Source organism: Draconibacterium halophilum (assembly GCF_010448835.1).
Taxonomy (GTDB): Bacteria; Bacteroidota; Bacteroidia; order Bacteroidales; family Prolixibacteraceae; genus Draconibacterium; species Draconibacterium halophilum.
Map to the genome: position 1 here is coordinate 1,944,387 of NZ_CP048409.1, position 230,686 is coordinate 2,175,072.

The 230,686-nt window shown below is 40.3% G+C and carries 176 protein-coding genes, 4 tRNA genes, 1 other RNA gene and 1 pseudogene (2 of these 182 only partly in view); 95 read left to right on the top strand and 87 right to left on the bottom strand.

Annotated elements, in window-relative coordinates:
- A protein-coding gene (locus G0Q07_RS07875) for a hybrid sensor histidine kinase/response regulator transcription factor (RefSeq protein WP_163345570.1) crosses the window boundary here: on the top strand, window positions 1–2,441 show its 3' portion. 1,714 nt of this gene lie to the left of the window's left edge; the window shows 2,441 of its 4,155 coding nt (coding positions 1,715–4,155); its start codon lies off the left edge, out of view; it ends in the stop codon at window positions 2,439–2,441.
- Between the two features lie 156 nt (window positions 2,442–2,597).
- On the top strand, window positions 2,598–3,773 hold the full coding sequence (locus G0Q07_RS07880; protein WP_203532699.1) for a glycoside hydrolase family 43 protein: 1,176 nt from the start codon (window positions 2,598–2,600) through the stop codon (window positions 3,771–3,773).
- 123 nt (window positions 3,774–3,896) lie between these two features.
- Here the strand turns inward: G0Q07_RS07880 and G0Q07_RS07885 are convergent, their stop codons facing one another.
- A complete protein-coding gene (locus G0Q07_RS07885; RefSeq protein ID WP_163345571.1) occupies window positions 3,897–4,805 on the bottom strand; it encodes a helix-turn-helix domain-containing protein in 909 nt (302 codons plus the stop codon).
- A gap of 123 nt (window positions 4,806–4,928) precedes the next feature.
- On the opposite strand from G0Q07_RS07885, the gene G0Q07_RS07890 reads away from it, so the two are divergent.
- The 4 genes from G0Q07_RS07890 to G0Q07_RS07905 all read left to right on the top strand — a co-directional run bounded on the left by G0Q07_RS07890 (window position 4,929) and on the right by G0Q07_RS07905 (window position 10,320).
- Window positions 4,929–6,716 carry an L-fucose isomerase gene (locus tag G0Q07_RS07890; protein ID WP_163345572.1) on the top strand — a complete coding sequence of 596 codons (1,788 nt, stop codon included), beginning with the start codon at window positions 4,929–4,931 and terminating at the stop codon, window positions 6,714–6,716.
- Between the two features lie 5 nt (window positions 6,717–6,721).
- Window positions 6,722–8,197 (top strand): L-fuculokinase, encoded by a 1,476-nt coding sequence (fucK, locus tag G0Q07_RS07895; protein ID WP_163345573.1) that lies wholly within the window; start codon window positions 6,722–6,724, stop codon window positions 8,195–8,197.
- A 35-nt stretch (window positions 8,198–8,232) separates the two neighbouring features.
- Window positions 8,233–9,027 carry a rhamnulose-1-phosphate aldolase gene (gene rhaD, locus G0Q07_RS07900; protein WP_163345574.1) on the top strand — a complete coding sequence of 265 codons (795 nt, stop codon included), beginning with the start codon at window positions 8,233–8,235 and terminating at the stop codon, window positions 9,025–9,027.
- 90 nt (window positions 9,028–9,117) lie between these two features.
- The gene (locus G0Q07_RS07905; protein WP_163345575.1) at window positions 9,118–10,320 is read left to right on the top strand and encodes a multidrug effflux MFS transporter; all 1,203 of its coding nucleotides are present in this window, start codon (window positions 9,118–9,120) and stop codon (window positions 10,318–10,320) included.
- A 102-nt stretch (window positions 10,321–10,422) separates the two neighbouring features.
- Here G0Q07_RS07905 and G0Q07_RS07910 read toward each other — a convergent pair whose 3' ends face one another.
- The gene (locus tag G0Q07_RS07910) at window positions 10,423–11,175 is read right to left on the bottom strand and encodes an NUDIX hydrolase (protein WP_203532700.1); all 753 of its coding nucleotides are present in this window, start codon (window positions 11,173–11,175) and stop codon (window positions 10,423–10,425) included.
- A 185-nt stretch (window positions 11,176–11,360) separates the two neighbouring features.
- On the opposite strand from G0Q07_RS07910, the gene G0Q07_RS07915 reads away from it, so the two are divergent.
- The 4 genes from G0Q07_RS07915 (at window position 11,361) to G0Q07_RS07930 (ending at window position 18,030) form a co-directional block, all read left to right on the top strand.
- On the top strand, window positions 11,361–13,790 hold the full coding sequence (locus G0Q07_RS07915) for a glycoside hydrolase family 3 N-terminal domain-containing protein (RefSeq protein ID WP_163345576.1): 2,430 nt from the start codon (window positions 11,361–11,363) through the stop codon (window positions 13,788–13,790).
- A 114-nt stretch (window positions 13,791–13,904) separates the two neighbouring features.
- Window positions 13,905–15,470 (top strand): carboxylesterase/lipase family protein, encoded by a 1,566-nt coding sequence (locus tag G0Q07_RS07920; protein WP_163345577.1) that lies wholly within the window; start codon window positions 13,905–13,907, stop codon window positions 15,468–15,470.
- A gap of 372 nt (window positions 15,471–15,842) precedes the next feature.
- The gene (locus tag G0Q07_RS07925; protein ID WP_163345578.1) at window positions 15,843–17,024 is read left to right on the top strand and encodes a glycoside hydrolase family 88/105 protein; all 1,182 of its coding nucleotides are present in this window, start codon (window positions 15,843–15,845) and stop codon (window positions 17,022–17,024) included.
- Window positions 17,025–17,034: 10 nt separating this feature from the next.
- Complete coding sequence (locus G0Q07_RS07930; protein ID WP_163345579.1) at window positions 17,035–18,030, top strand: DUF4861 family protein; 996 nt, start codon at window positions 17,035–17,037, stop codon at window positions 18,028–18,030.
- Between the two features lie 393 nt (window positions 18,031–18,423).
- Here G0Q07_RS07930 and G0Q07_RS07935 read toward each other — a convergent pair whose 3' ends face one another.
- Window positions 18,424–20,517 carry a beta-galactosidase gene (locus G0Q07_RS07935; protein WP_163345580.1) on the bottom strand — a complete coding sequence of 698 codons (2,094 nt, stop codon included), beginning with the start codon at window positions 20,515–20,517 and terminating at the stop codon, window positions 18,424–18,426.
- 235 nt (window positions 20,518–20,752) lie between these two features.
- Between G0Q07_RS07935 and G0Q07_RS07940 the strand changes: the two genes are divergently transcribed.
- A complete protein-coding gene (locus G0Q07_RS07940) occupies window positions 20,753–21,082 on the top strand; it encodes a cupin domain-containing protein (protein WP_163345581.1) in 330 nt (109 codons plus the stop codon).
- Window positions 21,083–21,227: 145 nt separating this feature from the next.
- On the opposite strand, the gene G0Q07_RS07945 is transcribed toward G0Q07_RS07940, so the two are convergent.
- Both G0Q07_RS07945 and G0Q07_RS07950 read right to left on the bottom strand, forming a co-directional pair.
- Window positions 21,228–25,442 carry a two-component regulator propeller domain-containing protein gene (locus tag G0Q07_RS07945; RefSeq protein ID WP_163345582.1) on the bottom strand — a complete coding sequence of 1,405 codons (4,215 nt, stop codon included), beginning with the start codon at window positions 25,440–25,442 and terminating at the stop codon, window positions 21,228–21,230.
- A 162-nt stretch (window positions 25,443–25,604) separates the two neighbouring features.
- Window positions 25,605–28,442, bottom strand: coding sequence for a TIM-barrel domain-containing protein (locus G0Q07_RS07950; RefSeq protein WP_163345583.1), 2,838 nt, complete (start codon window positions 28,440–28,442; stop codon window positions 25,605–25,607).
- A gap of 687 nt (window positions 28,443–29,129) precedes the next feature.
- On the opposite strand from G0Q07_RS07950, the gene G0Q07_RS07955 reads away from it, so the two are divergent.
- The 4 genes from G0Q07_RS07955 (at window position 29,130) to G0Q07_RS07970 (ending at window position 33,595) form a co-directional block, all read left to right on the top strand.
- Entirely contained in the window at window positions 29,130–30,326 is a 1,197-nt protein-coding gene (locus tag G0Q07_RS07955) for an esterase (RefSeq protein WP_163345584.1), read from the top strand.
- Between the two features lie 124 nt (window positions 30,327–30,450).
- Window positions 30,451–31,659: an esterase gene (locus G0Q07_RS07960; RefSeq protein ID WP_163345585.1), complete on the top strand. Its 1,209-nt coding sequence runs from the start codon at window positions 30,451–30,453 to the stop codon at window positions 31,657–31,659.
- Between the two features lie 11 nt (window positions 31,660–31,670).
- Entirely contained in the window at window positions 31,671–32,045 is a 375-nt protein-coding gene (locus G0Q07_RS07965; protein ID WP_163345586.1) for a hypothetical protein, read from the top strand.
- A gap of 257 nt (window positions 32,046–32,302) precedes the next feature.
- Window positions 32,303–33,595 (top strand): serine hydrolase domain-containing protein, encoded by a 1,293-nt coding sequence (locus G0Q07_RS07970; RefSeq protein WP_163345587.1) that lies wholly within the window; start codon window positions 32,303–32,305, stop codon window positions 33,593–33,595.
- Between the two features lie 75 nt (window positions 33,596–33,670).
- Here the strand turns inward: G0Q07_RS07970 and G0Q07_RS07975 are convergent, their stop codons facing one another.
- Window positions 33,671–34,117 (bottom strand): Dps family protein, encoded by a 447-nt coding sequence (locus tag G0Q07_RS07975; RefSeq protein ID WP_163345588.1) that lies wholly within the window; start codon window positions 34,115–34,117, stop codon window positions 33,671–33,673.
- Between the two features lie 106 nt (window positions 34,118–34,223).
- Between G0Q07_RS07975 and G0Q07_RS07980 the strand changes: the two genes are divergently transcribed.
- The gene (locus G0Q07_RS07980) at window positions 34,224–35,165 is read left to right on the top strand and encodes a hydrogen peroxide-inducible genes activator (RefSeq protein ID WP_163345589.1); all 942 of its coding nucleotides are present in this window, start codon (window positions 34,224–34,226) and stop codon (window positions 35,163–35,165) included.
- Between the two features lie 44 nt (window positions 35,166–35,209).
- Here the strand turns inward: G0Q07_RS07980 and G0Q07_RS07985 are convergent, their stop codons facing one another.
- From G0Q07_RS07985 to pflB, 3 genes are all read right to left on the bottom strand, one after another.
- Entirely contained in the window at window positions 35,210–35,995 is a 786-nt protein-coding gene (locus tag G0Q07_RS07985) for a formate/nitrite transporter family protein (RefSeq protein ID WP_163345590.1), read from the bottom strand.
- A gap of 126 nt (window positions 35,996–36,121) precedes the next feature.
- Window positions 36,122–36,871 (bottom strand): pyruvate formate-lyase-activating protein, encoded by a 750-nt coding sequence (pflA, locus tag G0Q07_RS07990; protein WP_163345591.1) that lies wholly within the window; start codon window positions 36,869–36,871, stop codon window positions 36,122–36,124.
- Between the two features lie 70 nt (window positions 36,872–36,941).
- A complete protein-coding gene (pflB, locus tag G0Q07_RS07995) occupies window positions 36,942–39,170 on the bottom strand; it encodes a formate C-acetyltransferase (RefSeq protein ID WP_163345592.1) in 2,229 nt (742 codons plus the stop codon).
- Window positions 39,171–39,429: 259 nt separating this feature from the next.
- On the opposite strand from pflB, the gene G0Q07_RS08000 reads away from it, so the two are divergent.
- Window positions 39,430–40,353 (top strand): cation diffusion facilitator family transporter, encoded by a 924-nt coding sequence (locus G0Q07_RS08000; RefSeq protein WP_163345593.1) that lies wholly within the window; start codon window positions 39,430–39,432, stop codon window positions 40,351–40,353.
- A 125-nt stretch (window positions 40,354–40,478) separates the two neighbouring features.
- Window positions 40,479–40,694 carry a hypothetical protein gene (locus G0Q07_RS08005; protein ID WP_163345594.1) on the top strand — a complete coding sequence of 72 codons (216 nt, stop codon included), beginning with the start codon at window positions 40,479–40,481 and terminating at the stop codon, window positions 40,692–40,694.
- 8 nt (window positions 40,695–40,702) lie between these two features.
- Here the strand turns inward: G0Q07_RS08005 and G0Q07_RS08010 are convergent, their stop codons facing one another.
- The 5 genes from G0Q07_RS08010 to G0Q07_RS08030 form a co-directional block, all read right to left on the bottom strand.
- Window positions 40,703–41,221, bottom strand: coding sequence for a response regulator transcription factor (locus tag G0Q07_RS08010; protein WP_163345595.1), 519 nt, complete (start codon window positions 41,219–41,221; stop codon window positions 40,703–40,705).
- A gap of 78 nt (window positions 41,222–41,299) precedes the next feature.
- On the bottom strand, window positions 41,300–41,959 hold the full coding sequence (locus G0Q07_RS08015; protein ID WP_163345596.1) for a hemerythrin domain-containing protein: 660 nt from the start codon (window positions 41,957–41,959) through the stop codon (window positions 41,300–41,302).
- 149 nt (window positions 41,960–42,108) lie between these two features.
- Complete coding sequence (locus G0Q07_RS08020) at window positions 42,109–42,828, bottom strand: LytR/AlgR family response regulator transcription factor (protein ID WP_163345597.1); 720 nt, start codon at window positions 42,826–42,828, stop codon at window positions 42,109–42,111.
- Complete coding sequence (locus G0Q07_RS08025) at window positions 42,825–43,910, bottom strand: sensor histidine kinase (RefSeq protein ID WP_163345598.1); 1,086 nt, start codon at window positions 43,908–43,910, stop codon at window positions 42,825–42,827. The genes G0Q07_RS08020 and G0Q07_RS08025 overlap by 4 nt, the downstream gene beginning before the upstream one ends.
- A gap of 71 nt (window positions 43,911–43,981) precedes the next feature.
- The gene (locus tag G0Q07_RS08030; protein ID WP_163345599.1) at window positions 43,982–44,218 is read right to left on the bottom strand and encodes an ABC transporter permease; all 237 of its coding nucleotides are present in this window, start codon (window positions 44,216–44,218) and stop codon (window positions 43,982–43,984) included.
- A gap of 602 nt (window positions 44,219–44,820) precedes the next feature.
- Between G0Q07_RS08030 and G0Q07_RS08035 the strand changes: the two genes are divergently transcribed.
- The 17 genes from G0Q07_RS08035 to G0Q07_RS08115 all read left to right on the top strand — a co-directional run bounded on the left by G0Q07_RS08035 (window position 44,821) and on the right by G0Q07_RS08115 (window position 75,283).
- Window positions 44,821–46,761 carry an alpha-L-arabinofuranosidase C-terminal domain-containing protein gene (locus G0Q07_RS08035; RefSeq protein WP_163345600.1) on the top strand — a complete coding sequence of 647 codons (1,941 nt, stop codon included), beginning with the start codon at window positions 44,821–44,823 and terminating at the stop codon, window positions 46,759–46,761.
- 128 nt (window positions 46,762–46,889) lie between these two features.
- The gene (locus G0Q07_RS08040) at window positions 46,890–49,031 is read left to right on the top strand and encodes a family 43 glycosylhydrolase (protein WP_163345601.1); all 2,142 of its coding nucleotides are present in this window, start codon (window positions 46,890–46,892) and stop codon (window positions 49,029–49,031) included.
- Window positions 49,032–49,247: 216 nt separating this feature from the next.
- A complete protein-coding gene (locus tag G0Q07_RS08045; RefSeq protein WP_163345602.1) occupies window positions 49,248–50,456 on the top strand; it encodes a ligand-binding sensor domain-containing protein in 1,209 nt (402 codons plus the stop codon).
- Window positions 50,420–53,194 (top strand): hybrid sensor histidine kinase/response regulator transcription factor, encoded by a 2,775-nt coding sequence (locus G0Q07_RS08050; RefSeq protein WP_163345603.1) that lies wholly within the window; start codon window positions 50,420–50,422, stop codon window positions 53,192–53,194. The genes G0Q07_RS08045 and G0Q07_RS08050 overlap by 37 nt, the downstream gene beginning before the upstream one ends.
- A gap of 501 nt (window positions 53,195–53,695) precedes the next feature.
- Window positions 53,696–56,665 (top strand): SusC/RagA family TonB-linked outer membrane protein, encoded by a 2,970-nt coding sequence (locus tag G0Q07_RS08055; RefSeq protein WP_163345604.1) that lies wholly within the window; start codon window positions 53,696–53,698, stop codon window positions 56,663–56,665.
- A 34-nt stretch (window positions 56,666–56,699) separates the two neighbouring features.
- Window positions 56,700–58,298: a RagB/SusD family nutrient uptake outer membrane protein gene (locus G0Q07_RS08060; RefSeq protein ID WP_163345605.1), complete on the top strand. Its 1,599-nt coding sequence runs from the start codon at window positions 56,700–56,702 to the stop codon at window positions 58,296–58,298.
- 252 nt (window positions 58,299–58,550) lie between these two features.
- Window positions 58,551–61,268: a DUF5695 domain-containing protein gene (locus G0Q07_RS08065; RefSeq protein ID WP_163345606.1), complete on the top strand. Its 2,718-nt coding sequence runs from the start codon at window positions 58,551–58,553 to the stop codon at window positions 61,266–61,268.
- A gap of 32 nt (window positions 61,269–61,300) precedes the next feature.
- Window positions 61,301–63,541: a S9 family peptidase gene (locus G0Q07_RS08070; protein WP_163345607.1), complete on the top strand. Its 2,241-nt coding sequence runs from the start codon at window positions 61,301–61,303 to the stop codon at window positions 63,539–63,541.
- 24 nt (window positions 63,542–63,565) lie between these two features.
- Complete coding sequence (locus G0Q07_RS08075) at window positions 63,566–64,399, top strand: M90 metallopeptidase family protein (RefSeq protein WP_246223008.1); 834 nt, start codon at window positions 63,566–63,568, stop codon at window positions 64,397–64,399.
- Window positions 64,400–64,417: 18 nt separating this feature from the next.
- The gene (locus G0Q07_RS08080; RefSeq protein WP_246223009.1) at window positions 64,418–65,137 is read left to right on the top strand and encodes a Crp/Fnr family transcriptional regulator; all 720 of its coding nucleotides are present in this window, start codon (window positions 64,418–64,420) and stop codon (window positions 65,135–65,137) included.
- Window positions 65,138–65,253: 116 nt separating this feature from the next.
- A complete protein-coding gene (locus G0Q07_RS08085) occupies window positions 65,254–67,392 on the top strand; it encodes a family 43 glycosylhydrolase (RefSeq protein WP_163345608.1) in 2,139 nt (712 codons plus the stop codon).
- 326 nt (window positions 67,393–67,718) lie between these two features.
- The gene (locus G0Q07_RS08090) at window positions 67,719–68,399 is read left to right on the top strand and encodes an NUDIX hydrolase (RefSeq protein WP_203532701.1); all 681 of its coding nucleotides are present in this window, start codon (window positions 67,719–67,721) and stop codon (window positions 68,397–68,399) included.
- Window positions 68,400–68,455: 56 nt separating this feature from the next.
- On the top strand, window positions 68,456–69,967 hold the full coding sequence (araA, locus tag G0Q07_RS08095; protein WP_163345609.1) for an L-arabinose isomerase: 1,512 nt from the start codon (window positions 68,456–68,458) through the stop codon (window positions 69,965–69,967).
- A gap of 32 nt (window positions 69,968–69,999) precedes the next feature.
- Window positions 70,000–71,679 carry a sodium:solute symporter gene (locus G0Q07_RS08100; protein ID WP_163345610.1) on the top strand — a complete coding sequence of 560 codons (1,680 nt, stop codon included), beginning with the start codon at window positions 70,000–70,002 and terminating at the stop codon, window positions 71,677–71,679.
- Window positions 71,680–71,697: 18 nt separating this feature from the next.
- A complete protein-coding gene (gene araD, locus G0Q07_RS08105) occupies window positions 71,698–72,381 on the top strand; it encodes an L-ribulose-5-phosphate 4-epimerase (RefSeq protein WP_163345611.1) in 684 nt (227 codons plus the stop codon).
- 92 nt (window positions 72,382–72,473) lie between these two features.
- Entirely contained in the window at window positions 72,474–74,144 is a 1,671-nt protein-coding gene (locus G0Q07_RS08110; protein ID WP_163345612.1) for a ribulokinase, read from the top strand.
- A gap of 17 nt (window positions 74,145–74,161) precedes the next feature.
- Complete coding sequence (locus G0Q07_RS08115) at window positions 74,162–75,283, top strand: aldose epimerase family protein (protein ID WP_163345613.1); 1,122 nt, start codon at window positions 74,162–74,164, stop codon at window positions 75,281–75,283.
- A gap of 337 nt (window positions 75,284–75,620) precedes the next feature.
- Here the strand turns inward: G0Q07_RS08115 and G0Q07_RS08120 are convergent, their stop codons facing one another.
- The gene (locus G0Q07_RS08120) at window positions 75,621–78,410 is read right to left on the bottom strand and encodes a substrate-binding domain-containing protein (RefSeq protein ID WP_394366533.1); all 2,790 of its coding nucleotides are present in this window, start codon (window positions 78,408–78,410) and stop codon (window positions 75,621–75,623) included.
- A gap of 334 nt (window positions 78,411–78,744) precedes the next feature.
- On the opposite strand from G0Q07_RS08120, the gene G0Q07_RS08125 reads away from it, so the two are divergent.
- The 16 genes from G0Q07_RS08125 (at window position 78,745) to G0Q07_RS08200 (ending at window position 107,033) form a co-directional block, all read left to right on the top strand.
- On the top strand, window positions 78,745–81,657 hold the full coding sequence (locus G0Q07_RS08125; RefSeq protein ID WP_163345615.1) for a SusC/RagA family TonB-linked outer membrane protein: 2,913 nt from the start codon (window positions 78,745–78,747) through the stop codon (window positions 81,655–81,657).
- A 21-nt stretch (window positions 81,658–81,678) separates the two neighbouring features.
- Window positions 81,679–83,187: a RagB/SusD family nutrient uptake outer membrane protein gene (locus tag G0Q07_RS08130; RefSeq protein ID WP_163345616.1), complete on the top strand. Its 1,509-nt coding sequence runs from the start codon at window positions 81,679–81,681 to the stop codon at window positions 83,185–83,187.
- 234 nt (window positions 83,188–83,421) lie between these two features.
- On the top strand, window positions 83,422–86,739 hold the full coding sequence (locus G0Q07_RS08135; RefSeq protein ID WP_163345617.1) for a VCBS repeat-containing protein: 3,318 nt from the start codon (window positions 83,422–83,424) through the stop codon (window positions 86,737–86,739).
- On the top strand, window positions 86,708–89,989 hold the full coding sequence (locus G0Q07_RS08140; protein ID WP_163345618.1) for a VCBS repeat-containing protein: 3,282 nt from the start codon (window positions 86,708–86,710) through the stop codon (window positions 89,987–89,989). Before G0Q07_RS08135 ends, G0Q07_RS08140 begins: the two co-directional genes overlap by 32 nt.
- A gap of 40 nt (window positions 89,990–90,029) precedes the next feature.
- Window positions 90,030–90,953, top strand: a complete 924-nt coding sequence (locus tag G0Q07_RS08145; RefSeq protein WP_163345619.1) for a hypothetical protein — start codon at window positions 90,030–90,032, stop codon at window positions 90,951–90,953.
- 188 nt (window positions 90,954–91,141) lie between these two features.
- The gene (locus G0Q07_RS08150) at window positions 91,142–92,830 is read left to right on the top strand and encodes a CRTAC1 family protein (RefSeq protein ID WP_163345620.1); all 1,689 of its coding nucleotides are present in this window, start codon (window positions 91,142–91,144) and stop codon (window positions 92,828–92,830) included.
- Between the two features lie 8 nt (window positions 92,831–92,838).
- A complete protein-coding gene (locus tag G0Q07_RS08155; protein ID WP_163345621.1) occupies window positions 92,839–94,245 on the top strand; it encodes an HzsA-related protein in 1,407 nt (468 codons plus the stop codon).
- Window positions 94,238–96,265 (top strand): beta-propeller fold lactonase family protein, encoded by a 2,028-nt coding sequence (locus tag G0Q07_RS08160; RefSeq protein ID WP_163345622.1) that lies wholly within the window; start codon window positions 94,238–94,240, stop codon window positions 96,263–96,265. Before G0Q07_RS08155 ends, G0Q07_RS08160 begins: the two co-directional genes overlap by 8 nt.
- Before the next feature lie 268 nt (window positions 96,266–96,533).
- Window positions 96,534–97,493 (top strand): IS110 family RNA-guided transposase, encoded by a 960-nt coding sequence (locus tag G0Q07_RS08165; protein ID WP_163345623.1) that lies wholly within the window; start codon window positions 96,534–96,536, stop codon window positions 97,491–97,493.
- Window positions 97,490–97,795 carry a hypothetical protein gene (locus G0Q07_RS08170; protein WP_163345624.1) on the top strand — a complete coding sequence of 102 codons (306 nt, stop codon included), beginning with the start codon at window positions 97,490–97,492 and terminating at the stop codon, window positions 97,793–97,795. The genes G0Q07_RS08165 and G0Q07_RS08170 overlap by 4 nt, the downstream gene beginning before the upstream one ends.
- 290 nt (window positions 97,796–98,085) lie before the next feature.
- On the top strand, window positions 98,086–99,195 hold the full coding sequence (locus G0Q07_RS08175) for a ligand-binding sensor domain-containing protein (protein WP_163345625.1): 1,110 nt from the start codon (window positions 98,086–98,088) through the stop codon (window positions 99,193–99,195).
- A 15-nt stretch (window positions 99,196–99,210) separates the two neighbouring features.
- The gene (locus G0Q07_RS08180; protein ID WP_163345626.1) at window positions 99,211–100,527 is read left to right on the top strand and encodes an ABC transporter substrate-binding protein; all 1,317 of its coding nucleotides are present in this window, start codon (window positions 99,211–99,213) and stop codon (window positions 100,525–100,527) included.
- 34 nt (window positions 100,528–100,561) lie between these two features.
- A complete protein-coding gene (locus G0Q07_RS08185; protein WP_163345627.1) occupies window positions 100,562–101,683 on the top strand; it encodes an ABC transporter substrate-binding protein in 1,122 nt (373 codons plus the stop codon).
- A 136-nt stretch (window positions 101,684–101,819) separates the two neighbouring features.
- Window positions 101,820–105,392, top strand: coding sequence for a CRTAC1 family protein (locus tag G0Q07_RS08190; RefSeq protein ID WP_163345628.1), 3,573 nt, complete (start codon window positions 101,820–101,822; stop codon window positions 105,390–105,392).
- The gene (locus G0Q07_RS08195) at window positions 105,376–105,909 is read left to right on the top strand and encodes an FG-GAP repeat domain-containing protein (RefSeq protein ID WP_163345629.1); all 534 of its coding nucleotides are present in this window, start codon (window positions 105,376–105,378) and stop codon (window positions 105,907–105,909) included. Before G0Q07_RS08190 ends, G0Q07_RS08195 begins: the two co-directional genes overlap by 17 nt.
- Before the next feature lie 50 nt (window positions 105,910–105,959).
- A complete protein-coding gene (locus G0Q07_RS08200; RefSeq protein ID WP_163345630.1) occupies window positions 105,960–107,033 on the top strand; it encodes a CRTAC1 family protein in 1,074 nt (357 codons plus the stop codon).
- A gap of 19 nt (window positions 107,034–107,052) precedes the next feature.
- Here the strand turns inward: G0Q07_RS08200 and G0Q07_RS08205 are convergent, their stop codons facing one another.
- The 7 genes from G0Q07_RS08205 to G0Q07_RS08235 all read right to left on the bottom strand — a co-directional run bounded on the left by G0Q07_RS08205 (window position 107,053) and on the right by G0Q07_RS08235 (window position 117,298).
- A complete protein-coding gene (locus G0Q07_RS08205; RefSeq protein WP_163345631.1) occupies window positions 107,053–110,421 on the bottom strand; it encodes a VCBS repeat-containing protein in 3,369 nt (1,122 codons plus the stop codon).
- Window positions 110,422–110,569: 148 nt separating this feature from the next.
- Complete coding sequence (locus G0Q07_RS08210) at window positions 110,570–112,123, bottom strand: glycoside hydrolase family 32 protein (protein WP_163345632.1); 1,554 nt, start codon at window positions 112,121–112,123, stop codon at window positions 110,570–110,572.
- A complete protein-coding gene (locus tag G0Q07_RS08215) occupies window positions 112,120–113,013 on the bottom strand; it encodes a carbohydrate kinase family protein (protein WP_163345633.1) in 894 nt (297 codons plus the stop codon). Before G0Q07_RS08215 ends, G0Q07_RS08210 begins: the two co-directional genes overlap by 4 nt.
- A gap of 18 nt (window positions 113,014–113,031) precedes the next feature.
- The gene (locus G0Q07_RS08220; protein WP_163345634.1) at window positions 113,032–114,384 is read right to left on the bottom strand and encodes a sugar porter family MFS transporter; all 1,353 of its coding nucleotides are present in this window, start codon (window positions 114,382–114,384) and stop codon (window positions 113,032–113,034) included.
- 254 nt (window positions 114,385–114,638) lie between these two features.
- Window positions 114,639–115,643: a patatin-like phospholipase family protein gene (locus G0Q07_RS08225; protein ID WP_163345635.1), complete on the bottom strand. Its 1,005-nt coding sequence runs from the start codon at window positions 115,641–115,643 to the stop codon at window positions 114,639–114,641.
- Window positions 115,644–115,774: 131 nt separating this feature from the next.
- Window positions 115,775–116,785, bottom strand: coding sequence for an aldo/keto reductase (locus G0Q07_RS08230; RefSeq protein WP_163345636.1), 1,011 nt, complete (start codon window positions 116,783–116,785; stop codon window positions 115,775–115,777).
- A 57-nt stretch (window positions 116,786–116,842) separates the two neighbouring features.
- Window positions 116,843–117,298, bottom strand: a complete 456-nt coding sequence (locus G0Q07_RS08235; RefSeq protein WP_163345637.1) for a hypothetical protein — start codon at window positions 117,296–117,298, stop codon at window positions 116,843–116,845.
- 143 nt (window positions 117,299–117,441) lie between these two features.
- On the opposite strand from G0Q07_RS08235, the pseudogene G0Q07_RS21405 reads away from it, so the two are divergent.
- Window positions 117,442–117,678 (top strand): annotated as a pseudogene (locus G0Q07_RS21405) (ISAon1 family transposase N-terminal region protein); the annotation flags it as partial.
- A 191-nt stretch (window positions 117,679–117,869) separates the two neighbouring features.
- On the opposite strand, the gene G0Q07_RS08240 reads toward G0Q07_RS21405, so the two are convergent.
- Window positions 117,870–117,947: transfer RNA gene (locus G0Q07_RS08240), tRNA-Pro, on the bottom strand.
- 13 nt (window positions 117,948–117,960) lie between these two features.
- A tRNA-Ser gene (locus G0Q07_RS08245) sits at window positions 117,961–118,048 on the bottom strand.
- A 425-nt stretch (window positions 118,049–118,473) separates the two neighbouring features.
- Between G0Q07_RS08245 and folE the strand changes: the two genes are divergently transcribed.
- Complete coding sequence (gene folE / locus G0Q07_RS08250; RefSeq protein ID WP_163345638.1) at window positions 118,474–119,187, top strand: GTP cyclohydrolase I FolE; 714 nt, start codon at window positions 118,474–118,476, stop codon at window positions 119,185–119,187.
- Window positions 119,188–119,194: 7 nt separating this feature from the next.
- Here the strand turns inward: folE and G0Q07_RS08255 are convergent, their stop codons facing one another.
- The 3 genes from G0Q07_RS08255 to trhO all read right to left on the bottom strand — a co-directional run bounded on the left by G0Q07_RS08255 (window position 119,195) and on the right by trhO (window position 122,730).
- Window positions 119,195–120,430, bottom strand: coding sequence for a PQQ-binding-like beta-propeller repeat protein (locus tag G0Q07_RS08255; RefSeq protein WP_163345639.1), 1,236 nt, complete (start codon window positions 120,428–120,430; stop codon window positions 119,195–119,197).
- 139 nt (window positions 120,431–120,569) lie between these two features.
- Complete coding sequence (locus tag G0Q07_RS08260) at window positions 120,570–121,547, bottom strand: tRNA dihydrouridine synthase (protein WP_163345640.1); 978 nt, start codon at window positions 121,545–121,547, stop codon at window positions 120,570–120,572.
- 142 nt (window positions 121,548–121,689) lie between these two features.
- A complete protein-coding gene (gene trhO, locus G0Q07_RS08265) occupies window positions 121,690–122,730 on the bottom strand; it encodes an oxygen-dependent tRNA uridine(34) hydroxylase TrhO (protein WP_163345641.1) in 1,041 nt (346 codons plus the stop codon).
- Window positions 122,731–122,890: 160 nt separating this feature from the next.
- Here trhO and G0Q07_RS08270 point away from each other — a divergent pair, with 160 nt between their 5' ends.
- Complete coding sequence (locus G0Q07_RS08270) at window positions 122,891–123,958, top strand: serine hydrolase domain-containing protein (protein ID WP_163345642.1); 1,068 nt, start codon at window positions 122,891–122,893, stop codon at window positions 123,956–123,958.
- A gap of 54 nt (window positions 123,959–124,012) precedes the next feature.
- Here the strand turns inward: G0Q07_RS08270 and G0Q07_RS08275 are convergent, their stop codons facing one another.
- From G0Q07_RS08275 to G0Q07_RS08295, 5 genes are all read right to left on the bottom strand, one after another.
- Window positions 124,013–125,224 (bottom strand): S8 family serine peptidase, encoded by a 1,212-nt coding sequence (locus G0Q07_RS08275; RefSeq protein ID WP_163345643.1) that lies wholly within the window; start codon window positions 125,222–125,224, stop codon window positions 124,013–124,015.
- A 112-nt stretch (window positions 125,225–125,336) separates the two neighbouring features.
- Window positions 125,337–125,843, bottom strand: coding sequence for a TlpA family protein disulfide reductase (locus G0Q07_RS08280; protein ID WP_163345644.1), 507 nt, complete (start codon window positions 125,841–125,843; stop codon window positions 125,337–125,339).
- A gap of 110 nt (window positions 125,844–125,953) precedes the next feature.
- Window positions 125,954–126,907, bottom strand: a complete 954-nt coding sequence (locus G0Q07_RS08285) for a phosphoribosylaminoimidazolesuccinocarboxamide synthase (RefSeq protein WP_163345645.1) — start codon at window positions 126,905–126,907, stop codon at window positions 125,954–125,956.
- Between the two features lie 166 nt (window positions 126,908–127,073).
- The gene (locus G0Q07_RS08290; protein WP_163345646.1) at window positions 127,074–128,063 is read right to left on the bottom strand and encodes a PhoH family protein; all 990 of its coding nucleotides are present in this window, start codon (window positions 128,061–128,063) and stop codon (window positions 127,074–127,076) included.
- A 112-nt stretch (window positions 128,064–128,175) separates the two neighbouring features.
- Window positions 128,176–128,325 carry a PspC domain-containing protein gene (locus G0Q07_RS08295; protein WP_163345647.1) on the bottom strand — a complete coding sequence of 50 codons (150 nt, stop codon included), beginning with the start codon at window positions 128,323–128,325 and terminating at the stop codon, window positions 128,176–128,178.
- Between the two features lie 127 nt (window positions 128,326–128,452).
- On the opposite strand from G0Q07_RS08295, the gene G0Q07_RS08300 reads away from it, so the two are divergent.
- Window positions 128,453–131,446, top strand: a complete 2,994-nt coding sequence (locus G0Q07_RS08300; RefSeq protein WP_163345648.1) for a glycosyltransferase family 117 protein — start codon at window positions 128,453–128,455, stop codon at window positions 131,444–131,446.
- Between the two features lie 452 nt (window positions 131,447–131,898).
- On the opposite strand, the gene G0Q07_RS08305 is transcribed toward G0Q07_RS08300, so the two are convergent.
- A complete protein-coding gene (locus tag G0Q07_RS08305; protein ID WP_163345649.1) occupies window positions 131,899–132,429 on the bottom strand; it encodes an RNA polymerase sigma factor in 531 nt (176 codons plus the stop codon).
- 44 nt (window positions 132,430–132,473) lie between these two features.
- Window positions 132,474–132,680: a DUF3098 domain-containing protein gene (locus G0Q07_RS21255; protein WP_163345650.1), complete on the bottom strand. Its 207-nt coding sequence runs from the start codon at window positions 132,678–132,680 to the stop codon at window positions 132,474–132,476.
- A gap of 63 nt (window positions 132,681–132,743) precedes the next feature.
- On the opposite strand from G0Q07_RS21255, the gene mazG reads away from it, so the two are divergent.
- Entirely contained in the window at window positions 132,744–133,520 is a 777-nt protein-coding gene (gene mazG, locus G0Q07_RS08315; RefSeq protein WP_163345651.1) for a nucleoside triphosphate pyrophosphohydrolase, read from the top strand.
- A 183-nt stretch (window positions 133,521–133,703) separates the two neighbouring features.
- On the opposite strand, the gene G0Q07_RS08320 is transcribed toward mazG, so the two are convergent.
- The 8 genes from G0Q07_RS08320 to G0Q07_RS08355 form a co-directional block, all read right to left on the bottom strand.
- A complete protein-coding gene (locus G0Q07_RS08320) occupies window positions 133,704–133,961 on the bottom strand; it encodes a DUF3781 domain-containing protein (RefSeq protein ID WP_163345652.1) in 258 nt (85 codons plus the stop codon).
- Between the two features lie 64 nt (window positions 133,962–134,025).
- Window positions 134,026–134,604: a flavodoxin family protein gene (locus tag G0Q07_RS08325; RefSeq protein WP_163345653.1), complete on the bottom strand. Its 579-nt coding sequence runs from the start codon at window positions 134,602–134,604 to the stop codon at window positions 134,026–134,028.
- A 52-nt stretch (window positions 134,605–134,656) separates the two neighbouring features.
- On the bottom strand, window positions 134,657–135,310 hold the full coding sequence (locus G0Q07_RS08330; RefSeq protein ID WP_163345654.1) for a DUF4159 domain-containing protein: 654 nt from the start codon (window positions 135,308–135,310) through the stop codon (window positions 134,657–134,659).
- A gap of 80 nt (window positions 135,311–135,390) precedes the next feature.
- Window positions 135,391–137,154, bottom strand: a complete 1,764-nt coding sequence (locus tag G0Q07_RS08335) for an ABC transporter ATP-binding protein (RefSeq protein WP_163345655.1) — start codon at window positions 137,152–137,154, stop codon at window positions 135,391–135,393.
- Window positions 137,144–138,889: an ABC transporter ATP-binding protein gene (locus tag G0Q07_RS08340; protein WP_163345656.1), complete on the bottom strand. Its 1,746-nt coding sequence runs from the start codon at window positions 138,887–138,889 to the stop codon at window positions 137,144–137,146. Before G0Q07_RS08340 ends, G0Q07_RS08335 begins: the two co-directional genes overlap by 11 nt.
- Before the next feature lie 124 nt (window positions 138,890–139,013).
- Window positions 139,014–139,856 (bottom strand): hypothetical protein, encoded by an 843-nt coding sequence (locus tag G0Q07_RS08345; protein ID WP_163345657.1) that lies wholly within the window; start codon window positions 139,854–139,856, stop codon window positions 139,014–139,016.
- Between the two features lie 14 nt (window positions 139,857–139,870).
- Window positions 139,871–140,827 (bottom strand): glycosyltransferase family 2 protein, encoded by a 957-nt coding sequence (locus tag G0Q07_RS08350; RefSeq protein WP_163345658.1) that lies wholly within the window; start codon window positions 140,825–140,827, stop codon window positions 139,871–139,873.
- A gap of 21 nt (window positions 140,828–140,848) precedes the next feature.
- On the bottom strand, window positions 140,849–141,400 hold the full coding sequence (locus G0Q07_RS08355; RefSeq protein ID WP_163345659.1) for a DUF4199 domain-containing protein: 552 nt from the start codon (window positions 141,398–141,400) through the stop codon (window positions 140,849–140,851).
- Window positions 141,401–141,648: 248 nt separating this feature from the next.
- Between G0Q07_RS08355 and ffs the strand changes: the two genes are divergently transcribed.
- From ffs to G0Q07_RS08370, 3 genes are all read left to right on the top strand, one after another.
- An RNA gene (ffs, locus tag G0Q07_RS08360) (signal recognition particle sRNA small type) lies at window positions 141,649–141,748 on the top strand.
- Window positions 141,749–141,886: 138 nt separating this feature from the next.
- Window positions 141,887–141,960: transfer RNA gene (locus tag G0Q07_RS08365), tRNA-Thr, on the top strand.
- A 15-nt stretch (window positions 141,961–141,975) separates the two neighbouring features.
- A tRNA-Tyr gene (locus G0Q07_RS08370) sits at window positions 141,976–142,060 on the top strand.
- A 77-nt stretch (window positions 142,061–142,137) separates the two neighbouring features.
- Here the strand turns inward: G0Q07_RS08370 and G0Q07_RS08375 are convergent.
- The 4 genes from G0Q07_RS08375 to pheT all read right to left on the bottom strand — a co-directional run bounded on the left by G0Q07_RS08375 (window position 142,138) and on the right by pheT (window position 147,962).
- Complete coding sequence (locus tag G0Q07_RS08375) at window positions 142,138–143,289, bottom strand: universal stress protein (RefSeq protein ID WP_163345660.1); 1,152 nt, start codon at window positions 143,287–143,289, stop codon at window positions 142,138–142,140.
- A gap of 213 nt (window positions 143,290–143,502) precedes the next feature.
- Window positions 143,503–144,372 (bottom strand): universal stress protein, encoded by an 870-nt coding sequence (locus G0Q07_RS08380; RefSeq protein WP_163345661.1) that lies wholly within the window; start codon window positions 144,370–144,372, stop codon window positions 143,503–143,505.
- Between the two features lie 164 nt (window positions 144,373–144,536).
- The gene (locus G0Q07_RS08385) at window positions 144,537–145,439 is read right to left on the bottom strand and encodes a DMT family transporter (protein WP_163345662.1); all 903 of its coding nucleotides are present in this window, start codon (window positions 145,437–145,439) and stop codon (window positions 144,537–144,539) included.
- A 72-nt stretch (window positions 145,440–145,511) separates the two neighbouring features.
- On the bottom strand, window positions 145,512–147,962 hold the full coding sequence (gene pheT, locus G0Q07_RS08390; RefSeq protein WP_163345663.1) for a phenylalanine--tRNA ligase subunit beta: 2,451 nt from the start codon (window positions 147,960–147,962) through the stop codon (window positions 145,512–145,514).
- 235 nt (window positions 147,963–148,197) lie between these two features.
- Here pheT and G0Q07_RS08395 point away from each other — a divergent pair, with 235 nt between their 5' ends.
- The 4 genes from G0Q07_RS08395 (at window position 148,198) to G0Q07_RS08410 (ending at window position 152,366) form a co-directional block, all read left to right on the top strand.
- Window positions 148,198–150,318 carry a M3 family metallopeptidase gene (locus G0Q07_RS08395; protein WP_163345664.1) on the top strand — a complete coding sequence of 707 codons (2,121 nt, stop codon included), beginning with the start codon at window positions 148,198–148,200 and terminating at the stop codon, window positions 150,316–150,318.
- Window positions 150,319–150,676: 358 nt separating this feature from the next.
- Window positions 150,677–151,222: an RNA polymerase sigma factor gene (locus G0Q07_RS08400; protein ID WP_163345665.1), complete on the top strand. Its 546-nt coding sequence runs from the start codon at window positions 150,677–150,679 to the stop codon at window positions 151,220–151,222.
- Window positions 151,176–151,745 carry an anti-sigma factor gene (locus G0Q07_RS08405; RefSeq protein ID WP_163345666.1) on the top strand — a complete coding sequence of 190 codons (570 nt, stop codon included), beginning with the start codon at window positions 151,176–151,178 and terminating at the stop codon, window positions 151,743–151,745. The genes G0Q07_RS08400 and G0Q07_RS08405 overlap by 47 nt, the downstream gene beginning before the upstream one ends.
- Before the next feature lie 120 nt (window positions 151,746–151,865).
- A complete protein-coding gene (locus tag G0Q07_RS08410; protein WP_163345667.1) occupies window positions 151,866–152,366 on the top strand; it encodes a DUF4252 domain-containing protein in 501 nt (166 codons plus the stop codon).
- A 131-nt stretch (window positions 152,367–152,497) separates the two neighbouring features.
- On the opposite strand, the gene G0Q07_RS08415 is transcribed toward G0Q07_RS08410, so the two are convergent.
- Window positions 152,498–153,343, bottom strand: a complete 846-nt coding sequence (locus G0Q07_RS08415; protein ID WP_163345668.1) for a Nif3-like dinuclear metal center hexameric protein — start codon at window positions 153,341–153,343, stop codon at window positions 152,498–152,500.
- Between the two features lie 336 nt (window positions 153,344–153,679).
- Between G0Q07_RS08415 and G0Q07_RS08420 the strand changes: the two genes are divergently transcribed.
- The 4 genes from G0Q07_RS08420 to G0Q07_RS08435 are packed head-to-tail and all read left to right on the top strand — an operon-like array spanning window position 153,680 to window position 156,451.
- A complete protein-coding gene (locus tag G0Q07_RS08420) occupies window positions 153,680–153,907 on the top strand; it encodes a 4Fe-4S dicluster domain-containing protein (RefSeq protein ID WP_163345669.1) in 228 nt (75 codons plus the stop codon).
- A gap of 59 nt (window positions 153,908–153,966) precedes the next feature.
- The gene (locus G0Q07_RS08425; RefSeq protein ID WP_163345670.1) at window positions 153,967–155,088 is read left to right on the top strand and encodes a 3-methyl-2-oxobutanoate dehydrogenase subunit VorB; all 1,122 of its coding nucleotides are present in this window, start codon (window positions 153,967–153,969) and stop codon (window positions 155,086–155,088) included.
- A gap of 13 nt (window positions 155,089–155,101) precedes the next feature.
- Window positions 155,102–155,887, top strand: a complete 786-nt coding sequence (locus G0Q07_RS08430; protein WP_163345671.1) for a thiamine pyrophosphate-dependent enzyme — start codon at window positions 155,102–155,104, stop codon at window positions 155,885–155,887.
- A gap of 12 nt (window positions 155,888–155,899) precedes the next feature.
- Entirely contained in the window at window positions 155,900–156,451 is a 552-nt protein-coding gene (locus tag G0Q07_RS08435) for a 2-oxoacid:acceptor oxidoreductase family protein (RefSeq protein ID WP_163345672.1), read from the top strand.
- 61 nt (window positions 156,452–156,512) lie between these two features.
- Here the strand turns inward: G0Q07_RS08435 and G0Q07_RS08440 are convergent, their stop codons facing one another.
- Entirely contained in the window at window positions 156,513–158,585 is a 2,073-nt protein-coding gene (locus G0Q07_RS08440; RefSeq protein ID WP_163345673.1) for a helix-turn-helix domain-containing protein, read from the bottom strand.
- 333 nt (window positions 158,586–158,918) lie between these two features.
- On the opposite strand from G0Q07_RS08440, the gene G0Q07_RS08445 reads away from it, so the two are divergent.
- From G0Q07_RS08445 to G0Q07_RS08470, 6 genes are all read left to right on the top strand, one after another.
- Window positions 158,919–160,643 (top strand): acyltransferase family protein, encoded by a 1,725-nt coding sequence (locus G0Q07_RS08445; RefSeq protein WP_163345674.1) that lies wholly within the window; start codon window positions 158,919–158,921, stop codon window positions 160,641–160,643.
- Between the two features lie 195 nt (window positions 160,644–160,838).
- Window positions 160,839–161,507 (top strand): porin family protein, encoded by a 669-nt coding sequence (locus tag G0Q07_RS08450; RefSeq protein WP_163345675.1) that lies wholly within the window; start codon window positions 160,839–160,841, stop codon window positions 161,505–161,507.
- Window positions 161,508–161,632: 125 nt separating this feature from the next.
- On the top strand, window positions 161,633–161,917 hold the full coding sequence (locus G0Q07_RS08455) for a hypothetical protein (RefSeq protein WP_163345676.1): 285 nt from the start codon (window positions 161,633–161,635) through the stop codon (window positions 161,915–161,917).
- A 278-nt stretch (window positions 161,918–162,195) separates the two neighbouring features.
- Window positions 162,196–162,693 (top strand): hypothetical protein, encoded by a 498-nt coding sequence (locus tag G0Q07_RS08460; protein ID WP_163345677.1) that lies wholly within the window; start codon window positions 162,196–162,198, stop codon window positions 162,691–162,693.
- A gap of 331 nt (window positions 162,694–163,024) precedes the next feature.
- Entirely contained in the window at window positions 163,025–166,069 is a 3,045-nt protein-coding gene (locus G0Q07_RS08465; protein WP_163345678.1) for a beta-L-arabinofuranosidase domain-containing protein, read from the top strand.
- 275 nt (window positions 166,070–166,344) lie between these two features.
- Window positions 166,345–166,851: a hypothetical protein gene (locus G0Q07_RS08470; RefSeq protein ID WP_163345679.1), complete on the top strand. Its 507-nt coding sequence runs from the start codon at window positions 166,345–166,347 to the stop codon at window positions 166,849–166,851.
- A gap of 85 nt (window positions 166,852–166,936) precedes the next feature.
- Here the strand turns inward: G0Q07_RS08470 and nifJ are convergent, their stop codons facing one another.
- The 11 genes from nifJ to G0Q07_RS08525 all read right to left on the bottom strand — a co-directional run bounded on the left by nifJ (window position 166,937) and on the right by G0Q07_RS08525 (window position 180,314).
- Entirely contained in the window at window positions 166,937–170,497 is a 3,561-nt protein-coding gene (gene nifJ, locus G0Q07_RS08475; protein WP_163345680.1) for a pyruvate:ferredoxin (flavodoxin) oxidoreductase, read from the bottom strand.
- Between the two features lie 239 nt (window positions 170,498–170,736).
- Window positions 170,737–171,918, bottom strand: a complete 1,182-nt coding sequence (locus tag G0Q07_RS08480) for an ATP-binding protein (RefSeq protein ID WP_163345681.1) — start codon at window positions 171,916–171,918, stop codon at window positions 170,737–170,739.
- Between the two features lie 146 nt (window positions 171,919–172,064).
- Window positions 172,065–172,637, bottom strand: coding sequence for an electron transport complex subunit RsxA (rsxA, locus tag G0Q07_RS08485; RefSeq protein ID WP_163345682.1), 573 nt, complete (start codon window positions 172,635–172,637; stop codon window positions 172,065–172,067).
- A gap of 11 nt (window positions 172,638–172,648) precedes the next feature.
- Window positions 172,649–173,233 (bottom strand): RnfABCDGE type electron transport complex subunit E, encoded by a 585-nt coding sequence (locus G0Q07_RS08490; RefSeq protein WP_163345683.1) that lies wholly within the window; start codon window positions 173,231–173,233, stop codon window positions 172,649–172,651.
- An 8-nt stretch (window positions 173,234–173,241) separates the two neighbouring features.
- Window positions 173,242–173,859 carry an RnfABCDGE type electron transport complex subunit G gene (locus tag G0Q07_RS08495; protein ID WP_203532702.1) on the bottom strand — a complete coding sequence of 206 codons (618 nt, stop codon included), beginning with the start codon at window positions 173,857–173,859 and terminating at the stop codon, window positions 173,242–173,244.
- Complete coding sequence (locus G0Q07_RS08500; protein ID WP_163345684.1) at window positions 173,828–174,805, bottom strand: RnfABCDGE type electron transport complex subunit D; 978 nt, start codon at window positions 174,803–174,805, stop codon at window positions 173,828–173,830. Before G0Q07_RS08500 ends, G0Q07_RS08495 begins: the two co-directional genes overlap by 32 nt.
- Window positions 174,806–174,928: 123 nt before the next feature.
- A complete protein-coding gene (rsxC, locus tag G0Q07_RS08505; protein WP_163345685.1) occupies window positions 174,929–176,260 on the bottom strand; it encodes an electron transport complex subunit RsxC in 1,332 nt (443 codons plus the stop codon).
- A 6-nt stretch (window positions 176,261–176,266) separates the two neighbouring features.
- A complete protein-coding gene (locus tag G0Q07_RS08510) occupies window positions 176,267–177,133 on the bottom strand; it encodes a Fe-S cluster domain-containing protein (protein ID WP_163345686.1) in 867 nt (288 codons plus the stop codon).
- Window position 177,134: 1 nt separating this feature from the next.
- The gene (locus tag G0Q07_RS08515) at window positions 177,135–177,545 is read right to left on the bottom strand and encodes a SoxR reducing system RseC family protein (protein WP_317165145.1); all 411 of its coding nucleotides are present in this window, start codon (window positions 177,543–177,545) and stop codon (window positions 177,135–177,137) included.
- Window positions 177,546–177,832: 287 nt separating this feature from the next.
- Window positions 177,833–179,725: a monovalent cation:proton antiporter-2 (CPA2) family protein gene (locus tag G0Q07_RS08520; protein ID WP_163345688.1), complete on the bottom strand. Its 1,893-nt coding sequence runs from the start codon at window positions 179,723–179,725 to the stop codon at window positions 177,833–177,835.
- Entirely contained in the window at window positions 179,718–180,314 is a 597-nt protein-coding gene (locus tag G0Q07_RS08525; protein WP_163345689.1) for an NAD(P)H-dependent oxidoreductase, read from the bottom strand. Before G0Q07_RS08525 ends, G0Q07_RS08520 begins: the two co-directional genes overlap by 8 nt.
- A gap of 124 nt (window positions 180,315–180,438) precedes the next feature.
- Here G0Q07_RS08525 and G0Q07_RS08530 point away from each other — a divergent pair, with 124 nt between their 5' ends.
- The 6 genes from G0Q07_RS08530 to G0Q07_RS08550 all read left to right on the top strand — a co-directional run bounded on the left by G0Q07_RS08530 (window position 180,439) and on the right by G0Q07_RS08550 (window position 191,700).
- Window positions 180,439–185,961 carry an alpha-2-macroglobulin family protein gene (locus tag G0Q07_RS08530; protein ID WP_163345690.1) on the top strand — a complete coding sequence of 1,841 codons (5,523 nt, stop codon included), beginning with the start codon at window positions 180,439–180,441 and terminating at the stop codon, window positions 185,959–185,961.
- Between the two features lie 12 nt (window positions 185,962–185,973).
- On the top strand, window positions 185,974–188,334 hold the full coding sequence (gene pbpC / locus G0Q07_RS08535) for a penicillin-binding protein 1C (RefSeq protein ID WP_163345691.1): 2,361 nt from the start codon (window positions 185,974–185,976) through the stop codon (window positions 188,332–188,334).
- 93 nt (window positions 188,335–188,427) lie between these two features.
- Window positions 188,428–189,654: a bifunctional 3,4-dihydroxy-2-butanone-4-phosphate synthase/GTP cyclohydrolase II gene (locus tag G0Q07_RS08540; protein ID WP_163345692.1), complete on the top strand. Its 1,227-nt coding sequence runs from the start codon at window positions 188,428–188,430 to the stop codon at window positions 189,652–189,654.
- A 75-nt stretch (window positions 189,655–189,729) separates the two neighbouring features.
- Window positions 189,730–190,329, top strand: a complete 600-nt coding sequence (locus G0Q07_RS20510) for a sulfatase-like hydrolase/transferase (protein WP_214648365.1) — start codon at window positions 189,730–189,732, stop codon at window positions 190,327–190,329.
- Window positions 190,330–190,355: 26 nt separating this feature from the next.
- Window positions 190,356–191,273 (top strand): sulfatase-like hydrolase/transferase, encoded by a 918-nt coding sequence (locus tag G0Q07_RS08545; RefSeq protein ID WP_246223030.1) that lies wholly within the window; start codon window positions 190,356–190,358, stop codon window positions 191,271–191,273.
- A gap of 136 nt (window positions 191,274–191,409) precedes the next feature.
- Entirely contained in the window at window positions 191,410–191,700 is a 291-nt protein-coding gene (locus G0Q07_RS08550; protein WP_163345693.1) for a YtxH domain-containing protein, read from the top strand.
- 48 nt (window positions 191,701–191,748) lie between these two features.
- Here the strand turns inward: G0Q07_RS08550 and G0Q07_RS08555 are convergent, their stop codons facing one another.
- Genes G0Q07_RS08555 through G0Q07_RS08570 form a run of 4 tightly spaced genes read right to left on the bottom strand, consistent with a single transcriptional unit; the run spans window position 191,749 to window position 194,073 of the window.
- The gene (locus tag G0Q07_RS08555) at window positions 191,749–192,219 is read right to left on the bottom strand and encodes a hypothetical protein (protein WP_163345694.1); all 471 of its coding nucleotides are present in this window, start codon (window positions 192,217–192,219) and stop codon (window positions 191,749–191,751) included.
- Window positions 192,220–192,225: 6 nt separating this feature from the next.
- Entirely contained in the window at window positions 192,226–192,675 is a 450-nt protein-coding gene (locus tag G0Q07_RS08560) for a hypothetical protein (RefSeq protein ID WP_163345695.1), read from the bottom strand.
- A 55-nt stretch (window positions 192,676–192,730) separates the two neighbouring features.
- Window positions 192,731–193,279, bottom strand: coding sequence for an RNA polymerase sigma factor (locus tag G0Q07_RS08565; protein ID WP_163345696.1), 549 nt, complete (start codon window positions 193,277–193,279; stop codon window positions 192,731–192,733).
- A 47-nt stretch (window positions 193,280–193,326) separates the two neighbouring features.
- Entirely contained in the window at window positions 193,327–194,073 is a 747-nt protein-coding gene (locus G0Q07_RS08570; protein ID WP_163345697.1) for an NUDIX hydrolase, read from the bottom strand.
- A 167-nt stretch (window positions 194,074–194,240) separates the two neighbouring features.
- Here G0Q07_RS08570 and ychF point away from each other — a divergent pair, with 167 nt between their 5' ends.
- Window positions 194,241–195,341, top strand: coding sequence for a redox-regulated ATPase YchF (gene ychF / locus G0Q07_RS08575; protein ID WP_163345698.1), 1,101 nt, complete (start codon window positions 194,241–194,243; stop codon window positions 195,339–195,341).
- Between the two features lie 194 nt (window positions 195,342–195,535).
- Here ychF and yajC read toward each other — a convergent pair whose 3' ends face one another.
- The 6 genes from yajC to G0Q07_RS08605 all read right to left on the bottom strand — a co-directional run bounded on the left by yajC (window position 195,536) and on the right by G0Q07_RS08605 (window position 201,008).
- Window positions 195,536–195,859, bottom strand: a complete 324-nt coding sequence (gene yajC / locus G0Q07_RS08580; RefSeq protein WP_163345699.1) for a preprotein translocase subunit YajC — start codon at window positions 195,857–195,859, stop codon at window positions 195,536–195,538.
- Window positions 195,860–195,870: 11 nt separating this feature from the next.
- A complete protein-coding gene (locus tag G0Q07_RS08585) occupies window positions 195,871–196,302 on the bottom strand; it encodes a DUF1573 domain-containing protein (RefSeq protein WP_163345700.1) in 432 nt (143 codons plus the stop codon).
- A 99-nt stretch (window positions 196,303–196,401) separates the two neighbouring features.
- Window positions 196,402–197,349 (bottom strand): transcription antitermination factor NusB, encoded by a 948-nt coding sequence (gene nusB / locus G0Q07_RS08590; protein ID WP_163345701.1) that lies wholly within the window; start codon window positions 197,347–197,349, stop codon window positions 196,402–196,404.
- A 308-nt stretch (window positions 197,350–197,657) separates the two neighbouring features.
- Entirely contained in the window at window positions 197,658–198,932 is a 1,275-nt protein-coding gene (locus tag G0Q07_RS08595) for an acyloxyacyl hydrolase (protein WP_163345702.1), read from the bottom strand.
- A 134-nt stretch (window positions 198,933–199,066) separates the two neighbouring features.
- Complete coding sequence (locus tag G0Q07_RS08600) at window positions 199,067–199,822, bottom strand: rhomboid family intramembrane serine protease (protein WP_163345703.1); 756 nt, start codon at window positions 199,820–199,822, stop codon at window positions 199,067–199,069.
- Between the two features lie 160 nt (window positions 199,823–199,982).
- Window positions 199,983–201,008: a threonine aldolase family protein gene (locus tag G0Q07_RS08605; protein ID WP_163345704.1), complete on the bottom strand. Its 1,026-nt coding sequence runs from the start codon at window positions 201,006–201,008 to the stop codon at window positions 199,983–199,985.
- A 64-nt stretch (window positions 201,009–201,072) separates the two neighbouring features.
- Between G0Q07_RS08605 and G0Q07_RS08610 the strand changes: the two genes are divergently transcribed.
- Both G0Q07_RS08610 and G0Q07_RS08615 read left to right on the top strand, forming a co-directional pair.
- Window positions 201,073–201,744 (top strand): GOLPH3/VPS74 family protein, encoded by a 672-nt coding sequence (locus tag G0Q07_RS08610; RefSeq protein WP_163345705.1) that lies wholly within the window; start codon window positions 201,073–201,075, stop codon window positions 201,742–201,744.
- 5 nt (window positions 201,745–201,749) lie between these two features.
- Window positions 201,750–202,064 (top strand): hypothetical protein, encoded by a 315-nt coding sequence (locus G0Q07_RS08615; RefSeq protein ID WP_163345706.1) that lies wholly within the window; start codon window positions 201,750–201,752, stop codon window positions 202,062–202,064.
- Window positions 202,065–202,068: 4 nt separating this feature from the next.
- Here G0Q07_RS08615 and G0Q07_RS08620 read toward each other — a convergent pair whose 3' ends face one another.
- Entirely contained in the window at window positions 202,069–202,599 is a 531-nt protein-coding gene (locus tag G0Q07_RS08620) for a glutathione peroxidase (protein ID WP_163345707.1), read from the bottom strand.
- 289 nt (window positions 202,600–202,888) lie between these two features.
- On the opposite strand from G0Q07_RS08620, the gene G0Q07_RS08625 reads away from it, so the two are divergent.
- On the top strand, window positions 202,889–203,992 hold the full coding sequence (locus G0Q07_RS08625; RefSeq protein WP_163345708.1) for a DNA polymerase III subunit gamma/tau: 1,104 nt from the start codon (window positions 202,889–202,891) through the stop codon (window positions 203,990–203,992).
- A gap of 17 nt (window positions 203,993–204,009) precedes the next feature.
- Entirely contained in the window at window positions 204,010–204,639 is a 630-nt protein-coding gene (locus G0Q07_RS08630; protein WP_163345709.1) for a hypothetical protein, read from the top strand.
- Between the two features lie 132 nt (window positions 204,640–204,771).
- Here G0Q07_RS08630 and pdxH read toward each other — a convergent pair whose 3' ends face one another.
- Window positions 204,772–205,407 (bottom strand): pyridoxamine 5'-phosphate oxidase, encoded by a 636-nt coding sequence (pdxH, locus tag G0Q07_RS08635; RefSeq protein ID WP_163345710.1) that lies wholly within the window; start codon window positions 205,405–205,407, stop codon window positions 204,772–204,774.
- Window positions 205,408–205,670: 263 nt separating this feature from the next.
- On the opposite strand from pdxH, the gene G0Q07_RS08640 reads away from it, so the two are divergent.
- Complete coding sequence (locus tag G0Q07_RS08640) at window positions 205,671–206,279, top strand: redoxin domain-containing protein (RefSeq protein WP_163345711.1); 609 nt, start codon at window positions 205,671–205,673, stop codon at window positions 206,277–206,279.
- Between the two features lie 55 nt (window positions 206,280–206,334).
- Here G0Q07_RS08640 and rsmD read toward each other — a convergent pair whose 3' ends face one another.
- The 3 genes from rsmD to G0Q07_RS08655 are packed head-to-tail and all read right to left on the bottom strand — an operon-like array spanning window position 206,335 to window position 208,322.
- Window positions 206,335–206,868 (bottom strand): 16S rRNA (guanine(966)-N(2))-methyltransferase RsmD, encoded by a 534-nt coding sequence (rsmD, locus tag G0Q07_RS08645; protein ID WP_163345712.1) that lies wholly within the window; start codon window positions 206,866–206,868, stop codon window positions 206,335–206,337.
- Window positions 206,869–206,873: 5 nt separating this feature from the next.
- The gene (locus tag G0Q07_RS08650) at window positions 206,874–207,686 is read right to left on the bottom strand and encodes a DUF3822 family protein (protein WP_163345713.1); all 813 of its coding nucleotides are present in this window, start codon (window positions 207,684–207,686) and stop codon (window positions 206,874–206,876) included.
- Between the two features lie 3 nt (window positions 207,687–207,689).
- Window positions 207,690–208,322 (bottom strand): hypothetical protein, encoded by a 633-nt coding sequence (locus G0Q07_RS08655; RefSeq protein WP_163345714.1) that lies wholly within the window; start codon window positions 208,320–208,322, stop codon window positions 207,690–207,692.
- Between the two features lie 92 nt (window positions 208,323–208,414).
- On the opposite strand from G0Q07_RS08655, the gene G0Q07_RS08660 reads away from it, so the two are divergent.
- Complete coding sequence (locus G0Q07_RS08660; protein WP_163345715.1) at window positions 208,415–209,848, top strand: ATP-dependent DNA helicase; 1,434 nt, start codon at window positions 208,415–208,417, stop codon at window positions 209,846–209,848.
- On the opposite strand, the gene G0Q07_RS08665 is transcribed toward G0Q07_RS08660, so the two are convergent.
- The 3 genes from G0Q07_RS08665 to rpsA are packed head-to-tail and all read right to left on the bottom strand — an operon-like array spanning window position 209,845 to window position 213,193.
- Entirely contained in the window at window positions 209,845–210,756 is a 912-nt protein-coding gene (locus G0Q07_RS08665; RefSeq protein ID WP_163345716.1) for a ribonuclease Z, read from the bottom strand. The genes G0Q07_RS08660 and G0Q07_RS08665 overlap by 4 nt on opposite strands.
- Before the next feature lie 7 nt (window positions 210,757–210,763).
- Complete coding sequence (locus tag G0Q07_RS08670) at window positions 210,764–211,117, bottom strand: STAS domain-containing protein (RefSeq protein ID WP_163345717.1); 354 nt, start codon at window positions 211,115–211,117, stop codon at window positions 210,764–210,766.
- A gap of 39 nt (window positions 211,118–211,156) precedes the next feature.
- Window positions 211,157–213,193 carry a 30S ribosomal protein S1 gene (rpsA, locus tag G0Q07_RS08675; protein ID WP_203532703.1) on the bottom strand — a complete coding sequence of 679 codons (2,037 nt, stop codon included), beginning with the start codon at window positions 213,191–213,193 and terminating at the stop codon, window positions 211,157–211,159.
- Between the two features lie 301 nt (window positions 213,194–213,494).
- Here rpsA and rfbA point away from each other — a divergent pair, with 301 nt between their 5' ends.
- The 5 genes from rfbA (at window position 213,495) to G0Q07_RS08700 (ending at window position 218,366) form a co-directional block, all read left to right on the top strand.
- Window positions 213,495–214,376 (top strand): glucose-1-phosphate thymidylyltransferase RfbA, encoded by an 882-nt coding sequence (rfbA, locus tag G0Q07_RS08680; RefSeq protein WP_163345718.1) that lies wholly within the window; start codon window positions 213,495–213,497, stop codon window positions 214,374–214,376.
- A gap of 7 nt (window positions 214,377–214,383) precedes the next feature.
- The gene (gene rfbC / locus G0Q07_RS08685; protein WP_163345719.1) at window positions 214,384–214,938 is read left to right on the top strand and encodes a dTDP-4-dehydrorhamnose 3,5-epimerase; all 555 of its coding nucleotides are present in this window, start codon (window positions 214,384–214,386) and stop codon (window positions 214,936–214,938) included.
- 5 nt (window positions 214,939–214,943) lie between these two features.
- The gene (rfbD, locus tag G0Q07_RS08690; protein WP_163345720.1) at window positions 214,944–215,798 is read left to right on the top strand and encodes a dTDP-4-dehydrorhamnose reductase; all 855 of its coding nucleotides are present in this window, start codon (window positions 214,944–214,946) and stop codon (window positions 215,796–215,798) included.
- A gap of 5 nt (window positions 215,799–215,803) precedes the next feature.
- The gene (locus G0Q07_RS08695; protein WP_163345721.1) at window positions 215,804–217,546 is read left to right on the top strand and encodes a phospho-sugar mutase; all 1,743 of its coding nucleotides are present in this window, start codon (window positions 215,804–215,806) and stop codon (window positions 217,544–217,546) included.
- A gap of 67 nt (window positions 217,547–217,613) precedes the next feature.
- Window positions 217,614–218,366: a 3-keto-disaccharide hydrolase gene (locus G0Q07_RS08700; protein WP_163345722.1), complete on the top strand. Its 753-nt coding sequence runs from the start codon at window positions 217,614–217,616 to the stop codon at window positions 218,364–218,366.
- Window positions 218,367–218,828: 462 nt separating this feature from the next.
- Here G0Q07_RS08700 and G0Q07_RS08705 read toward each other — a convergent pair whose 3' ends face one another.
- From G0Q07_RS08705 to G0Q07_RS08740, 8 genes are all read right to left on the bottom strand, one after another.
- Entirely contained in the window at window positions 218,829–219,233 is a 405-nt protein-coding gene (locus tag G0Q07_RS08705) for a YciI family protein (protein WP_163345723.1), read from the bottom strand.
- A gap of 24 nt (window positions 219,234–219,257) precedes the next feature.
- Window positions 219,258–219,800: a peptide-methionine (S)-S-oxide reductase MsrA gene (gene msrA, locus G0Q07_RS08710; protein ID WP_163345724.1), complete on the bottom strand. Its 543-nt coding sequence runs from the start codon at window positions 219,798–219,800 to the stop codon at window positions 219,258–219,260.
- Between the two features lie 47 nt (window positions 219,801–219,847).
- Window positions 219,848–220,144: a DUF6787 family protein gene (locus G0Q07_RS08715; protein WP_163345725.1), complete on the bottom strand. Its 297-nt coding sequence runs from the start codon at window positions 220,142–220,144 to the stop codon at window positions 219,848–219,850.
- Window positions 220,145–220,198: 54 nt separating this feature from the next.
- Window positions 220,199–220,774: a hypothetical protein gene (locus G0Q07_RS08720; protein WP_163345726.1), complete on the bottom strand. Its 576-nt coding sequence runs from the start codon at window positions 220,772–220,774 to the stop codon at window positions 220,199–220,201.
- 93 nt (window positions 220,775–220,867) lie between these two features.
- A complete protein-coding gene (locus tag G0Q07_RS08725; RefSeq protein WP_163345727.1) occupies window positions 220,868–222,013 on the bottom strand; it encodes a metallophosphoesterase in 1,146 nt (381 codons plus the stop codon).
- Window positions 222,014–222,283: 270 nt separating this feature from the next.
- Window positions 222,284–223,015: a 23S rRNA pseudouridine(2604) synthase RluF gene (gene rluF, locus G0Q07_RS08730; protein ID WP_163345728.1), complete on the bottom strand. Its 732-nt coding sequence runs from the start codon at window positions 223,013–223,015 to the stop codon at window positions 222,284–222,286.
- A 124-nt stretch (window positions 223,016–223,139) separates the two neighbouring features.
- Complete coding sequence (locus G0Q07_RS08735; RefSeq protein ID WP_163345729.1) at window positions 223,140–223,583, bottom strand: DMT family transporter; 444 nt, start codon at window positions 223,581–223,583, stop codon at window positions 223,140–223,142.
- Window positions 223,584–223,634: 51 nt separating this feature from the next.
- Complete coding sequence (locus G0Q07_RS08740) at window positions 223,635–224,006, bottom strand: GAF domain-containing protein (protein ID WP_163345730.1); 372 nt, start codon at window positions 224,004–224,006, stop codon at window positions 223,635–223,637.
- 168 nt (window positions 224,007–224,174) lie between these two features.
- Here G0Q07_RS08740 and G0Q07_RS08745 point away from each other — a divergent pair, with 168 nt between their 5' ends.
- From G0Q07_RS08745 to hutH, 3 genes are all read left to right on the top strand, one after another.
- Complete coding sequence (locus G0Q07_RS08745) at window positions 224,175–224,531, top strand: DUF4870 domain-containing protein (RefSeq protein WP_203532705.1); 357 nt, start codon at window positions 224,175–224,177, stop codon at window positions 224,529–224,531.
- Window positions 224,532–224,618: 87 nt separating this feature from the next.
- Window positions 224,619–225,980: a histidine--tRNA ligase gene (gene hisS, locus G0Q07_RS08750; protein ID WP_163345731.1), complete on the top strand. Its 1,362-nt coding sequence runs from the start codon at window positions 224,619–224,621 to the stop codon at window positions 225,978–225,980.
- Between the two features lie 244 nt (window positions 225,981–226,224).
- Window positions 226,225–227,727 (top strand): histidine ammonia-lyase, encoded by a 1,503-nt coding sequence (hutH, locus tag G0Q07_RS08755; protein WP_163345732.1) that lies wholly within the window; start codon window positions 226,225–226,227, stop codon window positions 227,725–227,727.
- A gap of 68 nt (window positions 227,728–227,795) precedes the next feature.
- Here hutH and G0Q07_RS08760 read toward each other — a convergent pair whose 3' ends face one another.
- Complete coding sequence (locus tag G0Q07_RS08760; RefSeq protein WP_163345733.1) at window positions 227,796–228,299, bottom strand: thioredoxin family protein; 504 nt, start codon at window positions 228,297–228,299, stop codon at window positions 227,796–227,798.
- A gap of 197 nt (window positions 228,300–228,496) precedes the next feature.
- Here G0Q07_RS08760 and G0Q07_RS08765 point away from each other — a divergent pair, with 197 nt between their 5' ends.
- Complete coding sequence (locus tag G0Q07_RS08765; RefSeq protein WP_163345734.1) at window positions 228,497–229,204, top strand: NigD1/NigD2 family lipoprotein; 708 nt, start codon at window positions 228,497–228,499, stop codon at window positions 229,202–229,204.
- An 85-nt stretch (window positions 229,205–229,289) separates the two neighbouring features.
- Here the strand turns inward: G0Q07_RS08765 and G0Q07_RS08770 are convergent, their stop codons facing one another.
- Window positions 229,290–230,686, bottom strand: partial view of a S41 family peptidase gene (locus G0Q07_RS08770; protein ID WP_163345735.1) — the 3' portion only. 13 nt of this gene lie beyond the right edge of the window; the window shows 1,397 of its 1,410 coding nt (coding positions 14–1,410); the start codon falls outside the window, past its right edge — the gene reads right to left on this strand; it ends in the stop codon at window positions 229,290–229,292.

A 230,686-nucleotide genomic window follows, 5' to 3' on the forward strand; every position in this document is an offset into this window, starting at 1 on the left:
TGTGGATAGGGACAAACTCAGGATTAAACAAAAAGATTGAAACTTCTGACAAATCGGGAAATACTTCTGTAAAATTTAAAGGATTTCCCGAAACTGAATATATCCAAAACGGATATATATCGGGTTTAATGGAGGATCAGCTCGGGCATTTGTGGATTCGTACTTTCCAGGGAATGTTGGTGTTTGGTGTTGAAAACGAAGAAATTGAGGAAAAATACTTCTCGCAGGATTATCGAAATGATCGATTGGAACGAAATACCGAAATGCCTTTGTTGGATGGTAGAATGTTAGTTGGTAATTTAGCACGTTTTGCATTGTTTGATTCGCAGAGTATTAATAATACATCGGAGTCGTCCGGCGTTGTTTTATCCGATATCCGTGTTTATGATAAAAGCATGAACCGGGAGAATAAGTTGAGAAAAGATTATGGTTTAACTTCGGCGGTCGCCTATGCCGACAAAATTGCGCTGTCGAATAAGGATAAAATGATCACGTTCAGTTTCTCCGATATGGATTTTATTAATTCGGGGGAAAGTGGTTATTCTTATAAATTGGAAGGCTTTGATACTCAGTGGAACAATGCTGAAAGAAGAAATACGGCTACCTATACAAACCTTCCTCCGGGCGATTATACATTTAAAGTTGCCGTAACCCAGGGTAAATCTCCTGACCTCGATACCGTTTCTTCATTTCGGGTAATAATGATGCCACCATGGTGGAAATCGAAATTAGCCACAATAATTTATCTGTTCATATTTTTAGGACTTTTGTACTTTTTTCAAAAATACTCGATTATTAATGCACGAAAAAAGAGTGAGCTGGCATTTGAACATTTGAGGGCAGAGGAATTAAAAAAACTTGATGAACAGAAAACACTTTTCTTTACAGATATCACACACGAGTTGCGAACGCCGCTAACACTTATTCTGGGCCCATCAAAAGAATTATTGGACGATAAAAACCTTACGCCCGAGTCGCACAAGCTGGCACACCTGATTAATACCAGTACCTATAAACTTTTGCGTTTGGTTAATCAATTGTTGGAGTTCAGGAAAATTGAAAAAGGTATTCCTGATAGTCTATATATTCAATACTGTAATTTGACAAACCTGCTTCATGAAGTTTTCAAATTTTTTAAACCAATGGCCGACTCGCGGCAAATTGAATTTAGTTTAAATACCGCCCCCGAAAATATTATGGCCTATTTTGACCCTGACAAAATGGAGAAAATAGTGTTTAATCTCTTGTCGAATGCATTTAAATATTCGCCCGATAACAGTGCTATTTCTATAAATGTATTCGAGCGCAACAACACCGAAAATGAAAAAAAGGTGGTGATAGAAGTACAAGATAGTGGTATAGGAATTGCCAAAGAATACCAGGAAAAAATATTTGAGCGCTTCTTTCAGGTGAAGCAGATACGAACACAAAGTACCGGCGGAATTGGATTGTTTATGGCCAAGGCAATGATTGAGCAGCATGGCGGAACAATTCAGTTAGATAGCGAAGTGGGTAAAGGAAGTTGTTTTCGCTTATTTTTACCCATGAGTAAAGAGCTGGCAGCAAAGGCTGTGAAAAACGAGAAATGGAAACCGGAGGATTCTCTAACTGGCTCCGCTCAACCGGAAGATACTATTTTCGACAATATTTTACACGACAATCCTTTTGGTGGCTTGGATAGTAAAAAACCACATGTATTGGTTGTTGAAGATGATACTGACCTGAAAGAATTTTTGTGTACCGGCTTATCAAAACATTTAAATGTTGAGTGTGCCGGAAATGGGAAGGAAGCACTTGCGAAAATTAAAGAAAACGTTCCCAATCTGATTCTTTCAGATGTGATGATGCCAGAAATGGATGGTTTTGAGCTGTGTAGCATACTTCGGAACGATCTGGATTATTCGCATATTCCTGTAATTTTTCTTACGGCCAAAACCATGCACGAAGACCAGATAAAAGGATTAAAACTTGGGGCTGTCGATTACATTCACAAACCGTTTAATATGGTTTCTTTGTCGCTAAAGATTTTCAATTTACTGAACCTGCAAAAACAAAAACAAGAACGTTTGCGCACCGAACAACTGCTGGAGCCCGGGCATATTGAGTTGTCATCGTTGGATGAGGAATTTCTGAAAGCTGCCGTTCAGTCGGTACAAAACAACCTGGATAATACTGATTTTGATGTGGAAGCTTTTAGTGCCGAACTTAAAGTTAGTGCCAACCAGGCCTATCGAAAAATAAAAGCATTAACCGGGCAAACAGCTAATGAGTTTATTCGTACGCAACGTTTAAAAGTCGCATCGGGCCTGCTTGTTCAGAATAAACGATCGATTAGTGAAGTAATTTATATGGTTGGGTTTACAAGTCCGTCGTATTTTAGTCGTTGTTTTAAAGATTTCTACGGTTGTACACCAAAAGAATATATTGAGAAAAATACATAGCACCGGTTAGTACATACAGTTTGAGGTCCTATTTGTTGAATATGTACAATTGTCTAGTTAATTTATGGCAATATATTCCAAAACAGACTGATATTTTTGCAAAACCTTGTCGGAATAATTAGAATTAAATCAATAAAACCAAAATAACCAGTTATCATGAAACTACGATCTAACCAACATCTTTCAATTCTACTTACTGTCTTTTGTGTGTTTTTAATGGTTGTATTAATGGGATGCAGTTCGAAAAGGGACCAGCCTAAAGGAACTCAAAATTTTGCTCCGGGGCAACCATGGTTAGATAGCGACAGCTTGCATATTAACGCACATGGAGGAGGAATTCTATATTCCAACAATACATATTATTGGTTTGGCGAACACAAAAGCGAACATACCAGTTCTGCACAGGTGGGGGTAAACTGTTATTCATCAACCGATCTTTACAACTGGAAGCACGAAGGTGTTGCACTGCCTGTTAGCGACAGTGTTGGTAGTGAAATTGAGGCTGGTTGTGTGATGGAACGCCCGAAGGTTATTTACAACGCAAAAACACAAAAGTTTGTATTGTATTTTCATTTGGAACTAATAGGAAAAGGCTATGATGCCGCTCGCGTAGGAATTGCCGTAAGCGATAATGCTATAGGACCATATACTTATTTGTATTCGTTACGGCCAAATGCAGGAATGTGGCCACAAAATATGACCGAAGAACAGAAAAATAGCAACGTCACACTGGATGATTTTTCCGATTGGTGGACGGATGACTGGATGCAAGCCGTTGATAATGGTTTGTTTATCCGTCGCGATTTTGAAGGAGGGCAAATGTCGCGCGATATGACCTTGTTTGTTGATGATGACGGGAAGGCTTATCATATTTATTCCTCGGAAGAAAACCTTACACTGCATATTGCCGAACTGAGTGATGATTACTTAAATTACACCGGAAAATACATCCGCGTTGCACCCGGTGGACACAATGAAGCGCCCGCAGTTTTTAAGAAAGACGGAACGTATTTTATGATTACCTCGGGTTGTACAGGCTGGGATCCCAATGCTGCCCGAATGTTTACCGCTGAATCGATTTGGGGCCCCTGGGAACAACATTCAAATCCTTGTGTTGGCGAGGATGCCGATCTGACATTTCACTCACAAAGCACCTATATTTTACCTGTTACCGGGAAAGATGATGCTTTTATTTTTATGGCCGACCGCTGGAATCCGAAGAAACCAATTGATGCAACATATATTTGGTTGCCTATTGAGTTTGAGGACGAATTGCCGGTATTAAAATGGAAGAATCAATGGGATCTTAGTGAATTTGCCGAAACAAAATAATAATCTGAGTTCGATACTAAATATTAACCTGAGAAATACAGAAATGTGCAAGATTTAGAATAGAACTCAGTTAATAGTAATTTATAAAAGCCGCAGCAGGACATTCTTACTGCGGCTTTTTTGTCAACTCATTCCAAACTCCTTTTTATACCGCGCCGGAGAAATTCCGGTACTTTGTTTAAAGATCCGGGAAAAATGGTAGCGATCGGCAAAACCTGTTTTTTGTGCAACTTCATCAATACTTAAGTTCGAATGATGAAGCATGATACATGCGCTGTCGATTCGTTTGTTACGCACATATTTCTGAACCGAAACACCTACTTCATTCGAAAAAAGCCGGATAAAAGCATTTGTTGCCATTTTGGCTTTTTCTGCTAAAGTTGGATTTTTTAAATCATTCGCTATATTTTCCTCAATGAATCGTAAGCATCTGATAATCCGATGATCGTTAGATATTAAATCCCAGTTTGATTCCGGTAATTCGGTGAGTAAATCGGCAATTAATGACTTTATCGCTAAACTTAAATGAAAGCTGAAAAATTTGTTGTCGTGATTCAGGTGATTTTTAATCAACTGAAGTTTCGAATGGAGGTGGTCTGTTAGTTTAAACCTAAAAATACCCGGAGAAAAGTTGTCGTAGGGAATCCCAATATTAAAATGAATAAAAAAATGCAAAAGACTTGGTTTTGAAGACGCTACATTGCGCTCGGAATTCAGGTTTACCGGCCCTCCTTTCATATTATATCCGGCGTCAGGTATTTCATAATCGTACAAGCGAGTTGCATAAGATGTATTCGGAGGAATTAAGATTATTCTGTCAGGCGATAATTCATATTCAGTATTATTATAAACAATTTTAGCTCCTTCATAACTGTTGTGGTAAACACGCCAGTAAGGAAACGAAAGCTCTGAATGCTCCCACTGCTCAAGCCACCAGTGTCGACAGCAAAGTAACTGTATGTTATAGCTTGGAAAAAACTGAACAACATCAGAAGGATCACCTTTTTCCGGCTTGTTTTTAAGAATTACCATAAATCCTGATGTTAGAATTAGATACAAATGTAATAAAAATAGTCATTGCTATTAGGGCGGTATAGTGGTACCTTGTGGTCGCTAAATAAATACGATAAACTTTAAAAATCTAAATAAACAATTATGGCTAACAGACTAATTGGCGACTTGCCAAAAGTAGGAATTCGACCCGTTATTGACGGGCGTGAGCGTGGCGTGCGCGAATCGCTTGAAAAACAAGTGATGGATCTTGCCCAGGCAGCAGCAGCTTTTATCAGCGAACAATTAAAATTTCCGAGCGGCGAAACAGTAGAATGTGTTATTGCCGACACATGTATTGGAGGTGTAGCCGAAGCTGCCCTATGTGCCGAAAAATTCAGAAAAGAAGGTGTTGGCGTTTCATTAACGGTTACGCCGTGCTGGTGCTACGGCACTGAGGTGATGGACACCGATCCACTGCTGCCAAAAGCCGTTTGGGGTTTTAACGGAACCGAACGTCCGGGGGCCGTTTATCTGGCTGCAGCCCTGGCCGGATACACCCAAAAGGGATTGCCAACCTTTGGGATTTATGGTCGCGATGTACAAGATGCCGGCGATACAACAATTCCTGAAGATGTAAAAGAAAAGTTATTGCGTTTCGTAAAATCGGGTCTGGCAGTGGCTCAAATGAAAGGTAAATCGTATCTGTCGATCGGATACAGTTCGATGGGAATTGCAGGTTCGATGGTGGATTCAGGATTCTTTCAAAAATACCTGGGAATTCGTACTGAGTTTGTGGAGTCGGTTGAAATTCTGAGAAGAATTGACGAAGGTATTTACGATGCAGAAGAGTACCAAAAAGCATTGGCCTGGACAAAAGAAAACTGCAAAGAAGGGATTGACGTAAATAAACCGGAAGATAAGGTAGATGCTGCCCGTAAAGAAGAAGAGTGGGAGACGGTGGTTAAAATGACGCTCATTTGTCGCGATATGATGATCGGGAACGAAAAGGTTGTTGCTAAAGGATATCGCGAAGAAGGATTGGGAAGAAATGCAATTCTCGGTGGTTTCCAGGGGCAACGCCAGTGGACCGATTATAAACCAAATGCCGATTTTACGGAAGCCATTCTAAACTCCTCATTCGATTGGAATGGTATTCGTCAGGCTTTTGTTTTTGCTACTGAAAACGATAGTTTGAATGGTGTCTCGATGTTGTTTGGGCATTTGCTGAGTAATACCAGCCAGATATTTTCTGATGTACGCACTTATTGGAGTCCGGAGGCTGTAAAACGTGTTTGCGGAAAAGAACTAAGCGGTTTGGCCGAAGGTGGAATTATTCACCTGATCAACTCGGGTTCAACAACGCTTGATGCAACGGCCCAGCAACGCGATGAAGAAGGAAATCCGGCCATGAAACCTTTCTGGGAGATTACTGAAGAAGAAGCGCAAAAGTGTTTGGATAATACGCTGTGGCCACAGGCTGAACGCGGCTATTTCCGTGGAGGAGGTTATTCGTCGCAGTTTAAAACTGCCGGACAAATGCCGGTTACGATGAGCCGCGTAAACCTGGTTGACGGACTGGGACCGGTGCTTCAAATTGCCGAAGGTTGGACCGTTGAACTTCCTGACGATATTCATAAAATTTTGGATGAGCGCACAAATCCTACCTGGCCGACAACATGGTTTGTGCCACGTGTAAATGGCGCGGGAGCGTTTAAAGATGTATACTCGGTAATGGCCAATTGGGGTGCTAACCACGGGGCAATTAGTTACGGGCATATTGGTGCTGATTTGATTACGCTGGCCTCGATGTTGCGCATTCCGGTAAACATGCACAATGTTGATGAGGATAAGGTGTTCCGGCCAAGTGCATGGGTGTCGTTTGGCGAAAATAAAGAAGGAGCAGATTTTCGTGCCTGTGAATCGTACGGGCCGCTTTACGGTAAAAAATAATTCTTATGCCTGAAAAAGATCTGGCAATAGTATTCGATTGCGGAGCCACAAATCTGCGGGTGATCGCCATGGATGTACATGGCAAAATTGTGGCTTCGGAATCGACTGCAAACAATACAAGTCCCGATCCCGAATTTCCGGGGGGCGTAATCTGGGATGTGGAAGAAATGTGGGCAAAACTTTGCTCTGCATCGCAAAAAGTAATGGGCGCCATCGATACAAAACGAATTGCCGGCGTAACCGTTACAACTTTTGGGGTTGATGGTGCATTTGTGGACAGTGCAGGCAAAATGCTTTACCCGGTCATTTCGTGGCAATGTCAGCGTACAACGCCTGTTATGAACGAGATTGGGAAATATATTCCACTTGAAGAACTGTATGCCGAAGCTGCCACTTTTCCGTATGCGTTTAATACTATCAATAAATTTATCTGGATGAAGGAAAACCGGCCTGAGGTAATTGAAAAGGCCTATCGTTTTTTGTTTATCACCTCGCTGTTTATTTTTAAGCTAACGGGCGAATTGCGGAACGACGCTACTATGGCCGGTACCTCTATGTTGATGGATATGCAAAAGCAGCAACCCTCGGAGAAGATATTTGCAGCGCTGGACATTCGAAATGATATTTTGGGTGATATCGCTGAATCCGGAGAACCGGCAGGAGCCGTTCATCAAAAGGCTGAAACTGAAACGGGGATTCCGGCAAATGTACCGGTGTTTTTTGGCGGACACGATACACAGTTTGCGGTATTTGGTTCGGGAGCAAAAGAAAATGAACTGGTGCTGAGCAGTGGAACCTGGGAAATAATTATGGCGCGTAGTGCCGGGTTTAAATCGACAAAAAAGGAACTTGAAGCGCAGTTGACCACCGAAATGGATGCCGAGAAGGGACTTTGTAATATAGGGCAGAATTACCTGGCTTCGGGAATACTGGAGTGGTTTGCCAAAAATTTCTATTCGGAACTAAGCGGTGATGCTTTGTACGCTAAAATGATTTTTGATGCGGGTGAAGTTCATCCCGGAGAATCTTCGGTTTGGGTAAATCCTTCGTTTTACGGCGAAGGTGGAAGCAACAATTTTGGTACAATTAACGGTTTAACGATAAATACAACAAGGGGGGAAATATACCGGGCATTTCTTGAAAGCCTGGCGTATCGTTTGCGATATGGAATAGAAGCGCTGGAAAATGCTGGCGGTTTTAAAGCTGAGAAAATAATTTGCGTGGGTGGTGGATCAAAAAACTATCTTTGGAATCAATTGCGTGCTGATATTTGCAATTTACCCATACAACTGGTCGATCAGAAGGAAACAACCGTTTTGGGAGCAGCCTTGTTTGTGTTTGCCGGAAGTGGCGTGGCAAAATCACCCGAAGGAGCCCGGAAGTTGGTGGATTATAATCCTAAAATTATTGAGCCATCAGAAAGTCAAAAGCTGTACGGCGAATTGTATCAGGCATTTAAAGAACGCATGCAATACATTTAATTGAATAGTTGAATAACAAAACTTAATTATTAATTGTGGATGCATTAAAAAAACTTCCGGCGGAGGTCGTAAAACATATTTATCAGGTTAGCGAAGTTGCCGGTTATTTATGGGAAAAGGAATGGGCCGAAAAAAGCTCAGGAAATATTTCCATTGATCTAAGCGGACTTTTCCCGGAATCAATTATAAACCGGATTCATGACGAAGTTTCCTTCGATTTTCCAATCGATGCAGCCGGGATGGTACTTTTTGTTACCGGTTCGGGTTGTCGGTTGCGGCATCTTGTAGATAGAGTAGATGAAGTTGCAGCAATTATAGCTGTTAATTCAACCGCTACGGCCTATTCGGTTTTGTGGGGAGGCAAAAGTGCCGGATTTAAACCCACTTCCGAATTGAGGGCGCACATAAAAATTCATCTTTTTAATGCAGCAAATCATACCGGCCGAAAAGCTGTCGTTCATGCACATCCAGGTGAGTTGGTTGTTTTAAGTCACCATAAACTGTTTAAGGATGAGGCTTTATTTAATCACTCGCTCTGGAAGATGTGCCCGGAAATAAAATTGTATGTTCCGCGGGGAGTTGGTTGTGCCGGTTATGCTCGGTATGGAACCGAAGAACTGGCAAATCTAACGCTTGAAGCATTGAAAAACCACGATATTGTTTTGTGGGAAAAACACGGCGCTTTAGCAACCGGAGTGGATATAGAGGAAGCGTTCGACTTTTTGGATGTGGCCAATAAGGGAGCTAAACTTTTGTTGTTGGCATGGAATGCCGGATTCGATCCCGAAGGACTGTCGCCTGAACAACTGGATGATTTGATGAAGCCCTGAATGTGTTAAATTCTGAGTTAGTAAAACCGTAATAATTCAGGTCTTCGTTTAAAACTTATACCTTCGCGCCCAATTTGAAACGATTCACGTATGAGTTTAAACCGCACAAGCAAATTTTTTATTCCCGTATTCACAATGGTTATGGCTGCTATGGTGGCTATGTCGCCATTTGCAATTGATACCTACATTGCTGCCTTACCCGATATTGCTGAATTTTTTGGCGTAAAGCTAAACGTAGCTGAGTTGACCATTACATTGTATTTTATGGGATTTGCCTTTGGAAACTTTTTCGGTGGACCCTTGTCTGATGCTTTTGGACGAAAAACAATTGCCCTCACCGGAATTGCGCTTTACGGTTTGGCCTCTTTACTCATAACTACCTGCACCAAAATCGAATATGTTCTGTTGTTGCGTGTGCTTCAGGCTTTTGGAGGAGGTTTTGCAACGGTTACGGGGAATGTGTTTATTCGCGACTGGTACAGCGGAAAACAGGTAGCTCGTTTTGTTACCATCATTAGTATGATCATTATGCTGGCTCCTCTGTTTGCTCCGGTTATGGGCGCCGCATTAATTCATTGGTATGGCTGGGTGAGTATCTTTTGGTTTTTGCTGGCATTTGCCATTCTGTTGTTTTTATCCATGTGGTTGCTTATTCCCGAATCGCGAGCTCCGGAGCTGATCACCCGAAAAATTACGGGGCGGCAACTGTTGGAAAAGTACCGGGTATTTTTCTCGAGTAAACAAAGTACTATTTTGCTGTTTGCCATTAGTTTACCCATGTCGGGCTTGTACATTTTTATTACGGCGGCATCGTTTATTTATATCGAGTATTTCAATATCAGCCAATTGCGCTTTCCGCTGTTTTTTAGTGCAAATGTTGTTCTGAACATCATGCTTTCGTTTTTAAATACTATTCTTTTGAAGAAACACGATCCGGAAAAGATTTTGCGCTACGGCTTATTGTTGCAGATGCTTTCGGGCGTAACACTGGCCATTTCGGTGTTGATGCCCGAGCCGCAATTGTGGGCAGTATTTGCATCAATTGTGTTGTATGTGGGAAGTTTAGGTTTGGTTTTTGGAAACGGAACGGCCACAATTCTGAATCATAATCCGGAGGTTGCAGGATCGGCAAATGCTACTATCGGAATTGCCCGCTTTGCCATTAGTGCGCTAATCGGAAGTATAATGGCAATGTTTCACACCGGCGATCTTATCCCATTCGGCTTGGTATTGTTTTTCTGTACCCTCTCAGGAAATATCCTGTATAATTGGGCTTTGCGGATTAAAGCGTAAGTTTTTTACTATTTCCCATCCTGTAATAGTTTTACAGCCTCCTGAAGATGCGTCAATATGTAGCAGGATAATGTTTGTTAAGGAATTAGTCGCTACCTGTTGTTACCAGATTCCACTCAATCCATCTTCCAAAGCTTTTTGGTAGCGTTCCATATTAAACGAATACAAGTACGGCGATTTGTGTGCACCACCTGTTTTCCGTTCTTTTAGCTTGTCGAGAATGTTGTAGTTTAACATTTTGCGCTGAAAATTGCGTCGGTCCAGATCACGGCCAAGAATCGTTTCATAAAGTGTCTGAAGTTCGGGCATGGTAAATTTCCGGGGTAACAGTTTTAAACCAATGGGTTGCTGGTTAAGCTGTAAACGCAAAGTGCTGATGGCCTCCTGAATAATTTGTTTATGGTCGAGCAGCATCGAAACATCCTCATTTAAAGATACCCAATCACACCGGTCGGAGAAAAGGTCGGGTGTTGGTTTTACTTTCCGAAAGTCAACCAAAGAATAAAACCCAACAGAGATAAAACGTTTATCAAAAAAAGTCTTGTCAGGCTTTGAGCCGGCCATGTCGGCATCGAGTATCGCTTTATTCGATTTTGATCTTTCCGGATCGCTAAATACCTTAAATTGTTTTAAAAACAGCTTGTCAAGCCCGGTGCGCTCTCTAACTATTCGTTGTGCCGCCTGCTCAAGCGTTTCATCATATTTTAAAAATCCTCCGGGAAGCGAATATTCCTTTGAATACTTTAAATGTAAAAGCAATACTTTAAGCTCATTGTTGTTAAACCCGAATATCACACAATCGATTGATATGTGATTCATGTACTCTGTTGAATTGATCGGCGTTGTTTTATCCAAGGTCTTTAATTTTTATGCTTACAAATTAGAAAAAATTCTCGAAGTACTAACTGGATATGTTTAAAAATATAATAATGTGTCGCATTGACACTAGGTGTGAAATTTATTCCTATCTTCGTCGCCGTAGATAAGACATATCGATAAACTATAACAATAAAATTTAAATTAGAACTAAATCATTCTCCATGATCTGTAATAAACTTAGACTAAACAGTGTGCTGACCCTCCTTGTATTATTACTTGTATCCGGCAGTCTGTCGGCAAGTGTTTCACAAAAAAGCGTAAAAGAAATCGTTAAGTCAATGACCCTGGAGCAGAAAGCTCAGTTGGTTATTGGCACAGGAATGTATTTCCCATTACCCGATTCTATTCGCGAAAAAATGCCACCAATGTTTGGTGGAGGTTTGGATACCAGCACTCCTTACGGAAAAATGATTGATAAAATCAGAGGTTATTTACCCGGAACTGCAGGCGTTACAGCAGAATTTCCTGACTTAGGAGTAACCAGTCAAACATTGGCTGACGGTCCTGCCGGATTACGTATCAGCCCAATCCGCGATGGTGAAACCGATACTTATTATTGTACAGCTTTCCCGATTGCAACCGTAATGGCTTCATCGTGGGATACTGATTTAGTAGAATCGGTAGGAAAAGCGATGGGTAAAGAGGTGCTGGAATATGGTGCCGATGTTCTTTTAGCACCTGCATTGAATATTCAACGTGATCCACTTTGCGGACGTAACTTCGAATATTATTCGGAAGATCCGCTGGTATCCGGCAAAATGGCAGCTGCCATGGTGAATGGCATTCAGTCGAACGGAGTTGGAACTTCCATCAAACACTTTGCGGTAAACAACCAGGAAACCAATCGTATGTCGGTTGATGTAATTGTTAGCGAACGTGCTTTGCGCGAAATTTATCTGAAAGGTTTTAAAATCGCGGTTCAGGAAAGTCAGCCATGGACAGTGATGTCATCTTACAATAAAGTAAACGGAGTTTATACTTCAGAGAGTCATGATCTGTTGACTAAAATTCTTCGCGACGATTGGGGATTTAAAGGTTACGTAATGACCGACTGGGGCGGGGGTAGCGATGTTGTTGCCCAAATGAAAGCCGGAAACGATATGATCCAGCCCGGTTCGCCTGAGACCATAAAAACGCTTATCGAAGCCGTTGAGTCAGGAAAGCTCGATGAATCGGTTTTGGATACAAATGTTGAGCGTATTCTGAATATTATGGTTGAGACACCACGATACAAAGGATATAAAATATCGAACAAACCAGATTTAAAAGCACACGCGGAAGTAACTCGTCAGGCCGCTACCGATGGAATGGTATTACTGGAAAATAACGGTGCACTTCCATTTGCAAACAGCATAAAAAATGTAGCCGCATTCGGAAATGCTTCCTACGATTTTATTTCAGGAGGTACCGGTAGTGGCGACGTGAATGAAGCTTACACGGTTTCGTTGTTGGAAGGCCTGCAAAATGCCGGTTACCAAACTTACGACGAACTTAAAAAGACTTACGAAACCTACATGGAAGAAGCGAGTAAAGTGCAGGATAAATCCAAAAACTTTATTGCTGCTTTAATGGGTGGAAAAATTCCTGTTGAAGAAATGGCTTTGGATGCCTCGATTGCTGAAGAGATGGCTGCAAAAGCTGATATTGCCCTAATCACTATCGGCCGAAATGCCGGAGAAGGTGGCGACCGCGAAGCTGTTGAAGGCGACTTCTATTTGAATAAGAACGAAAAAGACCTGATCAAAACAGTTACCGACGCTTTTCACGCAAAAGGTAAAAAAGCGGTGGTTATTCTGAATGTAGGCGGCGTAGTTGAAACCGCCAGCTGGAGCAATATTCCTGATGCTATTCTTTGTGCATGGCAACCTGGACAGGAGGGTGGTAATTCGGTAGTTGATGTACTTTCAGGAAAAGTAAATCCGTCAGGTAAACTGGCACAAACTTTCCCTGTGAAATATGAGGATGGTTCGTCGTCGGATAATTTCCCCGGCGAGGCAATAAAAGTTGAGGGAGCAGAAGATAATACCGCCGACCAATCCGGTTTCTCGATGATGCGCCGCGTACCCTGGGAAGTGGTTTACGAAGAAGATATTTACGTGGGGTACCGTTATTTCAATACTTTCGATGTGCCGGTTGCCTACGAATTCGGATACGGAAAATCGTACACAACATTTGAATACAGCAACCTGAAACTGAGCGACAAAAATTTAAATGGTAAAATTACGGTTTCCATCGATGTGAAAAATACCGGTGATGTTGCGGGTAAAGAAGTGGTTCAGGTCTATGCCAGCGCGCCGGGTAAATCACTTGAAAAACCGGAAGAAGAGTTGGTAGCCTTTGGAAAAACTGCGCTGTTAGAACCGGGAAAATCTGCAACTCTATCATTTGATATTGATGCGGCACTTTTGGCTTCGTTTGATGAAGGAAGTACAAGCTGGATTACAGAAGCCGGTGATTACACCATAAAAGTTGGAGCCTCGTCGAAAGACATTAAAGAAAAAGCAACATTTTCTGTTGCCAACGATATAACAGTTCAGAAGGTATCAAAAGCTATGGTGCCTGAACGCGACTTTGAAAAAATGCATAGGTAGTGGGACTTGGTTAAATACTCTCTCCCTGGAATAGTTCAGGGGGGAGTTCCCTTTTTCCTTAACCTGTGTAAAAACGACCTTTTTAAGACTAAACAAATTGTAAACCTACTACCTATGAAAAACGTACGCATAATTCTATTTCTTGGCATTGCCTTGGTTTTTGGGGCATGTTCAACTCAGCCACCCATGCTAATAAAAGATAGTGTAACTATTGCCGATGGAACGGTGAGTGGTTCTTTTGATGAAAGTACCGGAATTACCACTTTTAAGGGAATCCCGTTTGCTGCTCCGCCTGTAGGAGATTTGCGTTGGAAAGCACCACAACCCGTTGAACCCTGGGAAGGCGTGAAACAATGCACCGAATTTTCAGCCAGTCCGATGCAGGCAACTCCCGCACCTTTTATGATGTGGACGCAGGAATACATTGCTCCAAAAGAGCCCTTAAGCGAAGATTGTTTGTACCTGAATGTTTGGACTCCGGCTAAAGATGCTACTGAAACACGCCCCGTGTTTGTTTACATCTATGGCGGTGGTTTTTCAAGTGGTGGAAGTGCTGTGCCTATTTACGATGGCGAGGAAATGGCGAAAAAAGGCATCGTTTTTATTAGTATAAATTATCGTGTAGGAACTTTAGGATTTTTGGCGCATCCGGAACTTACTGCTGAATCGCCAAACAACGCTTCCGGAAATTATGGGTTACTCGATCAGGTTACGGCACTTGAGTGGGTGAATAAAAATATTGCAGCCTTTGGTGGCGATCCTGAGAATGTGACCATTGCCGGTCAGTCGGCTGGTGCGTTTAGTGTCAATTATTTAGTGGCAAGTCCGTTAACAAAAGGCCTTATTCACCGTGCCATTGCCGAGAGTGGTGGTGCTGTTCTTTCAACCAATGCGTTAGCACGTGGTGGTAGCCTGAAATCTGCAGAGGAAGCGGGTATAAAATTCGCCGAGTCTTTGGGGGCATCATCTATTGAAGAATTGCGGGTAAAAAGTGCTGAAGAAATTTTAAGCAGCAGAGGTGGTGGTGCACCGATCGTTGATGGTTATTTTCTGCCCAAACCGGTTAGTGAAATATTTGCCAGCGGAGAGCAAAACGATATTCCTGTGATAATTGGATGGAACGAAGATGAAGGATTTGGCCCGCCATCTGTTTCAGGAGAACAGTTTAAAGCCTCTTTAAAAGATCGATTTGGCGACATGGCCGATGAATTTCTGGCAAAATTCCCAATGAATACAGAAGAAGAAGCCCAAACCATTCAGAACGATCTGGGTGCCTTGCAAACTTTTGGTGTTCAGTCGTATAAGTGGATGCAACTACAAAATGAAAAGGCAACATCGAAGGTGTTTATGTATCGTTTTGAGCGCGATGTTCCTTATGCCGATGGAATGAGTGATTTTGGAGCTTTCCATACAGGGGAAGTTTCATACGCCTACAATAACCTGAAAATGAGCCCGCGTCCATGGACCGAGGCGGATTATAAACTGGCCGATCTGATGTCGGACTACTGGGTGAATTTTGCTACTTCAGGAGATCCAAATGCAGACGGATTGCCGGAGTGGGAAGCAGCTTCGCCTGATAACCTGAAAGCAATGCGCTTTAATACAACATCAGCGTGTGACGATGTACCAAGCATTGAACTGCTTCAATTTCTTGATAAATTTTATACCGAGACCAAATAAAACTATAGTTACCATTTAATTGATTTCAAGCCCGCAAGGAGGTTCCGATTATTAGCTTGAGGATAAGGAAGAAGTAACGGATATGTTCCTATTTCTCATTAGAACGGACCATCCACAGCTAAATATGCCCGCCAGAAAAGTATTGCAGGTGGTAGTCCGTTTGAAGACTTTACCGACAGAACTTATAAAGGGAAAACCATCGAGGCAGCCAATGTTTACGATTTGAAAGTTGTAAAAGAGACAAAGCGGGGCCCCAATTATCAATGGGGCTCTTTTTATGACCTTTGGGAAAATATTCCCGTTTTATGATACATTTTAATTGCTGAAAATCTCGCGGGTAGATTAGTTTTGTTGTCAAACAATAGTAAACCAATGAGGACATTTGCAATTATCTTTCTATTTATTGCGCTAATCGGATGCAATTCAAAAACTACCAAACAAAATTCAGTACAAACTACGGAGCCCTTATGGTTGGTAAAATTTGCTGAAACCGTTTTACACGAAGCAGACAGTTTGATTTATTATCAGCGCGAAAAACCCAAATACGAGTACGATTACGCTTTTCTGGGCGATGCCATTTATAAATTAAAAGACGTTGACCCGAAATATGGTGCTTACCTGAAAGATTATATCGATTACTTTTTGCACGAAGATGGCGAAATTGACGGTCAAAAAACTTCGGATTACAACATCGACCGTGTAAGACCCGGTAACAGCATGATTTCGTTGTACCAGGACTACGGCGATGAAAAATATCGCCTGGGAATAGAAACGCTGGTGGAGCAAATGAAAGGCCAGCCGCGGACAAATTCCGGTGGTTTTTGGCATAAAAAAATATACCCCTATCAAATGTGGTTGGATGGTTTGTACATGGCCTCTCCGTTTTTGGCTCGTTATGCCAAAGAATTCGATCAGCCACAGTGGTTCGATGAGGTTACTTTTCAACTGCAGGAAGTGTATAAAAGTACGCTCGATGAAAAAACGGGGCTGGTTTACCATGCCTGGGACGAAAGTCGCGAGCAACGCTGGTGCAACAAAGAAACCGGCCAGTCGAAACACTTCTGGAGCCGTGCTACAGGCTGGTACATGATGGCTTTGGTTGATGTGTTGGAATACTTACCTGAAGATCATAAAGACAGGGAAGCACTGATCAGCATTCTGAATGATCTTAGCGCATCCCTTTTAAATGTGCGCGATGTGGAGACCGGCTTATGGTACCAGGTGTTGGATATGGGCGGCGAAGAAGGCAACTATGTAGAAGCATCGGGATCGGCAATGATTGTTTATTCCTATGCAAAAGGAGCTAAAAAGGGTTGGCTGCCGGAAAGCTATCTTGAAATCGCCGAAAACGCTTTTGATAGTACAACTGAAAACCTGGTTTCGGAAGATGAAAATGGTTTAGTAACTTTAACCAATACTTGCGGAGCCTGTGGTTTGGGCGGAAATCCATACCGCGAAGGAGATTATAATTACTATATTTCGGAGAAAAAGGTGGATAACGACCAAAAGGGTGTGGCACCAATGATTTTAGCAGCAATTGAATTAAATAAATAACAAGAACATTATGAAGAATCTGACTCTAATCCTGACGATACTGGCATTAATTGCAACGGCTTGCACAACTAATAAACCCAAAGAAAAAGTCGCTGAAAAAAGTGTGGAAGTACAAAAAACACAAGCCTATATTGGTTTAAAAGATGGCGGCGAGTGGAAATGGGTAACCAAAAACAACGGCAACGAACAATGGGAGTACCAGGGGGGCGAATTTCATCCGGTATCACAATTGAAAGTGGATGAAAAACATACCGATCATTCATTCGATATCCAGTTTGAAGGACCGGGGTGGGAATCAGATAAAGTGGGCTACCGTATTTATCTCGACTGGCGAAATGCTATCGATATTTTTGGCAAGAAGACCGATTCGTTGGTTTTGCATAAGGTGGGATTAGATGGTTTTGATTCGTACCACGAAGTGAGCGACTGGGGTGTTGATGTGCTGAAAGTAGGCTCATCGCTGGGAATGGGGTCAGTAGCTTTTTGGGATGGAGGAAAAGCTATCCGTGTAGAAAAAACCGACAGTTTATTTAGCGAAGTGGAAAGTAGTGCTGAAAAGTCGAAAGTCAACATAAATTACTACGGCTGGGAGATTAACGATACAAAAACAACCTTGCAATCAACACTCGAAATTGAAGCCGGAAGTTACCTGACAAAATATACACTGAAACTCAGCGAGGCGCTGCCGAACCTGGCCAGCGGAATTGTAAAACACGAGGGCACAGATGTGCAGATTTTCACTGATATAAAAGAAGACTGGACCTGCCTGGCAACTTTTGGCGTGCAAACCTTGCAGGAAGATAAGTTGGGTATGTGTGTTTTTGTAAAAACAGATCAGTTGCTGGAAATTACCGATGATGAATATAGCGATGTATTAGTGATGAAACCTGAAAACAACGAATTGACCTATTACTTTGGTGCGGCCTGGGAACAAGATGCTTCAGGAGTAACATCAATGGATGAGTTTAAGGCGCTGCTAACTGAGCAGGCAAAATACATCCGCTAAATGAACAAACTGTTTCTGCTTTTTATTTGCCTGCTGTTTCTGCTTTTTTCACAGCACTAATTTAATTTTCCGGACGATACATCGTTTAACCTACAAAGTACTTATCGGAAGATCGCCAAAGATTTTCCGCATGCAAGCATTGTGTAAGATTTTAACATTCCGGTGATAAATGAAAAGCATAACATGATCTACCACTCCTTTGGCGGGCGTGAGTTACACATCGATATCTTTTTTTCAAAAATCAGTAAAGCAAACCAGGCAGCTGGGGTGCTGTTGATTCATTATGGAGGTTGAGCCTCCGGAACAAAATTGCACCTGGTACCTTTGGCGCAAAAGCTGGCCGAAGCCGTACTTATCGTTATTTCATTTTTGGATAAGGCGTTGAAATAGTTCTTATTTTGTCTTCCAAACCAAAACGCCGGCTGTAGGAATACTTGTTTCTCCAATCAGTATTTCAGAACCGGTAGGTAGCTCCATATTGTAGTTAATATTCGAGTAATTCACAGCAATTCCATAACCATCACGGTATTCAACCATAACTCCTTTGGGATAGTTTTTTACGTCGATATCAAGACGATCATAAAGTTTGTCCAGAACGGCATGCTCTAGTTTTCCATTGTGACTGTCAACTCCAATGTAGGTTACCGTTCCTTTGTTGAGTTGATTAAAAGTTACGGCTGTTTTTCCGGCATAAAAATCGCCGCTGTAGGTTCCCCAGGTTTCTGTGCCGTTGTTGGCTTTCAAAATATCTCCCCAGGTTGTCCAGGCGTATTTTTTATTGTCCATTATTACGGTGTCGGGCGCATATGGACGAAGCAAATCATAGAATTCAATTTCGCCACCAATGAGTTCGTAAAGCGGCTCGGCATGTTTGGCCTGCCACAAATGGCCCAATTCATTTTGATGACCCGTGCGAACGGACATTACCAGGTTGCCGCCATTTTTTACATATTCAGTTAGCTTATCAATCAGCTTTATACTCATTTGCTGATAGGCCGGAGCAACAATTACCGGGTACTGTGCAAAATCCATGGTATCGCGAATAAAATCAACCGGTGCGCCAAATGCTTTTAGTGCTTTGTAGTATTTCAGCACGTGGCCTTCGGTATACCAAACGTTAGTTTGTTTGTTGTTATTTATGGCAACCGCATTATCCGGATTGTACAAAATGGCTGTTTTTCGATTTAAGTAATCCTGAGGAATTTGTCCCTCAGAAGGATTGTTACGAAGCACTTCTATTTCGTCGATAAATTTTTCGTATTCTAAGCCGCCCGGAGTAGGCGTCACTCCATCGGGACCAACAATGCCGTAATGGTATTGCTCGTAGCCGTAGATAGGTGCACGAAAACGGTAGGTGCAGGTGAACTTACTACCTCCTGCAAAAACATGCCATAACCACAGCCGTACGGCTCCCGGCAAAGGTTGCGAGTTGATCGATCCCCAGTTTACTTGTCCGGGTTGAAGTTCCATAACACCGTAAATTGGCGTTAGTGGACGAAAGTAATCGTTGGCCATTGCAATTCGCGAGTATTCGCCCACGCGGTAACCTTTTGGCCCAATTCCGGGATGTTCGCCATAAACCATGTAGCGGGTGTAGGTAATAAAATCAAGCTCCTTGCTGGCACCAACATAACGTGCGTCGTAGTAGGGGATGTAGTTAGTTGTTATCCACTGGTCGGGATTGACAATCTGGCGAATTACTTTTGCCTGCTCATCCAAAAAGCTCGATGTTTCGTAATCGCAAAAACGACTGTGATCCAAACGCTGGTACAAATTCATTCCCCATTGCGAGTGCTTCGGAATGTTTATCTCATCAAAGTTATTGTAGGTGCTGCTCCAGAAATTGGTTCCCCAGGCCTCGTTCAACGTTTTAATGTTGCCGTATTTTTCTTTTAACCATTCTCTGAAACGTTTTTGGGCATCTTCGCCATAATCCACATTTGCAGCAGGTTCATTGTCCAGTTGCCATCCAAAAATACGGTCGTCGTTACCGTAATGTTTGGCCAGTTCTTCAATCATTTTAAGCGAATAACTGCGGTAATATTCGTTTGAGAAAGAAGCATGTTGGCGTGCTCCGTGATCCATTCTTGTCCCGTCTTCGTGCTGTTTCAGAATATCAGGATGTTTGCGTACTAACCACACCGGAGGAGTCGCTGTTGAGGTACACATTACTACTTTCAGATTGTATTTATCGGCTAAAGCCACTGCACGGTCGAGCCACGAGAAATCGTAAACGCCTTCTTCCGGCTCCAGTTGTGCCCACGCAAACTCGGCAAAATGGGTAAATTCAAAACCCATCTCAGCCATCTTTTTTATATCGCGTTCCCATTGGCTTTCGTCCCAGTGTTCGGGGTAATAATAAGCGCCAACTGAAGTTAATTCTTTAGGAGGAAAATAATTTCGTTCTTGTGCGAAAGTGCCTGTTGAAAACAGATTAACTAAAAAGAAGTTAATAAGTATTAGTCTGATAAGTTTTTGTTTGTTCATGAATTTTGGTCTTTATATAAACTGTGAAATAATTGCACATTATTATGACGTGCAATTTTTCGATAATATCTAATCGGAAGCCATAAAAATAAGGGAAAAGTGTGAGATCAGGAAGGCGAAAAACAAATTTATAAAAAGTAAAATCGCTATTATTTCAACGGTTCCGAAATTTGATATAAATACAGGGAAACTATTAGCTTTGTAGTAATAACAGTATAAATTTAACCGGTAAGTTATGGCAAGCGAAAAAGTATTAAAAAGCAGTGAACGCTGGGAAGATCTTGGCGATGGCTTGGCACGCCAGATTATGGGCTGGGACAACCAGATTATGATGGTAAAAGTAAAATTTGAAAAAGGTGCCGTTGGAGCCGAACATTCGCACTTTCACACACAAACTACTTATTGTGTTAGCGGCAAGTTTGAATTTACCATGGACGGCGAAAAAGTAATTGTAGAGCCAGGTGATGGTTTGTATGTAGAACCGAATATGTTGCACGGAGCGCTTTGTTTGGAGCCCGGAATTCTGATCGATGTTTTTAGCCCGGTTCGGGAAGATTTTTTGTAGGAATAGGAAAAAACGTTATTGAGTAATTTAGTGAATGAGGACTATTTTGAGTAAAATTTAGTATTACAGGATAGTTCCCGATAATTTGTAACAGATCTCTCGCTGCGCTTCGAGATGACAGGGGGCTTGAAACTTTTGCCTTACACTAAGAGAATTTGTCTTTTACATCATCTGACAGATCGTTTGTGGTTTTTCGGTTTTTTTCGATGTATTCAGACGGCAGCATTTCGTATTCTTTCGAAAAATATTTCGAGAAATACCGCGGGTTGTTAAAGCCTACCTGGTACGCTACTTCTGATACCGAAAGCTGACTTGTTTCGAGAAGGTGAGCAGCTCGTTTTAATCGAATAACGCGGATAAATTCGATGGGTGTCCGATCGGTTAAAGCCAGCAGTTTTTTGTATAGACTTACGCGGCTCATTCCCATTTCTGCACCAAAACCTTCAACGGTAAACGACGCTTCTGCAATATTCGCCTCAACAATTTTTAGGGCTTTTTTTATGAACTTTTCATCTTCCGAATCAACCTGTATCTTTTCCGGGCTGATTCCGATCATCGACTGGTAAGACCGGCGCAGCTGCTCGCGCGAGCGCAATAGATTTTCAATACGCGATTCCAAAACTTTAAAGTCGAAAGGTTTGGTAAGGTAGGCATCAGCTCCCGACTCGTAACCTTCAACAACCGGAGCGGTATCGGTTTTTGCCGTTAGCAGGATTACCGGAATATGTTTGGTTTTTCTGTTCGATTTTATTTTAGCGCATAGTTCAACGCCGTTCATTTCGGGCATCATCACATCGCTAATCACAATATCGGGCAATTGTTTTTCAAAGGTCGCCCAGGCTTCTGCTCCGTTTTCGGCCTCAATAATATTGTATTTTTCTTTAAAATTTTCCTTTAAGTAAAAGCGCAAATCGGAGCTGTCTTCCACAATCGCCAGCGTTTTTTTCTCCCGGTCGAAAGCCGGAGCTTTATCGGTTTTTGTTAATGCGGGTTGTTTGTTGGTTTTTCTTTCTGTCGTTTCAAGTTGCTTGTTGGCGGCTATTTCTTCATCAGTAAACAACTCCACAGGAATTTCCACCGTGAATGTACTTCCTTCATTCAGCTGGCTATCAACATTAACATCGCCTCCCAGCAGGGTAACGTATTCCTTTACCATCGACAAGCCAATTCCGGAGCCCTGGTTGATTTCTGTTCCCGTAGTATCGGTTTGGTAAAAGCGGTTAAAAATCTGCATCTGTTGTTCGGGCGTAATCCCAATTCCCGTATCCGATACTTTTACAATTAAAACAGGTTTTTCGGCCGATGAATCCAGGTTGATATCCAGGCTGATTTTGCCTCCGCTGTTGGTAAATTTGCAGGCATTGCTTAGCAGGTTGGTAAATATTTTATCGGTTTTGTCTTTATCAAAATAAGTGTACAGGCTATTGTGGCTGCTTGAAAAGTGGAACGAGATATTTTTACTTTCCATCAGGTCTTCAAACGACGCTAAAATCTCGTGAATAAAACCGATCATCTCGCCCCAGTTTTTATTTACTTTAATTTTTTGGAGCTCCATTTTCCTGAAATCGAGCAACTGGTTTACCATTGCCATCAATCGACGGGCGTTGCGCTGAATCAGAATAAGGTGTTTTTTATCGTCGTCGTTTTTACTGTTTTCAATTAATTTATCGATGGGGGCGATTATCAGCGAAAGTGGTGTGCGAAATTCGTGACTGATATTGGTGAAAAACTTGGTTTTTAATGTGTCGACCTGGTGAATACGTTCAGCCTCACGGTGTTCCTGTTCGGCTTCAAATTTCAATCGCTGACGTTCGGCCAAAATCCTCCAGCTTATAAATAACAAGCCGGCAATAACCAAAATATAAAGTATATAGGCGTAGCCGGTTTCCCAAAATGGCGGAAGAATTTTGATGCTTAAAGGCGGATTCATTTCGCGCCAGTTGGAATTATCGTTACTTACCCTGATGCGCAGCCGGTAATCTCCGGGATTCAGGTTGGTGAATGTAAGTTCGTGCATTCCGCGGTTAACTTCCATCCATTCGTTGTTAAAGCCACTCAGCTGGTATTGAAAATTGTTTTTTTCGGGATGAAAATAGCCGATTGCAGCAAACTCAACCGAGAACACATTCTCTTTATGTTTCAGTGAAATTTGCTTGCTGTAGGTAATCGATTTATCCAGAATAATCCTCTTTCGGAAAGGCTCGTTAACTTTAATATTTTGATTGAATACCTTAAAGTTGGTAAGCACGATTTTTTCGTTTGGCGTTTGAACCACAATATCTTCGGGTTTAAATAAATTGAACCCGTTTGCACCGCCGAAAATCAGCTCTCCGGAGCGTGTTCGGTAGGCTGACTTTTGGTTAAATTCGTTTCCCTGCAGGCCATCCTGCAATCCAAAATTCTCGATATCAACCTCCAGGTTTCCAACTGGCAGCTGATGCGAATAGTTTTTTACGCTGATTTTTGATATTCCTTTTAAGGTAGCAATCCAAATGTTTCCGTTTTGGTCTTCCTGAATGGTTTTTATATTGGAATTGGCTAGCCCGTCGGCTTCTGTTAAAACTTTAAAAGTGCCTTGTGTTTTATTTAAGATGTTTAGCCCCTGCATAGTTGCCGCCCAGATTAAACCCCGTTCATCTTCGTGGATGTCGTTTACACTGTTGTTGCTTAACTGTCCGGGCGTTTTCGGATCGGCATCGTAATGCGTAAAACGTTTGGTATTCAGGTTTAATACATCAAGGCCGTTGGAAGTTCCCAGCCACAGGTTTTGCTCGCTGTCCTCCATTATCGACATGATAAAATTGGAGCCTACCGAATTTATATCGTATGCAGTGTAATGAATAAACTGTTCTTCCGAGCGGTCAAAAAGATTCAATCCGCCATTTAACGTCCCGATCCACAGGTTTTGTTTCGAGTCTTCAAAGACCGACCAAACCCGGTTGTCCGACAAGGAACCGGAGTTATCCGGATCGTGCAGATAGTGTTTAAATGTTGCTCCATTGAAACGGTTTAAACCGCCCTGGTAAGTTCCGGCCCACAGTGTTCCTTTACTGTCGATATGCAAAGCAACAATTACGTTTGCACTAATAGAGTTAGGATCGTCAGCATCATGGAGGTAAGTTTTAAAGGTGTTATTGCTGCGGTTAAAATAAACTAATCCACCACCATTTGTGCCAATCCACAGATTTTCCCGGTTGTCTTCAACAAAGCAGTTAACATCGTTGTACGGCAAGCTGTTTGGCACCTCGGCCGAGTACCTGTAGTGGTTAAAAGGAATAAGGTTTTTGTGGTAGTAGCTAATGCCTTTTTTATAGGTTCCGGCCCAAATAATATTTTCATTATCGCGATACAGGCAGGTTATACTGTTTTGGGCAATTCCGAACGGACTCTCAATATTGTTTTGTAGAACGCTTATGGTTTTTTTCTGCTTGTTTAGGATGTTGATCCCGCCGTGATCAGTACCAATCCATATGGATCTGTTATCTTCTTCAATAACCGACGAAACCAAATTGGTGGAGAGTTTAAATGGAGATGACGACTGTGTGTATCTGCTTATTTGTTTGGATTGATGATCAAAAAGGAACACGCCATAAGGTATACCGGGCGAATAAATCCAGATGTCGTCGTCGGCATCGATAAAAAACTGGAAGTTATTAGCTTCACTCATCACTTCATCGCCCAGAAAAAATGTCTGCTCGGTTTGTTTGGTTTCCGGATTGATTTGCAACAGCTCGCCGGCTCTCGAAATAACCCAAATCATGCCCTTACTATCTTCTGCAATATCGCTTAAGGAATTATCATAATTTGGCCTTTTAACTTTTGATACAAATTGAATGGAATCAACCGTTTGGTTTGCAGAGTTGAACTTGTATAAACCATAGTTGGAATTCAACAGCCAGGTGTTTTTTTTGCTGTCGATAAAAAACGATTGCAGCCCGGCGATTGGAATGCCGGTGTTCCGGTAATTTCTTCCCGGTGCTGAAAAGCGTTCGAGTACGGGATCGTAAATAGTAAATTCGGCATAGGAACGAATCCACAAACGGCCGTCAATGTCTTCAAATAAATATTCAATTCCGTTAAATGGTATCGAGGTACTGTCGTTAAAATCGTGTAGAAAAGTCTTAAATCCGGAGCCATCGTAGCGGTTTAAACCCTGCGCCGTTCCGAACCACATAAAACCTTGTTGGTCTTTTAATATTGCCCTTATTTCGTTATTTGATAAGCCGTTGTTAATGTTAAGGTGCATAAACTTATAAGGCTCGTTCCCGGGAATGGAAGTAGCCTGTGTGCTTAATGCAGGTAATAATACATGGGCAACAACGAATAAAAACAGCAAGAGTTTATGCAGTAAGGACTTCATTTCAGGTTACAATCGTTCATATAAAGAGTCTGATTTCAGACTCTTGCGAATGTAAGCATAAAAATAAAAACGGGAAACAGAATGGCATTTCTGTTCCCCGTAATTCAAATCAACTAAACTTGTTTGCTTAAAACCTGAGTTTTTCTAAAGTCGAACTCAGGCTTATAGTTCTACGATAATTTCTTCTCCTGTGTAGTTTACTGTTTTTACATTACTTGCTTTTCCAAGCATAGCTACCGGTTGTTCGCGCGAAACTTTAATGATTCGGAATTCGCGGTTTTTAACCATTTCCGGATATTCGCCGTTGCGTGCTCCAATATGCAGGCTGTTTTCACTTTCTGAATAAGTAAATTCGATAGTACTGAATTCGCCACCTTCATAAGCGTAAGTTGTTCCTTCGTCTTCGTATAATTTAAACGAAGCATCTTTTCCGGTGTACACGTAAATATCGATCGGTGCACCTTTTTTCTCGTCGGTGTACTGAATTTCAGGTCCAACAGGAATGATAGAACCTTCGCGTACAAATAGCGGCATTCTTTCGTATGGTGCTTCCACGCTTAACTTTTGGCCACCGGCAAGGAATTCGCCTGTGTATAAATTATACCAACCTCCATTGTTCGGAAAGTAAACATCGCGTTTTGTGGCGTTGTATTCGTATACCGGGCAAACCAGCAACGACTGGCCAAACATAAACTGGTCGCCAATATTCAGCACCCGGCGGTCGTCGGAAAAATCCATTGCCAAACCGCGCATAATCGTGTAATCATCGTGATAAACCGCACCCGTTAAACTGTAAATGTAGGGCATTAAACGGTAGCGCAGTTTGTTGTAATATAACATCGATTTGTATGCCGGATGGTTTTCGGGTGCAATGTTGTATACCTCGCGGTACGGATACTGCCCATGAACTCTGAAAAGTGGAACAAAAGCTCCAAACTGGTACCAGCGTGTATTTAATTCGCGCCATTCTTTCATGGCTTCGCTGCCTTCGGTGGCACGCTCAAATTTCTTTTGCACACAGAAACCGCCAATGTCCATTGTCCAGTAGGGGAGTCCCGACATCGAGAAGTTGATACCAGCCGAAATCTGTGCTTTCATGTCTTTCCAGGTGGTGCCAATATCGCCACTCCACGTGGTGGTTCCGTAACGTTGCATTCCTGCAAAACCCGATCGGGTAAGAATAAACACGCGGTCTTTCGGATTTTCTTCGCGCTGACCTTCGTAAATTCCTTTGGCGTTCATCAGTGCAAATGCGTTAAAATATTGCGTTGATGATCCCAAAGCCGTCGGATTCATCAAGTCTTTTCTGTAGTCTATGCTTGCATTTGAAAGGATGTCCGGCTCGGTAGCATCCAACCACCACGAGTCAATTCCCAGCGAATATAAGTGCTCGTTAATCTGTTCCCAGAAGAGTTCTCTGGCTCCCGGATCGTAGGCATCGTAGAACGAACCAATGTACCCCGGGTAAATCCAGTCGCGAATACTGTCTTTAATGGCTTGTTTATACATCCAGCCATTTTTGTCGAATTCGTTGTAATGTTCAGTTCCCAAATAAAATTTTGGCCAAACCGATATCAATATTCGGGCGTTGTTATCGTGCACCATGTCTATCATTCCTTTGGCATCAGGGAAACGTGCTTTGTCGAACTCGTGGCTACCCCATTTGTCAACTTCCCAGTACGACCAGTCTTGCACAATATTATCGATAGGAATTTCTCTTTCTCTGAATTCCTTCAAAGTACTTTCCAGTTCTTCCTGTGTTTTGTAGCGCTCGCGACTTTGCCAGAAACCCATTGCCCATTTTGGCATCACCTGGGCTTTTCCGGTAAGTGTGCGGTAGCGGCTGATCACATCGTCCATACTGTTTCCTTTCATAAAGAAATAGTCGATTTGGTCGCCCATTTCCGAGTAGAACGAAATGTTGTCCTGCACATCAGGCTCAACAGGCGATAGCGCTTTCAATCCGATGTACGAAACACCACCATCAGGAATCCAGTCGAGTTTTACGTGGTACTTTTCGCCGGCTTTCATATCGTACTGAAATTTAGCTACCGATGGGTTCCATGCCGTACGCCATTTGTCAGCCATCAGTTCGCCATTCACCCAAATTTTAGTGTATCCTGCGTAATACAACAGAAAACGAAAAATGCCACTTTCCTTCGGCTCAATATCTCCTTCCCACACAATGCGGGCGTGGTTAAAATCAAAACCTTCAGGGAAATTTTCAATGGTTTCCAGGTTTTCGTAATCAATTGTTGATTCTGTGCGGATTGTATAAATATGGTCGTTCTCGTTATTGTCGATGTAAGTGGCTGTTAAGCCGCCTTCGTTTCCTTCGGCATCGTAAAGTTTAAACTGATCGATCTGTCCATAAGGGCGAGGATCGCCAAAACGCGAAAGCGAGTAGTTGTCCCAAAGCAGTCCGTAGTTGTTTGTTGAAACAATAAAGGGTACCGACACTTTTGTGTTGTACTGAAAAAGCTCCTCGTTTTTTCCTTTGTAGTTTATTTCATCGGCCTGATGTTGTCCAAGTCCGTACAAAGCTTCATCGTCTGACGATTCGAAAACCTGACGGGTTGACCAGGCACTTACACCATCAACTTCGATTGGTTCGAACGATTTTCCACCGTTTTCTTTTTCCTGAAGAATAGGATTGCCATTCTCATCCATAAACAGAACTTCCCCGGTTACGGTTGAAACTTCAACTTTTGTTTTTGCTGTTGAAATGATTAGATTTTCGCCGTCTTCTTCTACCTGAAACGAAACAGCTTCCTTCTGAGGAATAGTTATAAGACTTTCTTTTGTGCTGAAAGATTTGCTTGCGCTTGCCGACACTTTAATGATCTCGTCGTGTACCGGCGTAATTTTAATGGCCTGCGCCTCTTGCTTGCCGGCTTGCTGTGGGTAAACAATAACAGCATCCTGGGTTTTTTCCCAATTCTTTTGCGAACAGGAAACAGCCAAAATCCCGATTAACAGAAATAAAAATAGTTGCTTCATTTTGTATAGATATTTGTTTTGTACTCAATTTATGGATTATTTGTGTGAAACACTTACGGTTATAAGTATTTACGCTCTGAAGCCAGTTTGAATTTTCGAGGATTTAAGCTCCGGGCAGGCCTGTGTAACCTGCCCGAAATAACTTAAATCTGTAGAAAACATTTAACTAACTAACTAACTAACTAACTAACTAACTAACTAATTTTTATCTTACTAAACTTTATTCTTATTGTGCAAAGTGTAATGAGTTTCCACTTTTGGAATAGACCAGTTCATTCATCTTCGTTTTTTGGTGTTGATTAAGTTGGTGTAAAATTATGTGAAGGAATTGTGTGATGATTACTAAAATGTGTGAGATAGGTGGGCAATTTGTTAGTAGTGAAGTATGAAATGTTAAAATGTGATGTATAAAATGTTCCCAACTGAGGTTTGTAGGAAGGGAGGATTAAGGTGTTGGTGGTTTTGAATGGCACATAACAATCTCTAACAAATAGTTTTCTAGTTGGTATAAGAGTTTGTTTTTCAGTTAGTAAGTGTCTTGTTTTATCGTTGTTCTAAAATTAATCCTAAAATATTTTACTATTTCTTATGTGTCATTCAAACATATTGGCTTAATTGTAGTCAAAATCTCATTTGGTTTAGCAAAATTAGTAATAGATAAGATTAAAATTCAATTAAGATCAAATTATGAAAAGACGATTTATTCTGCTTGTGATGTTCCTTTTATCAACTGGAGTATCATTATTTGCACAACAAGCCCTGTTTGGCGGACAACAAATTGTTTCTCCGGAAATAAATGACGACAACTCAGTAACATTCCGGGTGCTGGCACCACATGCGGAATCGGTGTTAGTAACCGGCGACTTTCTGCCAACCGAAAAAGTTCAATCTCCTATGGGGGAAATGGAAGCACCGGGAAAGGCCGAAATGACACAGGATGAAAAAGGAGTGTGGTCTTTCACATCAGAACCATTGAAGCCCGAATTATACAGTTATTCTTTTGTTATCGATGGTTTTACGACAACTGACCCGACTAATCCTTTCCTGATTCGTGATGTAGCGTCGGTAACCAATATTTTCATTGTTGGAGGAGGCCTTGCCGATCTCTACAAAGTGAACGATGTCTCACACGGATCGGTAACACGTCGCTGGTACGATTCGCCGGGATTGGGAATGGATCGCCGACTGACCATTTATACGCCTCCTGGTTACGAATCTTCTTCTGAAAAATATCCTGTTTTTTACCTGTTACACGGAGCTGGTGGTGACGAGGAAGCCTGGATCGCTCTGGGTAGAACAGCCCAGATTATGGATAATCTGATTGCACAGGGAAAGGCCAAGCCCATGATCATAGTAATGCCAAATGGTAACGTTGTTCAGGATGCGGCGCCGGGAGAAGGCAACGAAGGCTTTTATAAACCACAATTTATGGTTCCCAAAACCATGGACGGCACATACGAAGCCAATTTTATGGACATCGTAAAATTTATAGAAAACAACTACCGTGTTAAAGCCGATAAAGCCAATCGTGCCATTGCCGGACTTTCAATGGGAGGCTTCCACTCGTTCCATATTTCACGTTATTATCCTAACACTTTTGATTATGTGGGCTTATTTTCTGCCGCATTAATGCCTCGTGAAGATGCAACCAACAAAGTTTACGATGACATTGACGGCACGTTAAAAAAACAAATGGATAATGGTTTTAAACTCTACTGGATAGGTATTGGTAAAACCGACTTTCTGTATAATGCAAATAAAGAATACAGGGCAAAGCTTGATAGCATGGGAATGAAATATACTTACATGGAAACCGACGGTGGCCACATTTGGCGAAACTGGCGTATTTACTTGTCGGAATTTGCTCCATTGCTTTTTAAATAACAATTATCTTTACAAACCAGTTGCAACAGCCTGTTAATTAATGGTTTTTGCAATTGTTGCAGCTTTAACGAATGAAGAACCTAACGAAACTGTTTCCAAATTTAAAACCAATAAATATATTCTAATGAACATAAAAAGACTTTTTCTAGCCATCGCAATTTTGGCTTGCTTTTCGATATCGTATGCCCAGGAACTTTCTAATTTTATGGGGCAAGCACCTATCATTTCTCCCGAAATTACTGAAACCGAAGTAACATTTCGCTTTATGGCTCCTAATGCCGACTCGGTAAAAATTACAGGTGGTTTTGCGCCAACTGTAAAAATGACAACTTCATTTGGCGAGATGGACGTGCCCGGGAGTCTCAATCTTACAAAAGATGAAAAGGGACTGTGGTCGATTACCTTGCCTATTCCTGAGCCAGAACTTTATACCTATAATTTTATTGTTGACGGAACAAGTATTAACGATCCGAACAATACTTTTATGCAGCGCGACGGTACACGCTATTTAAGTGTTTTACTGGTTCCCGGTGAACTGACTGAGAATTATTTTGAAGCCGAAAAACGAGGAAATATACATCAGGTTTGGTACGATTCTCCCACTATTGGACTTAACCGTAGAATGTTCGTTTATACTCCGTATGGTTACGAAGCTGGTGACAAAAGTTACCCGGTATTATACTTGTTACACGGTGCCGGAGGCGATGAAGATGCATGGAGTTCGATGGGGCGTACCCGTCAGATTTTGGACAACTTGATTGAAAAAGGACTTGCCGAGCCTATGATTTGTGTAATGCCAAACGGAAATCCGAATCAAAAGGCAGCTATTACCACTCAATTGCCGGTAGCAGAATACGATTACAGAGATCCTGCAAACAGAGACCTCTATGTAAATAGTATTGTGAAAGACATTGTTCCTTATATTGAAAAGAACTATCGTGTGATTTCTGATCCGGCTCACCGTGCCATTGCTGGTCTTTCAATGGGTGGCGGACATACGATCTCTGCAACGTTGATGTATCCGGGGTTTTTCGATTACATCTGCCCGTTGAGTATGGGAATTGGCGGAATGAGATTTGGAGGCAGTGAAGCCGACCAGGAGGAAATGATGAAGAATTATGAGACACAGTTTAAAGCACTTAAAAAAGAAGGTTACAAACTATACTTTTTGGCTTGTGGTGATTCTGATTTTCTTTTTGAATCAGCCAAAACGCTCAATAAAATGCTAACAGATACTGGTTTAGAACACACTTTTTATGTAACTACGGGTGGCCATACCTGGTCGAACTGGCGGATTTACCTGAATACTTTTGCGCCAAAGTTGTTTAAATAAAACCTAAAATTATGAAAAACCTAAAACTGATTCTAGCATCTCTATTTTTTCTCGCCATTACCTTTACAACAATGGCACAGGATACAAAATCTGATTATTTTGTCGGCGACTGGAAAGTAGTTGTGAAAGGTACACCGAGTGGCGATGCCGAAATGGTGATGCATCTGGAGCGATTAGATGGGAAGCTTGTTGGAGAAATGCGCGCGGAAGGAATTGAGGCGTCAAAGTTTAGTCAGGTTTCTGAGAAAGAAACTTCAGTTACTGTGTATTACTCTACAATGGGATACGATATTAATATAAGTTTGGATAAAGTAGATGAAAATAATCTGAAAGGAAGTTTGATTGGCATGTTTGATGCCACCGGAGAAAGAATATTGGAAGAATAAAGAAATTTGTAAATACTTTCCATAAGTGAAACGGATTCCTTGTTAGCTTCCAACTTTACAATATTTTGTGACTAAGTAGAGTTTAAATGAAAGAATGGAATATAGAATTCAGAAAGGAGCTACGGCTTCTTTCTGTTTTTATTACAATAAGTTATTCTTTTTGGTTGATCTAATTTTTATCTTTGGGCTAATAAAAAGAACCGAATAGTTCAGTTAGTTAAAAAGAATCAAAATCATAAACGTATAAATCAAACCAAATGAGGAAGTTAACACTGCTCTTTGTCCTATGTGCTTTTCTGTTGGGCTTTTCCAATGCCCAAACCAGTTCAATTGTAAAATCACACACATTGACCGAGATGCCACCGGAAAGTGCCGGTATTTCCGTTGAACGTTTAGCACGTATCGATAAAATGTGTGAAGAGGAAGTTGCCAAGGGAAATCTTCCGGGAATTGTTTCGCTGGTTGCAAGGAACGGAAAAATCGTTCACTGGAAAGCATACGGAGTTGCCAACCAAGCCGGCGATAAAATGGAACGCGATGCTATTTTCCGTATTGCTTCACAATCAAAAGCGATTACTTCAACAGCCGTAATGATGCTTTGGGAAGAAGGAAAATTTCAGTTGGACGATCCTATTTCGAAATACATTCCGGAGTTCAAAAATCAGCAGGTTCTTACCAATTTTAGATACAGCGATACCACATGGACAGGCGTTCCTGTTAAAAATGAAATTACAATCAGAAATCTGTTGTCGCATACTTCGGGCATTGGTTACGGTGTTATCGACGGCGATGAGCGCTTTCAAATGTTATACAAAAAAGCCGGTGTTACCGATCTGTTTACTACCAAAAATATTACCATTGAAGAAAGTGTGAAAAAGCTGGCAAAAATGCCTTTGCATCACGAACCAGGGACGCAATTTACTTACAGTGAAGGACTCGATGTATTGGGCTATTTTATTGAAATTGTTTCAGGAATGCCCTTCGATAAGTACCTGAAAACACATATTTTCGACCCGCTTGGAATGGAAGACACCTGGTTTTATCAGCCCGAAAAAAATATTGATCGTGTGGTTGAAGTTCAACATATGGTGAATGGCGAATGGCAAAAATACCCGGTAACTTTTTACAATACCGATTATCCGGTAAAAGGTGCCAAAACATTTTTTTCGGGAGGTGCCGGGTTGTCAAGCACCGCGAAAGACTATGCTATATTTCTGCAGATGTACTTGAATGGTGGAGAATATGATGGAGTTCGTTTGTTGAGTCGTACTACAGTAGATCTAATTTTATCGAATCAGATTGGCGAAGTTTGGGGCGACTCTGATACAAAATTCGGGTTGGCCTTCGAACTGTTAACTGAAAAAGGCGAAGACAAAGGAGGATTAGGAAGCGCAGGAACTTTTCGTTGGGGCGGTTATTTTAATACCCAGTATTTTGCCGACCCTGAAGAAAACGTAATCGGTATAATCATGAAACAAACACAAGGTCCGGTTAGCGATGTTACCGGTTGGAAATTTCGCCAGCTGGTATTTCAAACGATTGATGATTAAGAATTGAGACGGAAAAACATATAAAAATGCCTCGCAGTTTTGCGAGGCTTTTTGTTTGGTTTTCTCTTGCATACATTATGCAAGGAATGATTCCAGCATCCAGATTTCTTTTTCAGTATGCCCAATCCAGTCGCTCATTATGGCGGCGGTACCTTCATCGTTATTTTCTCCGGCAACTTCCAGAATTTCGTTAAAGCTTTTCAGAAAATAACGCTGGCTTTTCAAAACACTTTCTACAGCCGGCTTGGCTTTCGAAACATTGGCTACCACATCCAATTTTGCTGTTTTGGTGTAATCCTCGAAAGTATGCAGTGGCTGACCTCCCAGCATTAGAATGCGCTCGGCAATTTCATCTACAACATCAGCTGCCTGGTTATAATACTCTTCAAATCGCGCATGCAATGCAAAGAACAATTGTCCTTTAATGTTCCAGTGCAAACCGCGTAGGTTCTGATAATGAATCTGATAATCTGCCAACAACTGATTTAATTTCTCTACTGTAATTTGATTTTTTGCTTTCATACTATGTGTATTTTAATTAATTAATTTTTCTCTATTCTTTCAACACTTCAAAGGTACTATTAGTGGTATTTATTATATTTATGGAACTATAATAAATGCTTATAATATGAATATTGCACAACTCGAATATTTGAAAGAATTGTATGTATGTGGTTCATTTTCGGTGGCTGCCGATCGGCTGGGAGTAACACAACCCGCATTAAGTTTGCAAATACAGAAACTGGAAGAGGAACTGGAATTTAAATTGATCGACCGCTCAAAGCGGCCATTTCAGTTTACCGAGGAGGGAAAGCTGTTTTACGAAAAGTCGCTGGAGATTTTAAAACAGATTGAGGCGCTGAAACAAATTTCGATTAATATTAGCGAGGAGGTGAGCGGGAATCTGAGAGTAGGAATAATTCCAACACTGGCGCCTTATGTGGTGCCACTTTTTATTCATCAGTTGGAGAAAACTTATCCGGCTTTGCAGCTGGAAATTTATGAGTTTAAAACTGAGGAGATTATAGATAAAATAAAAATGGGCGATATTGATTGCGGCATCATTTCCACACCGATTTCGGCAACAAATATTGCCATAACACCACTATTTTACGAACGTTTTTTTGCTTATTTGTCTGAAGAGCATCGTTTATTCGATCAGAACTCCATCGATATAAAATCTGTTAAAGAGGGCGATATTTGGTATCTGGAAGAGGGGAATTGTTTTCAGAATCAGGTGAATTCGATTTGTCAGTTGAATCCGCAAAAGAAAAATAAACAACAATTGGTATATCACAGTAACTCCATCGAATCGTTACGGCGTATTGTTGAATACAAAAGTGGCTTGACTTTTATTCCTGAGTTGGCCACCATAAATATTCCGGCAGATCAGGAAGAGCTGATAAAAGAAATCGTGCCGAATCAGCCGGTTCGCGAAATTAGCCTGATAACAGCCAAGCGTTTTGCCAAAGAGCGGCAGGTAAATGCTTTGAAGGAAGTAATAAAAAGCAGTATTCCGGTCCGCATGCTTCAACAACCTAAAGACGGAATTGTAGATACTCTTTTGTAATTAGTAGTGATGCCCTCTCGCTGAGTGAGGGCATAGCTAATCATTTAGTTCTCTTTGGCATACGCATACCAATACAATGTTCCTACAAAAAAGCCGCCTCCAACAATATTTCCAAGCGTTGCCGGAATCAGGTTTTTTACTATAAATGTTGCCCAGGTAATATCAGCTCCTTCAAAAATTGCCAGCGGGATAAAAAACATGTTGGCAATACTGTGCTCAAAACCCATGGTAACAAAGGCCATAACCGGCCACCAGATGCCTAAAATCTTTCCGCTGGTGTGTTGTGCCGACATACCCATCCAAAGCGCCAAACAAACCAGCCAGTTGGCACCGATACCTTTTAAAAAGGTGGTGAAAAACGGATTAGAAGTTTTCCCAACCGCAATCTTCTCAACGGTATTAATCCAGGGCTCAACATTTACCAAATGCGTGAGGTGAACCAGAAAATAAGCAACAAACACAGCCCCAATCAAATTGCCCAGATAAACCAATGACCAGTTACGAAGCGGAGCTGTCCAGCGTTGTTTGCCCCCCAATACATTAGGCATAAAATAGGCGTTGTTGCCGGTAAAAAGTTCTGCTCCGGCCATCACAACTATCATCAGCCCAACAGGGAACATGGCTCCCATAAGAAACTTCGGAATTCCCGGGTTCTCAGCACCTATTCCCGGAACTCCGCCACCAACCAAAATGGCCAGCAAACCACCAAAAGCAATGTAAGCACCGGCTAAAAATGCCAGTGTCAATATTTTTTTTGCTGAATAACTGTCTTTTGCAATGGCCAGTTTCCCGGCCTCGTTAATGATTTCTTTAGGTAAATATAAACTCATTGTACTTTCTTTATGATACTAGATACTGGATGCTGGATTCTTGATACCAGATGCTCGATATTTGAAACTTATCAATCAATAGTTGCATCGCTTTTGCCTTTTTACTTTAACCTTTTGCCTTCCTCATTATTTCACAATTACCGCTTTAAAATGCGGTTTCAGCATTTCAAAAGCACGGTCGATCTGTTCGGGAGTGTTCTCGCTAACATCCTTAAATTGATAGTCCATTCCCAATGACTCCCATTTGTAAATGCCCAGCTTGTGATAGGGGAGTATTTCAAATTTTTCCAGGTATTTATTTCCGGAGAAAGTTTCAATCAACCAACTTAACGATTCATCGCTGTCGGTGTAATCAGGAACCAGCACATAACGCAGCCAGTATGGTTTTTTACTTTGCTCGCGAAGTTGAATATTCTCCAACAATCGACCAAGTCCTTTTGCGCCTGTAATCGATTTGAATCCCTCCTCTGTTGTGGCTTTAACATCAAACATTACCAGGTCGGCCAGTTCCGAAATCAGATGTTTGGCTTCCGGTGTTCGGATCAATCCATTGGTATCAATATTTGTGTGAATACCTTCCGTCTTTAATGCTTCAAAAAAGGGAATAAGCGCCTTGCTTTGCAACATAGGTTCTCCGCCCGAAACGGTAACTCCGCCATCATCGCCAAAGTAAGTTTTCATATTTATGGCACGTTTTATCAGGCTCTCGATTTCGGTTACAGTTCCGCCTTTTAAGGCAATGGTATCTGCATTCTGACAGTATTTACACTGTAGGTTGCAGCCCTGTAGAAACACGACCAAACGAATTCCCGGGCCATCGTGTGTACCAAACGATTCGATGGAATGGACGATTAAATTATTTTTAGTTGGAGACATACTATTTAACACAAAAACATGCCAACCAGTTTAAACCGGTCGGCATGCTTGTGTAGTATTTAATGAATAATTACATTGTTTCGTGGAACGAACGCGTAAGTACTTCCTGCTGCTGTTCGCGTGTTAAACGAACAAAATTTACAGCGTAGCCCGATACCCGAATTGTTAACTGCGGGTGGTCTTCAGGATGCTCCATGGCATGAAGCAGCGTGTCGCGGTCGAGCACATTTACGTTTAAGTGCTGTGCATTGCAACCGAAATAACCATCGAGTGTACGAACCAGGTTTTCAATACGCATTTCAGGAGTTGCTCCCAACGATTTTGGAACAACAGAAAGTGTATTTGAAATACCGTCTTTCGAATCTTTATAATCGATTTTGGCCACCGAGTTCAGCGACGCAATTACCCCGTGTGTATCGCGTCCGTGCATCGGATTGGCTCCGGGTGCAAAAGCAACTCCTTTGGCACGTCCGTCGGGAGTAGCTCCGGTTTTCTTTCCGTAAACCACATTCGAAGTAATCGTTAATACCGACATGGTTGGCATAGCATTTTTGTACACCGGAAGTTTTTCCAGCTCCATGTTAAAATGCTCCACTACATCACGTGCAATGTGGTCAACACGGTCGTCGTCGTTACCATATTTCGGGAAATCGCCTTCGATCTGGAAATCAACAGTCAGGCCGTTTTCATCGCGAATCGGTTTTACTTTGGCGTGTTTAATAGCCGAAAGCGAATCGGCAACAATCGATAATCCTGCAATACCGTAAGCGATATTAATTTTCGGATTGGTATCGATAAGTGCCATTTGAGCTTTTTCGTAGTAATATTTGTCGTGCATAAAGTGGATGATGTTCATCGCCTCGTTATACACACGCGCCACTTCTTTCATGGCTATTTTGAAGTTGTCGATTACTTTGGCGTAATCCAGGTATTCCTCTTCAATGAATGGAATTCCATCAACCATTTGTGTTCCTGTGTTTTCGCAGCGTCCGCTGTTAATTGCCAAAAGCAGTGTTTTTGCCAGGTTGGTACGTGCACCAAAAAACTGGATGTGTTTTCCCAATTCCTGCATCGATACACAACATGCAATTCCGTAGTCGTCGCAGTTTGAGCTGGTACGCATCAAATCATCATTTTCGTACTGAATTGATGAGGTTTCGATAGATACTTTGGCGCAATAATCTTTAAACCCTTTTGGCAGGTTTTTCGACCAAAGAATAGTAATATTTGGCTCAGGCGATGGCCCCAGATTGTAAAGTGTATTCAGGAAACGGAACGATGTTTTGGTTACTTTGCTTCGTCCGTCGATAAGCAAACCACCAATACTTTCGGTTACCCAGGTTGGGTCGCCGGCGAAGATCTGGTCGTATGCTTCCATGCGAAGGTGACGAACCATACGCAGTTTCATAACAAACTGGTCGATGTATTCCTGTGCATCGCTTTCGGTAATTTTGCCGTCTTGAATATCCTTTTCGATAAAAATATCGAGGAAAGACGAAACACTACCTAACGACATAGCAGCACCGTCTTGTTCTTTAACCGCAGCAAGGTAAGCCATGTAAGTCCACTGAACGGCTTCCTGTCCATTTTGTGCCGGGCGCGAAAGATCTAAACCGTAAATTTTACCCATTTCGATCATGTCGCTCAAAGCGCGGAGTTGCTCCGATACTTCTTCACGCAAACGAATGGTAGCATCAGTCATCGGACCGGTGATCTTTTGCAGGTCCTCTTTTTTCCCTTCAATCAAACGGTTGATACCGTATAATGCTACCCGGCGGTAGTCGCCAATAATACGCCCGCGGGCATAATTATCGGGTAACCCGGTAAGAAATCCCAGCGAGCGGAATTTCCTGATCTCGTCGGTGTAAGCATCAAAAACACCATCGTTGTGGGTTTTGGTGTATTTGCTAAAACTCTCGTGAACGACAGGATTGGGTTTTAAGCCGTGTTCTGATAAAGCTTTTTTTACAACGTTGTAACCTCCGTAAGGTTTCATGGCACGTTTTAGCAATTTGTCGGTTTGTAAGCCAACAATTACTTCGCTTTCCTTGTCGATGAAACCGGCATCAAAAGCCGTCATCCCCGAAACTATATTTACATCCACATCGCGTAAACCATTGTTCTGGCGCTCTTCTTTAAGGGCATCTTTACAAATGTCCCATAATTTGCTGGTGCGTGCTGTCGGGCCTTCCAGAAATTTGTGATCGCCGGTGTACGGGGTGATATTTAAAGTTACAAAATCTTTCACTTCAATGGCTTTGCACCATCGTCCTGTTTTGAAAGTGTTTTCTAAATCCATAAACTTTTACCTTTTTCTAAAATAAACTCTTACTAAACCAATTTGTTCGCAAAAGTACTGCTAAAAAACTTCTTGTAATATCCCTATTAATGGGGATTTTGCTTTCTTGTTAATGTCTTAAACTTTACCTAAAATTCAGGTAATATTGCAACTGGTTTAAATTTTTTTCTTTTGAACTGGACCAGGAAATATTCACCGAATAGTAGTTGAGGTTAAACTATAATCCCTCATATTTGTATTTATTGAAAACTGATTAGAAATGGCAGATCATCATCACGATCATGGGCATCATCACCATCATCATCACGAAGTAAGTGGGAAAAAATTACTGTGGGTAACGGTTTTAAATCTTTCCATTACAGTGGTGCAGGTAATTGGTGGAATTATCTCGAATAGCTTGTCGTTACTGTCTGATGCACTGCATAATCTGGGCGATTCGTCGGCTATTTTTATTGCTTTTTTGGCGGGTAAACGAAGCCGCAGACCTTCGGATGAACAAAAGACTTTTGGTTATAAACGTGTTGAAATTCTGGCCGCGCTTTTTAACGGAGTGGTACTGATTGGAATTTGTTTGTACCTGTTTTTTGAAGCCTACGAACGTTTTGTAAATCCGGAACCCATAAAAGGAAAAATCATGTTTATTGTGGCCACATTTGGTTTGCTAGCCAACCTGATCTCGGTAGTTGTATTGAATAAAGACAAAGGACACAATTTAAATGTTCGGGCTGCTTATTTACATTTGTTAGGTGATACATTTTCGTCGGTAGCTGTGATTGTTGGAGGTATTGCCATCTGGAAATTTGAGGTTTTCTGGATCGATCCGCTAATTACCGTTTTGGTTGGGGTGTATATTATCTATCATACCTGGGGTGTAGTAAAAGAGACGGTGGATATTTTAATGCAGTCTACGCCACACAATATCGATCTTGGAAGCATAAAGAAAGAAGTTGAAAAAATTCAGGAGATCGATAATATTCATCATATTCATGTTTGGAAACTGGATGACAGGCAGATTCACCTCGAGGCACACATTAATATGAAAGACAATATCAGTATGTTGGAAATGATGGAGGTTCGAGCAAAAGCCGAAAAATTACTTCATGATAAATTTAGCATTGAACACATAACACTGCAGGCCGGCTACCATTGTTGCGATAAAAGCGCTGAGCTGCTGGCTCATTAAGACTTAATTGTCTTTATTCATTATTTTTTGCGAGATCAAACGATTCAAAATCCCTAGTTTACGCGATTGTCATCCCGGTAAAAAACGCCCAACTTTACACTTGTAATTTTATAACAACATGATTTATGATTTTTGCATTTATCTCTTCATTAACAGTTAATTCATCGCAAAACGAATTGGCATCAACGGTGTTTATCGATTTCTCATTCTACCTCATCATTGCCGGGGTGATCGGTTGGGGATTGTTCCGAAAAGAAAAAGGGAAATACCTGAGCAAAACATTGGTTTCTTTAATGATTGTGGCGCCGTTGTTATTTCTTCTTTTAAGACTGGGAAAATAGTGTGGTAGTTATTCCGTAAAACCATCAACATCGATGAGGCCATTAGCCACAGCATAAATAACCAATGCGGCTGTAGATTTCACGCCAATTTTATTACTAATGTTTTTGCGATGCGAAATAACGGTGTGAATACTGATAAACAGTTGTTCAGCTATTTCCTTATTCGATTTTCCGGTTGCCAGCAACTTTAGTACATCAATTTCCCGTTCACTTAATGTGTTGTCAATGTCGTTTGTTGAGGTAGGCGCTGCATTAAAATGCTTCGAGATAATTTGTGTTATGGTTTCGTGCCGGTCGGTAATAAAAATATTATCAGCAAAATTATCAGAAAGATTTCGGTCGTAATGATTCGATATTAAACCGATTACGTTGGATTTATTGTATAAGGTAAGTATGTTATTCAGGCTTTTTTTCGAATTGTTTAGGGTGACCGGATTAACGATTACAATTTTAAAAAGATCGCTTTGCCCAAACTTTAAGGCCTCTTCAAGCGTTTCGGCATATGACAGTTCTATGCTGTCTTTCATCCTTTGAAGAATGGCAGCAATTCCCTCGCGGATAATTACGGAAGGTTCTATAATTAGTATTTTACAGCGCGTTTCCAATTAGTTGAGACCTTGTTTTTCAAATTGTTCCACCTGTGGAATTAAAATCTCATTTTCAATTTTTGAATGTGTTTGCAGATCCGCATCTAAATCGAAAAGCGCAAATAATATTTTACGTCTTAGTTTATTGTCTGCCTTTTGCGGAAGATGCTCGATCAAAAGTTTTTTTACATCATCGAGTTTTTCCTGAATATCATCGTGATGTTCGCGGTAATCAATAACCGAATAATTTTCTGCCGCATTATCATCTATCAGGTTTAAAATGTAGGGAAAAACCGTATTGTTTTCGTAATCAAAATGTTGGTCAACTTCATTTTTATAATCGTTGAAAAACCTTTCAACCAGCTGCATCTCCGGTTTCTGACTGTATTCGCTCATGAGGTGAATGTTCTGTATAATCTCCGGAAAAACCTCATCGGAGTAATAGGTATGCGATTTCATCAGGTAATTCACGATCTGCTTAATTTCCTGTGCGTTAAAAGTCAAATCATGATGGAAAGAGCTGTCGATGTTAAGGTTGGCCACCATTAAAAATACCTTGGGGCTAATTTCGTAATCCCGACAGATATCTTCAACCGTTTTTTCGCGAACTCCAAGCTTTATTCCAAACCGCTCAAGCACAAGAATTAACTGCGGATGGTTGAAAAGCAGCTTCGACATTTTTATGGTTTTCTGAATTTGTTCCTGCATTGATCCTCCGGATAGATATTTGAGGACAAAATTATAATTTTTATTTAGACGGAATCAAAATAAGTGACAAATAGGTGGTTTTGAGTGAGGAAAATTAAAGAATGAGTAAGGCGTTAATCCTAAAGGAAGTTGTTTTTTACAAAATGATTAAAAGCTTCTTTGTACTGATCGCTTACCGGAATATAAACTTTGCCGAAAACAATTCGGCTGCGTTCTATGGTATCAATTTTTTCGAGGTTAACAATAAATGAGCGGTGAACTCGCATAAATTTGGCCTCTGGAAGTTTGGCTTCGAGTGCCTTTAACGAGCTGAGTGACATGATTGGCTTTGCCTGGTTGAGAAGAAAAACTTTAACGTAGTCTTTTAATCCCTCAATATAAATAATGTCGTTAAAGTTGATACGGCGGATTTTATATTCCGATTTTAGAAACAGAAATTCTTGGTTGGAATCTACTTCGTCGCCTTTTTTATCGGCTCGCTCGTAAGCGATTTGTTTTTTTGCTTTTTCTGTTGCTGTGTAGAATTCTTCGTAGCTGAATGGTTTTAACAGATAGTCGATAGCGTCGAGTTTAAAACCCTGCAAAGCATATTTTTCGTAAGCCGTTGTAAAAATAATTTTGGGTTTGTTGGTCAGAATTCGCGTAAACTCCAATCCATTTAAATCGGGCATTTCAATGTCAAGAAAAATTAGATCTACTTCATTTTGGTCGAGAAATTCCATCGCATCAATCGGATTATCGAAAGCGCCTGCCAGTTCCAATATTGGTGTTTTATTTACGTAAGAAGTTACCAATTGAAGTGCAAGAGGTTCGTCGTCGATGGCAATGGTACGTATCATTTGGCTGTGTCTATTTCAAGTTTTACACTAAAAATCTCAGGTGTAGAATCAATATTCAAATCGTATTTCCCAGCAAACAACAAGTTGAGTCGTTTCTTTACATTTTCGAGGCCGATACCCGAGTGGTTTTCATCCCGCTTTTCAGCTTTTTCTTTGGCTACACTGTTTTCGCACGAGAAAAATACTTTGTTGTCCGACGTTTTCATTTTTACTTTTATAAAAGATTTCTCGCGGTAGCTAATACCGTGTTTAAAGGCGTTTTCGATAAACGGAATAAACAGCAGTGGCGGTATTTTTAGGTCGTTCTGCTTGCTCGGAAGATCGATTTGAATATCTACTTTTTGCGATACACGCAACTGCATCAAATCGATATAGTTGCGCATAAATTCAATTTCGTCCGACAGTTTGGTTACGCCATGTTCCGACTCGTACAAAAGGTAGCGCATCAGTTTAGATAGTTTCAGAATGGAAGCCTGTGCATCGTCGGTATTAATGGCCACCATTGAATAAATGTTGTTCAGTGTATTAAAAAAGAAATGCGGACTTACCTGGTTTTTCAGGAATGCCAGTTCTGAGTTCAGCTTTTCCTTCTCCAGTTCCTTTTGTCGTTTCTCGCTGGCTGTATATTGCTCAATGGCTCGCAAACCAATTGAAAAGCCAACAATTACGATTGAGAGTAAACTGTAGCCATAAATTTGCATTAGTTTGAAAGGAGGTCGCTGAAAACGTGACTCACGTGTTTCTTCCTGAATTTCTTCTACAATTCTTCGGTCGCGATCGGGGCGATGATAAAGGTGGTTAGAATAATCGAGAATAAAATAAAAGCAAATTACGACCACTATTGCCAGCAGAAGGAATAATGCCTTTTTATTGTTCATATAAAACTTTGGAACCAGCCAGAAATAATTGATGTAAAAAATAACTCCAATTATAGATGCATTGATATAAAAACCCCAGGCAATAAAATTGTTATTTCCTGAATACCGGCTTATAATAATTTGTGGTAAAATAATTAAGACGAGCCACACCAGCAGGTGCATAATTATTGGTAGAGTGTTTCTTCTTGCCCGAAGTTTTTCCATTTCAATTGGTTTTGAACAAAGTTAAAATTAAAACCAAAATTCACGACAGAATCGTGAATTTAGGTATCTGTTTATTCGTGTCTTATCGCATCAATTGGATCGAGGTTGGCTGCTTTTCGTGCAGGATACCATCCGAAAAATATGCCGATTATGCTACAAACAAGGAACGATGATCCTACTGCTTGAGTGTCTACCACAAAGGGCATATCTAATACGAAGGATGCCAGGTAGGAGAGTGCTGAGCCGAAAATTATTCCGATTATTCCGCCTAATATACTTAGCAGAATAGCTTCTATAAGGAACTGCATCAGGATGTTGAGTCAACGACCGCCAACCGACATTCACATGCCTAATTCTTTGGTGAGCTCGGTTACCGAAACGTTTTGTGCAAACACTAAAGTCAGTAAACTTACTGCGATTAAAAAGATAATTGATTTTATTCCATTCATAGCTTTTCGTTATTAATTCTGGTTTAAAACTATGGCGGGCAGCACTTTTAAACGAATGAAATAGAAGAACCGGACGATTTTATCGACGGATTGGGAAAGTTTACGTAAGGCCGTTTAAAAAATCAGGGAATTTCGCATTCTGAATACTTTGGAAAGCAATGAGATAATGGATGGTTTTTAATAGCTGATTTTCCATTCAAAATATCTGTAGCGTTGAATTTGTTACCTTTTTTGCTGAAAAACTGTCATTATTGACTATCGAATATTTATATTTTCGCTGTGATTAATTGGAGGCAGAAGTACAGCAATATTAGAGGATGCTTCAATGATTTATTCACACATTTGTTGAAGCAACATGGGGTTTGACCATTAATTCTGAAAATTTGTGTGTTTAAATGTAGTCTGTTTACTGTGTTTTTGCGTCATTAAGGATAAAGGGGATTACAAAAATCAATAACAATATGAAACTAAAAGCGATTATTTTTCTATTGGCCATTTGGAGCCAGAGTTTATTTGCACAAAAGAATTTTGAAGTAGATGTAAATAACATCGGAGCAACTGTTCAGCCCGATATGTACGGTGTATTTTTCGAGGACATAAATTTTGGTGCCGATGGAGGACTCTATGCCGAGTTAATAAAGAACCGTTCGTTCGAATTTCATCAGCCATTTGTAGGGTGGCTACCTTTCGGAAATGTGGAAGTGAAAAATGAGGATCCTTGTTTTGATCGAAATCCGAATTACGTACGTTTGAACGAAACAGGTCTGCGACGTGGTACCGGATTGGAAAATGAAGGTTTCAGAAGAATTGGTCTAAAAAAGAATGATACCTATCGTTTTTCGTTTTACGCCCGCTCGTTAGATGGTGACGAAAAGAATTTCGCAATTGAATTGGTGAGTTCAAATGATAATATTATAGGAAGAGGAAAAATCCTTGTCTCGGGCAATAATTGGGAGAAATACCAATGCATCATAAAATCGAATGCCACCGATGCAAAAGGTAAAGTTCGTGTGGTGTTAAGATCGGCTGGTAAAGTTGACCTGGATCATATTTCACTATTTCCGACTGAAACGTGGCGTAACCGCGAAAATGGTTTGCGAAAAGACCTTGCTGAAGCACTCTATGATTTGAATCCAGGTGTGTTCCGTTTTCCCGGTGGATGTATTATCGAAGGAAATACACTTGAAACCCGCTACCAGTGGAAAAACAGTGTTGGCCCGGTTGAAAACCGCCCACTGAATGAAAACCGTTGGAACTATACGTTTAAGCACCGCTTTTTCCCTGATTATTATCAATCGTATGGTATGGGATTTTATGAGTACTTTTTGCTGAGCGAAGATCTGGGCGCCGAGCCACTTCCGGTAATTAGCTGTGGTTTGGCTTGCCAATATGAAAGTGAAGAATGTGTGCCGGTTGGTGATTTGCAACCCTACATCGATGATGCTGTTCACCTGATAGAATTTGCTAATGGACCGGTTGACTCGGAATGGGGAAAAGTACGTGCCGAAATGGGGCATCCCGAGCCATTCAATTTAAAATACCTGGCTATTGGAAACGAACAGTGGGGCGAAGGATATGTGGAACGCCTGATCCCTTTTATGGAAGTGCTTCGTGAAAAATATCCCGAGATAAAGATTATAGGTACTTCGGGGCCCGCACCTGACGGAGAGAATTTTGATTACCTGTGGCCAAAAATGACAGAGCTTGAAGTTGACCTGGTGGATGAACACTATTACCGAAGTCCGGAGTGGTTTTTGGCAAATGCAGCACGTTACGATACTTATGACAGAAACGGGCCAAAAGTATTTGCCGGAGAATTTGCTTCGCACCACAAAACACGCGATAATAACCTGCGTGCAGCAATTTCTGAAGCCGCATTTATGACTGGCTTAGAGCGTAATGCCGACATCGTTCAGTTGGCAACTTATGCCCCTCTTTTTGCTCATTACGATGCGTGGCAGTGGAAACCCGACATGATTTGGTTTGATAACCTGCAAGTAGTGCGCACACCCAATTACTATGTACAGCAAATGTATGCACACAACACCGGAACCAATGTTTTGACTATTACTGCCGACGGTGCAAATATTACCGGGCAGGATAGCTTGTATGCCAGTGCGGTAATCGATGAAAACACTTCAGAAGTAATTGTAAAAGTTGTAAATGCATCTGATGTAATTCATGATATTGACATCAACTTAAAAGGGCTAAATCATTCGATCGAAAATGCTGAAGTAAAAATAACTGGTTTACATAGCAACCAGCCTGAAGCAATTAATACACGGGAAGCACCGAATACATTGGTGCCGGCTCATTCATCTGTTTGGGCTGACGAAAGTGGCTTTAAACTGAAAGTTCAGGGAAATGCTTTTTATGTGTGCCGTGTAAAAATTGAGAAATAGAAAATAAAATTTACATACAACAACTTATAACCTCTATCGTAACTTCGTTCCGATTGTCTCCTTTGGGGGACAGGAGCGCCGAAGAAGCGACAGGGGGTAACTTTATAATGAGGATAAAATAATATCGAATGAAACACAATAATAAATTACAGCTGTTAGCATTATTCTTTTTGGCTTTCTTTTCAGCTTGTACTACTTCCGAGAATTACGAAGCTTATCTGTTTACTTATTTTACCGGTAATGGTCCGGGAGAGGAGGCTGTTCGCTTTGCGGTAAGCGAGGATGGATATAACTACCGGGCCTTAAACAACAACCAGCCGGTATTGGATAACGACGATATTAGCTCAACCGGTGGCGTACGTGATCCGCATATTTTGCGCGGTGCCGACGGTGCTTTTTATATGGTGGTTACCGATTTGTATGTACCCGACATGGGCTGGAAAAACTATGCTATGGTTTTGCTTAAATCAGAGGATTTGATCAACTGGCAATCGTCGGTGGTGAATATTCCGGAGACTTTCCCTGATGAGTTTGGAGATGTTTGGCGCGTTTGGGCACCGCAAACCATTTACGATGAGGAAGTTGGGAAGTACATGATTTACTTTTCGATGAAACAGGACGATGAACCAGATATTATTTACTATGCTTATACTAACGAGGATTTTACCGCTTTGGAAGCCGCTCCAAAACAATTGTTGTTCAGCCCAACCAACAATGCCTGTATCGACGGTGATATCATAAAAAAAGATTGGAAATTTTACATGTTCCATAAATCGGAAAGTGGTGAGCCGGGTATAAAACTGGCCATTTCGGATAAACTGACGGAAGGTTATGAATACCCGAGCGTGAAACGTGTTGACAAAGAAACGGAGAGAGTAGAAGGTTCAGGCGTTTTTAAAATGAATAATTCTGACGAATGGATTCTGATGTACGATGTTTACGGGTTGGGAAGATACCAATTTACAAAAAGTGCAGACCTGGAACATTTTACAGTGATCGATGAAGCGATCTCAATGAATTTTCATCCGCGCCACGGAACTGTGCTGCCCATCACAAAAGCCGAATTAAAACGACTGATTGCGAAATGGGGGAAAATGGATGATCCGCTGGTAGAAGCCACTGCCGACGGATTAAAAAAGCAAAATGTAAATATCGACAGTGAGAAAAGAACGATTCGTTTCCCGGTAAAAAAAGGCGTTGATATTACGTCCTTTGATCCTCAATTCGAAACATTTACGGGTGTAAGTGTAACGCCAACCAGACCACAGGATTTTTCTGACGGAGCGGTTCAATACACCATCGAGATGGAAGGAGTTGGCAAGCAGACTTACAGTGCGGTTGCTTCAGAAGATCATAACCCTGTGTTGGATGGATTTTATGCCGATCCGGATGTGTTGTATTCTGAAAAAACAGGCAAATACTACATCTATCCAACAAGCGACGGGTTTCACAATTGGGGCGGTTATTACTTTAAAACCTTCTCATCAGAAAATCTGGTGGACTGGAAAGATGAGGGCATCATTCTGAACCTGCGTGAAGATGTAAGCTGGGCCGATCATAATGCCTGGGCGCCTTGTATTATTGAGAAGAAAATAGACAGCAAGTACAAATATTTTTTCTATTTCTGTGGACGGCAGAAAATTGGTGTTGCCGTTGCCGATAATCCGGAAGGCCCGTTTGTTGATAGCGGTGAACCTCTAATCAATTGGAAACCTGATGGTGTTAAAGGAGGGCAGGAAATTGATCCGGATGTGTTTACCGACCCAAAAACCGGGAAAAGTTACCTGTATTGGGGAAATGGTTACCTGGCAGGTGCCGAGTTGAACGACGACATGGTATCGTTAAAAATGAATACACTGAAAGTGATGACACCGGACAATACTTATCGCGAAGGAGTGTACGTGATTTACCGCAAAGGTACCTATTATTTTATGTGGGCCGAAGACGATACCCGCAGTCCGAATTACAAGGTGCGTTATGCTACCAGCACAACGTCGTTGGGAGAACTTTCCATCCCTGAAAATAATATCGTAATTCAGAAAGACCTTGAAAAAGGAATTCTGGCAACCGGGCATAATTCGGCCATTCAGGTTCCCGGAAAAGATGAGTGGTATTTGGTGTATCATCGGTTTACCTATCCAAAAGGAAAAGACATGGGTTACCGTGCAGGTTTTAACCGCGAGGTGTGTATTGATAAACTGGAGTTTGATGCCAACGGTAATATTATTGAAGTGAAACCTACTTTGGAAGGAATACAACCAGTAAAGTAGCTTAAAACGTATTTTATTGAATTGAAAAAGCTGGCCTAAGCTGGCTTTTCTTTTTGTATAACTTTTAAAGACATTTGTGCTAGTTGAAATGTACTCTGAAATTACTTTTGTATACTGCTGTTAATGTGAAATGTTTTAATGAAAAGCTGCTTTAAAATAGGTCTGGTTTGTATTACGTTGTTTCTTTCCTCTTTTGCTTTTGCAAACGGAGGGAAGATGAGTTTTTCGCACTACACCAATGAAGACGGATTACCATCATCGTATATAAAGAGCATTAGCCAGGATCAGTTTGGTTTTATTTGGCTGGCAACCCGGAGCTCGGTGTGTCGTTTCGATGGGAAGTATTTTAAAACATTTCAGGCGGTTGATGAGGCGGGAAATAGTTTTGATATCTGGAGTAAATGGAATCATTTTCATCGAGCAGATTCTATGCTACTGGTGCAAAGTACGGATGACATTTTTTATTCATTTAATTTTCAGAAAGAAATATTTGAGCGATACCAACCAGCAAATAAGCTGGGAGGCGTTCTTGAGTTACGTGAATCGAAAAATGGTTATTGGGTATTAAAATCAGATACCATTTCCTTTTTCAATACTAATTTAAACAAACTGGAAAGTTTTGATGAGTATGTAGGTTTCGCTTCTTTTGACGACAATACCAATGTGGTTAATGTACAAGAGAAAAATGGACGTTTAATGGCCATTAGTGATAATAGACAATTGCTGATTTTTGATTTGGAGCGAGAGCAGCAAAGGCAGTTCAAACTTCCACAAGGTATAGTAGTTGAGGCAATAACCAATTTTTATATCGACAACAATAACTTTGTTTGGATTGGAAACTATGCCGATGGTTTGTATCAAATAAATCTTACCAACGGGCAATCGCGAAAATTTTCTGCCGATCAAAAAGGCAACAGGCACTTATTGCATAACCTGGTTCATAAAATAAACGAAGACCAACAGGGGAGGGTGTGGATTGGCACGGAAGATGGTTTGTGCGTTTGGACACCTTACACCGAATCTTTTGAATATTATCAACACGATATTCGAAATCCGGAAGGTCTAAACACCAATCCGATCTATGATATTTTTTGCGACCGCGATGGAAACATGTGGTTAGGAACTTATTTTGGCGGAATAAACTTTTGGAGTAATACGCCTGATTTCTTCCAGGTGTGGCAAGCCGGCACCGGCGAACAACATTTAAGTGGAAATGCGGTGAGTTGCATAACTGAAGACGAAAACGGTAGCATTTGGGTGGGCATGGAAGATATGGGAGTAAACCAGATTGACCTTGAAGATGACCGGATTGTAAGAGAAATAAATGAAAGCAATGGCTTGTCGTTTAATAATGTACACGATTTGCTATTTGAAACGCCTGATCGTTTATGGATTGCAACCTATACCGGGGGATTAATATATTGAACCTTCAGAATAACCGGTTTGAATACATTAACACAGCTAATCATCCGGAAATTCCATCAAACGACATTTATAGCTTGTTACATGTTGGCGATAGTATTTTTATTTCAACATCGGCAGGAGTGGCCGTTTACAGCACAAACACAAAAGAATTTGCGCGTTACCAACCTGATATTTTAGATGGGATTCAGGTAGAATTTATGTTCGACAGCGAAGATCGTATCTGGTTTTCATCATCTGTGGGCACTTACTATTTCGATAAAAAGAAAGACTCTTTTGAAAAGCTGAATAAGTTTAATTTCCTTAAAAATATAAATTTCGTAAAAACCGATTCAAAAAACCGGATATGGATTGGCGATTGCCTGCATGGTTTGTATGGTTACGATTTGAAAACCGAATCGGTATTCGAGTACAATGAGTCCAATGGTTTTCCGTTTTCATGGATTTTTAGCTTTGAAGAGGGGCGCGATGGTTATTTGTGGGCAAGTGGAGACAACGGTCTCGCAAAATTCAAACCCGAAACCGGAGAGCTGGTTTGGTATAACCGTGAATCGGGACTGCCATTCGAGCAGTTTAACTACCGGGCGTCGTACAAAAGCAAAAGCGGTGAAATTTATTTTGGGGCTAACAGGGGAATGATTTCCTTTAATGAAAAAGATAAGCAGGATGTAAAAAAGGAACTTGATGTGGTATTCCGGGGCATGCAGTTGTTTAATCAGCCGCTGTTGCCAGGGGAAGATCAGGCATTGGAAGAATCGCTTAACCTGCACCCGGAGATTCATTTAAAATATAAGCAAAACGTTTTTACCATTGAATATGCCGGCTTGCATTTTCGGAATAAGGGAAACTGTGAATATGCCTACTACCTCGAAAATTTTGAAACGTCGTGGAACTACGTTGGAAATCGTGATTTTGCAACGTATACAAACCTTGGTCCGGGCGTGTACTTTTTTCATGTAAAAGCCTCAACTGATAATACGACATGGGGAAATCACGCAAACACATTAAAAATTATTATCGAGCCTCCCTTTTGGTTATCAAGATGGGGATTTCTCATGTATTTTCTACTCCTGATTTTGTTGTTGGTAGTTTTTTATTCGGTCGCAACTCGCATTCAAAAATCGAAAGCGTTGGCCGAAATGGAACGAAGGGAGCGAGAATACCATACCGAGCTTAATAATTTTAAACTGGAGTTTTTTACCAACGTTTCGCACGAGCTTCGTACGCCTTTAACCTTAATCGTTGGGCCGCTAACACGAATACTCGAAGATGATAAGCTTACGCCGGCACTAAAAAAGAAGATGAAAGGCGTAATGAATAATGCACATCGCTTGCTTATGCTTATTAATCAGCTTCTTGAGTTTAGAAAAATTGAAAACGGAAAGGAAAAGTTAAGAGTAAGCCATCAAAATATTACTACTCTTTTAAAAGACATTGAAGAAGCTTTTATTGAATCTGCCGAATCAAAATCGATTGCATTCACATTTGAGGTCATTAACCTGGATTCAAATATTTGGGTAGATTGCCAGAAACTAGAGAATGTTCTTATTAATTTGATATCTAATGCATTAAAGTTTACGAACGAAGGTGGTGAAGTGAATGTGAAAGTGGAATTGATTGTCGAAGATTTGGTGTATAGAACACTGAAAATTACAGTAGCTGATAACGGAATTGGAATTGATCCTTCGAAGTTGAGAAAGATTTTTGATCGTTTTTACCATGTTGACGGAGCAAACGAAACTCAGGTTGCCGGATCCGGAATCGGCCTGGCATTGGTTCACAGTTTGGTAAAATTGCACAAAGGAACGATAGGGGTGGAAAGTGCCGTTGGTAAGGGAGCTGTTTTTACAGTTCAATTCCCTGTGTCACGTAAGGCTTATAACGACGACGAAATTTTGATTGGAGCAGATCAATATATTCCGCATGTAACCCTGGCAGACGATATGAAACCGGTTCCGGTTCTACGTGATGAGGTAGAACGGCTCAGTGCGAATCCAACAATCTTGGTTATTGATGATAACCGTGAGTTACTGGAATTTATCACAGAAACACTAACCAATGAATACAAGGTGATAACTGCCATTGATGGTACTCAGGGAATGGAGAAGGTTGAAGAGTCGCTGCCTGATTTGATAATTAGCGATGTAATGATGCCGGGTATCGATGGGTTTGAGTTAACCCGTAAGCTGAAGTCAGATATTCGAACATCGCACATTCCTATAGTTCTGTTAACAGCAAAAAGTGGCGAAGAGAATGAGTTTGAGGGGTTGCAGACAGGTGCCGACTATTACATTGAAAAGCCATTTTTGCCGCATATTCTTATTCAGCTGATCGAGAATGTGCTGAATACACGGAAAAGTTTAATCGAACGTTTTAAATCGGACGCACAGATGCTGCCTTCCGAGGTGGCTTTCTCCGAGTCGGATAAAGACCTCATAGAGAAGATCAGCAGCCTGATTAGGGAAAACATCGATAGGCCAAATCTTGATGTATCCTTTCTTGTTAACGAAATTGGTATAAGCCGTTCGTTGTTGCATGTAAAACTGAAAAAATTAACCGATTGTTCGGCGACTGAGTTTATCCGCTCAATACGTTTGCGCGAAGCTGTAAAACTAATTGCCGACGGGAAATGTAACATATCAGAAGCCGCTTACAAAACCGGCTTCTCAAGCCCGGCTTATTTTAGCCGCCGGTTTAAGGAATATTTTGGCGTAACTCCAAAGTCTTATTTTGATAAATAACATCGAAGCTCACAATGCTTATTCTTGCTCAAGACCTATAAGTTTGCATAAACCTTGCACCCTTTCGTGTACCTTTTCTGGTTTTTCCTCAGTAATTCATTTTTCGGTAAACATTGTTTCTTCTGTTTAAAATTATTGATGGTGGTTGGTTGATTGTAGCACTTGTGTAAAATTCAGAAATACAGATGTTTGAAGTGTTTGTTGACATTTGTGATAGTTTTCTGAACATCCGTTATGGTAAGAACATTGCTTTTTGAACTACTTGCATATTGAAGCTAAATCAGAACTAATTCTTTTTTATAACTAAGTGAGTAAACAATAAAAAATCACAATATTTTATGCCTATGATGAATGTTCTAATCATTTAGTAGTCAGTGCTTAAATCAACCAATAACCTAGTTGTTCGACTTAACAATCAAAAAAAATGCAATTAAGGGAGGTCAATCACTAATCTGAATTAAGTTAGGACAGACCTAGTTTTTAAATTAAAAACCACATGAAATGAAATCTATTCTCACAAGAAAAACACAAGTACTCATCTACGTTTTATTATTGGTGATATGTCCGATAATAGCGTTAGGACAATCGGCAACAATAACAGGTGTTGTTACCGATGCCGATGGTAACACAATTCCCGGAGCGACTGTCGTTGTGCAAGGAACTACAAACGGTACGGCCACTGATCTCGATGGGAAATTTGTATTAAATGCAAATGAAAACGATGTGATTCAGGTGTCGTACATTGGATACAAAACGCAACAGATTAAATTAGGTGGAGAAAGCAACATTAAAGTTGCATTGGAGCTTGATGCAATTGGAATTGAAGAAGTTGTTGCTATTGGTTATGGTACCGTAAAAAAGGCCGATGTTACAAGTGCTGTTTCTACGGTAAAATCGGAAGATTTTATAAAAGGAGCAGTAAAAGACGCTGCTCAGTTGGTACAAGGTAAAGTTGCGGGTTTAACAGTTTCGTTGCCAACCGGCGATCCAACACAGGGAGCACAAATCATGCTTCGAGGTATTTCTTCGCTGAATGGAGGTAGTGCGCCATTGGTTTTAATCGATGGGATTCCTGGTAATTTGGAGACTATTGCTCCGGAAGACATTGAGTCGGTTGATGTGCTAAAAGACGGATCGGCAACGGCAATTTACGGTACCCGTGGTACAAATGGTGTAATTATTATTACAACCAAATCAGGGGCTAACGAAATGGAGCCAACAGTTGAGTATTCTGGCTATGTATCGTTGGCGCAAATTAGTAAAAAGCTTGATTTTCTTAATGCAACTGAATTAAGAGAAAAGTGGAATGAAGGGTACACTTATACCGGTGCAAACCTCCAAGACTACGGATCGGATACCGATTGGCTAGATGAAATAACCCGCGACGCGGTAAGCCATGTCCACAACCTGATTTTTAGAGGTGGAAGCAAAAATACCAACCTAACGGCATCGCTGAACTACAAAAACAATCAGGGTATATTCATGAATTCTGACAATGAAAAATATACCGGAAGAATTGATGTTAATCATAGCATGTTCGATAATAAACTAAAAGCTAATATTGGTATTATTGCCAGCGAGCAAAAGTTCTGGACAGGTGGAGACGGATATAGTTTTAATACCTATGTTTATCGTCAGTCAATCATTCGCAACCCTACCGAGCCGGTATTGAATGACAATGGAACCTGGTTTGAAAGAGATGTTTATTTCTACGATAACCCGGTTGGGTATATCAAAGAATCGCAAGGAGAAAACCGTTATCGTAATATGCGTTTCTCCGGAAGTTTAGTTTATTCTCCAATAGCCGACTTGGATATTAAAGGTTTATTTGCCAGAAAAGGCAACTCAAATATTCGTGGATTTTATCAAACACACGATCATGTTTCAACAACGAAATATGGTTCGGATGGATATGCTTCGCGAGGAACTGATGACTATGTAGGAAACTACACCGAGATTTCTGCAAGCTACAAAAAAACTATTGGAGATCATCGTTTTTCGGCATTAGCAGGTTACAATTACGAGGATAATGTATACGAAGGTTTTTGGGTAAATAATAAATATTTTCCAACTGACTCGTACTCGTATAATAACATCGGCATTGGCCAGGGATTGCCTGAAGGAGAAGCCGGTATAGGCAGTTCTAAATATTCAGACAAGTTGATTGCATTATTTTCGAGGGTAACCTATAGTTATGCCGATAAGTACCTTTTAATGGCTAGTTTGCGTCGCGAGGGGTCATCTCGGTTTGGAGAAAACCACAAGTGGGGTTATTTCCCTGGTGTTTCGGCAGGATGGCGTATTAACGAAGAAAGTTTTATGAACGGAGTGCCATGGGTTGATAATCTGAAACTGCGAGCTGGTTTTGGTGTAACAGGTATTAATGCCGGGAACAACTATCAATCACTTAGTAGTTTGAATTACGACAGCTATTTTATGTATAATGGTAATTGGATGAGAGAACTGATTCCTGCACGTAATGCCAATCCTGATTTAAGATGGGAGAAAAAAGAGGAGTTTAACATCGGTCTTGATTTTGACTTATATGGTGGACGTATTGGCGGTGCCTTGGATTATTATAATCGCACAACAAAAGATGCTCTGTGGAATTATGACGTACCGGTACCTCCATACTTATATGGCAGTATTATGGCCAATGTAGGTGTAATCGAGAATAAAGGTTTTGAGGCGCTTATTAATGTTATTCCTGTTCAAACTCAGAATTTTGAGTGGAGTGCTAATTTGACGTATTCAACAAATAAAAATAAGTTGGTTTCTTTATCAAATGATCAGTTTCAAACAACCAATGATTTCTTCTACGAAGGATATACCGGCGAACCAATTCAGATTGAAACACACCGACTTGAAATTGGCGAAGAGATTGGTAATTTCTACGGTTTAAGAAGTGTTGATATTACCGACGATGGTATCTGGTTAATTGAAACTCCTGAAGGAGATATTATTCCAGCCACAGAGTCGTCAACCGCCGATCGACAAGTGTTGGGTAATGGTTTACCCAAACATTACATGAGTTGGAACAACAGTTTCAGGTACAAAAACTGGGAGCTGAATATGAATTTAAGAGGAGCTTTTGACTACCAGATTCTAAACTTCCAGCGTATGTTCTACGAAAACCCAACCATTGGTTACAATACGCTTGATTCGGCCTATGATAAAGTTTATGGGAAAGCAGTGCTGTCTGATGTGCAGCGATTTGTGAGTTACTATGTTGAAGATGGCGACTTTATTAAACTTGATAACGTTACTTTGAGCTACAACTTTAACGTTAAAAACAGTCAGATCTTTAAAAATCTGAGAGTTTATGCCTCGGGTATGAACCTGGCTACTATTACAAGTTACAAAGGTATTGATCCGGAAGTTAACCGCATTGGTTTATCGCCGGGTAACGACGACAGAGATCAGTATCCAACAACACGAACATATACATTCGGCGTTAATGTAACCTTTTAATTATTAGGAGTTGTTAATTTTAAAAACAGGAAAAATGAATTTCAAAAACTATATAAAACGAATAGCGGGATACACCGTTTCTGTTATCGGGATTTTAGCCTTGCTAACTACTGGAGGTTGTTTTAATCTTGATGAAGAGGTTTTTTCAGAAATTACCGAAGAGTCATTTACGGCATCAGAATCTGATATTGTTGCATTAATGGCTTCGGGCTACACGCCACTGCGTTATATTATGGGCTGGCAAGGCTTATTTGATGTGCAGGAAGAGCCGGGTGACATGTTTGTTACACCAACCCGCCCAAACGGCTGGGATGATGGTGGTACTTATAAAAGAATGCATTTCCATACTTGGAACAACCTACAATGGCAACCACGAAATACCTGGATTAATTGTTTTGATGGGATCAATAATGTAAACCGTGTAATTCTGCAAATCCAGTCGGGTTCGCTTCCACTTGAAGAAGGACAGGCCGAACCAATTATTGCAGAAATGAGAGCATTGCGCGCGCTATGGTATTCAATTCTTGTTGATACACACGGTAACGTGCCGCTAATTACCAAGTTTAGTGATGAAATTCCTGAACAAAAAAGCCGTAGTGAGATTTATGAGTTTATTGTTTCTGAACTGAATGAAGTAATTCCTCAATTGTCAGAAGATGTTGACCAGTCAACGTACGGAAGGCTTACAAAATGGGGCGCTTTACAATTACTGGCACGAGTTTATTTAAATGCCGAAGTTTATAAAGGAAGTGCAGAATGGGATAAATGTATAGATGCGTGTAATCAGATTATCAGCAGCGGTAAATACACGTTGGATTCAAATTACAGAAATATCTTCAGTGCTGATAACGAAGGTTCTCCTGAGATCGTTTTTTCAGTTCCTTACGATAATATTTACGGAACAGGATGGAATGCACACATGAAAATGTTGTTGCCTAACCACAGATATGTATTCAACATGACTTCTCAGCCTTGGGGAGGATCTAGTTGTAATCCTCAATTCATAAATAGTTACAACGAGGATGATAACCGTTTGGAAGATAGTTGGTTGATTGGTGACCAAATCAGTGCTTCAGATGGTAGCGTAATTATGACATTGGTAAATGAGATGCCAAGCATTTATTATTGCGAGTTCGAACAGGGATATCGTTGTCAGAAATATGAAATTGAAATGGGATGCCAGTCGAATATGAGTAATGACTTGCCTTATTTCCGCTATACGGATGTTTTAATGATGAAAGCCGAGTGTTTATTGCGCACAGGAAAAAGTGATGAAGCAGCTACAATTGTTTCGGAAGTTCGTGCACGTTCGTTCGATGATCCTGCAAAAGCAACAGTTACCGGCGAAGTGCTGGAAGGAAATACAACCGTACAATACGGTACTTTAGCAGAAGATGGAAGTATTGACGATCCGGGTGATGAAACCCCTGTTCAGTACGGTCGTTTTCTTGATGAATTAGGTTGGGAATTTGCAGCTGAATTCAGACGCAGAACTGATATGATACGTTTTGGCGTTTATCAAACCAAAAGCTGGTATAACCATACTCCGCAAGGCGAGCATACTACATTGTTCCCAATTGGAGAATCAGAATTAAATACCAATCCGAACCTGGTACAAAATCCGGGATATTAATAAATTAATTTGAATTTCACAGGACCAGATAGAATTTTAAGCTAAGTTGAACCATAACGATGAGGGAGAGTTTATCGGAGATCACTAAAATTCTACACTGGTCCTGTTATTTTATTGAAAAGAAATTAACTTTAACTTATGTATAGGTAGTGTTTCCTCTTTTTTGAATTTTATTTCGGTACTAATATGTGCGCTGTATCATGAGATTATGTGGTGTAGATTGTTTTTTGAATTAAAAAGACTTACGAGGTGATGATAAAATTAATTTGTTGGTGTTTCATAACTGTTAGTGTACTTTATTTGAATATTGGCCAATTGTTGGCTGCAAAAACTTTTGATTCCACAAAAACGGACTCGATTGATTTTAGACAGGAAGTTTTAAGTTATAACCTGCCGGATTTTAACCTTGAACTGGTTAAATCATCGCATACCGTTGCCGGTTTGCATCCAATCTCCGAACCTGAATTTGATTTTACTCCGGGCGAGTTATTAGCCAGAAGAAACAAGCCTGGTTTTTATCACCTTGGAGATATTAATTTCCGTGTTAAAACGGAGGGTGAATCGGCATGGACTTCGTTTTCATCGGCTGCTTCCCGCAAAAGTGTTACAACTCTGGAACCGAAAAGCGAAAGTCAATTAGCGGTTTCCGATCTTAGTGAGATTCTTGAAAACAGCCCGGTACAGGTACTTCGTTACTGGGAAAAGCACGATGGACATCTTGCTTTGCGTTTCGAGATCAAAAACACTTCATCAAAAGCTGTTGAAATTGGTGCCTTTGGAATTCCGCTGATTTTCAACAATAACCACGACCGGAAAACACTGGACGAGGCACACGCCGAAAATGTTTTCTACGATCCGTACATTGGTATGGATGCCGGTTATTTACAGGTAATTCGTTTAAAGGGGAGCGGACCGGTGTTGTTGGTACTACCTTATGGAGAAACTCCTTTCGAAGCGTGGAATCCACTGCTTGACGATCCAACCCGAAGAGGAATTACATTTGAAGGTTTTCACGAATGGATGCCTTTAACCTTAGCTTACGCCGAAAACGAGTGGAAAGAAGCCACTCCCTGGAACACCCCTTCATCGAAAATACTAAAACCGGGAAAATCGGTTAGCTACGGTGTACAGTTTGTACTTACCGACGCGATTAAAAACATCGAACCTGCACTGATCGAAAACGACCGTCCTGTTGCATTTGGTGTACCGGGGTATGTTGTGCCACAAGATGTAAATGCCGATTTGTTTGTAAAGTACAGCCAAAAAGTAAAAAGCATTCAGGTTGAACCTGAAGGCGCGCTGGAACTGAAAAAACTGGAAACAACAGAAAACGGTTGGGTAAAATATGCTGTTGCCGCAAAAGAGTGGGGAAGAGCACGTTTAACAATCACTTACAAAGACGGTTTAACACAAACCATTAACTACAAGGTTATTAAACCTGAAGGGCAGGTTGTTGCCGATAACGGAAACTTCCTGATGACAAAACAGTGGTTTGATGACGAAGAAGATCTTTTCGATCGTGGTCCGTCGGTAATCACTTACGATTACGAAGAGCAAAAACAGGTAACCGAAGATAGCCGTGCCTGGATTTGCGGATTAAGCGATGAAGGAGGTGCCGGTGCATGGTTAAACGCCGTTATGAAACAATTGGTTCAACCCGATAAAAAAGAGATTGCGATGTTGGAAGATTTCGTTCAGAAAACCATTTGGGGCGGAATTCAATACAACGAAGGCCATGAAAAATATGGTGTTCGTAAAAGTATGTTCTACTACGAACCTGATTCAATGCCTGCCGGAACTTACAGTAATGATGTAAATTACAACACCTGGGCTGCCTGGGATAAAAAACATGCCGAAACAGTTGAGCGTTCGTACAATTATCCGCACGTTGCTGCTGCATATTGGGTAATGTATCGTTTGGCACGTAACTACGAAGGTTTGGTATCGCAACAAACCTGGGATTGGTACCTGATGAGCGCATACCAAACTTCAATGGCAATGATGGAGCTGGCTCCGTATTATGCGCAATTCGGACAGATGGAAGGTAGTGTTTTTGTTCATATTCTGGATGATTTGAAAGCTGAAGGATTGTGGGAATACGCCCGCAAACTGGAAGGAATGATGAAACGCCGTGCCGATCACTGGGCATCGTTAAATTATCCGTTTGGAAGCGAAATGCCATGGGATTCAACTGGTCAGGAAGAAGTTTATATGTGGTCACGTTATTTTGGTTACGGCGAAAAAGCAGAAACAACTTTGAAAGCTATTTTGGCCTACATGCCAACAATTCCTCACTGGGCATACAACGGTAATGCACGTCGTTACTGGGATTTTCTTTACGGCGGTAAACTGTCGCGTGTTGAGCGTCAGATCCATCACTATGGTTCGGCACTAAATGCCATTCCTGTTTTGTATGAATACAAAGAGCATCCCGATGATTTGTACCTGCTACGTGTTGGTTACGGTGGTTTAATGGGGGCAATCTCGAATATTACCCAAGATGGTTTTGCACCAGCAGCATTTCACTCGTTCCCGTCAACATTGAAAAACGATGGTATTTCGGGCGACTACGGAAGCGGTTACTACGGTTATGCCGTAAATACTTCAACTTACGTAATGCGTGACGACGAATTTGGCTGGTTGGCTTTTGGTGGTAATGTTACAGAAGATGGCGATGTGGTGAAAGTTGATTTAACAACAGCTGCAAAGTCACGTATTTATGTAGCTCCGTTAAAAATGTGGTTAACACTTGACGCCGGTAAATTTAAAGCCTTCTCGTACAATCAGTCAACAGGAAAAGTTGTGGTTGAATTAGAAGAAGCCAACGATTATACACCAAACGCTTATCTTAGAATTAAATCATTCGCAGAGGAATCAGCGGCAAGTTCGGTTGCCGGTCTTGAGAAAAATGAGCGTGGACAATATGTTATTCCACTTAAAAACGAAGTGGTAAAAGTTGAAATGAATTAATCAATAAAATCACCCGATTAGGAATAGTAAAGATGAAGCACTTTTTATCCTTTTTTTTAGTAGTCCTGTTTGCCTTTGCAGGTTCAGCACAAATCACAAAAGAAGACTGCGCAAAAGCTGATTCAGTAATGAAACTGAGCGAGTTGGTTTACAACCCGGTTACTCAAATTACTTGGGTCGATTCATCATCGGTATTCTGGTACCGTCTAAAAACACGTGATGGTATGAAGTATCAGCTGGTGGATGCACAAAAAGGATCGAAAAAGATTGCTTTTGATACCGATAAACTGGTTGCTGTATTGAATCAGCAGCTGGAGAAAGATATCTCTGCAAAAGATTTGGTTTTGCGCGATCTGAAATTTGATGCAGATAAAAAGACTATTCATTTTAATTTCAAAAAGACTTACTGGACTTGTGAGCTGAAAAAATATGAGTTAAAGAAAGACTCGGTTGAAAAAGAGCGAGAAGGCAATGGTTATTGGGGGAGTTATTCTGATGAAAAGGGTAAAGATCCGGTGTCTTCACCCAACGAGGAGTGGACGGCTTTCATCCGGGAAAATAATGTTTACATAAAAAACAAGGAAACAAACAAGGAGTTCCGCTTAAGTTATGACGGAGCTCCCGGAGATTTTTATTCGTCGTCTTTTTCCTGGTCGCCCGACTCGAAAAAGTTGGCGGTAAACAAAGTACGCGATGCAGAAAAACGTGAGATCTTTTTTGTTGAATCGTCGCCAAAAGACCAGTTGCAGCCCATTTTGCATAAACGTGATTACCGCAAACCGGGCGATGCGATGCCAATAAAACATCCGGCATTGTTTGATGTGGAAAGCAAAAAGCAGATCCCGGTAAATACCGATGCTTTTAAACACCAGTTTAACCTTACCAACCCAAGATGGAAAGAGGATGCTTCAGCATTTACTTTTGAATTTAACCAGCGTGGTCATCAGGCCTACAAAGTGGTTAAAGTGGATGGCGAAAGCGGCGATGTAAATGTGCTGATTGACGAGCAAAGCAATACATTTATCGATTACAGCGGAAAGCGCTATCGTTACGATCTGGAAGAAACGAATGAAATAGTATGGGCATCGGAACGTGATGGTTGGAATCACCTGTATTTGATCGATTCAAAAACCGGTGAGGTGAAAAATCAGATCACAAAAGGAGAGTGGGTGGTTCGAAAGGTAATAAAAATTGACGACGAAAATCGCACAATATTCTTTTACGGATCGGGCAAAAACGAGGATGAAGACCCATATTATTTGCATTGCTACAAGATAAATTTTGATGGTAGCGGCTTAATTGATCTGACACCTGAAAAAATGAATCACGACGTGTCATTCTCAAAAGATATGAGCTATTTTACCGACACCTATTCAACGGTTGAAACGCCACCATTTACTGTGGTGCGTAGTACTGAAGACGGAAAAGTGCTCATTGAGTTGGAAAAGACCGATATTTCTTCGTTGCTCGAAAAAGGTTGGATAGCGCCCGAGCCATTCGTAGCAAAGGCCCGCGATGGTAAAACGGATATTTGGGGAAATATATATCGCCCAACGAATTTCGATGAAAACAAAACATATCCGATTATCGAATATATTTATGCCGGCCCGCACAGTTCGTTTGCACAGAAAAGTTTTAGTGCGGTGCACTCGGCTTATTCTGGACTTGCTGAATTAGGTTTTATAATTGTGCAGATGGACGGAATGGGAACGTCAAACCGTTCGAAAACTTTTCAGGATGTATGTTGGAAAAACCTGAAGGATGCCGGTTTCCCCGATCGTATTTTGTGGATAAAAGCTGCGGCAGAGAAATACAGTTATATGGATACCACGCGTGTTGGTTTGTTTGGTGGATCAGCGGGTGGACAAAGTACTTTAGCCGGACTTTTATTTCATCCTGAGTTTTACAAAGCCGGTGTTTCCTCGTGCGGATGCCACGATAACCGTATGGACAAAATATGGTGGAACGAGCAATGGATGGGCTACCCGATCGGGCCGGAATATGCCGAATGTTCGAACGTGGAAAATGCCGATAAACTGCAGGGTGAACTGATGCTGATTGTTGGCGAAATGGATGATAATGTTGACCCGGCATCAACCATGCAAGTTGCCGATGCGCTGATAAAAGCAAAAAAAGATTTCGAACTTGTGGTGCTTCCCGGAGTAAATCACACACTGGGCGGAACATATGGCGAACAAAAACGTCGCGATTTTTTCGTTCGTAATTTTTTACAACAAGAAACGCCTGATTGGAATGCTGTAAAATCAAATTAGAAACAAGTTAAAATACACTGTGTAATGAAAAGTCTGAAAATTCATAAAAAGTCTATATTTCTGTTGAGTCTGATTGCCGGAATCTTATTGTTCTCCAATTTGTTTGCGAACGAACCGGTTAAAGAATATGAAATTGTTACACCGCCCAAAAAATTAGAACTCGATCCGTTTTATAAAAAGTACGTCAATGTAAATGGCATTCATATTATAAGTTCGTATCGGGTGCCCGATTCTGCGTTTGTTAAGGCTTGCGAGATCATTGATTTTATGACCGGCGGTTTACCAACTGAAGTGCTGGATCAGATGGTAAAACTGAATACACGCGTAGGGATTATGGCGCGTTACGAAGGAACAACTGATATTCCTGAACATGCACATTTAGCCAACGATACAACCCTAAACTGGGATGTTCGTGCACGCGGTTTGGGTGGAACAATGGAACATCCGCTGACAACATGCGCCGAAGAAAACCTGCTGTGCTACCAGATTGATAAATACCATGCTGAAGACATTCTTATTCATGAATTTGCACACACCATTCACGGTGTTGGAATTATACCGCTTGACGATAAATTTAACGATTTACTTCAGGAAAAGCTCGATGCCGCAATGGCAGCCGGAAAATACGAAAATACTTATGCTGCAACCAATATTTGGGAATACTGGGCCGAAGGTGTGCAAAACTGGTTTAACGTAAATGCCGAAGTTGAAACCACTGACGGCAAACACAATTGGGTGAATACTCGCTCGGACATGAAAAAGTACGATCCTGATTTGTATGAGATTGTAAGTCGTTATTTCCCCGAATTTGAGGATAGCCCGTCGTGCCACGCTGCTGTAAATTTATATGTGCAGTAACCCGAAAAAGAAATTAATATGGAAACACTAGTTCAGTCAGTACGTAAGGTGGCATCAATTGTCAAAGACGATTTGCGATTGAGCGATATGCACATGTTTCGAAAATTGTCAGAAACCGAATTGCTCGACCTCGAGTTTAATTCCGTGTATAAAACATTTAAAAAACGAACTGTAATCTACCGCGAGGGTTGCAGGCATGCTGGTTTATACGTTATTCTGAAAGGCATTGTGAAAATCTATAAGATTGGAGGAAACGGGAAGCAACAGATTCTAAAATTTGCGCAGCAAGGCGATCTTATCGGTTACCGCTCTTTGCTTACCCACGAGTTGGCCTGTACTTCGGCAAAAGCTTATGACGACACGCTTGTTTGTCACGTTCCGTATAATACCATGTTGCATTTATTTCAACAAAACTGGGATTTCACCCACGGAATGATGAAGTTTATGTGTAAAGAACTGGGTGAATCGAATACATTTATTACAGATATCGCTCAGAAAACTGTTCGCGAACGTACGGCCGAAATGCTACTGATTTTAAAGGACGAATTTGGGGTTGACAATTACAACGCGCTTCAAATAGCTGTAACACGCGAAGATTTGGCCAATATGGTTGGTACAGTTACCGAATCGCTTATCCGCGTAATGTCGGAATTCAGAAATGAAAATTTGCTGGAACTCACGGGACGAAAAATCGTATTTCGCGATGTAACCAAATTACGGGCAATTGCAAATATTTAGATAGACGTAAAGCCTCACATAAAGCGACTTTTTAAAGGCTCAAACATACTCATAGTGCAGTTATATCCCGATTTTCATCAGTTTTAAATGAAGAATAAACTATGCGTTTAAACAAAATGACAAGGTTAATTATTTGGATGATTGCAGGAGTTTTTATCCTGTCGTCGTGCGGAAATAAAACAACAGAACAAAAATCAACACACATTTCTAACCCCGTTTTGCCCGGATGGTTTGCCGATCCTACGATTAAAAAGTTTGGCGATATTTATTATATCTACGCCACCACCGACAACGAAATGCTGGCATCGGGGGCACCAACTGTTTGGTATAGTCGTGACCTGCAAAACTGGTACAATTACATAATGGAGGTGCCGACGTTGAATTCGGTAACACTGCGCAATTTTTGGGCACCTGATATTATGCAGGGCGAAGATGGGCGTTATTACCTGTATTTTGGAAACTGTCAGGCGGGTTGTAATATCTACGGCTATGTTTCGGATACGCCGGTTGGCCCATGGAAAAAATTACACGATGATGATACTCCTGTAATTGCACAGAATTATCCGATTGACGGTTTCCCATCGTTGGATGCTCAGTTTTTTAAAGACGATGATGGCCGTATTTATGGCTACTGGGGAACCTGGGTGCATTACAACAGTGGTTATGCGGTAGGAGAGTTAAATGCTGAAACAATGGACGTAATGTCGAACTCCACCAACATTCCGCTGGAGCAAACGACTAATCCATTCGAGGCTCCTTATATGATGAAAAAGGGTGATAAATACATTCTGATGTATTCGGCAGAATCATGCCACAACGAAACGTATAAAGTACTTTATGCCTACGCCGATAACCCGTATGGACCATTTACTCCGGGAGAAAATAACCCAATTTTGCAGACTAGCGAAGATGGAACCACTCACGGACCGGGACACCATTCGGTGCTGGAAAATGGCGAGGATTATTACATCGTTTACCACAAACACGATGTTCCGTTTACTGCCGGAGGAATGGCGCGTCAGGTATGTATCGACAGTATGATCTTTGAAAACGACTCAACAATTAAAGCGGTGGTACCTTCGCAAAAAGGTATTAAAGCTTTTATTCCGTCAGAAGTTCCGGAAGATATGGCATTTAAAGCTACGGCGTCGGCTTCATCATTTTATCATTTACAGTCGCCCGATTACGATTACAAGTATTTACCCGATTTTGCTTTTGATAACGACAACGCTACCTTGTGGAAAGCTGCCGACAATACTTTTCCACAAAGCCTGTCGCTTGATCTGGGTGACGAAAAAGTCATAAAGCGAGTTGCCACACAGTTTGAATTTTCTCCTTACTATTATCAGTACAAAATCGAATATTCAACCGATAGTACAAATTGGGAAGTTTATGCCGACCGCTCAGAAAATCGCACGCCGGGAAGCCCGATGATCGATGATAATGATGTAAACGTCCGCTACCTGAAACTTACTATTCTGGCAACAGAAAAAACAGGGACTTTCGCCGCGGTATGGAATATGAAAGTTTATGGAGAAACATTCGATACCCCATTAAATCTGGTAAATAAATCGTCGGGAAATGAGCCTGGTGCAGCAAGTTCACAAAGTATGATTATTGGATTTAATGCAAATGATCTTGCAGTAAAATCGTTCGATAAACTGGCAAACACCGGTACATTGGGGGGCGATTTAGTTCGAAAAGGAAATGTAAAGCTAGTTAACGACAAAGAAACCGGCACAAAAGCAATTGAGTTTTCAAAAGGAGCCTTGGAACTGGATGGAATTGCTGTTCCAAGAAGTTTGGAGTGGAACGGTGCATTTACAATTTCTACATGGGTGAAGAACCCGGAAGTGAGCGACAGAGATGAGTGTCTGGCTTCGTGGTGCGACAGAAGCGAACACTATCTGGCAAACTCTTACAATGCTATTCATTATAACAAGAGCAATTACGGCGCAGTTGCACATCTCGACGGGCATTTTGACTTACCATATAACAATATTCCTGAAGCCAATAAATGGCACCACATTGTTGTTACATTCGATGGTGTAGTGGAAAAAGTTTATGTTGATGGTGAGTTGGATACTGCCCAGAATATGCTGTTATCGTCGGCAGTTGAAAATGCAAAGATCAGAATTGGCGCTTCGGATACAGGCGAATATTATACCGGACTCATGGCTTCTTTTCAAATGTATGATTATGCTTTGTCGCAATCAGCGATTGAGAAAGCTTTTCAGGAATCAACTCTGAAATAATTATCTTCTTATATAAAAGATTCAATTAAAATATTCTTTATAATAGTATCTGTTACTCGTAAAAAAGGGGTCTGTCGGCTCCTTTTTTTATTAGACTGAATATAAATACATACTTTCTGAAAAAGTCTTACATATAAGTTTTGTGCGGCTTGTCTATGGTCGGAAACATTTTGTAAGTATCAGAAATTTAATTTATTGTATGGGTTTGGTTGTTATGTGAAGTAGCCGTGTTTTATTTATGTTCTTCAGCATAAATATGCATTTTGTCGAATTTGGAATAATAAAAGTTAAAAATACTTTTATAGATTTGCTTCATCAATATTATTATGAAACACTATACTAAACATCCGAAGCATTTTGTTGCAGTAGACTGCGTAATTTTGGGCTACGACGAAGGCGAACTTTGTTTGTTGCTTTATCCGCGGGGTTTTGAGCCATCAAAAGGAGCGTGGTCGCTGATGGGAGGATTTGTTCAGGACAACGAATCGGCCGACGCTGCTGCAAAGCGCGTATTAAAACAAACCATCGGACTTGAAGAGATCTTTATGGAACAGGTTGGTGCTTTTGCCAATCCTGATCGTGATCCGGAAGCACGGGTAATCAGTCTTGCCTATTATGCGTTGGTGCGAATGGATGAGCACGATAAAGCCTGTGTCAGAGAGAATGGCGCGCACTGGTGGCCTATTTCAGAATTGCCCGAAATGATATTCGATCATGGCGAAATGGTAGAGCAGGCACTGGTGAAATTGCAGCAGGAAGCCGGTTATCGTTTAATAGGTAAAGAATTGCTTGCTGATAAATTCACACTGCTTCAGTTACGAAAATTATACGAAGCTATTTTTCAACGTGAATTTGATCCCGGAAATTTCAGAAAGAAAATATTATCGCTGAATGTATTGGAGCGCCTGAATGAAAAAGATTCATCCGAATCGAAAAAAGGTGCTTTTTATTACAGCTGTAAAAACGAAGTTGCGGAGCGCGGTCTGGATCGGATAGTAAAGGTTTGATCGCCTGTTTTTTTGGAATAAGAGTAATATAAACATTTAAAATAAAATCTAAGAATATGAGCAGTACATTAAAACAAATGGAAGTATGGTTTGTAACAGGTAGTCAACACCTTTACGGCCCAAAAACATTGGAACAAGTAGCAGATCATTCAAAAGAAATTGCTGCTGCATTTGATGCATCTACCGAAATTCCGGTAAAAGTTGTAGTAAAACCTACAGGAACCGGATCGAAAGAAATTCATCGGATTTGTAAAGATGCAAACAGTAACGATAACTGTATTGGTATCATTACCTGGATGCACACTTTCTCTCCTGCTAAAATGTGGATTCACGGTTTGCAGGAATTACGCAAACCAATTCTTCACTTGCATACTCAGTACAACAAAGAAATTCCATGGGATGATATCGACATGGATTTTATGAACCTGAACCAGAGTGCACACGGCGATCGTGAATTCGGTCATATTATGGCTCGCATGCGCATGAACCGCAAAGTGGTTGTAGGTCACTGGCAAGATACTAAAACAGTTAAAAAGATTGCAGTTTGGACACGTGTTGCTGCTGCTTTTGCCGATTCGCGCGATATGTTAATTATCCGTTTTGGCGACCAAATGAATAATGTTGCTGTTACCGATGGCGATAAAGTTGAAGCGGAAAGAGTATTTGGATACCACGTTGATTACAGCCCGATTGGCGATTTGGTAAAAGTTCAGGATAACGTGCCAGACGAAGAGGTTGCCGAGTTGGTAAAAATTTACGAGCAAGAATACGTTTTGGCAGACAACTGCAAAGAAGGTGGTGAATACCGCGAGCAAGTTGTTAATGCTGCACGAATCGAAATCGGTTTACGTCGTTTCCTGGAAAAGAAAGGTGCAAAAGCCTTTACTTCAAATTTCGACGACTTGGAAGGTGTGGATCAGTTACCAGGTTTGGCATCGCAGCGCTTAATGGCTGATGGTTATGGTTTTGGTGCTGAAGGCGATTGGAAAACGGCTGCTTTATGTCGTAACATGTGGTTTATGAGCCAGGAGCTGGAAGATTATAAAGGATGTTCATTCCTTGAAGATTATACATTGAATTTCGACGGTGAAAAGAGTGCAATCCTGCAAGCTCACATGTTGGAGGTTTGTCCATTAATTGCCGATCATAAACCAAAATTAGAAGTTCACCCACTGGGTATTGGCGGTAAAAACGATCCTGCACGTTTAGTATTTACAAGTAAAACAGGTCCTGGTGTTGCAGCTACTGTTGTCGACATGGGCGACCGTTTCCGTATGATTGTGAACACAGTGGATTGTATCGACTCAAAAGAATTGCCTAAACTTCCTGTAGCAAGTGCTCTTTGGATTCCTCAACCTAATTTCGAAGTAGGTGCTGCAGCATGGATTTTTGCCGGTGGTACACACCACACAAGCTTCTCGTACGATTTAACTGTTGAGTACATGGAAGACTTTGCTGAAATGACAGGAGTAGAGTTTGTGTTAATCGACAATGACACTAACATTCCGGACTTTAAGAAAGAATTACGCTGGAACGACCTTTACTATCATTTGGCCAAAGGATTATAATTTAAACTAAATCAAAAAATAAATCAACTTTTATGGCTTTATTAGATTGGATTGTTATTGGCTTGTTTGCTCTGGTCCTCATCGGTATTATCGTGTGGGTTGTATCGCAGAAAAACAAAAATTCCGAGGACTATTTCTTAGGTGGCCGCGATGCGTCGTGGATTGCAATTGGGGCCTCTATTTTTGCATCTAACATCGGGTCTGAACACTTAATCGGATTGGCTGGTGCCGGTGCCTCAAGTGGTATGGCAATGGCGCACTGGGAAATTCAGGGCTGGATGATATTAATTCTTGGATGGGTGTTTGTACCGTTCTATTCGCGAAGTATGGTTTTAACCATGCCGGAGTTTTTAGAGCGGCGTTATAACCGTGAATCAAGAACTGTACTGTCGCTTATTTCATTAGTTAGTTACGTGCTTACAAAAGTGGCTGTAACGGTATATGCAGGAGGTATTGTATTTCAACAGGTTTTCGGAATTGAAACCATGTGGGGAATCGATTTCTTCTGGATTTCAGCAATTGGACTGGTTTTAATAACAGCGCTCTACACCATTTTTGGTGGTATGAAATCGGTATTGTATACTTCTGTACTTCAAACTCCGATTCTATTGGGTGGATCGTTAATCATCCTTGTGCTTGGATTAAAAGCAGTAGGGGGTTGGGACGAAGTAATGCAAATTGCCGGTACGACTACGGTTAACGAGTACGGCGATTCAATGGTGAATCTTATTCGCGATAACCGCGATCCGGATTTTCCATGGTTAGGAGCATTAATCGGCTCGGCAATTATTGGTTTCTGGTACTGGTGTACCGACCAGTTTATTGTGCAACGTGTACTTTCGGGTAAAAACGAAAAACACGCCCGTCGCGGTACTATTTTTGGTGCATACCTAAAACTTTTACCAGTATTCTTATTCCTTATTCCTGGTATGATTGCATTTGCAATGAATGCCAAAGGAGGAATTATGCTGAACGGACAAGAGTATGTGTTGCCAAGTGCCGATGCCGCTTTCCCTTCGTTGGTGGCGCAGTTGCTTCCGGCCGGTGTTAAAGGTTTGGTTGTTTGTGGTATTCTGGCTGCTTTAATGAGTTCGTTAGCTTCGTTATTTAACTCGTCGGCAATGTTATTTACCATCGACTTTTACAAACGTTTCAAACCAGATACAGAGGAGAAAAAACTGGTTCGCATCGGACAAATGGCTACTGTAGTAATCGTAACACTCGGTATTCTTTGGATTCCGATTATGCGTACTATCGGAGATGTACTTTACGAATATTTACAAGATGTACAGTCAGTATTAGCACCGGGAATTGCTGCGGCTTTCTTGCTTGGTATTACCTGGAAACGCGCATCAGAAAAAGGTGGTTACTGGGGCTTAATGTCAGGGTTCATTATTGGTGTTACCCGTTTAGGTTCAAAAGTTTATTACGAGAATGTTCCCAACGCAGCTGATAACCTGTTTAAAACTGTGTTCTTCGACACCAACTGGTTGTTTTTCTGTGGATGGATGTTGCTTGTATGTTTGCTTGTAATTGTAGTTGTAAGTTTGCTTACTGAAGCACCTTCGAAAGAAAAAATACAAGGCCTTGTTTTTGGAACTAATACTCCTGAAGAAAAAGCTAAAACACGTGCCAGTTGGAACCATTGGGATGTAATTCATACTGTAATTATTTTAGGTATTACATCGGCATTCTATATTTATTTCTGGTAAACAAAAACAAATAATATTATGCTTGAGCAATTAAAAGAAGAAGTTTTTAAGGCAAATCTTGAGTTGGTGGAACTCGACCTGGTAATTTTTACCTGGGGAAATGTTAGTGCCATCGACCGCGAAAAAGGTTTGGTTGTGATAAAACCAAGCGGCGTTTCATACGAAAATATGAAAGCCAGCGATATGGTGGTGGTTGATTTGGAAGGAAATGTGGTTGAAGGCAGCCTGAAACCATCGAGCGACACTGCAACACACCTGGTGCTTTATAAAGCTTTTGAAGGAATATCGGGAGTTGTTCATACACACTCGGCATGGGCAACCAGCTGGGCGCAAGCCGGAAGAAGCATTCCTGCTTTGGGTACAACACATGCCGATTATTTTTACGGTGCAATCCCATGTACGCGTAAACTTACCGAGGAGGAAGTAACTACGGCATACGAAGTGGAGACCGGAAACGTAATTGTGGAAACTTTTGATGGACTCGATCCGGTTGCAATACCGGGAGTTCTGGTAAATAACCACGGTCCGTTTTCGTGGGGAACAACTGCCGGCAATGCCGTTCATAACGCAAAAGTTATGGAAGAGGTGGCAAAAATGGCACACACCGCTTTGCAGTTAACTCCGGGAGCTGAGATCGATCAATTTTTATTAGATAAGCATTACCTGCGCAAGCACGGTAAAAATGCATACTACGGGCAATAATTGTCCTACAGGTACATTAAAAAATTAAGGACGAAAAGCTGGTGAAGAACTAACTTTTTCACTGTCTTTTCGCTCCTCTTTAAATCAAAAAAATGAAAAAATATACAATTGGACTGGATTATGGTTCTGATTCAGTTCGTTCATTAATCGTAAACGTAGAAACCGGCGAGGAGATAGCAAGCGTTGTATTTGAATATCCACGTTGGAAAAAAGGAGAATATTGCGATGCGCCAAACAACCAGTTTCGTCAGCATCCGAAAGATTATTTAGAAGGTTTGGAATACACCATCGTTGAGGCGCTGAAACAAGCTCCTGCGGGTGTAGCCGAAAATGTTGTGGGTATTTCTGTTGATACCACCGGATCAACTCCGGTTGCTGTTGACGAAAAAGGTACACCACTGGCACTAACTCCGGGATTTGAAGAAAATCCAAATGCGATGTTCGTACTTTGGAAAGACCATACTGCAGTAAAAGAGGCGGCAGAAATTAACGAATTGGCAAAAAAATCGGATATCGATTTCACCAAATACGAAGGTGGAATTTATTCATCAGAGTGGTTTTGGGCCAAGTTATTGCATGTTACGCGCGAAGATGCAGGTGTTTACCGTGCAGCTTACTCGTGGGTAGAGCATTGCGACTGGATTCCGGCAGTTCTTACCGGAGATACAAATCCAAAAACATTAAAAAGAAGCCGTTGTGCAGCGGGTCATAAGGCCATGTGGCACGAAGCTTTTGGTGGTTTGCCGTCAGAAGAATTCCTTACTCAGCTTGATCCGATGTTGAGCGGTTTGAAAGACCGTCTGTTCAAAGAAACATTTACCTGCGATGTTGCTGCAGGAACATTAAGCGAAGAGTGGGCGAAGAAATTAGGGCTTTCTACCAATGTTGTTATTGGGGTAGGAGCTTTTGACGCTCACCTTGGTGCTGTTGGTGCTCAAATCGAGCCTTATCATTTGTCGAAAGTAATGGGAACATCAACCTGCGATATGTTGATTGCTCCGCTTGAAGAAGTAGGTGATAAGCTGGTAAACGGTATTTGTGGTCAGGTTGACGGATCGATTGTTCCCGGAATGTTAGGTTTGGAAGCCGGTCAGTCGGCATTTGGCGATATTTATGCCTGGTTCCGTCGTTTACTGGAATGGCCTATGCAAAATATTTTGGCCGACTCTGATTTGATTGATGAGGAAACAAAGAAAAAACTGATTGAAGAGACATCAGGAAAGATCATTGCAAAATTAAGCCAGGAAGCCGAAAAAATATCGATTGCAGAAAGTGGAATTGTTGCACTCGATTGGATGAATGGTCGTCGTACTCCGGATGCCAACCAGGCATTAAAAGGAGCGATTATCGGGTTGAATCTGGGATCGGATGCACCACGTATTTTCAGAGCTTTGGTTGAAGCAACTGCTTTTGGCTCAAAAGCCATTAACGACCGCTTTATTTCAGAAGGAATCCGCATTGATGGTGTGATTGCTCTGGGTGGTGTCGCTAAAAAATCGAAACTGGTAATGCAGATTGTTGCCGATGTATTGGATATGCCAATTAAAGTGGCTCGTTCCGAACAGGCTTGTGCATTGGGTACTGCAATGGCAGCAGCGGTAGCAGCCGGTGTATACAAAAATCTTGGCGATGCTCAGGCAAAAATGGGTGGCGGATTTGAAATGGAATACCATCCAATTCCTGAAAATGTAGAGAAATACAAAGAACTTTACGAAAAATACAATAGACTAGGTAAGTTTATTGAGTTCGATTTGAATAAATAACCTAAAAAAATAAACCAATGAAGTATTTAGGAATTATGACTTTAGTTATAATGGTTTTTGGCTGTGCGCAAAAAGACGCCACAGTGGGTATATCAAGCGAAGATTTTGCGTTTGATTACGATGGAAAAACCATTGAACTTTTTACCTTAAAAAACGATAACGGTCTGGTTTGTCAGTTAACTAATTTTGGCGCAAGAGTGGTAAGTTTGTATGCCCCGGATAAAAATGGGGAACTGGGCGACGTAATTGTTGGTTACGGTTCGGGTAAAGACTTTGTAGAAAAGAAAGAGAATTTCTACGGAGCGGTGATCGGTCGTTATGGCAACCGTATTGGCAATGCATCATTTTCGATTGACGGAGTTGAATATCCACTTGAGAAAAACGATGGCGACAATCATTTGCATGGTGGAACCAATGGTTTTCATCATCAGGTGTGGGATGTAGAAAGCGCAAGCGATTCTGAAGTTGTTTTTAGCTTGGTTTCGCCAGATATGGAAACCGGATATCCTGGTACTGTAAACGTAAAAGTAAAATACCAGTTAACGGATGCAAACGAGCTGAAAATTGAATATTTTGCCACAACAGATAAGAAAACGGTATTAAATCTTACCAACCATTCGTACTTTAACTTGAAAGATGGTGGAAGAACTTCCATCAACGATCATTTAATGTATCTGAACGCTGATTACTATACTCCGGTTGACGGTGGTTTAATCCCAACGGGAGAATTGGCTAGTGTTGCCGGAACTCCATTTGATTTTACAACTCCAACTGCCATTGGCGACCGCGTGGAAGCCGATGATGTGCAGTTAAAAGTTGGAAATGGATACGACCATAACTGGGTGTTGAACACCAACAACGACGCGGCTGTTTTAGCTGCAAAAGTAGTTGATCCGGAATCGGGAAGAGTATTGGAAGTATACACCAACGAACCGGGCGTTCAATTTTACGGAGGTAACTTCCTTGACGGGACTATTGCCGGTAAAAATGATATTAAATACGACTTCCGTGGTGCATTTTGTTTGGAAACGCAGCATTTCCCTGATAGCCCTAACAAGGCCGATTTTCCTGATGTTTTCGTTAATCCGGGAGATGAATACCACTCGGTTTGTATTTACAAATTCGATGTTGAAAAATAGATTATAAGGATTTTTTGTTTTGAGTTAGTTAATAGTTAGTTAGTAAAGGTTCTGATTTGTTTAGCAGGCAGGAAGAACCAAAAAGGAAGGAGGTTGATTTTCAACCTCCTTTTCTTTTGTTGCTACAATTTTCTTCAACTGTTTTTTTAGTAACACTTTTGGGCATTGCTTTTTTCTCTTACTCCCATTTCTCCAATCAGCCAATAGGATTACGGGGGAGTATAAACGCCTAGCATTTTTCCGATCGTTATGTCAATAACCCAACCCCTCAACTTTCCAGAGTTTTTAATTCTATTACGATTTAAAATACCTAATCCCGTTAGTATTTTTCATCTTTTTAAGTTGAACGATATTGCTTCTTGTATTTGCTCGGAGACATTTTAAATTGTTCCTTAAAACATCTTGTGTAGTAGGACTGTGAAGAGAACCCCGATTCGTATGCTATTTCTGTAATTGTTTTACCACTGTTACGTAGGTAATCCAACGATTTTTTAAGCTTAATAGAAATGACAAATTCGCTAACCGACATATCGGTTATTTTTTTTACTTTCCGATAGAGATGAACCCGTGATAATCCAAGTTTAGAAGCCAGCTCGTCCACATTAATATCGTCGTGGCCAATATTTTCCAGGATTATATGTCTTAGTTTTTTCAGAAATTGCTGATCCAGTTGATTAATACCGTTTTCGGTTTCTTTAAAACTAAGTGTTTCGCGATAATGCTCTCTGAGTTTTTTACGCGATACCAACAGATTGTTTATTGTTGATAGTAATAATGCTTTACTGAATGGTTTTTCGATGAAATAGTCGGCTCCATCTTCCATCCCCTCAATTTTATTTTTAATGGATGTTTTAGCGGTAAGTAAAATAATTGGGATATGGCTTGTTTTTGTATCTGATTTTAATTGCCGTGTCATCTCAAAACCATCCATTTTAGGCATCATAATATCACTTATAATCAGGTCTGGTTCTTCCTCAAGCACTTGTTCTATTCCTTCTTTTCCGTTGGTAGCTGTATAAATTTTGTACCTGTCTTTCAGCATCATGCGAAGGTAATCAAGCATGTCGGGCATATCTTCAGTAATTAATATCGAAAAGGTCGCCTCTTTGTCAGGTATCAGCGAGTCAATAGCTTCGGCCGTTTGGGGTTCATCAAGAAATGGGTAGTCTTCATTAGGAGAGGTTTCGATATTCCTGTTTTTGATCATTTCATCTTCCACAAGGTGTAAATTACCCACAGGCAGCCACACAAAAACCGAAGTGCCTTCTCCTTCGGTACTTTCTACCTTAATTCTTCCGCGATGAAGTTCAACCAATTCTCTCGAAAAATTGAGTCCAATCCCGGATCCTTTTACAATTCTTGATTCGTCTTTTTGGTAATACCGCTCAAAAATTTTTGGTAAATCTTCTTTTGGAATTCCTTCTCCTGAATCTTTTACCTCGATACAAAATTCTTCAGCAAATAGTCCCGGATTATTTATTTTGTGTTTCCGGAGAATAATTTTTATTCTTCCTTTCTGCGGTGTGAATTTGAAAGCATTGGAAAGGAGATTAAACATTACTTTTTCTATTTTTTCATAATCAAACCATATCACCGGGTACTTAATTGTTGATTCGTAGGTGAGGCTTATATCTTTTTTGTCGGCCAGTGTTTGGAAAGAAGCGCATATATCGTTTAAAAAATCATCCAGATTATTTTCGCTTGCTTTGATTCTCATTTTCTTGTTTTCTATCATCCTGAAATCAAGCAGTTGGTTAATCATTTGCAGTAAACGATGTGTGTTCCGATGCATAATCTGGTAGTTTTTCTTTATATCGGAAGGGGGCATTTTTTCTTCAATTAAACTTTCAAGTGGACCTTTTATCAGTGTAAGCGGAGTCTTAAATTCGTGCGATATATTTGTGAAGAATGTGAGTTTTGCTTGTGTAGCTTCTTCCAGTTCTTTGTCGATTTTCTTCAGCCGCTCATGTTGTTCTTTTAACAACTGGTTTTGTTTTTCAATCTCTTCATTTTTATCAACCAGTATTTTATTCAACTTTTTTTTATCATTCAGGTTAAGGTAAATCATGAAAATTAAGGCCGTTGTAAGTGTTAAAACGGCAATAAGAAAGAACAAAATTAAATTCTTTGTTTTGTTACGGTTTGTTTCAATGGTAAGCAAAAGTTTTTGCCTTTCTATTTTATTGTGCAATAACTCAATCTGGTCGGTTTGAGCCTTTAACATTGGAGCGTTATTTTTATCGATAGTTAAAGTGGGAATAATATTTTGTTTTGAAACCTTCCGTTTGTTTAAAATATCATTGGCTATTTGTATGGCCAGACCTCCACCGGTTTTGTACATAAATGTGGCATCAAGCACATTGTCGAGTACCATTTGGATACCTCCTTCGGTTCCCGGAAGTCCATCAACGCCAAGAACATATGTATGGCGAGTTTCTCTGTATTGCTGCGTAACTTTTCGTACTTCACGAGCCATCACATCGTTGTGTGCAAAAACCAGATCAAACTCCAGTTCGTCATTAATCGCTTCGTTAATTATTTTATTGGCGCTATTGGTTTTCCAATCACCTGAAACTGATTTGACGATGGTAATATCAGGGAAATTATTCAAAACTCGGGCAAATCCATTATGTCTCTCTTGCGACGGAGATGAGCCTTCCAGCCCTCTGATTTCAAGTATCTTTCCTCCGTTTTGTAGCAACCGGGCTGCATGATTTCCTGCTTCTACACCTATAATATAGTTGTCGCCACCAATAAAGGCTGTGTATTTATCGGTTTTAACTTTTCTGTCGATAACAATTACCGGAATACCGCTATTGTATACCTGTTCAACTATTGGCGCTATCGGTTCTGATTCGTTTGGAGAGACAATTAATAAATCAATTTCCTGGTCTATTAGCTCTTTAATTTGTTTTATCTGTGTGCTCGAATTATCCCTCCCGTCTTTAATTATCAATTCAATATCGGGGTAGAATGATAATTCAATTTCCATAAGTCGAATCTGAGTTCGCCGCCATAAATCGTTAGTAGTACATTGCGAAAAGCCAACTTTATATTTAGGTGTTGCCCAGGAAGTATAACTCTGAACAAAAAAGATCAGAATGAATATAGGAATTAGTTTAGCCAAGATAGTTAGTTGCTTAAGTTCAGTTCAAAATTAAAAGAAATCATCAAATTAGCATTATGTATTTCCAATATAATCATGATTCAACCATCAATTGATGACTTGGTTTTTGAGTTCTTGGAAAGATAGATTAAGAACATTTGTAAAAATTGTGTAACATAACTTCATATTGTGTTACATGGATGAATATCTGGCAAAAGTTACAAGCTTTTGTAACATTTCTTTATGCTTTAGTATCATGTGTGATTGACTTGCCTGTTTGCTACATGTAATTTTGAATCATAAAAAGTGTTTGGATAACAAATACAAAAATTACTAACTTAATTATCTATAAACTATGAAGAATCATCATGTAAAAATTGCGGTATTAGTACTTTTTTCCGCATTCTTTATGATCTCCTCGGCTTTCGCACAGGAAGTGACGGTTACAGGTAAAGTTGTTGACAATGATACGAAGGAACCGCTTCCGGGTGTATCTATTGTTGTTGATGGCACCACCAAAGGAACGATTACAAACTTTGATGGAGAATATTCCATCGATGTAAATACGGGGGTAATTCTCGTGTATTCTTATATCGGATATTCCAATTTAGAGAAGGAAGTTACCAGTGGTGGAACGATGGATGTTGAACTTTCAATGAGCACCGAGTCGTTGGACGAAGTGGTTATTGTTGGTTATGGCTCGGTAAAGAAAAAGGATGCAACCGGTGCAGTAAGTTCGGTAAAGACCGAAGATTTTAACCGGGGTGTCAGCAGTTCTCCAAGCGATTTAATTCAGGGAAAAGTATCTGGTGTAATGATTACAAATTCAAGTGGTGATCCGGGAGCCAATACTTCTATTCGTATCCGCGGTAACTCGTCGGTGCGTTCCGGTAACGATCCGCTTATTGTTGTTGACGGTGTTCCGCTTTCGGGAGGAAATACTACTGCCAGTGCCGATCTTGGTATGGGTAATTCTGACGCGCGTAACCCGCTAAACTTTATCAATCCAAACGACATTGCTTCGATGGACATTTTAAAAGATGCATCTGCAACAGCAATTTATGGTTCGCGCGGAGCCAATGGTGTAATTATTATTACGACTAAAAAAGGTGCCGGAGCAAATTCAGTTGAGTTTAACTCTTCATTCAGCGTGTCTAAAGTTGCCAACCTAATTGATGTTTATTCTGCTGATGAATTTGGTGCAATGGCTCCCAACCAAGACCATGGTGGAGATGTAAATGCACTTGATCAAATCTTCAGAACTGCATTTACGCAAAACCACAATGTTGCTTTTACTGGTGGTAACGAAGATTTGAAATATCGTTTATCGTTAAGTGCACAAGATCAGGAAGGCGTTGTTAAAAATAGTGGCTTAGAAAAATATACTGCTAACCTAAACGCAAGCCAGGAGTTTTTCGACAATAAATTGAAAATTGATATTAACATGATTACTTCTCATGTTGAAGACCAGTATGCACCTATTACAAACGATGCCGGTTTTGAAGGAAGTTTGCTTAGTAATGCACTGGCCTGGAACCCAACGGATGATTTATATAAGTCGGACGGTTCCTATAACCAGTTATATCTCGATTTGGTTAACCCATTGGCGATGTTAGATATGGTTAACGATAATGCAAAAACCTTGCGTGTTTTAACCAATGTTTCGGCTTCATATAAAATATTACCGGAATTAACTTACAAATTAAATCTTGGTCTCGATAATACAAATTCAAGTCGCAGTACTGCTGTATTGGCAAGTTTATTCCGCGCAGGAATTTCGGAAAGAGGTAGAGCAAGTGTTAATGATTTGAAATCCAATAGTAAGTTAATGGAACATACCTTGGATTATAATAAAGTATTCAGCGAAATCTTCCGTTTTACCGGTATGTTGGGATATTCATACCAGGAAACCAAGCGTTCGGGGAAATCAATTAGCGGTCAGGATTTTACATACGATGAGATTGATTATATTTATCAATTACAGGCCATGTCGCAAGAAACAAGAAGCGTATCCTCTTTTTACGATCCGGTAAACGAGTTACAATCATTCTTCGGAAGGGTTAACTTTAGTTTATACGATAAGTTTCTTGTAACAGCTACCATGCGTGCTGACGGGTCAAGTAAATTTGGTGAAAATCAGAAATATGGTTATTTCCCTTCTGCAGCTCTTGCTTATCGTATTTCTGAAGAAGAATTCATTCCAGAATCATTCGATGATTTGAAATTCCGTTTAGGATGGGGGCAAACAGGTAACCAGGAATTTCCTGCAGGTGCTTCACAGGCACAATACGAAATTACCCGCGACGGTATTGTCCGTAGTCAGTTTGATAATCCTGACTTGAGATGGGAAACTTCAACCACATTTAACCTTGGTGTAGACTTTACCATGTTTGACTCAAGGTTATCGGGTACAATTGAATACTTTAATAAAAGAACAGAAGACTTATTGTTTTATACAACCGCAGCTTTTCCGGCTCCATCGAGCGGTAGGGTATGGACCAATCTTGATGCTGAAGTGTTAAACACGGGTGTTGAGATCGCTTTAAGCGGGCGTATTGTTGAAACAAAAGACTTTTCATTCGATTTAAGTGCCAACATAAGTTTCTTGACAAACGAGTTACAGAACTTTAATAGAATTGTAGAAACCGGTGGTTTACACGGACAAGGAATGTCTGGAGTTACCAGTCAACGATTTGTTGAAGGCCAACCATTAAATGTTTTCTACCTTTTGAAATTCCAGGGGCTTGATGCAGATGGAATTAGCATTTACGATGAGGATAAACAATATGTTGGAGATCCTAATCCTAACCAGATTATGGGTGTGTCTGCAAGTTTACGTTACAAAAGCTGGGATATGATTGCAAACTTTAATGGCGCGTTTGGCCATCAGGTATACAACAACACTGCAACATCAATACTTGTTGCCAGTAACCCAACAAAGGGACGTAATACTTCGCCATTATACGTAATTGAAGGAGAAAGTGCTGACAATGCCATTTCTGCTTCAACCCGTTATCTCGAAGACGGTGATTTTATCCGTTTAAATAACCTCACAATTGGTTATACTTTTGAAGATGCACCATGGGTATTTAAAAACGCTCGTCTTTCATTAACCGGTCAGAACTTGTTGTTGTTTACTGATTATACCGGCTTTGATCCAGAGGTAAACGTCAATAAAGCTATTGATGGTGTTCCTTCATTTGGAATCGACTATGTACCATATCCAAATTCGAGAACATTTTCGTTTGGCCTGAATGTATCATTTTAATTACTTAAGAACTTGATTAACATGAAAAATATATTAAAATTTTTAGCCGTTTTTATCGCGATCACAGTATTGAGTATCGGCTGTACGGACTTAGACGAAACACTGGAAGATCGCTTGACAAAAGATCAGGTAACAGCAGCTAATGTTTCTGATTTATTGACAGAACTCTACAAAACTCTAAATGATGTTGATGGCTCGGGGGCTGATATTATTTATGAACATACAACTGATGTTTTAATAGCACCTACCCGTGGTGGCGACTGGGATGACAATGGCGCCTGGCGTGCATTGCATCAACATAAATGGGATTCGGAGCATTCAGGTATTGGTGGCCGCTACCAAACTTATACCGCCGGTTTATTCTCGGCTATCGACTTATTACAATATGAAACAACTGCACAACAGGAAGCAGAAGCACGTTTTATTCGTGCCTTGTATATTTTCTGGATTACTGATGGTTGGGGACAGGTAGCAATGCGCGATCCGGGTGCCGCACTTTCTGAAGATCCGTATGTACTATCTGGTGCTGAGGCAATTGATTTCGTTATTTCAGAATGTGAGTCGATAATGAGTAGTTTGCCTGCAAATGACAGTCCATGGGTGGCAACACAGGCTGCAGCACAGGCTCTGCTGGCTAAGGCTTACCTTAATAAGGATGTTTTGTCTAGTGATCGTCAGACTTTCTCTTTCAGCGCAGATAATATGTCGCAAGTAATATCAAATTGCGATGCCATTATTAACAGTGGAAATTATGCATTGGAAAGTGATTATTTCATGACGTTTTCAGCACAAAATGAAAACTCAAAAGAAATTATTTTCTCGGCACGTAATACGCGAGGTATTGAATCGGGTGGCGTTCAAGGACGCTATTATTCAGTACTGCATTACAATCAAAAACCTAGTGGTTGGAATGGTTTTACCACTTTAGCTGATTTTTATGATTCGTTTGAAGAAAATGATACGCGTAGACATGGAGAAGTTGCCGATGTAAAAGCAGCTTCAGGACTTGATGCCGGTTTGCTTTACGGACAGCAGTACGACGAAAATGGAACAGCTTTGGAAGACAGGGCCGGTAATCCTTTATTCTTTACAAAAGAAAGTCCTATTGTATCCTCGGGAGCCACTTTGGAAACCAGTGGGATTCGAATAATGAAGTATACACCCGATTACGAGAATGTGGATTCGCCAGAGAATGACCTGGTTCATTTCCGTTATTCAGATATACTTTTGATGAAGGCAGAAGCATTATTGAGAACGGGCGACAGTGCCGGTGCATTGGTAATTGTAAACCAATTACGCTCAGTACGTAATGCGTCCGAACTTTCATCGATTACTGAAGATGTATTGTTAGCCGAAAGGGCACGTGAATTATATGGTGAAAACTGGAGGAGAAATGATTTGATTCGTTTTGGTAAATATTTAGATTCTTGGGATCAAAAAGAAGCTTCGGATGCGAAGTATTTACTCTTCCCATTTTCTGCATCGCAAATTGCATCAAATCCAAATTTGGTTCAAAATCCAGGATACTAATATCTAAATCAATTAATCCGCATTACGTAGTTTAGTTTATAAATCGAAGTAAGCCAATGAGTGTGAACTCATTGGCTTCTTTTTGGCGCTAAGTTTAACAGCGTTAAAAACGAATTGGTTTATAAACTTTTGAGTAAAGTTATTTAGTCGGTAAATTGTTAGCAGAAAAGTTTTTAGATTTGTTAGAAACCTGATTGACTAACAAATCAGACTAAACCAAGAAAATAATCTTAAATGGTGAAGAATGTCATAACCGCGATAGTCGTATTCGGCCTGTTTTTTTCTTGTGCCAATAAAACAGAAGAGCATCTGGCGGCTACTTTATTTCAGTTTGTTCCGGCAAAAAACAGTGGAGTCGATTTCGTCAACAGTGTGAAGGACGAAAAAGACTTTAACATATTTACGTACCGTAACTTTTACAATGGAGGGGGAGTTGGAATTGGAGACATAAACAACGATGGATTTTCTGATATTTACATGATTGCAAATATGGGAGAGAACAAACTCTACCTCAATCAAGGTGATTTTACGTTTAAAGATATTACCGAAAAGGCTGGAGTTAGTGGTAAACGGGCTTGGTCTACCGGCGTTGCAATGGTCGATGTAAATCAAGACGGATTACTTGATATTTACGTATGTAATGCCGGAAACGTTGAAGGCGACGACCATAAAAACGAACTCTTCATCAACAATGGAGATTTGACTTTCACCGATAAAGCCACAGATTATAACCTTGATGATGCAGGTTATACAACTCATGCTGCTTTTTTTGATTACGACAGTGATGGTGACCTTGATGTTTACATTCTGAATAACAGTTTTATTCCGGTTAATAGCCTTGGTTATTCAAACCGACGAATGCTAAGAAGTGATGAATGGAGCCTACCCGATGAATACCGGGGAGGTGGTGACAAACTTATGCAAAATGATAACGGCAAGTTTGTGGATGTTAGCGAGGAAGCTGGAATTATGGGGAGTCTGATTGCTTTTGGAATGGGCGTTACCGTTGGTGATATTAACCAGGATATGCTGCCTGATATTTATATATCAAACGATTTTTACGAATGCGATTACATGTATATCAACCAGGGAGACGGAACTTTTAAAGAAAGTTTGCGTGATTATATCCAGCATTTAAGCATGTCGTCGATGGGAGCTGATTTGGCAGATATTAATAACGATGGTTATGCCGAGATTTTTGTTACCGATATGCTTCCTGAAGGTGATGAACGCCTAAAAAATACCAGTGAGTTTGAAACCTACGATCTGGTTGATATGAAATATGATCTTGGGTTTTATAATCAGTACATGCAAAATGCTTTGCACCTAAATAATGGGAATGAAACCTTTTCTGAAATAGCCTATTACAGCGGTTCGGCACAAACAGATTGGAGTTGGGGCGCTTTATTGCTGGATATGGATAACGACGGTTACCGCGACATTTATGTGTCTAATGGTATTTATTATGATCTCACCGACATGGATTTTATGGACTACTTTGCCGATAAAATTATGCAGAAGATGAAACAGTCGGGAGAGAAGGAGGAAGTTGAAAACATTATTAGTCAGATGCCCAGTAACCCGATTCCAAATTATGCCCTTCGCAACAATGGTAATCTTACATTTGAAAATATGGCTGCCAGCTGGGGGCTTGATGTACCCAGTTTTTCAAATGGTTCGGCTTATGGCGATTTGGATAATGATGGTGATCTGGATTTGGTAATCAGTAATGTAAACCAAATCTGTCATTTGTTTCGGAATACTACGAGTGATAAAGGGCTAAACAATTATATTGCTGTTGATTTAAAAGGGGGTGACAAAAACATTTTCGGTATTGGCGCTGCAGTATATGTCTATTACAACGGGCTTACTTTAAAACAAGAGGAGTTTCCTACTCGTGGTTTTCAATCTTCTGTAGGTTACCGGCTTAATTTTGGTCTGGCAAACCATCAGCAGGCTGATTCCGTAGTGGTTTACTGGCCAAATGGCTACAAGCAGCGCATTGATAATGTAGCTGCCAATTCCTGGTTAACGTTAGATGTTAATAATGCAACAACAAGCTACAATAGCCTGCCGAAAATAGAAACAGAAGAAGAAATTTTTGAGCAAAAACAAACGGCTTTTGAGAAACATAACGAGAACGTTTATATTGATTTTGAACAGGAAGGACTGGTGCCGCATAAAACGTCAAGAGAGGGACCTGCCATTGCTGTTGGAGATATTAACGGAGATAATCGTGATGATGTTTTTATTGGTGGCGCAACCGATGAAATTGCACAACTTTGGATTCAAAATCAGGCCGGAGACTTTATAAAAAGAAATAGTAATGATTTGGCTACCGATAAGTTATTTGAAGATACTGCCGCTTTGCTTTTTGATGCAGATGATGATGGCGACACGGATTTGTACGTCGGGTCCGGGGGAAACGACGCACCATCTGCAGACGAAAAGTTAATGGATCGTTTGTACCTTAATGATGGCCGCGGTAACTTTACCCATGCAGCATCTGCTTTGCCCAATATGCGTTACAATACATCGGTAATTGCGGCCAACGATTTTGACGCAGATGGCGATGCCGATCTTTTCATTGGAAACATGGGAGTTTCACAAATTTATGGTATCAATCCAAAACAATATTTGCTTGAAAACGATGGTCACGGAAATTTTACGGATGTAACAGAATCAAAAGCGTATAAGCTTATGGATGCCGGAATGGTTACTGATGCGCTGTGGTATGATATTAATAACGATGAGCGTAAAGAACTAATTGTTGTTGGCGAGTGGATGGCACCCAAGATATATGCCTCAAATGGGCGTCGTTTACAAGAGCTTTCAAGTAGTCTCGATTCGCTAACAGGATGGTGGAATGCAGTGTCGGCAGCCGATCTTAATTTAGATGGTACTGCTGATTTGGTACTGGGCAACAGGGGCTTAAATATGTACTACCATGCCAGCCACGAAAACCCGGCAAAAATGTTTATCCACGATTTCGATAATAACGGAACTGTGGAGCAAATTCTTACTCGCCATTTAGATGGAATGGACAAACCTATTCCTTTAAAGCGGGAACTTACCAACCAAATTGTTTCGCTTAAAAAAACAAACCTGACCTTTTCCGACTTTGCAATAAAATCTATTTACGAAATTTTACCTTCCGAACTGCTCGATAATTCGTTGGTGAAGGATACCCGGATATTTGAAAGTGTTGTGGCATATAACAATGGCGATCTGCAATTCAGCATCGACACTTTACCTGCAGAAATACAGTTTTCCAGTGTGAACCGAATTCTTACAACTGATGTAAATGGTGATAATTACCCGGATCTTTTGCTCGGAGGCAATGATTTTGACTATAAACCACAATTCGGCCGACTCGATGCCGGATTCTTCCATCTGCTGGAAGGAGGAGAACAGGGGTTTTCCCGAATATCAAGATCCGGGATAAAAGGCACCGGAATGGTTCGAAGCCTTAATCAAATCACCATTAACAAAACTAAACATCTGCTAATTGGCATCAACGATGAAAAAGCTCAGCTATATAAAATCAAATAATATCGTTTTACTTGTTTTGATTGCGGTTATATTAAGTGCATGTCAGTCAAAAGAGCGGCAATTTAAACTTCATTACCCAGATAAAACCGGAATCGATTTTAAGAATGAAGTACATGATACCAAGCAGGCTAGTATTCTTGATTATTTAAACTATTACAATGGCGGAGGTGTTGCTGTAGGCGACGTCAATAACGACTCTCTTCCCGATCTGTTTTTTATCGGAAACCTTGAAAAGAACGGATTATTTCTTAATAAAGGGAATCTGCAATTTGAAAATATTACTGAAAAAGCGGGAGTGGCAGGTAATTCCGACTGGAACACAGGAGTAGTAATGGCCGATGTGAACGGCGATGGCTGGTTAGATATTTATGTAATGGCCGTTATTGGAATCTCAGGTTTTGAAGGGCATAATGAGTTATACATCAATCAGGGAGATGGAACTTTTAAGGAAGAAAGCCGGAAGTATGGGCTCGATTTTGATACCTATTCGTCAACCGCTGCTTTTTTTGATTACGACAAAGACGGCGATCTCGATATGTACTTGTTGAATCAGGCCGTACACACCTCTAAATCTTATGGAGCAGCCTCGCTACGCTTTAACCGTAAATACGAGTCGGGCGACAGGTTGCTTCGTAACGATGATGGTTATTTTAACGACGTTAGTGAGGAGGCAGGAATTTTCGGTGGCATCATCGGATATGGACTCGGCCTGGGAGTGGCCGACTTTAATAACGATGGCTGGGATGATGTTTTTGTTAGTAACGATTTTTTTGAAAACGATTATTACTACCTCAATAATGGCGACGGTACATTTTCTGAAAAGTTGACCGAGTGTTTTGGAATGACCAGTCGGTTTTCTATGGGGAATGATATTGCTGATATTAATGGCGATGGTTTTATGGATTTAATTACGCTGGATATGTTGCCGGAAGATGAAAAAGTGCTGAAGGCTTCAGACGGTGATAACAGTATGAGCCTGGAAAAGCTAAAACAAAAGTTGGGCTATCATCCGCAGTATTCGCGTAATATGATGCAGCTCAACAATGCAGGGAAATCGTTTACAGAAGTGGCTTTGCAGGCAGGAGTTGCCGCCACCGACTGGAGTTGGGCTCCTTTACTTGCTGATTATAACCAGGACGGATTTCTCGATCTTTTTGTGGGAACAGGTATCGAGCGTCGTCCAAATGATCTTGATTATATACGGTTTATTTCAAACGACCAGATTCAAGGGACCCTCGAAAATACCAACCTGATGGATAATTTGGCTTTAAAAGCTATGCCAACCGGCATTATTCACAACTATATTTTCGAAGGAACAGGATTTGAATTCATCGATCAATCGGGAAAATGGATACCGGATGATACCCTGAAAAGTACCGGGGCCGTATTTGCCGATCTTGATAATGATGGCGACCCGGATATTATTACCAATAATTTTAATGCCCAACCGGTTATTTACGAAAACTTGAACAAGGCAGGAAATAACTACCTGAAATTGACTTTCGATTGTCAAACAAAAAACCGCTTCGGACTTGGAACAAAAGTGGTGTTGTATAACGATGGAAAAATACAAATGCGCCAGTTGAATGTTACCCGTGGTTATCAATCTTCGGTTGATCCGGTGGTGCATTTTGGTTTAAATAAAGCAACCGTTGTGGATTCTTTGCTGATAATCTGGCCCGATAATACCTGGCAGACACTTCATCATGTGGAGGCAAACCAAATGCTGATCGTTCGGCCTGAATCCAAAAGAGAACCTTTTAACTGGAAACGCTTAAACCCTGAACTTGAACTCTGGTTTGAGGCTCCTGACTCCACAGAAATAATGCAGGCAAAACATGTCGAAAATGCCTATTCCGATTTCGATCGCGAGAAACTTATTCCTTATATGATTTCGGCAGAAGGGCCGGCAATAGCAGTGGGTGATGTAAACAAAGATAACCGACCCGATTTTTTTATGGGAGCTGCAAAACACGATACCGCCCGTCTATTCATCCAATCCGAAAAAGGGTTTGAAGAAAAAGTACTTCCGGCTTTTGTTGATGATGCTGTTTTTGAAGATGTAGATGCGCATTTTGTTGATGTTGATAATGATGGCGATTTGGATTTGTTTGTGGTTTCAGCTGGTGGCGAGTTTTATGGGCAAATGCCGGAATTAAAAGACCGGGTATACTTAAACGACGGATATGCAAATTTCACTCGAAGCGAAGTTGCAATTCCCGATTATTTTACCAACGGCTCCGTGGCTCGGTTTTGTGATTTTGATGGGGATGGCGATCAGGATATTTTTGTTGGAGGGCGAGCTGTCTCGTACCGCTTTGGGGCAATTCCGAAGTCTTATTTGCTGGTGAATAACGGAACTGGCCAATTCAGTATAAGCGATCAGCCCGATATTTCAAAGGCTGGAATGGTGACAGATGCTACCTGGTGTGATGTTAATAATGATGAACAGCCCGATTTACTGGTGGTGGGAGAATGGATGAATCCTCGTTTTTATGTGAATAATGCCGGTGAATTCTCGCTTGTAAAAAGCTTTATTCCTGAAAATCTCGCAGGTCTGTGGCGTGCAGTAATTCCTTTTGATGTGGACAACGATGGTGAAACTGAATTTTTGTTGGGAAATTGGGGGACGAATTCCAAGTTGCATGCTTCAAAAAAATTTCCGCTTCGGTTGTACTTTCATGATTTTGATGAAAATGGCCAAACCGAAACGGTATTGGCCATGGAAAATAAAGAAAAATATTACCCCGTGAATACAAAAGATCAGTTGGATGAACAGCTGGGAGAAATTACGGGCAGATACAAGAATTATCGCGATTTTGCAGGTGAAACCATGCCGCAAATATTTGGAGAAAAGTTACTTAATGATGCTTCTTTGCTCGATGTTACATGTTTGGAATCGGGCTATCTGGATAAAGTAGGTTCTGAATATCATTTTGTTTCGTTTTTACCAGAACTTCAGGTTGCTCCCATCAATGAATTTCTTGTCAGTGATTTTAATCACGACGGGAAACAGGATGTGCTTGTGGCTGGTAATTTTCTTGGGGTGTCGCCTTTTCATGGCCGATATGTTGCCAACTCCGGTATTGTGCTAGCGGGTGATGGAAGCATTAAACGAGGAGTTTATTGTGGTTTGGATTATTCACAAAAAGAAATAAGAAAGCTGAATTTAATTGATGTTGGAAATGAAAGTTATGTGTTGGCAGCTCCAAACAACGAAGCGTTAATCTGGAATAAAGTGAAGAAATAAGGAAAGTGGATAAGTTGAATTTAGTGATGTTTACCTGATTATGAAACGAAGAAAATTATATATTTCTATACCAATTCTGTTTCTAATTTTTACTGCAGCCCTGTGGTATTTTTTTCTGAAAAAGTGGGATTACAAGGTCATGTTTACAGCGCCGGTAAATTCGTCAGTAGCTTATTCATTTATACAGAATCATAACGAATGGGATGGAAAAACACTAAAAGCAGGACAGCTTATTATTAAGGATGAAGAACCCTGGAAACAGCTGGCAAGCGAATTACAATTGAATGATGAGAAGTGGGATTTCAACTGGTTTTTAAAACAGAAAAATGATTCAGTAACGAAAGTTGTTGTTCAGTGTTCTCAGCCTAATCGAAAAATGAAGAATCGCTTTGATATCCTTTTGCAGCGCTCAATATTTTCAAAAAGCGTGAAAAAGAATATCAAGATTATTCGCGATAAAATGATAGAAAGAAGCAACGAATTTAGCTACACTTTTAAAGATTATAACAGCATTAACGAAATTGCCTGCATAGCCATTTCAACGCAAAGTACAATACGAGGAAAAGCTGATGAGATGATTCGTAACGTGCTAGACCTAAATATGTTTGTTAAGGATAATGAACTGGGGCTAAACGGAGATCCGATGCTTGTTATTCATCATTGGGATCCCTCAACTAATGTTATCAATTTTGAATTCTGTTTTCCTGTTATGCATCCTGAACGCATTCCTGATCATCCAAATATAAAATTGAAAAAGGTAGTAGTATCAAAAGCAATATATGCTGAATATTTTGGGAACTATTGTTACTCTGACTATTCGTGGGGAGCGCTGTATAAAAAACTTAAAAAAGAAGAAGGAGATGAACCAACGGGAAGAATTATCGAAGTTTTTTACAATGACCCGCACTCTGGAGGAGACGACAAGACATGGAAAGCAGGTATTTATATGGAACTGAGAAAATGATTGTTACAACATCAAAAAATATTTGCTACTTATGTTCATTTTTCACACTTTTGGAATATCACTCTACTGGGTGAATAATTTAAATAGAATTGTTCTAAAACCTTGATCAGTCTGTGAGCATTCTGTTTTTTTGATCTGATCAAATGTATAAAATGATTGTTTGGTGTTCTGATTAAAACTAACTAACTATGACTTATCTGAAAATCAATCGCAGCTTTGTGTCAAACAAATTGCTGACACTTTCTGTAAGTATACTTTTATTTGTTACTGCTTGTCAGTCGAATAAAAATACAGAATCAAAACAGCTTTTAACTCCACCTTCTGCTAATGATGCATTTTACCAGGAAATTGCCGACGAAATAGGACTTGATTTTGTACACTCCATTGGCGACGATGAACTTTCCAACATTGTAGAGTCGAGTGGTGTAGGGGCTGCCTTTATTGATTTTGATCAGGATGGCTTCATTGATATTTACGCTTGCAATGGTACCTGGAGAGAAAATCTCAGCAGTGGTGATAAACCTAAAAATCCATCACACAATCACTTGTATAAAAATATGGGGAACGGAACATTTCGGGATGTGACGGAGCAGGCCAAAGTAGGCGGCCCGTGGTACGGAATGGGAATAACTGTTGGCGACTACGATAACGACGGATTCCCGGATATTTTCCTGAGTAACTTTGGCGAAAATGTATTGTTGCATAATAATGGCGACGGTACTTTTACGGATGAGTCGGAAAGTGCCGGTGTAAAAGGTGGCGGGAAATTTAGCGTAGGTGCTTCGTGGCTTGATTTTGATAACGACGGATTCCTTGATTTATACGTGGGCAATTATTTGTTTTTCGATCCGGAATATGATTATTATTATGCACCTGATGGTTTTCCAGGGCCACTTGCTTATGACAGCCAACCAGATATTTTGTATCGCAACAATGGTGATGGAACTTTTGAGGATGTTACGCAGGCAATGGGAATTGAAGATTTGGATGGACGAGCGATGGGAGTTGGTATTGCCGATTACAATGCCGATGGTTTTGTTGATATTTATGTTGCTAACGATCATACCGTAAACTATTTGTGGCAGAATAATCAAGGAAAAGGTTTTACTGATGTGGGAACAATGTCGGGAACCGGCTTTAGCCAGTCGGGAGAGGCAACGGTAAGCATGTCGGTAGATTTTGCCGATTTTAATGGCGATGGATTGCTTGATATATTTATCTCTGACGACACATATTGTTCATTGTACAAAAACCTGGGCGGTAATGTTTTCAGCGATATATCATATTCCGCTGGCATTTCAGTGGCATCAGGGCAATTTGTTGGTTGGTCCTCCAGCTTTCTGGATTTTGATAATGATGGCGACGTGGATATTTTCAAAAGTAATGGTGAATTAAAACATTTATATGGCCACGAAGATCAGCTATTTGAAAACATTGGAAACGATAAGTTTGAAGATATATCGGTTGATCTGAGTTCTTATTTTCAGGAGGAAAATGTTGGACGAGGCGCCTGCACCGGAGACTACGACAACGACGGTGATTTAGATATCTTCATCATGAATATTGATGGTGCCTGCAAGTTTATTCGGAATAATAAAGGCAACCAAAACAATTGGATTGAATTTAGCTTGCAGGGAACAAAAAGTAATAGAGATGGAATTGGAGCATTGGTGAGTATAACATGTGGCGAAACCAAACAGGTTGCACAAAAGAAAAGCACAACCGGTTATCTCTCACAGGGCGATCCGCGTATGCACTTTGGCGTTGGGAAAAGCGAAACGATTGATCTGGTTGAGGTAAAATGGCCTTCGGGAATTGTGCAAAAAATAGCCAATATTCAGACCAATCAAATTTTGCCAATTATTGAACCGGAATAATCCTGATTATGAGAATTATTAAACAATTACAAAAAATAGCAATCCTGTTGTGCTCTGCTGCAGCTATTTTTCTGAGTGGTTGTTCCGGAACATCCATGAAGGGTGCAATTCTGATAACCGAAATTCCGCAGGAACTTGAGCTGGATTATTCACCATGGCATGTTCCACAATTAGAAGGGGCACGAATTGTTGCTGTTCAACCCGGCGGAAAAACAAAAATATTATCCGTTGATTTTTATGCAGCTATTACACCCACGGTTTCTCATGATGGAAAAAATATGCTTTTTGCCGCCAAAGAACAGGCTGGCGATAACTGGCAAATCTGGGAAATGAAACTGAGCTCGGGAAAAACGAGGCAATTAACTTTGGGTGAAACCGATTGTACAAATCCAACGTACCTTCCTATCAATCGCTTTGCATTTACAAAACAACTGAGTAGCGCTAAAATAAAAGATTGTAACCAGGTGTTTACTGCTAATCTCGATGGGAGTAATCTGCAGCAGATAACATTTAGTCCGCAAACTTTTGCGGCGCTTACTGTTTTGAAAGATGGCCGTTTTCTGGCCATGGAAAAACAGATTTACCCGAAGGAGGGAGAGCAAAATCTTATGGTAATGCGACCTGACGGCACTAAACTGGAACTATTCTATAAAAGCGAAAACGGAAAATATGTGCAAAGCAAAGTGATAGAAAACAGCAATGATAAAATGTTATTTGTTGAACGTAGCGGGAGTAAAAGCAATATCATTTCGCTTTCGTACGGTATGCCGTTGCACAGCCATAAAATATTGAGCGAAGGAATTGAAGGTGAGTTTCTGTCGGTTTCAAACGGAGAAGAGGAAAATGCGCTGGTTGTTTACCGAAAAAGTGAAGATGAAAATTTTGGCTTATTCACTTTTGATACGGCAAAGAGTTTAGTGGAAGAGATATACCAAAGCAAAGGTTATAATGTAATAGAGGCAACAAAGGTTAAAGTCATGCAACGACCAAGAAACTTGCCTAGTGCAGTAAAATTGGAGGAACCATCGGGTTTGCTTCTGTGTCAGGATGTGAATTTTTCGGGTCATGTAGAGACAAACAACGATAGAGCTCAAAAGATAGAATTTTTGGGTGTTGATACCAGTCTTGGCGTGATTAGCGTGGAAGAGGACGGTTCGTTTTATGTGAAAATTGAAGCTGACCTCCCGTTTCGTATTCAAACATTGTCGGCCGATAATGAGGTTATAAATGGCCCCGGAAGCTGGTATTATATTCGTCCAAATGAACGGCGAGCATGTGTAGGTTGTCACACGGGACCTGCGATTTCTCCTTTCAACAGGCAGCCATTGTCAGTTAGAAAAGATCCGCGTATTATTAAGCAGAATTCGGATCTGAGTTTGAAAAATGCTAATGCGAAAGATTATGAGCATGAATAGGAAAAAGATATATTTTACCCTCGGGGTTATCATTTTGTTTGCGCTGCTGATCTTTTTCCCGGGAAGACAAAAGGCACGGCAGCATGTTAATTACATGACTGCTGTGGAAGATCATCCTCTGAAATGTACATCGTGCCATTTACACATGATTGATAAAGACCGGCCAATAGGCCAATGGTTAAGCGAAGATTATTATTCGCCGATTAACCTGGCAGTTTCCAACAATGGGCAAAAATTATTTGTGGTAGCACAGGATGCTAATGAGTTGTTGTTGGTTGATGTAAACAGTAAAAACGTTGAAAAGCATATTCCGGTTGGGAAATTTCCGCATAGTGTTGTGTTTTCTAAAGATGGCAGGCAGGCCTTTGTGAGCAACCAGTGGAGCGATAATGTAATGATTGTTGATCTCACCTCTGGAGAAGTTAGTGATACGATTACCACAGGAAACGGTCCGTCGGGAGTAATGCTTAGTACCGATGAACAGTTTTTATATGTTGTGAACACTTTTTCTTCTGATCTTACCGTAATTGATCTTGGTAAAAAACAAGAAGTAAGGCGCTTGCCGGCGGCGTATAACCCAACAGGGATTGTGTTGTCGCCTAATGGCAGTAAATTATATGTCTCAGGCCGACGAGCTCATATGGTCCCTTTTGGTGAACCAACAGTGACAGCTATTACCGAATTCGATGGCGAAAAAAAAATTGTTCGTAATACCTTGCAAGTAAAGGATGCGTATTTAATGGAAAATATGGCATTTACTCCGGACGGAGAACTGGTTTTAATGTCGCTAATTCGGCCTAAAAATCTACTTCCAACGGTTCAGGTAGAACGCGGCTGGATGATGAATCATGGTTTTGGAATTATCGAACAAACGGGCAAGCAGCGCGTTGTTCAGTTTTTACTGGATGAACCCAATTCGTATTTTTCCGATCCTTATGATATTGTAGTAAGTAAAGATGGTAAAAGGGCTTTTATCTCAAGCACTGGAGTAAATCATATCTCTGTGGTTAATCTCGATTCTATTCGTTCAATCTTACAAAATTACAGCGAGGAAGAATTAAACTATTTTGCCAACGATTTATCTTTTAGCCGGCATTATATTGAAAAACGCATACCTACCGGAGCAGCACCAAAAGGATTGGCACTATCGGATGACGGAACAAGGTTATACGTTGCGAACCAGTTGGATGATCAGGTTGGGGTTGTCGATTTACAAAAACTCGAGAATCTAGATCCTATAGATTTGGGTGGGCCCAAAAAAATAAGTGTTAACCGACGAGGACGGCAAGTTTTTGTAAATGCCGGCGGAACATTTCAGAATCAGTATTCATGTTATACTTGTCATCCCGATTACCACGAAGATGGGTTGGTATATAATATGGCCGGAAAAGGTATGGGCCGAAATGTGACAAATACACAATCGTTGCGCGAAATAAACCATACGGCACCTTTCAAATGGAATGGTAAAAACCAGACCGTGTATAAACAGGATGGAATGCGGTTCTCAACAGTATTAACACGTACCGAGGCGTTTAGTTATCCTGATCTTGATGCGCTGGCCTCGTTCATAATGACCGGCATTAAAAACCCTCCAAACCTAATGTATAATCCCAATGGAGAACTTACCGCATCGCAAAAACGAGGAAAGAAAATTTTTGAACGAACCGAAGATAACTTTGGAAAAGAAATTCCGATGGATGGAAGGTGTGTAACTTGTCATCCGGCACCTTTTTATACAAATTTTCAATTTGCTGATGTAGGTACACTATCCGCAACCGATGACACCATACAGTTTGATACACCACACTTAAATAACATTTTTGCATCAGCTCCCTATTTGCACGATGGGCGTGCAACAACACTCGAAGAAATATGGACACTTTATGGTGGCGAAGATCAACATGGAGTAGTAAACGATATGACAAAAATGCAGTTAAACGATTTGGTTAATTATCTGAAATCGCTGCGAAGTGCAAAACTTGAAACACCTGAACAGGAGGTGTTGAACTCAGGTATGTAATAGTTTTTTTTAAACGACAAGAAGGATATCAATAAAATCAAATACGAATGAAACGAACATCTATAATATTACACCCAGAGGATAATTAAAATCGTGCGAGTTCCATAGTATACCGATAAAAATGAACAATTTTAATAATATGAAACCTACATGACAATTAACTGACGCCCGAGAGAATGAAAATCGGGAAGGATGCGTGGGGTACCAATTCTATCAATGATTTGTAATTTAGTTTAGGCATAAGCCGAATAACTAAAAGCTGATAGAAATGGGAACTTCACAAGTATTATTCGATCAAGTAGTATCCCGGGGATGCGGACTTGATGTACACAAAAAAGTGGTAACAGCCACAATTGATGGAGAAGGGGTAAAAAAGCAAACACTCGATTATCCCACCATTACGAGTTCTTTGAAAGAATTGAGAGATTGGTTATTGGGAAACGGTATTACGCACGTGGCAATGGAAAGTACGGGTGTGTTCTGGAAGCCTGTTTACAACGTACTGGAACCTGCCGGGTTGACAGTTTGGATAGTCAATGCAGCGCACATCAAGTATGTTCCGGGCCACAAGACGGATAAAAAAGACAGTGCCTGGATATGCAAATTATTGCTGGCGGGTCTGTTAAAGCCCAGTTATATTCCGCCCAAAGAGCAACGGGAGTTACGGGATTTGACACGTTACCGTACCAAATTGATACAGGGCAATGCATCGAACAAAAACCGTATAATGCGGCAATTGGAAGATGCCAATATCAAATTGTCCAGTATGCTGAGTTCTACCAGTGGTGTTGTAGCCACCAAATTGATAAATAAGCTTTGTGATGGAAAAGAGGTAACGATGCAGGATGTGGAAGAAGTTTATCACAAAAAAATCGGGGCAAGCAAAGAAGATATTTACGAGGCTTGCCAGAGTTTTATCACTGAACATCATATTTATATGATAGGCATCCATCGCCAGGAGATTGCACACAGCGAACAAACCATAGCGAATTTGAGTGGGCGCATCAGAGAAATCCTGCAGCCTTACGATAATGTGCTGGAGTTGCTGAAAAAAGTTCCGGGCATCAGTTCAAAGAGTGTAGAAGACCTTGTTGCAGAAATAGGTTTGGACATGAGTGTATTCCCAAGCGAAAAGAACCTTGCATCCTGGGCGGGCATGTGCCCGGGTAACAACGAAAGTGCGGGCAAAAAAAAAGCGGAAGAACCACCCAGGGAAATAAACAGGTGAAAAATGTTTTAACAGAAATAGCCTGGGCAGCAACAAGAACAAAATGTACATTTTACAAGGCAAGGTATCATCGGTTGGCAGCGCGTAGGGGCAAAAAACGGGCCTTAATAGCAGTAGGACATTCGATCCTGAAGTCTGTTTATCATATCTTAAAAGATACTTGTGAATACAAAGAGCTCGGAGCAGATTACCTGATTGAAAGGACGAAAGCAAAACGCAAAACATATCTAAAGAGCGAATTGGGCAAATTGGGATATACCGTTGAACTAAAGGAAGTGCCACTTGCGAAAGAAGCAGTTTAGTATAAACCATACAAAATTAGAAGGTCGATTTTTTCTGGCACCCGTTATTTGCGAATAATATCGAAGCCGAGTATGAAACTGACCTCAACGGCTAAGCACCCAAGAGAGTGCAAGAAGCACGAGTATGAAATTTTAATTTTCTTAGCTGTTGTTTCAATACTGTTAATCGTCAATAACCACATTTATCGTACCGATGAGTGCTCTCTTTTCTTGTAATATATAGATAAGAAATTACAAATTTTAAACAAAAAATAGGGTGAATTAGCCCTTTACAAACAAAATATTTACGTATGAAAATCAAGTTTAATCAATCAGTTTCAGGAAACATCGTCTGTGCGTTTCTAGGTATTGTCTTAATGGGATTTACATTGCAAAGCAAGGAGGTTAAATCTGATGAGGCGCAAAACGTTCCGGTGTACGGAAACTGGAAAAACTTTACCAAAGCTGATGGTTTGCCCGGAAATAAAACGTATGCCGTTCATGCCGATGGAGACCGTGTTCTGGTTGGTACGCATGAAGGATTAGCTGTATACGAAAACGGTGACTGGACGACTTATACTACTGAAGACGGACTGTCGCACAATGGTGTTATTGCTATTGATGTAAACGAGATCACCGGCGATGTGTGGTTAGGAACGATGGGAGGACTAACGCGTTGGTCGGGAGGATCTTTTGAAATATACACACAAATGAACAGCGGGATGCCTAACGACCTTATTTATTCGGTTGTGTGCGATGGAAAGGATGTGTGGATAGCAACCGGAGGAGGAGCTGGAAAGCTGGATACCTATACAGGAGTGTGGGAAATATTTACCGAGGAAAATGCACCAATGCACGAACCCTGGACATACAGTGTTTGTGCTGGCGGCGATAAAATTTTTATCTCTGCCTGGGGTGGCGGAGTAGTTGAATACAATAAGAAAACGAAGAGATTCAGAGATTATGTAGATCCGGATGGGAATATGGAAATTGACCTTTTTCCCGATGATGGAGTAGTACACGATATTACAACCGGAGGTGCATGGTCGAATGGGATTTTGTGGGTTGCCACCTATTTTGGTTTAAGCCGATACGATGGTGTGCACTGGAAAGGTTATTTTGACCACGACAGTGGTTTGGCAAGTAATTTTATAAATTACGTTTATGCTAAAGGTGATGTGGCCTATGTGTGTACTGATCAGGGGTTGAGCATAACGGATGGTGAAACATGGATTACCTACAAAAAGAATGAAAATGACACAAATGGGAAAGCAATTATTACTAAAGGTGAAGATAAATCGGAGAAATCTTTTTCTCCGTCAATATCACATAATTTCATCCTTGGTGTTGATGTGCAGAATGATATAATTTGGGTGGCCACTTCATCGGGTTTAAGTCGTGGCGAACGTATGAATAAGTAACAAAAAAAGCATTTCATGAATAAGATAATTGATTACAAACTGATATTTCTATTCTTTCTGGCTTTTATGTTTATTGTAGGGCCGTCAACAGCACAAGAAGGAAAAGTAATGTACGGAAATACTCCCGACAGCATTTTTCCGTATGGTAAATTTCAAAAAGCATATAAATACCATTTTGTCGAGCCCATTGAGTTTCATGGAGCCGGCCGGGAAAAGAAAGCACCTAACGACCTGACAGAAGTTAGGTTAGGGTTTTTGGGACCACTTGAAAACTCCGAATTGGTTCCGCTCGGTAAACAAATGCTGAATGGAGCAACACTCGCTATTGAAGAAGCAAACAAATTAGGGGGATACAACGGTTTACCCTACAAATTAATGGTTCATAACGATGTTGGATTATGGGGAGCTGCAGCTAACGAAGTCATAAAAATGGACGACGAAAAGGTATGGGCATGGCTTGGCTCCATCGATGACATTGTTTCGCACGTGGCGCTGAGGGCAACACTAAAATGTGAAATACTAATGGTTTGTACCGGAGATCCGGATCCTACCTTTACCGAAACAAACATCCCATGGGGTATTAGGGTAATTAGCGACGACAGACAAAGTGGATATGCATTGGCCTACCACATTTTTCAGCATGAAGGGCACAAACGCCTTGCCGTTATCAGGGCAAATAACCGTTATGGCAGAGTTGGTGTGATGGAATTTAATGGTGTGGCTACACGTTTAGGTCATCCCGTTCGTATGGAAGAGCGATTCGAAGTAGGCGAAACAGATTTTAACATGCAACTGGCCAACATCAAAAAAGCAAATCCCGATGCTATTTTAATTTGGGGAAATGCAACAGAATCGGCCTTGGTGCTGAATCAGTTACGCGAAATGGGAATGGAACAACCTGTATTTGCTTCAGACCGTGTGGTTTCTGATGAGTTCCTGAAAATTGCAGGAGATAAAGCACAGGGAATTGTAACAACATGTCAGTACAATCCTGGGGCAGATAATCCGATATTGAATGCGTTTCAGGAGAATTACAAAAAACGTTTTGGAATGGAAGCCGATGTTTTTGCCGTGCATGCCTACGATGGCATGAATTTAATGATTAAGGCCATTGAAGAAGTTGGACTAAACCGTGTATTAATCCGCGATGTGTTAACCGATCTCAAAACTTTTCAAAATTATAAAGGTGCCAGCGGCGAGATTATATTTGATGCCTCGTGGAATGATATTGGTAAAATATTTATGGCGAAGTACAGTGATGGAGAATTTCAGTTTTTCCCTGCCGAGCTAATGAAAGAACGGGGACACTCCACTCGAATGGCAGGCTACTAACTTTAGCACTTAACTGAGAAGAAGTATCTATTTCATGGGAAAATTCAGATCCATAAAAGCCTTTTTTATTGGGCTAATTTTGTTTAGCCAGACAATGGTATTTACAGTAGATACAATGGCTCAGCAAGATTCCGATAAAGTCATAAATATTGGTCTTCTAGTATCGGACAGTACAAAAACTGAAGCAAAACAAGGAGTAGAATTGGCCATAAAAGAAGCTGGGAAAAAGGAAATATTAAAAGGAAAAAGAATTAATCTGATAGCCCGGTCGATGGAAGGGCTTTGGGGAGCAGGCGCTACACAAACTGTCGATCTGGTATTTAACCACAACGTGTGGGCTATAATTGGTAGCCACGATGGTAGAAATGCGCACCTGGCCGAACAGGTTATTGCAAAAACACAGGTAGTTTATATATCAGCATGGGCAGGCGATCCTACGTTGGCTCAGGCTTATGTGCCGTGGTTTTTTAGTTTAGTTCCAAATAATATTCAACAAGCGGCACAGCTTTATCAGGCGATTTATTCGAATCAAAAAGAAGAGCGCATTATGTTGATTGCCGACGAAGGCTATGATACGCAAAATGCGCTTAATTATTTTTTACAGGAGATTGATAAACATAACGAAACCGTACCCCGCGTAATTCGTTATAAAACTGCTGATTTTAATGAACGAACCATAACAAAGATAAAAGACTATCAGCCTGATGTTTTGGTTGTTTTCGGGCAACCATCCGAATCGGTGGATCTTGTTAAATTATGTAACTCATCATTGGTTCAGTCCAAAGTGTATTTAACTTTTACTGCATTGGGCGAAAATGACGAACATACATTTTATTTTGCTGATTTTGAAGAAGCAAGAATTCCGAATACCTTTTTCATGACAAGTTCAAAAGGGAAGGAGTTTGCTGAAAATTATTTGAATGAATTTGATAAACCGGCATCGCCTACAGCCGCTTACGCTTATGATGCAGCCTGGCTTGTAATAAAAAAAATAAACGAATCTGATTTTGACAGGGAAAAATTTAAAGACATTATACGTTCAGCAAATGATACAGGCGTAACCGGAAAGATTCAGTTTGATGAATTGGGCAGAAGAATTCAGTCGTTTGAATGGATTCTCGTTCATGAAAACTTATTAAATCCTGATCTGAAATGAGAGGAAAAAATGCTGAATTTGTTCTATTTTTGAGGTTGTTCGGAGGAATTTAGTGAATGGTAAATCTGATCTCATTTAGTTGCTTGGTGTAAATATGTGCCCCTGTTAATCGGGGTGGGACGTTAAAACTTATGAAATGATGAAAAATAATAGCGTATTTCTTGTAATTATTCTACTGCTTTTGGTGTTGTCAGCATGCGAGCAAGGTAAAAAAAAGACTCCGGAACAGGAAGCAATAGAGTTGATGACCGCCCAAACAATGGGGATTGCTTATCTCGAGGAGTTTAAACTTGAGGAAGCCGAGGCTGAGTTTTTAAAGTACATTGATTTGTCTCCCGACGATAAACTTGGGTATGCCAATTTGGGGTTAACTTATCTTCGCATGGGGAAATACCAGGAGGCAGAGGAACAAATTCAGAAAGCAATTAAAATTGATGAGCAGGATGCAGATATTCGTTTGATTTTGGCTACCATCTACGAAATGGACAACAAAAGAGAAAAAGCCATTTCGGTTTTGAATGAAGCATTGACTTTTGCTCCTGATCATGCAAAAATATTATACGATCTTTCTGAGCTTTATTCTGTTGCCAACGATGAGGAATCAAACACTGCAAAAAAAGAATGTATTCAGAAATTGGTAGATGTAGTACCCCAAAATCTGGTGCCGCAGCTCAGTCTTATAAACATTTACATCAACGCAAATAAAGGTGATAGCGCATTGGCACGCCTTGAACTGATTGCCAAACAATTTCCCGCATTCCCAAAAGAAGCAATTACATACTACGAAAAAACGCTGGATCTTTTGCGTAAAAACGATTTGGAAAAAGCAACTACGCAGTTCACGATCTTTCATAATTACATGAAAGTTACTGCGCCATACCAGGCCGGAATTATGGAATTAAAAGGTCCGGGAGGAAACCTAATTGGCTTCCCTTTAATCGAGTATAACAAGGATCTCATTATTCAGGATGTAGAGGAAAAGTCTTACCTCGATGTAATAAAATTCAGCGAAGTAAGTGCTTCAGCAGGACTTAATAATTTAGAAACGATTGCTGCAAATGGTAAGGTTGGTAAATCGTATTTGGTGTCGGCCGACTACGATGGCGACGGTGATATCGATATTTATGTTGAAAATTTTGATCAGGAAACAAATACCAGTAATCAATATCTTTTTAGTAATAATATGGGACGTTACACTGATGTTGCGTCAGAAGTAGGGATAAAGCATCAGGAAGCAGCACAGGCAGTCGGTTTTGTTGATTATGAAAATGATGGCTTTCTTGATCTTTTTATTACAACAAAAGATGGAGATTTGCTTTACCGGAACGCCGGCAAAGATGAGTTTGTAGCTAACACGACAGATGCCGGATTAGAAAACAAAAGTGCGGGGCGAAACATTCTGTTTTTTGATTACGATCATGATGGCGATCTGGATATTTTGAAAGCAACAGATAATGGTCCGCTAATGTTTCGCAATAATAGTGACGGCACGTTTACCGAAAAAATAGCGCAAACAGGTATTGATAAAAAGCAGGTAATATATGATGCTGCTTTTGGCGATTTTGATGAGGATGACGACATTGATTTGATTGTAACCGGACCATCAGGTACTGTGCTCTATGCCAATCAACGCCAGGGGGTTTTTATGAATGTGAACTCAGAAAGTGCGTTGGAAGAACATTTTGCCGGACAATCTGTAGAGGTTGGCGATTTTAACAATGATGGTTTTCTTGATGTGTTGTTAACGTCGTCAGAGACAGGGGAACTCCGGATTTTTGAGAATCATGGAAACAGTCGTTTTTCGAAGTTGGAAAATGTGGATAAGATGTTTGCATCCACAGCTAATACACAGATGGAAGATGCAAAACTCTTTGATTTTGATAACGATGGTTACCTGGATTTAATTCTGGCAGGAACACCTGTTAATGAAGGAGAACGCGGGGTATTCCTCTATCATAACGATGCCCCGGGCAAATTCTCTGATGTATCAAACTTGCTTCCTGAGAATGTATTGTCAGCAAGCCAGATTGATTTGTTTGATTATAACGAAGATGGCGATATTGATGTGTTACTGGCACGAGCGAATGGCGGTGTTTACCTGTTGCGTAATGATGGTGGTAATATTAATCACTATGTAAATATGAAACTGGTGGGGTTGCGCACCGGAAGTGCCAAGAATAACCATTTTGGTATTGGGGCAAAAATTGAAGTACGAAGCGGCGATCTCTACCAAACGAAGGTGATTGATAAACCCGGCGTTCATTTTGGACTGGGGCATCGTAAAAATGCTGATATCATAAGAATAACATGGACCAACGGAGTACCACAGAATATTTTCCGTCCGGGAGTAGATCAGGCTCTAATTGAAGCGCAAACCCTGAAAGGATCGTGTCCTTTTCTGTACACATGGAATGGCAACAAATACGAATTTGTAAAAGATATAACCTGGAGAAGTGCACTGGGGATGCCACTGGGAATTATGGGGGAAAATACGGCTTATGGTTTTGCTGCCGCATCGGATGATTATATTAAAATTCCGGCAACAGCACTTCAAGCAAAAGATGGAAAATATCTTATGCAGGTAACATCCGAACTTTGGGAAACCATTTATATGGATAAAATTCGTTTGGCAGTGGCCGATCATCCCGCGTCGGTAGAGGTGTTTGTTCCTGAGCAGTTTACGCCACCACCATTCCCGGGCTATGATTTGCACCAGGTACGTCAAAAAATAGTTCCTGTATCGGCTGTCGATCATAATAATCACAATGTGCTTTCGTGTATTGAGAAAGAGGATGATGTGTATTTGTCGGGGTTTGATGCCGCAAAATACCAGGGTACCACCGAAATGCACACTCTTACGATTGATCCTGGAAGTGAGACCGATACCGAGCATTTGAAATTATACATGAAAGGCTGGGTATTTCCAACCGATGCCAGTATCAACTCAGCTTTGTCGCAAACCAGCACGCTGAATTCAATGTGGCCGGTTATCCAGGTTGTGAATAAAAAGGGAGAGTGGGAGAATGCCGTGGAGAATTTTGGTTTCCCGATGGGGAAAGACAAAACAGTAATTGTGGATTTGTCGGGTAAATTTAAAACGAACGATCATCGGGTGCGCCTGGTTACCAATATGGAGATTTACTGGGACTATATTTTCTTTTCAAATGTTCCGGAAGAAGTTTCTGTGAAAACAACTTTCTTAGACCCCGAAGCGGCCGATTTTCATTATCGCGGATTTTCTCGCATGTATAGAAAAGGAGGACGTTATGGTCCCCATTGGTTCGATTATTACGATGTGGATAAAAATCCTCAGTGGGTTGATCTGGTGGGAAATTACACACGTTACGGAGATGTACTCCCTTTATTGCTGCAGTCTGATGATCAGTATATAATTTCAAATGCCGGTGATGAGATTTCTATCTCTTTCTCCACTACCTCACTGCCGGAATTGCCAGACGGTTGGAAGCGAAGTTTTTTTATACATAGCGTAGGTTGGGTGAAAGACGGCGATTTAAATACTGCCTTTGGAAACCAGGTGGAACCACTGCCTTTTCATGGCATGAAAACTTATCCTCCTTCAGAAAATGATAAGTATCCGATGGATGCCGCACATAGAAAATATCTGGAAAAATATAATACCAGGAAAGTAACGATTGAGGGCTACCGAAACTTTGTACGTAATCAAGCATATAATGACGAGAAAAATTAAGCGAAGGGTACTGCTTCTGTTACTGAGTTTGCCTTTGTTGATGGCAGCTCAAAACAAGGACGCTTTTGTAGATGTAACAAAAAAGGCAGGCATCGGTTTTAAATATAATTTTGGAGATAACACTTACGTAAACATAATAGAAAGTAGTGGTTCGGGGATTACCATTTTTGACTATAATAATGATGATTTGATGGATATTTTCCTGATGAACGGAACCTACCTTGAAGGTATTTCAACAGAAGACGGTAAAAAATATACCAATACTCCTGACGCTTTGTACAAAAACAATGGCGATGGTACTTTTACCAATGTGGCAGAACAGGCAGGAGTCGACGATCGATACTGGACGATGGCTGCCGGGGCGATCGATCTTGATAAAGATGGGTTTCAGGATTTGTATTTGCTGAATTATGGCCCGAATGTATTTTTTCATAACAATGGCGATGGTTCATTTACTGATATTACAGAACAGTTGGGATTGCAAGGCCCGAGCAACTTAACGGCTTTACAAAACTAAGCATCGGAGTATCGTTTTGGGATTACAATAAAGATAACCTGCTGGATTGTATGGTTGGAAATTTTCTGGCTTTCGACCCTGAATATGTTTCAACACAAACTCCTGTTATGATGCCACATCCGTCAGAATACAAAGGTCAGGCATCTTTTCTATACGAGCAGCAAAGAGATGGAAGTTTTAAAGATGTAACCGCACAAAATAATTTGTATTATCCTGATTCGAAATGTATGGGACTGACCATTTTTGATTACGATAAAGATGGAGATCTTGATATTTACCAGGCCAACGATCACCAGGCCAATTACCTGTTTAAATATGAAGATGGAACCTACAAAGAAGTTGGAATTCAATCGGGTGTAGCTGTGAATACACACGGTGCCACAACCGGCTCGATGCATGGAACAATTGGCGACATTGACAATGATGGTTTGATTGATATTCTTGTTGGAGATTTACGTTACGGAGCGCTGTATAAAAATCGGGGAAATGGTTTTTACCGGGATGTTGTCGAATCGGCTGGTGTATCGGCATCATTGTCGGGCAAAGGAAGCTGGGGAACAGTGTTTATTGATTACGATAACGATGGCGACCTGGATATAATCTCTTCTAACGGAACCGCGGAAGAATTGATTCTGCAATATCCTGTTCTCCTGGAAAACGATGGAATGGGACATTTCACAGATGTTGGTAAAGATCTCAGTTCTTATTTCGATTCTAAACGATCGGGCAGAGGACTGGCTGTGGTGGATTACAACAACGATGGAAATATGGATGTAATTGTTTCTCATCTTGATGGTGATGGAAGCCCAACCTTGTTAAAAAATAATGGAACGAATACCAACCACTGGCTGGGGCTTCAACTGATAGGACAAAATGGCCAGGCATCAGCTGTTTCAGCAAGAGTAGAAGTAACTTACGGAACCACAAAAAGGGTATTTGTTAATCAGTGGGCAACTACCTACCTTTCAAATAACGATCCGCGTATTCACATCGGATTAGGAAAAACGGAGAAGGTGGATCAGGTAATTATTTACTGGACGAACGGCGAAAAAGAGGAATATAAAGATTTGAATGCAGACCGGTATCTGACCATTAAGGAGGGAACTGGTATTATCTCAGAATAATAGCTAGCCCGAACTCACGTTATTTTATATTCGATTGAAAAACTTTTGTTTTATCACGATTAAAACCAGCAATAATTAAGTTGGGTTCTCCAGTTACGTATAAAAGCGATTCAATCATTCCATCAAGTAGAATACCACTTTCCGATGGCCCCATAACTTTAAACTGAAAGGAACCTGAAGCCTTATTTTTACCTTTGTTAAGCATCAGGTAGCCAATGTTTGCATCGTAATTACCGGAGCCAACTTCCCAAGTGTAATCATTTCCCCCCAATAAAATATCGGGATAATTATCGCCATTAAAATCCCTTACCAGAAACCTGGTATTTGGTGCTAATTGTAATCGTGTTGGCAGCTTTTCCCAACGAAAAATTCCATTATCGTTCCACAATAAGTAATTTGATGTGGTATTGGCATAAAGTTTTTTGTGAATGCTTCGTTTTGCCTTTTTGTCGAAAATATCATCAAAATCGGCATAGCTAAAAGCGGTATAGCTTTCAAACTTCTTTTTGAAGTAGGTTGATTGTTCAGTGAGTTCATCGAGGTAGTTAACCGGGTATTCTGTTCTTTTTCCTTTTTCGTTTTCCCAGTAGGCCGTTCTAATCGGCTCAATAATTCCATTGTTATCCACATCCATGGCATAAAGGTTCATTGGATTTGTTGGGTTAATTTCAATTTGGCTGTTGTCGCCCAGGTTCCCCAAAATATAGTCCTCATCTCCATCCTGATCAAAATCACCAGAAGTCGCAGCATACCAGAATCCATGTTTATCTTCAAGTTCATCTATTTCAATAGGCACCAGTTTTTTTCCTTCCTGGTTTCTTAAAAAAAGTATTGAATTATATTCGCGCGTTACTAAAATGTCTTGCCATCCGTCCTGGTCAAAATCAGTAACTATGGCGTTGGTTACCATTCCCAAATCTAGTTTTGATTCAGGTAGGGCTTCAAATTTTCCTTTATTATTTCGAATGAGCCACGATTCATGTGCAAAAGGGAACCGGTCTTTCTGCACGCGCGAACCGATAAAAAGATCGGTGTAACCATCCTTGTCATAATCCAGAGGCACAATTACAGAAGCGATAAATGGTGGAACGGGCAACGATTGTTTTATAAATCTGTCGCCGTCGTTCAGGTAGAGATAATGCCGAAGGTCGTTCTCTTTTTCACTAAGATTAACGTTGTTGGCAAGAAAAAGATAATCACTTGTCTGGCTTTCTCTGCGTGTTTCCAAACCACCGGCAACTGCGGCAACATCTATGTCTCCGTCCTTATCCCAATCCTGAATAGCAAAACCGGCTTCCGAGAATTTTTTAAATCCTGTAAGTCCTTCAATTTCGGTTTCTTCAAAACCATTGTCGCTACTAAAAAATACTTTTGTCGGAAGCATATTTGTTGATCCGATAATAATATCCTGTTTTCCATCACCATTCAGATCGCCATTGGCAATACGTGGTCCTATTTGAGAAAATTTATGAGGAATAATCTTCTGTCCAAGAAAGAAATCAATGAAATTCTTTTGCTGATGGGTATAATCCAAAATACTGTCTACCTGAGAGAAAAGAAGTTCTCCTGTACCGGGAAGAAGATTTTTCTTTCCTACAGGTTGTGCATCCGCTTCCCTTAAATTTATCGTTTTATTCGGATTTAAATTCGTGAGTTTCGTTCTTTTTTGTCCCGAAGGCCAGGTAACGATTACCGAATCTGCCGGTGCATTTAGCGGAAGCCCGAAATGTACGGCGGGCTCAACTGTTGAAGCGTAACCACGCGATGGAAAATACTCGGCGAATTGATAGTTATCATTTTGCCACACTTCAACTTTAGCACCAATGGCCATTTTGTTAGTGGCTGTTCCTTCCAATTTTATTCGCAAAAATGAGGAAGTTTCGGGAAAGCGTTCGCGAGAGTTGTTTTTATATATAAATGCATTCGAGTTAAAATTATTTGTCACATAATCCAGATCCCCATCATTATCGAGATCCCCAAATGCAGCTCCGTAAGAAAAGGACGGAATTTCAGGCAACCAATCATCGGTTTTTTGGAAACACAGATTTCCGCAATTTCTGAATGCCAAATTTGGTACCTTAACTTCGGGTAAATGATCGAGAATATTTATATCGGCCGACTGATTTTTTTGGCTTAATGCCATCATTTTTGCCCAATCTTTATCCGTCATATCTTTCGGATAACCATTGGTAACCAAGAGGTCTTTGTCGCCATCGTTGTCATAATCGGCAAATAACGGAGACCAACTCCATTCTGTATGATATATTTGAGTGTATTGTCCAATTTCACTGAATGGAAGCATTTCGGTATTCATAAAACCGTTATGCAGATGAAGCATGTTTCTGATGTATTGGTCTTCGTAATCAAACCTTTTATTCATCATATAAATAACGGAGCTAAAACCATTCAATGTTTGTTTTTTCTTTTGATAGGTTTGCGGAAGCATGTCGAGTGTATAGATATCCAGGAAGCCGTCGTTATTCACATCCGCCATATCGTTACCCATTGATGAATGGGTTTGGAACGAGAGGTATTTTTTAATTTCATTGCTGAAAGTACCATCTCCCCGGTTAATATATAAAAGATCGTTGGTGAGGTAATCATTTGAGACATAAATATCCGGATAATTATCACGGTTTACATCGCCAATTGCCAACCCCAAACCATATCTTTCAAATACTATTCCTGCTTCTTTGCTAATATCGGTAAAAGTATTGTCGCCATTGTTCCGGTACAGAATGTCGTTATTTTGTGCGCTACCATCGGTTATTTTAGGACGGTAGGCTGATGAAGATCGCATAACCAGGTTGCTGTTAAGCACATATAGGTCAAGATCACCGTCCAGGTCATAATCCAGAAAGGCTGCATCTACTGAAGCTGATGAACTGGCAATACCATATTCTTCTGCTTTTTCGGTAAACGAGGGTATATTATTTTCTCCGATACCGTTATTTACCCACAATCGGTTTTTTCTTTTTTCGAAAGTATTTCCAACTGTCGAAGTCAGGTAAATATCCAGCCAGCCGTCGTTATTAATGTCGTTTATCGTAACACTGCTGTACCACTGGTTGTTGGTTAATCCTTCAAGATGATTAGTAATGTCTACAAATTTAAAATCACCCTGATTCAGGTAAACACGTGGCGAAACTTTGTTTCCGGCAAAAATGATGTCTTGCAAGCCATCATTATTAAAATCGCCAATACCAACACCGGCACCATTACTCACAATAAGCATGCTGTCTTTTTCTTCAATAAAATTATTGAACTCAATTCCTGAATGTGATGAAGGGATGATTTCGAAAAGCGTGGAAGGAGATTTAGAACAAGACGTGATTAGGAAGGGGAGTATAAAAGCAATGGGGAAAATCACTGCAATTAATTTTCTCATTTCGTTCAAACGTTTAGTTAAGTGTACGAAATATACAAATTCTATTGGATTTTAATTTGACAGATCTGCCTACTTTTTAGAGTTGTTTGTGTTTGCAATTTAACAGGCACCGATAAAAAACCAGTAAAAACAATATGTATTGTATACTTTACCAAACAGATGATAATTGCCAGATTGCAGCATTGGTAACCTTAGTGCTCCCCTTTGTTGAAAAAAGTTCCACTTTATTATAGCTAACCCCCGGAAAAAAAATATCTGTTAATACTGCATTTCCATTGTCAACAAAAACTTCTATCGAGGCTTTGTCGATAAACACATGAAATTGTAAGTTTTGTTTTGCAATATATTTTGTGCGATGTACTGCTTCAAATTCATCAGAAAAATTGGCTGTTCCGGCTTCTGTTCTATCAATGTATAATTCTGAATTATTTTGAGAATAACCGATTTTGATTTTCTCGCCGTTTTTATTTGAAAGCTGAATTCCAAATTCATTTCCCTCTTTATTCTGTTTAAAATTGAATAGCATCTCCGACTGCATAACAGAAATATTAGCAGTGGGGATTAAGGTATAACCCGACACTTCTGAAACCAGTAGAACTCTGTTTTTTAGGCGTAATGTTTCCAGTTCTTTTACAGGTGCCGAAGCTAAAATGTAATTGCCATTTATTTTTCTGAGTTTCAGTTGGCGGGGAAGAGTCATTGCACTTCTCCAGCGTTGGGTTGGTACTTTCTGTGCATATAGCCAATTACTCATCCAGCCAATGAAAAGACACCGACCATCCGATTGCGGGATGCCATTCCAGATTACACCTGCATAATTATCGCTGCCGTGGTCGAGCCATTTTTCCTCGTTTTGTGTGGTACTGAAAGTTTTTCCATCGAAATCGCCAATAAAATACTGTGTTGCCGAACCGCCTTGTGGCCCACCGGGATTGATACTAACCAGCAATACCCACTTGGTTTCGTTAGTTCCTTCTATTTTCACGGGAAATAAATCAGGGCATTCCCACACTCCGCCGTGTGCGCCTTTTTCTTGTCCAAATTCGCCGGTTTTTTCCCAGTTGATTAAATCTGTTGATGCGTAAAATTCAATGTGATCTTGCACGGCAAGTGCCATTATCCATTTTGAAAATTCTTCTACCCAGCTTACTTTAGGATCTCTAAAATCGGCGATACCCGGGTTTTTTAGCACCGGTTCGGGGTACTTTTCCCAGGTGCGACCGTTGTTGTTACTAAATGCTAATCCTTGTGTTTGGTAATCGTTTTCACCATTGGCTGCTCCTACCGGATCATGATAAGTAAAAATTGCCACCATGGGCCCCTTCCCATCTTGTCCCAGGCCGGAAGTATTCTTTTTATCAACCACAGCGCTACCCGAAAAAATATAGCCATTATCATCAGGATACAACGCAATAGGTAGATGTTCCCAATTCACCATGTCTTCGCTTACAGCATGCCCCCAATGCATCGGTCCCCAAATGTTGCTGTCTGGGTAATACTGGTAAAACAAGTGATATTCTCCTTCGTGAAAAACCATTCCGTTAGGATCATTCATCCACATTGAATCGGGCGTAAAATGATATTGCGGACGATATTGCTCCGAATAATACGAATTTGAAACCGTTCGTACAGATGAGTTTTCTTTTTGTTGCAAACATGCGCAAAATATCAGCACTGCTAGTATGCCAGTTATTTTTCTCATTTTTCCATTATTGCATGAATTTCGCTCATGACGTATTTCGGAGTAGCACCTGCTTTTGATGCTACAAAAGCACCCGTTGCGCAGGCAAAAGTAAGCGCTTCAGAAGGTGATTTTTTTTGAAGGAATGAGGCTACCAATCCGGCCAGAAAAGCATCGCCGGCACCCACCGTATCAACCGCTTCTACTTTAAACCCAGGGTGCTCGTATAGTTTGTTTTCATGAAACATCGCAGCTCCTTTTTCTCCCCGGGTTACACAAAGCATTTCAACTTTATAGTGTTGTACAAACCACTTGATCAATTCTTTCTCTGTTTTTTTTTCAATTCCATTCCAGCTGGCAAAAATGTGTAGTTCGTCGTCGTTTAGTTTTACAATATCCGATTTGGCCAGTAAAAGTTCCAGAACATCTTGTTTGTCGTATGGTTTGCGCAGGTTTACATCAATTAGTCTTACGGCATCATTGTCGAGTAATCGCAGAAGTGTTTCGCGTGTTGTTTGGTTGCGCGATGCCAGCGAACCATAAATGAACAAGCCCGCACTTTCTGCTTTTTTAGCCAAATCATTAGTTAGCTGAATATTGTCCCAGGCCACCGGCTCACAAATTTCGTACGAGGCATTGTTGTTCGAATCGAGGTGCACTAAAACTTCGCTGGTAGGTAACTTCTTATCGGTTTGTACTAATGAAGTATCAACTCCTAAATTTTGCAAAAAATCAATAAGTTGTTTGCCCGCACTGTCGTTGCCAACTGAACTGGCTATTGATGCATCAAGCCCTATTGCATTCAGGTGTAAAGCCACATTCATTGGTGCTCCGCCCGGTTTCGCTCCTGATGGAATTCTGTCCCACAAAACCTCTCCGATGCAAAGTATTTCCTTATTTGTAATATTCATTTCGGTATGCACATATAATTATTTAATACTTCTTTTTTTCATATCAGCCTGTATTTCTTCCAGTGATTTACCTTTTGTTTCAGGTACTACTTTCCACGCAAAGAAGAAATGTATCAACATCATAAAAGCAAAAAAAGCAAATGATGAACCACCTCCAATTCCCGGCATATTGGCAAATGCCGGAAATCCCCAAATTAATGCCGCTGCCATTATCCAATGGGTGAAACTTCCAAGAGCCTGTCCCTTAGAACGCACTTTGTTCGGGAAAATCTCGGAGATAACTACCCAAAGAACGGCACCCTGCGAAAAAGCAAAAAAGGCAATAAATCCCATTAAGTAAATCATTACACCATATCCGCCAAGGTCGCTGTAGTCTTCGGTAAAAAACGATTTGGAGAGCATACCCAAAAAGAAAACCATACCTACCGAACCCGCCATTAATAGTGATCGTCGTCCGTATCGGTCGATAAGTGTTAATGCTACCAACGTGAAAACCAGGTTTGTGGCACCAACCGAAATAGATTGAAGTAGTGATATGTTGGCATCAAATCCGGCCATTTCGAAAACACGTGGGGCGTATATCATTATGGCATTTATGCCTGCAAGTTGGTTAAAGGCTGCCATTAAAATAGCGATGGTAATCGGGAAACTGTTTTCTTTAACAAAAAGTTTTCCGTGTCCCATTTTTTCTTCTTGTTCTACTGATTTTTGAACAAGCCGAACTTCCTCCTGCGGATTATTGGCTTTAATACGCGTAAATACAGTTAGTGCTTCATCATTACGGTTTTGGTTAACCAGCCAGCGCGGACTCTCCGGAACCCTATTCAATAACAGAAAAAACGATGCTGCAGGAATGGCTTCCACTCCAATCATCCATCGCCATGATCCGGATCCAATGGATTTGGCCAAGAGGTAATTTACCACAAATGCAAGAAATAAGGAGATTACCACAAAAAGTTGATTTAACAGTACTAAACGTCCGCGTCTTTTGGCCGGAGAAATTTCGGCTATAAACATCGGAGTTACAACAGAGATACACCCCAGCAATATTCCGGTTAAAAAACGAAACAGAAGCAGCATAGTCCAGTTCACGGCAAAAGCAGCTCCCAGGGCCGAAAGTGCAAATAATCCGGAAAGAAAGATTAATGTGTTTTTGCGTCCGTATTTTTCGGCTGGTTTTCCAATAATTAAAGTGCCAATTATGGTTCCAATTATAGCAATGGCAACGGTAAATCCCAGCCAAAAATTATTGAGTACAAATAACTGCTCGAGTTGTGAAGTTGTTCCTGACATCATTGCAATGTCGTAACCAAACAAAAAACCACCTAAGGCAATAATTAGGGCTACTGTTGATACATTTTGTTGTTTCATTAAAATGGTGCTTAATTTTCAGGAAAAATAAGCAGTAGTAAATTGATAAAAGTGCAGCTATGTTACAAAAAGCATTGAAGATGTTACATAAAATGTATGAATGACACATTTGTTGTGCTATGTTACATTACATAGACACATGTTACGCTTCCTGGCTTGCAGTAAGCTGACGGAATGAATAAGTACATCACTTTATTTCAATCCGAATTTGAAGTGGAAGTGATGAAGGGAACTTTTCGGTATTTTAATAACAATTAATCAGGAGTCATTGAAATTAATTTTTTTGCAACTCGATTAAATAATGCGTCATTTTCTTCTGAACAGATTTGTCCGGCAATCTTTAGTTCTTTCAGGTTTTCTATTGACGCGTCGTCCATTTCATGACTGGCATTGCGAAGATCAGGATCAATACGTACATAGTTATTCGGTTTGCCTACCGCATCAAATATTTGGGCGAGCTGATAATCTACTGTTTCTGCAACACCAGACATCATTATATCAATAATTGGTTTTACCCACTGAACCAGTCCCCAATCCTTAGCCTGTTTGTAGTAATAAGGTTTCTCAACTTTTCCGGTTCCCAGGCTTAAAATAAACATATCTTTTGCCTTTGGCTTACCCTTTAAATTACGTGCTTCGGCGTAAGCACACAACGATGGATTGTTGGCAAATACACCTCCATCAACCAAAGGATAGGGAATGGCTGAGATGGATTTTACTTTTGCAGTTTCAAAATAAGTTGGAGCAGCTGATGTTGCCCTCGCGACTTCCCTGACAAGAAAATCATTGGCGTTATCCGTTTTAGCTGAATGTTGTCTGAAAAAATGCGCTTTTCTTCTTCTCAGGTCATAAGATGTTACCAAACAGGGTTTAATCAATTCACTAAGTTTTAAATCTCCCAGGTAATCCTTTAATGATTCTTCCAGTTCTTTAGCTGAATACTTTTCGTCGATAACTCCTCCGGCAGATTTTATTTTTTGCTTTAGCGTGATGTCGAATATTTCGTCTCCGTTCTCAATGTATAAATCTACCGCATCAGAAGCTGAGAACTTTGCTTTTAAAGGATCCGATTCGGAAGGACATAAATAGATACAAGTTAGAATTCCTCCGGTGCTTGTACCTGCAATTAAATCAAAATAATCAGCAATTTTTGCATCCTCATTATTACTTTGTTGTTTTAATTTCTCTTCGAGCGCTACCAGGATTTGACCTGGGATAATTCCCCGGATTCCACCGCCGTCAATTGATAAAATTCTCATGATAATGTATTTTAAATTAAGTGAATAAGAACGTAAATAATCGGTATTGGTTTGGCTGATATGTCCGGCCGCATACAGTGAAGAATGTTCAGCCAGGATTTTAGATACGGGTATTGCCTGTACTTAAAAGGTTACCTGCCGTTACTTTGACGTTCAATCATCCAACCCGGATATTCAGGGGCCAGTTTGCTAACTTCATCCAATTCCTTTAGTTCGCTGGCTTCCAGGTTTATATTTACTGAACTTAGATTCTCGGCTAACTGTTCAGGCTTATTGGCGCCAATAATTACCGATGAAACAGCGGGTTGATGCAGCAGCCATGATAAGGCAATTTGAGCCACACCAACATTTTTATCTTCGGCAATTTTTCGCATCACATCTATAATGTCAAAGGCTTTTTCTTTATTCACGGGCGGAAAGTCAAAATTCACTCTTCGGCCTTCTTTTGTTTCTTCATCGCGGCTGTATTTGCCACTTAACAAGCCTCCTGCCAGGGGGCTCCAAACCATTAATCCTATTTTTTGATCGAGAAGCAGGGGAACCAGTTCGCGTTCCAAGTCGCGTCCGGCTATGGTGTAATAGGCTTGCAACGAAACAAATTTGCTCAGGTGTTGCTGTACCGAAATACCCAGTGCTTTCATCAGCTGCCAGGCTGCCAGATTACTGCACCCAATGTATCTTACTTTTCCGCTTTTAACCAGCATATCAAGTGCTTCAAGCGTTTCTTCCAGTGGTGTTAGTTGGTCGAAACCATGAATCTGATAAAGATCAATGTAGTCCATATTCAAACGTACAAGGCTTTCGTCGGCCTGTTGTAGTATGTGCTTTTTACTTAGCCCAACCTCATTGGGGCCTTCGCCCATTTGACCGCGTACTTTTGTGGCAATCACCAGGTCGTCTCGTTTTAACCCAAGGTCGCGGATAGCCTGCCCGGTCATTTGTTCGCTCAGACCTTCACTGTAAATATTAGCGGTATCAATAAAGTTTATCCCGCCGTCAACCGATTGTTTCACCAGACTGTTCACCTGGTCTTGTGGCAATGTTCCAATAGCTGTCCACATACCACGGCCGCCAAATGTCATGGTGCCCAAACAAAGTTCTGATACGTATAATCCTGTATTTCCCAATAAATTGTACTTCATAATTTATATTTTTTAATTTTCATTATAATTACACTGATTGTAAAAAAGAGTTTGGTATTATACTTCATATATACTAACCAATAAAGTTCGAAGGGAATCATTGCTGATGTATTCCAATCCTCCGGACGTTAGCCTCCAATAAGCTCCTTTTTCAAAATTGAATTTTATATTATTACTCAATTGTTTTAATTTGTTGATGTAATCTGAATGTGTTCCAACGGCTCCATGTTGCATAAAAGTAGGCACATTTACAATCGTAGTTTCAATGCTGATCCCTCGTTGTTTTAGTCGTTCAACATGAATGGAATCTCTTTGTAATGAGAAGGATATTGTCTGCAGTATTTGTTTTTCATAAATACCAGTTTTTATATTTTCATTCCAATTGTTTGTTTGCAAAGCCAATATAATAGCGATGGGTACCAGCACGATTTTGCCAATTGTATAACGAAGGTATTTGCCAAATTTGTTTTCACCAGCCAGTTTGTAACGTATTTTGGAGAATAAACGGAGCATGCTATTTAGTTGTTTCAATTATTAACCCTTATTGCTTGCTGAATGTTCAGTAATTCACCCGAAATGAACTCCTTAGAGAATTATTGTACGATTAAATTTTGCAGATCTAATTTGTAGTAATAGTTAGTATCGTTTTTTATGGTATTCATGTTTCTTTAGAAGAACAAGATGTGAAGCCAAAGAAGTACAAAAAGCAAAAGCTTACTTCCAAAGGAGTTCATTCAGAAGTGGTTCTCCAATACTTTCCAATCCGAAGAAAGGCCGCGATGCTTCATGTTCGTTGTCGTCGGTGGTTGGTTGAAGCTACTGGTGAGGTTGTGAGTTGGGAATGGGATTGGGATTGGGTGGCAAGGAAGGCCTTATACAAAGGATTTCGAGCCTTTTTTAAGGAGTACTTGGACACGTTCTCAATCAGCGCAAATAGTCTGGAGAAGCTTTGTCATATAGATGGAAATCGTTTTGGTCAGCAATATATAAAGCATTTAAGTAGTTACAACAATTGGGAACAAAAGGATCTTGCCCGGGTAAATAAAAAAGGAGCTAAACTTTCGTTTAACTCCTTGATTTTTAATGGTCGGGATACCAGGATTCGAACCTGGGACCCCCTGCTCCCAAAGCAGGTGCGCTAACCGGACTGCGCCACATCCCGATAATAATTTATGCGGTGAGGGCGGGATTCGAACCCGCGGTACAGTTTACCCGTACGCCAGTTTAGCAAACTGGTGGTTTCAGCCACTCACCCACCTCACCAGTGGTTTTTAGTGCTAAATGTCATCTTGCTTTGCAGCAATTTCATTTATTACTTTTCCATTATTTCTTTTTGAACGTTGTTGCTTTGTTAAAGCGTGTGCAAAAGTAGAAATTGTTTTTACACTGGCAAAGGAAATTGAAAAAAAATGGTGAAAAAAAAAGAATTCACATTTTGCGGTGTAAGCGAATGAAGATAGGGGATAGAGCTATCTTAACATAACTTTAATCGATGCGAAATGTGATTCGTTTATTCCCGTTTTTATCTGGTTATAAACCAATAAGTTTCAATGGTTGAAAGGAGGGCTGGAATTTATTCAATCAAAAGTTGTGCAATTTGTTTAATATTTTGTTTTTATAGATTAAACAAAATGGATTTCTGTCTGTTTATTAAAGCTGAGAAATTAGAACCAGAAATACCAGAAAAGATGAGTTACAGAGAAGAAATAATATATACCAGCGTTAACCATAAAAAGAATGGAAAGGTAAACGGCCAAAATAAGCACGAGTTAATTGGCGATAATCATATTGCCACATCAATGGATACGCCCATGCGCAATGATGCTTTCGAGCTGAGTGACGAAAGAAAAATGGCGATTATTGAAGACAAATTTCGCGATATAATGAAAACTATGGGGCTTGATTTGAATGATGATAGTCTGAAAGGAACGCCGCATCGTGTAGCCAAAATGTTTGTACAAGAAATTTTTAGTGGATTAAACCCGGCAAATAAACCAAAGATCTCGGTATTCGAGAACAAATTCAATTATGGAGAAATGCTCGTGGAAAGGAATATCAATCTGAATTCCACTTGCGAACATCATTTTCTGCCGATAGTAGGGAAAGCACACGTAGCTTACATTTCATCGCGCGAAGTAATTGGATTGAGCAAAATTAACCGTATTGTCGACTATTTTGCACGCCGTCCGCAGGTTCAGGAACGCTTAACGGTACAAATTGCCAACGAGCTTAAAACAATACTTAAAACTGATGATGTAGCAGTTGTTATCGATGCCAAGCACATGTGTGTATCGTCACGCGGAATCCAGGATGAAAGTAGCAGTACTGTTACTGCCGAATATTCCGGAAAGTTCAAAGACAAAAGTGTTCGCGAAGAGTTCCTGAGATATATCGAACTCTAACTTTCTTTTAAATATCGAATGCCATCAACACTTGCCCGTGACGTTGATACAAAACACCATTTTTTATAACAGGATGCGAGAAATGCTCTTTTGTTCCTCTTGATATTTTAAAATCACTGATCTGGTTCATTTTACCGGATTCATTAAAATCGATTAACGACAAGGTTCCGTTTTGGCCATAATAATAAAGCATGTTATCAGCTGAAATAACAGCTCCCCAACCCAATTTTAGCGAATCAGTTAATTCTCCACTGCTTGCATCAATACTTCTAAAGAGCTTTTTTGAAGTTGCTGTACCGTATAAATGGTTGTCAATTTTTACAATTCCTCCCATGTAACTGTCGAAGCCTTTATTGCACCATACTTCAGTAATCTCAGTTCCGTCTTCCGAAAGTTGAAGTTTTACTCCGCAATTTCCATCGCCGGCTGCGTAATAAATTGCTCCATTATCGTAAATCACACCATTGCTATGTGTGTCGCCCATACCCGGTTGACGTTTGTCAAGTGGTGTATTATCTTGTGCATGTGTCCATAATAGCTCACCTGTTTCAGTATCAAAGCCCATCATATTATATGCCGAAAATGTGACAAAGATATTGCGCGATGGCATCTTAATTAACGTTCCAGGATTGTAACCTGAGCGTTCGCTGTGTCCTTCGTTGCTCCAAATTAATTCTCCTGTAAAACGGTTTAAGGCAACCACATTGTGTTCTTCTCCGCCGGGTGTCCAGAAAACTTTGTCGCCATCAATAACAGGTGCTTCCGAATGGCCAAAACGGGGATAAATACCATTAAAATCTTCAACAAATCGTTTTTCCCAAAGGAGCTCACCGTTCGAGCGATTTAAGCAATGTAAATTTCCCATTCCCGAACCAACATAAATTAAATCGTCAACTACGGTTGGTTGCGAGCGCGATCCCGGATAACTCTTTACCCATTCTTTTCCAAATGGCACTTCCCATTTTTTCTGGCCGTTTAAATCAATACAGAATAATGTTGCTGTGCTATCAATTGCTCCTGTTATAAAAATTTCATTGTCGGTTATGGTTGGCGAGCCAAATCCATCTCCTATGTTTTCAACATACCAAAGTTCTTTCGGTCCGTTCTCCGGCCATTCTTTTAAAAGATTTTGTTCATCGAAAATACCTTTACGGTCTTCGCCACGCCATTGGAAAATCTCGGTTTTGTTTGAACTGCATGAAAAGAAGAATAGGGTTATGGATAGAAAAATCAGGAATTTCATTTTGGTGTTTTTGTTTATAAATAATGGTATGCATTATTAGCTGATTATTACAGCTTAAATGAGAAAATTGCTGTTTTTTCAGTTAAATAACAAGATACCGCATTTGAGATTTGATGTATATCCGGTTGAAGATTTTGTTCTAAGAATCAAAATAGCGATACACCTCGTCGTAGTTTTTAACTTCCATCAGGTCGGCACGCATTTTTGCCGCCCCAGGAAAGGAGTTCAGGTAGATTTTGTAAAAACGTTTCAGGATATTGAAATTTTTGTCGGGGCTCCAGGTTTCTTCAAACAGTCGGGTGTGTGCAAGCAGTTTTTCAATTCGGTCGTGCATTGAAATTTCTTCTTTTTCAGGATTAAAAAACCAGGGATTCTGAAAAATGCCACGACCAATCATTACTCCGTCAACACCGGTTTGGCTGACCCGATCCAGTCCTTGTTGGTAAGAAAATAAATCGCCGTTTCCATGAACGGGAATATGGGGTTTCAGATTTTTTTTTAGTTGAACGGCTTTTGCAATTTCGTCCCAGTTGGCATCGCCATCCGATTGCATGCGTTGCGTACGTCCGTGCAGAATAATGGCTGCCGGATCAACTTCCAGTAAATTGGCAATCCAGTTTTCGGTGATGTGTTCTTTTATTCCTGTTCGGGTTTTAACACTCACGGGTAGGTGAGTAGCTTCTTTTGTGGCCAGGATAATTTCTTTGGCACGCTCCGGTTCGCCGATCAGTGCACTACAGGCACCAATCTTGAATACCTTTTTTACCGGGCAGCCCATGTTTATGTCGATGCCGTCGAAATCGTAATTTTCGCTAATGTATTTGGCAATGTTGTGATAGATTTCCGGATCACGCCCCCAGATTTGGGCAATAATTTTAATGTTAAGTTTTTTGAGCAAAGCACGTTCCGAGTCATTTACAATCAATCGTTCCGAAACCCGTTCGCGTCCAACCGGATGATTCATACCCTCAACAGAAGTAAACTCCGTAAAAACCAGGTGTAGCTTTTCAGGTGCTGCCATTCCCATTACGATCTCACGAAAAACTGTATCGGTAACATCCTCCATTGGAGCTAACGAAAAAACAGGACTTTTAAAATCTTGCCAAAAATTGTTCATTGCTTGCAAAAATAGAAAATGTGTGGAAATGCCTGAACGTCATTCCGAATTTAGTTCGGAATCTAATTTATGCCATATAATGATCCTGAAACACCTGCCTGACGGCAGTCAGGAGTTCAGGATGACGTCTAATGTTATCTCTTTATTGAACGTTTAATTTTTCTTGCTCAGCTTTCATTAACGAAAGGCTTTTTCTGAATTTGCGACTGTTGCCAAAACCGATGCGTAAATCCAACTGGCGGCCGGTTCCCTTTACTTTTTCATCAGCACATTCGGGAGTGCAACAACCATGGTATTTCTCGGCACACTCCGGGCACTGAATAAACAGGATATGACAACCTTGATTATCGCAGTTAGTATGCAAATCACAGGGTTTTCCACACTGATGGCACTTTGAAATTACTTCGCCGTTTACACTTTCGCCCAAACGTTCGTCAAAAACAAAATTTTTACCAATAAATTTTGAATCCAGCTTAGCCGTATTAATCTGGCGGGCATATTCCAGAATTCCGCCGTGCAGCTGGTTAACATCCTGAAATCCCTTGTGTTTTAAATAAGCACTTGCTTTTTCGCAGCGAATACCTCCGGTACAGTACAACAGTATTTTTTTATTTTTTTTGTCTTCTAACAAGTCGGTAACAATTTCCAGCTCTTCGCGGAAAGTATCCGCCTCCGGGCAAATGGCGCCTTCAAAACGACCGATCTCACTTTCGTAATAATTGCGCATATCAACAACCACGGTATTTTCTTCTCCGATGTGCTGGTGGAATTCAACGCCTGATAAGTGTTTGCCTACGTTGGTAACATCGTAGGCACCGTCGTCCAAACCATCGGCAACCAATTTAGGGCGCACTTTTATGGTTAATTTATAAAATGATTTTCCATCGTCTTCAATGGCATATTTAATCGGAATCTCCTTAAAAATTTCATGACGTTCCAATGTTTTTATAAATGCCTTCCAATGATGCTCCGGTACGCTCATTTGTGCGTTAATCCCTTCGCAGGCCACATAAATGCGTCCGAAACAATCCAACGGAAACCAATCGCGAAATAGTTCATCTCTGAATTCTTGTGGATTTTCCAGAATATGGTAGCGATAAAATGAAATCGTTTTGCGTTGAAAGGTTTCTTCTGCCAACTTTTTTTTCAACTCTTCCTTGTTTACCCGATTATATAAAAACATGTTACCTGCGTTTAAAATGCGCCGCAAAAATACATAATTTGGCAAAAAGAGCAAAAAAGATGATTTATTCTTTAATGCGCAGTATTTCAGCGCTACCGTTTTTTCTTGTAACTTTAAATATCTTCTGATATAAAAATCTGTAACATAAATATTTACCACGATGAAAAAACTGATTTATCTGCTGACTGTTTTGTTTTTATTCGGTATTTCATGTACAACTGAAGACCCAAAAACAAAAGAAGCAGAACACTATCTGGAACAATTGCGTGTTGAAAGTGAATCGATAGGGTGGACAGCTACCGTTTCGGTCGATAATGAGATGGTCTTATCAAAAGGATTTGGATTAGCACACTACGAGCAACAGGTGCCGGTTTATCCCGGAAAAACAAAGTTTAGGATTGGAAGTATTTCAAAGGCCCTAACAGCTGCCGGGTTGGGGATTCTGATAGAGGAAGGTAAAATAGATCTTGATGCTCCTGTCCAGAAATATGTTCCTGGTTTCCCGGAAAAGAGACACGAGATAACCACACGACAAGTGGCCGGACATTTGGCCGGAATTCGTCATTACCGCGGAAACGAATTTCTTTCCTCGAAATACTATCCGACGGTGAAAGAAGGATTGGCGATTTTTATGAATGATACACTGCTTTTTGAGCCGGGGACAAAATACAGCTATTCCAGTTATGGTTTTAATCTGCTGAGTGCAGTTATGGAAGGGGCGTCGGGCGAGGAGTTTCTGCATTTTATGCAAACACGGGTTTTCGATCCGCTGGAAATGACAGAAACGACAGCCGAACGTATGGATTCTCTCATATTGTTTCGCGCCGGTTATTACGATATGAATAACGGAAAGGTGATAAATGCACCCTTCGTTGATAATAGTTACAAATGGGCAGGCGGTGGTTTTATTTCTACCTCTGAAGATTTGGTAAAGTTCGGAAATGGCATGCTAAACAATACGCTTTTTTCAGAAGAAGTAAAACGACTGTTGATTACTCCTCAAACCTTGAGGAATGGTGAAAAGACAGGATATGGAATGGGATTTTCTTCCGGGGTTGACGAATTTGGACGTGAATACTACGGGCATGGCGGTGGATCGGTAGGTGGTTGCAGTAATTTGATTATTTATCCTGGCGAAAAAATGGTGGTAGCCGTAATTACCAACGACACCAATGCGAAAGTGGGGGGTGAGATATACAAAATAGCAGAACTGTTGTTAGAAAATTAGCATTAAAAAAACCCGGAGTATAAATCCGGGTTTTGAAATATAGAAAGTATTTATTTACAAATGAATGATCGAATCTGCATTTCCGTCAGGATCACCATTAACAGAACCATCTGAGTTTTTTGATCCCATTAATAGCACACCAGCTGCGTGTGGTGCAGCCATTGATGTTCCGCTAATTGTGTTATAACCTCCATTTTTCCAGGTTGAAAGAATACTGTATCCCGGTGCACAATAATCAACGCCACTTCCGTAATTCGAGAAATAAGCCCAATTGTCATTAATATCACAGGCTGAAATAGTGTAAATATTTGTTCCATTAACTCGCGCAGGAGAATGGTTATTAGCATTGTCACTTTCGTTACCGGCAGCCAGAACAAATGTACAGCTTGATGAGGCCGCTAAAACAGCAGCGTCAAGAGTTGTTGAAACACCACCGCCAAGGCTCATATTTGCCACATCACCTGAAGAAGCATTGTTTGCTACATAGTCAACTCCTGCAACAACTCCTGAAATGGTCCCGCTTCCTCTACGGTCGAGCACGCGCACGGCAACAACAGATGCTCCGGCTGCAACGCCAACAACACCTTCGTTGTTATCAATTGCTGCAATTGTTCCTGCCACATGCGTTCCATGTCCGTTTTCATCATCAGCACCAGCTTTACGCGAATTTGTAAAATCTTTACTAAGACCAGTATTAACATTTAAGTCGGGGTGATCCAAATCAATCCCTGAATCAATGACCCAGGCAACTTTACCTGTCCCGACAGCAGCACCTCCAACACGGGTAATGCCCCATGGCGTTTCCTGCGTTGGAGTTTCGCCTCCCGTATCGCCACCATCTCCTTTATTTGGTCCTTTTCCCGGAGGCGGAGCCAGCGATACCACTTTGTCGGCTTCTATGTATGCAACCGAGGGCTCATTCTCAAGTTTCTTTAATTGCCCGGGAGCAATTTTTACTGAAAAGCCTTTTAAGGCAGTTCCGTACATGTGTCCAAGTTCACCGTCCGTAATACCGGCACGTTTTAAAATTTTTGCTGATTTGGCTTTTACTGCATTTTGTTTCTTTTCGTAACCTTTCAGTTTTGCCAGTTCTTCCGTTAATTCAGCGTCATTCAGAACTACTATGTAACTATTCTTTAATGAGGATGCTGATTTAAGCTCAAAAGCTTCATCACCGGTTTCGTCGGTTACAATTGTTTTATCACACGAATAGATTAATATTCCGGCACAGAAAAGAGCCAGAACTTTCAAATGCATTTTTTTCATAAAGTAATTTTTAGTGAGTAAATAAATTATAAGCGTTTTGTGTTTATTCTTAAGCATAAAAAAGAGCTGCTTGTAGAATACAAACAGCTCTTTTAATATTTTTGTTTAAACACTATTTTAATAATTCACTCACTTTCTCAATAATTTTATTGAATTCATCCTCCTTAAAACCAATGGAAGCAACGGCAATTTTTCCATTTTTATCGATTACAAAATTACGCGGAATATTTTGTTTCGCGTATTTTGAAAAGATATCGCGTTCGGGATCGGGGTAGAAGGGGAGGGAGTAATTGTTGTCGGCTTTAAATTTATTAACGGTTGCCCAGTCGTGTTCGCGGCCAATTACCAAAACCTCAAAATTTTCGTTTTGCTTCAGTTTTAGATAAACTTCCTTTTCAAGATGCGGTAACTCTTTGCGGCATGGCGGACACCAGGTGGCAAAAAAGTTAATCCACACTACTTTCCCTTTCAAATCTGAGAGTTTTTTTACCGAACCATCTTCCATAGTTATTGAAAAGTCTGGTGCAGTATCTCCTTCTTTTACAAGGGTATATTCGTCCTGTGCATAACTATTTATAGCTAAAAACGCCAGTAGCAGAAGTGTTGTTAATCGTTTCATGTCGAAATTTTAATGTATTATAATCTTGTGCAATGTAGTTATATGAGGTGAAAACAAAAACACCCACTTAAATTTTAAGCAGGTGTTTTCCGTTTATTGTGGTTGTTCTATTATGCTTTTTGCTTCAAAAAATCAGTAACCGCAGTTTCAATTCGGTCTTCAATTTTTGATGTGTCTGATTTTACAAATTTATCGCCGGTGATATTCTCGTAAAGCTCAATGTATCTTTCCGATACCTCATTTACAAACGATTCCGGAATTTCAGGGAGTACATCGCCATCGCGCCCCTGGAAATTGTTATCCATTAACCACTCGCGAACAAATTCTTTCGAAAGCTGCTTTTGGTTTTCACCTTTGTCAAAACGTTCCTGATAACCATCGGCGTAGAAATAGCGTGACGAGTCGGGTGTGTGGATTTCATCAATCAGATAGATCTGACCATCTTTTTTACCAAACTCGTATTTGGTGTCCACCAATATCAAGCCCATTTCTTTGGCAATTTCGCTACCGCGTTTAAACAGTTCCAGCGAAATACGCTCCAGTTCCACGTAATCTTCTTCCGAAACCAATCCTTGTTTAATAATCTCTTCGCGCGAAATATTTTCGTCGTGAGCGCCTTGTTCTGCTTTTGTTGTTGGCGTTAACAGTGGCTCAGGAAAAGCCTGGTGTTCTTTTAACCCTTCTGGAAGTGGAACCCCGCAAATATCGCGACCGCCATTTTTATACAATCTCCACGAACTTCCGGTTAAATAACCACGAACAATCATTTCTACCGGGAAAGTTTCGCAAAAATGACCCACTGTTACATTCGGGTCGGGTGTTGCTATTTTCCAGTTCGGAACAATATCAGAAGTGGCATCCAGAAATTTCTCTGCAATCTGGTTTAGTACCTGCCCTTTAAAAGGAATTCCTTTTGGCAGCACCACATCGAATGCCGAAATCCGATCTGATACGACCATCACCAAAAAATCATCGTTGATGTTGTATACGTCGCGAACTTTACCTTTGTAGTGGCTCTTTTGTCCCGGAAAATTGAAACTTGTTTTTGTAAGTGCGTTACCCATTTTGTTGAATATTTATTGTTGTATTGATACTTATTTCCTGCTTAAATACCTCTTCGATTTTTACTACAAATTTAGCTGGTTTTTGTTTGATGCTTTAAATTGCCAAATTGAAAAACTGTTTAATTGTATAACTGTTTATTCATCTGGTAATTAGTTGGATAATGTTTTATTTGGCGTTTTTACCCGTTGAATCAGTTTTTATCTCAATTTTTTGATCGTCGTATTTATCGTAAGCTTCTACAATATCGCGAACCAGACGGTGACGTACAATGTCTTTTTTATCGAAATATATAGTTGAAATATTTTTAATGCCTTTTAAAATGCGTAATGCCTGTATCAGCCCCGAATGACTTTTCCGAGGCAGGTCAATTTGGGTAACATCACCGGTAATAATAAACTTGGCGTTTAGTCCCATCCGGGTTAAGAACATTTTTAGCTGGTTAACCGTGGTGTTTTGTGCCTCGTCGAGGATTACGTAGGCATTGCTCAATGTCCGTCCGCGCATAAAAGCCAGCGGGGCAATTTGTATCACACCGTCTTTCAGAAATTCCTCCAGTTTTTTCGGAGGGATCATATCCTGCAATGCATCGTAAAGCGGTTGCAAATACGGATCGATCTTCTCTTTTAAATCGCCGGGAAGGAATCCCAGGTTTTCACCTGCTTCAACAGCCGGGCGGCTCAGAATAATCTTTTTTATCTCTTTGTTTTTTAGTGCCCGAACAGCCAATGCAATAGCTGTGTATGTTTTTCCGGTTCCGGCGGGTCCAATGGCAAAAATCAAATCGTTTTGCGAATTGGCTTCCACCAGCCGTCGTTGATTGGGTGTGCGTGCGCGAACAGGTTTTCCGCTGTTGCCAAAAACAATAATATCTGGTTCACTGCTACCATTTTCTTCAATTGATGAAACTCCCGCATCCAAAATTTCATGAATCGTTTCTTCGGTGAGCATGTTATACTGATAATAATGATCGAGAATGAGGGCGAACTTTTTCTCAAAAGTGTTTATTTCTTTTGGTTCTCCCTGAACGAACAAGGCATGGCCACGCGCAGTGATTTTAATTTTTGGGAAAAGCCTCTTAACTAGTTCAATCTTCGAATTGTTTACTCCAAAAAACTCAAGGAGATCAATTCCTTCCAGTAAAATTTGTTTATCCAATGTATATTTTTAAATAATTAAGCACGACAAATTTACGAAAATAAAATCCCGTTATCGAATGTTTTAAGGCTTTGATCATCAATTTATGAATGATTGAAAAGAAACGACTATTTTATTTTGAAAACATTTTAACCACCCAAAGAATAAGATAAAGACCTAAGCCAACGCCGGCGAATAGAACACCAACAACAAATGCAATTCTAATCATTTTTACATCCCAACCTAATTTTCCGCTGAGCCATTCTGATACTCCTAAAATCATATGTATAGTTTAATTTAAATTTGAAATGCAAGATATTAAATTCTTATTTGGATTAGGAATAAGAAATGTGATAAGTCCTAAAAAATTGAACTTTTAATTAAACGCGTGTATTAACACCAAAAAATATATGCGCTCTAATTCATTCGTAAAAATTACCGGCCTCTTTGTTTTCCTGGTTTCTTTATCAATCTATAGTTTTACTTTAGAACCTTCCACTAGCTTTTGGGATTGCAGCGAGTTTATTCTTTCGGCCACAAAACTGGAGGTAAATCATCCGGCGGGAGCTCCGCTTTTTATGTTGTTGGGGCGCCTGTTTACGTTGCTTTCGTTCGGAAATCCTCAAAAAATAGCCTGGACAATCAACTTTATGTCGGGCTTTTTTAGTGCTTTAACCATTTTCTTACTTTATCACGTCATTATAAAATTGGTAGCAAAAATGTCTGATTCCACGACATTGATTATCGGGAGTGCTGTTATTGGCGCTTTAACATTCGCGGTCAGCGATTCGTTTTGGTTTTCGGCAGTTGAGGGAGAGGTGTACGCACTTTCCATGTTTTTTCTCATTCTTTCGTTTTGGGCAACATTAAAATGGGACGAGCAATTCGGACAACCCGGCAACGAAAAATGGATATTGTTTTTAGCACTTATAACGGGCCTGGGAATAGGTGTTCATTTGTTGAATTTGCTGGTTCTGCCTTCGGTGGTAATGATTATGGGATTCAGAAAATATGGGTACTCTATAAAAAAGCTGGTGCTATTTTTCGGACTGGGAGTTGCAGTATTATTAGGCGTATTATACGTTTTAACACCCGTTGTAATGATACTGCTCTCGAAATTCGATTTATTATTTGTTAATCGGCTAAGTTTGCCTTTACACTCGGGCACACTTTTGGGAATATTTTTTATTCTTGCACTACTCGGTTCGCTAATAATTAATTTCAGAAAGAAACAAAAACATCTTTTCGAACTTATTACACTGTCTGTATTGTTCGTTTTGCTGGGCTTTTCAGTTTATTCTGTAAATCTCATTCGTTCGTCTGCTAATCCACCAATAAATTTTGGACAGCCCAACAATATTTTTTCTCTCATCAATTACCTGAACCGCGAGCAATATCCGAAACGACCGTTGGTATACGGCCAAAATTATAACTCGCCCTTACTTGATGTTAATGAACGTTCGTCGTATGATTTTATCGATGGGAAATACCAGCCCATACAATTGGCTCCCGACTACGTGTACGACGATCGAACTTGTAACTGGTTTCCGCGTATGTCGAGCAGCGATGAAAAGCACATAAAAGCCTATAACAGTTGGATAAATATTTCAGGAAAACGTGTGGTGACCAAACAACGTAACGGCGAACAAAAAACACTTGTTGTTCCGCGCTTTTCCGATCAGCTGAAATTTTTTGTCCGCTACCAGTTTGGTTTTATGTTTGGCCGTTATTTTATGTGGAATTTTGTGGGCCGCCAAAACGACCGGCAGGGTAAAGGAACGATTCTGAATGGCAATTGGCTCTCGGGGATTAATATTATTGATAATTTCCGACTTGGGCCACAAGATAAAGTTCCGTTATGGTTAAAAAACAACCGTGCCCGAAATACATATTTTTTTCTGCCACTATTGTTGGGATTGTTGGGTGCAGTTTATCAATACAAAACCAACCGCGAAACTTTTTTTATTGTACTGGCCCTGTTTATTATGGGCGGCCTTGGACTTACCGTTTATATCAATGAAATTCCCATCACGCCGCGCGAGCGCGATTATGTTTTTGTAGGGGCGTTTATGGCATTTTCCATATGGGTGGGAGTAAGTTTGGTGGCTGCAGTCAGTTTAATTCAGCAAAAAATAAAAAATGCAAAAGTTGCTGTTCCGGTTTTTCTGGTGTTGCTTTTGGCAGGGCCGGTATTAATGGTATCTCAAAATTTTAACGATCACGATCGTTCGGGAAGATATGCAGCCCGCGATTTTGCCGCTAATATTTTACAATCATGCCCCGAAAATGCCATTCTTTTTACCAGCGGCGATAACGATACTTATCCGCTGCTATATTGTCAGGAAGTGGAAGGTTTACGCACCGATGTGCGGATTGTAATTATGCCCTTTTTGTCGGCCAACTGGTTTATCGGTGGTTTGCGAAATCAGAAATATAACGATCCCGGATTAAAAATGATGCTCGCTCAGGACAAATATGATCATGGCGAACTGGCTTATGTTCCTGTGCTGAAAAAATTTAACCGCGATACCTCGTGGCAGGAAGCGTTGAACTTTCTAAATATTGAAAGCAACAAAGCAAAGGTGACATTGAACTCGGGCGATCGTGTAAACTTTATCCCCCTAACCAAATTAAACTTGCAGGTTGAGGCTGGTGGGAAAAGTGGAAAAATTCCAGTGTCACTAAACGGAAAAAATGGCTTATATAAACACGAGCTGGCATTTTGGGATATAATTAGTTCGAATGCTGCAGAGCGACCCGTCTGTTTTGTGTCGAAAGGCGAGGCGGCAAAACACGGCTTGGGGGCTTATTTGCAATGCGAAGGATTTGTGCATCGGCTGATTCCTGAAAAGAGTAAATCAAGTAGTATGTTTTCCATTGGGAAATGTGATCCGGAGCGTATTGCCGCTAAATTGATGGATGAATTTCAGTGGGGAAATATTTCTATGCCGTCGGTGTATGCCGATTGGAATACCGTTGTTAATCTTAGTGTTTTTCAGGCACGCAATACGTTTAACGAAGTGGCGGAATTGCTCATTCAAAAAGGTGAAATGGAAAAAGCTTTTCAGTTGTTACAGAAGTGTGCCGATGAAATTCCATTGTCGAAAATTCCTTATGATATTTTTGCGATAAAACAGGCCGAATTAATGCTGGCAACTGGGCACGAAAAGGAAAGCAAAATTTTATTCGATGAGATGGAAAAGAATGTTACCGAGACGCTCGAATTTTACAACAGTTTAAACGAAACACAACAACTTAGACTAAAAGAAGCTGTTCAGCGGGAGTTGTATTATTTAAACCAGTTGATTGTTGTTTCTGCGAAATTCGAAGATCAGGCAAAACGCATGGAATTGGAAGAGCAAATGAAAGGTTACTATCAGGATTTGATAAAAAATGCGTCGTAGATAAAATTTTCTGCGACGGATTAAAAATCCTTATTTCTGAATTGCTGTTTGGCTGATTATTACCATCGTTTTTTATCGTTTTTGAAGTCAAACAACTATCGACAAAAAAAGGCGATGTTTGTGATGAATCGATGTGAAAAGGCACCATGTTTTGTGTGGTATCCTGAAGTTGCTGCAACATTGGAGTTTCCACATTTTTAATGTTTACCAGCGAAAAAAGCAACACACACGAAACCATCGCTGCTTTTAAGGGCAGGTTCGACCAGGAGAATATCCAGCCAAATAGTCCGAGGAAAGAATTTTGCGTGGTTTTGTAGCCGCGGCTTTTCACCATAAAAGCGTATTCCAAACGGCCACGAACCGCTTCATCGGGGAAATGATTCGTTGCATCTTCCTGAAAGATAGAACTTAATTCATTGTCGTTTATCCTATTGTTTTTCATACTGTTCTGTTTAAAGTAACTCTTTATCAGCCATTTTTTTTGTGAGCGCGGTGCGCGCATAATACAATCTCGATTTAATGGTTCCTACCGGTAATTCCAGTATCTCCGAGATTTCTTTCAGACTAAAATTTTCCTTGTATTTCAGCAGCAAAATTGCTTTCTGATCTTCTTCCAGATTTTCAATTTCAGCAAATAATTCGCTGATGAGGTTTTCTTTGTTCCTCGTCTCTTCGTACGAATTTTCGTTGCTCAGAAATTGCTCTGGATTTTCATCTTTACATACAATTTTTCGCACTTCGCGGTTGCGGTACTCGTTTTTACACATGTTGTGCGCCACCGTAAAAATCCAGCTTGTAAATTTGTTTCCGGGTTTAAAAAGTTCCGGTTTGTTGATGATCTTCAGAAAAATGTCTTGTAAAAAATCGTTGGCCACTTCTTTGTCGTTGCCCAGCATACGAAAAAAATAGTAGTACAAACGCAGATTAAATCGTTCGTACAATTCGGAGAAAGCCGACTGGTTGCCATTTTTTATGGCTGTCATCAGCTCTTCGTTTGTTAACCGGGAGATATTTTTCTTCTTTAAAATCACTTGCGTTTAAAAATAAGAAAAATCATTGATCCGTAGGCTGCCAAAATGATTATTGGTGCAAGTGTAATTCTACGAAAACTAAAAATAGCGTCGTTAAATTCGCCCTCAACAGCTTTCGGGCCTGACATTAATCCGAAGCCCATTATTAATAAGATTATAACTAATGCGAGGAGAAGATATTTTTTACGGTAAAAAATTTCCATGTTTATTCTTAATTATACCTTTACGAAAGGGTATACACCCAAAAAATAAAAGGTTCAGAATTTATGCAAAAAAAAGTAGAAGAGTTTAAACGCTTGCTGGATATAATGGACGAATTGCGCGAGAAATGTCCGTGGGATAAAAAACAAACGCTGGAATCGTTACGCAAACTAACCATTGAAGAAACCTACGAATTGGGAGATGCCATTTTACAAAACGATTTACAGGAGATAAAAAAAGAGTTGGGCGACATACTATTGCATATTGTTTTTTACGCCAAAATAGGTGATGAAAAAGGAGCTTTCGATATTGGCGATGTGCTGGAAGGAATAAACGAAAAGCTGATTTATCGTCATCCGCATATTTTTGGCGATGTGGATGTTGAAGGCTCGGCAGATAAAGTTGCTGAAAACTGGGAAGCCTTAAAACTGAAAGAAAAAGGTGGCAATAAACGTGTTTTAGAAGGTGTGCCTGCTGCCATGCCTGCACTAGTAAAAGCCAACCGTATTCAGGAAAAAGTGAGAGGCGTGGGTTTCGACTGGGAATACAAAGAACAGGTTTGGGATAAAGTTAAAGAAGAGGTTGACGAGTTAAGTGTTGAGATCAACAAAGCCGACAAAGATAAAATGGAGGCCGAGTTTGGTGATCTGCTTTTTGCCGTTGTAAATGCTGCGCGTTTGTACGACATCGATCCGGAGGCAGCACTGGAGCGTACCAATATAAAATTTATAAAACGCTTTAATTACCTCGAAAGTAAAACCCTTATGCAGGGAAAAAGCCTGCACGATATGAGGCTTGCCGAAATGGATGAGATTTGGGAAGAGGCTAAGAAGGAGGAGTAGGTTTTAAGGCAAAAGGTAAAAGTAGAAACTTGCAAGTTACAAGTCGCAGGTTTTACAGTGAATCGGCAGTTGGCAAAGTAGCATTGGACAGTCTCGGTTTACAGTCTCAATTGGCAGTTTCTTAAATTCAAGGCAAAAGGAAGCGAGTAAAGATTAAAGATGAGTGTGGCAGTATGAGGTATTCTATTTTAATCTGTCAGCCGTAATTATTCTAAAAGTGTTGCTATTAATTGTTAGTCTAATATTACGTGCCTTATTTGTTATGTAGACATTTTTACCTTTTTGTTGAAAATCGGATTCTTCTGTTTCGTTTATAACTGAGCCAATTATTTCTTCAATTTTGTCGTTAGAGAGTTCGCTATTTAGTTTTTTATTAATTCTGTCATAAACAAGATCGGTGTAACAAATTCTGGCTATTATTTCATTCTTTAAACTTTTCATAAATCTTTTGCTTCGCCTTCAATTCAAGCATTCAGGCATTCAAAATTTCAAACCCTCAAATCCTTCAATCTGCTTGCAACTTCTTCATTAACCAACTCATATTCTCCGCCAGCGTTCGAATAGTGTTAATGCCTTCTTCGTCCTGGAGTACATCGCCCTGATTTTTACCAAAAGCAAAGTTCCAGTAACTTGAGCCGGGAACAATCATCTGGTTAATCAGAAAAAAGCGATTCATGGTATCGAAAGTAGGTAAGGCACCACCTCGGCGCACTGAAATTACGCCGGCACCAACTTTTCGTTTTAGCAAATGACCGTTGCCGCGTGTAACATAACCGGCCACATCTATTAAGGCTTTTATCTCGGTGCTAACGTCGGCAAAGTAAACGGGAGTACCCAAAATAATACCATCGGCTTCAATCATTTTCTCGATGCAAATATTCAACAGATCGTTTTTAATGTGGCATTTCCGGTCCTGAATTTCGCGACATTTACCACAAGCTGTACAACCGTGAACCGGTTTATTCCCCAGCTGAACGACTTCGGTTTCTATTCCTTCTGATTGAAAGATCTTAAATGTTTCTTCAATTAAAATAGATGTGTTTCCGTTGCGTCTCGGGCTTCCGTTAAAGGCTACTACTTTCATGTATTAAATTGTTGAATTGAGAATTTGTAAAACTGATAATTTGTAAAATTAATTATTGTTGGAATACGTATGCGATAATGTTGGCGCCCATTTTTAGCGCTTTTTGGCGCAGATCTTCCGGGTCGTTGTGTACGTCAATATCTTCCCAGCCATCGCCAAGGTCGGTTTCGAATGTGTAAAAGCAAACCAGCCTGTCGTCGACAAATAACCCAAAAGCCTGTGGTTGTTTATTGTCGTGCTCGTGTATTTTCGGAATGCCTTCGTTAAAATCGTATTTCTGATGGTAGATATCGTGCGATGGAGGCAGCTCTACAAATTCCTGGTCGGGAAAAACCTTTTTCATTTCGCGGCGGATGTATTCGTCCAATCCGTAATTATCGTCGATGTGTAAAAAACCACCGCCTTCAAGGTAAACGCGTAAATTCATCGCGTCGTTTTCAGATAATATGATGTTTCCGTGACCGGTTAAATGCACAAACGGGAAATTAAATAACTCGGGGCTGCCAATTTCAATAGTCGAAGGTTCGGGGTTTATATTGGTTTTCAGATTTTCGTTACAAAACTCGATGAGGTTGGGCAGGGCAGTAGGATCGGAATACCAGTCGCCGCCGCCGTTGTATTTCAATAAAGCAATTTTTACACTGCTGCCTTGTGCTACCGACCCGAGGGTAAAAAGAAGAAACAGGAATAAAAATGAAATTCGCATCGTTAAAATTTTCCGTAAAATACGATTCCTCGCCGAGATGAAAAAATGGTATACCAATCAATTTTCTCCGAAAACAAAAACTAACTATCCATTGTGCCCTGCATCAGTAAATTAAGGGCTTCGTTGAAAGAGCCGGCAGCAGTAATTTCTCCTGAATTTACAAAAAAGATCTCGTCGGCATTCTCGATGGTATTTAAGCGGTGAGCGATAATAACTTTTGTCGTCGATTCGGGCAAATTGCTAATGATCGTTTCCAGTTGTTGTTCGGTAACGGTATCGATATTGGCAGTGGCTTCATCAAGAATTAGCAGCTCGGGTTTGCGCAAAATGGCCCGCATAAAAGCAATCAGCTGTTTTTGCCCCAGGCTTATTCCATCACCGGTCATTTGAATTGGCGTTTCCAGTCCACGGTCGAAACGTTGCAATAAACTTCCCAGCCCGGCTTGTTCCATCAATTGTTCGAGCTCGTCATTGCTCATCGATTTTAATGCTTCATTTCCATAAAGAATATTTTCCCTTACGTTTCCCGTGAAGAGAATTGGCTCCTGCAAAATGACTCCTATTTTATCAGCTCTTTCACTTGCTTTGTACGATTTTATATCGCGGCCATCAAGCAGCAGCGTCCCTTTTGTGGCATCGTATAAGCGGGCAATCAATGAGGCAGTGGTTGTTTTTCCACCACCGGTTGGCCCGATAAAAGCATAGGTTTTTCCACGCTCCAGGTTAAAGCTTACTTTGTGCAACACTTCTTTTCCGTTTGGGTAGCTAAACGAAACATCTTTAAAATGCACAAGCGATGAACTTGCATGTGTTTCTTTGTCGTGGTTTATGTTCAGGTTGCTTTCCAATGAGAGCAAATAGGAGATTCTGTCCCATGCTGCCAGGGCTTGTTGAAAGTTGGCCCAAAGTATGGCTAGCTGTCGTAAGGGATTGTAAAAGTTGGCAACGTAGGCAATAAAACTAATCAGCAAACCAACGCTAAAATTCCCCTGAATAATGAGCCAAATTCCTAAAGCTAGAACAATCAATTGTCCTACATTAGCAGCAAAAGTATAAACCGGGTTGAGTACATTGTTGGCAATACCGGCATAAACCGAGCGTCTGTAGTTTTCCTGGTTCACTTTCATAAACCGTTTACGGAAATAATCGCGACGGTTAAAAGCCACTACCACTTTAAAGTTGGCCAGACTTTCCTGTATTTCGGCCGATAAATTACCCAGGCTTTCAAGGCTGGCCTCGTTTTTACGACGAATCCACGGCGAAATAAGTTTGGTAAATATCAACAGGAAAAGGGCAGGAGAGAGTGCTGCCAATCCCAGTGGTAGATTGATCGCCAATAGCAGAATTCCCGCTCCGGTCATGGTAATTATTCCGCCAATAAAACGCATCAGCGATTGCGAGAAGAATTCATTTACTTTTTGTGTGTCGTTATTGATGCGTGAAATGAGATCGCCCGACTTGTTTTGGTTGAAAAAATCGAGCGGTAATTCCTGTAATTTGTTAAATACTGAGTTGCGAAGACTATACAACATTCGCTGTCCGATGCCGCCCATCATAATCATTTGCGCGTAATTTACGAAGAAAGCCAGTATGTACATGGCCAGTAAAATTCCGGCAAAAAGCAGCACTCCATTGTAATCTTTGGTTTGCACGTAATTGTCGATTGTATATCCAATAACATATGCTCCCGCTAAACTTAATCCTGCATTCAACGAAATTGCTGCAAAAGCTATTATCAGGTTACGTCGTTCGCCACTAATAATTGCAACCAGTTTTTTTAACGATGCCAGTAAAGGGAGTTTCTTTACTGCATTTTTCGATTTTTTATCCAGATTATAATTCATAGTGGTTTGTGCTTTTTTGTGAATTATAAATCTGAATGTATTCGGGCGAGTGTTCTTTCAAGTAGTCATGACTTCCTGTTGCAACTATTTCGCCTTCCATCAGCAGAATAATCTGATCAAAATCTTTTACCGGCGCAATTTTCTGCGTTACTGAAACCAGCGTTAGGTCGGGATAGTTTTTATGAATATTGGCAAGTATTTTATCCTCGGTTTTACGATCGACACGCGATGTGAAATCATCGAGCAGGAGTATTTTTGGATTCAGTGCTAAAGCACGCGCCAGCATAATACGCTGTTTTTGTCCGCCCGACAAACTGGTTCCCCGCTCCGATGCTATGGTATCGAGCTTTTGTGGCAGGGTATTGGTGAATTCAGAAAGTTCGGCTGTTGCTACTGCCTTTTGCAGGTCTTCTTCAGAAACCTTGTCGTTAAAAGCCACGTTTTCCCGAAGGCTCATGTTGAAAATTACATTGTCCTGAAAAACAAAGCCAACCTGCCGGTTCAGTACTTCGCTGGTATAGTCATTTGCCTGAACATTGTCGATGGTAACCTCTCCTGATTCAGGAGGAATAAGATTGGTAAGCAAATAGAGTAACTGACTTTTTCCGGCAGCTGTTGGTCCGATAATCGCTGTTTTACTTCCGGCTTTTATATCGAATGAAATATTCTTTAGCACCGGTTTTTTATCGTAACTAAGGTTTACTTTTTCGAGCTTTATATTTCCTGCAATTCCGGATGCTACCGTTCCTCGGTCGACAGGCAATTTTGCATCCAGTACTTGTCTTATTCTGCTGTGTGAAGCCGTTGCCGAGGCGATAATATTGCTCATAAATCCAATCATCATAACCGGAAAAATTAGCATCATCACATAGCTGTTAAATGCAGCAAAATTACCAAGTGAAAGCGACCCCATAACCACATAATGACCACCCAATGCCAGAATGATTACGATGGCGAAGTTGGCAACAAAAGTTACTATGGGAATAAGCACGGAAAAAAGGCGAACAATGGAAAGTCCCAGATCACGCGACTCAACGTTTTTTTCTACAAACTTCAGAATTTCGGGTTGATGTGCGTTTAATACTCTGATAAGTGCCGATCCTAAAATACTTTCGTTTATAACACGGTTAAGGGCATCAATTAATTCGCGACTTTTCTTAAAAAGAACTTTTACTTTTTTGAATACAATATAAAATGCCACCGACAAAATGGGCACTATCGTGAGCACCGCCAGTGCCAGCTTCCAGTTGATGGAAATAAGCAAAACAGCCACCCCGATGATAACAAACAACGACGAAATAATGGATACAAAAGCTTGCGAGACAAACATCTTTACTGAATCCATATCAGAGGTAAGGTTGGTAAGGAGTTTCGAAGGGTTTGCTTTTAGGACAAAGAGATAGCTTTGCTGTGAAATTTTTTTGGCCAGTTTGTTGCGCAAATCTTTGGCCACTTTTTCGGCGGTAAGTGTTTGTACTACTCCCTGAAGAAAAGTAAAAAGGAATATGCCGAATGCAGCCACCATAAACTCTGTAATAATATTTCGTGCATCGAATTCGTTAGCCGTAAAAGCATCAATAGCACGTGCTATAATACGCGGAATAAAAAGGTTAATACCACTCCCTGCTAATGCCATTAAAGTTAAGCCTGCGACAAGTAGTTTGTAGGGGCCAAGTACACGAAACAAGCCTCCGCGTTGTTTTGCTGCTGTGTTTTTATTTTGCGTTTTGCGCATGTATCAAAAAATGTGGTGCAAATCTATCCAATTAAACCGTTCAAAGCCCAAAATGATTAAATGGATGCCAACTAATTGATGAAAAATTTTTCGGAAATTTTACAACATGCAGATTAACAGTTCTTTATTTTTGCTGAGTAGGTGTTGTTGTTGGATCATTGCGCTCGGATAGATTGAAATACTGAAAGGCCTGAAATGTAAATGGAATAATTAGGAGGGTGGTGGTAACAACCGAAGAAATACCATTAAGCACCCAAAACCAATTTGGATAATCAGTGGGATTGGTCATCTCGGAAGAAAAAATAGTTGATGAAATGCCCATTATCATTGATGGAATAGAAAGAACAAGGCCAACTACGTATACAATAATTAAGGCAATAAGGTTGAGCAAAAGTGTATTCCACCAACTTGAATTTACCAGTTTCCACGAGCGACTCATCGCATCGCCAATTCCTTTCTTTTCGAAAATAAGTATGAATACGATTAGTGACAGGGTGTTGGCAAAATACAATCCGGGCACAATAAACATCATGGCACCAAAAAATACGATAATTACAAAGATGAGGTTAGCCCCAAGCGCCAGGAAACTATTCGAAAAAAAATTCGGACTAATATCAGCCAGTTTAAAATTTCCTTTTCCGTGTTTTATGTAAGCCTCAAGATAGCTGTAGTAGGTGCCAACAAGTAGCGACTGCACAAACAGACCAAAAAACATAAACATAAACAGATTGAGGTAGAAAGGCCCGATGTCGGCCATAAGACTTTCGGGATTGGAAAGATCGAACTGACTTAACACATTACGTTGAAAATATACCTGTGCACCGGCATATAAAACAATAAAAGGCAGCACATAAATACCTATCATTCGCAACAACGCTTGTGATTCTTGTTTTAAAAAATCGAATGAATCGGAAATGATAACACCCAGGTCGCGTTGTTTGCGAAATCGGATTTCTTTTTGCTCCATGAAATAATAAGGCTTTATTCAAATGTCTTTATATCAATTTGATATTTGTTACGCTCGCTTGCACTTCTCGAAACCAGTTCGCCAAGGAATCCTGCCAGAAAAAATTGTCCACCAATAATCATTGATGTTAATGCAATATAGAAATACGGGCTATCAGTAATTAAATGACCGGTAATACCCTGATTCAGCTGAATGATTTTTTCAACGCCGAGGTAAGCTGCCGCTGCAAATCCAACAAAAAAGATGAGTGCCCCCAAAATGCCAAAAAAATGCATGGGGCGTTTCACAAAGCGCGAAATAAACATTACCGAAAGTAAATCGAGCGGACCACGAACAAAACGCTCGAGGCCAAATTTAGTAACTCCGTATTTGCGTTCGGCATGTACAACTACTTTTTCGCCAATGTTATTGTAACCGGCCCATTTTGCAAGTACCGGAATGTAGCGGTGCATTTCGCCGTAAACTTCAATGCTTTTTATTACATTTTTACGATAAGCTTTCAAGCCACAGTTCATGTCGTGCAACTTAATTCCACTCATTCGGCGAACTGTCCAGTTGTATAATTTGCTGGGTATGTTTTTGGTGAGAACCGGGTCGAAACGTTTCTTTTTCCAGCCCGAAACCAAGTCGAAACCGTCTTCTTTTATCATCCGGAATAACTCCGGAATTTCATCGGGACTATCCTGAAGATCGGCATCCATGGTAATAACTACATCGCCCTGAACAGCCTCAAAACCGCAATATAATGCAGCAGATTTTCCGTAATTTCGCCTGAATTTAATTCCTTTAATGCTCGAATTTTCTTTTTGAAGTTGCTCTACCACTTTCCATGAATTGTCGTGGCTTCCATCATCAATCATCATAATTTCATACGAGAAATTATTTTTCTCCATCACTTTTTTTATCCACGCCGCCAGCTCGGGAAGCGACTCCTCTTCATTAAACAGGGGAATAACTACGGAAATATCCATTAAAATCGCCTTTGTAAATTATTAATAAGAATCTTCAACTTTCTTTTTTGCAATTGCTGCAACTATAAGCGAAATTATGATTCCGCCAATCAGCCCTGACATTGCTGTTTGTTGTAGTGTTTTTGCTATTGTAGGCACCTCTTCAAATTGTTCCATTGCCTGGTCGATATTTGCATCAGGAACGCCATTGCTTTCCATAAATGCCAGGGTTTTTTGCTGCATTGTAGCCATAAGGTTTTCCATGTAATCGGGAGCAATAAAGCTGTGGAAAATGAAATTATAAATCAGCAAGATTACCGTTGATACTATTATTACCAGCATCGCAAACTTAAAAGCTTCAACAAAACTAATGTAACCTCCAAATTCTTTGTTTCTGTAATTCTTTGTGAAGATTAACAGCACAACAAATGATATTACCAGTGATGAAATGGCGATAATTACTGAACCAAACATCCCCATTGATTCCATAAGGCCACCGGCCCAGATAACGACACTAAGAAAAATAGAAATTAAAGCTGCGTAAATACCATACGTTAACGATGATTTTAAAAGAGTAGAAGATTTTTGTTCCATGATGTTTGTTTTAATTATAGGTTTGACAAATATAAATGATTTTTTGTAGCAATAGCTTAAATCCATGTATTGATAGTAGTATCTGGATACAAGCCTGAACAAATTTATGTGATTTTACAAATTTTACTTAAAAATTTACATGTGTTTATGTTTCATTTTCAATCTGATATGTATTCGCAAAGCTTTTAAAATTACGCTATGTGTAAATTTTGTTTGGCGGAAGAACAAAATTTTCTACTTTTGTCGCCGGGTAAGTCCTGTGCGACCAGCTCCTGCTGAATCCCCCCAGGGTCGGAAGGCAGCAAGGGTAGGCGGTTGTAGCGGTGCGACACAGGTAGCTTACCCACTTTTTTAGAAAAGAAAAAGCGTTCAGAAAAAAGTGGTGAAAAAGTTTAAAAAAGGTATTGTAGAATTAAAAAATAATTCTTTCCTTTGCAGCCGCTGATTTGAAACAGCAACGTTCAAAAAAAAATATTGATACAATAAGCCGAATTAGCTCAGTTGGCCAGAGCACGTGATTTGTAATCTCGGGGTCCCCAGTTCGAATCTGGGATTCGGCTCATATAAAATACTTTGGGAAGATACCGAAGCGGTCAAACGGGGCAGACTGTAAATCTGTTGGCTCAGCCTTCGTAGGTTCGAATCCTGCTCTTCCCACCAAAGGGAATAACTGAAAAGTTGTTCCCTTTTTTTATGCCTTTTAGTGAGAATCTCTCTGACTGTTAATGAGAAAAAAATTAGTGCGCCAACTGTGGCATTTCCTTCTCTTGAGATACCGGAAATATCAGGATAGGAACATTTGTTTTAGCCATAAGTGTTGATACCAGGTCGGTGTGGAACAGTTTGTAAAATCCTGAATGTTTTACTTTAGACAGCGAAATAATGTCGATGTCTTTGTTTGCCACAAATTCTTCGATTCCTTTTATGAGGTCCTTGCTTTCGAAAAATTCGCTTCTGATGTGGTATTCGCTGTAATCTTTATCAAGCATTGCATTTAATTCGTTCACTTTTTCCTGTTGCTTTTGAGCATTATTCATATCAAAATGGACGCAATAGATTTTTTTCTTGAAAGGCTTCAGAGTCTTTAGTAACTTATTGAGTGACGATTTATCAGCATCGTAAAAATCAGTTGAGTACATTACATTTATCTGTTCTTTTCCTTTAAAAACCGCTGATAACGGAACTGCCAAAACGGAGTGATGTGTTTGTTCAATTACATTTATAAGCGTTTTTCCAAGGAACTCGCCATCGACACTTTTCTTTGCTTTGGTTCCCATTAAAATTAGATCAGGATTATAGCGTTTGCAGGCTGCGGTAATAACATTCTCAGGCGTTCCTTTTAGCATTCGATAGTGTATTTTTACGGCGTTAAAAAGCTCAGGAGGAACTTGTTTTTTTAGTTCTTTGCTGAAATTTACCAGTTTCTGTTCTGCTTTTTCGTGCGCTTCTCTTAGCTCCATCCTGACATATTTTTCCCAGGAAGCCGTATAACGACTTGGGTGGTTGAAATTCGGGTCAGGATAAACGTATAGAACCTTGATCTCGGCATTTTCTTTTATAGCCAGTCTAATGGCATATTGGCACAGATTCATGCAGTCTTCACTAAGTTTTACAGGAAAGAGAATCTTTTTCATATTGGTAAAGCTTGCATCATCTTTTACCTTGTCGAGATCGTACTCTTTGTGTAGCTGCAAAAGTTCAGCAATTGCTTTTTCCGATTGCCGGGCTTTCACCTTCAATAGTACTTCATCGGGATTATATCGCTCATCAGACGTCAGTCCCTCGTCGGTAAAAAATACTTCAATTCCCTGCTGCTCCAGCTTGTCTTTTACAAAAGATCCCAACTGCGGTGTCGAAATTCTAAGAATTGTAACTAATTGATTTTCCATAATATTATCATACTTAATGATTCATTTTATTTGTTTTCCATAGTTCTCACCCAACGCGGCTTTTTTTTTACCGACAGACTAATGGCTTCTACTTTTTCTTTCGCTTCAACAATCATTATCTCGGCATTGCTTTCGGCTGTTGTAATATCTTCGTTATAAATATTTTGCGTTATTTCTTAAATATGGTCAGTCCTAATTTTGGGTTTAGCAGTTTTATATGTCATCCAAATCATATTTTTGCGTTACACCACCAACGGTAAAAACCGGCTTTTTACAACCGTGTACAATCTCTGAAACAAATTTTCCGATTTTTTTACCGGTGAATCTTGATTCCTGGTGGGTTCGAATAATTATCATTCCGGCGTTCACCTCTTCAGTGTAGTTGAGTACTGCAGTATGTTTTTCCTGATCGTGTATTTTAACAATTTTAACCACGCACTCAACACCCCTTTTTTCAAGCATCTGTTTAATCTTTCCGGCATTTTTGTACGCCAGGCTTTTGGTTTCTTCAATATCGATGTGGAGAGCGGAAACAATGTGAATTTTTGCTTTCAACCGTCTTGCGAAAAAAGTAACCCAGTACAGCCTTTTTTTTGTGCCTTGAATAATGTCGATCGGTACTACTATACTTTTAATTTCTGTTATCGGATATTCTTTGTTAACCGAGAGCACCGGACAATACGATTTGCCTACATAGCGACTAATGTCGGCTCGTGAAAGATGCTCGTTGTTAGCATGTTCACTTTTATCTATCATTACAAAGTCGTATCCACCGCGTTCTGATTCGGCAATCAGCGTGTTGATTATCTTTCCCCATCCGATTCTTAGTATTATGTTATCCGGAATGTCGACACCAAGACTTTTATTTACAAACTCTGTAAACTTGTTTAGGGCTTCCTGGTGACGAATTTGGTTCCGTTTTGATTTTGGATTGTGAAGAAACGCCGGCCCTGTTTTTAAAACGTCGAGGAGAAAAATGCGCATGTTTAATGCATTAGCAAAAAACAAGGCTTGTTTCAAAATGCTTTCTCCATCTCGGTTTTGAGGGATGTGTGTCAGAATACTATTCGATCTATAGTTCATCCTTGTCCTTGTTGAAAATTATATCCCAGCGCAATGCTAAACAGGTTGTTGCAGCTCCTTTATGTTTTAACATATACGGAAATGGAGGAATTAGTTACAGAATTCAAATAAACAACATATAAAATAATGATGTTAAGGCGGGAGATAAAATTGTAGAAGAAAAATTACCGCGATTTATTTTTGCGGGCAACCAGAACAGCACCAATAAAAACAAGTAGTGCGCCAGCAATGGTAACCATTGAAAACCGCTCGTGTTCCACCCACGAAACATTAAGCTCGGTTAATATTCCCATAGTAATAAAAGTAATCATCGGATTGAGAATAATGATTATACTGACTTTATTGGCTTCAATATATTTTAAAGCATTTCCGATGCAGGTATAGGCAACAAATGTGTTGGCACCCAAAAATAGCAGAAGCAACCACCAGGTCCAGTGTAATTCAAGCAGTGGTTGAAACTCAATAAACGGCAGGTACAATATGGCAGGTAATCCAAACAACATCAGGTTTAAACTATCGACTGAATGATTACGAACCAGTTTCTTTTGTATAATGGCATAAACCGACCAGGCAACAGCACCCGAAATCGTTAACAGGATACCCAGCTTGTATGTACCGGCGGTTTCGAAAAAAGCCTGTAACTGATCGCGGTAGAAAAAAGAAAAACCAAGTATTGCGATGGAAAATCCAATGATCTGATTGCGGAGTAGTTTTTCCTTAAAAATGAGAAAGCCGGCGATAGCTAAAATAAGCGGTCCGGTTTGAATAAAAAGCTGGGCATTGCTTGGTGTTGTATGGTGGATTCCCAACATATAACCCATGTAATTCCATGAAAGGGCCAGCGCAGCAAGGATTAAAAGTATAGGCGGCTTTACTAGAATCTTGAATGATTGCGGCGTTTTAAAAGCCTGCCAAGTGGCCAGAATAATAAAAGCCACCACAAAGCGCATCCAAACCACGGTAATCGGATCGACTTTACGCACGGCAACTTTTAAGGCAATGGCTAAAAAGCCCCAAAGGAAAGCTGTTATAGCTGCGTAAATGATGCCTTTTCTGTAGTTTTGCATACTACTTGATTACTCGAAACAAATATCCCGGAAATATTTCCGGGATGTTTGTTTGTTTTTATGTTGTGATTTTTATCTTAATTCTGCTCCAAAATCCCGCTCAAAAGCTTTTATTAACTTTTGCATGCTCTTGTCAATCTGCTTGTCTTTTAGCGTTTTGTTGTCATCGCGCAGGATGAAACTTACAGCATATGATTTTTTACCATCAGGTACACCTTTACCTTCGTACACATCAAACAAGTCGACTTCGCGCAATAGCTGGCGTTCCATTTTAAAGGCAGCTTCTTTTAACTGGCTAAACTTAACCGGCTTGTCAAGTAACAAGGCAAGGTCGCGACGAACTGCCGGGAATTTAGGAAGTTCGTCAAACAATACTTTATGCTTTTTATGTGCTTTGAAAACACTGTCCCAATTAAAGTCGGCGTAATACACCGGGTTTTCAATTTCAAATTTCTTCAACCATTTTCCGGCAACAACACCTAATTTCAGTACAACTTTATTATTGAGTGTATAAGCCAGCGCTTCACAGAATAACTCGTCCTCACATTCGTCAATCTGCATTTTATCTATGGAAAGACCAAGTCGTTTCAGAATATTTTCAGCATATGTTTTTAAGCCGTAGAACGAAGCAGCTTCTTCTTTCATCGTCCAGCTTTCTTCTTCTTTGTTACCGGTCACAAATAGTCCCAAATGACTTTCTTCCCAGTAATTATTAGCCGGCTGATCTTTTAACTGCGTTCCTTTATAAAAGTAGGTGTTCCCAAATTCATAAACTTTCAGGTTTTTATTCTGACGGTTGGCATTGTAGGCAATACATTCCAATCCTCCGAACAACAAAGTCTGGCGCATGCCATTTAAATCGGCACTTAGCGGATTGAGCATTTTTACACTTTGCTCATCTTTGTATTCTTTTAATCCTTCGTAGTAGCTCGATTTTGTTAACGAGTTCGACCAGATTTCGTTAAAACCTTGAGAAGTCAGCATTTCTGCCACCAGGTTTTTAACACTGTCAGGATTTGGTTTATCAGCAGTTTGCAACGAAGATTTTACCTGGGTGGGAATTTCAATGTTGTTGTAACCGTAAATTCTAAGGATTTCCTCAATTACATCGGCTTCACGTTTTACATCAACACGGTAAGCCGGAACCAGTAATTCCAAACCTGTTTCGTTCTCGCTTTCAATTTTTATTTCCAGCGATTCCAGGATACTTTTTACGGCATCAGCACCAAGATCTTTACCGATTAAACGGGTGATGTTTGCAAACGAAACACTCACTTTAAAATCTTCAATCGGCTCCGGATAAATATCAATAATGTCAGAAGAGATCGTTCCTCCGGCAATTTCTTTAATCAATAATGCGGCACGTTTAAGCGCATAGATTTGTCCGTTTGGGTCAACACCACGCTCAAAACGGAACGATGCATCAGTATTTAAACCATGACGACGAGCTGTTTTACGAATATAAACAGGATCGAAATACGCGCTTTCCAAAAACACGTTTTTGCTTGTTTCTTTCATGCCTGATTCGATACCTCCGAAAACACCACCAATACACATGGCTTCTTCGGTGTTGCAAATCATCAAATCGTTTTCGTCCAGTTCACGTTCCACTTCATCAAGCGTTGTGAACTTGGTTTTGGCCGGTAATGTTTTTACAATCACTTTTCCACCGGTAATTTCATCAGCATCAAAAGCGTGCAAAGGTTGGCCGGTTTCAAATAACACAAAATTGGTAATGTCAACAATATTATTTATTGGTGAAAGACCAATCATTTTTAATCTGTTTTGCAACCATTCAGGCGACTCTTTTACCTCGATTCCTGAAATCGTAACCGCTGCATAACGCGGGCAGGCTTCAGTATTTTCAACTTCAACAGGAATTGCCAGATCGTTGTTGTCAACTTTAAAGTCGTCAACCGATGGTTTCGTATATTTAATGTCTTGTGTCTTTTTCAGGAACGCTGCCAAATCGCGTGCTGCTCCGATATGCGAAGCTCCGTCGATACGGTTGGGTGTAAGATCGATTTCAATTACCCAGTCCGATTCAACATTAAAATAATCTTTTGCCGGCATTCCCACTTTGGCGTGAGGATCAAGTACCATAATACCGTCGTGCCCTGTACCCAGTCCAATCTCATCTTCGGCACAAATCATACCCATCGACACTTCGCCACGGATCTTCGATTTTTTAATTTTAAATTCCTGGTCGCCATCATAAAGCGTAGTTCCAACAGTAGCCACAACAACTTTTTGTCCGGCTGCCACATTTGGCGCACCACAAACAATTGGTAAAGCTTCATTGGTGCCAACATTTACAGTTGTTTTGCTTAAATGGTCCGAATTGGGGTGTTGCTCGCAGGTAATAACTTCACCAATTACCAAACCTGCCAAACCTCCTTTTACTGTTTCAACCTCTTCTAAACCGCCTACTTCTAAACCGGTTTGCGTTAAAATATCGCAAATCTCTTCGGGCGATTGCTCCAGTTTAATGTAATCTTTTAACCAGGAATATGAAATCTTCATCTTAAAATGGTTTTTCTGTCAATTTTTTTGAATCGCACAAAAGTACTGATTTTTATAACATATACATAAGTAGGTTTCTGCTAATCACAAAGAATTAAAGCTGGCTGCTCAGTTCATGGACGATTTTCTGTGAAAGCTATTCAAAACCATAAAAAACTTGAATTCTGTCATTTATGGATGGAGTTAAAAATATTATCTTGCGCAGCTTATTACAAAAATCACTAATAATTAGAAAATGAAGAGACTGCTATTTTTTGTTTTTATTCTGGGGGTTGGGGTCATATCGTGCCAAACTCAGAAAAAGGAAAGTACAAGTAACATGGAAAATCCGTTTTTTAAAGAATGGAACACGCCATTTGGTGTTCCTCCGTTTGATGAAATTAAAGTAGAGCATTATGTGCCCGCTGTAAAAGAAGGAATTAAACAACAAGAGGCTGAAATTGAGGCTATTGTTAATAATTCTGAAGCGCCAACTTTCGAAAATACAATTCTGGCTTTCGACAAGTCGGGGGCTTTACTGAATAAAGTGAATGGTGTTTTTGGCCCGCTTAGCAGTGCTGATACCAACGACGAGATGCAGGCTGTAGCACGCGAACTTTCGCCACTTCGTACTGCACATCGTAATAATATTGCAATGAATGCCGGCTTGTTCGAGCGCATTAAAGCAGTTTACGATAAACGCAATGAGCTGGATTTCGATCAGGAGCAAATGCGGGTAGTTGAAAAATATTACGAAGACTTTGTTCGTGGCGGTGCCAATCTTTCGGATGAAGACCAGGCAAAAATGAAGGAGATAAATATCGAACTTTCGGATTTATACCTGCAGTTTGGCGAAAATCTGCTGGCTGAAACCAACAAGAACTTTAAACTGGTTATTGATAATGAAGAAGATCTTGCCGGTTTACCTGAAGATGTAATTGCACGTGCAGCCACTGCTGCCGAAAAAGCCGGAGAAGCCGGGAAATGGGTGTTTACAATGGCAAAACCAAGCTGGATTCCTTTTCTAACTTTCTCTGAAAAACGCGATTTGCGTGAAGAAATTTACCGCGCTTATTTTATGCGTGGCGACAATAACAACGAGAACGACAACAAAGAGATCATCAAAAAGATCGTTCCTTTACGCGATCAGAAAGCCAAATTATTGGGTTACGAGAATTTTGCTGCTTACAAAGCAGATGTAAACATGGCCAAAACACCTGAGGCTATCACCGACTTCCTGATGGAATTGTGGGAGCCTGCACTTTTGATGGCTAAGCAGGATGTGAAAGACATGCAGAAGATCATCGATCAGGAAGGTGGCGATTTTAAACTGCAATCGTGGGACTGGTGGTATTATTCAGAAAAACTGCGTAAAGCAAAATTTGATTTGGACGAGGCGGAAGTAAAACCATATTTCAGTTTGGAAAATGCCAAAAAAGGAATCTTTTATGTGGCCGACCAGCTTTACGGTTTGAAATTTATCGAGCGTGATGATCTTCCGGTTTACCACGAAGAAGCAGAAGCTTATGAAGTTCAGGAAGCCGATGGATCGCATCTTGGCGTGTTGTACATGGATTTCCATCCGCGCGATGGAAAAAGGGTAGGAGCATGGTCAACCAGTTTCCGTCCTGCATCCTATGTTGATGGAGAGCGTGTTTCACGTATTGGTTCAATAGTGATGAACTTTACTCGTCCTGCTGGCGACAGTCCGGCATTGTTGAGTTTTGATGAGGTTAGTACCTTCTTCCACGAGTTTGGCCATGCATTACATGGTTTATTTGCCGATGGTCCATACGACAGAACTGCTGGTAGCGTGCCACGCGACTTTGTTGAGCTGCCATCGCAAATTATGGAAAACTGGGCAGCCGAGCCTGAGGTAATGAAAGTATACGCCAAACATTATAAAACAGGCGAAACTATTCCTGATGAGTTGCTGGCGAAACTGATTAAGGCGGGAACCTTCAACCAGGGATTTATTACCGGTGAATATGTGGCTGCGTCGTTGCTGGATATGGATTACCATACTACCGAAAATCCAACGATTGCTGATGTAAATGCTTTTGAAAAAGAATCGATGGATGCTATTGGTCTGATACCAGAGTTTATTCCTCGTTACCGCAGTACTTATTTCTCACACATTTTCTCGGGCGACGGATATTCTGCAGGTTACTATGTATACATCTGGGCAGCAGTTTTAGATTCTGATGCTTTTGATGCATTCAAACAAACCGGCGATATTTTCAATCCTGAGTACGCGGCGAAATTCCGTACTTTACTTGAAAAATGTGGATCGGACGATGGGATGACCATTTACCGTAATTTCCGCGGACAAGAACCATCGAAAGAGCCATTGTTACGTAAACGTGGTTTATTGTAAGCAGTTATTCTAAACGAATATGATATAGAGAAAGGTCGCCAGTGGCGGCCTTTTTTGTTTTGAAAAGTCATTCCTTTCTCTGTCTTCGCATTTTAAAATTTTTCCCTTTTAAGGGAAAATGTCGATAGACAAAAGGGTATTGTAACCCTGTATTTACTTTACCCCTCACCCTACCGGGAGCTCCCCTCAAAAGGGGAGCCTGACAGCGTAGCTTCTGTGTTCCATATATTCTCAGATGGGGTGTTGATTATTCATCGAAATCATTTCTTTCAAAAAAATAGGCAAGAGATGTAATGCTTTTGTAACGCCTGCGTCTTAACTTTGAAAACAAGCAAAAACGAAAACAAAAAAGGAGCACATGGTTGCCAAAGATTTTAAAACAAGTGTACTACCGGTTAGTAAAAAGTTGCTTCGCTTTGCAACGCACTTTTTACACGACGAAGAGCAAGCGCGAGATGTGGTACAGGATGTGTTCTTGAAATTGTGGCAGCGAAAGGAAACGCTTGAAGAAATAGAAAACATTGAGGCTTTTGCCATGCGAATGACACGGAACCGTTGCCTCGATGTGATAAGAGCAAACAAAACAGTTCCGATTGATGAAGATATCGACCGAAGATTAAAGGCGAAAACGATAGACGTTCATTCAAAAGTTGAGTTAGGCGAATCGGCAATGCAAATAAAAAAGCTGATAGGGCAACTGCCCGAGTTACAGCAAAATGTAATGCACATGCGAGATATTGAACAACTCTCGTACGACGAAATTGCCGAAGCCACCGGACTTCAACGAAATGCGATAAGGGTAAACCTTTCGAGAGCACGAAAAAAAGTGCGCGATGAATATTTAAAGATCAACAGAAATGATGAAAACACAAGAAATACTACGATTACTGCAACGCTACTTTGATGGCGAAACTACCGAGGCTGAAGAGCAACAATTGTATGCTTATTTTCAGTCGGGAGAGGTAGCTGAAGAGTTGGCAGAGTACACCGAATTTTTTGGAGGAATAGCAGAGTTGTCGAATGTGGAAGACGATGCGACCATTGAAGACGATGTAATGGACTACATACTTGAAAGTGAGCACCGTGATAAAACAAAATACCTCACCATGTGGAAAACGGTAACCGGAATTGCCGCATCAATAATCATCGTTCTTGGTGGTTTCCTGTTCTACCAGGAGCAGCAAAAACCTTATGACGATACATTCGACAATCCAGAAGAAGCTTATGCTTATGCAGCCAAAACACTTCAGTTTGTCGGGAGTAAGTATAACGAGGGATTGGCGCACTTATCAGATTTCGAAAAACTAAGAAAAGGAAATGAGCCAATAAAAAAAGCAACGGAACCAGTTGTGGAGTTTTATGAAGGAATTAGAAAGATAGAAACAACAGAAGCAAGTAGCCCGCTACAGGATTTAGATAGCTTGTAATTAGCGGAAAGCTTCGATTTGAAATAGTGAAGAAAGCATTCAGTAACGATGCAGTTGGCGCGCATTCTGCACGTTCTGGATGGAAACAGAAAAGTATAAACAATTAAAAAAACGAATATCATGAAGAAGTTATTATTGATTTTAGCAGTTGTATTGCCCATGGCAGTGCTTGCACAGAAAAGTCCGGTTGACAAGCTCTTTGAAAAATATGCCAACCAAAAAGGAATGACTACAGTAAACATCTCAGGGAAACTGTTAGGGTTTGCTGCTCAGCTTGAAACGGGAGATAAAGAAACCCAGGATTTATTATCAGGTTTAAACGGCGTCCGCATTTTGGCGGTTGAAGATGATGAGTTGAATAAAAAGCTTGATTTTTACAAAGAACTGGAAGCTGATGGTTTTTTCAAAAACAACGATTTTGAAGTGTTGATGGAAGTAACTGAAGACGATGAAATAGTTCGTTTTCTTGCCCGCGATGCCGGAAACGGAAAAATATCAGATTTAATTCTTGTGGTTGGAGGAAACGACAATGCCCTTATCAGCATCAGCGGAATTATCGATCCTGAGAATATTGGTAAAATTACCAAGGCCGTTAATGTTGATGTAGGTGATTTTGAATAGTTGAGTATACCATTTTAATCTATCCATATCTATTAGAAATCCGGGTTTTACCCGGATTTTTTTGTGCTTTATGAGATAGTCACACTGAGCGAAGTCGAATTGTGATTTCAATTCGAAATTATTTTCAGGAATTAGAAGGTTACAAAATTAGCCTCATTCTGAATAAAATGAATTGGCACGTCTTTTACAAAACCTTTCAGCCATTCCGCACAATACTCCATACCGGCTTCTTCCGATTTTATATGGCCAACGAAAATAACGGCTTTGTTTTTTCCCAGTGTGGTGGCATCATTGGCGTAAAGGTAGGTTTCCCATTCGCTGGCTTCGCCGGCAACCATCACCTCAACCTCGGGCATATTTAGCATTTGAATATGGCGAGCACCACCGGGGGCTCCAACAGCAAGCCCCACTTTTGTAAATTTCATTTTGGGGTTGCCAATCACACGAACAGTCTGTAGCCCCAATTGGCCTTTTAATTCACGCGCAAAGTCCGCTAATTGTTTCTCCGGCATTTTATATAGTGTTCCTGCATCGTTTACCTCATAATTCTTCCATCCGAGTTTATTCATCATTCCTGCATATATGCCATCCGGTTCTGTCATATGAATATGATCGTGAAATCGAAATACCACAAGCTTGTTGTTTTCTATAAATTCCCGCTTTTCATGATAAACAGGATCGGTTGCATAAGCATCGGTTTCATCCAGGTGGTTATAGAAAATTGGTTCGTGGGTAATTATAAAATTGCAATTCATTTCAACTACTTTCTGCAAAGTCTTCATATCAGCAAACATACACACTGCAATTCCTTTTATTTCTGTATCAGGATTGCCAGTTTTAAAAACGTCAACCGTTGTTTCAGCCCAATCGCAGGTAACATGCTCTTTCATTAGGTTCACTACCGAGCGGGGAGTTTGTTTATTTTGTGCTAATGTCCAAATTGGCAGGATTAGTGCAAAAAGCAAAAGTTTTTTCATTGGTTTAAATTTAAAATGGTATTGATGTCATCAAAAGTAAATAATTTTTATCGGTAGTGGTGCCGCATGACTGCAATTGCTGGTGTAAAACATAGATATTGTTCAATATACCTAAATAGAAAGCAACAATAGTTGCACACATTTTATGTTGTAAAAAATAGTTTTGTCAACAGAGTAGAAACTCAAAATAATTTACGGTGATAAAATTCGAATCTGAAAGAAAAAATCCATTAAAAATTAAGAACTCAAACCAGTGGATATAAAAGTCTGAGAAGCTGATTTTTATAGGGTTTTTACCTTGTTCGGATTATTAATTTTGTAAGAAAATTGATAAAAATGGCAAAAGTAAAAGGAGCAGTTGTTGTTGAGAAGGAGGGCTGCAAAGGATGCAGTCTATGCGTGGAGGCTTGTCCGCACGATGTATTGGCATTGCACAAAGAGGTAAACAGCAAAGGTTATCATTATTCGTATATGAGAGACCCTGATGCTTGTATTGGATGCGCCAATTGTGGTGTTGTTTGCCCGGATACCTGCATTACGATTTATCGTGTAAAAGCAAGCTAGTAAAGGATTAATTTAGAAATTAAGGATTAATCAATCAATCGACAATTAAAAAATTAGATATGGGAGAATTAAGATTAATGAAAGGTAATGAGGTGTTGGCCGAGGCTGCCATCCGCTGCGGATGCGATGGTTATTTTGGCTATCCCATAACTCCTCAGTCGGAAGTGATGGAAACACTTATGGCACGTCAGCCCTGGAATGACACCGGAATGACAGTATTACAAGCCGAAAGTGAAGTTGCGTCGATAAACATGGTGTACGGTGCTGCTGCAACCGGTAAAAAGGTAATGACTTCATCATCGAGCCCGGGCATTAGCCTTATGGCCGAAGGAATCTCATACGTTGCCGGAGCTGAACTGCCCTGTTTAATAGTAAATGTACAGCGTGGCGGCCCGGGACTGGGTACAATTCAACCGTCGCAGGCCGACTATTTTCAGAGCGTAAAAGGTGGCGGTCACGGCGATTATAAATTGATTGTGCTGGCACCGGCATCGGTTCAGGAAATGAATGATTTTGTTGATCTTGGTTTTGAATTGGCCTTTAAATATCGCAATCCGGCAATGATTTTAGCCGATGGTGCCATTGGTCAAATGATGGAAAAAGTGGAGTTGGCCGACCAAAAGCAACGCTGGACAAAAGAAGAAATTGAAAAAATGAGTGGCGATTGGGCAACTGTTGGAAAACATGCAAGCCGCAAAAAGAATATTGTTACCTCGCTTGAAATGGATTCGGATATAATGGAAGAAAATAATAAACGCTTCCAGGAAAAATACCGAAAAATGGAAGAAGAGGAAGTACGCTACGAAGCCATTCAATGCGACGATGCAGAATTTGTTATCGTAGCATTTGGAACTTCCGCGCGAGTTTGTCAGAAAGCAGTGGAAATCGCCCGGGCAAAAGGTTTAAAAGTTGGCTTGCTTCGCCCGATTACCTTGTTCCCGTTCCCTAAAAAAGCGATACAGGAACTGGCGCGAAAAGCCAAAGGTTTCCTTTCGGTTGAAATGAGTGCCGGACAAATGGTGGAAGACATTAAGCTGTCGGTTTACGAGGCCGGAAGCAATGCACGTGTGAATCATTTTGGACGAATGGGAGGTATTATTCCTACACCCGACGAGGTGGTTGACGCACTGGAAGAGAAATTTTCGTGGGAGTTAAGTTATGGAGTTAAACGTAGTTACTAAACCGGAGGAGATTATGGATATTAAAGAAATTGTAAAGCCGGAAAATCTGGTTTACCAAAAATCAGAAGTACTGAATGACGATATTATGCATTACTGCCCGGGATGTTCTCATGGTGTGGTTCATAAAATTCTTGCTGAACTGATTGAAGAAATGGGCCTACAGGAAAAAGCCGTTGGTATTGCACCTGTAGGTTGTGCTGTTTTTGCCTACAATTATATCGATATCGACTGGCAGGAGGCTGCGCACGGACGTGCACCAGCTGTGGCAACGGGCGTTGCCCGCGTAAACCCCGATAATTTTGTGTTTACCTACCAGGGTGATGGCGACCTCGCGTCGATTGGAGCAGCTGAAATTATGCATGCCTGTAACCGAGGTGAGAATATTCTGGTGATTTTTATTAATAACGGAATTTACGGAATGACTGGTGGCCAAATGGCACCAACAACACTCGAAGGAATGGTAACTTCGACCACTCCAGCCGGACGAAATGTAGATTTGAACGGTTATCCGATGAAGATTACTAACCTGATAGCACAATTGCCAGGTACTTCTTATGTAACACGCCAGGCTGTTCATACTGCGGCAACGGCTCGCAAATGTAAACGATCGCTGAAAAAAGCCATTCAAAACGTGCTGGATAAAAAAGGAACTTCATTTGTTGAGGTGGTTTCAACCTGTAGCTCGGGATGGAAAATGAGCCCTGTTGATTCCAACAAATGGATGGAAGAGAACATGATTCCTTATTATCCGTTAGGCGATTTGAAAGACAGTGTTAAAGGTGAACATTCGGAAAATTAAAAAATTGAAGCTATGACAGAAGAAATGATAATTGCCGGATTTGGAGGACAAGGTGTACTTTCGATGGGTAAAATTCTGGCCTACTCGGGCATTATGGAAGATAAGGAAGTTACCTGGTTCCCGTCATACGGTCCTGAAATGCGTGGTGGAACTGCCAACGTTACTGTAATTGTTAGCGATACACGCATTAGTTCGCCTATTTTACAGGAGTTTGATACCGCCATTATTCTGAACCAACAGAGTATGGACAAATTTGAATCAGCTGTAAAACCCGGTGGTACTTTATTGTACGACCCAAACGGAGTAATCAATCCGCCAACACGTACGGATATCAACATTTTTAAAGTGGAAGCCACAAAAACCGCTGTTGAAATGGGAAATCCAAAAGTGTTTAATATGATTGTTTTTGGAAGTTACCTGAAAGTTCGGCCAATCCTTTCGCTGGATAACGTGGAAAAAGGTCTGGAAAAATCACTTCCGGAACGTTACCACAAATTAATTCCGCTAAATCTGGAGGCTATTAAAAAAGGGCAGGAGCTTGTGGATGATGTCCAAGTTGTTTAAAGGACTAAGACAAATAAATGCAAGCCTTTCATCTGTATAGATGAGGGGCTTTTTTTATGGTTTATAAAAGCCCTTTTTCCTGCAGTGACTTCTCAATCCGTTTGTGATTCGCATTGAATTTGTCTTCGATTTCGCAAAACACCTTATTATACTGCGGGTGTTGTTTCAAATTGTCCATCAGCGGATCGATTGGAGTAAAAAGAATGGTCCAGTAATGAAAGTTATCCTGTTGTGTGAACGCTTTTAAATAGTCGATTGCCTTGTCGGTATCTCCTTTGAAGGAATAGTAAAATGCCAGTGAAAAATTACTGTAAATGGAAGGATCGTTTTCTGCCCATGATTTGTACAACCCAAAATATTTATCAGCCAATTCCTGATCGCCCACTTTATCAAAGGTCACTGCAATTTTCCCATTTTCCGATGGATAAATGTCGAGGTTGTACATTACTCTGGCTTCAACAAAGGCTTTGTAATAGATAGCCGCCGTTTCAAAATCACGGAGATAGTAGTAGGATTTTGCAACTTCCTGCAGGATGTCGAGGCGGGTTTTGTCTTTTTCAAAAGCTGCCAGCAATGATTTATTGAGCTGGTTCAGGTCTTCATTTTGAGCATACTCGATAAACGCTTTTACATATTGCGAGTAAAGATTTTCAGGAAGATATTTGAGTGAAATGTCGATGTACTTTGCTGCTTCATCAACAAAGCCCGATTGGATAAAAGCATTACTAATGTGCAGGTAACTGAAACTTGCCGCTGCCGAATCGTAGGCCGCAACGATATCAATTTCAAGCCCTTTTAGAGCGTACTCCAGGTACTTCTCGGTGTTGGGTAAATGGTTTACATATAATTCCACCAGAAAGATTAAAACGACATCAGAATTCGGACTGATTTCCAGCGCTTTTTCAAGGTAAGGAAGTGCCAGCTCATACTCCTTATGCTCCATGTAAAAAAGTGCTTTGGCCGTTAAACTCTGCGGCAGCTTCGAGTCGTAAAAAAGTGCCTGATCGGCATAATAATTTATGGAGTCGGCAAAATGTTTTTCCGTTTTGTGTTGGTCTAAAAGATAAAAGGCAATTGCAATACCCGCATAAGAACGGGCAAATTCTTCGTCGTGTTGAATCGCTTTTTTGAAATACGGGATGGCCGTTTTCAGGTTTTCTTCCGTTGGTTTGCCAAGCAAATCATATCCTTTTAAAAACAGGTCGTAAGCCACCATGTTATTGGTTGGTGCTTTTTCAATACGTTTTATTTCTTCAGGAGTAACAATGGCTTCTATCTGTTCAGCGATACTTTTTGCTACATCGGCCTGCAGGGTAAAAATGTCTTCGGTATCGCGCCGGTATTGCTGGCTCCACAAATGTTTATCGGTTTTTGCTTCTATCAATTGAATATTTAAAAGGATTTGGTTGCCAATTTTCTGTCCGCTGCCTTCTACCAGGTAGCTTGCATTTAATTCGCGTGCAATTTCGGGTGTCGGTTTCGGATTATTTCGGTACTGCTCTACCGAAGTGCGGCTAATTACCCGCAGATCTTTAATTTGCTGAAGATTGTTCAGCGTGGCTTCCATCAATCCGTTAATGATATACACGTTTGTAGTGTCGTTACTGTCGTTTAAAAATGGCAGCACGGCAATCGACTTTGCCTTATTTTTATCTTCTGAGGACGGACCTAAAACAACGTACAGAATGGCGGCAATTATAGCGATGGCAAAGAATGAAATTAATAAAACCGGGAATTTTTCTCTCGGAGAGGGAGCATTCTGTTCTGACTCAACTTCCGGTTCCTGCTCCTGAACTTCGTGGTTGCCCATTTCTCCCGGAGGAAATCCATACAACTCGCGGAAGCATTTAATAAAATAGGAAGGGCTGCCAAAACCAACTTTATACGAAACTTCAGAAACCGTGTACGATCCTTCCTGAAGTAACTCGGTAGCATATTTTAAACGAACATTGCGGATAAACTGGCTGGCGGATAAATCGGTTAGTTTTTTGATTTTTCGTAACAGGTTCGAGCGACTCATGCCAACGGCGTCTGCCAACTCCGAAACACCAAACTGTTCGTTGGAAATGTTCTCCTCTACAAGCTGAGTAATTTGGTTTAGAAAACTTTTTTCTGCGGTGTTAAGATTTGGCATAGTTGACTGCTTCGGATAATTACGACACTAAAAGTACAAAAACTGTTTGTTAGTCGCTTATGCTAGCTGTGGTTTTGGAGATATTTTATTATCAGGAGCATGTTTTTCGATGTTTTTATGAGCTTCCTGGAGCGCTTATTTGGCAAGCTTTTCAGGGCTCTGCATTAAGTGTTGCATCATAATTTATATGCTTGCGCCATAATTTTTAAGCCTTCAGCAAACTTCATACACATGGCTGCATAGTTCATTAGACCTGCGTCACGCTTCGCCCGACCTTTACACTAACAAAAACAACGGATATCGCGCTAAAGATTTCCACAAAAAATTAAAATCATGAAAACACGAATTTATTTTCTCGACCATTTAAGAACATTAATGATTTTCCTGGTTGTGGTTTTACACTCAGGATTAGTTTACGAGCATGTTTTGCAAAACTCATGGATTGTTGTCGATCCGGTAAAAGCAAATTCAATTGGTTTGATCCGACTTTATCTTGATCTTTTTGTAATGTTTATGATCTTCTTTATCTCCGGGTATTTAATCCCGATGTCGCTGAAGTCAAAAACATCAATCGAATTTATTAAGTCAAAAGTGAAACGTATTTTGATACCGTGGGTAATTGCAGTTTTTACTTTGATTCCTGCTTACAAATTCATCTTTTTATATTCACGTGGTTTACCACAGGAAGAATGGTTCTCGTACTTTCACTTTTTTGAACGGGCCGGAAGCGACCTAAGTTTTTATGCCAATAATCCGGCACAAAACTGGTTGTGGTTCTTGCCTGTACTTTTTATGTTTCAGGTAATTTATCTGGTACTTGCAAAAACAAAGGTTCTATCCTTAAAAATTAACCTGAAAACTGCCGTAATTATAATGTTTGTAGTTGGTGTAGTTTACAGTGTTACAATTGCTCAAACGGGACTTAACGGATGGTACCATTCGGCTATTCTGCATTTTCAGCGCGAGCGTTTACTGGTTTATTTTATGTCATTTTTGCTGGGTTCGCTTTGCTATAAGCTAAAAGTGTTCGAATCAACCCAAAAGAACAAGCGCCTGTATGTAATTGCAAATGTAGTATTGACATTCACACTGGGTATTTTTACTGCCGTCGCACTTAATACCTTTTTTAATATCATCGATCCAACGCGGAATTACTATTTCATTTCACAATTTGCCGACCGTGTAGCTTATTATGCTTTTGGCCTGGCATCGCAACTTACTTTGCTGTATGTATTCCTTTACGGTTTCCGTAACAGCTTAAATAGAAGGTATGCATTTATGGATGAACTGAACCGCAATTCTTACTCGGTTTATATTATTCACACGATTGTATTGGGAGTAGTTGCACTGTCAATAATGGCAATACCTATTCCGCCGATGGTAAAATTCCTCATGGTTACCTTATTAACTTTTGGTCTTTCGAATCTGCTTATTTACTCGTGGCGAACCATTCGTCAGCGCACGGTCAATACAAAAACAGTTGCCACTGCGGTAATGTCGGTAGTGATTGTATTAGCTGCTTTTACTGCATATCCCGGAACAACAGAAAGCAAAGAACAGAAAACAGAGACAACAGAAACAAACACAGCTCCTCAAAGCGGGACCAGTATTCATGCAGCTGTAGTTGCAGGAGATTTGGAAGCAGTACAGCGGATAATTGAATCGGGTGCCGATTTGAATGAAAAAGAACCCGCTGGTGGTTCAAGTCCTCTAATGACTGCCTGTGTATTCGGAAAAACAGAAATTGCCAAAGTACTGATCGACGCCGGTGCCGAACTGAATGTTACGAATAATGATGGTTCTACAGCTTTGCACACCGCAGCTTTTTTCTGCCGTACCGAAATAGTTAAGACATTGTTAAACAAAGGTATCGATAGTTCCGTAGTAAATAATTCAGGATCTACTGCCTTGCAGTCTGTTCAGGCTCCTTTCGCAATGGTAAAAGGAATCTATGAATACTTTGCCAAAGTGTACGAACCACTAGGACTTCAACTTGACCTCGACAGGATAGAGAAAACACGTCCTGTAATTGCTGAAATTATTGCGAACAACGAATAAATCCAAAGCCATAAAGTTATTCGTCGGAAAATGTTAGTCGTGCTGCAAACAGTAGTGGTAACCAGCATGCGTAACCATAAAAGCGGAGGAGGTAAATTTATCTCCTCCAACAATCAAAAACAGTCTGCACGGAAAATAACCTAACCTTACTTTTGGTCACCCGTATAGAAAATTATACATTAACAGTCGTGAATTATGAACATATTAAAGCGTTTACTGACAGTGGTTTTGTTCACCACATTTACAAGTTTCTTATTTGCCCAAACCATTGGCATAAAAGCCGGGTACACTTTGTCGGATTTGTTACTTAAGGAAGATGGCGAATCTGTTAGCGATGAATTCGACATGAGGTCGGGATTTCATATTGGGCCTACGTTTGAATGGGGAATTGGAGAAGGGGCTGGTATTGAAACGGCTTTGTTGATTACCACCAAAGGAGTAAAAACGAATGAGTCGGAATTGTTTGAAGGTATTGCGTATAGTTCAAAATCGAAAGTGAACCTGTGGTACCTCGATATTCCAGTGTTTGGGAAATTATATGCCGATGTAAACAAATCCCGGATTTACGGAATGCTTGGGCCATATTTTGGAATTGGCCTTAGCGGAAAAACAAAAGTAGAAGAGAAGGGTGGCACCGAAAGTTTTAATGAAGAGTGGAACATCGTTTGGGGACCCGATGAGGACGACGACCTAAAACGCCTTGGACTTGGCCTGGCTGTTGGCGGAGGTGTGGAAATTAATTCATTCTTGTTTGAATTTACCGCTCATTTTGCTTTGAATAATATTTCGCCACAGACCGATTACGATATGGTGGCCCGCAACCGTTCGTTTATGTTTTCTGTGGGGTATAAATTTCATAAATAGCAGGGGGGGATTTTGCCCTGCACTAACAAAAATTGATTAAGTTTGCCGCCAAAATCGCCACGATGGATATTAGTGGAAACTGGACATATAACGAGGATTTTGAATACGGAAACTCAGTGGGATAGGTGGAGCTTAGGCAAGCCGGAAACGAGGTAAACGGCGTATTTTCGTTTGCCGAAGAGGTGAAAAACAACTATCGCATTCAGGTTACCGAAAAAGTAAAAGGCACTATTACCGATGGAAAACTGCTGCTGGAGAGCGTTGATGTTAAAGCCATTCAAAACGGCCGGGAGATCAGTTACCTGCCCAATACTTTTGAAATACAACACATTGCCGAAAATCAACTGGTAGGATCAACATACGACAGCGAAAACGTGTGTGGCGTTTTTGTGTTGAAGCGAAAAATATAATTGCCGGGAAACAAGCTTTCCTTCTCTTTGCTACCGAGGTTTAGAAGATTGTTGCAGTTGCTGAACGGCGGCTCAATAAAAGGAAGGTATTGAATCTGTCATTCGCTGCAGTTTATAATGTGTGGAATATTCAACTTCGGTTGGAATTGTCGTTTTCGCTATCATTGATTTTCTAAACCGATTATGTTTTTGGTGTTATTCACCAAAATTGGTTTTTGAAATTATATTACTTTTAAGGCAAAGCGAAATTAACAAATAAGCTCAATACACTGAACAATATGCAACAATTAACAATCACACACAAAAAATGGCTTAAATCTATTCATTTGTTGGCCGCGGGTATTTGGGTTACCACGGGCTTAACCATGTTTTTACTAAATTTTTTAAGCAGCAATATTGAAACAGGAGAACAACTTTTTCTGATGAATCAAATTGTTCATTTTATTGACATGAAAATATTGGTTCCGGCAGCTATTCTTTGCCTTATTACCGGATGGGTTTATTCTCAATTTACAAAATGGGGCTACTTTAAACATGGGTGGATGACTTACAAATGGATTATTACGCTACTTATTATTGTATTGGGAACTATTTTTTCGGGGCCATGGATTGAAGAAATGGTTAAAATTTCGGGAGAAATAGGGCTTAAGGCACTCAATAATACCAAATATCAACTGCTCGACAGAAACCAAACAATTATGGGCCTTTGTATGAATGGCACGCTAATTATTACCATTTTTATTTCGGTGTTTAAACCTAAAAAAAAGGCAAAGTAATTTGTTTCTTTCTGCTCTAAACAATTTTTACAGAAAGTAAGGAAAGGCTGTATTATGCCGCTAACGAATTGGAACCGCTTTTTACCCAATGAAAACGAATAGTCTGAATAAATTCTAAAGGTTTTGTAGTAAGGAGAATTATCATAAAACCCAAAAAGCTTAACCCTGACATAAATAAACGAATACAATAAAAGCGATTGTAATGGTATTTTGAACATACAGTCAAGGATTTTGAACAGCTATATATGCACCGTTGCTAATAGGTAAACTATTTTTGAATCCGGAAAGTGACCCATCGGTCCTTCCTGATTAAAAATTAAATATAATAATTATGAAACTACTAAAGCCGATCGTTGGAATACTAATAAGTCTATGTGCGTGCAGCACAAGTTTAGTATTTGCACAAAGCGGTGACCAGATTTTAGACGGGATTGGTGAAACAGGATTAATTGCCCGTTATACATTGGAAGAAAATGTAAAAGATTGGTCGAGAAATAATTTACATGGAAGTATTCAGGGCTCTGCTTACACATTTATTGACGATGAAGAGTTCGGCAAAGTACTTTCTTTATCCGGAGATGGAAAAACCTTTATCAGTATCCCTGGAGAATTAATGGCAGGCGAGGAGTCGCTAAGTATTTCGGGATGGTTTTACCTGAATTCAGCAGAAAATGGTGCTCCACTTTTCGACTTTGAGAAAAACCACAAGTCGAGTTTTTCGGCTGCAATCACAGCAGATGGTTTTGTGGCTCAGGTTTCTACCGATACCGATAAATATAACGCAAGTTCCGAGGCAATTGAATTAAATAAATGGAATCATATTGCTGTTGTTCTGGATATTCCGTCAAAAACCTTTGCTACCTATCTTAACGGAGAAATGGTTAGCGAGGTGAAAAATTTTGAGGTGGAATTAGAACAACTATTTGGTAGCACGATTGGAAAAGATGGTAAGTTCGTTATTGGAAAATCCCTGACATCAGATGATGTATCATTAAAAGCAAAACTGCACGACTTCAGGATCTATAGAATTCCTTTAAGCAACAGGCAAATCGGGTGGATTCACTTTAGTGCATTGCATAAGGAGGAAGCAGAAGAGATGATGAGAAACCGACAGGATGCCGATCTTCAGGAGTTTCCTGAATCGACACCACAGTTGTATAACGCGTATTTAACCGATGTTCCAACTATCGAGGTGGAAACCGAAGTGGGCTTTCTCCCTCGTTTGCCACGCTTTGTGAGCGGTGTTTTCAGCAAGAACATTCAGGGATCTGATGTGCGTGTGCTCTGGCCATCGCCCGAGGATAACAGCGCTGTGCAAAATACGGGGAAATATACTGTTACCGGACGAGTTGCCGGAACCGATATTCAGCCAAAAGCTATTGTTACAGTAAAAAAAGTGAAAAAGCATACCGCTCCTGAGCGCACACTGGAAGCTTTTGAGTTGAATGAAGTGACGTTAAATGCCGATATTCATAATCATAAAACAAAATTTATTGAGAACCGCGATAAATTTATTCATGGCTTACAGCATACCAATCCCGATGATTTCCTTTACATGTTCCGAAATGCCTTTGGACAGCAACAACCCGAGGGCGCAAAACCGCTTGGCGTTTGGGATAGCCAGGAAACAAAATTGCGGGGCCATGCAACAGGACATTATTTAAGTGCTTTGGCACAAGCTTATTCGAGCTCGGCCTACGACAAGTCAGTTCAGGCAGAATTTGCTGATAAGATGGAATATATGGTGAATACGCTGTATGAATTATCACTACTATCGGGACAAGCCAAAAGTGTAGGAGGGAAAAGTGTGGCAGACCCGTTGGCCGTGCCTCCCGGACCGGGACAAGCAGATTATAATTCGGATTTAAGCGAAGACGGTATTCGCACCGATTACTGGAACTGGGGAACAGGATTTATTAGTGCCTATCCGCCAGACCAGTTTATTATGCTGGAACACGGCGCAAAATACGGAACCGATAACGATAAAGTTTGGGCTCCCTATTATACCTTGCATAAAATCCTTGCCGGTTTATTGGATATTTATGAAGTGAGTGGAAATGAAAAGGCCCTGGAAATTGTAAAAGGAATGAGCGACTGGGTTGCTGCCCGTTTAAATGAAGTGCCTGAAGAGACTCTTATAAGCATTTGGAACACCTACATTGCCGGTGAATTTGGAGGAATGAACGAAGCAATGGCAAGACTGAGCCGATTGACCAACGAGCCTCGTTACCTTGAAACTGCTAAATTATTTGATAATATTCGTGTTTTCTTTGGCGATGCCGGGCATACACACGGACTGGCAAAGAATGTAGATATGTTCCGTGGCTTGCATGCCAATCAGCACATTCCGCAAATTATGGGAGCACTCGAAATCTATCGCGATTCGAAAGAACCGGAATATTTCGATATTGCCGATAACTTTTGGTATAAAACTACAGGAGATTATATGTACAGTATTGGAGGTGTGGCAGGAGCACGTAATCCGGCCAATGCTGAATGTTTTACCGCTGAACCGGCAACGCTTTACGAAAACGGTTTCTCGGTAGGCGGACAGAACGAAACCTGTGCAACCTACAACATGCTTAAATTGAGTCGCAACCTGTTTCTGTATAATCAGCAAGCCAAATTGATGGATTATTACGAGCGTGGGCTTTACAACCATATTCTGGCATCAGTTGACAAACATACCCCGGCAAATACCTACCACGTGCCTTTGCGCGCCGGTTCTGTTAAACATTTCAGTAATGCACATATGGATGGGTTTACCTGCTGCAACGGTACGGCAATCGAGAGCAATACAAAATTGCAGAACTCGATTTATTTCCGCAGTGCAGATAACAAGGTTTTGTATGTAAACCTTTATGTGCCATCAACATTAAAATGGACCGATAAGAATATAACTGTTAAGCAAACAACGGCTTATCCAAAAGAAGACCATACCACGTTAACGATTAACGGCAGTGGTAAATTCGATCTAAATGTGCGTGTGCCGCACTGGGCTAGCAAAGGATTTTTTGTAACTATAAATGGCAAGAAACAAGATGTAAATGCGGAGCCGGGAACTTACCTTACCATCAGTCGTAAGTGGAAAGATGGTGATAAAGTGGAGTTGCGCATGCCTTTCCACTTTTATTTAGAGCCGGTAATGGATCAGCAAAACGTAGCCAGTTTATTTTACGGACCGGTTTTATTGGCAGCTCAGGAAGAGGATCCACGAAAAGAATGGCGTAAAGTAACGCTTAATGCAAAAGATATCAGTAAATCCATTTTGGGTAATCCTGAAAAGTTAGAATTTACTATTGAGGGTGTTGTTTATAAACCTTTTTACGAAACATACGGGCGTCATTCAGTTTACCTCGACGTGACTTTAAAATAGTTCTCATTAACTACCAAGAGGAAGGTAGAAGGATCCGAACCATAATTGTTAAAGATAATATGGATCGGATTCTTTACTATCTAACGATTATTTTAGAGCTTAATTCTGCTGATTTCATAAGAACGAGGTTTTAGCTACAGCTATTCAAATTCTCAATCGCACTTATACATCTTTAACAGAAACTTTTTCATTACAAAATCGTAAACAGGCATATCTTTTTACTCCATTAAAGTTGTGAATGCCAGGCACATATTTATTTACCAAAAATCAACGTTATGAAAAAAATCTGCATTTTTCTTATGGTAATTTTCGGGGTATTTGCCTGTGATGCCCCATTTGAAGAACAACCTGAAATGGACCTGAAATCAGGTAACAGGATTGAACGTACCATTAAGTTTCAGAAAGCAAGTGGAGTGATGGAAGTCATTCAGAATATGGACGCATGCACCGCAACGGGCTTACAAATGATAATTTCCGGAGGGGGAAATGCTACTTTTCTGGGGAACTTTACTGTTTACAACAAACTTTGTATTGATGGGGATGGAAACCCTGTTTCTCCAATCTGGGGAGAATTAACCGCTGCCAATGGAGATAAGATCTATACCATGGTAAATACTGATCCATGGGTTGATGAAGATGGTATGCACTATCTTTATAAAATACGAGAGGGAATGTCTACCGGAAGATTTGAAGGTGCGACCGGATATATCGATATGTATGGTATAATAGATCACATTAACATGACCTGGGACTTGAAAGGTGAAGGAATGATCAAGTTCTAGTGCAATTTATTAAGAGACTGAATAATGGCATAAAAAAACCGCTTCAAAACGAAGCGGCTTTTTAATATAGCGTTGAATAAGTTTATTATTCTTTTCCTTCTTCAGGTTTTGAATAATCCATGGCTGCCATACGTTCGTAAGACTTGTAACGCCATTTGGCATTGTCTTCAGCAGCTGAGAATAATTCGTCAGCCTCTGCAGGGAAGGTTTTCTTTAATGAAGTATAACGAACTTCACCATTTAAGAATTCCTGGAATTTGCTCCAATCCGGTGCTTTCGAATCCAACTGGAATGGGTTTTTGCCCTCTTCTTCCAATAATGGATTATGACGGAACAACGACCAGTATCCCGCTGCTACTGCTTTTTTCTCTTCTTCCTGTGTTTTACCCATACTTGCGCGCAAGCCGTGGCTAATACATGGAGCATAAGCAATAATAATAGATGGACCCGGGTAAGCTTCTGCTTCTTTTAATGCTTTAAAATATTGCGATTGGTTGGCTCCCATTGCAACTTGCGCAACGTAAACATAACCATAGCTCATCATCATTGCTCCCAAATCTTTTTTACGGATTTTTTTACCCGAAGCAGCAAACTTCGCAACCGCTCCAACAGGAGTTGATTTTGATGCCTGACCACCTGTGTTTGAGTAAATCTCGGTATCCATTACTAAAATATTGATGTCTTCGCCACTGGCCATTACGTGGTCTAAACCACCAAAACCAATGTCGTAAGCCCAACCGTCACCACCAAATACCCAAGTCGATTTTTTAACCAGGTATTGTTTTAGTTTCACGATTTCTTGAGCATCAGCATTTTTGCTTGACGAGATTACATCTAATACATTTTTAGAGGCAACAACAGATGCATTCGCATTGTTTTTGTTTGCTAACCATTCAGTATACACCTCTTTTTCAGCATCGGAAGCACCATTTGAAAGTGCACCTTCCATAATAGAAGCAATACGATCGCGCTGCGCACTCACTCCTTCAGCAAAACCAAAACCATATTCGGCGTTGTCTTCGAATAATGAGTTTGCCCAGGCCGGACCGTGTCCGGAATCTTTATGCTTACAATATGGAGTTGCCGGAGCAGAACCACCGTAAATTGAAGAACATCCGGTAGCGTTGGCAACCATCATACGTTCTCCGTATAATTGAGTAATTAATTTAATATATGGCGTTTCACCACAACCGGCACAAGCTCCCGAGAACTCGAATAATGGTTGAGCAAACTGCGAGTTTTTAACCGACTTGGTTTTGTCAACAACAGTTTCTTTTAATGAAACTTCGTCAACCATATAGTCCCAACGTGCAATTTCATCTTGCTGGGTACCAAGTGGTTTCATTATCAGTGATTTCTCTTTTGAAGGACAAACATCGGCACAGTTACCACAACCCGTACAATCGAGTGCACTTACCTGAATTCTGAAGCTCAATCCACCAAATACTTTTGCCGGTGTAGCTACCTTTACTTCTGTTCCGCCGGGTGCTTTTTCAACTTCTTCTTCGGTCATTAAGAATGGACGAATAGCAGCGTGCGGACAAACATAAGCACATTGGTTACACTGAATACAGTTGCCAGCTTGCCATTCGGGTACGTTTACTGCAACACCACGTTTTTCGTAGGCGGCAGTTCCTTGTGGGAATGTACCATCTTCGCTTCCTGCAAAAGTAGAAACGGGAAGATCGTCGCCACGTTGACCGTTAATCACGTCAACAACGTTTTTAATGTATTCCGGACGTTTTGCATCTTCTTCAACTTCACCAACAACAATGTCTGCCCATTCGGCAGGAACATCAACCGAAACTACATTTTTACCACCAGCGTCAACGGCTGCGTAGTTCATGTTTACAATCTTTTCGCCTTTGTTACCGTACGATTTTACAATGGCAGCTTTCATTTCTTCAACTGCTTTTTCGTAAGGGATAACACCGGTTATTTTGAAGAAAGCCGATTGCATGATTGTATTGGTACGAGTACCTAAACCTAATTCTTCACCCAACCTGGTTCCGTTAATGATGTAGAATTTGATATCGTTTTCTGCCATGTACTTTTTCATTGAATCAGGCAGATTGTTTTTGGTTTCTTCTGCATCCCAAATAGAATTGAGCAAGAAAGAACCACCTTTTTTCAATCCTTTTAATACATCGTACATGTGTAAGTACGCTGGTACGTGGCAGGCTACAAAGTCAGGTGTTGTTACCAGGTAAGTTGAACGGATTGCTTTGTCACCAAAACGAAGGTGAGAACAAGTAAAACCACCCGATTTTTTTGAATCGTACTGGAAATACCCCTGACAAGATTTGTCGGTAGCATTACCAATAATCTTAATTGAGTTTTTATTTGCGCCAACAGTACCATCAGAACCCAAACCATAAAATTTAGCCTGGTATGTTCCTTTTGGAGTCATATCGATTTCTTCTTTTAACGGAAGCGATTTGAATGTAACATCATCCACGATACCTACAGTGAAATCACTTTTTGGCTCATTTAGCTCCAGGTTTTCGTAAATAGATACAATTTGCGATGGAGTAGTGTCTTTTGAACCTAAACCATAACGACCACCAACAATAACCGGTGCATTTTCTTTTCCGTAGAAATGAGAACGAATATCAAGGAATAATGGCTCACCACCAGCTCCAGGCTCTTTTGCACGATCGATAACAGCAATACGTTTTACTGATTCAGGAAGAGCTTCAATAAAATATTTTGCTGAGAAAGGACGGAAAAGGTGAACAGATATCAAACCTACTTTTTTGCCTTGTGCTGTTAAATAGTCGATTGTTTCTTTAATGGTTTCGGTTACAGAACCCATTGCAATAATAATGTTTTCTGCATCCGGCGCACCATAATAAGTGAATGGACGGTATTTTCTACCTGTCAATTCGCTAATTTGATCCATGTAATCAGCAACAATGTCAGGAACTGCATCGGTAAATTTGTTTCCTGCTTCTTTTGCCTGGAAGAAAATATCAGGGTTTTGAGCAGTACCACGCGTAACAGGATTTTCAGGGTTGATCGCACGGTTGCGGAATTCCTGAAGAGCTTCCTGGTCAACCAGTGGTATCATATCTTCCATTTCAAGAGCTTCAATTTTTTGAATTTCGTGTGAAGTACGGAATCCATCGAAGAATGCTAAGAAAGGAACTCTTGATTTAAGGGTTGCCAGATGAGCAACACCAGCTAAATCCATTTCTTCCTGAACAGAACCGGCACCCAACATTGCAAAACCTGTTTGACGGGCAGCATAAATATCACTGTGATCGCCAAAAATTGATAATGCGTGACCTGCTAATGCACGAGCACTTACGTGGAAAACTGTTGGAAGTAACTCACCCGCAATTTTGTACATGTTAGGGATCATTAATAACAAGCCCTGCGATGCAGTGTAAGTAGAAGTTAAAGCACCCGATTGTAACGCTCCGTGAACTGCACCTGCAGCACCACCTTCACTCTGCATTTCAGCCAAACGTACCGGGCGTCCAAACATATTTTTCTTTCCAAAAGCAGCCCATTCATCAACATACTCTGCCATGGTTGACGACGGAGTGATCGGATAAATACAGGCGACTTCGCTAAACATGTAACTCATGTACGCCGCGGCGTAGTTACCGTCACATGTTACCATTTTTTTTTGTTTTGCCATCTTTATTCGTCTTTAATTTATTTAGTTTATAATTGATATTTTTCTGATTGTATTGTTTGAGATTCCTCGCTTTGCTCGGAATGACAGTTTTGCTGTGGGTGAGCTATTGGGAGGGAAGTTTTGACGGCCAAGCCGCCAAAACTTCCCTCCCAATTGCCTTTAAACAACTATATATTTGTCATTCTGAGCGAAATGCAATGAAGCGAAAGAATCTTTTCATAATCATCAAACTTTATTTTTTAGTACAAAAATCCAAAGAGCCACAAAGGAATTTTGTTTCCTTCGCCAACTTCAATCACATCTGAAGCGGCATAAATTCCTTTTTTGGGTTCCAGTTTTCGTCCGCCAACATTGAATTTGTATTTTTCGTTGACGCAAAAATCGGCAACCGGCGATTTAGCCAGCTTACACACATAGCCTACCTGGTTATAAAAGAACGTTTGTCTAACCGTGGCTTTATCAAAGTTATTCGGAGCAATAGCATTCAGCAGGTTTGTATTGTGCATGTACACTTTGTCCGGCTTTTTCATCTGGTCGTCGTCACTGCCACCATTCTCATAAAGCAGGTTGATGAGTCGGGCATTCTTCAAATACTTCAGGTAGTTCATAATTGTTGCACGCGACGTTTCAACCGAAGATGCTAATTTACTAACATTTGGAGTAAATGGCGTTTCTGAGGCAATGATGTGCAACAGTTTTCTGAGCTTTGGGAGATATTTAAATTCAATCTGGTTAATGTACGGAACATCGATCTCAAGTGCCAAGTTGATATTCTTTAACAACTTGTCGATATAAAAATTCGGATCGTGAATATAGTAAGGGAAATAACCGTGTCTTAAATAATCATCGAAATAAGCTAGTGGCCTGATTTCGTCAACAATTTCTTGGGCAATTTCAATGTGGTTATTCAGTATTTCCTCCAGGGTATATGTGGTAAACTTACTTCCTGTTTGATGATTGAGGTACTCGCGAAACGATAATCCTTCAAGGTGATAAATGCTGGCTATTCCTTCCAAATCAGGATTGTCTTCCGTAATACGCAATACCGGCGATGAGGTGAAAATAATCTTCAGATCAGGAATTTCATCCAGGCATTTACGTAAATCGGCCGACCAATCGGGGTACTTTTGTATCTGATCGAGCAATAGTAGTTTCCCGCCACGTTTTGCAAATTCGTCGGCAAAAGAACTAATCTTACGTTTTGTGAAATAAAAATTATTCAGATTAAGATACAGAACATCGTTGCTGTTGGGGTAATGCGTTTTTATATAGTCGAGCAAAAATGTTGTTTTTCCAACGCTCCTGAATCCCTTGATGCAGATAAGCCTTTGGTTCCAATCGATATTGTTCATCAGCTCTCTCTGGATGGTATCTTTTGAACCCTGAAGTAATGATCTATGTACTTGTTGAAAAAATTCCAATGTTTATGATTTTAGTTAATTGAACTATGTCGATTTTTGCAATCTACACATAGCAAATTTAATAAATTTGTGTAAGGTCTGCATGTTTAATTTGTCGCTATGACAAAAATCATGAATCATTAATACTGGGTTAATCTAGAACTAACTTACACTAAGCCAGAGAATCCCATAAAAGCCATTGCAAGAATACCAGCTGCTATTAATGCAATTGGAGTTCCTTTTAATCCTTTTGGTACATCTTGCAAATCGAGGTGTTCACGAATTCCGGCAAAGATGATCAGTGCCAACCCGAAACCAATAGCATGCGATGTTGAAAATATTACGCCTTCCAGCAGGTTGAATTCGTTTTGTACAGTAAGGATAGCAACACCTAAAATTGCACAGTTTGTTGTAATCAATGGCAGGAAAATTCCAAGCGCCTGGTAGAGCGGAGGACTTACTTTTTTCAAAATGATTTCCACCATTTGCACCAACGAAGCGATGACTAGAATAAAGGCTATGGTTTGTAAAAATCCTAATCCGAATTTTTCGAGCACGTAATTTTGAATCAGATAAGTAACAATCGTTGCCAAAATCATTACAAAAGCAACAGCGCCGGTCATTCCAATACCAGTCGACACTTTTTTGGAAACTCCCAAAAACGGGCAGATTCCCAAAAACTGCATTAAAACAATGTTGTTTACAAGTATGGCGCCTATTACAATTACTAAATAGTTCATTTTCTATCCTCCTAATTTTTCTTTAAACGATTAATTAGTGCAATCAGGTATCCTAAAACAATAAATGCACCCGGGGCCAGCACAAATACAAGCGTTACGTAGTTCTCGGGGTAAATGGTAATGCTAAAGATTTTACCGCTTCCCAAAATTTCTCTGATACCTCCCAGCAAAACCAGGGCGAAACTAAAGCCAAGTCCAATTCCCAGGCCGTCGATTGCCGAGGAGAGTACTTTGTTTTTCGATGCGAAAGCTTCCGCACGTCCTAAAACTATGCAGTTTACAACAATTAACGGGATGAATAAACCTAGGCTTTTGTACAAGGCCGGCAAAAACGCCTGCATTGTTAATTGTACAATAGTTACAAAGGTTGCTATGATAACTATAAATGCCGGAATGCGTACTTTTTCAGGAATCGCACTTTTTACCAGCGACACCACAATGTTCGACATGAGCAAAACAAAGGTAGTGGCCAATCCCATACCAAGTCCGTTAATTGCCGACGAGGTAACACCCAACGTTGGGCACATCCCGAGCAGCAGTACAAAAACCGGATTTTCTTTTATAAAGCCTTTTGAAAAGTTTTTCCACTGATTCATAATACCTTCTATTTGTTGTTTTCATTATAAGAATCGTATGCACGATTCAGCGCATCTAAAAAAGCTCTTGATGTAATTGTTGATGCTGTTATAGCATCAATATCTCCACCATCTTTCGAAACCATAAATTTGGTTGTTTCCGGGTTTTTACCAATTACGTACTGATTAGGTTTTTCCGGGTTGTTAAACCAAACATCCATTTTTGATCCCAAACCAGGTGTTTCTGCATGTTCTAAAACGGAGTATCCTGAAAAGTTCCCGTCTTTGTCAATTCCGGTCATTATTGAAATAAATCCACTAAAACCACTTTTAGTGTAGGTCTTAACGGCAGTTCCAACCAACTCGCCATTTTTATAGGCGGGAAAAAATTGCAGGGAGTCTTCTCCTTCACCAGGACTAACCACTACTGTTTCTCCCAGCTCGTCAAATTCTGGTAATACCGTTTTAATTGCTTCGGTTTGTGCTTTTAATTTCGCCACCTCAATAGGACCTTTTGTGAAATCGTATACAAAACCTAAAGCCGCTGCTGCAATACCGGTAACCAAAACCAGTGTTAACACCATGTTCGTAAAACTCGATTCTCGTTTTGCCATTTTACTGTCCTCCAAATCGTTTAGGTTTAACATACATGTTTATCAAGGGTACAAAGGCATTCATAATTAAAATTGCAAATGAAATACCTTCGGGGTAAGCGCCAAACATACGAATGGAGATGGTGATCAATCCAATTCCAATACCGTAGATCCATTGTCCTTTGCCGGTCATTGGCGAGGTAACCATATCGGTTGCCATAAAAATAGCTCCCAACATTAAACCACCAGTAAAAATGTGGTAAACCGGGTTGACATACATCTCAGGATTAATCATCCAGAAAATACCTGCAACAACAAGAACAGTAAGTATAATCGATACCGGCGTTTGCCAGGTAATCACTTTTTTCCACAGCATGTAAAGTCCACCGAGAATCAGTAACAGTGCTGATATTTCACCCATCGATCCATTATTAAATCCGATGGCTATATCGCTTAAATCAGGCAATCCTTGCAGTTGTGAAACCGGGATGCCGTTTTTAATACCTTCTTTTATTACTGCCAGCGGAGTAGCTGCCGAAACTGCATCAATACTCATCGATCTTGTGGCTGGCCACGATGTCATTTGCACCGGGAACGAAATCAACAGGAATACACGTCCAACAAGGGCCGGATTAAAAATGTTGGCTCCCAAACCACCGAACGAAAGTTTTCCGATACCCATGGCTGCAATCGCACCTATTATAATAATCCACCAGGGGAGATTTGCGGGCACGTTAAATGCAAGGAGAATGCCTGTAATTAAAGCTGACCCGTCGGTTAGACTGGGTTTTACTTTCATTACATATTGTTGAATGAGGTATTCGATGGCCAGGCACGACAGGATTGAAATTAACCCCACCCGAACGGCATCGAGGCCAAACATATAAATACCCCAGGCCATAGCCGGAATCATCGCATATACCACCCGAAGCATAATCTTCTGGGTTGATTCGCTCGAGTGAACGTGCGGTGATGGTGAAACTGTTAATAATTTACTCATTATTCAGCTGTTTGTCTTGTTCTTTTTTCCTGTCATTTCGACGACGTAGGAGGAGAAATCTCTAACATCGAAGCAACAGATTTCTCAGTCGTACCTCCTTCGAAATGACAAATGGTTTGATTACTATTTTTTTCGTGAACGAATCATCGCTCCAACTTTTCCTTTTCCCAAACGGATATAATCGAGCAGCGGACGGCTGGAAGGGCAGGTGTAGCTGCACGATCCGCATTCGATACAATCCATAATACGTTCGTTTTCTGCACGATCGAAAATTTGTTTTTCTCCCAAAGTCATCAGCAGGTAAGGTTCCAGTCCCATTGGGCAAACTGATGTACATCGCGAACAACGAATACAAGGTTCAATTTCCTGACGTTTGCTTTCTTCTTCTTTAATCAGCAGGATTCCAGAAGTACCTTTAGTAACCGGAACATCGAGCGATGCAATGGCTCGTCCCATCATGGGGCCACCACTAATAATTTTCCCTGTGTTTTCTGGCAGACCGCCGGCAGCTTCAATCAATTCTGATGTAGCTGTACCAATGCGCACCATAAAATTCGATGGTTTTTCAAGGCCTTTTCCGGTAACGGTTACCACGCGCTCAAGCAGTGGCTTGTTTTTCTGAATAGCCTCGTAAACCGCAAAGGCAGTTCCAACATTACTTACTACAGCACCAACCGCAATCGGTAAAGATCCCGAAGGAACTTCTTTTCCTGTAACAGCATTGATCAATTGTTTTTCGCCTCCTTGTGGATACTGAACTTTAAGGGACTGAACGCTCACTCCATTATATCCTTTGCATTTTTCATTCAGCAGCTTAATCGCATCGGGCTTGTTGTTTTCAATGCCGATAACGGCTTTGTCCACGTTCATGGCTTTCATCAGCAATTGGATACCCACCATAATTTCGTCGGCTTTTTCCAACATCAAACGGTGGTCCGAAGTAAGGTAAGGTTCGCACTCCACGCCGTTAATTAACAGCACTTCGGCTTTCATCCCTTTTGGCGGTACCAGTTTTACGTGGGTAGGGAAGGTTGCACCACCCAAACCAACTATTCCGGCTTCCTGAATCTTCTTAACGATATCAGGTCCGTCAATTGAAATTTCTTTTATCAAATCTTCAGAGCGGTCGATCCCTTCAACCCACTCGTCGCCATCTACATCGATAAAAATACCTTGTTTCGGATAGCCCGAGCTGTCAGCCGAAAAGTCAACTTTTTTCACTTTTCCTGAAACCGAAGAGTGTATGTTGGTTGAAACGAAACTGCTGCTTTGTGCAATTACCTGTCCTGCTTTTACCTCGTCGCCACGTTTTACCAATGGGGTAGAAGGAGCACCAATGTGTTGCGCTACCGGAATAAATACCGTTTTTGGAAGTGGCAGTACCTCAATCTTTTTATCTTTCGATAGTTTATTTTCGGGAGGATGTACTCCGCCTATTTTGAACGTTTTTAACATCCTGATTTATTTTGCTGGTTCACACTCTTTTTTTTCTGCTGGCTTTACTTTCCGCGGAGGAAAGTTTTCTTCGATAATGGCGCTTGTTGGACACACGGCCACACATTTACGGCACAGTTTACACTTGTCGGAATCAATGTAGGCCAGATTGTTTTCCATTGTAATGGCATCGAAAGGACACTCTTTGAAACACTTGCTACAACCAATACAGGCTACTTTGCAAGCTTTACGCGCTACGCCTCCTTTATCCTCGTTACGGCACGATACCACAACTTTGCGGTTTTTTGGCATCTTCTTACGCAACTCAATCAGGTCTTTCGGACAAGCATCAACGCAGGCTCCGCAGGCTACACATTTATCGTCGATAATTTGTGGAACACCAAGCTCTGAACGCAAGTCGATAGCATCAAAATCACAAGAGTCGTAGCAGTCGCCATAACCCAGACAGCCAAACTGGCAATCGCTTTCGCCACTGTAAACCGATGAGGCAATAGCGCAGGTAGTTGCTCCATCGAAACTACTGGTTTTTGGGCGGTTATCGCAGGTGCCGTTACAACGGATGTAAGCCACACGCGGATCTTTCTTAACGGCTTCAAGCCCCAGGATAGATGCCACGCTGTTCATCGTGTCGTTGCCGCCAACCGGACAGTATAAATCGCCCAATTCGCTTGCGTTTACAAGGGCTTCGGCAAAAGCCCGGCAGCCCGCGTATCCACAACCTCCGCAGTTGGCTCCCGGCAATGCTTCATCAACATCGTCGATGCGAGGATCTTCAATAACTTTGAATTTCTGTGCCACAAAGTAAAGGATTACCGCTGCTGCGGCGCCAATTACGGCTAATGTGACAATTGTATATACAACAGTGATACTCATTTTATTCAGCGTTTTCTTCGAGTTCGAATTTCAATACTTTTTTTAATAAATGCCTAAAAAAATATAATGTTATATAGTATGGTACAAGTATAAATAATGACAAAAGTCCCGATTTTAGTTCATCTCCGGTAATCTCGAGCGCAATGATTAAAGTGCCCAAAACAACAAAAAACGGAATTACATAACCCCAGGTTAGGGCTGTAAAACCTTTCGATTGTTTAAAGAGAATGGTGACCTCGTCGCCAACTGTGTAGTAGCCTTTGTATTCGGAAACCTCAATTTCTTTATCCTGATAATCGGAAACAGTGCATGCACCCTTGGCGTGGCAAGTAGAACAGGCCGACTGACTCACAATATTCACAGTTAGTGAGGTGGCTTTTATCGCTTTAATATAGCCTTTATGTCGAATTATAGATTCCGTAACTGTCTGTTTTTGCTATTTGCAGATGGCAAAACTATATAATAAATTGAATCTCGATATGACAAAAAAGCAATTTTTCTGAAAATGAGACTATTTATAAGTAGTCTAATTTAGATTGTCGAACGTTTAATTAGTTGGTTCGAAAAAGTGCAGCAAGACGTTCTGAGTTTAAGTTCAGATTTAAATTGCATAGCAATCTTTAATGCTTGGTTTTGTGTTATTAAAGTGGAATTTGTCAATCGGACGCTACTCAGGTTTTTACCCAAAACAAAAGAAAGCTACTCTTCCTTTTTTGCTTCATCTTTCAACGAATCAACATCCCATGCACAATCGCTATCGTGTATCGAGTAGTTTTTCTCGGCCTGTAGTGTTTCTTTTACCTGTTCCTCAAACCTACGGGTTTCCTGAATAAATTTGCTTTGGTCTTCCAGCCAGTGCTGGTAAAGTTCTTCGGTTACCTGATGTTCGTGGTGTTTAAAAGTGCGTGTGGCGCGGTACGCTTCGTATTTCGAAAAGCCCAGTTCTACCAGAGCATTGTTACCTAACTCCGCTGCCGAATGGAAGTTTTCGCGTTGTACTTTGTTGATGTTTAAATTCAGGTATTCAAATACATGAAATATATCGTTGGCACGCGCCAGTATTTTTACGTGCGGGTATTTTTTGCGCACAATTTCGGCCACTTTCAGTGCATTTTCATGTTCGGCCATACTTAATATGAGCAAGCGGGCCTTTTCAATTCCAGCTTTTTCGAGCATGGTGGGGCGGGTAATATCACCAAAATACAGTTTGAAACCATATTTACGCAGCGTTTCAACATTGGACGGATTGTTATCAAGGATGGTAACTTTTATTCCATTAGCTATAAGAATTCTTCCAACGGTTAATCCAAAGCGTCCGAACCCGGCAAGAATTACCGGAGTTTCTTCATCTTCAATTTCGTCGTATTCTTGTTTGTTTTGCCAACGTGCCAAGATCGGACTCACCGCTTTGTCGTTAAAAATGAGTAACAGCGGCGATATGGCCATCGACAAAGTGACCACAAGTAGTAACATCCCTGAAGTTTGCTCGTCGAACAATTTATTTTGTCTCGAGAAAGAGATGAGAACAAATGCAAATTCGCTGGCTTGCGACAACAGAAAAGCAAAAAGAAACTCAAAACCTTTTTTCAGCCTGAACATTCGGCCTAAAAACAAGAGAACGATAAACTTTAACAGAATGAGTAATAATACAAACTGAATGATCATCCACGGATTTTCAACTAGCAACGTGAAATTAATGCTGGCACCCACCGAGATAAAGAAAAGTCCTAGCAGCAATCCTTTAAACGGATCTATGGTGGTTTCCAACTCATGCCGGTATTCGCTGTCGGCCAAAACAACACCGGCAATAAATGTTCCCAGCGCAGGCGATAAACCTATGGCATCCATGCCTAACGCAATACCAATAACCATAAGTAGTGCCAGTGCTACAAATACCTCGTGTAAACCAGTTTCGGCAACCAAACGAAAAATATGTCGTGCCGCAAACCGGCCAATAATCACCATAACTGAAATGGCCCCAATAATGATTAATAGCTGCAACCAGCCCGGCAATTGCGCTACCTGTCCAATGCTGTTAATTGATGTGTCGGAAAGATCGGCAGGTGTTCCTAAAGTTGCTATTAACGGCAGTAACGCCAGAATAGGGATAACCGCCATATCCTGAAACAGCAGAACCGAAAAAGCTGATCGGCCGGCAATGTTGCGCATCAGTCCTTTTTCCGATAATGTTTGCAGTACAATTGCCGTTGATGAAAGCGCAAGAATAAGCCCGATGGCCACAGCACGGTTTAGCTGGAACTTGAGCAGCAATGCAACGCCGGTAATTATTCCGGCAGTAATAAGTACTTGTAAACCTCCCAATCCAAAAATTGAGCGCCGCATTTTCCATAAAAGTTTGGGCTCCAGTTCCAATCCAATTATAAAAAGCATCAGTACAACACCAAACTCGGCAAAGTGCATAACTTCTCCGGCTTCGTTACCCACCAGGCTTAAAACAAATGGTCCCACTACTATTCCGGCAAGCAGATAGCCCAGTACCGAGCCAAGCCCCAGTTTTTTAGCGATAGGAACCGAAACAACGGCTGCCCCGAGGTAGATTAAAGCGTTTAAAAAGAATTCCTGATTATGCATCTTGCTTTATAATTTCGTTGATATATTCAATAGAATTAAATTGCTCCGAATTGATTTTGTTGTCGCGAAGCATCTGTATGACCGAACGATAATCGTCGGCATATTTTTGCACATGATCCCTTTTTAAGGTATGCGACCCATGCACCACAAAAGGTGGCAGGTATTTCATTCGGCAAAGATTGGCCGATTGTTTAAAAGGTGCCAAAAACTGGTTAATGGTGAAACGATTTTTGCCCTCGGCTCTATACACTTCTTTGCTTCCTCCGGTTGTAATGCACGACATGGCCCATTTCCCCTCCAGCGCCCGACCGTGTGTTCCATAGGCAAAACCATGTTGCAGCACCAGATCCATCCACTCTTTTATAATCGCCGGGGCGCTATACCAATAAAACGGATGGTGCCAGATGATGATATCGTGTTCCGTTAATAGTTTTTGCTCAACAGGTATATTCATAAAAAAATCGGGATACTTTTCATACAGGTTATTGATGGTAATACCATCCATGTCTTTAACCGCCTCCATCAATGTTTTGTTAATGAGTGATTTTTGAAAAGCAGGATGGGCAAAAAGTATAAGTATCTTTTTCATATGTAAAAGCTGTTTTGTGCCGAATTTAGTGAATAAAATTATGAAACATAAACAAACTAAACTATGAAAGTGAGTACTAATTCCTTATTTTTATCTTCGTATATAAAATCATAAAACCCAAAAAGTGAAAAAGTTTATAGTCCCCTTGTTTTTTCTGCTCCTTTTTACAGTTTCTTGCAAAAAGAATAATAATAAAGAAGTTGGTCCAAGTGCTGAATATACTTACTATGTGCAGGCATTTACAAGTGGTGTAATTTCGAGTAGAACAGCAATTGCAGTGCACCTTACCAAGCCGGTTGAATTTGAAGACCTGGCAGACGAACTATTCGAGTTTAAGCCTGCCATAAAAGGAAAAGCCGTGCAAGTTAGCGATCGTATTTTTGAATTTCGCCCATCTGAACCATTAAAACAAGGTGTAACATACGAAGCTAATTTTTTATTGGGAAAGGTGATGCAGGTAAAAAGCGATCTGCAGAAAATGCCATTTCGGTTTTCAACGGTGCCGCAATCATTTTCTGTAACTGTTGAAGGATTGAAAAATTACGAAGATGTTGGCTCGGAACAAATGCAATTAACCGGCTATATTTTAACTGCTGATGTTGCCGAAGCTCAGGCTGTGGAAAAAATACTTACAACCAGCTTAAACAACAACGAGTTGCCGGTAAGATGGAATCATAATACCGATGGGCGCAAACACTTTTTTACCGTTGATAGTATTGCGCGTTTGCAGGATAACCCCGGGAAACTGGAAGTAAAATGGGATGGCAGTTCGCTGGATTTGAATGAAAAGGGAGTGAAAGAACTTGAAGTGCCGGCATTAAGCGATTTCAAGGTGCTTGAAGCCAGTGTTGTTCAGCAGCCCGAGCAATGCGTGAATATCCGTTTTTCTGATGTGCTGTTAAAAACACAGGATCTTAACGGATTGATTGACTTAGAAAATAACCAGGACCTAAGATTTGAATTGGATGGAAGCCTGGTGAAAATATGGATAGAAAAAAGGATTTCGGGCGAAATAAATTTAACCGTTCACGAAGGCATAAAAAGCAGTAATTATGCACGCCTTAAATCGGGTGCTAACTTTTTATTGCAATTTACCAACGCCGAACCCAGGTTGCGTTTGCTCGGAAAAGGAGTAATTGTTCCTCAAAGCGAATCGATGATCTTTCCGTTTGAAGCAATAAGTTTAAATGCCGTTGATGTAAGGATTATTCAGATTTTTAAAGATAATGTTGCTCAGTTTTTTCAGGGAAACAGCTTGGATGGAAAAAATGATTTAAAACAAGTTGGACGCCTGATTTATGACAAAAAGGTTGATCTTTATTCCGAGGAGCCAATCAATTATAACAACTGGAACACATTTAAAATAGATTTGGCTAAACTCATCGACATTGAACAGGGAGCCATTTTTCGTGTAGAGTTGCGTTTTAGTAAAGCTTATTCATTATACAATTGCCCTGATAACGAAACGGACGAAACGTTGAAGGAACCCGATTTAAACCAGGAAGAAGATTATAAAACCAATTGGGATACGCCCGGTTGGTATAGTAATCATTATTATCCTGACGGCTATAATTGGCGCGAACGCGATAATCCGTGTCATGTGTCGTACTACAATTCCGACCGTTTTGTGAGTAAAAATATTATGGCGTCGCAGATGGGAATTGTGGCCAAGGAAGGAAAAGACTACCGAATGTTATTTGCTGTTTCAAATTTAATTTCAACTGAACCGATGGGTGATGTTGACTTAAAGCTTTACAATTTTCAGCATCAACTAATTGAAACAATAAAAACTGATTCGCGCGGTTTTGCAGAAGTGGATTTGAAGAAAAAGCCATTCTTGCTGATTGCACAAAAAGGCGATCAGTTTGGCTATTTGCGCCTCGATGATGGAACCTCCTTGTCGATAAGTAATTTCAATGTATCGGGGCAGGAAATTACCGATGGAATGAAAGGTTTTATTTATGGCGAACGCGATGTGTGGCGTCCCGGCGATACGTTGTTTCTCAATTTTATTTTGGAAACCAATGCCTCCCGTGCTGAAAATCATCCGGTAATCTTTAGTCTTACTAATCCTAAAAATCAACAGGTTGAGCGACGTGTTGTTACCAACAGCGAAAATGGTTTTTATCAGTTAACCACTAACACTCAGAAAGATGCGTCAACTGGTAACTGGCGGGCAGAAGTTCAGGTGGGAAACAGCCGCTTTTCGAAACGGATAAAAATAGAAACCATAAAACCTAACCGCTTAAAGATTGAGCTCGATTTACCCGAAAATAAAATGCTTGACCAAAGCAACAAGGTGGTGCCAATAACAGCAACTTGGTTGCATGGCAGCCCGGCAAAATCGTTAAAAGCAAAAGTTGATGTATTACTGACCAAAGCCAATACTACGTTTGATAATTTTCAAAACTATACTTTTACAGATCCGGCAACAAGTTACGCGCAAAAAGAGCAAACAATTTTTGACGGCAAACTGGACGAATCAGGCAAGGCAAACGTTTCGTTCGAGCCGGAAGGTTTGGAAAATGCTCCAGGAATGTTAAATGCATGGTTCACATCGCGGGTGTTTGAGAGCGGTGGAGATTTTAGTACGTCGATAGTCAGTGCAAAATATTCTCCTTTCGAATCGTATGTTGGAGTGCGTATGCCCGAATCGGACGATAACTGGTATACCACTGATACTGATTATTTGCCCGAGATTGTTACGGTAGATAAAAACGGGAAACCGGTTTCAGGAAATGATTTGGAAGTACAACTGTATAAAATTAACTGGCGCTGGTGGTGGGAGTCGGGATCTGAAAACCTTGCGCACTATGTGTCGGGACGATCTTATCAGCCGATGAGTAATTGGAATATTTCCAACGCCAAACATAAATCTAAAATTAAACTCAACGTAAAATACAATAACTGGCAGGATAATGGTCGGTACTTTTTATGGGTGAAAGATAACACTTCGGGGCACTCAACCGGAACCACGTTTTACATGTCGAAGTGGGGAAACTGGCGCTCGGATGGAATGGAACAGGGAGCAACCATGCTTAGTGTTCGCACCAACAAGGCGAAATACAATGTTGGCGATGATATTGAGGTTATAATTCCTTCGTCGAAAGCGGGAAAGGCACTGGTAAGCCTTGAAAACGGAACCGAAGTGTTGGATATGTTTTGGGTGGAGACGACGGATAAAGAAACGCGTTTTACCTTAAAAGCCAATAAAAAAATGGCTCCCAACTTTTATGTGAATGTTAGTTTAATACAAGCCTACGCGAATACCGAGAATGATGCTCCTTTGCGGCTTTACGGTATAATTCCGGTTAAGGTAGAAAATCCGGAAACTATTCTTCAGCCTGAAATAAAAACCCTTAGCGAAATTGAACCGGAAACAAATTACACCGTAGAAGTGTCGGAGAAAAATGGCAAAAAGATGACGTACACTTTGGCTGTTGTTGACGAAGGATTGCTGGGATTAACCAATTATAAAACGCCAAATCCGCACTATACTTTTTATCAGCGCGAGGCACTGGGAGTTAAAAGCTGGGATATGTACGATTATGTTGCCGGTGCGTATGGCGCTCGTCTTGAAAAAGCATTTGCTATTGGTGGCGACGGAAGTTTGGTGGAGTCGGATAAAAAGGAAGCCAACCGTTTTAAACCGGTAGTTCAGTTTGCCGGGCCTTTTACACTGGAAGCCGGGAAAACCCAAAAGCACGAATTTAAAATGCCGAATTATGTTGGGGCAGTTCGGATGATGGTGGTGGCCGGAAATCAGGGCGCGTATGGTGCCGAAGAAATCTCGGTTCCGGTGCGTAAAGGATTAATGTTGCTGGCAACTGTTCCACGCATGTTGGCACCGTTGGAAACATTCGATCTCCCGGTTGATGTGTTTGCGATGAAAGATCATGTGAAAAATGTTTCGGTTTCGGTGAAAACAAACGAACTGTTTGAGCTTGCTGGCGAAAAAGAGAATTCAATACAATTTGATGAGACAGGTGAAAAGATGACTTTCTTTAAATTAAATGTAAAGGATGATATTGGTGTTGGAAAAATTGTTGTAGAAGCAAAATCGGGCGACGAACGTGCCATTTATGAAGTTGAAGTAGATGTTCGGAATCCGAATTTACAGGTTACCAAACAGGAAATGAAACTAGTAAACAGCAACGAAAGTTGGGCTTGTACTTTGCAATCCCCTGGAACACCGGGCACCAACAAGGCGTGGATTGAAATCACCGGATTTCCTCCACTAAATCTGACGAAACACCTTAATTACCTGATTCAGTATCCGCACGGATGTGTAGAACAGGTTACTTCGTCGGTATTCCCGCAATTGTTTTTGGGGCAGTTAACCGATGTAACAGCCAATCAGAAATTAGAAATAGAAGACAATGTGAGAAAAGCATTGGTAAAACTGCAGTCATTTCAATTAGGTAGCGGCGGATTTAGTTACTGGCCCGGATCATCATTCGTAAATAAATGGGCAACAAATTATGTAGGGCATTTTATTTTAATGGCAGAAAAAGCCGGTTATTCACTTCCGTTTGGCTTAAAAGATAAATGGTTGCGTTATCAGCGAAGGGAAGCCAGAAACTGGAAGGGAAACCGATCATTCGAGCATTCTTCTCAATTACGAAACTACGACTTAACACAAGCCTATCGTTTGTATACGCTGGCGTTGTCCGGAAGTCCTGATATGGCAGCAATGAATCGATTGCGCGAAAAAGGCAATAAATCACCTGATATTACCTGGCGTTTGGCAGCGGCTTATATTCTGGCAGGGAGGAAGGATGCCGCTGAACAATTGGTTGCCAATGTAACTACCCAAGTAAAAGACTACCGCGAGTTTGGTGGGACTTTCGGCTCGTCGTTGCGCGACAAAGCTATGTTGCTTGAGGCATTGACCTTATTGAATGATCAGGAGAATGCTTTTGAAATGTTACAATCAATTTCTGATGAGATGAACGAACGTGAATGGTTAAGCACACAAACGGCTGCGTGGTGCTTGTTTGCTGCAGCGTGTTTCTCGGAAGAATTTTATGCTGGCGATAACGAGACAAGTTTTGATCTTGAAGTGAATGGTAAGAATCATCAGTTACGTACAAAAATTCCGGTTGTTAAAATTCCCGTAGAAAATAGTACTGCGGATCAGGTTAACCTTGAAATGGAAAACGAAGGAAGCTCTGCTACTTTTGTGCGGGTTGTAACACAAGGAATTCCTTCGGGGATTGATTCCGTTTCCTCGTCTGCAAACCTAATAATGAATATAAAATATCTCGATAGTGCAACCAACGAAATCAATCCTGCAAGTATTAGCCAGGGCAGCGATTTCAGTATGGTGGTTACTGTAAAACATCCGGGAAAACGCGTTGATTATGAAGAAATGGTATTGTCGACCTTAGTTCCTTCAGGATGGGAAATTTTAAATAAACGCATTGGAGATGTTCCGGGTGAGGAGCCGAATTTTGAATATCAGGACATTCGCGATGACCGGATTTATACTTATTTTGATTTGGCTATGAACGAGCAAAAGTCATTTGTATTCTACCTGAATGCTTCGTATAAGGGACGTTTTTATCAGCCTCCGGTAAGTTGCGGGGCCATGTACGATAATTCCGTAAGTGCTAAAAAAGCAGGTAGAATGGTTGTAGTGAAATAACATTTCTGTGGTTTGGCAAAATTATTAAAAAACAGACGTTGGTGGAAATGGTGGAGTATTGGTTTGTTATCATTACTCGTTCTGTTTTTATTTAGCGGTATTTTTGTCCCGCGTCCGTTGTTTACAACTTCCTACTCAACAGTTGTAGAAAGTAGCAACGGAGATTTGTTGGGAGCTCGTATTTCTGATGATGAGCAGTGGCGGTTTCCTGCCGGTGATCGTATCCCACATAAGTACGAGTTGTGTGTTTTGCAATTCGAAGACAAACATTTTTATCATCACCCCGGAGTAAATCTCGCGTCAATAGCACGGGCCATTTTTCAGAATATAAAAGCCCGAAAAGTGGTGAGCGGAGGTAGTACAATTACTATGCAGGTAAGCCGACTGGCTCGTGGAAACAGAACACGGAACCTGAAAAATAAACTGATTGAAGTTTTTTGGGCTTTGCATATTGAGCTACGTTATTCAAAAGCTGAAATACTAAAATTATATGCCTCGCATGCACCTTTTGGCGGAAATGTAGTGGGAATTGAAGCTGCATCCTGGCGATACTTTGCACGCGAAAGTGAGCAGTTGTCGTGGGCCGAGTCGGCAACTTTAGCTGTACTTCCTAATGCACCTTCGCTAATATATCCAGGCCGATCGGATGACAAGTTGAAACAGAAACGTGATCGTCTTTTGCAAAAGCTTTTGGCAAACGGAACGCTTGATAGTATGACTTGCGAGCTGGCAGTTGCAGAACCATTGCCGGAAAAAGTAAATGCCTTGCCAAATGCGGCCTATCATTTTACCGAATTGGTCAATAAAGAAAAGAGAGGACAGCGAATACATTCTACTATTGATTATGCGATTCAAAACCGTGTGAATATAGTGGTGCGAAAACACCAGCACCGTTTAAAGTCTAATTACATTAATAATATGGCAGTGGTGGTAGCCGAAATACCATCAAAAAAAGTGAGAGCCTATGTGGGAAACACCTTTTCAAGTGATGGTTTAAATCATGGAAATTTTGTGGATGTAGTTCAATCTCCAAGAAGTACCGGCAGTATTTTAAAGCCATTTTTGTATTGTAAAATGATGGATAACGGCTTGCTTTTGCCCGGCATGTTGGTGCCCGATATTCCCATTCGTTTTGGAGGTTTTACACCTATGAATTTTGATCGGCAATACATTGGTGCCGTTTCGGCAGAAGAAGCTTTGGCACGGTCGTTAAATATTCCGGCAGTACATTTGTTGCGTGAATTTGGCGTAGCACCGTTTTATTCATTTCTGAAACAAGCCGGGATGTCGACATTGTATCAGTCGCCCGATTATTACGGTCTTTCGTTGATTTTGGGTGGTGCCGAAGTAAAACTGTGGGATTTGGCCGGAATGTATGCTTCGCTGGCAACAATTTTAGATACTTACAATAAAGAGGATGGATTGTATTTTTCGAAACCTTTTTCTCCGTTGCTAACGAATGAAGATAAAAGTATTGATCAGCCTGCTGAATTGGAACAATCCGTTATCAGGGCGGCATCAATATATTCAACATTTAAAGCACTTTTGGAAGTAACGCGCCCCGAATCGGAAAAAGGATGGGAGCGATTTGCCCGATCAAAGAAAATTGCCTGGAAAACGGGTACCAGTTTTGGCTTTCGTGATGCCTGGGCAGTTGGTATTACTCCCAAATATGTTGTTGCGGTTTGGGTTGGTAATGCCGACGGTGAAGGGAGAGCTGGTTTAACAGGTGTATCTGCTGCTGCTCCGGTAATGTTTGATGTATTTTCAACATTGCCAGGTGTCCAATGGTTTAATACCCCTATTGACGAAATGGACAGTATGGAGGTTTGTAATGAAAGTGGCTTTTTGCCAGGAGAAAATTGCGACAACAGAAAGGTTATTCTAGTGCCGAAAGGAAATAAAATTGGCGTTTGCCAGTGGCATCAGCGCATTCATTTAAATGCAGCACAAACACATCGTGTAAATGCCAATTGTCATCCTGTTTCAAAAATGGTGCATAAAAACTGGTTTGTTCTTCCGCCAGCAATGGAGTATTATTACAAACAAGAGAATGTGCTTTATGCTACTTTGCCACCGTTGATGCCGGGTTGTACGGAGAGCCAGCAGCAGCTCGACTTTATTTATCCGAGAGAATGGAACAGGGTTTTTATTCCGGTTGAACTGGACGGAACTAAAGGGAAGTTCATTGTAGAACTGGCACACCGTTTAAGCAATGTTGATGTTTATTGGTATTTAGACAATAATTTTCTGGGTATTACTCAGAATATACATCAGTTTGAGCTTAGGCCGGAGCCAGGATGGCACACAATTACTGTTAGCGATAATCTGGGAAATATACTCACAAAAAAGTTCTTTGTGGTTAATCGTTAGTGTTGTTAATGTTATTTCAGCAAATGATATCAAAAAGTCATGAAACCGTTTCAGAAAACTTTGTAATTTTGCGGCTGATTTAAAAGGGCAGATATGACAGACATTAAACTTAACACAATTCCTGAAGCCATTGCTGCAATACAGAAAGGTGAGATGGTAATTGTTGTTGATGATGAAGATCGTGAGAATGAAGGTGATTTGATTGTTGCCTCAGAATTAATCACCACCGAAATTGTAAACTTTATGGCTTCGCAGGCTCGGGGCCTCATTTGTGTTTCTTTAACCGAGGAACGCTGCAAAGAGTTGGAGCTAGAACTGATGGTGGGAAAAAACACCTCTGCCAATGAAACTGCTTTTACAGTTTCTGTTGATGCCATTCATCCGGATGTAACAACAGGGATTTCGGCTGCCGACCGTGCAATAACTATAAAAATGCTGGTTGACAAAAAAACCAGGCCGGAGCAATTAGGCCGTCCCGGGCATATCTTTCCCTTAAAAGCTATGGAGCGTGGTGTGTTGCGAAGAACCGGACACACTGAAGCGGCTGTCGATTTGGCTCGTCTCGCTGGATTAAAACCATCGGGTGTTCTTGTGGAAATTATGAACGACGATGGATCGATGGCTCGTTTACCTCAATTGTATGAATTCGCACAAAAGCATAATTTGAAGCTGGTTAGTATTAAAGATTTGATTTCTTTCCTCTTCCAAAGCGAAAGCCTGATTGAAAGGGGAGAAGAAGTAGCTTTACCAACAGATTATGGTGAGTTTAGAATTGTTCCTTTCCGTCAGAAATCAAATGGTGTAGAACATGTTGCACTAATAAAAGGTGAGTGGGAGCCTGACGAGCCCATTATGGTTCGTATGCACTCGTCGTGTATGACCGGTGATATTTTTGGATCGATGCGTTGCGAATGTGGCGATCAGTTACACAGCTCAATGGAAATGATAGATAATGCCGGAAAAGGCGTTATTGTTTACATTATGCAGGAAGGACGTGGCATTGGACTTCTGAACAAAATTGCTGCCTACAAATTACAGGACGAGGGACTAGATACCGTTGAAGCCAATATTCATCTGGGTTTTAAAGCCGATGAACGCGATTATGGTGTTGGTGCTCAGATATTAAGTAATCTTGATGTGCGGAAAATGCGACTGCTTACGAACAATCCGGTTAAACGTGTTGGTCTTGAAGGATATGGTTTGGAAGTTACAGAGATCGTTCCGATCGAGATTGCACCCAATGAGCACAACCAACGTTACATGAAAACGAAACGCGACCGAATGGGGCATCATCTAAGAAAATTTGACTACGACAAATAGAGCTTTATAAAAAAATTATAAAGTTGTTTTGTTTGATGGAATTTCATGATTAGGTTTGCCCTATAAATCTATTCCATGAAGCACCTATTTGTTATTATTCTTCTGACTTTTACAGCGGTATTAAACGCCTCCGAAAAAGGAAAACAACCTCACATTATTTTAATAATGACTGACCAGCAACGAGCCGATGCGCTGGGTTGTATGGGAAATGCTGCAGTTTTATCGCCTAATATCGACAAGCTTGCTGACGCTGGTGCGACCTTTGTTAATGCATACTCGTCGGTTCCCAGCTGTACGCCTGCACGTGCGGGTTTACTCACCGGTTTATCGCCATGGCACCACGGAATGTTGGGCTATGGCCGTGTAGCCCGAAAGTATAAGTACGAAATGCCGCGTATGTTGCGCGAAGCGGGTTATTACACTTTCGGCATTGGAAAAATGCATTGGTTTCCACAAAAAACCTTACACGGTTTTCATGGAACCTTGGTTGACGAAAGTGGCCGCGTTGAACAGGATGGTTTTATTAGTGATTACCGCGATTGGTTTAAACTTCAAGCCCCGGGGAAGATCCCGATAAAACCGGAATTGGATGGAACGAGCACGGTGCGGGTGTATACCAACTCGACGAAAAATTACATCCTACCTACTGGACAGGGCAAACAGCTATTGAGTTAATAGAAAATTATACCCAGGAGAAACCACTGTTTTTAAAAGTATCTTTTGCTCGACCGCATAGTCCGTACGATCCGCCACAACGGTTTCTCGATCTTTATAAAGATGCACAAATTCCGGCTCCTTATTTAGGATACTGGGATAGAAAATATGAAGGATTGGAAGGTGGCAAAGCGGCTGCTTTTGGCGATTTTGGTGTTGAACACGCCATTGAAAGCCGACGACATTATTACGCCAACATCACTTTCATCGATGAAATGGTTGGGAAGATCATTCAGGCCTTGAAAGCTAACGGGATGTATGAAAATGCACTTATTTGTTTTACTTCCGATCATGGCGATATGTTGGGCGACCATTACCACTGGCGAAAAACCTATGCTTACGAAGGTTCGTCTAAGGTTCCTTTCATAATTAAATGGCCCGAATCGTTTGAGGGACAAGTTACACGCGGCTCGAAATTGGATCAAGTTACCGAATTGCGCGATTTTCTGCCCACATTTTTAGATGCGGCCGACTCCGAAATTCCTAATGAAATGGATGGTTTATCTGTTCTAAAATTGATTGAAAATCCACAAACCGAATGGAGAAATTACATCGACCTTGAGCATGCAACAACATACAGCGAAAAGAACTACTGGTGTGCTTTAACCGATGGCACCTGGAAATATATCTGGTTTTTCAGAACCGGAGAAGAACAACTTTTTAATTTAAAATATGATCCCGGCGAGCAAAATAATCTAACTGCTAACGAGCCGGATGAGTTGAAAAAATGGCGCCAGAAAATGGTGAATCACCTTAGCGAAAGGGGAGAAGGTTTTGTGAAAAACGGGAAGCTGGTGCAGCGAACAGAGACTTTGCTGTACAGCCCGAATTACCCTAAAAATGAACGATCTGAAACTGAAAAATTGAAGCACTGGAGAGAAGTTTATAAAGGAGTTGTTAAATAAGACGATCATTTGAGTTTTACATTGGTCAGTGTATAAACAGCTAAAATGCATACGACCATTAATTTTAAAGCCTTAACTTTTGTTACGTACTCAATATATTCCGTACATTTATTTAAAATTTTAAAACTCAAATAGAATGGATGGAAAAACAAAAGCAATTGTTGCGCACATTTATTGGATTGGCTGGATTATTGCCCTCGTAATTAATTCCAGTGAAAAAGATGAGCTGGCAAGTTTCTATATTCGGCAGATGTTGGGATTATGGCTATTTGCAACAATAGTTAGTTTTATTCCTTTCTTGAATATCGTTGGATGGCTGCTCACCTTAGTTTTTTGGATAATTAGTCTTGTAGGAGCTATCAATGGCGAACAAAAGGAAATTCCATGGGTTGGTGAATATTTTCAGGATTGGTTTAAGGCCTTATAATTGATTAATAACTAAAAAAGACAGGTTATTGCCTGCCTTTTTTAGTTATTAATCGTTGTCTTTTTTGTCTCGATCCCTTTGCCTGTATTTCCTGAACATGTGGATTCTAAATTCATATTCAGCTTTATAAAGTTTTATAACTTTTAGCGGTGGCAAAATCTTAAGGAATTCTTCGTTGTATTTCTCTTGTACGTTTGCTTCTGTTTGGCTTATTCCAACATGCTCACGCGTGAGTTTTATTAACTCTTTATTCGAAAGATTTTCATCGGCGTTTCTCACTTTATCTTCCAGATCGTGACGTTTTTGCTGGAACTCAAACATTTCTTTTTCCTTCTGATTATAAACCGGCCAGAATTTTTGTGCTTCTTCCGGTGTTAAATCCAGATTTGTTGTGAAAAATGCAACTTTTTCATTCCGATAGCGCTCCCAGCGGTCATCATCATTTCCTCTTTGTGCGGTTGCCTGTGTTTGGGAAAAGATCAACAATCCTAATGTTAATATTGCAAATAGCTGTCTCATATTACTCTACTCTTCGGTGTATTCAAAAATCTCGTATGTGCTAAAATTAGTGCTAACGTATGCCATTAAGTCATCGTCACTAAATGTATTTCCATTATCATCGCTTTCCAGTAATGAGAAGAACGAGCTTTCGTCAAGACCCTCCAAAATAGAATGCATTTGGCTATCGGGGTAATCTGCCGAAGCTGTTGTTTCAATAACTTGTTGCTGTGGTATAAATGTTTTTAATGGTATATATACCAGCATGAATATGATAGCAAAACTGGCAGCAAGACCTAGTGCAGGCTTTAAAAGATTAATAATCTTAAATTCCTTATTGTCGGCTACATGTTTCTCCGCTTCAATTTGCATTTGCATGCGTGCGGAAAAATCGTCGAAATAATTCTTGGGAGTGCCAAAAGCGTTCTCCTTCTTTATTTTCGATAAATTTGGTGCTATGTCTTTTAATTCTTCCATTGCGGCATTTTAGTTCATTGACTATTTCTTATCTAAAAGGTTTAAAAACAATCTACTAATCTGTATTTTTTAAGTAATCCTCAATTTTTTTTACGGCATGATGATATGATGCTTTAAGCGCTCCTACTGATGTGTCGAGTATTTCAGAAATTTCGTCGTATTTTAGGTCGTCAAAATATTTCATGTTAAAAACAATTCGTTGCTTTTCGGGCAAACGTACAATTGCCTTTTGTAATTTCAGCTGAATCTCATCTCCTTCAAAATAAGGGTCTGAGGTCAGGTTGTTCATTAAGTATTCACTAGCATCGTTCATCGGCATAAAACTCTTTTTCTTTTTTGAGTTAATGAAAGTGATCGATTCGTTGGTAGCAATACGGTACAACCAGGTAAAAAGACTCGACTCTTCCCGAAAATTATCGATACTGCGCCATACTTTTAAAAAGGTATTCTGTAAAACGTCGTCAGTGTCGTCATGGTTTAGAACAATTTTACGGATATGCCAATACAATCGCTCCTGATAGGTGCTTACCAATTGATGAAAAGCAAGATCGCGCTTATTCACGTCCTTTAAATCGGCTATGATATGTTTCTCAGAATCCGGCATTAACTTTAAGATCAGACATAGAATGCCACCAAAGGTTTAAAAAATTATCAGATTCTGAAATTTAATCCTTCTTCTTTTAATTTATTGTACACATCAAGATCAAAAGCATACAGTTTGGCTGCCCGGTGTGCAACATTGGTTTGCTTTTCTCCGGTATCGACTAAGAGTCCCATATTCTGAATCTTCTTCCTGAAATTTCGTGTATCGAGCGTGGTATTCAGTAGTCCTTCGTACAAGGTTTGTAATTCGGTTAAAGTGAATTTATCGGGTAGCATCTGAAAACCAACCGGATGGTATTTTACTTCATCGCGCAATTTTTTTAAGGCTTCATTAATAATCATTTTATGATCGAAAACCAACTTGGGCAGTTTGTCAATCTCGAACCAGTTTAAAACTTTTGCCATTTCAGATTGGCGTAAATCGTGGTATTCCGGGTTGATAATGGCATAATAGGCAGTGGTTAGAACACGCTTAAAAGGAACACGCTCAACCTTTCCAAATGTTTTTACCTGGTTAAGATAAACATTTTCGAGCCCCGTACTTTTCGATAAAATAAACTTGGCATATTCGTCAATGTCTTCCTCGGCAGGCAAGTGGGAGCCAATTAAACCCCAATAGTCTTGCCCCAAATGCATTGGGTTTTCGGAGTAAAGGACTTCTACGTCCTCGAAGTTGTCTTTTTCAGCAAAAAAACGTCTGGCAACCTCAGAATCCGATTGCCAAAGAAGTACACACAGTTTATTGTCTTTAAAGCCAAAAATTACACAGTCAATAGATAGATGTCTTAGTATCATAAGTTAAATGTTTAGACAAATGTAACCACAGATTTTAAAAAAAACGAATATCATACTTGTGAAATGTACAGTAAGCCCTGTTTTGCTAATGAAAAAGTATGGTAAAGCATCAATATTTAAATACCAAAAAAAAATTACCTTTGCACCGCAATTTTTAAATAAGTAAAATGGCTTTAAAATGTGGTATTGTTGGTTTGCCAAACGTAGGAAAATCAACATTGTTTAATTGTTTATCGAGTGCCAAAGCACAATCAGCAAATTTTCCTTTTTGTACTATTGAGCCCAATTTGGGTGTTATTACTGTACCCGACGAGCGATTAACCAAGTTGGAGGAATTGGTAAAACCGCAACGTGTGGTTCCAACAACTGTTGAGATTGTTGATATCGCCGGTTTGGTTCGCGGAGCAAGTAAAGGAGAAGGTTTGGGTAATAAATTCCTTGGTAATATTCGCGAAACAGACGCGATTATTCATGTGTTGCGTTGTTTCGAAAATGAAAATATTACGCACGTTGATGAAACAATTAATCCGGTGCGCGATAAGGAAACCATTGATATTGAACTTCAGTTAAAAGATCTGGAGACTGTTGAAAGCCGTATTACTAAAGTTGAAAAACAAGCACGCACAGGAAATGATCCGGAAGCCAAGCGCATGTTCCGTATTCTATCAAAATACAAAGATGTGCTGATGCAAGGAAAATCGGCCCGAACTATTGAGGTGGATCCGTCGGATGCAGCCGCAGTTAACAGCTTGGAATTGTTGACAAATAAACCGATACTGTATGTTTGTAATGTTGATGAGCCTGCTGTAATAAAAGGTAATGCACATGTTGAAGCGGTTAAAGAAGCCATAAAAAATGAAAACTCCGAGATGCTGATGATTGCGGCAGCAACAGAAGCTGATATTGCTGAGCTGGATGATTTCGAAGAACGCCAAATGTTTTTAGACGATCTTGGCCTGGAAGAAGCCGGTGTGAGTAAATTGATAAAAACAGCCTATAAATTACTTCAACTGGAAACGTATTTTACGGCCGGTGTAAAAGAAGTTCGTGCATGGACCTACAAAAAAGGAAGCAAAGCACCTCAGGCGGCAGGTGTTATTCACTCCGATTTTGAAAAAGGATTTATTCGTGCCGAGGTAATTAAATACAACGACTTTGTAACCTTAGGATCGGAACTGGCATGTAAAGAAGCCGGGAAAATGTCGATTGAGGGAAAAGAGTATGTGGTAAATGATGGCGATATAATGCACTTTAGGTTTAATGTTTAAAAAGCCTGAAGTCGGGAGACCGAAGTCGGAAGAAAAGAAAAGGCGTGGAAGATATATCTTTCACGCCTTTTCTTTTTTCTCTCCTTTGGGAGGCCAGGAGGGATAAAAAATCTTTTTGTAGCGAAAGGTCTGAGAAACAAAAAGGGTTGCAATTCAAAAATTGCAACCCTTTTTTTTATGCTATAAGTTTTTGATTAACGCTGCGGTTGAACGTCGCTCATATCTTTAACAATACCGTTTTTGTCCACTTTAATTACAACTTCTTTTGAAATCTCCAGCTGTATTGCTGTTTCCTCAATCTTTACAACTTTTCCGTAAATACCACCAGTTGTAACCACTTTGTCGCCTTTTGCCAGACTTTCACGGAACTTACGCGTTTCTTTTTGGCGTTTCATCTGTGGGCGAATCATAAAAAAGTAAAATACTACGATGATTAGCAACAGTGGTAAAAAGCTCATTAAAGGATTGGCATCACTACCTTCTTGCGGTTGCATCATTAATAAAATCGAATTCAACATGACTATAATTTTTAATATTTAATATCTATTAGTTCGTTCTCAACTTGGGCAAAAATAGCTAAATGTTTTAATTCTTTGCTATTTCCAAGTACTTCAATTGTTTTGTATTCTCTACCAACCAAACCTGCGGTGTTAAATTCTACTTCAATTAAAGCGTTTTTCCCTGGTTTTACAGGCTTGTTATTAAAGTTCGCTTTTACGCAACCACAGTCGGTTTCAAGGCTTTTGATTATAAAATTGCTGTTGCCGTTATTTGTTAGAACAAAGGTGTGCAATACAATTTCTCCGGCTTGTAACTGACCAAAATCATGAATGGCTTCATCAACCGAAATTTCGGTTATTGCCGGTTTTTCAGTAGTTTGTTTTTGATTGCTGCTGCTACTTTTATTGGCATCGCACGAAACTAAAGTAATTAGCAATAATATAAAAGCCAGTTTTTGCATTATAGCGATGAACGTTTAAAGTTATCAGAAAAAATATGCTGCATTTTACCGATTTTAAAAGTTGTCGGCATTCTTTTAATGTATAGTAATTATACCCTATTACTCGCCAATAAGTCCGCGTCCTTCTTTACTAATTTTTTCGGTGCGTTTTAAATCTTTCAGTGTTTTATCCAGAATACCGTTAATGAAATTGCGGCTTTTCTCGGTGCTGTAAAATTTCGAAAGTTCGATATATTCATTCAACGTTACCTTTGTAGGAATGGTTGGGAAATACAGGAATTCGGTAATGGCCTGTTGCATGATTAGAATGTCCATAAACGCAATTCGTTCCACATCCCAGTTACGCGAGTGTTCTTTAATCAGTCCGCGCAATTCATCGTGATTGATGATGGCTTTTCGCAATAGGTTTTTCGTAAAATCGCGGTCTTCCTGGTCTTTAAACATTGGCATTAGCGATTGTTCCGAATCCGAAAGTTCGTTAAAACGCCGGAGCGTTTTCGAGATCATAGAAATTACAAATTCTACATCATCGTTCCAGTAAATGCTTTGCTCTTCAAGCACCATATACAGGTCTTCCGAAATAAGAATAATCTTATTAAAAAGTTTTTCAATAAACTTGCGGTCGTTCAGGTACGAACGATTGTCGTCGGCCATGTATTCGGTGTAAATATCCGACTCAATCATCATCAGGTACAACTCCTTAATTAGCTCAGGATGATCTTTCCAGTGTAGTTTTTTCTGATCCAGGTAGGTATTCAGTTTCTTGTTATTACGCAACTGATGAATAAGCTGGTTGGTTATAAACTTGGTATTCGGATTCAGATCATTGTGTGTTGGCTGATGTTTGTTTCTTTTGATCTCGATACGGCCTTCGGCATAATCTGCAATTTCTGTTACCAGCGATAACAGGTAGTGATAAAGGTCGTAAGATTTGTGGATACAAAAGAACAGTTCTTTCTCAGTGTTATTGATCGATTTCTCGTCGTGGGAGTAGTAGGCGTACAATACTTGTAAAACCTTAGTGCGGATAATCCTTCTGCTAATCATTATTAATGAACTTCGTATAATTTCGATGCAAAATTACATCTTTTTTTGAATCCCTGCACAGAAAAGAAAGCAATTGCAGAAAGTTATTTTAATGTGAAGGAAGTGAACGCTGATGATGCTGATTTAATCAATTCATGTAGAATGAGATTAATGGTTTGAAACTGTTCTGTTAGTGCATTAAATTGATTGTTTATCTTCGTGTGAAGCTATCACCTGGTAGGGCTTCTCCGATAGTCATTTAAGGGTTAAAGTATCCAAAATCTGTTACAATTACACTTCCCATGTTTTATGATGAGATACAATTGGTATTATTTCCGATAAAACGAAGGGTATTTGTTGTTAAAGCGGTAGCCTAAGCCCAGCATAAGATAGTTAGGCAGGTGAGAATCTTTTACACTGTAACCAATGTGAACAAAAGAATTCCTGGTAATTTCTGTTTTAAGGGCTATAATCTGGTAGTAAGCTTTAAGATCGCCTTTGCTGTATAAGGCATTTTTTCCCAGTCCCAGTCCAACCGTAAAATAAGGCATTACATATTCGGCACGAACCGACAGCCCCAATGCCAGTTGTTGATTAAGTGGTGGTTTATAAAACACCTGACGAGGTTCCATAACGTAATCTTCGGTGTACACATTGGCACTTCCATCGTAAACCCCATCGAGCGATATGCCCAGGCGAAGTTTATAACCGAGGTTATACATCGGGGAAAAACAAAATCCCATTACCGGGTAAGCTTCAGGCGATGCAATCTGTTCTTCCATAAAATCAACTCCGGTACGGCGCCATGAACCAAAAAAAACAAGATCGTAGCTAATATGTCTTTTAAACAAAGGAACCATTGATTCTGACGGGAGAATAATAGGTTTCTTTTTGGGGATGAAGGTATATAAAACACCTGCTTTTACACCAAGTGTATTAAGTCCGGCATTGGGGAATTTCGTGTTGCCGTTAGAAAAATGGGTGACTGCTACACCGGTGTTAAAATTCAAATTATCGGCAAGCACCCAGCTAAAGTAAAAGTTGGTGTTGATGTAGGCATTTGCTTTTGATCCAATTACGGTGTTATTGGGATTGTTTTCATAGTCATAGGGTTTCCATCCCAGCGATAAGCCAAAATTCCACTCGTAGTTTAACGATAGCTTTGGGGATATTTGGCTCACCCGTGCTCCCTGAAACAGGTAAAATGAAAACGGGTTTCCCAGCTCTTCGCTGTGGCTTAAATTATAATGTGCCAGGCCAATTCCCTGATAAGGTTTTCCGTAAATCTTGTCGGCAAGGGTGTTGGGGGAAAAACGAAAGGAATATTTTAAATGCGTTGAGAAGGACGATTTGATTGGATTTGAGGTGGTGTTTGCATCTTTAAAGTAAGTATTTGTTGGCAATATGTAACCCGGACGAATTTCAACTCCCACCCCGTGAATAATGGGCGTTGAGAAAAAAAGTGAGTCGAATGCACCAGGAATAGTATTGTAATTTTCAGAAAGCGTGTATTCGGTTATTTCGCTGGTCGGAAGATATGTCTTTTGGGCATGAGCAATAACCGAAACGAAAAGCAAAATATAAAAATGAGAAGTTCCTTCCAATGTATTTTATTGCCCTTCATACTTTCTGTAAATCTGTAGATTAAATCCGAAAAGGAATTTAAGGGAGGTAAATATAGGTTTTTATTTGTTGAATATAATGGAAATTTTACTCGATTAGAAAGAAGAATTTATCACTAGTCTTGTCGGTGCTTTGTTCCGTTTTGCTCCGAATCTTCCTCAGTAACGTCAATTGAATGTGTGTAAGTTGATTTGGAAAAATAATAGGTTTCATCATTTTCTTCCTCGTCATCATCGGGTTCATCTTCCCAATCGAATTTTTCGCGGCGCACAATGTATTTGCGGTAATAAAAGGCCAGCAATACGCCAAAAATAGCTCCCGATAAATGGCCTTCCCACGAAATTTCGGGACGGATGGGCAACAAGCCCCAAACCAGTCCGCCATAAAGAAAAACCACAATTGCTGATAGCGTGAGTAGGCGTACATCGGAGCGGATAATGCCACTTACAAAATGAAAAGCAGCCAGTGCATAAACCACTCCGCTGGCACCTATGTGCCAGGCTTCGCGCCCCATAAACCAGGTGCTGATACCCGATAAAATATACAACAGGAAAAAGATGCGATAAGAAATGCGCCGGTAGAAATAAATGAGCATAAAACCCAGAATAAAAAAGGGCAGCGAATTAGATATTAAGTGGCTGAAATCGGAATGTATAAAAGGGGAGAAGAGAATTCCCTGTAATCCATTTACGTGTCGCGGGAAAATACCAAATTTCACAAAACTTAAACCCGAGGTTAGTTCAATGATTTTGACAATCCATAAAAGCAATACAAATAGAGCCGGAAACAAGAGACTGTGGAAAAAGATCTTTTTCTCCATCTCCGGATCAAGATTTTGTGGGTTGCTCGGATAGTAGCGGAATAGTGGCATATATATGTTTAACTATAGGATTTTTCTTGTGATGTGGTAACTACAGATAATCTGAGTTGTCATTTCGACGAAGAATGAGGAGAAATCTTTCACAATTGGAACAGATTTAGCTCCGCTGATTTTCAATTCTCAGTCGTGCCTCCTTCGAAATGACAGAATATCAATTCAGCAGTTCTCTAATCAACTTCACAAACGAATAAATCTCTTCTTCGGTGGTATCAAACGAAGTCATCCAGCGCACTTCCGATTGTATTTCGTCCCACATATAAAAGAAGAATTGTTCGCGCAAGGGCTCAATAATTTCTTTTGGTACGATAGCAAAAACACCATTTGCCGAAACCGGTTGTGTGAGTTTTATTTCCGGAATTTTTGCTACTTCGGCTTCCAGTAACTTCGCCATTTTGTTGGAGCGCGCTGCTGTTTCTTTCCACAGGTCGTTCCCGAGGTAAGCAATAAACTGGGCACCTACAAAACGCATTTTCGAGTACAACTGCATACTTTGTTTACGCAGGTATTTTGTTTGTTTTGTTAACGAGGGATTAAAAAACAATACCGCTTCGCCCATCATCATTCCGTTTTTTGTGCCTCCAAACGATAGAACATCTACTCCACAACCTACCGTAAATTCTTTAAAATCCATGTTGAGCGCAATGGCAGCATTGGCGATTCGGGCACCGTCCATATGTAAATACATATCGTATTTGTGCGCCAGATCGGCCAGAGTTTTTATTTCTTCGGGCGAGTACACGGTTCCCATTTCAGTTACCTGCGAAATTGAAATTACTTTGGGTTGCGAGTGGTGTTCAAAATCAAAACCCTTTAAATGGGGCAGCACCGCTTCGGGCGTAACTTTTCCATTCACCGGTTCAACCGGAATTAGTTTGCAGCCGGTAAATTTCTCCGGCGCACCACATTCGTCTTCCTGAATATGCGCCGTCTCAGCGCAAATTATTGAATGATAACTTTGGGTAAGCGTTGATAAACTCAACACATTGGCCCCGGTGCCGTTAAAAACAAAAAACACCTCGGTGCCGGCACCAAACTTCTCCTTAAAAATATCGATGGCTTTTGCCGTGTAGGGGTCGTTGCCATAACCAACAACGTGTCCCTGGTTGGCGGCTTCCATTGCTTTTAAAATTGCCGGGTGAACTCCTGAATTGTTATCGCTTGCAAATCCTTTATTCATCGTTTAAAATTGTAACTTTATTAAAATTATCTTACGAATTAAGTAAGAAAAAACTAAAAATTATATGAATCAGCCAATTCCTTTAGCTCAAAAGATTTATTTTCTTGGCATTCATCCCGAAAAAGGAGGTATTCGATCGGGATCAGTGTCGGCAATGCATTTTGTTGTTATCGGCACACTATTAATGGATTTATACCTTCAAAATAAAATTAAATTTGAAGGGAAACGGGTGGTTGTACTTTCTACTAAATCCGATAGTAAATTGCATCGTTTTGTTCTGGAAAAAATGAGTAAAGCAAAATCGCCAAAGAAGATTTCTACCTGGATTAATAAACTCAATTACTCGCAAAAGCACATTAGAAGCGAAGTACAAAAAGGACTGATGGAGAAACGTTTGGTACGATTGGAAGACAAGCAGTTTTTGTTTTTTAAATGGAAAAAACCGGTTGTTGTCAACAAACAGGTGATGTATAGGATGGTAGCCGAAATTGATAGCCAGATTTTTAAAGGAACAACTGCCGAAGATGAACTGATCTTTTTATCGTTTTTAGAACCGGCAGCGCTGTTAAGGCTTATTTATCAAGACCGTAAAAAACGGAAGCAAGCCAGAGCCCGGCTAAAACAAATGATGGTTGAAAACAAGGTGTCGGGGGCAGTTACCGAAGCCATTGCTGTATCGCAGGCTGTTGCTGCTACAGTGGCTGCAAGTGCTGCTGCAACGTCGGCTGCAACATAGAATTTATGAAAAAGGAAAAGCTCAAAAAAATAATTCTGTATATAACCGGACCGGGTGTTTTGTTTGTTGAATTGATTGCCTTGTTCGTACATTTATTTACCCCGACTAATACACGCACGTGGATGATTGGCGGTTTATTCGTCTTTTTTGTGGGTTTTGTTCCGCTTTATTGTTATGAATATTTTAGGCAGGAATTTGGAAAAGAGGATAAAAAATCGATTCGATTTAATAAAAAAAGTGGAAGAACCGAATGGCGGGGAGGGAACATTCACGGAAAGATTCCGACAAAAACCAAAACTCACGGGAAGTACTTTAAGTGAAATACTACTCCTTTAGCCAGTCTTTTAATTTATTGCTTAAAGGACTTGTGGCAGGACCTAAAAAATCAACTACATTTCCCTCTTCGTCAACCATAAACTTCTGAAAATTCCACCATACTTTTGCATCGAGTGTTCCATTTTCTTCACTGTTTGTCAACCACCGATAAACCGGAGGAGGATTTTCTTTTATCGATATTTTTTCCATCAGTGTAAAACTAACTTCGTATTGCGCACAAAATTCCTTGATCGTTTTATTGTCTCCCGGCTCCTGTTTCCCAAAGTCGTTACACGGAAAAGCAACAATTTCAAAATCGTCGCCGCCATATTCTTCGTACAGTTCTTGTAGCTTTTTGTATTGTGGTGTTAACATGCATTCCGAAGCCGTATTTACCACAAGTACTTTCTTGCCTGCCAGGCTCGAAAAATGTAAAGTGTCGCCTTCAATTGTTCGGGCCGAAAAGTCGTGCAATGTTTTATATTGAGCCAAAACAGTAGTGGTGCAGAAGAAGAGAACGAAAAAGATATAATTTCTCATTTTTATTAAGTTTTTCACTATCAAATGGTTCTAACCTGAAAAATTCTTCAAATTTTTCACACAATGTGTTGACGATTGAAAATCAGTAGGATATGTTACTGAGAGAAATCAATTCGATGATTTTCAATGTCAAGGTTAGCCCTGACAAATAATTGTATTTCAATTATTTCGTCAGCCCAATGGATGATTAATTCATTTAATCAGGCTAAAAATACCACTTTCGATGTTAATAAAAAAACGCTGCTAAAAAGCCATATTTAATTATCTTTGGTCAACTTCTAAAGTGAATATGGAGAATTTTATTGTATCAGCACGAAAATACCGACCGGACTCGTTTCAGACGGTTGTAGCACAAGCATCGATTACCAATACGCTAAAAAATGCTATTAAGAGCAATCAGTTGGCGCATGCCTATTTGTTTTGCGGACCGCGAGGGGTTGGGAAAACTACATGTGCACGTATTTTTGCCAAGACAATAAATTGCACAAACCTTACCAACGCTACCGAAGCTTGCAACGAATGCGAGTCGTGTTCATCGTTTAACAGTAGCCGTTCGTTTAATATTCACGAATTAGATGCCGCCTCGAACAACTCGGTTGATGATATTAGAAATCTAACCGATCAGGTACGGGTGCCGCCACAAATGGGGAAGTACAGCGTGTATATAATCGATGAGGTTCACATGTTGTCGTCGCAGGCTTTTAACGCCTTTCTGAAAACGCTTGAAGAGCCGCCAAAACATGCCATATTTATTTTGGCAACAACCGAAAAACATAAGATCATACCAACGATTCTTTCACGTTGCCAGATCTTTGATTTTAACCGAATTGGCGTTTCTGATATTTCGGATCATTTGGAATATGTGGCCAAAAGCGAAAATGTTGACGTGGAAGGCGAAGGGTTGAATATTATTGCGCAAAAAGCCGATGGTGCTATGCGCGATGCACTTTCAATTTTCGACCAGATTGTAAGTTTCTCGGGGAAAAAGATCACGTATCAGGATGTGATTACCAACCTGAATGTGTTGGATTACGATTACTATTTCCGTTTGGTTGACGAGTTCTTGAAAAACAATGTTGCCGAGGTGATGGTAATTTTTAACGACATTCTGAGCCACGGTTTTGATGGGCATCATTTTATAACCGGTTTGAGTAGCCATTTCCGGGATCTGTTAGTTTGTAAAGATCCTGTAACGATACAACTGCTGGAAGTTGGTGGCGATATAAAAGAACGCTACCGCACACAGGCTACATCTGCCGAGAGCGACTTTCTGCTTGATGCCATGCAAATTGCAAATGCCTGCGATATACAGTACAAAACGAGCCAAAATAAACGACTACTCATTGAACTGGCATTGATTCGGATAGCGCAGCTAACCTTAAAAAAAAAATAGTTGAAGGTCAGGAAGACATGCTGGAGCCCATTTTTTCGGGCAAAGATCTGCCGGAAGAAAGTGTTGGAGCAAAACCTAAAAGTGAGCCGGTAAATCCGCCGCAACAAAATACTCCACAGGAAAAATCAGTAAGTTCTGCACCCGCAACTCCACCAAAAAGATTAGTAAAACGTTCGGGCCGAGGGCTTGGTACAACGTCGATAAAGAGAGCTTTGAAAGGCGATTTTGATGATGAGAAAAAACAAATGTCGGCCAAAGAACAATTTAAGTTGTATTCGAAGGCGGATGAAACTGAGCCTTTTACAGCAGAACAGCTGGAAGAAAAGTGGAAAGCATTTTTACCGCGACTGGACGACCGCCCGAGTTTAAAAGCTACCTTGTCATTGTTGCCAAAAATTCAGGAAGACTGGACTTTGTTATTGGAAGTTGATAACCGAATTCAGGATGAACTTCTGGTAAATGTAAAACCGGAATTGATTTCTTATTTGCGGAAAGAATTACACAACTCGAAGATTAATCTAAAAACGGTTGTTGCCGATATAAAGCGGGAGAAAGTGATCTATTCGGATATTGAAAAGTACCAGGAAATGGCCAAAAAAAATCCAAACCTGGCTTTATTGAAACGCACTTTAAACCTTGATTTTTAAAAGAAAGCCAGTGCCAGGTCAACTATTTAACTGAGAAGCGTCATGCTGAATTTATTTCAGCATCTTTTAAATAATGAAGATTCCGAAACAAGTTCGGAATGACATACTTAATATTTAAGGCCTGACTTAACATTAGGGCGACAAGCGTTTAATCTTCCATTCCTTTTCAACAAGCTCATAAACAATTCTGTCGTGTAGACGGCTTTCGCGGCCTTGCCAAAACTCTATTCGTACCGGACAAACCAGGTAACCACCCCAATTTTCAGGACATTCAGGATGCTCTCCTTTGAAAGCGTTTTGTAAGGATCTAACTTGTTCCTCAAGTTTGCTTCTGGATGTTAATGTTGCACTTTGAGCAGAAGCGCAGGCGGCAATTTGACTTTCCAGGGGCCGAGAATTAAAGTATTGTTCCGATTCTTTACGTGTTGTTTTTTCTGCAATTCCATCAATACGAACCTGGCGTTCCAGTTCCGACCAGAAAAAGTGAAGACCAACTTTATTATTCTTTTCGATGGCTTTCCCTTTCCGGCTGTCGTAATTAGTAAAGAAAGTAAATCCTTCTGTCGAAATATCTTTCAGCAGAACAATTCGTGATTGCGGAAAACCGTCAGCTTCGGCAGTAATCATACTCATGGCCGAAAAATCGTTCACATTGGCGAGTTGTGCATCATTTAGCCAGTCTTTAAACTGATCGATAGGCGATGCAGCTACACTTTGTTTGGTTAGTGCTGCGTATCTGTATTCTCTTCTTGTGGAATCTAATTTCATCTCTTTCTAATTTATCCCGTCTTTTCAAACGTTAACTTATGCCGGAATGAATCTGTCAGCATAACCATTAATAGAATATTTTGTTTACATCTCTATCCTCTGCTGAACCATTTATTTAAAATCGTGTTTTAATAAAAGATGGTTTAGTATTTATATAGTGTATTTTGAATGACCATAAATGAATTTGATCTTTTAACATCAACCGAAATGAATTACATGTTTTATGCGAGTTCAATACAGCGTTAACTTAAAATTATAACCGTATGAAAAAATTAGTTTTTATTCTAGTAATTCTGTTGAGTGTGAATGTAGCATTTGCAGGAGACGGGAAACAATTGGCAATTGGCGACAAGGCTGTTCATACTGATGTGAAAATGAAAGATGTATCAGGGGCGGAGTTGTCATTAAGCGATGCCAGTATGGAAAATGGACTTTTGGTGATGTTTTCATGTAATACATGTCCGTTTGTTGTAGCCTGGGAAGACCGCTTTAACGAGGTGAAAAAATGGGCCGACAAAAATGAAGTTGGTATGATCGTACTAAATTCGAATTACCAGAAGCGAGATGGTGCCGATAGTTTTGCAGAGATGAAGAAGAAAGCCGAAGCCGAGGGCTACAATTTCAATTATGTGGTAGATGAAGAAAGTAAGATTGCCAATGCTTTTGGAGGTCAAACAACTCCTCATGTGTTTTTATTTGATGGAGATATGAAATTGGCTTACAAAGGAGCAATTGATGATAATTACAAAGATGCTGAAGGTGTTACACAAGCGTATTTAAAAGAAGCACTGATAAGTTTGGGAAACAACGATGCTGTTGCTATTACCGAAACAAAACCTGTTGGTTGCGGAATTAAACGAAAAGTAGAATAATTTTAGATTTGATTATTTATAGCGCTAACTCTCATCTGTAACGGATGGGAGTTTTTTATTTTTCAAAAAAGCTGAAATTTACTTTTCCGTAGGTTCTTAATTCTTTAAAACAGGAGTGCGACGAGAAATTATACTCTTTAGGATGTTCAAGAATAAAAAGTCCATCTTGTTCTAAAATATCGGTATTTAGTACTGCATCCGGAATTTCGTCAAATTTTGGATGATCAAATGGTGGATCGGCAAAAATTATGTGGTATCGATCTGTTGTTTTTTGCACATACTTAAATGCGTTGGCTTTAAAAACCTTCGCGTTTTCAATTTTAAGAGCATCTATAACTTCCAGAATAAATTTGTAGTGTGTAAAATGCGTTTCAACTAGCGTGGCGCTCAAACAACCTCTGCTTAAAAATTCATAGGCCATACTTCCTGTTCCGGAGAACAGATCCAGAATGTTCTTATTCGAGAACTCATAACGGTTTTCAAGAATGTTGAACAAGCTTTCTTTTGCAATGTCGGTTGTTGGCCGGGCTTTAAACTTTTTGCCTGGATGAAATATTCTTCCTTTAAATGTGCCTCCTATAATTCTCATATGAACTACAAAAATAGACTAATATTTTTTGTTATAAGTGCTTTGTCGATAAATGGTGGTATTGCAATACCGGCAGAGATTGGTGTTGATTGTGGAAAATGCTTTTGCAACAGGTCCTCCAGTCCGGTATGGGCATTTGTTTTTCCTGCATACAATGTAGTAATATCTTTGGCCGAAATAGTAAACTGGCGTAAAACGGTTAGAATAAAGTAAACCACGTCGTTCGGGTGTTTAAAGCTAAAATTATTGATCAACTTCAATTCGTTTTGGCTGAACAGTGCCAGCGAAAAATGATTGGAGTTAAAAAGGAGTAAGAGTTTTTGGGCGGCTTCTGAACTCCCGTTTTGTTCAATAAGTTGATACAAGGGGTGTGTGATTTGTGCAGAAGGCAAGTGTTCGTTTATCGTTTGCATGAAACTTTCAGGAATGGCAAATAGTAACTCTGCTTCAGGTGTAGCAATTGAGTTATTGATCCAGGTTGACTTGTCATCGTTTTCAAAAAGAAGGGGAGTGATTTCCTTGTTAAGTCGCTTCTGGTAGAGCTGTTTAGGGACCAGCGTGAAGTTTTGGGAATGGTAGAAAAGAACTATTTTATCAAAGTTATTTTGAAGAATTGTTTCTTCGGAAAACAGCGATTCAAAATGCCTGGCTAATAAGTTTTTGTTACTTATTTTTAGAGTAATATCTTTAAAATAGAGTAGTTTTTCTTGTTTGGGGCAAACAATAGAAAAAGAAAATCCATTCAGGCTAGCCTGAATGGATAATATTTTCTCACCGGAAGTTTCCGGTTGAAACGTTTCGTCTACAAATTCATGCATGGTTTATTCCCAGTTACCTGCATTATTGTTTGTTTCAGCCAACGAACCAACTCTTAAACCCGGATATTTTTCGTTTGTTCTGCGCTGATCGTTAAGGTTAATGATCAATTGCTCATCTAAACCTCTTAGAATAACGTTGTTATGTGCTTTTGCTTCAAAAACAGGAACCTTAATACCAGAACCGGTAGTTATGATTGTAGCACCCAGGTGGAACTCTGTAGGTTCGCCGGGAACCGGAACATAACGCAAGCTGTTTGCATCGTAGCTACCTCCGTAAAGGGCATCGATAACTCCAACTTTTACAGTATCACGAATGATAAGTCCCATTTCAATCGCTTTTTTCTCAGTAATTTTTGCTTCGATCATACTGTCAGTCAATTCACCAATAGCTCTTACGTTTCTAACAGAGTCTGTTGAAACAAAACTGATTAAAGTGTCCCAGCTTCCTGTAAACTGACCATAGATATCTTTGTAGGCCAATTGAGCTTTACGAATATCTTTTAACTTTGCAACGGTTTCTTCATAGCGCGCATCTTTAGCTTTTTCGAAAGCAATTGGGCGCTGAATACTTTGGTAGATAAAATATGTAAGCACAATGGCTACAATGAATAGTACAATCTGAATTACGGTTCTCATTTTTATTTTTTTATAAGTTCATTTTTCGTTTGCTTGCAAATTTAAAAAAAAAAATAAATTAGTTTCTTTTACCCTATGTTATTTTAGCTTGTATGATCAAAAATCACTTAAAAGCCGTATTAACCGAAAAACTGGGCTTCCCGCCAACAAATTCTCAAGCTCATTTGATCGACACTTTAGCTTCATTTATCTCCGGTGTGGAGCCCGATCGAATAATGTTGATTAAAGGCTACGCCGGAACGGGAAAAACAACCATGATTTATTCATTGACACAATGTTTGCTTTCCCTCAAAATTCGTTCCGTTTTATTGGCTCCAACAGGACGTGCGGCAAAAGTAATGGCTTCATATTCAGGAATGCCTGCTTTTACTATTCACAAAAAAATATACAGGCAACAATCAACGTCGGATGGAATGGGGCGTTTTGTTTTGAATAAGAATTTGTACAAGAATACTTATTTTATTGTTGATGAGGCATCAATGATATCTAATGAGATGAGTGAGAATGCAGTTTTTGGTAGCGGTCGATTGCTTGATGATTTACTCGAATACGTTTATTCAGGCGAGAATTGTCATCTCGTTTTAGTTGGTGATACTGCACAGTTACCTCCGGTAGGTTTAACTATCAGTCCGGCGCTGGAAGCCTTTAGCCTGGAGCAGTATGGTTTTTCGGTAAGCGAAGTGGAACTGAAAGACGTTGTACGTCAGGCGGAAGGTTCTGGTATTTTAAACAATGCCACGGAAATGCGAAATATTATTGCAGAACACCATCACGAAGGTTTTTTTCCAATCGAAACACAAAATTTTCCTGATGTTGAGCGCATTTCGGGAGGTGAGCTTATTGAAACAATTTCATCGTGTTACGACAAGTATGGTTTTTTTGATACCACGGTAGTTACCCGCTCAAATAAACGTGCTAATCTTTTTAATAAAGGTATACGTGGCTCAATTTTGTACAAAGAGAATGAGATTGAACGTGGCGATTTAGTGATGGTGGTTAAAAATAATTATTTCTGGCCCGACGAAGATACCAAGCTGGATTTTATAGCTAACGGCGATATAGCCGAAATCATTTCGATATACGGATATGAAGAGTTGTATGGATTTCGCTTTGCTGATGTGTGTTTGCGTTTTGTCGACTACGAGGATGTGGAACTGGATTGCAAAATCTTTTTGGAAACGCTGAGTATTGAGACGGCATCTTTTCCGTCTGAACGCAACCGCGAGTTGTTTAAAGCTGTTTCTGAAGATTACCCGGACATCCGAAACAAAAAAGAACGTTGGGAAAAGATCAAAGAGAATCCGCATTTTAATGCATTGCAGGTAAAATATGCATATGCATTAACTTGTCATAAAGCGCAGGGCGGGCAGTGGAAAGCTGTTTTTGTCGATCATGGCTACCTGGTGGAAGATATGCTTGACACGGAATACTACCGTTGGTTATACACCGCTTTTACGCGTCCAGCAGAAAAATTATACCTGGTGAATTTCGATAAAGGATTTTTCGACGGAGAAGAAGGCTTTTAGATCACGTATTTCTTTCCTTCGGTTGCCAGTTCTGTATTTTCAAAAACCTCACGGGCTTCGTTTTTAAAGTCGTCCAATTTTTTAAAACGGCTTGAAAAATGACCAATCAATAGTTTTGAAGCCTTACTAAGTTTTGCCATTTCTGCCGCCTGACGGGCAGTAGAGTGGAGTGTTTTTTCAGCCAAATCTTTTAGCTCTTCCAAAAATGTAGCTTCGTGGTAAAGCATATCCACACCATCAATAATTTCTGCAATTGGCGGATGAAAAGCTGTGTCGGTGCAAAATGCATACGATTTTGGTTTTGGTGCGGGAATCGTAAGTTTTTCGTTCGTAATCAGCTTTCCTTCTTCAGTTACAAAATCAGCGCCTGCTTTTATATCCTTTATTTTTGCCAGCGGAATGTTGTAATACGTTATCATTTCCTTTTTAATGTTGGCTTGTTTTTGCTTTTCTCTGAACAAAAAGCCTAAAGTAGGGATGCTGTGTTTTACCGGAAACGAAAGCACTTCAACGTTTTTATTCTCAAATATCGTTTGAGGTTTTTTCTGGTTTAGCGGATGGAAAACAGGGTTTATGCTCATTTCTCCACGAATAAAATCGAGCTGAGGCTTAATAAGTGCTTTTAGCTCAGAGGGAGCATAAATGTGCACATCGCTTTTTACACCCAGCAGATTCATGGTCGATAGCAAACCAATTAATCCAAAATAATGGTCGCCATGCAGATGTGAGATAAAAATATGCTGGATCTTACTGAAACTGATTTTATTTCGTCGCAGTTGTATTTGGGTTCCTTCGCCACAGTCTATTAAAAAACAACGCCCAGGTACTTCAAGTACCTGGGCTGTTGGATATCTATTAGAAGTCGGCAATGCTGAATTACTACCCAGTATGGTTAATTCGAAAGACATTCTGTAACTACAGGTTTTCTTTCTTTTCCAATAACTCCTCTGCTTCTTCAACCGTTTCGGTAATTAGCAAAACGGTATGAAGCATCGAAATCTGTACCAGGTTCTCTACATCGGGCTGCAAACCGCAAAGGATAAAAGTTCCTATTGCATCTTCGCATAACCGGTTGGCGACTAAAACTGATCTTAATCCTGACGAATCGCAGTAACTAACACTACTCAGGTCAAGAATGATGTTTTTCTCACCATTGTTATTAATAACTACCAGCTCCGATTTCAGGTCGGGCGCATTGTTGGTGTCTAATCTGTCAACGTTTACCTTAACTAAGGTATACTTCTCGTTTTTCCGAATATCGAATGCCATGCTTCAATTTACGAAATTCAAATTACATACACCAAGTGCTTATTTATCTTTTTTCTCGTCTTTCTCCATTTGCTTTTTCAAAGCAGCCAAATCACTTACGTCACCAAGCGTAGTTTTTTCGACATTTTCGCTTACTGATTTCATGGCGCGTTTTGTATTGCCTTTTTGAGCTTTACGTTGTTCGCCTTCAGCTGCGCGTTTTACATCTTCGAAAATACGTGAGTGAGATACAATGATTCGTTTTGCAGACTTGTTGAACTCGATAACTTTGAAATCAAGTTTTTCGTCTTGCTTAACGGAGGTACCGTCTTCTTTTACAAGATGACGAGGAGTCGCGAATCCTTCAACACCATAAGGAAGTGCGATAACAGCACCTTTGTCCAGCAATTCAACCACAGTTCCTTCGTGGATTGAATCGGCAGTGAAAATGGTTTCGAATACATCCCATGGATTTTCTTCAAGCTGTTTGTGTCCCAAACTTAAACGACGGTTGTCTTTGTCGATGTCAAGTACTACAACTTCAATTTCTTCACCAATTGCTGTGAATTCTGATGGGTGTTTGATCTTTTTCGTCCAGCTTAGGTCTGAAATGTGAATCAAACCGTCAACACCTTCAGTAATTTCTACAAATACACCGAAGTTTGTGAAGTTGCGCACTTTTGCAGCGTGCTTGCTTCCAACAGCGTATTCTGTATCAATTTTCGACCAAGGATCTTCTTTCAGTTGTTTAATACCCAACGACATTTTGCGTTCGTCGCGGTCAAGAGTAAGAATTGCTGCTTCAACTTCGTCGCCAACGCTTAAGAAGTCTTGTGCACTGCGCAGGTGCTGGCTCCAGCTCATTTCTGAAACGTGGATCAAACCTTCAACTCCGGGGGCAATCTCAACGAATGCACCGTAGTCGGCAATAACAACAACTTTTCCTTTTACTTTGTCGCCAACTTTCAACTCTGAATCCAGGTTATCCCATGGGTGAGGAGTTAATTGTTTCAGACCAAGAGCGATACGTTTTTTGTCATCATCAAAATCAAGGATAACAACGTTCAGTTTCTGGTCTAATTCAACAATCTCGCTTGGGTGAGAAATACGTCCCCAAGACAAGTCAGTGATGTGGATCAATCCGTCAACACCGCCAAGGTCCATAAATACACCGTATGAAGTAACGTTTTTAACGGTTCCTTCCAGTACCTGACCTTTTTCAAGTTTAGCGATAATTTCTTTCTTCTGTTGTTCAAGCTCAGCTTCAATAAGTGCTTTGTGTGAAACAACAACGTTACGGTATTCGTGGTTGATTTTAACCACTTTGAATTCCATTGATTTACCAACGTAAATATCGTAATCGCGGATAGGTTTAACATCAATTTGCGAACCTGGCAAGAATGCTTCAATGCCAAATACGTCAACGATCATACCGCCTTTAGTACGGCATTTGATGTATCCTTTGATGATTTCATCGTTTTCAAGCGATTCGTTAACACGCTCCCAAGAACGGGTTGCACGCGCTTTTTTGTGCGAAAGGATCATCTGTCCTTTTTTATCTTCAAGACTTTCGATGTAAACATCTACTTTGTCGCCTACTTTCAACTCTGGATTGTAGCGGAATTCGTTTAAGCTAACAATACCGTCCGACTTGTAACCTATGTCAACAACTACTTCGCGTTTGGTTAAAGAAATAACAGTCCCTTCCAGAACTTCTTTTTCTGTAACAGTGTTCAGCGTGTCGTTGTAAAGATTTTCAAGACTGCCTCTTTCTTTTTTAGAATAAGCGTCTCTTCCTTCTTCAAGGCTGTCCCAGTCGAAATCAGTATCTGCTTCTGCAGTTGTTTCAACGGTTTTTTCTTCTTTTTTTGCTTCTGCTTTAGGAGCGTCCACTTTTTCGTCAGCCGCAGTTTCTTCAACCGGAGCCTCAGCTTTTTCTTCAACCACAGTTTCTTCAACCGGAGTTTCCGCTTTTTCTTCAGCTACAGTTTCTTCAACCGGAGCTTCTGTAGTTTCTTCAACTACCTCTTTTTTTTCTTCCTGAACAGGAGTTTCTGGCACTTCTTGTTCAAGATCTTTTTTCTTCTCTTCAGTCATGTAATTTTAATTAAATTAATGAGTTAGACTTTATATTTGTTAAAAATTGCGCGCGCAAAATTAAAACTAAATTCTATTAAAACAAAAGATTCATGTTATTTTGTTGAAATAGAGGCAAATTGAGTGGGTTTTAATACAATTTTCTATCAGGATTAAGATACTATAGTTTTATGCTGTGTTTTTCAATTGCAATCCGAGTTTCTTTTATTTACTTTTGGAGCCTTACTTTTATACTCTTTTTCTAATTTTATATGATGATAAAGTAAATCAGATTAGCGATAAAATAAATAAACCATACAGAATGAAAGGAATAATTTTAGCCGGCGGTTCCGGAACTCGTCTTTATCCAATTACACGATCTATCTCAAAACAAATCATTCCGGTTTACGATAAACCCATGATTTATTATCCCTTGTCGGTTTTAATGCTGGCAGGTATTCGTGAGATACTAATCATTTCAACGCCTGAGGATATTGGTTTGTATGAAAAATTATTTGGCGACGGGTCGCAACTGGGGTTGAAACTGTCGTATAAAATCCAGCCATCGCCCGATGGTTTGGCGCAGGCATTTATTTTAGGCGAGGAGTTTATTGGCGACGATAACGTTTGTATGATTCTTGGCGACAATATTTTCTATGGTTATAAGTTCAGAAAGATTTTGGAACAGGCTGCAACTATGGAAGACGGAGCAACTGTTTTTGGTTACTATGTAAATGATCCGGACCGTTACGGGGTGGTTGAGTTCGATGATAATGGTAAAGTAATTAGTATCGAGGAAAAACCAGACGAACCAAAATCGAATTATGCGGTAACCGGCCTTTATTTTTATTCCAACGATGTAGTTGAAAAAGCAAAAGGCTTAAAACCATCGAAGAGAGGCGAATTTGAAATTACCGACCTTAATCGTTTGTATCTTCAGGAAAAACGTTTGAATGTAAAACTACTGAGCCGTGGATTCGCATGGTTAGATACAGGTACACACGACAGTTTGTTGCAGGCATCAAACTTTATATCAACTATTGAGCAACGACAAGGCTTGAAAGTTTCGTGCATTGAAGAAATTGCTTGGAAAAAAGGCTACATCACCACAGAGCAACTGATTGATTTGGCCAAACCGCTCAGTAAAAATCAATACGGCGAATATTTATTGAAAATAGCCGAAAAAAAAGCATTTACATTTTAGTTAAGGGATGAATATAGTACAAACGGGAATCCCCGGATTGGTAGTGATTGAACCGCGGGTGTTTGAAGATGACAGAGGTTATTTTTTCGAAACTTTTCAGCAAAAAAGGTACCTGGAAGCAGGAATTGAAAGACCATTTATACAAGATAACGAATCACGCTCGACAAAAGGCGTAGTAAGAGGTTTGCACTATCAATTGGGCGATGCGGCACAGGCAAAATTGGTGCGTGTTATACAAGGAAGTGTTTACGACGTTGTTGTTGATTTGCGAAAAGGGTCGCCCACTTTTGGGAAGTGGTTTGGAGTTGAACTCAACGAAAAGAATAAGAAACAGTTATATGTGCCGCGCGGTTTTGCTCATGGCTTCTCGGTTTTAAGCGAAACAGCTATTTTTACCTACAAATGTGATAACTTATACAATCGCGAAACCGAAAGATCGATTAATCCGTTTGATGAAACTTTAGGGATTGACTGGCAGTTGAAAAAAGAAGAGTCTGTTGTATCGGAAAAAGATCAGAATGCTCCGGCGTTTGAAAAGGCTCAAATGAATTTTGTGTATTAGCAGCGATGAAAATATTAATAACAGGAGCTTACGGACAACTTGGTAATGAATTAAACGTATTAAGTGAAAATTATCCTGAATGGGAATTTGTTTTTACCGATGTTGATTCGTTGGATATTACAGATGAAGAGCAGGTGAAAAACTATTTTGATGATAATGGTTTTGATCTGGTAATTAATTGTGCAGCATACACCGCTGTTGACAAGGCGGAGTCGGATTTTGAAAATGCACAAAAAGTAAATGCACTGGCGCCCAAATTTCTGGCAAGATATTCGAAAGCCAACGGTGCAAAGTTTATTCATGTATCAACCGATTATGTTTTTGCCGGAGATGGGCATTTTCCTTATGAAGAGACAGATGCGGTTGCCCCGAATGGAGCATACGGAAGAACAAAGTTGGAAGGCGAACAAAACTGTCGGGCTGAAAATCCTGAAACAGTTATAGTCAGAACAGCTTGGTTGTATTCCGCATTTGGGAATAACTTTGTAAAAACCATGCTTCGTCTTGGTAAAGAAAAAGAGGAGCTGGGCGTAGTTTTCGATCAGGTGGGATCGCCAACATACGCAGCCGATTTGGCACAGGCCATTTTAAAAATAGCCGAAAGCGAAAATTTTGTACCGGGTATTTATCATTACTCCAACGAGGGAGTGACCAGTTGGTACGATTTTGCTTTGGCAATTTTCGAAATTTCGGGTGTGGATTGTAAGGCAATACCAGTACTCTCGGAGAATTTTCCAAGCCCTGTGAAACGTCCGGCCTACAGTGTGTTGAATAAAGCTAAAATTAAAGAAACTTATAAGTTGGAAGTGCCTTATTGGCGCGATAGTCTGAAAATTTGTTTAAAGAAACTGATAAAATAACGACCATGGAAAATCAAGAATTAATGGAAGTAAGAGCGAAAGCACAGGAGTGGCTTTCGGATACTTATGATGAAGAAACAAGAGCTCAGGTTCAGGCATTGCTTGATGCCGAAGATCCCACAGAGCTGATTGATTCTTTTTACCGCAGTCTGGAGTTCGGAACCGGCGGTCTTCGCGGCATTATGGGCGTTGGCACCAACCGCATGAATATATACACTGTTGGTGCTGCAACACAAGGGTTAAGTAATTATTTGAAGACGAATTTTGCTGATCTTGATGAGATAAAAGTAGCTATTGGTCACGATTGTCGGAACAACAGTCGTCTGTTCTCTGAAACCAGTGCAAAGATTTTTGCTGCCAATGGAATTAAAGCGTACCTGTTTGATGATCTGAGACCGACTCCGGAATTATCATACGCCATTCGTGAGTTGGGGTGCCAGAGTGGTATCATTCTTACGGCATCGCACAACCCAAAAGAGTACAACGGTTATAAAGCATATTGGGAAGATGGTTCGCAAATTGTTGGCCCACACGATGTAAACATTGTTAATGAGGTTGCAAAAATAAAACCTGAAGATATTAAGTTCGATGGCCCGGATGAGTTGATTGAAATTCTGGGCGAGGAGATGGACAATAAATTTCTTGCTGAAGTAAAAAAGGTTTCCATTTCTCCTGATGTGGTTGAACGCCACAAAGACATTAAAATTATTTACACACCAATTCACGGAACAGGAGTGAAATTAATTCCTGCTGCCTTACGCGAATTTGGCTTTACCAATATTTTCAATATTCCGGAGCAGGATGTGGTGAGTGGAGATTTTCCAACAGTAGTTTCACCTAACCCGGAAGAACCTGCAGCTATGGAAATGGCCATGAAAAAAGCCGCAGAAATTGATGCTGATGTTGTAATGGCTTCCGACCCGGATGCAGACCGGATTGGTGTTGTGGTGAAAGACGATAAAGGAGAATACATTATTATAAACGGTAATCAAACAGCATTGCTTTTTTTCTACTACATTATTGTAAAAATGAAAGAAGCAGGCATGCTGAAAGGAAATGAGTTTGTGGTGAAAACAATTGTTTCTACCGAGATGATTGCCGAAGTTGCCCGCCGAAACAATATCGAATATTTTGATGTTTACACTGGATTTAAATTCATCGCCGAGGTAATTCGCGATAACGAAGGCGTGAAAAAATACATCGGTGGCGGCGAAGAAAGTTTTGGTTTTATGCCATCTGATTTTGTTCGTGATAAAGACGCTGTTTCGGCATGTGCTTTAATGGCAGAAATTACTGCCTGGGCAATCGATCAGGGAAAAACATTGTACGAATTATTGCAGGATATCTACCTTGAATATGGTTTTTCGCGCGAGAAAATGAAATACGTGGTTCGTAAAGGGAAATCGGGTGCCGAAGAAATTCAACAGATTATGACGAAATTCCGCAACGATCCTCCAACAGAATTGGGGGGCTCGCCAATGGAATGGATAAAAGATTATTCAACATTAGTTGCAAAAAATCTGATTACCGTCAAGGAAAAGAAAATCGATCAGAAAATTACTTCAAACGTACTGCAGTTTTTTACACAGGATGGAACAAAGATTTCGGTTCGCCCATCAGGTACAGAGCCTAAAATTAAGTTTTATTTTGAGGTAACCGGCGAATTGAAATCGCGCGAAGATTTTGATGCAGAAGAGCAAAAAGCCGATGCCAAGATTGATGCCATAATGGAAGAACTTGGATTGTAAGAAGAAAATGCGCTAAGCGATTTTGAACCGCTTAGCGCGTAAAATAAAAATACCTAAATCAACAAAAATGAAATTTAAAATTTTAACTGTCGCGCTGCTGTTTGCAGCTGTTTGTGCGGTAGCTCAGGAGGAGATGCCGGAAATGGTGCCGGAAATGACGGAAATATGGGATCCGGAAGTACCAACAATTACACCGGGAGAAACGCCCGCTGATGCTCCATCGGATGCAATTGTATTGTTTGATGGCGTTGATATCGATCGCGAATGGACTAACGGTGAAGGCGGCCCTGTTGGCTGGAAAGTAGCTGATGGTTCTGTCACGGTGGAAAGAGGGACCGGAATCATCCAGACAAAGCGTGTGTTTGACGATTTTCAATTGCACATTGAGTGGAGATCGCCTGCTGAGGTAGTTGGTGAAAGCCAGGGACGAGGTAACAGCGGCGTATTTCTACAGAAACGCTACGAAGTACAAGTATTGGATAATTACAATAACCGTACTTACCGTAACGGACAAGCCGGAAGTTTGTACAAACAACATGCACCGCTTGTAAATGCCTGCAAAGGCCCGGGCGAGTGGCAAGTGTACGACATTATTTACACAGCACCACGTTTTAACGACGATGGTACGTATTTTACACCGCCAACTGTAACCGTTCTGCACAATGGTGTTTTGGTTCAAAACAATTCAAAATTGCGCGGACCAACAGAATACATTGGTATTCCTGAGTACAGTGTTGAAAAACATGGTGCCGATGTTATTCAGTTGCAAGACCATGGAAATCCGGTGAGTTACCGTAATATCTGGATTCGCGAATTGTAGATCAATTTCAAAAGATATATGAAAACCGGGGGTTTGTACTTCCGGTTTTTTTTGTATTCAGACCTTCAAGGTTTTCAAAACCTTGAAGGTCTTTTTTTTGTGAAAACACGTAAGGTGGTGAAATACAAGCTCTAGCAAATCTGCGGCTAACAACTTTTTCCGTCGGATTGCCAGCCGCAATTCTGCGAGAGCCAACCTGAGGCGTAGGTTTTGCTCCTGCAAATCAGCGAGAGCTTACTTTTTCTGTCGGAAATGCTCCTGCAACTCAGCGAGAGGGAAACTTTTGCAAAAGATTGGCTCCTGCAATTCTGCGACTACTAACTTTTTGTGTAGGATAAGCCCCCGCAATTTTGCAGCTGCCAACTTTTTAGGAAGGGAGACCTTGCACAACCCTGCGAGGAGGATTTTTTCTGAAAAAATATTATTACTCCTGAAGAGATATAGTTTGGCAAAGGAGTATTATTAGTTGATAACCGTGCCTTTAGCACCCCACCAATAAAAAGCATTCATTTTTAGCCGGTTTGTTTTTACAGATGGATCTTCGCCTTCCAGTTTCAAAGCTTCGTCTACTGTTTCAACATCAAAGATTAATAGTCCCCGGTGATTGCCACCTCCTTCAAACGGACCAGCTACAATAAGTTTCCCGCTTTCTGCCAACTTATTTAAGTGTGCCATGTGCATTTGCTGGTAATAGGCTGCTTCAGTTGAGTCCTTACTTTTTGTTTCTCCACTCTCAAGCAGCATAAAAACATAACGTTTCATGGTGTAGGTGGTGTCGCCTTCGGTGTAGGAGAATTCGCGTTGATCCTGTGCCGAAACTGCAAAGCCAATGGTTAAAAGACAAAATGCAAAAACAATTCTTTTCATGAGTAACACTTTGGTTGAAACCGATTATTTCTTCAACTGATCTTTAAAAATCTTCTTGAATTTCTCCAGTTTCGGCGCTACTACAAACTGACAATAACCTTGCGTTTTGTTGCGCGCATAATAGTTTATATGGTAATCTTCGGCAATATAAAACTTCTCGAATTCAGTAACTTCGGTAACAATTGGTTTGCTGTAAACTTCTTCTTTTTCAAAAAGGTCAATAACACGTTTTGCAATGTCCTCTTGCTCTTCGTTATGATAGAAAATTGCGGAACGGTATTGCGGACCAATATCGTTGCCTTGTCGGTTCAGCGTTGTTGGATCGTGTGTCATAAAAAATACTTCTAATATTTCGGAGAAGCTCACCACTCCTGTATCAAAAGTAATCTGCACTACTTCAGCATGGCCGGTTGTTCCCTCACAAACCTGCTTATATGTTGGGTTATTTACGTGGCCGCCACTGTAACCCGGTTTTACATCAACAACCCCTTTTAACTCTAAATAAATGGCTTCGGTACACCAAAAACATCCTCCGCCAAGTGTGGCTTTTTGCAAATCTTTACTCATAGAACTGTTTGAATAAATTAATAGTATTACTAGTAGTGTGAGTGTTCTCATTTCTTCTTAGGAATTAATCGTGAAAAAGTTTTCTTCTCGAACTCCCAGGCAAATCTGAATTGCCCAAAAATTGAAGCAAATAGTAAAAACAGAACCTGGTAAGCCGGAACAACGGTTACAATGTATAGTGGTACCTTTATCCAAAGGCTGGTTGCCTCGGTTATGCCTATCAGATCGAAAATACCTTTACGAACGTACAGTGCAGCGCTTCCTGTTATGGAAAAAACAATTAGTATGATTACTACCTGAAAGTTGCTGGTAAGATTCCATCTCTTTTTTAGTTTCTCAAACATTACTTGACTTTTGTTACTATTAACAAAAGAGAAGAATGTATGTTTTACAGGAGACTAAATATTATGCGTTTGAAAAATAATGTAACCATATATCGCAAAGCGCAAAAAGCGGAATAGCGCATATTTCAGGTAGCGTTTTGAGGGGTAACCGGCTGAACCAACTAATAAACTCACTGCCGACCAGGGAATTGGAGTGAGTGCCGCTACAATTATCAGGAATAAACCATATTTTTTTAGTAATGGCCATTGTTCTTTTAAAAGCGTATTTCGGAACCGTTTAAAACCAGCTCGTTTATAGAAAAACTGGCCAATTAAGAATGTGGCATAACCCATTATGTAGGAGACTACCGCAAAAAAGGTGAGGTTCATAAAATAATGCGCAATGGTATCTTTATTTATGGCCCAAATCATAAATAGCTCGGGAGGTATAAGTCCGAAGAAAAACTCCGAAAAACAATAGGCCAGGTAAACCATCATTGGTTTAGCATATATTTTATCGATCCAGGCATCGGGAGTATATGAAAGTACAAGTTCTTTAAAAATGAAATATGCGGCTAAAATAACGAGCAGCCATACAAAGCCTTTCAATCCATTTTTTATGAGAAATTGTATGCGCGGACTTAACTTCATTGTTGATTTTGTTTATAGGGCAATGTACAATAAATTAGAGAAATTTGAGCGGGAAGTGGCTCCAAATAGGGAGAATAAAAAGAAGATTTCTTTTTAAGTTAATTCCACTACAGTAATCTCCGGGGGCATGCCAATTCTTCCCGGGAAACCAATGTATCCGAAACCGCGGTTTACATATAGAAATTGTTTGTTCTCGCGATACAATCCACCCCAGCGCGGATATTTGTATTGTACGGGGCTCCATTTTATTCCGGCACGTTCAATACCGAATTGCATACCGTGTGTATGTCCCGAAAATGTTAGATCAATATCGGTGGTTTTTATTACTTCTTCGTCCCAGTGCGAAGGATCGTGGCTCATTAAAATTTTGAACGATTGGTCGTCAGTACTTTTCAGTGCTTCTTTCAAATTACCGTGCTGTGGAAACGGTGGTTTTCCCCAGTTTTCAACTCCTGCCAATGCTATTTCTTCGTTGTTTATCGAGATGGTTTCTGTTTCATTCAACAACAAGCGAAAACCAATTTTCTGATGAAATTTCTTGATTGCCGCAAGATTTTTCTCTTTTTCGGCTTCCGATTTCCATTCCGAATAATCGCCATAGTCGTGATTACCAAGTACAGAATATTTACCAATTTTGGCTTTTAGTTGCGATAAAACTGGTGCCCAGCCCTCGGTTTCTTCCGCAAAATTATTTACCAGGTCGCCGGTAAACAAAAGAATGTCCGCTTCTTGTTCATTAATTAACTCAACGGCTTTTGCTACCTGGTCGAATTTTTTATTGAAACTCCCCAGGTGCATATCCGATATCTGAACAATCTTTAATCCACGAAATGATTTTGGCAATTTCTCAAAATGTAAACTTTCGCGCATTACGCGGTAATTGAATTTCCCTTTTGTTACTCCATAAAGAATTGATGCAAATGGGACAGCTGCTAAAACCAGTCCCATTTGATATAAAAACTCTGCTCTCTCCATTTTCCTTCCCGAATTATTTGGTGTTAAACCTTTATTCTTTTTTCTCTTTAGCCAGTTAAAAATCTTTTGAATTAGTAACTGGATATCTTTTAATAATACAAATATGATGAATACAAATTTGGGGATATAAAACAAGGCAAAACTTACAACAAGGTAGCCGACATAAATATAGGTGTCGGACTGTTTTACATGCTTTATCCCGAACATAAACAGGCAAAAGCCTGCAAAAATAACAATTGATATCCCCCAGAAAAGTATGCTCAATGACTGTTTTAAAAGCTTATTTTTGAGCTTAGCGAGTAGCGGTTTTATGCCGCGATAGGTGTATATATCCACCAGTAGCATAAAAAATAACAGGGGAATTAATAACATTGCACTCGCTCTCATATAATGGCTTCTAAATCAATTTTTAAGTCGTTGCAAATAAACAGTTTTATTCGTAAAAAGTTTGTGATTGAGTGCGCAAACAATTCACAAAAAAACTTAAATGTAATACGAGAATAATGGTTGTTGTATTGACGGGGGAAGGTTCGTTTAATCTTCCGAAGCTTCTTCTGTTTTGCTGGAGTTGGCAACCAAACGATTGATTTGTTTTAGCTCATCAGGCGTAAAATGGCGGTATTCTCCGCGTTTTAGTTTGCCAAGTTTTATATTCATAATTCGAACACGTTTTAATCGGGTAACTTCATAGCCCAGATGTGAGCACATCCTTCGGATTTGCCGATTCAGGCCCTGTGTCAAAACAATATTGAAAGTAAAGTCGTTGATGCGTTCCACCTGGCATTTTTTTGTAACCGTATCAAGAATGGGGACTCCATTGCTCATTTGCCGGATAAATGACTGGGTGATTTTTCGGTTTACACTTACAATGTATTCTTTTTCGTGTTGATTGCCGGCGCGAAGTATTTTGTTTACAATATCGCCGTCGTTGGTCATAAAAATGAGTCCCTCGCTGGGTTTGTCTAACCGTCCCACGGGGAAGATGCGCTCCGGGAAATTGATAAAATCAACGATGTTATCTTTCTTGGTTGTGTCAGTGGTACAGGTAATTCCAACGGGTTTATGAAAAGCAAGGTAGATATTCGGAACTTCTTTGGTAATGATTTGTCCATCAACTTCAATCCGATCATTTGCTGTTATCTGAACGCCCAGACCAACCAGTTCTCCATTAACTTTTACTTTCCCACTTTCAATTAGTCGGTCGGCTTCGCGTCGCGAACAATAGCCGGTTTCCGAAATGGCCTTATTTAATCGTTTGCTTTCCATCCGGTTGCAAAAGTATGAAATAAATAGTTAGCACCGGGTGATTACTTTTAGTGTGGTTTAATTCAAATGAATCCGAATATTTGGATTCGAACCAGTTGGATACCATTTTATAATGGGGCTTCTGTCAATATTTTTGGATAAGGAAAATGCCAAAGGCTAATAAAACAATTCCTCCGATTTTACCCATTGAAACGGGGTGCTGGTCCAAACCGAAAAACCCAAAATGATCAATAACAGAAGCTGCAATGAGTTGTCCGGCAATAGACGCCGCCAAAACGGTGGTGACGCCAATCTTTGGTATGAAAAAGATAACCGACGAAACAAAAATTGCTCCCAGCAAGCCGCCCGCAAATACATACCATGGAGCCGTATTTAAATGCCCCCAGTTTGGAACTTCTGTTTTAAATATGAAATTTAATGCGAGAAGTGCCAGAAAACCCACAAAAAAACTTATTAAAGCTCCTTGCATCGGGTGTTTTAAATAGGTCGTTAGTTGGGTATTAATACTTCCCTGAATTGCCAGTAAAAAGCCAATTAGTAAAACAATTGTTGTATATATTAATTTCATGATAAAACTTAAATTGGGTAAAATTAAACCTTGTATTGCTGAATGAGAAGATTAGCTCCAAATTAATTCCAGAATTTTCTCTAGCCAGCGTGCATCCACATCAGAGAAAGCATCCTTTTCCGAGCTGTCGATATCCAAAACACCAATTATTTCACCGGCATTATTTTTAAGCGGAACTACTATCTCTGAATTCGAGCGTGCATCGCAGGCAATGTGATCCGGGAATGCGTGCACATCTTCAACGATAACTGTTTCTTTTTTGTTGAAAGCAGCCCAGCAAACACCTTTATCTTTTTCCAATATCTGGCAGGCAACAGGCCCCTGGTAGGAGTTTACAGTCATTTCTCCATCCTCAATTAGGTAGTATCCCGTCCAGAAAAAGTAATCCATTTTATGGTGGAGCACTGCAATTATGGTTGCCATTCGTGCCTGCGTGTTATTACTTTTTAATACCAGCTCGCTTAGTTGTTTGTAGATTCTTCCGTATCGGCCTTCTTTTTTTGGTCTTCCATTTTAAATTAATTCTACCTGTTTAAATATTGCACGAATAAACAAAAAATCGTTAGTTTAGTTGATCTAAAAACTGAAAAAATGCATCGAATTATAGATGATCCTAAGGAACGCCAATGGGGAATGTTCGTTCATATAGCAGCTTTGGCAACTTTTATTTTGCCGGTAGCCGGTAATATAATTGGCCCCCTAATTATTTATCTTATAAAGAAAGATGAATATGAATTTGTAAATGAACAGGGCAAGGAAGTGCTTAATTTTCAGATTACCTGGTCAATCATCTTTTTCATTTCAATCATTTTTATTATTGTGGGAATTGGTATTTTAATGTTGGTCGGATTCGGAATTGCCTGGCTGGTTTTGGTAATTGTTGCATCGGTATCGGCAAGCAACGGAACGCCTTATAAATACCCTTTTACCATCCGCTTTTTGCAATAATATTAATTACCAGTTCATTCCTCTTCACATGCTCTGTTTGTTTAAACAGAATTGTTTACTTTTGCAGCCTTATAAAATTTTAAAACGATGGCACAAAAACCTTCGATACCAAAAGGTACCCGAGATTTTTCACCGGCAGAAATGGTGAGAAGAAACTATATTTTCAATACCATTAAAGCTGTTTTTCGTTTATACGGATTTCAACCCATTGAAACACCGGCAATGGAAAACCTTTCCACTTTAATGGGGAAATATGGCGAAGAGGGGGATAAGCTGCTGTTTAAAATTTTGAATTCAGGTGATTTTATTTCGAAAGTTCCGCAGGAAATGCTGGACGAGAAAAACTCGAATAAACTCACTTCGAAGCTTTCGGAGAAAGGATTACGTTATGATTTAACAGTACCTTTTGCCCGGTACGTGGTGCAATACCGAAATGATATTGCTTTCCCGTTTAAACGCTACCAGATTCAACCGGTTTGGCGTGCCGACCGACCACAGAAAGGGCGATACCGCGAGTTTTACCAGTGCGATGTAGATGTAATCGGTAGTAACAGTTTGCTAAATGAAGTGGAATTGGTACAAATTATTGATAAGGTTTTTCAACGATTGGGAATTAATACGACGGTGAAAATTAACAATCGTAAAATTCTTGCCGGAATTGCAGAAGCCATTGGCGAAGCCGACCGGATGGTGGATATTACTGTTGCCATTGATAAATTGGATAAAATAGGTTTGGAAAAGGTAAATGCCGAAATGCTGGATAAAGGGATTTCGCAGGATGCTGTGGATAAACTTCAACCAATTTTAAAATTGGAAGGCAGTACCGTTGAAAAACTGGCTCAAATTGAAGAGGTAATTGGTGCCACCAAAATTGGCGCCAAAGGTATTGCCGAAATGCGCACCACGTTTGGCTACCTCGAAAACATTGATTTAAATACAATTGTTGAATTTGATCTGACCCTGGCACGTGGCTTAAATTACTATACCGGTGCTATTTTCGAAGTTAAATCGAACGACGTACAAATTGGCAGTATATGCGGTGGTGGCCGTTACGACGACCTGACTGGTATTTTCGGAATGCCCGATGTTTCGGGTGTTGGTGTTTCGTTTGGTGCAGAGCGTATTTACGATGTACTGGTTCAGTTAGATGCTTTTCCTGAAGAATCGCTGGAAACCACAAAAGTGTTATTTGTGAACTTTGGAGAAAAAGAAGAAGCGTATTGTTTGCCGGTTTTGGCTCAGCTTCGGGAAAATGGTATTAATGCCGAGATCTTTCCCGAAAGTGCAAAAATGAAAAAGCAAATGACTTATGCTAACCGTAAGCAAATTTCGTTTGTAATTCTGGCAGGTGATAATGAAATGGCTGCCAGTAAGTTTACCCTAAAAAATATGGAAACAGGCGAGCAACAACTGCTTGGCTCTGAAGAACTGATAAATATCCTTAAATAGCTGATCAGATTGTCCGATATTGCCAAAATATATTGAGGCAATGATTGTATCGCTTTCAAACCGACTTGTAAAAACCCTTGGGGGAGACGTGCGTTTTCCATGATTAACGTGTTGATTTTCTTCTCTTTTCAAACTGCTGAATTATAAATTGAGTAGTTTAATTCTGTACTTGTCGTCTATTTCCTCAGTTTGAAAATTCATCAATTTTTCCATTTGAAAATTTCACCATTTTACAGTTTAAATCATGGCAAATCGTATTTTCGAAATAACACCCCAAAACCTCACTTTTGAGATCATTCAGGATATTCTGGAAAACAATATAAAGCTTAAACTATCCGAAATATCCATAGAACTTATTAATAAAAGTAAAAAGTATCTCGATAAAAAACTGGCCCAGGCCGATAAACCACTTTACGGAATTAATACCGGATTTGGAGCATTATGCGACATCGAGATTTCGAAAGATGGCTTGAGTAAATTACAGGAAAATCTTGTGGTTTCGCATGCTTGTAATATTGGCCCTGAAATACCGGCAGATGTTGTAAAGCTGATGTTGCTGTTGAAAGCACATGCACTTTCCAAGGGAAATTCAGCAGTGCAGTTGATAACGGTGCAGCGAATTCTTGACCTGTTTAATAATGATGTTTTACCGGTTGTTTGCGAACAAGGATCGCTTGGTGCAAGTGGAGATTTGGCGCCTCTGGCAAAATTATTTCTGCCTTTACTTGGTTTAGGCGAAGTAAATTTTGAAGGAAAAAAACAGCAGTCGAATAAAGTGCTCGAAAAATTGGGGTGGGAGCCCATCACACTGGAAGCAAAGGAGGGCCTGGCCTTGCTAAATGGAACACAGTTTATGAGTGCGCACGCCGTTTATACTTTATTAAAAACCTTTCGGATTATCGATCAGGGCGATATTATCGGAGCACTGTCACTGGATGCTTTTGATGGTTTGATTGAACCGTTTTCGGAAAATATCCAACGTATTCGTCCGCACAAAGGACAGGCAGAAACGGCGAAGAATTTCAGAAATGTATTAACCGGTAGCGAAATGCAGGCCAGAGAAAAAGAGCACATTCAGGATCCTTATTCTTTTCGCTGTATTCCGCAGGTTCATGGTGCTGTAAAAGATGCAGTTACTTATGTCGCAACGGTTATTGAAACAGAAATTAACTCGGTGACGGATAATCCCACGGTTTTCCCGGACGAGGATTTAATCATTTCAGGAGGCAATTTTCATGGTGAACCGTTGGCACTTTCGCTCGATTTTTTGGCAATGGCAATAAGCGAACTGGGCAGTATTTCAGAGCGAAGAACGTACCGATTGATTTCAGGAGAACGCGGATTGCCAGAATTTCTGGTGGCTAATCCGGGGTTAAATTCCGGATTTATGATTCCGCAATATGCAGCCGCTTCAATTGTGAGTCAGAATAAACAGCTTTGTACGCCTTGTGTAGTCGATTCTATTCCATCGTCGAATGAACAGGAAGATCACGTTAGCATGGGCGGAAATGCCGCAACAAAAACGCTTAAAGTGGTTTTGAATACCGAAAAAATTCTGGCGATTGAGTTGTATAATGCGGCTCAGGCGATGGATTTTCGTCGACCAATAAAATCGTCGCCATTTATCGAGCGATTCATTAAAGAGTACCGCAAAAAGGTAAGTTTTGTTGAAGAGGATATTGTAATGTATGAAGCAATTAATAAAAGCATCGATTTTCTCAATAGTACAAAATTTAATCGCTTATAATTTTCATATAAAAAAACAGGCTGTTTGAGACAATTCAAACAGCCTGTTTTTTTATCTTTTATAATTCACTATTCTTTCTTCAGTAAAATAGTATTAATGTTTTCCTTAAACATCTTTTTGGTATCTTCTTTGGTACGTGCAATACCCGAAGCCATTGTCGGCTTACCTTCCATTGGAATGTAAAGAAATGCCGGAATACTTTTTACACCAAACACAGCAGCCAGTTCGCGTTCAACCTGTGTATCAATTTTATAAACCGTTACTTTGTCGGCAAATTCGGTAGCTACTTCTTCCAAAATAGGAGCCGCTGTTCTGCATGGTCCGCACCAATCGGCATAAAAATCGATTAAAGCAGGTTTATCACCTTTGAATTTCCATTCTTTTGGTGAATTTTCATAATCCCATATTTCTTCCAGAAATATTTCTTTAGTTAACATGGTTGTCGCTTTTCCTGCCTCAGAAACTGATTCTGCCGGTTTTTCACTATTATTTTTCTCTGCTTTTGCATTGCATGAGGTGTACCCAAACAACAGAAAAACAGCCATCGTGAGAGTAATAAATCTTGTTTTCATTTTATTTCTGTTTTACTATTATTAACCTAAAATTCTAAAAATTTGTTCAAATTATATGTAATTATATATATATGTGAATAGCAAACGCTATGCCAAATATTATACCCGTAAAACTACAATATATTTTTATTCTTGCCACGCAACCTTTTTTCTTCTTCATTCGTCTATCAGCTGTGATTAAATAAATTTAAAGAGTGATGAAAAAATTAGCATTTGGAATTTTAATGGGATTACTGGTGGCATTTACCAGTTGTTTGGATGATGATGATAATTATTCCCTGGGAGATTATTGGATTGGTTTTGGAATTTACAAAGGAGATGGAGAAGGAGTTGGAAGCCTGGTAATGGATAATGGTTATGTTCTGGTTCCTGCAGCTACATCAGGTTCAGGGTGGTTCCATAATATTTCTGATGGCGACCGTATTTTGGTGAACTACACTATTTTGGATGAAGATGAAACCAGTAGTTCAGAAGAACGCTATTTTGTGAAGATAAACGATATCAGTGATGTATTGATGAAAGGCATTCTGGATATCACTGAAGAAAATGAGGATAGTATTGGTAACGATCCGATAATTGTTGAAGATGCATGGATTACCGACAGTTTGTTGAGTTTCAGACTAAAGTACTGGGGGTATAATGAAACTCATTTTTTAAACCTGGTAAAAGAACCCGGAGAGCTAACGGCTGATGATCAGCCCATTCAACTGGAGTTGAGACACAATGCCAACGAAGATGAAGAATCGGTTCCGTATACCGCTTATGTATCGTTTAGTTTGAATAGCTTGCGAATAAATGGTCTGGATTCGGTACGTTTTGAAGTTGTTGCAACCGACTACCAAGGCATTGCTTACCAAGACAGTGGCGTATTTAATTATAGTAATTTGGAATTACCTACGCCATAAAAATTAAATAATGTAAATACAAAAAGGTGCTCAATCGGGCACCTTTTTTAGTACTATTTTATTTGTACTAAACTTTGTTTGTTTTCTATTCAGGCCATTGAATTTGCTCTATTAGCATTTCCCGTTTGTTTGCATCGAAGCGTGAAAAACCACGATCAAATATTTTATAATCGAAAGTAACTTTTGGAGCACTTTTCATTGCCACAACAGGTGTTCCGGTTATGTCTTCAATGGCTGCTTTAAACAGCGGATCGTTTTTATCGCCAAGAGGGAAGGTGGCAAACAGATCATCATCAACCGGAATATCGGGGGCAAAACCGTTTTTAAAATCGGTAACACCTGCCGCATTGGCATAGCGCAAAACAATAGGTTGCAAGCCCCAGTTAGCTATTTCTTCGCTATAAGTTTCGTTGTAATAATCTTCTGGTTTTAACGTGATTGATGCCGTGTATTTTCCGTAAGTTGTATCTCCTACTGTTACCACCTCATTCATGTAGGCTTTTAGTCCTGTTATTGAAAGCTCAGAAGCTGATGCAGTTCCAGACCCGGTAAGGAAATGAACCCGGTTTAATCCCATTTTTGTTGGTACCTGGTTGTCGAAATAAACCTCAACCTGGCTCATAATTTGTCGGTCGATAAAGTAATCCTGGTATTTATCATTCCATTTATAAGTGACAAGAATGCTGTTGTTGTCTACAACGTAAACAGGAGCAATGCACGAGCACAAGTGTTGCGCTGCAGTAATTGTTCCTCCCGGATTATATCTAAGATCTACAACAAGGTCAGTAGCTCCCTGGCTTATTAAACTAGCAAAAGCTTCATCGAGTGCATTGTTGAAATCTGAAATAAATTGGGCGTAAAAAATATAGCCTATTTTTCTGCCATCATGTTCAACAATATTGGTTGTTAATACCGGATTAAGGGTTAATACCGAAGAGGTGAGGCGAATGGTTGTATCTGGAACAATATTGCTTTCAGCCGGAATACCAATTGTAACATCTGCTTGATCACTGTATAGTAATTCACGATAATTTGATTGCGAAAGGTCATTCCCATCTATCTTCATTAAAATGTCACCACGTTTGAATCCTGCTGCTGATGCAGGTGTTTCAGGATAGACATATTCAACTATTGCAACAATTTTTTGAATCTCAATGAGATTATAAAATGCCAGGGACCAACCATATGTTTTTTCAGTTCCTTCAAAACTGGCTTCCAGTGCATCCACATCATCGGTAATGTACGACCATTTATCATCTACATAAAGCAATTTAGTAAAATAGGCTTTCGGATCGTTTTCGTACTTATAGTCAATATCAGGTAATTCATCGTACCAAAGGTAAATATCATTCATTGCTTCGTAAATGAACTTATTTATCTTTTTTGTATATTCCGAAGCCTCCGGTCCGTCGGGACTAGGATCATCTTTTGAGCAACCAATAAAAATTGCCACGGCTAAAAAAAACAGTATGGTTGTCGTCG

Excerpts from the sequence above, each read along its gene's own strand:
- G0Q07_RS07880 (WP_203532699.1), top strand. The coding sequence starts at position 2,598 with ATGAAACTACGATCTAACCAACATCTTTCAATTCTACTTACTGTCTTT.
- G0Q07_RS07885 (WP_163345571.1), bottom strand. The coding sequence starts at position 4,805 with ATGGTAATTCTTAAAAACAAGCCGGAAAAAGGTGATCCTTCTGATGTT.
- G0Q07_RS07890 (WP_163345572.1), top strand. The coding sequence starts at position 4,929 with ATGGCTAACAGACTAATTGGCGACTTGCCAAAAGTAGGAATTCGACCC.
- fucK (WP_163345573.1), top strand. The coding sequence starts at position 6,722 with ATGCCTGAAAAAGATCTGGCAATAGTATTCGATTGCGGAGCCACAAAT.
- G0Q07_RS07905 (WP_163345575.1), top strand. The coding sequence starts at position 9,118 with ATGAGTTTAAACCGCACAAGCAAATTTTTTATTCCCGTATTCACAATG.
- G0Q07_RS07915 (WP_163345576.1), top strand. The coding sequence starts at position 11,361 with ATGATCTGTAATAAACTTAGACTAAACAGTGTGCTGACCCTCCTTGTA.
- G0Q07_RS07920 (WP_163345577.1), top strand. The coding sequence starts at position 13,905 with ATGAAAAACGTACGCATAATTCTATTTCTTGGCATTGCCTTGGTTTTT.
- G0Q07_RS07925 (WP_163345578.1), top strand. The coding sequence starts at position 15,843 with ATGAGGACATTTGCAATTATCTTTCTATTTATTGCGCTAATCGGATGC.
- G0Q07_RS07930 (WP_163345579.1), top strand. The coding sequence starts at position 17,035 with ATGAAGAATCTGACTCTAATCCTGACGATACTGGCATTAATTGCAACG.
- G0Q07_RS07935 (WP_163345580.1), bottom strand. The coding sequence starts at position 20,517 with ATGAACAAACAAAAACTTATCAGACTAATACTTATTAACTTCTTTTTA.
- G0Q07_RS07940 (WP_163345581.1), top strand. The coding sequence starts at position 20,753 with ATGGCAAGCGAAAAAGTATTAAAAAGCAGTGAACGCTGGGAAGATCTT.
- G0Q07_RS07945 (WP_163345582.1), bottom strand. The coding sequence starts at position 25,442 with ATGAAGTCCTTACTGCATAAACTCTTGCTGTTTTTATTCGTTGTTGCC.
- G0Q07_RS07950 (WP_163345583.1), bottom strand. The coding sequence starts at position 28,442 with ATGAAGCAACTATTTTTATTTCTGTTAATCGGGATTTTGGCTGTTTCC.
- G0Q07_RS07955 (WP_163345584.1), top strand. The coding sequence starts at position 29,130 with ATGAAAAGACGATTTATTCTGCTTGTGATGTTCCTTTTATCAACTGGA.
- G0Q07_RS07960 (WP_163345585.1), top strand. The coding sequence starts at position 30,451 with ATGAACATAAAAAGACTTTTTCTAGCCATCGCAATTTTGGCTTGCTTT.
- G0Q07_RS07965 (WP_163345586.1), top strand. The coding sequence starts at position 31,671 with ATGAAAAACCTAAAACTGATTCTAGCATCTCTATTTTTTCTCGCCATT.
- G0Q07_RS07970 (WP_163345587.1), top strand. The coding sequence starts at position 32,303 with ATGAGGAAGTTAACACTGCTCTTTGTCCTATGTGCTTTTCTGTTGGGC.
- G0Q07_RS07975 (WP_163345588.1), bottom strand. The coding sequence starts at position 34,117 with ATGAAAGCAAAAAATCAAATTACAGTAGAGAAATTAAATCAGTTGTTG.
- G0Q07_RS07980 (WP_163345589.1), top strand. The coding sequence starts at position 34,224 with ATGAATATTGCACAACTCGAATATTTGAAAGAATTGTATGTATGTGGT.
- G0Q07_RS07985 (WP_163345590.1), bottom strand. The coding sequence starts at position 35,995 with ATGAGTTTATATTTACCTAAAGAAATCATTAACGAGGCCGGGAAACTG.
- pflA (WP_163345591.1), bottom strand. The coding sequence starts at position 36,871 with ATGTCTCCAACTAAAAATAATTTAATCGTCCATTCCATCGAATCGTTT.
- pflB (WP_163345592.1), bottom strand. The coding sequence starts at position 39,170 with ATGGATTTAGAAAACACTTTCAAAACAGGACGATGGTGCAAAGCCATT.
- G0Q07_RS08000 (WP_163345593.1), top strand. The coding sequence starts at position 39,430 with ATGGCAGATCATCATCACGATCATGGGCATCATCACCATCATCATCAC.
- G0Q07_RS08005 (WP_163345594.1), top strand. The coding sequence starts at position 40,479 with ATGATTTTTGCATTTATCTCTTCATTAACAGTTAATTCATCGCAAAAC.
- G0Q07_RS08010 (WP_163345595.1), bottom strand. The coding sequence starts at position 41,221 with ATGAAAGACAGCATAGAACTGTCATATGCCGAAACGCTTGAAGAGGCC.
- G0Q07_RS08015 (WP_163345596.1), bottom strand. The coding sequence starts at position 41,959 with ATGTCGAAGCTGCTTTTCAACCATCCGCAGTTAATTCTTGTGCTTGAG.
- G0Q07_RS08020 (WP_163345597.1), bottom strand. The coding sequence starts at position 42,828 with ATGATACGTACCATTGCCATCGACGACGAACCTCTTGCACTTCAATTG.
- G0Q07_RS08025 (WP_163345598.1), bottom strand. The coding sequence starts at position 43,910 with ATGGAAAAACTTCGGGCAAGAAGAAACACTCTACCAATAATTATGCAC.
- G0Q07_RS08030 (WP_163345599.1), bottom strand. The coding sequence starts at position 44,218 with ATGCAGTTCCTTATAGAAGCTATTCTGCTAAGTATATTAGGCGGAATA.
- G0Q07_RS08035 (WP_163345600.1), top strand. The coding sequence starts at position 44,821 with ATGAAACTAAAAGCGATTATTTTTCTATTGGCCATTTGGAGCCAGAGT.
- G0Q07_RS08040 (WP_163345601.1), top strand. The coding sequence starts at position 46,890 with ATGAAACACAATAATAAATTACAGCTGTTAGCATTATTCTTTTTGGCT.
- G0Q07_RS08045 (WP_163345602.1), top strand. The coding sequence starts at position 49,248 with ATGAGTTTTTCGCACTACACCAATGAAGACGGATTACCATCATCGTAT.
- G0Q07_RS08050 (WP_163345603.1), top strand. The coding sequence starts at position 50,420 with ATGGATTGCAACCTATACCGGGGGATTAATATATTGAACCTTCAGAAT.
- G0Q07_RS08055 (WP_163345604.1), top strand. The coding sequence starts at position 53,696 with ATGAAATCTATTCTCACAAGAAAAACACAAGTACTCATCTACGTTTTA.
- G0Q07_RS08060 (WP_163345605.1), top strand. The coding sequence starts at position 56,700 with ATGAATTTCAAAAACTATATAAAACGAATAGCGGGATACACCGTTTCT.
- G0Q07_RS08065 (WP_163345606.1), top strand. The coding sequence starts at position 58,551 with ATGATAAAATTAATTTGTTGGTGTTTCATAACTGTTAGTGTACTTTAT.
- G0Q07_RS08070 (WP_163345607.1), top strand. The coding sequence starts at position 61,301 with ATGAAGCACTTTTTATCCTTTTTTTTAGTAGTCCTGTTTGCCTTTGCA.
- G0Q07_RS08075 (WP_246223008.1), top strand. The coding sequence starts at position 63,566 with ATGAAAAGTCTGAAAATTCATAAAAAGTCTATATTTCTGTTGAGTCTG.
- G0Q07_RS08080 (WP_246223009.1), top strand. The coding sequence starts at position 64,418 with ATGGAAACACTAGTTCAGTCAGTACGTAAGGTGGCATCAATTGTCAAA.
- G0Q07_RS08085 (WP_163345608.1), top strand. The coding sequence starts at position 65,254 with ATGACAAGGTTAATTATTTGGATGATTGCAGGAGTTTTTATCCTGTCG.
- G0Q07_RS08090 (WP_203532701.1), top strand. The coding sequence starts at position 67,719 with ATGAAACACTATACTAAACATCCGAAGCATTTTGTTGCAGTAGACTGC.
- araA (WP_163345609.1), top strand. The coding sequence starts at position 68,456 with ATGAGCAGTACATTAAAACAAATGGAAGTATGGTTTGTAACAGGTAGT.
- G0Q07_RS08100 (WP_163345610.1), top strand. The coding sequence starts at position 70,000 with ATGGCTTTATTAGATTGGATTGTTATTGGCTTGTTTGCTCTGGTCCTC.
- araD (WP_163345611.1), top strand. The coding sequence starts at position 71,698 with ATGCTTGAGCAATTAAAAGAAGAAGTTTTTAAGGCAAATCTTGAGTTG.
- G0Q07_RS08110 (WP_163345612.1), top strand. The coding sequence starts at position 72,474 with ATGAAAAAATATACAATTGGACTGGATTATGGTTCTGATTCAGTTCGT.
- G0Q07_RS08115 (WP_163345613.1), top strand. The coding sequence starts at position 74,162 with ATGAAGTATTTAGGAATTATGACTTTAGTTATAATGGTTTTTGGCTGT.
- G0Q07_RS08125 (WP_163345615.1), top strand. The coding sequence starts at position 78,745 with ATGAAGAATCATCATGTAAAAATTGCGGTATTAGTACTTTTTTCCGCA.
- G0Q07_RS08130 (WP_163345616.1), top strand. The coding sequence starts at position 81,679 with ATGAAAAATATATTAAAATTTTTAGCCGTTTTTATCGCGATCACAGTA.
- G0Q07_RS08135 (WP_163345617.1), top strand. The coding sequence starts at position 83,422 with ATGGTGAAGAATGTCATAACCGCGATAGTCGTATTCGGCCTGTTTTTT.
- G0Q07_RS08140 (WP_163345618.1), top strand. The coding sequence starts at position 86,708 with ATGAAAAAGCTCAGCTATATAAAATCAAATAATATCGTTTTACTTGTT.
- G0Q07_RS08145 (WP_163345619.1), top strand. The coding sequence starts at position 90,030 with ATGAAACGAAGAAAATTATATATTTCTATACCAATTCTGTTTCTAATT.
- G0Q07_RS08150 (WP_163345620.1), top strand. The coding sequence starts at position 91,142 with ATGACTTATCTGAAAATCAATCGCAGCTTTGTGTCAAACAAATTGCTG.
- G0Q07_RS08155 (WP_163345621.1), top strand. The coding sequence starts at position 92,839 with ATGAGAATTATTAAACAATTACAAAAAATAGCAATCCTGTTGTGCTCT.
- G0Q07_RS08160 (WP_163345622.1), top strand. The coding sequence starts at position 94,238 with ATGAATAGGAAAAAGATATATTTTACCCTCGGGGTTATCATTTTGTTT.
- G0Q07_RS08165 (WP_163345623.1), top strand. The coding sequence starts at position 96,534 with ATGGGAACTTCACAAGTATTATTCGATCAAGTAGTATCCCGGGGATGC.
- G0Q07_RS08175 (WP_163345625.1), top strand. The coding sequence starts at position 98,086 with ATGAAAATCAAGTTTAATCAATCAGTTTCAGGAAACATCGTCTGTGCG.
- G0Q07_RS08180 (WP_163345626.1), top strand. The coding sequence starts at position 99,211 with ATGAATAAGATAATTGATTACAAACTGATATTTCTATTCTTTCTGGCT.
- G0Q07_RS08185 (WP_163345627.1), top strand. The coding sequence starts at position 100,562 with ATGGGAAAATTCAGATCCATAAAAGCCTTTTTTATTGGGCTAATTTTG.
- G0Q07_RS08190 (WP_163345628.1), top strand. The coding sequence starts at position 101,820 with ATGATGAAAAATAATAGCGTATTTCTTGTAATTATTCTACTGCTTTTG.
- G0Q07_RS08195 (WP_163345629.1), top strand. The coding sequence starts at position 105,376 with ATGACGAGAAAAATTAAGCGAAGGGTACTGCTTCTGTTACTGAGTTTG.
- G0Q07_RS08200 (WP_163345630.1), top strand. The coding sequence starts at position 105,960 with ATGGTTGGAAATTTTCTGGCTTTCGACCCTGAATATGTTTCAACACAA.
- G0Q07_RS08205 (WP_163345631.1), bottom strand. The coding sequence starts at position 110,421 with ATGAGAAAATTAATTGCAGTGATTTTCCCCATTGCTTTTATACTCCCC.
- G0Q07_RS08210 (WP_163345632.1), bottom strand. The coding sequence starts at position 112,123 with ATGAGAAAAATAACTGGCATACTAGCAGTGCTGATATTTTGCGCATGT.
- G0Q07_RS08215 (WP_163345633.1), bottom strand. The coding sequence starts at position 113,013 with ATGAATATTACAAATAAGGAAATACTTTGCATCGGAGAGGTTTTGTGG.
- G0Q07_RS08220 (WP_163345634.1), bottom strand. The coding sequence starts at position 114,384 with ATGAAACAACAAAATGTATCAACAGTAGCCCTAATTATTGCCTTAGGT.
- G0Q07_RS08225 (WP_163345635.1), bottom strand. The coding sequence starts at position 115,643 with ATGAGAATTTTATCAATTGACGGCGGTGGAATCCGGGGAATTATCCCA.
- G0Q07_RS08230 (WP_163345636.1), bottom strand. The coding sequence starts at position 116,785 with ATGAAGTACAATTTATTGGGAAATACAGGATTATACGTATCAGAACTT.
- G0Q07_RS08235 (WP_163345637.1), bottom strand. The coding sequence starts at position 117,298 with ATGCTCCGTTTATTCTCCAAAATACGTTACAAACTGGCTGGTGAAAAC.
- folE (WP_163345638.1), top strand. The coding sequence starts at position 118,474 with ATGAGTTACAGAGAAGAAATAATATATACCAGCGTTAACCATAAAAAG.
- G0Q07_RS08255 (WP_163345639.1), bottom strand. The coding sequence starts at position 120,430 with ATGAAATTCCTGATTTTTCTATCCATAACCCTATTCTTCTTTTCATGC.
- G0Q07_RS08260 (WP_163345640.1), bottom strand. The coding sequence starts at position 121,547 with ATGAACAATTTTTGGCAAGATTTTAAAAGTCCTGTTTTTTCGTTAGCT.
- trhO (WP_163345641.1), bottom strand. The coding sequence starts at position 122,730 with ATGTTTTTATATAATCGGGTAAACAAGGAAGAGTTGAAAAAAAAGTTG.
- G0Q07_RS08270 (WP_163345642.1), top strand. The coding sequence starts at position 122,891 with ATGAAAAAACTGATTTATCTGCTGACTGTTTTGTTTTTATTCGGTATT.
- G0Q07_RS08275 (WP_163345643.1), bottom strand. The coding sequence starts at position 125,224 with ATGAAAAAAATGCATTTGAAAGTTCTGGCTCTTTTCTGTGCCGGAATA.
- G0Q07_RS08280 (WP_163345644.1), bottom strand. The coding sequence starts at position 125,843 with ATGAAACGATTAACAACACTTCTGCTACTGGCGTTTTTAGCTATAAAT.
- G0Q07_RS08285 (WP_163345645.1), bottom strand. The coding sequence starts at position 126,907 with ATGGGTAACGCACTTACAAAAACAAGTTTCAATTTTCCGGGACAAAAG.
- G0Q07_RS08295 (WP_163345647.1), bottom strand. The coding sequence starts at position 128,325 with ATGATTTTAGGAGTATCAGAATGGCTCAGCGGAAAATTAGGTTGGGAT.
- G0Q07_RS08300 (WP_163345648.1), top strand. The coding sequence starts at position 128,453 with ATGCGCTCTAATTCATTCGTAAAAATTACCGGCCTCTTTGTTTTCCTG.
- G0Q07_RS08305 (WP_163345649.1), bottom strand. The coding sequence starts at position 132,429 with ATGACAGCCATAAAAAATGGCAACCAGTCGGCTTTCTCCGAATTGTAC.
- G0Q07_RS21255 (WP_163345650.1), bottom strand. The coding sequence starts at position 132,680 with ATGGAAATTTTTTACCGTAAAAAATATCTTCTCCTCGCATTAGTTATA.
- mazG (WP_163345651.1), top strand. The coding sequence starts at position 132,744 with ATGCAAAAAAAAGTAGAAGAGTTTAAACGCTTGCTGGATATAATGGAC.
- G0Q07_RS08320 (WP_163345652.1), bottom strand. The coding sequence starts at position 133,961 with ATGAAAAGTTTAAAGAATGAAATAATAGCCAGAATTTGTTACACCGAT.
- G0Q07_RS08325 (WP_163345653.1), bottom strand. The coding sequence starts at position 134,604 with ATGAAAGTAGTAGCCTTTAACGGAAGCCCGAGACGCAACGGAAACACA.
- G0Q07_RS08330 (WP_163345654.1), bottom strand. The coding sequence starts at position 135,310 with ATGCGAATTTCATTTTTATTCCTGTTTCTTCTTTTTACCCTCGGGTCG.
- G0Q07_RS08335 (WP_163345655.1), bottom strand. The coding sequence starts at position 137,154 with ATGAATTATAATCTGGATAAAAAATCGAAAAATGCAGTAAAGAAACTC.
- G0Q07_RS08340 (WP_163345656.1), bottom strand. The coding sequence starts at position 138,889 with ATGCGCAAAACGCAAAATAAAAACACAGCAGCAAAACAACGCGGAGGC.
- G0Q07_RS08345 (WP_163345657.1), bottom strand. The coding sequence starts at position 139,856 with ATGGAGCAAAAAGAAATCCGATTTCGCAAACAACGCGACCTGGGTGTT.
- G0Q07_RS08350 (WP_163345658.1), bottom strand. The coding sequence starts at position 140,827 with ATGGATATTTCCGTAGTTATTCCCCTGTTTAATGAAGAGGAGTCGCTT.
- G0Q07_RS08355 (WP_163345659.1), bottom strand. The coding sequence starts at position 141,400 with ATGGAACAAAAATCTTCTACTCTTTTAAAATCATCGTTAACGTATGGT.
- G0Q07_RS08375 (WP_163345660.1), bottom strand. The coding sequence starts at position 143,289 with ATGGAAAATCAATTAGTTACAATTCTTAGAATTTCGACACCGCAGTTG.
- G0Q07_RS08380 (WP_163345661.1), bottom strand. The coding sequence starts at position 144,372 with ATGAACTATAGATCGAATAGTATTCTGACACACATCCCTCAAAACCGA.
- G0Q07_RS08385 (WP_163345662.1), bottom strand. The coding sequence starts at position 145,439 with ATGCAAAACTACAGAAAAGGCATCATTTACGCAGCTATAACAGCTTTC.
- pheT (WP_163345663.1), bottom strand. The coding sequence starts at position 147,962 with ATGAAGATTTCATATTCCTGGTTAAAAGATTACATTAAACTGGAGCAA.
- G0Q07_RS08395 (WP_163345664.1), top strand. The coding sequence starts at position 148,198 with ATGAAGAGACTGCTATTTTTTGTTTTTATTCTGGGGGTTGGGGTCATA.
- G0Q07_RS08400 (WP_163345665.1), top strand. The coding sequence starts at position 150,677 with ATGGTTGCCAAAGATTTTAAAACAAGTGTACTACCGGTTAGTAAAAAG.
- G0Q07_RS08405 (WP_163345666.1), top strand. The coding sequence starts at position 151,176 with ATGATGAAAACACAAGAAATACTACGATTACTGCAACGCTACTTTGAT.
- G0Q07_RS08410 (WP_163345667.1), top strand. The coding sequence starts at position 151,866 with ATGAAGAAGTTATTATTGATTTTAGCAGTTGTATTGCCCATGGCAGTG.
- G0Q07_RS08415 (WP_163345668.1), bottom strand. The coding sequence starts at position 153,343 with ATGAAAAAACTTTTGCTTTTTGCACTAATCCTGCCAATTTGGACATTA.
- G0Q07_RS08420 (WP_163345669.1), top strand. The coding sequence starts at position 153,680 with ATGGCAAAAGTAAAAGGAGCAGTTGTTGTTGAGAAGGAGGGCTGCAAA.
- G0Q07_RS08425 (WP_163345670.1), top strand. The coding sequence starts at position 153,967 with ATGGGAGAATTAAGATTAATGAAAGGTAATGAGGTGTTGGCCGAGGCT.
- G0Q07_RS08430 (WP_163345671.1), top strand. The coding sequence starts at position 155,102 with ATGGATATTAAAGAAATTGTAAAGCCGGAAAATCTGGTTTACCAAAAA.
- G0Q07_RS08435 (WP_163345672.1), top strand. The coding sequence starts at position 155,900 with ATGACAGAAGAAATGATAATTGCCGGATTTGGAGGACAAGGTGTACTT.
- G0Q07_RS08440 (WP_163345673.1), bottom strand. The coding sequence starts at position 158,585 with ATGCCAAATCTTAACACCGCAGAAAAAAGTTTTCTAAACCAAATTACT.
- G0Q07_RS08445 (WP_163345674.1), top strand. The coding sequence starts at position 158,919 with ATGAAAACACGAATTTATTTTCTCGACCATTTAAGAACATTAATGATT.
- G0Q07_RS08450 (WP_163345675.1), top strand. The coding sequence starts at position 160,839 with ATGAACATATTAAAGCGTTTACTGACAGTGGTTTTGTTCACCACATTT.
- G0Q07_RS08460 (WP_163345677.1), top strand. The coding sequence starts at position 162,196 with ATGCAACAATTAACAATCACACACAAAAAATGGCTTAAATCTATTCAT.
- G0Q07_RS08465 (WP_163345678.1), top strand. The coding sequence starts at position 163,025 with ATGAAACTACTAAAGCCGATCGTTGGAATACTAATAAGTCTATGTGCG.
- G0Q07_RS08470 (WP_163345679.1), top strand. The coding sequence starts at position 166,345 with ATGAAAAAAATCTGCATTTTTCTTATGGTAATTTTCGGGGTATTTGCC.
- nifJ (WP_163345680.1), bottom strand. The coding sequence starts at position 170,497 with ATGGCAAAACAAAAAAAAATGGTAACATGTGACGGTAACTACGCCGCG.
- rsxA (WP_163345682.1), bottom strand. The coding sequence starts at position 172,637 with ATGAACTATTTAGTAATTGTAATAGGCGCCATACTTGTAAACAACATT.
- G0Q07_RS08490 (WP_163345683.1), bottom strand. The coding sequence starts at position 173,233 with ATGAATCAGTGGAAAAACTTTTCAAAAGGCTTTATAAAAGAAAATCCG.
- G0Q07_RS08495 (WP_203532702.1), bottom strand. The coding sequence starts at position 173,859 with ATGTTAAACCTAAACGATTTGGAGGACAGTAAAATGGCAAAACGAGAA.
- G0Q07_RS08500 (WP_163345684.1), bottom strand. The coding sequence starts at position 174,805 with ATGAGTAAATTATTAACAGTTTCACCATCACCGCACGTTCACTCGAGC.
- rsxC (WP_163345685.1), bottom strand. The coding sequence starts at position 176,260 with ATGTTAAAAACGTTCAAAATAGGCGGAGTACATCCTCCCGAAAATAAA.
- G0Q07_RS08510 (WP_163345686.1), bottom strand. The coding sequence starts at position 177,133 with ATGAGTATCACTGTTGTATATACAATTGTCACATTAGCCGTAATTGGC.
- G0Q07_RS08520 (WP_163345688.1), bottom strand. The coding sequence starts at position 179,725 with ATGCATAATCAGGAATTCTTTTTAAACGCTTTAATCTACCTCGGGGCA.
- G0Q07_RS08525 (WP_163345689.1), bottom strand. The coding sequence starts at position 180,314 with ATGAAAAAGATACTTATACTTTTTGCCCATCCTGCTTTTCAAAAATCA.
- G0Q07_RS08540 (WP_163345692.1), top strand. The coding sequence starts at position 188,428 with ATGACAGACATTAAACTTAACACAATTCCTGAAGCCATTGCTGCAATA.
- G0Q07_RS20510 (WP_214648365.1), top strand. The coding sequence starts at position 189,730 with ATGAAGCACCTATTTGTTATTATTCTTCTGACTTTTACAGCGGTATTA.
- G0Q07_RS08550 (WP_163345693.1), top strand. The coding sequence starts at position 191,410 with ATGGATGGAAAAACAAAAGCAATTGTTGCGCACATTTATTGGATTGGC.
- G0Q07_RS08555 (WP_163345694.1), bottom strand. The coding sequence starts at position 192,219 with ATGAGACAGCTATTTGCAATATTAACATTAGGATTGTTGATCTTTTCC.
- G0Q07_RS08560 (WP_163345695.1), bottom strand. The coding sequence starts at position 192,675 with ATGGAAGAATTAAAAGACATAGCACCAAATTTATCGAAAATAAAGAAG.
- G0Q07_RS08565 (WP_163345696.1), bottom strand. The coding sequence starts at position 193,279 with ATGCCGGATTCTGAGAAACATATCATAGCCGATTTAAAGGACGTGAAT.
- G0Q07_RS08570 (WP_163345697.1), bottom strand. The coding sequence starts at position 194,073 with ATGATACTAAGACATCTATCTATTGACTGTGTAATTTTTGGCTTTAAA.
- ychF (WP_163345698.1), top strand. The coding sequence starts at position 194,241 with ATGGCTTTAAAATGTGGTATTGTTGGTTTGCCAAACGTAGGAAAATCA.
- yajC (WP_163345699.1), bottom strand. The coding sequence starts at position 195,859 with ATGTTGAATTCGATTTTATTAATGATGCAACCGCAAGAAGGTAGTGAT.
- G0Q07_RS08585 (WP_163345700.1), bottom strand. The coding sequence starts at position 196,302 with ATGCAAAAACTGGCTTTTATATTATTGCTAATTACTTTAGTTTCGTGC.
- nusB (WP_163345701.1), bottom strand. The coding sequence starts at position 197,349 with ATGATTAGCAGAAGGATTATCCGCACTAAGGTTTTACAAGTATTGTAC.
- G0Q07_RS08600 (WP_163345703.1), bottom strand. The coding sequence starts at position 199,822 with ATGCCACTATTCCGCTACTATCCGAGCAACCCACAAAATCTTGATCCG.
- G0Q07_RS08605 (WP_163345704.1), bottom strand. The coding sequence starts at position 201,008 with ATGAATAAAGGATTTGCAAGCGATAACAATTCAGGAGTTCACCCGGCA.
- G0Q07_RS08610 (WP_163345705.1), top strand. The coding sequence starts at position 201,073 with ATGAATCAGCCAATTCCTTTAGCTCAAAAGATTTATTTTCTTGGCATT.
- G0Q07_RS08615 (WP_163345706.1), top strand. The coding sequence starts at position 201,750 with ATGAAAAAGGAAAAGCTCAAAAAAATAATTCTGTATATAACCGGACCG.
- G0Q07_RS08620 (WP_163345707.1), bottom strand. The coding sequence starts at position 202,599 with ATGAGAAATTATATCTTTTTCGTTCTCTTCTTCTGCACCACTACTGTT.
- G0Q07_RS08625 (WP_163345708.1), top strand. The coding sequence starts at position 202,889 with ATGGAGAATTTTATTGTATCAGCACGAAAATACCGACCGGACTCGTTT.
- G0Q07_RS08630 (WP_163345709.1), top strand. The coding sequence starts at position 204,010 with ATGCTGGAGCCCATTTTTTCGGGCAAAGATCTGCCGGAAGAAAGTGTT.
- pdxH (WP_163345710.1), bottom strand. The coding sequence starts at position 205,407 with ATGAAATTAGATTCCACAAGAAGAGAATACAGATACGCAGCACTAACC.
- G0Q07_RS08640 (WP_163345711.1), top strand. The coding sequence starts at position 205,671 with ATGAAAAAATTAGTTTTTATTCTAGTAATTCTGTTGAGTGTGAATGTA.
- rsmD (WP_163345712.1), bottom strand. The coding sequence starts at position 206,868 with ATGAGAATTATAGGAGGCACATTTAAAGGAAGAATATTTCATCCAGGC.
- G0Q07_RS08650 (WP_163345713.1), bottom strand. The coding sequence starts at position 207,686 with ATGCATGAATTTGTAGACGAAACGTTTCAACCGGAAACTTCCGGTGAG.
- G0Q07_RS08655 (WP_163345714.1), bottom strand. The coding sequence starts at position 208,322 with ATGAGAACCGTAATTCAGATTGTACTATTCATTGTAGCCATTGTGCTT.
- G0Q07_RS08660 (WP_163345715.1), top strand. The coding sequence starts at position 208,415 with ATGATCAAAAATCACTTAAAAGCCGTATTAACCGAAAAACTGGGCTTC.
- G0Q07_RS08665 (WP_163345716.1), bottom strand. The coding sequence starts at position 210,756 with ATGTCTTTCGAATTAACCATACTGGGTAGTAATTCAGCATTGCCGACT.
- G0Q07_RS08670 (WP_163345717.1), bottom strand. The coding sequence starts at position 211,117 with ATGGCATTCGATATTCGGAAAAACGAGAAGTATACCTTAGTTAAGGTA.
- rpsA (WP_203532703.1), bottom strand. The coding sequence starts at position 213,193 with ATGACTGAAGAGAAGAAAAAAGATCTTGAACAAGAAGTGCCAGAAACT.
- rfbA (WP_163345718.1), top strand. The coding sequence starts at position 213,495 with ATGAAAGGAATAATTTTAGCCGGCGGTTCCGGAACTCGTCTTTATCCA.
- rfbC (WP_163345719.1), top strand. The coding sequence starts at position 214,384 with ATGAATATAGTACAAACGGGAATCCCCGGATTGGTAGTGATTGAACCG.
- rfbD (WP_163345720.1), top strand. The coding sequence starts at position 214,944 with ATGAAAATATTAATAACAGGAGCTTACGGACAACTTGGTAATGAATTA.
- G0Q07_RS08695 (WP_163345721.1), top strand. The coding sequence starts at position 215,804 with ATGGAAAATCAAGAATTAATGGAAGTAAGAGCGAAAGCACAGGAGTGG.
- G0Q07_RS08700 (WP_163345722.1), top strand. The coding sequence starts at position 217,614 with ATGAAATTTAAAATTTTAACTGTCGCGCTGCTGTTTGCAGCTGTTTGT.
- G0Q07_RS08705 (WP_163345723.1), bottom strand. The coding sequence starts at position 219,233 with ATGAAAAGAATTGTTTTTGCATTTTGTCTTTTAACCATTGGCTTTGCA.
- msrA (WP_163345724.1), bottom strand. The coding sequence starts at position 219,800 with ATGAGTAAAGATTTGCAAAAAGCCACACTTGGCGGAGGATGTTTTTGG.
- G0Q07_RS08715 (WP_163345725.1), bottom strand. The coding sequence starts at position 220,144 with ATGTTTGAGAAACTAAAAAAGAGATGGAATCTTACCAGCAACTTTCAG.
- G0Q07_RS08720 (WP_163345726.1), bottom strand. The coding sequence starts at position 220,774 with ATGAAGTTAAGTCCGCGCATACAATTTCTCATAAAAAATGGATTGAAA.
- rluF (WP_163345728.1), bottom strand. The coding sequence starts at position 223,015 with ATGGAAAGCAAACGATTAAATAAGGCCATTTCGGAAACCGGCTATTGT.
- G0Q07_RS08735 (WP_163345729.1), bottom strand. The coding sequence starts at position 223,583 with ATGAAATTAATATATACAACAATTGTTTTACTAATTGGCTTTTTACTG.
- G0Q07_RS08740 (WP_163345730.1), bottom strand. The coding sequence starts at position 224,006 with ATGGCAACCATAATTGCAGTGCTCCACCATAAAATGGATTACTTTTTC.
- G0Q07_RS08745 (WP_203532705.1), top strand. The coding sequence starts at position 224,175 with ATGCATCGAATTATAGATGATCCTAAGGAACGCCAATGGGGAATGTTC.
- hisS (WP_163345731.1), top strand. The coding sequence starts at position 224,619 with ATGGCACAAAAACCTTCGATACCAAAAGGTACCCGAGATTTTTCACCG.
- hutH (WP_163345732.1), top strand. The coding sequence starts at position 226,225 with ATGGCAAATCGTATTTTCGAAATAACACCCCAAAACCTCACTTTTGAG.
- G0Q07_RS08760 (WP_163345733.1), bottom strand. The coding sequence starts at position 228,299 with ATGAAAACAAGATTTATTACTCTCACGATGGCTGTTTTTCTGTTGTTT.
- G0Q07_RS08765 (WP_163345734.1), top strand. The coding sequence starts at position 228,497 with ATGAAAAAATTAGCATTTGGAATTTTAATGGGATTACTGGTGGCATTT.